Genomic DNA, 228,493 nt, shown 5'->3' with positions numbered 1-228,493 from the left:
AAACATTAGATGAATTTAAAAAATTTAAAGGTTGCGGAGCTCAAGAACTATCCATGTTGGAAGAATTAGAAGCAAACATTATTGAAAATGATAGCGAATCTCCATTTTACGGTATTTATTACGGAGGATCGCTAATCGCACGTATGAGTCTATACATGAAAAGGAACGGCGGGGAACCATTTGAAATTACAGGACCTTACCTAGAACTTTATAAACTTGAAGTGTTACCGACTTTTCAAAAACAAGGATTCGGACAAATACTTGTTAACTATGCAAAGCAACTGAAATTCCCAATTAAAACGATAGCACGTATCCATTCAGCTGGTTTTTGGGATAAATTGAGTTTCCAACCAGTATCAGTACCTGATGGCGATTTTTATATTTGGCTTCCAGAAACAAATGTGAATGCGGTTACAAATGAAGAATCTGCATAAGAAATAAAAAAAACAGCTGCGTAACAGCTGTTTTTTTATTTCTTTAACTTCTCCAATTTCCCATTCGAGCGAGCACCATTTCTTTCCGCTACCATTACACTTCTTTTTTGATCGATATAATCAAGTAATGTTCTATATTCTTCCTCATATACTGATAATCGCTCCAGAAGACTTTCTCGCTCTGTTTGTAACGATTCAATTTGTTGTTGCAACACCATTAAAGAGTTTTCATCTTTATAATTTCGTAAGAAATCAATAACATCATTCAACGTAATAGATTTCGGCTCTAATACCTTTGTCTCTTTCACTTCATAATTTTCTACCTTACGAAGTTGCTTTGCTTCTTCAATACGTTCTTTGTATTGCTTTCTAACATAAGAATTCCATCTAAATCCACATGCTGCTGGTGTGCGAGACAAATGTCTACCCACTTCTTTAAAGGCAGAAAGTTGCGTTCCACCTTCTTGAATATGCCGGAGTACTACTTCTGCCAGAAGCAAATCTTCATCATCAGTCCAAGCATCTTGTCTTGTTGTCGCCATCTCTCTAGTCCTCCCTATGCATTTTTTATTAAGCATATGCAGTTACTAGAAAAGATAGAATACAACAAATAAAGAATAAGACAAAAAAAATAAACGCAGAAGATATCTTCTACGTTTATTTTCCCGCAATTACTTGCTGATTACTTCTTTACCTTTGTAAGTACCGCATGCTTTACATACACGGTGAGCTAATTTCGCTTCACCACAGCTTGGGCACTCTACCATACCAGGTACTGATAATTTGAAATGCGTACGACGCTTTCTTTTTACTGTTTTAGAAGTTCTTCTAAAAGGTACAGCCATTCTTCCCACCTCCTTAAAAGAAATAGTTATTTTCATATGAAGGCCTAAACCAGTCTTCCGATTATTTGTCAAAAAACTTTGCAAGTCCTGCTAATCTTGGATCAACAGTCTTTTCTTTGTTTTCTTCCGAAATCACTTGCCAGTCTTGACCTTGCATCGGTGCTCCACCAGAAACATCATCACTGAAAATTTGCATTGGAATCTCCAAAAGTATATTTTCCTTGATTACGGGCAGTAAGTCAAGTACTTCTCCTTCTAAACAATGAATTTCAGCTTCTGTTTCAAATTCTTCTTCTGAAGTTTGGAACACCTCAGTTGTTTTAATGTCAAATGGTAATGTCACATCTACTAAAGAGCGAGAACATGGTAAAACCATGCTTCCAGTTATATGTAGATGAAACGTAAACTTACCGGAGCCAAAATCAACTCTTCCTGTTACATGAACAGGATTAATTTCACGAATATCTTTCTCGACCTCTTTTAGCTCACTTACATCTACCATTTCATTCAATGTCAATCCTTTATTTCTCAATTTATTCAATTGATGGATGGACCATTTCATATCATATCACCTCAAGGCAACAAACAAAATTATAGCTAGCCATTTTATATTTGTCAATGTTTTTTCTTTACACTATAATGAAGTCATCATAGGAAATAATATATAGATTATCACGTTTTCCAAAAAGATGCTACATCGAAAGGAGAGATTACCATAAAAGCCAGTGGTATTGTTGTTGAATATAACCCTTTTCATAACGGTCATGCTTATCATGTGCAACAAACAAAAAAGTTAACACAGTCTGATATTATTATCGCCGTTATGAGTGGTCCTTTTTTGCAGCGTGGTGAGCCAGCACTCATCTCCAAATGGTATCGTACTAAAATGGCCTTAACAAACGGCGTAGACCTTATTGTAGAGCTTCCTTATGCATTTGCAACACAAAAGGCCGAAACTTTCGCAAATGGCGCAATTTCGATTTTAAACGCCCTTCATGTTTCTGAGATTTGTTTCGGTAGTGAAGATGGGGAAACTGGAAATTTCTACAATACCATCTCTGTACAAAAAAATGAAGAAGAGACTTTTAATCGTCTTGTGAAGCAATTTATGAATGCGGGTAATAGTTATGCAAAAGCTACATCCGAAGCCTTTCAACACATCTTACCACCTGAAAAAAATGTAGATATGTCACAACCAAATAACATTTTAGGTTTACAGTACATTAAAGCTATCCTTTTACAAAATAGCTCCATGCAAGCACAAACCATAAAAAGATTCGCCTCTCATTATCATGATGAAACATTTCACGATCAACATATTGCAAGTGCAACAAGTATCCGCAAACAACTATTTAATGAACACGGTTCATCTACAACTATTGAGCCTTTTATCCCGAAAACAACTGCTTCTCTTTTAGAAAACTACAAGCAAAACTATGGGACGTTACATAACTGGGAAAAATACTTTTCATTTTTTAAATACAAACTTATGACGATGTCTCCAGGGGACTTACAACATATATATGAAATTGAAGAGGGTTTAGAGCATCGTATTTTATCCAAAATACAAGACAGTTCATCTTTCTATTCATTCATGGAAGCATTAAAAACAAAACGTTATACATGGACTAGATTACAAAGAGCTTGTACACATATTTTAACAAATACAACGAAGGAAGAAATATATAAAGCAAATATAGAACAGCACGCGCCGTATATCCGTCTACTCGGAATGTCACAAAAAGGACAAACTTATCTTTCTAAAAATAAGAAAAGAATAGAACTGCCAATCCTTACACATACAAAAACATTCGAACACCCTACTTTAGACATAGAGCGAAAATCAAATGCTGTATATTTCTCCATAATGCAAGAACCTTTGCGGACACACCTGCTCAAACAAGAAGCAACGCATCATCCAGTTCGTTATGATGAAACAACTAAAAAATTCCTATAAGAAAAACCTCTCTTTTTCAGAGAGGTTTACTTTATTTTACCCATTTTTTCCAAATACGTTAATGCATCATCCAGTGTGTCCACCGGTACAATTTTCATCTTTGTTTTAATATCTTTCGCAGCTTCAAGAGCATCTTTATAATTCGATTTCTCTACACCCTTTTCATTTGGCGCAAAGAACACTTCAGCTCCCGCATCACTAGCAGCTACTACTTTTTGCTGAATACCACCAATGGGACCAATTTCTCCTTTATCATTGATTGTACCTGTTCCAGCTATTTCATGTCCGTTTGTTAAATCTTCTTCAACGAGCTGATTATAAATTTCTAAGGTAAACATTAAACCCGCTGATGGCCCCCCTATTTCATGGGAATCAATTTTCACTTTCGGATCTACCACTAACTCTCTTTCTGTAACGATAGATACACCTATTCCAACGCGGCCATTTCCATTAGGAATTGTCTTTACATTTAAATTTTCTTTAAACTGTTCTCCACCTCGCTTGTATTCAATATTTACTGTATCTCCCTCTTTTTTCCCTGTCATATACTCAATAAATTGTTCCGTCTTTTCGAATGTTTTTCCGTCGACAGCTATGATGACATCTCCAAGCTTAAGCTTCCCTTCTGACGGCATTCCCTTTGTCACACCAGCAACTAGGACCCCTTTATTTTCAAAAGATACGGAACGATTTGCACGTTTATATGCATTATAAATTGCGGCGTTTTGTGAATCTTTCATTGCATAATTTTGGCGAAATTGATATTCTTCATCACTCTCACCTTTTTGCAATATTTCTTCCGCCTTCGAAACGTGTGTATATTTATTAAATTGCGCGGCTATTAAGTTCACAACATTTGCAGGCCCCATTGAGACTGTGACAAGCATAAAATCACCAGACTCTTTAGTTCCACCGTCAACTTGCACGTACGGCGCTAATTTCGCGGCCATACCTGGTTTTGTCACATAGTATGGCAAACGCACATAAACAAGTAGCATCGCCAATATAACCCCTATTAAAATTGCATATATAAACCGAAAACGCTTAAACATTATGTTTCTCCTTCCACTGCTCAATTAGTAAATAAATGTTTGAAATGTGTTTTTCTGCTTCCACTTCTCCGACCCTAATAATGTCTTCAATATGTGTAAAAGCACGCGAACTAAATTGTTCTACTGCTGGCCTCATCATTAAATCTGATGCTATTTGCCGATTTATCACAAGTTCATGTTGCATGATTTCAATACTCTGCATAATCACATCATAAATCGATGTAACCTCTCCATTCACCTTAATTGGAGATACATCAACAGCAATAACAATATCAGCCCCTAAATCTTTTACAACCGATACGGGAATACGGTCAATTACCCCTCCATCCACTAATAAGCGGCCATCTATTTTCTCTGGAACAAACACCCCTGGCACAGATATACTAGCTCGAACCGCCTCTGCAATCGGACCGCTTGTAAAAACAACTTTTTCCCCCTTCAAAATGTCAGTAGCCACAACAGCCGTTGGGATATCTAACTCTTCTAAATTTTTATTATATGTAAACATTTTAATCATATCTTTGATACGTTTTCCAGCAATAAATCCCATCTTAGGAACTGTAAAATCCAAATAATATTTCCTTTTAAAAACAGCGGCCAATCTATACAATCTTTCAACGTCACAACTCGCTGCATAAAATGTACCAATTAACGCTCCTATACTACTACCTGCTACCATATGAATAGGGATGCCAGCTTCCCTTAACACTTTTATTACCCCTATATGAGCAAAACCTTTTGCACCTCCGGATCCAAGTGCTAAACCGATTTTTGGTTCCTTCATTTTTCTCACCCTTTAATTTTTTTCATTCCTTTTTCATACTTATGGTCTAAATTCACCACATATCCACGTATACTGAAATGAACGTTTTTGGGACAAAGGGGGATTTTCTTACATGTACGAAAAATGGAAAACTGCTTTTCTTACCATATCAATGTTGTTTTTAACCTTTTCTCTTGTACTCCACCCCCAAGCTGCTTTGCAAGCTTCAATTCGAGGGTTAAATATATGGTGGGAAGTTGTATTCCCTTCACTACTACCGTTTTTCATCATTGCGGAACTTCTAATCAGTATTGGTGTTGTAAAATTTATCGGTGTTATATTAGAACCACTAATGCGTCCATTGTTTCGTGTTCCAGGGGTAGGCGGGTTTGTTTGGGCAATGGGAATGGCTTCAGGATTCCCCGCTGGCGCCAAATTAAGCGCTAGACTACGCAAGAGCAACCAACTAACACAAATTGAAGCGGAACGACTCGTATCTTTCACAAATTCTTCTAATCCGCTTTTTATTTTCGGAGCGGTTTCTATTGGTTTTTTCAATAATCCGAAATTAGGGCTCGTATTAGCAGCAGCACATTATATAAGTAACTTTATCGTCGGGTTACTGATGCGCTTTTATGGTAGTAACGATACTTACATAAAAGAAAAACATACGAATCAAAAACGTGCCTTTCAAAATCCTTTTTCCATTCTCCACCAAACGCGTATGCAAGAAAAAAGGCCAATCGGAAAACTACTTGGTGACGCTATCGTTTCTTCTATTCAAACACTGCTCATGATTGGTGGGTTTATTATTTTATTCTCTGTTTTAAATAAAATGATTACTGTTTTCGAAATTACAGAAGCGCTTTCTTTTATTATGCAACATATTTTATCATTCTTCCAACTTACCTCCCAATTTAATATTCCGATATTATCCGGTATTTTTGAAATGACGCTTGGAAGCCAAATGATCAGCCAAATAAATGAAACAACACTTCTTCAACAAGCAATGGTAACAAGCTTCATTTTAGCATTTAGTGGTCTTTCTATTCAGGCACAAGTAGCAAGCATATTAGCGGAGACAGATATCCGTTTTAAACCATATTTTTTAGCTCGAATTATCCAAAGTATTATCGCTCCTATTCTCACTTTTATATTTTGGGAACCATTTTATGAAAAAGTTCATTCTGTCTCGCCTACACAAGAAGATATTCCCGTATTTTTATTGAATCATTCTTTTACACTAAATGATATTTGGACAGCATTTATACACTACGGACCAATCTTCACCTTATTTTGTTTATATTTATATGTTATCTTATTGTTTTTACGTATTTATAAAGAAAAACCCCGTTCACTTTAACGGGGTTTGAAACTTTTCTTTTAAAGCTCGCTCTACAATCGGAGGAACAAGGTCTACTACACTTCCTCCATATCTCGCAACTTCTTTCACAATACTTGAACTTAAAAATGAATATTGATTGTTTGTCATAATAAAAAAGGTTTCTATATTTTCGTCTAATTTTCGATTCATTGAAGTAATTTGCATCTCATATTCAAAATCAGAAACCGCTCGCAAACCACGTAATATTGCATTTGCATTACGCATTTTTGCATATTCCACCAATAATCCACTATGTGAATCAACCTTTACATTCGGAATATCCTTTGTCGCCTCTCGAATTAACTCTAAGCGTTCTTCTACCGAAAAGAATGGTTTTTTTGATGAATTATTTAAAACAACTACATATACTTCATCAAATACTTTTGCGCCCCTTTTAATAATATCCAAATGCCCAAGGGTAATTGGATCAAAACTCCCTGAAGAAATAGCTATACTTGTCATTCCGTCCCCTCACCTTCATACTTATAAATCGAAATTGCTGTAATCCCATAGTTTTCCGCTCGTACTTTTACAAGTTCTCCTATAGAATCAGGTAAAACCACGTCATCCCCGTGCTCTGCCATAATGATTCCATCTTTATTTAACAATCCATGTTGATCCATCACACTAACTAAAGAAACAATTTTTTGAGCTTTATATGGAGGGTCTATTAGTATAAGATCGAATGATATTTCACGCTTTATAAGCGCCTTTACCGCACGCTCTGCATCATTTCGATACACTTCAGCTTGTTCTTGTAGCCTACAGCTTTCTAAATTTTGATGAATGACTTTTATCGCTTTACTATCTCGATCAACAAAAATCGCTTTATCAATCCCTCTACTTATGGCCTCAATTCCAAGACCACCGCTACCACCAAATAAATCAAGAGCGATACCACCATCATAATAAGGACCTATCATATTAAAAATAGATTCTTTCACTTTATCTGTCGTTGGACGCGTTGTATTACCAGGTACCGCTTTAAGTGGGTGCCCTTTACATTTTCCTGAAACTACTCTCATCTGTTGTCACTACCTTTATTTCAATCTATAGAGCGATTACAGCAAATTCTTTTCAATTCAGTAACCGCTACCAATTCATACTATTTCATACATTTTTTTATTAATTTGTTATTTAAATAATTGAAAACCTCAGTTAAAATAACCGCTCGCTATTTCTTTCATATCCATTTCACTTTTTGCAAGCAACAACCCTCTATGTACATCAGTTCCACTTTACCTTTTTTATCCTATCATAAAATAAAAAAAAGAAAAATAAAAAGCCTAACATAAATTTTAATTTCATTATGTATATCTTCATTTAGATTGGACATAAATAAATATAACAACATCACCTTCGATGTTGTTGCCAACCGCGGAGAAGACTTACGTTTCCCCATAAGTTCTTCCTCCGGTTTCTCCTCTCCCTTTGCCTTCTTACTAGTTCATACTAGTATAAGAAGGGCCCTGCATTGCAGGGTTTTTTTCTTTGTCTACTTTTCATTTAAAAAGTGAGATGGTACAGTAAAAGAAAGAGGAGGCAAAAATATGATTCAACGCTTTATAGAACTCGGAGAAGGCTACTCTGATTTATATGAATTACTCGAAATTGCCAAAGCAAACAAAGAACGTATAACACATATGTTACAATTTGAAACTGTAAAAAACGAAAAAAAAGTGTGTTCACTTGTTGTAATACTAAAACCTACAACTACTGGTGATTTTCAGCCATTATACATATGTCGTGAAGGCATTCCTGTACTTGAAAATAAAAAAAGCAAACGTGTTATTTTATTTGAAGAAACGGCGGAACAAATAGGGAAAAAAGTTACTACCTTTACTGTAAAACCGTCGACAACTTTCCCTGAAAAAGAACTATTTTTCAATCATCTAATTGGTATTTTACGAATGAACAATTTCATTCCTCCAATGAAATAACATGTTATTTAAAATAAAAAAATCCCCCACTAAATTTAGCAGGGGATTTTTTTATTAGCTATAATCGTATTCCTTCGCCCGATCAGGACGTGAATTTTCGAATTCCGTTTTTAAAAATGGGCGATACGACTGTTCTACTTTTTTTACAAAAGGAAGTTTATTCAATTTTTGCATCATATGCTCAATTTGTTCCATATCACAATATACAACCGCATATTTCAATCGTTTTGATATGTAATGAATGTTACCATATTTCCTTAAAATCTTGGCATGTTTCAATGAATGTAAATAAACAATCATACTTTGTCGTTGCCCGAACATAATCTTCTCCATCTTCTCCTTTTAAAAACTTATATTCTTATCTTTTATGAAAACCAATCAGAAATTTATGATATTAAAGGACAAACTCTGTATACGTTTTCTTCCATATTCTAAAAAACGGGGTAAATTACCCCGTTTTTTTACAACCACAACCGCCTCCGGTACCACAACCACCGCCACAGCCACCCGCATCAAAAAACGGATTTCCTGTTGGAACTTTAATGGAAGAGGATACCTCCGAACCGATTGCTACACTAACTTCATCTAATAACTTTTGTAAAGCAGTTTCTGCTTTTTTAAAGGCTGCAATTTTATCATGCAAATCTACAGAACGCTTTAATTCCCTCATTTTCGTTGAAACGAAAGTGTAGTCAGGATGATATTTACCAAAGCGTTGCACTTCTTCATATCGCTCTTTCATCGCTGTAAACTGTTGAATTAGCGTCTGGACATCTATATCTTCTTGTATATCCTTATAACACTTACGATAATCTTCTGCTATATCTGAACAAATGATTGATTTTGCAAGCTGCTCTGCCTTATCTAAAATCAGTACGCTTTCCAGCGTCGCTACAATCATGAGAGACACCTCCGAGTATTCATCATAACACATTTGGGACAGAACTACTAATTGAAGTCTCTCACCTAAAAGAAAGATATGCTTCTAACTTCTTTTCATATAATCCTCTTATACTCCTATACGCTAATATGCTCCGCAACATTGTATTTAAGAACATCCCATTTCCCACTATTTTCTTTTACATAGCTAATACATGCGTTTTTTAACGGCGTTTTAAATGTAATTTCCTCTGGTGTAATCGCATGTAAAATTGCTTTTATTGCATGTGAATGCGCAACAATGATAATACGCTTATCTCCATGGGTTGCTGCAACCTCTTGTAAAGCGGTAAAACAGCGTTCTACAATCTCTTCGTCCCGCTCCATACCTTTTACATTACCTTCTGCAATTAACTCTCTAACTGTCGCAACTGGTTTCCCAGAAGCTTCTCCAAAATTACGTTCCATAAATCGCTCATCTAATAAAATAGATTGCAACCCAATAGCCTCAGCAATTTCCCTAGCTGTTTCTTGAGCTCTAATTAAAGGGCTACTGATAATAATATCCCACGATTCCGCTTGCAAGGCAGCTGCACTTTGACTCGCTTGCTTTTTCCCAACTTCGTTAAGCGGAATATCTTCGCGCCCTTGAATAATCTCTTGAAAATTCCAATCAGTTTGTCCATGTCGTACTAAACAAATTTCCGTCATGCTGCAACTCCTTTTTAAATAATCCGATTCTATTGTAACAAAAGTTTTGCATGACGGACATAGTTTTCACCTTCCAATTACGTCGTATTTTGCTGCTTCATATACTGAAACATATCAATCATAATTGAAGCCACCGCTAATTGATTTTGAAATTTTTCCACTTTATCCGGTATTGTTTTTTTGAAATGCTGCATAGCAGCTAACTCAAAGGCTTCTTTTTCTTCTGGATTACGCGTTAATTTCCGATACCAGTACGGCTGTTCCCGGATATAACGAGTTAAATCCTCATCAGCTTTTATAGACTCCATAAGATCTGCTCTCATCCTCTTTCCCCCTAATCCTTTTGAAAGAAAAATGGATTATTTTCAGAAGTACTTTGTTCTTCTTGCGCGCGGTTTCCTTGAAATTGTTGTATAACTTGTTGCACACTACCAATCGCACTCGTTACATTTGCTAAATGTTGCTGCATTTGTTCTACGTCTAGCTTCTTAAAAAAAGAAAGCATTTGTCCCATCACATCAGCAGTTTTTTCTTCTTCAGTTTTTTCTTCTTCAGTTCTATCTTCTTTTTTCTCTTTATTTTTTTTCACTGAAGAAAAAGCAGGTGCTCCATCAGGTCTATAGGCTGCCCATATTCGATCCTCTTCACCGAGTAAGTACCATTCTTCATAAAATTGCTGCCAAGTTTTTTGGCCACCTCTAACCTCATGAACCATTTTAGGGTGATGGTTTACAAATTCTTTAAACTGCTGAACCGATGGATGCAACGGCCCTTTTGTTGTCGGCATAATCCTCACCTCTTCTTGTATATCTACTATATTGTAAGAAAAAAAAGGCGCATGGTTCGCCCATTTTTAGACGATTCATGCACCTTTTTATTTTCGAATAAAGTTTTGAGTATAAAACTTATCGTATACCCCAACACCTAATCCAGTGAATTGCTCATTTAATAAATTTTTTCTGTGACCTTCACTATTTAACCAGCCTTGTACCGCTGCGATTCCATCACTATGTTGCGCCGCTATATTCTCACCAGCAAGTTGAAAAGCTACTTGACCACGTTGCAGACGATCTCCTAACGTACCAAAAGTAGGCGAGTCATGGGAAAAATAATTATTATCCTTCATATCTTTACTATGGCCAAATGCAACGTCTGCCGTTTGTTGATCCCATGTTAACAACGGTAATTCATGACGACCTCGAATAATATTTGTTAAGTCTAGAATTTGCTGCATATTTCCATTTTCTACTTGCTTCATTTTTTCTGGAGTCAATGGTTGTTCCGCTATTAATTCTCCTGAATAAACAAGCTGATACGGTCTTTGGCGTAATAACGTTTCATCATCCATATAACGAACACCAACAAGCTCATGTGTAAAATGATCAAAGTATAATTGTGCCCATCCATCTTCTACAGGTATTAGTGGTTGTTCCATTACTTCCGTATCAGATAACTCAAATTGATAATTATTTTTCCCTCTTTTTAATGAAATCTCATGTGAAATCGGATTCTTTTTATATACTTCTTCATACTTTTCATTTATATAATAAGGCGTCACCTTAACTTGTTCACCAGCAACATACGCCGTTACAATTTTACGTTCAGCAACTCCAAATTGAACATACTGAGTTAAATCTTGATTATACACCCACCATTCATATCCATAGGCAGACGGCTCTATTCGAGATGGTTCGCCCCACTTTGCTAATAAATTCTCAGAGTCCCCACCAATCATATTTAAAACAGTGTCTGAGGTTTCTTCATTTATTTGCTTTTTCTTTTTCACAATTTTATTTTCTTGCTTAGAGTGAGATGGGGTTAATATATATTGCGAAACGAGTAATTTCCCGTATAAATCCACAGCTAAAATTAAAAATGTAATGATTACGATACGTAATACTTTTTTCAAACGATATACCTCCTGAACAAAACATAAAATTGAGATATACACAAATCCTTTTCTTTCCTTTTTGTGTGTACCGTACTCTTTTCACTATATCATATTTTCACGAAAAAAGTCTGGATTATCCCTTTTCTCTCAATATGAATTGCACTTTCTTATTATTCATACTATTATAAAAATAATAGTATAAATAATAAGAAGGAGGTATTTTATGCAATTTACAAATACAAAGTTTAATGATGCAGTCGTAGATTTAACTCTTTTAACTGAAATCATGGAAAACAACCATTTTGTACTCGCTGGACAATGGGATTATGAACGCATTACATACGATTATAAATTTGAAATATTAACGGATATTTATTATTTACGTGTACAAGGTTTTGCTGTTGAAGGTGACATCGGCGGTAGACACGCTCAAGTAAAACTATTACCTCCCTTATTAGGAAAACATTATTATCCTCATGGCGTTGAATATGGTGATGATGAGATTTTCCCAACGAATGTACTTCAAAAAAGCGAACAACTCCTACAAAATATTGAAAAAGAATTGAAAGCATTTCAAATTATAGAATAACAAAAAACGAGAGCATCAATAAGATGCTCTCGTTTTTATTTTGTCTGCAAATAAGGGGGTAACTCTTGCAACTGCTCTTTATCCTTTTCACGCTCTCTACGTGCCCATTTAAAGAACACATAGCCGATAATCGTACCGTACACTATTTCCTGGACAATTTTCATAATGATACCGCCTGTTTGCTGGTCTTGTACGACTGGCATCCAATGTAAAAATTCTGGTCCGGTTATATTTAAATCTGATAAAGTACCCGCTGGTACACAAAGTTCCATCGCCTTCATCCAAGCGGCTGAATCCGTATATGTTGCAAATAATGGTGCAGTCGCAAAAATTATTAATGCACAAGCTGGTGTTAATAAAATACCATTAGCAAACATGTAACCAAGCTTCTTTATATCACTTAACGTTTGATATTCCGGCAACGGATTTAGCATCGGCCACCACATCATCATTGCTGCAAAAAACAATATAGCAAGGCAAATAGGATGCGCTATTTGACTTTGTTTTACTGTATCAAAAACAACTGGCAAATGATAAAAGGAAAACAGACCGTTAAATACGAACAACGCAATAAGCGGCTTTGCAAAAACCTTCAGCACAATTTGAACGAACTTAAAAGAAGTAATATATTGATATAGCCATACAGGTATACCAAGCAGTAATAACGGTGGAACTGCAATATACATTATTGCCATTTCAAACATATGTGCGCTAAATATAATATGACCAATTAAATCAATAGGTCCTCCCTTTACAAAATACAAGAGGACAATCCCAGTCGTAAAATAAAAAATTTGCTTCTTACTTACCTTCGTCGCATTTTCAAATCGCGTTCTATATGGTCCAATAATTAAAAAGTACCCAATAAGAATCGAAAGCATAAATAATAAAAAGATCGGACTCCATAGAGCTTGAAAACCAAATATCCACAAGTTACTCATTGTCACACCCACCTTCTTAAGGTTATCCTTTCACATAATGTGAAGAGGGAGCTGTGACAACACAAGCTCCCTTATTTTTCACTTTTCAGATCCACACGATCGTCATAAAAGCTAAAATTGTAATTAATCCTATTAACAGACCAGAATAAAGAAAGAAACTTGCCGCTTCATGTCCTTTATGACTCATATGCATAAAATAATACAATTGAAAAATTACTTGTACCACTGCTAATAGTAAAATAAATGGTACAGAGAAAGTCGGACTAAAAGTTTTCGGAAATGCAACTGCCACAAATGCAACTAATGTTAAAAAAATCATTAATGCAAACGTAATAACTTGATGCTTCATCTCCTCCGCACTTTTTCTCTTCCGATAAACAAGATCAACTTTAGGATTATTCGTTTGCTTTACGGCCATTGTTTATCCCACCATTCCCATTAAATATACTACAGTGAAAATAAACACCCAAACTACGTCAATAAAGTGCCAATAAATTGATGCAACATAAAACTTTGGTGCGTTGTATAAATTTAAGCCTCTCTTCGCATTTCTAAAGATTAATGTTAAAATCCAACATAATCCAAACAACACGTGGAGCCCGTGTGTACCAACAAGAGCATAGAATGCAGAACCAAATGCACTACTTCTCATAGTATGCTTAAATTCATGCGTATAATGATAAAACTCATATATTTCAAACCCCAAAAATCCTAATCCCAGCAACACTGTTACAAGTAACCAAAGTTGCATTTTCTTAAAGTTGAAATTTTTCATATGATACATTGCATATACACTCGTTAAACTACTTGTTAACAAAAGCATCGTCATGATGAAAACGAGTGGCATTTGAAACATCTCTTGAGATGTTGGTCCGCCATTTGTAGAGTTCTTTAATGCTAAATATGTGCCGAATAAGGAAGCGAACAACACCGTTTCGCCTCCAAGAAATAACCAAAAACCGACAAACTTATTTTTTCCCTCAAGGGTTGCTTTTTCAGGCTCTGCTGGAAATGTTTCATTCGTTAATTTTTCATCTACATGCATTATGCCTTGCCCCCCTTATCCTCTAAATCTTCTTTATGAATATGATATCCATGATCATCGACTACTGAGCGAAGGAACATTGTACCAAATGTAATGATTAAACCAATAATTGCTACTAACAACCAAAACTTATCTTTTCCACCCTGCATATACATCGCACCAAACGCGGCTATAAATAAACCTAAAGAAATGATAAACGGTGAAAACGAAGGGTTTGGCATATGAATATCACCAACTGGTTCCGCAGCTGTCATCTCTTTATTACCTTCACGTTTTTCAATCCAAAACGGATCTAATCCGCGAACAAATGGTAATTGTTTGAAATTATATTCCGGTGTAGGTGCTGGCATTGTCCACTCTAATGTACGTGCATCCCATGGGTCACGACCAGCCTTCTCTTTTGACACTGTTGTTTTAATTACATTGAATAAAAGAACGATTGTGCCAAGAGCCATAAATACTGCTCCAATAGAACTAATCATATTCCCCATTTCTAATCCTTGTCCCTCTAGGTATGTGTAATAACGACGTGGCATACCAATTAATCCAAGGAAATGCTGAATAAAGAACGTTAAATGGAAACCGATAAAGAATAACCAAAATGTTATCTTTCCTAGCGTTTCATTTAATACCTTATTAAACATAAGCGGCCAATAATAATGTGCACCTGCAAGTAAACCAAATACAACACCGCCGACAATTACATAATGAAAATGTGCTACCACAAAATAATTATCATGAAATTGATAATCAGCTGGTGCAGATGCAAGCATAACGCCTGTAACTCCACCCATAACGAATGATGGAATAAAAGCTACCGCCCACATCATTGGTGTTGTAAACCTAATACTTCCACCCCACATTGTAAAGAGCCAGTTAAATATTTTAATACCTGTGGGAACTGCAATCGCCATTGTTGCAACTGAGAAGATAGCGTTCGCAACAGGACCAAGACCAACTGTAAACATATGATGCGCCCATACCATAAATCCTAAAAATCCGATTAATACAGTCGCGAACACCATCGATGAATAACCAAATAATCTTTTTTTCGAAAATGTGGCGAAGATTTCTGAGAATATTCCGAAAGCTGGGAGTATAAGAATGTATACTTCTGGGTGACCGAAGATCCAGAATAAATGCTCCCATATAATTGTGTTCCCACCTAATGCCGGATTAAAGAAACTTGTGCCAAATAAGCGATCTAGCATTAAAAGACCTAATCCTACAGTTAATGGAGGAAATGCGAATAATATAAGTGACGATGTTACAAATGTTGTCCATGTAAACATCGGCATGCGCATATAGGTCATTCCTGGCGCTCGCATATTAATAATTGTAACAAGGAAGTTAATACCTCCAATTAATGTACCAATACCTGATATTTGCAAGCCGAGTACATAAAAGTCAACACCATGCCCTTTTGAGGCTAAAGCTAAAGATGCATACGATGTCCAACCTGCATCAGGTGCTCCTCCTAAAAACCAACTTAAATTTAAAAATACTCCACCAAAGAAAAACAACCAGAATCCGAGTGAATTCAAAAACGGGAACGCCACATCACGTGCTCCAATTTGAAGTGGTACTGCGGCGTTCATAAATGCAAACACGAGTGGCATAGCTGCGAGGAAAATCATTGTTGTACCGTGCATCGTTAATACTTGATTATAAGCATCCCCAACAAGAAAAGCATTGTTAGGAATCGCTAACTGAAGGCGAATAAATAGCGCTTCTATTCCGCCTATTATAAAAAATACTCCACCTGCAATTAAATAGAGAATGGCAATCTTTTTATGGTCTACTGTCGTTAAATAATCCCATATGACAGCACCCATCCCCTGTTTTTTTGCTACAGAACTCACGTTTTCAACCTCCCCTTCGCAAATGATCCCTCTTTACTTTTCAATCTTTAACGTTTGTAAATATGCATTTAATGCATTAATTTGATCATCCGTTAAGTTGCCATATTTACCAGTCATTTTATTACCTGGCTTCATATTTTCAGGATCTTTCAGCCATTTTTTTAAGTTCTCTTCATTATTTTCGGCAATACCAGCAACTGTATCGCGATCTGCAAAGTTTGCTAAGTTTGGTGCGATACGAGCGGAAGGTGGTCTACTATCATTAGATCCAACTGCATGACAACCAATACAGCTTTTATTAAATATTTCTTGGCCTTCTTGCGCCTTTGTTGAAGCTACTTCTTTTTTCCCATCAATCTTCTTCATATCAGCAAGCCATTTTTTGTACTCGCTTTCATCTAAAGCTTTCACTTTAAATTGCATTAAAGAATGTGACGGGCCGCAAAACTCTGTACAAAAACCATTATAAGTGCCCGATTTATCTGCCTTTAACCACATTTTGTTTACATTATCTGTATTTGTATCCATTTTCCCAGCTAAAGATGGAACCCAAAACGAATGTTTAATATCGGCACCCTTCAAATTCAAATACACTTTCTTACCTGTGGGGATGACTAAATCTTGAGAAGTTACTATTTTTTCTGATTTATAAGAAAATTCCCACCAATAAAGATTCGCTGTTACATCAACAACGATAGTATCTTTATCAATATTCTTTTTCTCCATCGCACTTACATCAGCAAGCTTGAATGTATATGTAACAGTCGGAACAGCCAAGATTAACAAAAGAATAATCGGAATAACTGTCCATATAATTTCTAGTTTGTGATTTCCTTCAACTTGCTCTGGAATGAAATCTTCCTCACCCTTCTTTTGTCGGAAACGCACAATTACATATAAGAAAATAATAGTAACTACAAGTACTACTCCAATCATGATTGCACTCGCTAGTAAGAGCAAATCATATTGCATTTTTGCTACTTCTCCTTGCGGAATTAAAGTAGATTGAAAGGCTTTACCGCATCCCCCTAACAGTAAAGCCAGCAGTGAAACGAACGAAAGCAGTCGCCACTGTTTCTTCATACAAACAACCCCCACTTTCTTTGTGAATTAGATTGTACTTTATAGTTAAGTAAAGTAAATCTCAACGTAAAGAAATCCAATCATGTCGTTGTCTTAGAAGAATGTAACTACAATCATTGACACAAATAAGATTGTTAAGTAATTCAGGGAATAAACAAACATTTTTACGGACCATTTGATGTCATCTTGCTTACGGAAGCCATAAAACCCTAGTACGATCCATCCGATGTTTAGCAATGTTGCGATTACCATGAATGTTATTCCAAGCCCACTCATATAAAATGGTAGTGGTAATAAACATACTGTCCAAATCATAATCTGACGTTTCGTAATATCAAATCCCTGTACAACAGGAAGCATTGGGATTCCTGCATTTCGATATTCATCAACACGTTTCATCGCTAATGCGAGGAAATGTGGGATTTGCCAAATAAACATAATTAAAAATAACATCCAAGCAATTGGATGGCCTAAAGATGGATCGATTGCTGCCCATCCAATTAAAGGTGGAACTGCTCCAGATATACTACCTACAACAGTATTTAGTGTATACTTTCTCTTTGTCCATAACGTATATAAGACAACATATGTGAAAGCACCAATAAATCCCATTAATACTGCCATTGGTGTTGTTAATAATAAAAATACAAATCCAAGAAGTAATATAACTAGTCCAAATGTAAGTGCAAATCCCGGTTTATACTTCCCAGTAACCGTTGGACGGTTTTTTGTTCTTTCCATTAACGGGTCGATGTCTCGATCAATGTAATTATTTAAACAACATACCCCCGCCATAATTAATCCAGAACCAACGATTGTAAAGAATAACTTATCCAGATTGTCCATCACACTTAATCCATTAAAGTGTAATGCCAACCAAAATCCTGTAAATACAGTAAGTGTATTTGAGTTTACAATCCCCATTTTAACGAGCGCTTTTAAATCTTGTAACCGAGTTGTTTCCGGCACACTTGTAACAGCAGACTCATCATGCAGCTCACTTGTTGCATGGTTCATCACTTTAACCCCCTCTTAAAACTTTCATCTTTCTTTTTGCGCCTATTTCGAATGAAATATTTCGCTTCTATATAGCAATATTATTACAGTAGAAACATTGTTAACCCATTCTACTACTAATCTACGCCCATACTCCAATATATTAAATCATATTTCCCGAACATTTTGTGAAGAAAACATGAACTTTTTGTGTCGAACATAAAAAACTTAATTCTTACTTGTCCTTATCATAACATGATGTTACCTTCTATCATAAACTTTTTTTGTCATATTTAACACGTATTCTCCCCATTTCTTTTCAAAATAGCCTATTTTTCACCTAAAATTTTCCTTATATATCCTATTTCTACACCCATTTTCTCTCCCCTGTCTGCGCCCACCATTTCTTTGCTATTTTATTATTTTTTATATATCATAGGAACTAGCGCGTTTTATTCTATACATAATGGAATGAAAATATTTCGCAATAACTTCATAGCAGAAAGATGGTGAAATAGATTGCAACGCTTTATTAAATGGTTAGCAGTCATTACGAGTCTTGATTTATTAATAGTTTTACTAGGAGGCGCCTTAGTTACAAAAACAGGTTCTGGCCAAGGGTGCGGTAAATCATGGCCACTTTGTAACGGTGAATTTGTTCCATCTAATTTATCAATGGAAACTATTATTGAACTAAGTCACCGACTTACATCAGGATCAGCAGGAATTCTTGTCACACTCCTTTGTATTTTGTCCTGGAAATATTATAAACATGTGCGCGAAACAAAAACGTTAGCAATTTTATCCTTCGTATTTTTAGTTGCACAAGCATTAATGGGAGCTGCTGCTGTTGTTTGGGGACAAATGCCAGCTGTACTTGCTATCCATTTCGGTATTTCCTTAATTTCATTTGCTTCTGTCATTTTATTAACGTGTCTTATCTTTGAAATCGACCAGAAATTTGATGCACGTTCACTTATTATGGACAAAAAAATGAAATTTCATATTTATGGTGTAACAATTTACAGTTATATTGTCGTCTACACAGGCGCTTTAGTACGTCACGAACGAGCTAGCTTAGCCTGCCCAGACTTTCCTTTATGTAGCAAAAATAGACCTATGCCAACTCAACTACATGAATGGGTTCAAATGGGACATAGAGTTGCAGCGATGTTAATTTTCGCTTGGATACTATACGCGATGATTCTCGCTATTCGCCATTACAAACAGCAGCCTGTCGTATACTGGGGATGGATCATTTCATTTATCCTTGTTACACTTCAAGCTATCGTGGGAATTTTAGTCGTATTTACAAATGCTAATTTAGTAATGGCATTATTACATTCACTATTCATTTCTTGCTTGTTTGCTGTACTATGCTATTTAGTTATGTTAGGTACAAGAAGTAAAGCGAATGCAAAAGAAGCTGAATCAACTTCTAAACAAACAAAATAAATTTAAATTAAAATACCTTGCCGAATTGGCAAGGTATTTTTTGCGATAAAAAAAGAGCTGTATTTACACAGCTCTTTTTCTATTTTAGTGATCTAATTCAATGAGTAAGTCACCCGTTTGAATTGCATCTCCATCGTTAACATATACTTTTTTCACTTTACCATTGAACGGCGCTTGAACTGTCGTTTCCATTTTCATCGCTTCTGTAATTGCCATAGAATCGCCTTTTTTCACTTCATCGCCTTCTTTTACAACTACTTTAATAACTGTCCCTGGCATTGTTGCACTAATGTGGTTTGGATTTTCACGGTTTCCTTTCACACGTTGTGCCACTGTTGCTTTTACACTTTCGTCTTTCACAACAATCTCACGTGGTTGACCGTTAAACTCCAAGTAAAGTACACGGTTTCCATCTGGCTGAGGCTCTCCGATTGATACTAGTTTAACCATCAATGTTTTACCTTGTTCGATTTCCACATCGATTTCTTCACCTAATCTCATTCCATAGAAGAATGTCGTTGTATCAAGCACAGATACGTTTCCATAAAGATCAGCAACTTTTTCGTAGTCCATAAACACTTTTGGATATAACGCATATGCGACTACATCAAAAATCGTCACTTCGCGTCCAAGTTTATGGAATAACTCTTTTTGTAAAGCATCGAAATCTACCGGCTCTAATAATTCACCTGGTCTTACTGTTAATGGCTCTTTCCCTTTTAAAATTATTTCTTGTAATTTTTTCGGGAAACCACCATATGGTTGTCCTAAATCTCCCGAGAACATTTCAACAACAGATCCTGGGAAGTCCATAGAATGTCCACGCTCTAAAATATCTTGTTCTGTTAAGTGATTTTGAACCATAAATAATGCCATATCACCGACAACTTTAGATGATGGTGTTACTTTTACAATATCACCAAACATATCATTAACACGGCGATACATCACTTTAACTTCATCGAAGCGATCTCCTAAACCAACCGCTTTCGCTTGTTGTTGTAAATTACTATACTGTCCGCCTGGCATTTCGTGCATATATACCTCTGTGTGAGGTGCATTCATACCACTTTCAAACGGTGCGTAGTATTTACGTACATCTTCCCAGTAATGAGATAGTTTTTCTAATGAATCTATATTAACGTCTGGCTGTCTTTCGTTTCCGCCTAACGCATAGTATAGCGTGTTCGCACTTGGTTGTGACGTTTGACCAGCCATAGAACTTACTGCTACATCGACAATGTCAACACCTGCTTCAATTGCCTTCGTATACGTTAATATACCATTTCCACTTGTATCGTGTGTGTGCAGATGAATCGGAATCGATACCGTCTCTTTTAATGCTGAAACTAGATCATATGCTGCATTTGGTTTTAGTAAGCCCGCCATATCTTTAATACCTAAAATGTGAGCTCCTGATGCTTCTAACTCTTTTGCTAAGTTTTTATAGTAATTTAAATCATATTTACTACGTAACGGATCATGAATATCTCCTGTGTAACACATTGTCGCTTCTGCAATTTTACCAGTATCTCGTACAGCATCAATCGCAACTCTCATACCTTCTACCCAGTTTAAGCTATCAAAAATACGGAAGACATCAATTCCAGCTTGAGCAGAACATTCCACAAATTTTTGAATTAAATTATCTGGATAGTTTTTGTAACCTACTGCGTTTGAAGAGCGAAGTAACATTTGGAATAAAACGTTTGGCATTTTTTCACGAAGATCTAGTAATCGTTCCCATGGATCTTCTTTCAAGAAACGATATGCAACATCAAACGTTGCACCGCCCCACATTTCCGCTGAGAATAAGTTTGGTAACATTCTCGCCGTCGGCTCTGCAATGTGATGTAAATCTTTTGTACGAACACGAGTTGCAAGTAATGACTGATGTGCATCACGGAATGTTGTATCAGTTAAAAGTACACGCTTTTGATCTTGTACCCACTTTACTAATCCATCCGCCCCACGCTCATCCAAAATTTGTTTCGTTCCATTTTGGATTGGCTCTGAGTGTATCACATTTGGTATACGAGCATCTGAGAAAATTGGTTTCTCTTTTTTCCCTACTCCTGGGAAGCCATTTACTGTTACTGTACCAATATAATTTAACATTTTTGTTCCGCGGTCTTTACGTTTCGGGAACAAGAATAGTTCAGGTGAAGCGTCAATAAATGAAGTGTCATATTCTCCTGATAAGAAGTTTTTATGTTTTACTACATTCTCTAGGAATGGAATATTTGTTTTAATACCACGAATACGGAATTCTTTTAAGTTACGTTCCATTTTTGCAGCGGCTTGTTCAAAAGTAAGTGCCCAAGTAGTAACTTTTACAAGTAAAGAGTCGTAGTATGGTGTAATAACTGCACCTTGGAAACTATTACCTGTATCAAGACGAACACCAAAACCACCGCCTGATCGGTACGCCATAATTTTCCCTGTATCTGGCATGAAATTATTTAGTGGGTCTTCAGTCGTTACACGAGATTGGATTGCAAATCCATGCACAACCACTTCCTCTTGCTTAGGAACACCCACCATTTTACTATGTAATGCATGTCCATCAGCTATTAATATTTGTGATTGAACGATATCCACTCCTGTAATCATTTCTGTAATTGTATGTTCAACTTGAACACGTGGGTTTACTTCAATGAAGTAAAACTCATCACCTTTTACAAGGAATTCTACCGTTCCTGCGTTTAAATAGTTTACATTTTTCGTTAACTTAACAGCAGCATCACAAATACGTTGACGCAAATCATCTGAAAGCGATACACTCGGTGCGATTTCGACAACTTTTTGATGGCGACGTTGTACAGAACAGTCACGCTCGAATAAGTGAACAACATTGCCTTCTTCATCTGCTAAAATTTGTACTTCTATATGTTTAGGTTTTTCAACGAATTTTTCAACGTATACTTCATCATTACCAAAGGCTGCTTTTGCTTCTGATTTCGCGCGATTATACGATTCTCTTAATTCTTCACTAGCTCGTACTATACGCATACCTCGGCCGCCACCACCAAGGGACGCTTTAATAATAATCGGGTAATCATACTTTTCAGCAAATTCTGCGACTTCTTCTAATGAATTTACTGGACCATCACTACCAGGAATAACTGGAATTTGTGCTAACTGCGCTTGTGTTCTTGCTTTAACTTTATCTCCAAACATATCTAAATGCTTACTTTTTGGACCAATAAAGATAATTTCTTCTTCTTCACAACGTTTTGCGAATTGAATATTTTCTGACAAGAAACCATATCCAGGGTGGATTGCATCTACATGATTACTTTTCGCAATCTCAATAATGCCTTCAATATCTAGATAAGCATCAATTGGTTTTTTTCCTTCCCCAACTAAATAGGACTCATCGGCTTTATAGCGATGATAAGAACCGCTATCCTCTTTCGAATAAATTGCAACTGTGTTTAATCCAAGTTCTGAACATGCTCGAAATACACGAATTGCAATCTCTCCACGGTTAGCTACCAATACTTTTTGAATACGTTGCAGCTTTGTCATGATTTTCCCCCTCTACTTTCTACCACTCTAGAGATAAAATACATACACACTCTAAAGAGCGTGAAGTTCTTCACTTTCCACATTATATTATACTTAGAAAGCTTCACTTTATTTTTATCCATCATACCTTATTTTTCAACAAATGATAAGTTTTCTGATCAATTTGTTTCACAAAAACAGTATAGCATACCTCTTCCTTTTCTAACAACACTATTGTATATCACATTAATTTTAATGTGATATATTTTTAATCAATATAACAAAATAGTATATCACATTAAAAATAAACGAAATAAAAAGCACACTGAGCTCCTCGTCCCAGTGTGCTTTTTATTTTACAACAACAAGATGTGGTCCACCTTGCCCTATTTCTGTATTCGTTTCATTCTGTAGTTTCTCTTGTCGTTTTACATGACTAGCAATATTTAACAGTATACCCATTGCAAGTAAATTAGCCAATAAAGAACTTCCACCATAACTTACAAACGGTAATGGTACCCCTGTAAGCGGTATTAACCCAGACATCCCACCGACATTAACAAAAGTTTGAACTCCAAATAAACCTGCAATCCCTATTACTATTAAACTGCCAAACGGATCTTTACATTTTTGTGCAACCCTGAGCGACCGAATAATAATTAATAATAAACAGATTAAAATGACTGCTACACCTATAAAACCGAGCTCTTCAGATATAATTGCCATAATAAAATCTGTTTGCGGCTCTGGTAAGTAGCCATATTTTTGTACACTGTTTCCTAATCCTCGACCATGTAGCCCACCTGAAGCAATTCCAATAAAAGAATTTATTAATTGGAATCCATCATTTTGAGGATCGTTAAATGGGTCAAGAAAAACTGAAAAACGCGCTTTTTGGTATGGATTCAACTTATAATTCCCAATTAAATACAACGCCGGAATCCATATTATAGACGTTAAAAGAAATCGTTTTATACTTAAATTAACATTAACTCCCGAACAAAAGAACATAATTAGTACAGTTCCACCTATTAGTATATCGGTCCCTAAGTCATTTTGAAGTAAAATTAATCCCATCGCTCCACCGACAACAGCTAAAGGCGGAATTATCCCTTGTACAAAAGCTGTTTGCGTCTCTTGTTTCTTGGCAAAAAAGTTTGCTAGCGTAATAATAACCGTTATTTTCACAAACTCAGCTGGTTGTATACCTAATATCCATCCTTTTGCACCATTCACTTCCTTACCGAAAAGGAAGGCTGCAAGTAATAAAACAATACTCCCTGTTCCCATTGCAATCAAAACTATTCGCTTTCTCCAAATCTTATAGGGAATAGCAACGATAATCGCTAACATTATCGTTCCAATTGCTAGAGCAACTAATTGTTTTTTAAAAAAGTAATTTGCTGGCCAGTTATGCTTTGAAATCGCAACAATGGAACTAGAACTATATACCATTATTACTCCCAACACACATAAAATAATAAGAGGAAGTAATAATGAATAATCCATCGATTTCCATACTTTTTTCATTTCATTTCCTCTTTCTGTTTCAATTTAATTATTGTTGTATTCCATATGTATACAGATTCTTCCTGCTTTATCATACAAATAAAAAGCCCAAACTATTTCAGTTTGAGCCCTCCTATTTGAACCCGTTATTGTTGTTTGTTTGTAAATGCTTCATGAAGTGCAGATAACTCACGTTCGAGCTCTCCTAGCATCGCTTTCCCTTGTTCTTCTGCAATAAGACCAAGGCGAACTGCAAAATCGACCTCGCGGGATAGTCCAAACATTTGTGTGTCTAACACTTCTTCATATAATGGACATTGCGGCATTGTAAGATTGTCCATTTGCACCTTAATGAGTCTTAAGATCTTCTCCGCATCCGCTTGTAGAAGGGCTAGTGCCTTTTCCTGATGATTTGATACTGTCTCAGACGCCAAATTGATTCCCTCCGTTTCCGTCCTACTCTCTCCTATCTATTAATATTAGCGATAGTTTTAATAAATTGCAATAGAAACATTTTTTGTGACAACAGTGTCTAATACTATTATACTGAAAAGTGGGAGTATAACACAAATGGGGGAACAACAATGAGCGAAATTTTATTTATTAATGGAAAAGTACGTTTTCCAATCACTATCGATCCAACTGTTTGGATTTTTGATGATCGAAAATTAGATTTGACAACTTACTTTGATGAAACAAGAGAAGAATCATCCGAATTAGAAACATACTTAAAACATACTTCAGAGCATTGGGATCGCGAAATCCGTGATGGCGCTGCCTTCCCGCCAATCCAACAAAGCGTAAAGAAATATAAAAAAGAACAGCTTATTAACGGAACATTTGGCATACCACTTCAGCCATTTCTTAAAAATGCTGAAATTTTAGAAGGTGCTACTCAAATCGAAATTGAAACCACAGACAATTCGATTACACTTCCGTTAGAAACAGCTAATCAAGCAATTCTCGGTTTTTCAAAAGAAGGTAAACCATTAAGAGAAGACGGACCTGTTCATCTATATTTCCACGATGGATCTAATAGACAAAATCCGATTCGTAACATCCGTAAATTCACAATCATTTAAATTGTATAATTAAAAGACAAAAAAGGAGTGAGCTGAAGCTCACTCCTTTTTATAATAAATCCGCTGCTAGTTGAGCTAAATTAGACCGCTCCCCTTTAACAAACTTTACATGACCACTAATACGTTGCTCTTTAAACTTCTCTACAACATATGTTAAACCGTTATTATATTCATCCAAATACGGGTGATCAATTTGCTGAGGATCTCCCATTAATACAATTTTACTTTTTTCCCCTACCCTTGTTAATATCGTTTTCACTTCATGTTTTGTTAAATTTTGTGCTTCGTCAATTATAATGAACTGATCTGGAATACTTCTCCCACGTATATAGGTAAGGGCCTCTACTTCGATCGAACCCATTCCAGCTAAAATAGCATCTAACTCTCCTGGCTTTTTCGTATTAAATAAATACTCTAGATTATCAAAGATCGGTTGCATCCACGGTCTTAATTTTTCTTCTTTTTCTCCTGGTAAATAACCGATATCTTTTCCGACTGGAACAATTGGCCTTGCAACGAGTAGTTTTTTATATAACCCTAAATCTTCCGTTTGCATGAGTCCCGAAGCCAACGCTAGTAATGTTTTTCCTGTACCAGCTTTCCCCGTTAACGTTACTAGCGGAATATCTTCCCGAAGCAACAATTCTAATCCCATAATTTGCTGCACGTTTCGTGGGCGTATTCCCCATACTTGTTCATTGTGAAAAATAAGTTTCTTTACCTTCTTACCTAAATGATCCACAATCCCAAGTGCTGAACTAGAGCCCCCTAGTGCATCTTTCATTACAACAAACTGATTTGGATAAAAAGGATGATTTGCTATTTCAGATAAAGGTAGTTCACCTTTTTCATAAAAATAATCCAATTGTTCTTTTGATATATATCCTTCTAAAAATCCTGAATATATATTGTCTACTTCAATTACGCGGTCACTTAAATAATCTTCAGCCTTCAAACCAATTGCATCAGCTTTTACCCTTACGAGCACGTCTTTACTTACTAAAATAACAGACTTCCCGTCCTCTTTTTCTTGTTCTTCTAAAGATAGGTTTTTCGCTACCGCTAAAATTCGATTATCATTTGTTTTTTCTACAAAAATATCTTGCAGTTGAACAAATGAGCGATGATTTAATTCAATACGAAATGTACCGCCGTTTTCTAGCGGAATACTTTCATGCAGCTTTCCTATTTCGCGAAATTTATCTATTAACTTAGACACATAACGAGCATTTCGTCCTACTTCATCCATATAACGTTTTTTCGAATCAACCTCTTCTAATACAACTGCTGGAATCACTACTTCATTTGTTGCAAATGAAAAAATAGATAAAGGATCCTGCAAAAGTACATTCGTATCTAACACATAAATTTTATCCAACCTGTTACCCCCTGACTCCACTTTTAAATTTGTAGAACAAGGGTTTCATCCATAAAATATGGACGAACCATTGTTATAATTATATGTAACGTATAAACGAGGTAGAATCGAAATTCATAGAAATTAAACCTTTTCTTTATTTTTTATTCATTTCTATTCAATATATTACTTTTAATTATTATTTTTCACATTAAATCACAATACTCAATTACAAAATTTAATGAACGACTTTCCTATTCATCCCATTTATAATTCTTTCATTCCTACCAACACTTGATTATCCAGCTTTTTCGCAGCTCGAAGATCATATGTTTTTTCATATACTGGTTCTGTAGCAAGTTTAGCTCCATAAAACATAACATCACGAACTTCTTGCACATTCACTTCTATTACAGCTAATTTTAGTGGAATCCCTTCCATTCTATCTGTTAAAATTTGACCTTCACCACATATGGAAAATACGGATTCATTCGCCATTATAGTCAATACTACCCCTGCACTATGCCGTATATTTTCCACAATACGTGAGCGTTGATCTACCGCAAATCGAATACTAGTTTCACTCACTGCATATACCCAAGAAATAGCACTTACGTTAGGAATTTGTTTTTCGAAATCTGTCGTTGCTACCAGAACGATACTCTCTTTACGTAACGATTGTACTAAATCATCTGTCAATGTAGGCTCTACTACATTCGCCATATCTCCACCTCCAAATAATCTTTCTATACCCCTATCATAACTTATTTTTCGAATTGCGAAAATATTATTTTTTCCCGCTATTATTCAAAAACATTATGCTTCCATGATATACTTATACTGATAGAATTCGTATTGAGGTGACGAAATGAGAGTCAGATGTATGATTTGTGATAAAAAAGATATGTTAGATGACGAAAATCCTATGGCAAAAAAATTGCGTAATCGCCCTATTCATACATATATGTGCATGGAATGTACGGAACGCATTGCAGAGCGTACTATGGAACGCCATGCAAGTGGTAATTTCCGATTATATCGTGATAAAAAAGTAGAAGACGATTGGTAAACCGTAAATAAGTCCTTAATCATATAGATAAGGACTTATTTGTATTTTTCTGGTTCACGATTCATCTGATCCAAAAAACAATCAATTGCTTCTACTGGAAATCTTGCACTCCTTATTTCTCCATCAATTTCATATGTAATTAAATACATTTCCTCGTTCTTTTCCACTTCTACATTTCGTAATTTATGCTCTTCATATATCATATTTCGAAATAATACATACGTTTCTTGTGCAGCGCTATCATCTGGACGCGCTTCCGCAACAGTTTTAATTGTTAACCAATTATATAGTGCATCTTGTACCGAGCGCATGAAACTCCCCCTTTTCACCCTACTTTTTGTTGTTTCGCTTGACGTAAACGTAATCTATAAATTCCAAGTACAATCGCCGCTACAACGAGCCCCTCTCCAACTGGTAAAAAAACTGCAAAGAAAGTTAATACCGTGCATCCGATTGCTAAAGATATGTATATTACTATATTTTTTAGCACTGATAGCTTCCTTGCAAATCCTAAATTATATACAAGTGCACTCAGTATAATAATTGTCCCATAAAGTAACCACATCCCTAGTTCTGGATTTTCATCAACTTTGCACAATTTCGCGAAAAATGACATTCTTTCTAACACTATCTTTCCTCCCTTCTCATAAAAACAAATTTTCTTTATGTACTTAATACAAGAGTAACTCGCAAAAAAAATACTGTCCACAAAAAAGAGTAAATATTCTAAAAAATAAACAAAATAAAAAAACAGCTACCTTTATAAAAGGTAGCTGTTTTTACTGTTTTACGCTTCAACAGATTTTTTTTTCTTAGCAGCTCTTTCGCGCTCGCTCTTATCAAGAATCTTTTTACGTAGACGAATTGATTCTGGAGTTACTTCACAGAACTCATCATCATTTAAGTACTCTAATGACTCTTCTAAAGTCATTAAGCGTGGTTTTTTCATTGTTGAAGTTTGATCTTTCGTCGCAGAACGAATGTTAGTTTGTTGTTTCATTTTCACAACGTTAACTGTTAAATCATTCTCACGAGTGTGTTCTCCGACAATCATACCAGCATATACTTCTGTACCTGGTTCAACGAAGATTACACCACGGTCTTCAACTTGCATAATACCGTATTGTGATGCTTTTCCTGCTTCAAGTGAAACTAGAACACCTTGACGACGTCCACCCACTTGTCCAGCATGTACTGGTTGGTAGCAATCGAATGTGTGGTTTAAAATACCGTAACCACGAGTTAATGTTAAGAATTCTGTTGTGTAACCAATTAAACCACGTGCTGGAACCATGAAAGTAAGGCGAACTTGACCGTTTCCGTTATTCACCATATCTAACATTTCACCTTTACGTGCACCCATAGATTCCATAATAGAACCTGTGTATTCTTCAGGTACATCGATTTGCACGCGCTCTACAGGCTCACATCTTACGCCATCAACTTCTTTAATAATTACTTCAGGCTTAGATACTTGTAGTTCATAACCTTCACGACGCATGTTTTCAATTAAGATAGATAAATGTAATTCTCCGCGTCCAGATACGATCCATGCATCAGGAGAATCTGTATTATCTACACGTAAACTTACATCTGTTTCTAATTGTGAACGAAGACGCTCTTCAATTTTACGAGATGTAATGAATTTACCTTCACGACCTGCAAATGGGCTGTTATTTACAAGGAATGTCATTTGTAATGTTGGCTCATCGATACGTAATAATGGTAAAGCCTCTTCATGCTCAACCGGACATACCGTTTCACCTACGTTAATGTCTTCCATACCTGAAACAGCTACTAAATCTCCAGCTTTTGCTTCTTCAATTTCTTGACGTTTTAATCCAATATAACCAAATAATTTAGTTACACGGAATTGTTTTACACTTCCATCAACCTTCATTAATGCAACTTGTTGTCCTACTTTCATTGTACCACGGAATATACGTCCAACCCCGATACGACCAACATAGTCATTGTAATCAAGAAGTGCTACTTGGAATTGAAGTGGCTCTTCGCTGTTATCAACTGGTGCTGGAATATGTTCAATGATTGTGTCAAACAATGATTTCATATTCTCTTCTTGGTTTGCTGGATTTGAATCTAAGCTTGCTGTTCCGTTCATTGCTGATGCAAATACAACCGGGAACTCTAATTGATCTTCGTTTGCACCAAGTTCGATGAATAAGTCAACTACTTCATCAACTACTTCATCAGGGCGAGCGAAGTCACGGTCAATTTTGTTTACAACAACGATTGGCGTTAAGTTTTGCTCAAGAGCTTTCTTTAAAACAAATCGTGTTTGTGGCATACAACCTTCATATGCATCAACAACAAGTAGAACACCATCAACCATTTTCATGATACGTTCTACTTCTCCACCGAAGTCAGCGTGACCAGGTGTATCTAAAATGTTAATTCGTTTATCTTCATAGTGAATCGCAGTATTTTTTGCTAAAATTGTAATACCGCGTTCTCTTTCTAGATCATTCGAATCCATTGCACGTTCTTCAACGTGTTCGTTTGCACGGAAAGTCCCCGCTTGACGTAATAACTGGTCAACAAGTGTTGTTTTACCATGGTCAACGTGGGCAATAATTGCTATATTTCGTAAATCTTGTCGTTTTTTCAACATGTCCAACTCCTAATGTCTTTTTAATCCTTCTCTATTATAAGAGCGAAGGGGATACTATGGCAATCAAAATAAAATCAAGAATGAAAATATAGTTGTATTCTTACTTTTGTGAAAGTAAAATGAGATTGGAGGGTGAAGAAATGGAACACATTCAATATCGCTTTTTATTAACTGCAATTATCGGTGTTATTTTCTTAATCGGTATCGGCATTATGGTTGCTGAAAATAGTCCCATTGGTATTATTATTTGCATTATCGGCACATTTGTTACAGTTGGATACGGTTTTGTAACAAAAAGAAAAATGCGTAAATCGCAATAACGTTAAAAAGTAAGAAGCTTCTTTTATAGCCTCTTACTTTTTTTGTTACTGCGATACAAATAAGAATACCTCTTCGTATACTCCTGGTTTTGCAACTAACACACTGCTCTTCTCTATGATAGAAAGAGGAGTTCCAGAGAAGGTTGTCACTCTCCCGCCAACTTCTTCTACAATAATCTGTCCCCCGCCAAAGTCCCATGGCGATAAACGCGGTGTTACATACGCATCTAATCTTCCCGTTGCAACATATACCATTTCTAGCGCAGCACAACCATAAGACCTTGTTCCTCTCGCTTTCTTAACAAGCCTCATCATTTTTTTCGTATTCAGCAATGGATTATCAGTAAGCCATATCGCATTTAAAGCTATAATTCCCTGTTCTATTGTTCCTTCTTCTAGCATGGGAATAGGTAAATCATTACAAAAGGCCCCTTCTCCCTTTATCGCATGATATAATTCATCATGAACTGGATCATAAATAAGGCCAATTTTTCCGATACCGTTCTCATAAATTCCAATTGAGATTGCGAAATTTCTTTTTTGGTGAACAAAGTTCATCGTGCCGTCAATTGGATCAATTAACCAAACAACCCCATTAGAAGAAGTGATTTCATCTCCATATCCTTCTTCTCCTAAAATATTATGGGCTGGGAATGTTTCTTTAATTCTCCCAATTAAAAACCGCTCCGTCTCTCGATCCATGTTTGTTACTAAATCCGCTGCATTAGATTTTGTTTCTATAATAAGTGCTTTTTTCAGCGATCCCATTAAACGTTCTCCCGCTTCTCGAATCCACTGTTTTGCGTGTGTATCAATATCTTTCCATATCTCGTGCATGTTTAAACACTCCGATCTATACTGTTCACAGAAAAAACGAACCCTTTATAAGGTTCGCACCAACTAATTTTTTATTCATATACTATTATTACGCTTCTAAACGAATCATTTCAAGTCTTAACACTTCTAATTTTTCTACGCACTCTTCTTTTTTCTGTTTGTCATTCTCCATCATTGCATCATATAAAGTTGCTAATTCATAATCTAGCTCCAAACGTAGCACCGGAATTCTTTTTTCAGCATCTGTTCTCTTTAACGCATTAATCACCTGTCTCATATTATTTGCCTCCTCCCAATATTCGTTTGCCCTCGGACTAGAATTGATTCAATTTTCTGATTTTTTGTTTTATACTATACTATGTTGGATAAATCATCTATGCAACAAAATTATATTTTTTTATTAAAATTTTTTTGTGCTGTTTTTTTTATGAATAGTACAAGCTATGCTAAAATAAAACAAAATAGGAGTTGGAGGAACAATCATGCCACTACAAACATTCACATCAACTGATTTTGAAGTTTTTACTGTTGATGGTCTTGAAGAACGAATGAGCGCAATTAAAACGAATATTCATCCTAAGCTAGAAGCTTTAGGGGAACAGTTTGCAGAATACTTATCAAAACAAACCGATGAAAACTTTTTCTACCATGTAGCCAAACACGCACGCCGCAAAGTCAATCCACCAAACGATACTTGGGTTGCTTTTTCAACAAATAAACGTGGATATAAAATGTTACCACATTTTCAAATTGGTTTATGGGGTACTCACGCTTTCATATACTTTGGTTTAATCTATGAGTGTCCACAAAAAGTGGAGACGGCTCACGCCTTCTTAGAACATTTAAATGATTTAAAAACGAATATTCCAAATGACTTCGTTTGGTCCATTGACCATACTAAACCAGGTGTAAAATTGCATGAAACGCTTGAAACGGAAGACTTACAAAAGATGATTGAACGTTTAGCTACTGTGAAAAAAGCAGAATTATTAGTCGGTATTCATATATCACCAGAGGAGTTTTCAGCAATGACCAACGAACAATTCCTTGCTAAGATTGAATCTACGATGCAATCACTCCTTCCTTTATATGCGATTTCTAATCGATAAATCGATAGTAGAAAACGGACAATTTATATTGTCCGTTTTTAGTTGTTATCACATTATAGCACTTTGTATTTTATTTTTCAAAATATTTTTACATTTTTACAATCTTTTTTTCTGCTACTTCTTTTGCCTTTTGAATCGCACGATATATAGAATATCCACTTACTTCTTGAAATTCTTTATCAATTTTTTTCTCCGCTGCCTTCGATGGGACAATCTCTTTAAAACGACGATATAATTCCATCAAGTCTTCTCTCAAAACTCCTTTTTCATATACCTTTTCAATCGCTTCATAAAACTTTACAATTGCTACCATTTCTTCATTTGACCAATCGTAATCAAGTGGATATTGATATTCCATTTTGCACCTCATTCAGTATTCTTTCTTTTTCCATTATGCTACCTTTAAAAGAATCTTTTATTCTTCACTATAGCCACTCTGCATTATACACCATTTATCCATTTCAATGGAATTGTCTTCCTCTTTGCGGTATTTAAAATCTAACTATTAAACATACTCACCTTGAAAATGAGATTTTTCTATACATCTATAATTATTGGTGATATAATGCTTTTGTTTTATAGAAAGTAAAGTGAGACTACCATCCCCAAAAAAGCTTTTGTGAATGGCAGGAAAACAAGTCATGTTCTAAAAGTTAGTCATCTTAAATTCCTTTTAGAATGAGATGAAATCATATAAAACAAATTCTAATAAATATTACGAAGAAGAAGGGGTGTATAGATTGTCCCAATACGAAACACCATTGTTTACCGCTTTAGTTGAGCACAGTAAGCGAAATCCAGTTCAATTCCATATTCCAGGTCATAAAAAAGGACAGGGCATGGATCCAACATTTCGCGAATTTATTGGGCATAATGCATTAGCAATTGATTTAATTAACATTGCGCCGCTCGATGATTTACATCATCCAAAAGGTATGATTAAAGAAGCTCAGGATTTAGCCGCCGCTGCTTTCGGTGCAGATCATACTTTCTTTTCTATTCAAGGTACAAGTGGTGCAATTATGACAATGGTGATGAGCGTTTGCGGCCCTGGTGATAAAATCCTCGTGCCACGAAACGTGCATAAATCTGTAATGTCAGCTATTATTTTCTCAGGTGCAAAACCGATTTTCATGCATCCTGAGATTGATCCGAAGCTTGGTATTTCACACGGGATCACAATGCAGTCTGTCAAAAAAGCTCTCGAAGAGCACTCAGATGCGAAAGGCTTACTTGTTATTAATCCAACATACTTTGGGTTTGCTGCAGATTTAGAGCAGATTGTAAAATTAGCTCATTCTTATGATATTCCTGTACTTGTTGATGAGGCTCACGGTGTTCATATCCATTTTCATGATGAACTACCAATCTCGGCTATGCAAGCAGGTGCAGATATGGCAGCAACAAGTGTTCACAAGTTAGGAGGGTCTTTAACCCAAAGCTCTATTCTTAATGTAAAAGAAGGTCTTGTGAATGTAAAGCATGTCCAATCCATTATTAGCATGCTTACGACAACATCAACTTCTTACATTTTGTTAGCATCCCTTGATGTTGCTAGAAAACGTCTTGCTACCGAAGGAAAAGTTCTCATAGAACAAACAATACAATTAGCTGAACATGTTCGTGATGCTATTAATGCTATTGAGCATCTTTATTGTCCTGGAAAAGAAATGCTAGGAACAGATGCTACTTTTAACTATGATCCTACAAAGATAATTGTATCTGTAAAAGATTTAGGTATTACTGGCCATGAGGCTGAAGTATGGCTTAGAGAACATTACAACATTGAAGTAGAACTCTCTGATCTATATAACATACTTTGTCTTATCACTTTTGGAGATACCGAAAGTGAAACTGATACACTTATCACAGCATTACAAGATTTAGCAACAACATACAGAAATAGAGTAGATACAGGTGTTCAAGTACAAGTAGACATTCCAGAAATACCTGTGCTAGCACTTTCTCCTAGAGATGCTTTTTATTCAGAGACGGAAGTCATTCCGTTTGAAAACGCAGCGGGTCGCATAATAGCTGATTTTGTTATGGTTTATCCGCCAGGGATTCCAATCTTTACTCCGGGGGAAATTATTACACAAGAAAACTTAGAGTATATTCGTAAAAATTTAGAAGCAGGGTTACCAGTACAAGGACCCGAAGATATGACGTTACAAACATTACGTGTTATTAAAGAGTACAAGCCTATCAGTTGATAGGCTTTTCTTTCACCTTTTTTTCCTTTTCTCATACGATATTAAAGAATGTAACGTATAGGTGGGGATACTATTATGATTGTAATAGGCCGTTCTATTGTACATCCTTATATCACAAATGAATATGAGCCATTTGCAGCTGAGAAACAACAAATTTTATCCATTATGGCAGGAAATCAAGAAGTTTATTCCTTCCGAACAGCTGATGAACTCAGCTTTGATCTTAATTTACGAGTTAATATTATTACTTCCGCGCTAGAACTTTTTCAAAGTGGATTTCAGTTTCGTACATTTCAACAATCTTTTTGCAACCCTCAGTTTTGGGAAAGAACATCACTTGGCGGATTTAAACTACTTCCAAACATACCGCCTTCCATTGCCATCCAGGATATTTTCAAAAACGGAAAACTATATGGAACTGAATGCGCAACCGCTATGATAATTATTTTTTACAAAGCATTACTATCATTGTATGAGGAAAAAACTTTCAACCGGCTATTTGCAAACCTTTTACTTTATACATGGGACTATGATCATGATTTAAAGCTCATAACAAAAACAGGTGGCGATCTTGTTCCAGGCGATCTCGTTTACTTTAAAAATCCACAAGTGAATCCAGCTACAATCGAGTGGCAAGGAGAAAACACAATCTATTTAGGAAATTTCTTTTTTTACGGACATGGCGTAGGTGTAAAAACAAAAGAAGAAATTATATACGCGTTAAATGAACGACGAGTCCCTTATGCATTTATTTCGGCTTTCTTGACTGATACTATTACTCGTATCGATAGTCGTATTATGAGCCAATACAGTTCGCCTAGCACACCACAAACCTCAATAGGATTTATTCCAATTAGAGATGATGCAATCGTTGCAACAGTCGGACATACAACTACAATCTACTAAAAAAAAACGCCTACATGTGTAGGCGTTTTTTCTTCATTATTAAGCTTTTGAGTGTTCCTTTTGGTCACATTCGCAATGAGATCCACATTTCCCGTAAAGTACTGTTGATTTTTCATCTTCAAAATGTCCGATTGTTCCTTCACATACTTGGCATACGATTGTTCCCATTTTTCATTTCCCCCTGAGTTTTAATAATAATCTACTTATTTATAATTAAGCTTTCGCATTATCTCTATTAGCACATTCACAATTTGTACCACATTTCCCGTAAAGCACTGTCGTTTTTTCATCTTCAAAATGTCCGATTGTTCCTTCACATACTTGGCATACGATTGTTCCCATTTTTCATTTCCCCCTAAGTTTATGGTCCTAAAAACTTTTAGCTGTCCATTTCCTATCAATTATTGGGCTTTTGTATGCTCTGTGTGATCACATCCGCAAGATCCACATTTCCCGTAAAGTACCGTTACTTTCTCATCTTCGAAGTGTGCAATTGTACCTTCACAATCTTGACATACGATTGTTCCCATTTTTCATTTCCCCCTAAGTTTATAATCCCAAAAACTTTTTTGTAACCGCTTAACTTTCTGTCTTTATTTTAATATGTTATACTTTTTACGTCAATAGGTTTTTAGTATAACACATTAAATATTTTAAAAATAAATTAGTATGCGATATTAACACAAAAAAACAGTCATATATCATACGTACGACTGTTTCTTGTTAATTATTCTTCATACTCCGCATGCAAAGAAGTAGACGGAACAAGAAATTTAAAAAACTGAGCTAACTCCTCTGCCTCCTCTTCCGACCCTAACTTAAAAGTTTCTTGTATATAAGGAACATTTTCCACATCATCTCTTCCAAGTAAAGTAGATCTCCCTGTTTGCATACAAACAATAAGTGGCTTTCCAAAAAACATATTTGTATAAATAACTCCAAAATCATAACGTGTATCATGCGTCATAAATCCTAAAAATCGTACCTTCACACTTTCATGCTCATCATACAATTTTTCAAACATCAGTTTCCACCTTTCTCAATAACACTTCCTACTCAATAATATATTAAACAAAAAAAGTAATACTCCTTTTAATTGTCAAAAAATTCAGTAGGATGTAGAATGATATTATTCTACTAAACTAGGGGGGAATTTGTATGCAACACGCCTTTATCACACTTGTACCTAAATCCAATCAACAATCTGTTTCAATAGAGGATGTCAAACACCTTTTTCATAACTATAAAACCGTTACTTCCAAGACTGGTGATCAAATTAATTACGCCTATACAAATACAGCTTTTCCTTATGAAATATTAGATACATCAGCAACAACATTAAAACTCCAATCGAGTCACGACCGATATAATTCTATTTATGTGGGGATTGGAATAGAAAAGGATCAATCTTTCATACAGATTTCTTTACCCACCACAGCAACATTCGGCGATAAAGGAAAAGCAAATGAATTTAGCCGTTTTCTAGCGAAGAAATTGGAAGGAGAGTTACGATTATTTAATGGAAGAACAATGTATTTCTATAAACGTTAATTTAAAAAATTGAGAATATGATTAAAAAAAGTATGCAATTTGAACACGTAAGAAATAATGCCTGCTTCCTTGCGTGTAATACAAAACATGCAATTACATATGCCAAATAAAGAAATACGAAAAAGAGAATTACTTTATAATGAAACTTATCACCATTCGATAATGTTAATACAATGGAAAAACCACTCCATAATAGAAAATGATAAAATATAACATGTAATATTCTCATGGAACCTTCTCCTTTGACATGCTCTATTTTATTAATATATGGGATTAAGTTTGAATCAATTACATATTATATGAAAGTATATATGCTGCTTTTGGATTAACCTATGTTCTAACGATTCATTTAAAGTATTATATATATTCATTCGACAAGTACATATAAAGACCTTGCACGCCATTATATTAAAATAAAAATAACCCATCTCTTTAAATAAGAGATGGGTTATTTACATTACTTAAATTATTTTACAATGTGAATTGGCATTCCAAGAGCAACTTCAGCTGCTTCCATTGTGATTTCACCTAATGTTGGGTGAGCATGGATTGTTTGAGCGATATCTTCTGCTGTCATTCCAGCTTCGATAGCTAAACCAATCTCAGAGATAATATCAGAAGCGCCTGCACCTGCAACTTGTGCACCTACAAGAAGACCATCTTCTTTACGTGTTACAAGTTGTAAGAAACCATCAGTGCTGTTTAATGATAACGCACGACCGTTTGCAGCGAATGGGAACTTAGATACAGCTACTGTCATTCCTGCTTCTTCAGCTTGTTTCTTAGTGTAACCAACAGATGCTAATTCTGGATCAGTGAAGCATACTGCAGGAATTCCGATGTAATCGATTGCTGATGCATGGCCACTAATTGCTTCAACAGCTACTTTACCTTCGTAAGAAGCTTTGTGAGCTAATGGAGGTCCAGGAACGATATCACCGATTGCATAGATGTTTGATACGTTTGTACGACATTGCTCATCGATTTCGATGATGCCGCGGTCAGTCATTTTAACTCCAACTTGCTCAAGACCAATTTCTTGAGTGTTTGGACGACGACCTACAGTTACTAATACGTAATCTGCTTCTACAGTTTGGATTTCACCTTTAACTTCAAAGCTAACTTTTACGCCAGTTTCTGTTTCTTCAACGCCTTTAGCCATAGCTTTTGTATGGATATTTACGTTACCTTTCTTTTGAAGAGCACGTTTAACAACAGAGCTCATAGCTTTTTCGAAACCAGCTAAGATTTCGTCGCCAGCTTCTACTACAGTAACTTCTGTACCGAAGTTAGCATATGCAGTTCCTAATTCCATACCGATGTAACCGCCGCCGATTACAACAAGTTTTTTAGGAATTTCAGGTAAGCTTAAAGCGCCTGTAGAGTTGATAACACGTTTAGAGTATTTGAATCCTGGAATTTCGATTGGTGTAGAACCAGTTGCAAGAACAGCATTTTTAAACGTATAAGTTTGTGCTGCATCTTCAGTCATTACGCGTAATGTGTTAGCATCTACGAAGTAAGCTTCACCGCGAATGATTTCAACTTTGTTACCTTTAAGAAGGCCTTCAACACCGCCAGTTAATTTCTTAACTACGCCGTTTTTCCATTCTTGAACTTTTGTAAAGTCAACTTTTACGTTCTCTGCAGTGATACCCATGTCATCAGAATGCATTGCATTCTCATAACGGTGACCTGCATTGATTAACGCTTTTGAAGGAATACATCCAACGTTTAAGCATACGCCACCAAGGTTAGCTTTTTCAATGATTGCTACCTTTTGACCTAATTGTGCTGCACGAATTGCCGCAACGTATCCACCAGGACCTGCACCAACAACGACTGTATCTAATTCAATTGGGAAATCTCCTACTACCATTGTTATTACGCCTCCATTACTAATAATTGTGGGTCATTCAATAGACGTTTAATTTGGTTTAATGCTTTTTGAGCAGTTGCGCCGTCAATTAAACGATGGTCAAAGCTTAGAGATAATGCTAATACTGGAGCTGCAACGATCTCACCATTTTTCACAACTGGTTTCTCAGCGATACGGCCGATACCAAGGATTGCTACTTCTGGGTGATTGATAACTGGAGTGAACCATTGTCCACCTGCAGAACCAATGTTTGTAATTGTGCAAGAAGCACCTTTCATTTCAGCTGGAGCTAAACGACCGTCACGTGCTTTACCAGCAAGTTCATTGATCTCGTTAGAGATAGTAAAGATAGATTTACGATCTGTATCTTTAACAACTGGTACTAATAGACCTTTGTCTGTATCAGCTGCGATACCGATGTTGAAGTAATGTTTATGAACGATTTCTTGAGAAGCATCGTCTAAAGCAGTATTCAACATTGGGAATTCACGTAATGCAGATGTTAAAGCTTTTACAACGTATGGAAGGTAAGTTAATTTAATACCTTTGTCAGCTGCAACAGCTTTGAACTTCTTACGGTGAGCAACAAGTTCTGTTACATCTACTTCGTCCATTAATGTTACGTGAGGAGCTGTATGCTTAGAGTTAACCATTGCTTTCGCAATCGCTTTACGGATACCACTCATTTTCTCACGAGTTTCTGGATATTCACCAGCTGGGATTGGTTGTGCTTTTGGTGCTTCTTCTTTCGCTGCTGCTGGAGTAGCTTCTACTGCTGCTGGAGCCTCAGTTGCTGCTACAGTTTGTCCACCATTTGCAAATGCATCGATGTCAGTTTTCACAACGCGGCCGTTCTTACCAGAACCAGCTACTTTATGAATATCTACACCTTTTTCACGAGCATATTTACGAACAGATGGCATAGCGATTACACGCTCATTTACTACTTCCGCAGTTGCTGCTGGAGTAGCTTCCGCTGCTGGAGCTTCTACTGCTGCTTCTTCAGCTTTTGGAGCTTCATCATGATCGTCACCTTTAAATTTAAGGTTTTCGTATCCAGGAGCATCAAATTTAATTAATGTATCTCCTACAATTGCAACTGTTCCTTCTTCTACAAGTACTTCAAGTACTTTACCTTTAACAGGAGAAGGGATTTCTACTACTGCTTTATCATTTTGTACTTCAAGAAGTACATCGTCTTCGTTTACTTCGTCACCTGGTTTAATAAACCATTTTACGATTTCACCTTCGTGGATACCTTCACCGATATCTGGTAGTTTAAATTCAAATGCCACGGAATTCAGCCCCCTGATTCATTTCATTATTATGGAATATGTACAAAAGAAACCAGCATGTGCTGATTTCTTTTGCACATGAAAAACTAAAAATTAGAAGTTCATTACTTTGTTAACAGCTTCAACAATATCTTTATGGTTTGGTAACCATACGCTCTCAGCTTGAGAGAATGGGAATACTGTATCAGCAGCTGCAACACGTACAACTGGAGCTTCTAAGTTTAAGATTGCACGGTCGTTAATTTCCGCTACAACGTTAGCTGCAATACCAGCTTGTTTTTGAGCTTCTTGAACTACAACTACGCGGCCTGTTTTTTCAACAGAAGCGATGATTGTTTCGATATCTAATGGTTGAACTGTACGTAAGTCAACAACCTCTAAAGAGATACCTTCTTTTTCAAGTTCTTCAGCAGCTTTTAATGCAGCATGAACCATAGCACCGTAAGCGATAACAGATACATCTGTACCTTCACGTTTGATATCAGCTTTACCTAAATCAATTGTGTAATCGCCTTCTGGTACATCTTGACGGAATGAACGGTACAATTTCATATGCTCTAAGTAGATAACTGGATCGTTGTCACGAATCGCAGAGATTAAAAGACCTTTTGCATCGTATGGAGTAGATGGAATAACAACTTTTAGACCAGGTTGTTGAGCCACTAATCCTTCTAAGCTATCAGCATGTAGTTCAGGAGTATGAACGCCACCACCGAATGGAGAACGAATTGTTACTGGAGCAGTCCAACGTCCACCAGAACGGTAACGCATACGAGCTAATTGACCAGAAACTGAATCCATTACTTCATAAATGAAACCGAAGAATTGGATTTCTGGAACTGGACGGAAACCTTCTAATGCAAGTCCAACTGCAAGTCCACCAATACCAGACTCTGCAAGTGGAGTATCCATTACACGATCTTCACCGAATTCAGCTTGTAAACCTTCAGTAGCACGGAATACACCGCCGTTTACACCAACGTCTTCACCAAACACAAGTACGTTAGGGTCATTTTTCATTTCAACGCGTAAAGCATCAGTGATTGCTTGAATCATTGTCATTTGAGCCATGGCTTACTTCGACTCCTTTTCTTTGTAAATTTCATATTGTTCAGCTAAGTTGTAAGGCATTTTTTCGTACATGATTTCCATTAAATCAGTAACTTTTTGTTTTGGAGCTTGGTCAGCCTTAGCAATTGCTTGTTTGATATCTTCTTTTGCTTCTTCGATTACTTTCTCTTCAACTTCTTGAGACCATAGGCCTTTGTTTTCTAAGAATGCACGGAAGCGTACGATTGGATCTTTTTGTTCCCATTCGTTCTCGATATCTTTTGTACGGTAACGAGTTGGGTCATCACCAGCCATTGTATGTGGACCGTAACGGAATGTTAAAGTCTCGATTAAAGTAGGGCCTTCGCCGTTTACTGCACGCTCACGAGCGAAAGCAGTTGCTGCGTATACAGCTAATGGATCCATACCGTCTACTTGAATTCCGTAAATACCTGCTGCTACTGCTTTTTGTGCTACAGTTTTAGCTGCAGATTGCTTTTCTACTGGAGTAGAGATTGCATAACGGTTGTTTTGTACAACGAAGATTGCTGGAGCTTTGAATGCCCCCGCAAAGTTCATACCTTCGTAGAAGTCACCTTGTGAAGCACCACCGTCACCAGTGTAAGTAATTGCAACAGATTTTTTACCACGTAATTTCATACCTAACGCAACACCAGCAGTTTGGATGATTTGCGCACCGATAATGATTTGTGGAGCAAGTGCATTTACATTCTCAGGCATTTGGTTACCCATGAAATGTCCACGAGAGAATAAGAATGCTTGGTATAATGGTAGACCGTGCCACACTAATTGTGGAACGTCACGATATCCTGGTAAGATGAAATCTTCTGCTTCAAGTGCGAAATGACTTGCTAATTGAGAAGCCTCTTGTCCAGCAGTTGGTGCGTAGAAACCTAGACGTCCTTGACGGTTTAAAGAAATAGAACGTTGATCTAGTACGCGAGTATACACCATACGGCGCATTAATTCTTTTAATTGATCATCTGATAATTCAGGCATAGCTGCTTCATTCACAACTTCGCCTTTTTCATTTAAAATTTGTAATGTTTCAAATTGAGCTGCGATAGCTTTCATTTGCTCATCAACATTAAATAGGGTCTTTTTTGTTTTAGTACCCATTCCGTTCACCTCTTCCTCTCTTGAACCATATTCTGAAACGCTTTCACTATCTATTAGCTAGACTGAAAACGCAACAATGTAAACCAACAAATTTGTCTGTCGGTTGAGAATAATTTTGTGTACCTAACAATCTGTACTAATGTTTTTTCAAAAACATATTAATACAATCTTGATCACGTTTTTTAGTTTACAACTATTCTAATTACGATGTCAATTACTTTGAATACGTTTTTTTATAAATAATATGCAGGTTTCCTCCACACTAACGTGTTTTTATTTTTCACATCTGTATTAGTAGGCATTAACCTACTGTTATATTATTCCCTTTTTAACTTATTTTTTCTCTTAGAATAATATGTAAACGATTTAATTCTCTTTAGTTTTTCTCTCTTCTCAATAAAATTATACAAACACTTCTTCCTTTTATAGGTAAATACCTATACATTTCTGACCATTCTTCCATACATTATTGTAACCGCAGTATTAGCGGGAAATGATAAAGGAGGTCATCTCATGTACGGATACTCATATTGCTATCCAACAACTTGCTCATATCCTTCCTACGGTTATGGCGGTTCTTGTGGCGGATCTGGACGCGGATTTGCATTAATCGTTGTGTTGTTTATCCTTTTAATTATTGTTGGTGCTGCTTGCATTCGCTAATGTAAAATGAAACAACTATGGAAAGAAACGGACGGCTTTGCCGTCTTTTCTTTTTATTATATAACTTATCTATAGAAGATTTGTTTCCACGTAGCTCTTCCTTACTTGCCGATGACTTTTTTTATCTCCTTTGGTAGACTAAAGAAGAAAGGAGAGATTACATATGCTTACAATGAATGAGGTAATTCGTGAAGGAAATCCGATTTTGCGTGACGTCGCAGAAGAGGTCTCCTTACCTGCTAGCGAGGAAGATACAAATACCCTTAAAGAAATGATTGAGTTTGTAATAAATAGCCAGGACCCTGAAATGGCTGAAAAATATAATTTACGCCCCGGAATCGGATTAGCAGCTCCGCAAATTGGTATTTCAAAGAAAATGATTGCGGTTCATGTAACTGATACGAACGGTACGTTATATAGCTACGCATTATTTAATCCAAAAATCATTAGTCATTCTGTTGAACGTACATATTTACAAAATGGTGAAGGTTGTCTATCTGTAGACCGTGAAGTACCTGGTTATGTCCCTCGTTACACAAGAATTACAGTAAAAGCAACAACTATTAACGGTGAAGACGTAAAACTACGATTAAAAGGTTTACCAGCAATTGTATTCCAACATGAAATAGACCATTTAAACGGTGTTATGTTCTATGACCATATTAATAAAGACAATCCATTTGCGGCTCCCGATGATTCAAAACCTCTAGAGCGATAATAATAAAAAGGCGGAAGTTAACCTTCCGCCTTTTTATTATCTGAAATGGGTTCCATATTCACTTATAACAATCCAGCCCATTTTAATCCATGATATATACCGTCTTCACTTACATCGTTTGTCACATAATTTGCAAGCTTTTTCAAGTCATCATGACCATTTCCCATCACAATACCTGTGCCTACTGCTTCAATCATTTCTAAATCGTTTAAGCCATCCCCAAATGCATACACTTGTTCACGGTTAAATCCTAATTTTTCAATGAACTTCTCAATTCCTTTTGCCTTAGAACCACCATTTGGAATGATGTCCATTGAATACGCATGCCAACGAATAAAATGAAAATCCGGATACTGATTAATAAACTTTTCCTCTTCATTTACTTCACAGAAAAGAAGCGTTTGATAAATATCACGTTTCTCATAAAAATCAGGTTCATATGCCGGATGATCAAATTGTAAGCTTCCAAAACCTTCTTTTACATAATCATGATATTCCACTGACGCTCTCATCTCTTGATGGTCAAGATATACAAGTGGATATCCTTCTTGTTTTGCAAACTGGGTAAACTTATGTAGAGCCGCTGGATGTAACGGATTATTAAATATTGTCTCACCTTCAAATACAACGTACTGTCCATTAAAACTAACATAATTATGTATATTGAGTTCCTTACGAATATCTTCAAACATAAATGGCGCACGCCCTGTCGCAATCGCTACGTGCACACCTTTTTCTTGTAAATCTTTTACTGCATCACGTGTAGATTGCGGAATTTTTTTATCATGATCTAATAATGTTCCATCAATATCAAAAAAGACAATTTTATCATTCATTTGTCAAAATCCTTTCTGGCACTCTATATTCCTATTTTGATTATCACTTTTCAAATTTCAAAAAAAAGTATAACATATTAAACATCTGTGAAGAAAGCGTTCACTTTCTGACCTTATTTATGAAATGTGCATATAATATTAGTAAAAAAATGTGGATACTTGTTCGGATGAATTTTCTTTTCTATTCTTCCTCATACTATATCTATAACTAACGGCTACTAATCGTTACTACAGGATAACTTACACTATACTAAAAAGAACAAGATTCACTATTCACTTCTAATCTTCTTTCTTGTACGGGAGACGGAGTTATCATTAGTAACATGCATGTTTAAAATAAGGAAAGGAAGGAGTAATCATGCTGAAGAAGCTGAAGAAAAAGCTCAAGCGTTATTTAAACGATTTAGTCCGCAAGAAGACAATCGCTTAAATTGTGCCCATTTCGGGCTTTTTCTTCATTCTCGTTCGAAAAAACATGAAAATCATGACTGTTTGCTTTATAATAAGTAACAGATAATGCAAAACATAGACAAGGAGAGGTTTTCCCAATGATTTTTAAAGTATTTTATCAAGAAAAATTAACTGAGGTCCCAGTACGTGAAAATACAAAAGTTTTATATTTAGAGGCTACGTCTCAAAAGGATGTTCGTAAAAAATTAAATAAGTTCGCATATAATATCGAGTTCGTTCAGTCTGTTACTGGTGCTCATCTTGAATATGAAAAACAAAACGCTGATTTAATATTAGCGGAGATCGTATAGTCATATGAAATTCCTAAAAAATGATCAAGCTGCCGTTTTTGCCCTTGGTGGTCTTGGTGAAATCGGTAAAAATACATATGCTGTTCAATTTCAAGATGAAATTATTATAATTGACGCTGGAATTAAATTTCCAGAAGACGAACTCCTCGGGATCGATTATGTAATACCAGATTACACTTATTTTGTGCGAAACGAAGATAAAATTAAAGGGTTATTCATTACACATGGTCACGAAGATCATATTGGTGGAATTCCTTATCTATTACGTCAAGTAAACATTCCAATTTACGGCGGAAAATTAGCAATTGCCCTAATAAAAAACAAATTAGAAGAGCACGGATTACTTCGTAAAGCAAAACTTTATGAAATTCAAGAAGATGATGTTATTAAATTTAAAAAGACATCTGTTTCCTTCTTCCGTACAACTCACAGTATTCCAGATTCATACGGAGTTGTTGTGAAAACACCTCAAGGACAAGTCGTTCATACAGGTGATTTCAAATTCGATTTCACACCAGTCGGTGAGCCAGCAGATTTAACAAAAATGGCTGAAATCGGAAAAGACGGTGTACTTTGTCTCTTATCTGATAGTACAAACAGTGAAGTACCAAACTTTACGATGTCTGAGCGCCGTGTTGGTGATAGTATTCAAGATATATTCCGCAAAGTAGAAGGTCGTATTATATTCGCAACCTTTGCATCGAATATCCATCGCTTACAACAAGTTGTTGAGGCCGCTGTTGAAAATAATCGTAAAGTAGCTGTATTTGGTCGAAGTATGGAAGCAGCTATTGAAATCGGGCAAAACCTTGGTTATATCCGATGTCCAAAGGATACATTCATAGACACATCTCAGCTAAACCGCCTACCAGCTAATAAAGTTGTTATTTTATGTACAGGTAGTCAAGGGGAGCCTATGGCAGCACTTTCACGTATTGCCAATGGTACACATCGTCAAATTCAAATTATCCCTGGCGATACAGTCGTTTTCTCTTCTTCACCAATCCCAGGCAATACAATTAGTGTAAGTCGTACAATTAACATGTTGTACCGTGCTGGCGCTGATGTAATCCATGGTAAACTCTCAAATATTCATACGAGTGGACACGGTGGACAAGAAGAACAAAAGTTAATGTTACGTCTTATTAAGCCGAAATATTTCATGCCAATTCATGGTGAGTATCGTATGCAGCGTATGCATATGAAATTAGCTAATGATTGTGGTATTCCAGAAGAAAATTGTTTCATTATGGATAATGGAGATGTTCTTGCTTTACGTTCTGATGAAGCAAGCGTAGCTGGGAAAATCCCATCTGGCTCTGTCTATATCGATGGAAATGGTATTGGAGATATCGGGAATATCGTATTACGTGATCGTCGCATTCTTTCTGAAGAAGGACTTGTTATTGTAGTTGTAAGCATTGATATGAAAGAATTTAAAGTTGCAGCAGGACCTGATATCATCTCGCGTGGTTTCGTTTATATGCGTGAAAGCAGCGATTTAATCAACGATGCTCAAACATTAATTACAACACATTTAGAAAAAGTAATGGAGCGAAAAACAACACAATGGTCTGAAATTAAAAATGAGATTACAGACACATTAGCACCATTCCTATACGAAAAAACGAAACGCCGTCCAATGATTTTACCAATCATTATGGAAATATAAGAAAAAGGACAATGCCTCCTCGGCATTGTCCTTTTCTCTTATCTTAAAAAATGCTTAAAACGATCTACTTCATCGTCATGACCAATTACAATTAATATATCTCCCGCTTGAATGTTTTCTGTAGCTCGAGGAGATACGATAACTTCTTTTCCACGTTTAATTGCTACAATGTTCAAACCAAACTTCGCACGAATGTCTAATTCAATTAAAGAGTGTCCATCGATTTTTTTATTTGCAATAATCTCTACAATACTATGCTCATCTGAAAGCTCTAGGTAATCTAACACATTACTTGATGCAATATTATTTGCAATCCTTTTTCCCATATCTCGTTCTGGATGCACAATATGATCGGCCCCTATTTTACTTAACACTTTTTCATGGTAGTCATTTTGGGCTTTCACAGTAATATTTTTCACACCTAATTCTTTCAAAATTAACGTTGTTAAAATACTTGAATTTAAATTATCTCCAATAGCAACGACTACATGATCAAAATTGCGAATACCAAGACTTTTTAATACCATCTCATCTGTTGAATCTGCAATTACGGCATGCGAAGCTATATTTGCAAACTCATTAATTTTATCTTCGTCTGAATCAATTGCCATTACTTCCATACCTAATTGAGCGAGTTCACGGCAAATACTTCCACCGAAACGCCCAAGCCCAATGACAGCAAATTCTTTCTCTTTTTCGCCCACAGGAATTCCTCCAATAATATCAAATACTATGTACTTTTATTGTAACATACTTTAGTTTTGCTACAAAAACCTGTATAAAACTCTTATTTTTGTTTTTGCATATAAAAATACTGTTGTAAATAAAATGCGATACTGAAAATTAACATACCGAATACAAATATATTTCCAAATGAACTAAATGTTTCAAAAACGAACAATAACGTTTCTTGTCCGAAAAAAGCAAATAACAGTTGTGTAAATGCGAATAACAATGCCAATATATAATGATGTTGATGGAATAAATAATGTGTTGCGCCTAAAAAAGCTATAAACGAAACTATAAAAATCCACCAAGTTTCTAAAAACAGTTGCCAATTAGTAAATTGATATCCATTTACTAATATCGCAATAATTCCTATAACTGCCATCGTCGGCACACTCCATAATAATGCACGCCCTCTAAAGAATCGCGTACCTTTTGCATCGCCTTTTTCGTTTGCAATGTATGTTAGCACGACAGTACTTATATACAAAACAGAAAGGATTGTTAAAACAATGATAAGCCAAAAATGTAATTCATAATATTCATGTTCTATATTCGTCACGATTGCAGCTAACATACATGGAATTAGCATTCCCGTCCAACCATCTACTTTTCTTTCATTCCAAAATACCGTATTACCAATCCGAATTCCTAATAGCATAAAAATAATGATACCTAGCACAAATAATGCAGTCTTATTCCCTACTAAGCTCGTTGAGAAAGCAATTAATCCAATAAATAAAAAAAGAACAAATCCATTCATAATTTCTAGTACAGGTGACAAATATCTTTTCACCCATTTGTATGTTTCTTCATATTCACTATTATTCGCTAAACGATAGGCGTAAAAACTTATCCCAAAATAAACCGCCGCAATAATAACATATGCATATAAGACGAAACATAAAATCGCACTGCTAATTTGCACGTAATTCCCCACCCTTTTTTCTATGTATCACATTGATTTTACACACTTTTCATACTAAAAGTAAACATATATAGGTAGTTAAATAATTATCTTTTCTATTAGCAATAATTAATAATGAGCAGTGGCTAAAAAACCCCTGCTCATTATTAAAACGCCAAATGTAACTTTACTCATTTGTATGAAAATGTCTAACACTAACAAATACGAAAGATATTTTCGTCTCGGAACTAAGAAGTTCCCACTCTAAACTGTTGCACAATTAGCGTGGAAGTTCACTTTCGATTTCCCTTCCACTTCACATATTGGTCTAAAAATACAATCGCTTTCTCAATAGCCTCTTCGTCTGGTTTTAATTTCGCATGATGTAAACCATATTCTGAATTTACTCCCAGCCAAAACATAAATCCAGGTATCTCTCGAAGCATATAACCAAAGTCTTCACCTGTCATTGCCTCCGTACATGTAATTACATCTATATTCGTTTGTTCACGAGTAAATTGCATAAACTCTCTCGTTAACTCTTCATGGTTATACACTTGATGATACATCGCTCCGTAGTCAATAACAGCTTCACATTGAAAAGCAGCTTCTATTCCCGCAACAATTGCCTCAATTCGGCTTTTAACACGTTTCATTGAATCCACTGATAACGTTCGAATCGTTCCTTCTAAACGAGACTTTTCTGCGATGATGTTTTGGACTGTGCCACCAGTGATTTTCCCAATTGTAATTACCGCACTGTCAAGAGGGTTCACATTACGACTAATAACTGATTGTAGTTGTGTAACGAGATGACTCGCTGCAACAATCATATCATTTGCTGTATGCGGATATGCAGCATGTCCACCTTTTCCTTTTAAATCAACGTATAACTCTGATGTATTCGCAAATAATAAACCTTCTTTTGTAGCAATTGTTCCCACAGGGTATTCAGGCGCAATATGAAGCCCAAGAATCATATTCGGTTTCCATTCTTTTAACTCTTCACTTTCTAACATAGGAAGTGCACCACCTGGACCCTCTTCAGCTGGTTGGAATATAAACACAAGATCATCGTCTATTCTTTCGCTTACAGCCGCTGTTAGAAGGCCTAAACCAATTGTTGCATGCAAATCATGCCCACACGCATGCATCATTCCTTCATGGATAGAAGAGAAGTCATATTCCGTTTCCTCTGTAATTGGTAGACCGTCTATATCTGCACGATAACCTATTATTTTTTCCGGATTTTTCCCATTTACTTTAACAATTACACCTGTTTTCCATGTTTTCACTTCCAAATATTCATTAGAGAGCGTTCCTATATAATTTAAAATATACTGTTGTGTTTTCCACTCTTTAAATCCGATTTCCGGAATTTTATGTAAATCTCTACGAACTTGGACAAACTTACTTACTGTCATTTTTACACCTCCATCTATAAAAAGCGTAAGAGCACATTCATGCTCTTACGCTTTTTGTTTTTTTATTTCCCTGGGTTTAATTGACGAAGCTCTTGTTTAATTTCAGTTTTTGCCTTTGTCTTCTCATCAATTTCTTTAATTACACGTGCTGGAGTTCCCGCAACAACTGTATATGGAGGCACATCTTCTGTTACAACAGCACCCGCTGCTACAACTGCACCTTTACCTACTGTAACACCTTCTAGAACAACTACATTTGCACCAATTACAACATCGTCTTCAACGATAACTGGTTTTGCAGAAGGTGGCTCAATAACACCCGCAAGTACAGCACCTGCACCTACGTGACAGTTTTTACCAACTGTTGCACGTCCACCAAGCACTGCGTTCATGTCGATCATAGTACCTTCGCCAATTACAGCACCGATATTAATTGTTGCATTCATCATGATAACAGCGTTGTCACCAATTTCAACATTGTCACGAATAATTGCGCCTGGCTCAATACGAGCTGTAATACCTTTTAAATCAAGCATTGGAATTGCAGAATTACGACGATCGTTCTCAACTACATAGTCAACAATGTTCTTGCTATTTTCATCAAGAATTGTCTTAATTTCAGACCATTCTCCGAATAATACACCAGATTTTTTATTTACAAATGCTTGTACTGTTTCAGGGAATGTTACTTCTTTTAAATCCCCTTTTATGTATACCTTTACAGGAGTTTTCTTTTCACTCTTTTGAATAAACGAAATAATTTCGTTAGCGTCCATCATTTTCATTCTTGTTGCCTCCTAAATCCATTTATAATGTTACTCTACCAAACGATAGGGCGAGTAGCAAGACAATAATCTTATTTTTCCATTTGAATTTCTTCTATAATTTCTAAAAATGCTTGCACTTGCTTCAACTGCCTTGCCGAGTCACTCGTCAATAACCATGTTTCTCTCGTTAATTGAACAGGTGTTTTATACATGTTTTCCTGCACTTCTTTTAAAACAGTCGAAGGTAAAAGAGCATAGCCTATACCATTTAAAACAAGCTGTTTGCACGTTTCAATTTGGTCAACTACAATCGTTCGCTTAGGTGGATTGGAAAATAATCCATACCACCAATTTTGTATTTGTCCATAGTAGGTCGAATCACTTTTAAATTGAATAAAAGGTCTATTTGTTTCTTTTAACATTGAAATATCTTTTATTTCTTTATCAACTAAGTATAATTCATCTTCAAATAATTGTTGCTTCTGACCTTTATATTCTTGTGTCCCTCTTAATATGGCGACGTGAACGTCTCCTTCATAAAATTGCTTTTGCACTTCACTACTCCAGCCAGTAAACAGAGATATCTTCACAGAAGGATACTTATGCACAAATTTTTTCAAAACAGGTGGAAGCCAATATTGACCAATGACTGACGCAACGGCTATTTTTAGCGTACCATATGTTTCCGTTCTAAAAAGAGCCAGTTCACTTTTAATATCCTCTTCTTTTTGTAACATTTCTTTTGCATAATTTGCAACTTTTTCCCCTTCAGGTGTAATTGTCAATCCTTTTTGTGAACGAATAAAAAATTTCATTCCCCATTGTTTCTCCATAGATTGTAATCGTTGACTAAGCGCAGGTTGGGAAACAAATAAACGTTCCGCCGCTTTTCTCATATTTGATTCCTGAGCTAACACAACCATCATTTGAAAATCATCGATTTGCAACTTTCTCCCTCTTTCCTTAGCTTCCATACACCTAATTTTAATAAGCATTTCATCTTTAATTTAATTGAATAATTTTATACATTAGAACGGTTTGTTAGTTCAAACTTTTCTTATGTTTTATGTCTTTTTAAATATAATACATACACAACTGATATGCACGAAAAAAAGTGACTTCTCCTTTTCTATGAAGTCACTTTTCCTATATTATCGATTATGCTGTCTCACTTTTTTATTCAACAATTTTAAAATAGCTCGACGTGTCAAAATACCCTCGAAGTAACCTTCTTCATTGACAGCGCAAATAAAAGGATGATCAATTGTCATTTCTAAAGCTTTTGCAAAGGAATCTTCTAACATAAGAACTGGAATCTCTTCCTTCATCACTTGTTCCACTTTCATATTCTCAAGTCTTTCAAACTCAATGCGCTCTAATCCTAAAATACCATCTAAAATCATAGCAGTACTAATCAACCCATGTAATTTATACGTAGGGTCTAAAACAGGAATCGCCGAATATCCAGATTTCACAAGAACGAGTAAAGCATGTTCTAAACCATTCCCTATCTGGACATGTGCTACTTTTTCTGATGAAATCATTAAATCCTTCACAAGAATTTGTTGAAACTCATCTTTCGGAATACTAATCATGTTACATCCCCCCATTTTCCCTTTTTCCTGCTTATATTCTCTGATCCTATTCACATTTTATGATAGCGTTTTCATATTATTATTTTGTCCTGACATTCTTCTAATAAAAAAGATACACAGCTATTTTAGCATACAACATAAAAAAAAGACTACCATTCCGGTAGCGCTTAATACCCTTTATTTTTTAATCGGTAAAACAATCTTGTGATTTTTTTATATTTTGTCACATCTGTCTGTTTTAAACCATTCTCAATGTCTGTGAGCTCCACCGCTAAAATTTCGCTCGCATAATTTTGCTGAAACAGAATATCCAACAATAAATCTTCTTCTTCTCTCGTTAAAACAAATTCCTTTTCCATATGTCCCTCTCCTTGCCCTCACATCATCACTATTATTATATAAAATTTTCAACTCATTTAATAGATGTAATATTCAGTTTTTAATAAAGGTATTTAATAACTGCGAATATATAGAAACCATTTTACATTATTTCGTATACCTGTTCGCATAACTAAACGCCGCATAAGCATCCGGTTTAATTTTTGCTGTTAATCCCATCGCTTGAATTTTCTTCGTCATATCTAAAATAAATTCTTTTGTTAAACCATCATTCCCAATATCTAAATGAATTTCCATTATGAATCCCGCTCCATCTTGAGCGTATGGGTGCAATAAATCCCAGATTGTTTGTATATGATTTGGAGTAAATAGACAGGCAACTTCTTGACTAAACTGCGTTTCTAAATATATTTTCTCTCGCAAAGTTGCTGGCTTATTTTTTACTGATTTGTGATGCAAACATCCCCATGCTCCTTTTCCAACCCGATGAATATGTATCGCTGTAATAAACCTCGTATCCTTTTGATGCGCTTGTGAGTCTGTCCCAATAGATAAGCGATATAAATTTCGCGGATCCTTTTCAATGAAACTACAAATGCGGTTAAATACCATATCAAAATTCAAATGTCTCTCAGAAACATTATAAAATGTATGTTCACCGTCCACATAGTCACGTCCTTTCAATTAGACAGACTTTTCGTATTCTCATTGTATGGGACAAAAACAAAAATTATAACTCACTACCCTTTATTCGTTTCAATATTTCGGATTACATACTGACAAAACCTACACGTATAAATTACATTTTGATTAGACTGAGCAGTTAATACATGATTCATTTCAGCATGACTATGACAATTAGGGCAAATAACAATCGGTAAGCGTTCCATCCTTTTCACCTCCTATTACTATTTACTATCATTGTAGGAAAAATAAAAAATTCCTATACATATACATTTGTGGAAATTCTTTTATTTGATTGCGACTTCCACTACCTGTATAGCCTATTAATTAATATAACTAAAAAAGGTACTGCCAAATGGCAGTACCTTTTTTATATGTATCAAGAAATGATGTCGTAAATCTCAATTGCAACCATGTCGATGTTGTCGAATTGATACACTTGAGGTTTTTCACCTTGTTGATACACTTCTAACTCATACATTTCACTTTTATCGAAAAATTTCACGCTACATTTGCGCTCACCGTTCACTTCAAAATAGCGTTGTGCTACTTCACCGCTTTCAGCTTGTTCTTGTAGACTAACAAGTCGAGTTAAAATTCCTTGGAGTAGAGACATGAAATCTCTCCTTTCTCTGATCTTCCTACCAATAGGTTTTACAGCTATACTCATTCTATCCGTCATAACAGAAAAAATGTTCCACAGTCTAGGATAAAGGTTCTTGGACAGAAACTCAACTAAAATTTGTCGAAATACGAAGGAAAAAGAAGAAAGAATATCTTTTTCCTTCTTTATTGCTCTTTTTATACTGACAGAATATAATAAAACACAGAAAAAGGGAGGAATTACAATGAAAAAAATTGAGGTTTATACACAGCCTGATTGTCCGCCTTGTACCATTGTGAAAGAATTTTTAAAACATAATGACGTTGTGTATGAAGAATTTGACGTAAAAAAAGACGCCGCTGCACGCAATCGTCTTTTATATGACTATGACTCCTATTCAACTCCAACAGTTGTAATTGACGGAGAAGTTGTCGCAGGTTTTCAAATTGAAAAATTACAACAGCTACTTGGTATAGAATAGGAATAGGGAGAAACCTATTCCTATTCTCATAATTGTTGTAACCTTTTTATTTCAGCCAAAAGTTCCTGACTTTCATGATACCCTGCTAATTTCCATTTCCCATTATCCTTTTGTAATGTCACAATTTGATATTGTCCACTTTTTGCCCGTTCATAGACGTATAAATTTTTATGTTCCTCATCATATGACATTTTTGTTTCTGAATTAAAGGAAAACGGAGCTTCTTTTGCTGGAAGTAAATACTCACCACTTTGTTTTTCATTTCTACTGTTTTCATCCGTAAAAACTTGAAGGAAATTATTTGTAAAATATGGTGATAACGTCTCTATCATCTTATTCATTGGTATTTGTTTCCCTCGAATTGAAAATTGCGTCTCATAACCTTTTTGTATCGTTGTAAACACTTCTTTCCGATCCACTTTCACTTCTTCTTTCCCTAAAACAGTTGTGACACTATAGCCAACTAGAAAGGCAACACATATAAATAGAACAAACCATATTCCATATTTCCTCATTTTTTCACCTTCCTTTTAAAAGAGCTTGTCTTTGTAGTATTCATTGTAACAATGATTATGCAAAAACAGGGATGATTTCGTTCGTAAAATCTTTACAATGATAGACAGCATTTTCATTATTATTTTCACTATTACCAATTTATGATAAAAACAAACAAAAAAATGCACGAATCACTTCGTGCATTAAAATAAAACATCTTCTTCATATAAATATTCATAAGATAAATCTATAAATAAAAAGTTTTCATCATCAATCGGGAAAGAAAATGTTCGTACCATTTCACCAGTTTCAATATCGGCATATAAATCTGAAAGTCGCGCCTTATTTTCAAAACGCATTTTCATGATATTCTCGAGAAAATACGGACGCCAACTCCAGTTTTTCATATAATACTCTGGCATCACAATCCATTCCCCATCTTTTTTCATAACATTACCTGATTGCTGGAAACCATCTTCATTACAAATAAATATCCGAAAACTACATTGTGATACACTTTGGCTAAATTGTAATAACCAGTCATTTATATCTTCATTCTTTTTTTGTTTTGACAGAACATCACCAATTCGATCACGTAACATCTCTGTTAAATTATAAATTTTTTGCAACTTTTTCTTCTCATGCAGAATAAATTGATGACATTCATTACCAAGTCGCTCTTTTAAAACATTCGTTTCAATAAAATCAGGTAAACATTCTTTCAAATAATTACCTTGATAATATCTACCACCGTTTTTCCAAGCATATTGTAGTTGATAAAAAGCATCAATCTCTTCATATAACAATGTCGCACCAATTCTTCTAGCAAGTAAAGATAAGGAATATAAAATATCTTGATAAGATTGTAAAAGTGCAGTTTGCCTTAGGTTTGTTAAATCTACTTTTAAAATATCCGGTGCTAACACGCTAATACGTTCTAAATTACTTGTACCCGTTCCAACTTTATTAATCGAAATTTGAATACCATATGTACGATAATACATCAGCAAATGATTAAATTGCTCGATATCTTCTTTACATTCATGTTCTGTAATCTCTAAAACAATGTGGTTCAAATTTAAACCTTGTTTTTCATACATCAATAAAAGTTGAAGTAAACTTTCATCTTCATCATTCATTAATACATTGGCATTCCGATGTATAAATAATAATAATTTTTGATCTGTTTCTAAATACCTATTTAACGCTTTTTCTACTATGATATTATCCGCTTCCAGTTGGAACTCACTCGGAATAGAATCATCATGGAAGAAAGATGCTAAACTTTGTATGCCCTCTTCTGTTTGAATACGTCCTACAACTTCATATCCAATTACTGTATGCTCATCAGCACTAAAAATAGCTTGATAATAAGGAAGGACTTTATCCAAGTTACTCATTACATCTAATGCATCTATCAACGTGCTTCCCTCCCTTTACTTTTCAAAAATTATAACACGATATTTACGGAAAAATAATAAAAAATCCCTTCAGTTTTCCTGAAGGGATTAGAGGGGTAAAATGCTAAGGGGAATTAGCAATTCTACTATGAAGAAAAAAGAGGTCTTAAATATACCGTATATATTCCCCTTTGTAAACACCTTTCTCTCACGTGTCACAATTCTGTCACATTTTTCATCCTTTTAAAATGGATATTGGTGCAAATGTTGGCCACCATCCATTGTCATACAAGTTCCATTTATGTATGCAGCTTCATCTGAACATAAATAATAAGCTAGACCCGCGATTTCTTCTGGTGTCCCCAACCTACCAAGTGGGACACTCTGTATTGTACGCTTAGCCATTTCTTCTGAAATCCATAATTTATCGGCACCGCCCGTACGTTCAATCGGCCCTGGTGCGATAGCATTAACTCGTATCCCATATTTACGTCCCCACTCAACAGCAAGCGTTTTAGTCATTGCTAATACACCCGCTTTAGCTGCTGCTGAATGAATAACTCCTGGCCCTGCATCCCATGCATATGTTGCCACCATGTTAATGATATTTCCTTTTATACCTTTTTCAATCCAATATTTTCCGACAGCCTGGCTACAATAAAATGTACCATTTAATACAATATTAATGACCGAATTCCAGCCATTCACAGATAGGTCCTCTGCTGGACAAATAAAGTTTCCAGCTGCATTATTTATTAAAATATCAATTCGTCCAAACTTCTCATCAATATGCTCAATCATCTTTTGAATATCATCAGTATTTCGTACATCCATTTGTACAGGTAATACTTGCCCCGGAAACTGTTCAATCTCGATCTTTGCTTCTTCTAATTTTTCTTTTGTACGTCCTGTAATAACTACTCGTGCCCCTTCTTTCGCAAAACGAGTCGCCATTCCTTTTCCCATTCCACTTGATCCACCTGTTATAATAACTACCTTCTCTTTCACATACATCCCCTCCAAAAAATGAATACACATTCATTTTATCATTTTATTTAACAGAAATCTTTATATTTTTAATATTTTCTGATATTTTAACGTGAAGAGACTTCTTTTTGTTCCTTTTTTCGTAATCTATACTATTTTTTTTATATTTAAAATATATTTTTAAAAAACTGAAAGGAGATTCAAGTAACCTGTATATGAAAAAAATTACAAGAAGAAATTTTTTAAAAGCTGGAATACGCACTTGTCTATATTCATTTATAACCGCTAGCATCGGCTATTATTATGCTAAATATATAGAACCCTATTTGCTTTCTTTTACCCAACACACACTTACATCACAACTCATACCAAAAAGTTTTCATGGTATGAAAATTCTTCAATTTAGCGATTTACATCTAGGATACTATCTCTCTCTCCAACATTTATCTCAAATTGTTTCCAAAATCAATGCTGCAAAGCCAGATATTGTCCTTTTTACTGGTGACCTCATTGATGATTATCAAACATATACCGAGGCTCCTTTTGTGGCATCCATTTTAAAGAATATACAAGCACCTTTCGGTAAATTTTCTATTTATGGCAACCACGACCATGGAGGATATGGAACTGAATACTATGATCACATCATGCGTGAATCGGGATTTGAAATTTTACAAAATAGTGAAAAGCGAATTCGTTTACTGGATAATAGTGAAATTTCCATTTTCGGGCTCGATGATGTACTACTAGGTAAACCAAAAATAGCGGAAACTTTACAGCACGCAAATCAAAATATTTATACAATTGTTCTCGTTCACGAACCAGATATCGCGCCACAAATCGCTACATATCCAATCAACCTTCAACTTTCTGGTCATAGCCATGGCGGACAAGTACAAATCCCTTTTTTAGGTGCTATTATTACTCCGTCGCTTGCAAAACAATATATTGAAGGTTTCTATAACATTCAGGATTTGACTCTCTATGTCAATCGAGGTATTGGAAGAACACGTGTCCCATTCCGCTTTATGTCAAAACCCGAAATTACACTCTTTACCCTACAACATTCGTAACAATTCGCCTATTTTCTTACTTATCCTTTCTTGTACTCGCTCATCCACGCTTGGTCTACCATATGATAAAAATGAGTCCAATAAAGGAGGTTTGTTCATGTATCCATATTATCAACCAATCCCAGTTCGTTCAGCACCTATTGGCCCAGCAGGCGACTCACGCTTCTTTCCATTTTTCGGTGTTCCATTTCTAGCCGGAATTGCTGGAGGATTACTCGGCGGAGCATTAGCTTTCGGCCCTAGACCATTTTATCCGCCTTATCCACCACCTTTCCCACCACCAGCACCCTTTCCTTGCTACGGAGGGCCTTGTCAGCAACCATACTATTACTAATTAAAAAAAGCGATTCTTTCAAATCTTATTCTCTCAAGGAACCGACTCATCACACGCTTATAATAAAAACTATTCTCTCTACTCATTCTTCCATTTTAGGAACATATGAGTAGAGAAAAAAAGTAAAAACCTCTTAATTGCACTAAGAGGTTTTTACTATATTCCCACTATTCAGCATCTGTATTTTGATAAGCCATTTTAAATAAACTCACTTGGCTATCAATTTCTTCTGCACCACTATCAATAATATAATAATAGTCACCATCTTTATTTTGTTCACGTGTTTTCACATTATCAGCTAAAGTAAGCTGTAAAATTGCCTTTATTCTCGCTTTCATTTCAATATCTAAAATTGGGAAAGATATTTCTACTCGTTTTTCCATATTTCGTGTCATCAAATCAGCTGAAGATAAGTATATTTTCTCATCTCCATTATGATGGAAATAATAAATACGACTATGTTCTAAATATCTTCCCACAACACTAACTACACGAATATTTTCACTTACATTTGGAATCCCAGGTCTTAAACAACATGTCCCTCTAACGATGAGCTCTACCCTTACCCCAGCTTGCGATGCTTCATACATTTTTTTTATTAACGGCTTATCTGTGAACGAATTCATCTTAGCGATAATATATCCATTTCCATATTGTCTATGGTAACGGATTTCCTCATCTATTAAATCCATAAATTGCTCTCTTATATCAAATGGTGCAACAGATAAATGATGAAAATGCGGTTTCGTTGTATAGCCACTCAAATAATTAAAGAAATTTGTTGCATCTATACCAAAGTCTTTTCGCGATGTAATATATCCAAAATCGGTATATAACTTCGCCGTTGCATCATTATAATTTCCGGTTCCAAGATGTACAAACCTTTCAATTTTTCCGTTTCTTCTTCTTACAACTAACGTAATTTTACTATGCGTTTTCAAGTGACTTACTCCGTAAATAACGTGACATCCGGCCTGTTCCAATTCTTTAGCCCAATGAACATTATTCTCTTCATCAAACCTCGCCTTTAACTCAACCAATACCGTCACTTGTTTCCCTTTTTCAGCTGCTATCTTCAACGCCTGAATTATTGGAGAATCTCCACTTACACGATATAATGTTTGTTTGATTGCAAGTACATTCGAGTCATCTGCCGCATCACGGACAAAATCAACGACTGGCTGAAACGACTCAAAGGGATGGTGTAATAAAATATCATGTTCTATCGCTTTTTCAAATACATCTTCCTCATCACCTAAATCTTGAGGAGGTTGGGGAATAAGAGCCGGATATACTAGATGTTCATATAAAGGCGCTAATTTTTTATATAAGGAGAATAAACATGTTAAATCTAACGGTCCATCCATCATGTACACATCTTCATCTTTTACTTCCAACACCTCATACAATAACGCTAACACTCTTTCATCAATGTGTTCTTTACCAACTTCTAAACGAACGGCAGCTCCCCACTTACGCTTTTTCAGTTCTTTTTCAATTACTTTTAATAAATCGCGTGCACCTTCTTCATGGATTGTTAAATCCGCATTACGTGTAATACGGAAACGAGTAACGGGTGATACGTTATATCCTGTGAATAATTTATGAGTAAAACCACTAATTACATCTTCTAATAAAATAAATTTATGTTTTTGCCCTTCACTCGGTAAAAATATGAAACGCTCCAGTAAAGAAGGCACTTGGACAATTCCTAACTTCGTACGATTTTCTTCCTCTGCTTGCTTCTCATCATATAAAATAGTAGCTAAATTCAAGCTTTTATTTAATAACATTGGAAATGGACGATACGCATCAATAGCTACAGGAGTTAATACCGGAAAGATTTGTTCATCAAAATATTCTTCTATAAATTCTCTCTGCTCTTTCGTCAAATCATGGAATGTTAGACGCTCAATCCCCTCTAGTTCAAGCGCTGGCAATACATAACCTTTAAACGTGTCATACTGTACAGTCATTAACTCATGAGCTTTTATCGCAATCTTATTTAACTGTTTCTTCGGTGTTAAACCCGCTTTATTTTCTGGCTGATTAAATCCGGCACTTACTTGATCTTTCAAACCTGCTACGCGCACCATAAAAAATTCATCTAAATTTGAACTAAAAATACTAATAAACTTTAATCTTTCTAAAAGTGGATTGTTTTCATCTTGCGCCTCTTGTAGTACACGTTCATTAAAAGCTAGCCAGCTCAACTCACGGTTATTATAATAAGCTGTATCATTTAAATTTACTAAATTCCCCTTTAGCAATTCCATTCTCTTCACACTTCCCTTTGAAACTTTTTTACTATAATTTAGTTACTTTTATTTTATCAAATTACAATATTCCAAAGTGTTAATTTTTTGTAAAGACATCCGTACAACTTAACGTTTTGATTCAAATGATAAGTTAATATTCGTTTTCAATACTCTTTCCAGCTGCTTTTTTTGTTTTTCAGCTTGCACTTTTTCTGCTAACGCCGATTGCTCACATACAATTCTAAATGTTAATCCTTCATTACTTTCTGTTATAGATATCGTTTCAACAAGCGATCTTTGTCTCACATTTAAAGCAGCTGAAAATTGCAAAACAGCTCCTAATAACCGAATTTTTTTTTGTTCACTTTTCTCAAACCAACCTTCAAATGGAGCTAAATGTTGTTTAAATAACATTTTTGATTTGTACGAGGCAATAAGCGCTAATCTAACTCGGTCTTTATGCATCATACCATCAATTGTTTTATTCGCTAGTAAATAAAACGTATGTAAGCGGCTCGCTTCTTCATCTATGTACTTCCCAATATTAAATACTTTCGCCGCTTGATGGAATATTTCCCAGTCTTTTTCCGACATAGAAATAAGTCCTACTCCTTCAAGTTGTTTACAAATCAATGTTCCTTGTTTAATAAGTTGAATTACAAATTCCATATCCATTTCGTATTCAAATGATAATAGATGTAAACTTTCTTCTACTACGTTTGGATAGTACGAAATCCCCAAATCTTTCGTTAATTCTTCATAGAAAACACCTTCTCTTAATCCTTTTTTACTCAATACAAATGCCGGTGCCTCTATAACGTCAACAAGCATATGAAAGACTTCGATAGCTGGAATAATCGTATCCGCTCGATCTTTTGCTAACCCCTCTAACTTTTGAAGTTCTATGAACGACAATTCTTTTAATTCCTCTTTTACATGTTGAATATCTTCCTCTTTCATTTTGTATAAATGTAATCCAGCTATAGGATAACAAATTAAATTTTGATGGATTTTCACCAAGTTCCTCGCACTCCCACCAATTGCGATAAGAGGTAATTTTTTATCGATTAACCATGGTAGCGTTCGAAATTGATTCCATAAATAGTTTTTGATTTCCTCTAACTCTTCTGTAGTAGGAATATCACCTTGAATAAATTGTTGCTTTAAAGAAAGTGCTCCAAAAGGAAAGCTATGATATTCTAAAATTTCTCTATTTCGGAAGTATGTAACTTCTGTGCTTCCCCCACCAATATCAACTGTAACTCCTTCTGAAAATGAAGTAGAATTCATAACTGCTAAATAACCGTAACGCGCTTCTTCATATTCTGATAAAACTCTAAGAGTAAAATCTGTTTGTCCTTCAACAAGTTTTTTAATTTCATCTTGATTCTCTGCCTGTCTAATTGTTGCCGTTGCGACACAAAGCACATGATGCAACTTATGAAATCGTGTACTTTCTTGAAATTGAAATAATGTTTGTAACAATACTTCTATTCCTTCTTCACTTAATACACCATCTACTAAGTAATTTCTTAACCTAGCGACCACTTTCGTATTTTCAATCTCTTTATAAAAACCTCCGTTTTGCTTTTCATAAATAACTAAGCGCATTGTATTAGAACCAATGTCTATAATGGCATATTGTTGTTTTAATATTTCTTTCAACCTTCTCACTCTTTCATTATCAAATTTCTGAAACATATTCTATTACTATTATACAAAATAGTTGTTTTTTGTAACAATATTGCTTTAATATTGAAAATATATACAATTACTTTTTGCATATAATAAAAACCCATTTTATTTATGCTATAATAAGGAAAACTTGAAAGGAGATTCAATATGAAACCTTCACAACCACAATCTCAATTACATAACCAACATTCTATTAATAGACTAGCTCAATCTATTTTCGTTGTGAATCGTCATGCTAAAGCTGCAACTAATCCTAAGTACTTATACTGGTTAAAAAAGACTGCTTTAGAACGCTTAATTACTGAAAAGAAGGCTATCAAAGAAGGATTACATTTTTCTAGAAATCCACGTTTTAGTCAACAACAATCCGATGTTCTTATACGTTTAGGTGATTATTTTTTCCATATCCCTCCTACGAAAGATGATTTTCGCACCCTACCGCATCTTGGTCACCTTGAATCCTCCTACCGAAATCCGAAAACAACCTTATCTTTAACAATAGCAAAAAAAACACTGCAAGATTATATTGGTCCTGAAGCATTAAAACAAGAAAAAAAATTAAGCGAACCAGTTCCATGGTATAGCCGTACCTATACAAAAAAATAAAACAGTTTGGCCTATATTAGGCCAAACTGTTTTATTTTTTCTCTTCTTTAATTTTAATATTTGCTTGTTTATAAAAAGCTATTTTTTCTGTATTATAAGATTTCGTAAATTCATTAAACTTGTCTTTTTCTGATTCAATATCCTTATAAGATTGATTTACTACTTTTACTTTTTCACTAATATCTTTTAATTTCGTACCTTTATCTTGTAACATTGTATATAATTCTTTTTCTTGTTTTAACGATTTATTATAGCTATCATACATCTTGTTAAATGAATCATGTCGTTTCTCATATGTACTTTTCACTTTATCCGCTTGATCTTTCAATTTCTTATCTTCAATTTTACTCACATATTTATCTGCTGATTTCACTTCTTCTTGTGCTTTATTTAAAGATTCTTTTTCTTTTTTAAGCACTTTTTCTCGTTCATCTGTATTTTTCGCTGCTTGATTCAGTTTTTCCTTAACAGCTTGATTATTATCTTTTCCTTCTTGAACAATCTGGTTATATAATTCTTGTCCCTCTTTCTCTAAAGTTTCAAGTTTCTTCGCATCTTCAAACATTGTTTTTTCTTGCTTTGCAGCATTTTCAAATGCAACATATAATTCCTCTTCTGGTTTCGGTCCGAAACAACCGGCTAGTAAAGTCAGTGATAATGCAGTTACAATTGCTAATTTACTATATTTCAACATCTTTTTCCTCCTATTAGTAAACGATCATCGTGCCAAAAATCCCATGAAAACATGTAACTTCTTTATCTATTTCACGCTCGCATCTTTTTTACGACGATCATCAATAATTATTTATACTGCTTGTACAATTTTAGCACTTGAAATTATGTAATTTCTTAAAACATAAAGGTATTTACTGTAATCTTACCTACTGCAAGAAACACTATAATGTTTCACCTGATAAAAGATAATCTATAACCTCTCACGTCTACCATTCCCTTTCTCACTTTTTACCAAATAACCTCTTTGTCCATTTTACATAGTGCGAAGGTGACCTCGCAACTCTTATAAAGATTCTTTTAATTTCTTAAAAAGGAAAAGTGTAGAGAATGTTTTCCTCTACACTTTTCAACTGAAAACATTGTGCAAAATGCATTGATACATCCACACACAATTATATGCTGATTCCATATGTTTTTAAAGACTTTTGTTACAAAAAAAGTTTTTCTTGTAACAAAAGTCAAAAAAATGTTACAAAAAAGCTTTATATCATACTTCTTCAAATCAAAATTTCATTCATGACTTTGCAAATTTCTATAATTATACAATTGATTTTGTGCTTTTCTAAGCAAATCTTCAAAAGTTTTCCCTTCTATCGGATAACTTGCAGCCCCAAATAATAGTGTGACATTTAATAAATCATTCGCTATTTCATTTTGAATATTTTTGATTAATCGATTTGTTATTGTTGACTTTTCATAGCCATTATCAACAGCTACGATAACATATTTATTTTCATCCCACCTCGTCACTACATCACCCTTTCGAACTGTCTTTACAATTGTACGTTCTACTCTTTGGACTAACTCATCTAATTTTTTTCCTTGCACTGTGTCTTTTAATACATCCCATTCTTTTACAGAAAGGATATACACTGTAATATTACGAGAATCTCTTTCTGATAAAGCAGCTACTTTCCCGAAAAAATCAACGACAAAATCGTTGTTCGTCATTCCTCCTGCTTCAATATTTTCATGCGTATTCGCTCTTTTATCGTACCAATGTCCAAAATAACAACTTAGTATCATTTGCAATATATAAATAATAAAGACGGTAAAAAATGATCGCGAATCTAGCTTAGCGATTACATCCTGAAGTGCGATCCATTCTGTAATCGCAACTGTGTTCCCAAGTAATAACCCACTAATTTTCCCTTTATATTTCATACTCTCCCCCCTTTTTATACCAATATATGTTTCTATAACGATAATGTTTTTCTACAAAATAAAAAATGTACATATTTAATGTACATTTCTACTTAAGCTTGTATACCTTTTCTAATTCATTTCATATATATAATATATATCGTTTTTAGAAAGGAGTGATATATATGCTTCAAAAAGAAAATCTATCAGATATTATGCGCTTACTAGCTGGCTTTTTATTATCATTAAAATTACTATTTAACTCTTTCGGAATAAACTTCATTACAAACGATCAAATTGACGCTATAGTAAATGTTATTTCATTTCTATTCATTCTATATTTTGGATACAAAAATAACTATGTTGGAAAAAAAGGAGTGGAACAAAAAAAATTACTCAAGAAGCATAATCTTCATTAAAGAAGGAACCTTTCGCGTAGGTTCCTTTTTCTCATTTTCTGACAACCACTTCATTTGTTTGTAGCGGTCCATATGATACTCCTTTATATTGAAATGTATATGTAGCCTGAAATAACGAATTTGGAGGAGCTTTATCTTTATTTGCTTTTATTTGACAAATTAATTCTACCTTTTCACCCGGCGATAAATTATCGATTCGCCACCTTACGAGCTGAAATAAAAACTCACTTATTCCCTTATCTGCTTTTAAAGAGTTTGGAATATACGCGAAATAATCCCGAATCATATGACTTACAACTACTCGCGAAATCATTTCAACGCCTTTATTTTCAACTTCAAGTCGAATAATTAGTATGTCATTAACATCATAGATCATCTCATATGAAAAATTTTCTTTATACATACTTCGGATTTGTAATGCGACTGCTACATTTGGTGCTTCCGTGTCCTTTTTAGAACCATCAATCCACAAAACCGGCTGTAACGGTATAGAATACCTTCCTTGATCCGAAATTCGTTTCCATATTTTCATAATATATTCACCTCATTCCAGATGTATCATCTATACAACTTTATTCTGCCTCCCGACGCAATAAACTACACTTAGAAAAAATATTGAGCTTATTACAAACCACCTTTAATTTTTCTTTTCCTTTTATCCTATTCGACAATATAAAGAAAAAACCATTTTTAATAGGTTGGCACAGGTTATTCTTTATTAAATATTTTTTTACAATTTCCTTCCTTGACTACATAACAAAATCAACTCTTGCTCTCTCTTTTTGTCAATATAATAAAGTGAAACTTTAATCAGTGGGGGTTTTACGGACGGCCCGACTCCCGCCTAACTTCCTCGCATTCGCCGAATTTTGGGGTTGGAAGTCTTACTGCCCGTTAAAGCGGGATAAAATAATTTGGCGATAGAAAACATTTGCCTTTTAGTCAAATTTGACTATAATATAATCTATGATTTCCATTCTTTATATCATGTAGGCTCAATTTTTATAAATAAAGAGGAAATGAAACAAACTACACACAAAGATTTTTCATGCACTGCATCTAAAAACTTAAGTTAGTGTAATTTTTATTAAAGGAGGGCTACTTTTGGAAGCACAACTATCAAAAAACGAAGCAAGTAAAACAAAATTTGTTGTTGCTGGTTTACTACTTGGTATTCTAATGGCAGCAATGGATAACACAATAGTCGCGACTGCGATGGCAACAATCGTTGGAGACTTAGGAGGGTTCGACAAATTCGTTTGGGTCACATCTGCATATATGGTAGCAACAATGGCTGGTATGCCTATTTTCGGTAAGCTTTCTGATATGTACGGACGGAAACGCTTTTATATTGGTGGACTAATTCTTTTCTTATTCGGTTCTGCACTTTGCGGGACAGCAACAAGTATTGAACAACTAAGTATTTATAGAGCCATTCAAGGAATTGGCGGTGGCGCTCTGATGCCTATCGCATTTACAATTATGTATGATATATTCCCACCTGAAAAACGAGGGAAAATGACAGGTCTATTTGGTGCCGTTTTCGGAACATCCAGTGTTTTCGGGCCTCTATTAGGTGCTTATATTACAGATTATATAAGTTGGCACTGGGTCTTCTATATTAATATTCCATTAGGACTTATTTCCTTCTTCTTCATTACTAAATACTACAACGAGTCTCTAGAATATCGAAAACAAAAAATCGACTGGGCTGGTGCTATTACACTTGTCGTTAGTATCGTTTGCTTAATGTTTGCCCTGGAACTTGGCGGTAAAGAATATGCATGGGACTCTAATGTGATTATTGGTTTATTTTCAACTGTTGTTATTACGCTTATTATCTTCTTCTTCGTAGAAAGAAACGCAACAGAACCTATTATTTCTTTCCATTTATTTAAAAAACCTTTATTTGCAGCTAGCCAAGGTGTTGCCTTTTTCTATGGCGCAGCTTTTATCATCTGTACAGTTTATATTCCAATCTTCGTTCAAGGTGTTCTCGGTGGTTCAGCCTCAAATGCTGGATTAATTTTGACACCCATGATGGTAGGGTCTGTAATTGGAAGTCAAACTGGCGGACAGTTAGCTTCACGAACAAGTTATCGTAACATCATGATAGCATCCGGAGTGTTCTTCGTTCTTGGTATTTATTTACTAAGTACTTTAACAATGGATACACCTCGTACACTTGTAACAATGTTTATGGTGCTTGCTGGACTTGGAGTTGGATTCTCCTTCTCAGTTTTAAGTATGGCATCTATTCATAAACTAGAAATGAGAGATCGCGGTTCTGCTACATCAACGAACTCATTCTTCCGTTCACTTGGAATGACCCTTGGTGTAACGATTTTCGGTACAATTCAAAATCATATTTTTACTGATAAATTAAGCACTGTATTCCCACCTGAACTAGCAAAAATGGCTCCAAAAGGTGGAGACACTAGCTTTTTATTATCACCAAATGCCGCTGACAAACTACCTCCTGAAGTACTGAGTGGTATTAAGGATGCTCTTGCAACATCTATTGCCAATACATTTTTCTGGGCACTTATCCCAGCTGTACTAAGTATAGTTTGTATTTTACTTATGGGAAATGAACGTCTTTTAACAGGTCCGAAAACGAAGCAAAAACAAAAACAAGTAAGCTAATATAGAAAAACGAAGCGGTATATCCCTTTATGAAAGAGGATATACCGTTTATAATATATATAAAGTTTCTATATACAGGAGTTGAGACAGCATGAGCATGAAGTTAGTCATTCTCGGCTTGTTACTCGAAGGAGATAAACATCCATATGAAGTTCAACATATAATGAAAGAACGACAAATGGATTGTTATATTAAATATGCCAAAGGATCGCTATACTATGCCTTCGAGCAATTAGAAAAACAAGGTGCGATTAGCGTTACCCATATTGTTCGAGATACGAATAGACCAGATAAAACAATCTTCCATATAACAGAAGAAGGAAAAGCCCTTTTCCACACTTTATTATTAAAACAATTTGAAGCGAAAAACCAAATATATAAACCTATTTATTCTGCGCTCTCTTTCGCTCACTTTAGCGACGAACAAGAACTAGTTCCTATTTTGGAAAAAAAGAGAGATGATACAATGCTATATTTACATACAATGCAAACGATATACGATCACAACAAACAACTAGTTCCTCGTGCTCAACTATATATTTTACAAAGCGTCATTGAGCATATTAACGTTGAGTTACGTTGGCTAAACACACTCTTACAAGATGCTTCTGTAGGTCGTCTTTCAGAAATAGGTATAGATAATGATTAGGTTTTTCTAAAAGAGGTGCCCCTCTTTTAGAAAAACCTAATACTATAATTATTCCCCTCAACTCAAAATACCCTCATTTTAATAATAAATCCCTATTATAAATTCTTAATTTTCTGAATAAAATAAATAAAAAACTTTAGAATTTTCTTATTTTAAAACAGTGGACAAAATTCCGAAAATTGTGTTAGAATTTGTTTCAATATCATATTGCTTGTTACATTCCTTTCAAAAGGAAAATAGGTACACGAACATTTCATTTCGTGTTTAAAAGGGAAGTTTGGTGAAACTCCAACACGGTCCCGCCACTGTAAATGCTAAGATTTCTTTTTTGTGCCACTGTGAAAACGGGAAGGTGAAAGAAATTATATGAAGCATAAGTCAGGAGACCTGCCTATTTTAACAACACTGGTAGACTCACGGATGATGATGAGGTGTTAAGAACAAAAAGGAAGGCTTATTTTTCTATGCCTTTATGCTTTTTGTTACAGGTATTTCCTAGTAAACGGAAATGCTTACTTTCAATTAGGGAGGAATTTAAAATGGCAATTCAAACAAGTAACTTAGGTTATCCACGTATCGGACTACAACGAGAGTGGAAAAAAACATTGGAAGCTTTTTGGTCCAATAAAATTGATGAAGAACAATTTTTAACGACAATGAAAGAAATTCGCCTTCAACACGTCAAAGTACAGCAAGAAAAAGGAATTGAATTAATTCCAGTTGGCGATTTTACATATTATGACCACGTTCTGGATACAGCCTACATGTTAGGGTTCATCCCGTCACGTTTTTCAGAGTTTACATCTTACCTTGATGTATATTTTGCGATGGCACGTGGTTCTAAAGATCACGTTGCTTCTGAAATGACAAAATGGTTTAACACAAACTACCATTATATTGTTCCTGAATATGAAGAAGGATTACAAATCTCATTAAAAGACAATCGTCCTCTTCGTTTATATGAAGAAGCGAAAAAAGAGTTAGGCGTTGATGGAAAACCAGTTATTTTAGGACCTTATACATTCCTAAAACTAGCAAAAGGTTATAACGAAGATCAATTTGCCACTATTTTAAAAGAGCTAGTTGCACCTTATGTTCAATTATTCTCTGAATTACACGCAGCTGGAGCACAAGTTATTCAAGTTGACGAACCAATCTTCGCATCTTTAACAAGAGATGAAATTAATCAAGCGAAAGAACTTTACGAAGCTATTCATAAAGAAGTTCCGAATGCTAACCTACTTCTACAAACATATTTTGATAGTGTAGAAGAGAACTATGAAGAAATTATTACATTCCCTGTTTCCGGTATTGGATTAGACTTTGTTCATGGCAAAGAAGGTAATATAAATGCTATTTCAAAATATGGATTCCCAGCTGATAAAATTTTAGCTATCGGTTGTATAGATGGCCGTAACATTTGGAGAGCTGATCTTGATGATGTACTTTCTTTATTTACAACATTACAAAATCAAATTGCAGCAAAAGGTTTAATTGTTCAGCCTTCTTGTAGCTTATTGCATACTCCAATTGATAAAACAGAAGAAGCACACTTATCAACTGAATTATTTGATGCACTTGCATTTGCTAATCAAAAATTAGAAGAACTAGTCCTTATCCATTCTGCTCTTACTAAAGGTGTAGAAAGTATCAGTAGCGAGCTGACAACATATCGTAACGCACATAATGCCATCCGCTCATCAGCTGCACGTAATCGTGAAGATGTAAAACTTGCAAGTACATCACTTAAAGAAGATGATTTCTCACGTCCTCTTCCATTTGAAAAACGATATGAACTACAGCAAGTGGCTTTACAATTACCGTTGTTACCAACAACAACTATCGGTAGCTTCCCGCAAACATCCGAAGTTCGTCAAACTCGTAAACAGTGGCGTAACGGTGATATTACAAATGAACAATATAATCAGTTCATTGAAAAGGAAACTTCGAAGTGGATTCGTTACCAAGAAGATATTGGTCTTGATGTACTAGTGCATGGTGAATTTGAAAGAACTGACATGGTCGAATATTTTGGTGAGCGCCTTGCTGGTTTCTCATTCACTAAAAACGGTTGGGTACAATCATACGGTTCCCGCTGCGTAAAACCACCTGTTATTTATGGTGATGTAGCCTTTATTAACGGAATGACTATTAAGGAAACTGTTTATGCACAAAGCTTAACAGAGAAAGTTGTAAAAGGAATGTTAACTGGACCTGTCACTATTTTAAATTGGTCATTCGTTCGAAATGATATTTCACGAAAAGAAGTTTCATATCAAATTGCACTAGCACTTCGTCATGAAATTGAATTACTTGAATCTTCTGGAATAAGAGTAATCCAAGTCGATGAGCCCGCACTTCGTGAAGGTATGCCGTTAAAAGAGAAAGATTGGGATGCATACATTACATGGGCAGTTCAATCATTCCTTTTAGCAACATCTTCTGTAGCAAACGAAACACAAATTCACACCCATATGTGTTACAGTAACTTCGAAGATATTGTAGATGCAATTCGTGCGTTAGATGCAGATGTTATTTCTATCGAAACATCAAGAAGTCATGGAGAATTTATTGATACATTAAAACATACAACATATGAAAAAGGAATTGGTCTAGGTGTATATGACATTCATAGTCCACGTGTCCCAAGTAAAGATGAGATGTTTGCAATCGTAGAACAATCTTTACAAGTATGTGATCCTAAATATTTCTGGATTAATCCAGACTGTGGTTTAAAAACTAGAAGAACGGAAGAAGTCATTCCGGCTTTAGAACACATGGTGCAAGCAGCAAAAGATGCTCGTTCCCTTTTAAAAACAAACGCATAACAAAAATGGGTTATCCTCCAAAAGGATAACCCATTTTTTATTCTTTACTTTCAAAAAAGAATTCATATTGTATTTTATATAATTCATCATCCGTTGGCTCTTCAAGAGGAATTGCCTGTAATACAACGGTATACTCACCATTTGGAATAGGGATCTGAAATCTATTTGAAAGAATACTCGTTACAACGATACATTCATTTTCAACTGTAAAAGGAACCGCAACCGTTCTAAGCACTTCTTCTTTCTCAATATGTTTTCCACAAGTCACTTTTACTTCACAAGTATAATCAGAGAGTGCTTCAAAAATAACAGTTCCATCCGCCTTAGCATAACCTCTTTCAAAATCTTCATCTGTCCAATCTACGTAAGGCTGTTCACCATCATAGTTCATCAACATTAATTGTGAATAAGAAATTGTTAACTCCATAGTTCCCTTCTCCTTCATTATGAAATGTGCAACTACTATTTCACTTCAAATTTCACACGCGTACCATCTGGATATTTGTCTAGCTTATTCCCTACCCAAGAACCTGCACCGCGGTTATCTGCTGGACTTATATATTCAATATGAGCTCCTTTTCCGCCTTCCTTACACATCGCCATCGGCCATTCATCGCGATCATAACCTTTCTTCGTCGGATATGGCGCTAACGATAATTTCCTTCTATCCGCTGCACCATTACGATCAATTGTACACATTTCTGAATGCCCTTCTTTTATAGCATCCGCTATATGTTTCCCGGTCTCTGGATATCGTTCTTTCGGGAACTCTAAAATTTGATCATACGTAGTTGTTTTTTTAGTACTTGTCTCCTCTGGCACAAGTACTTCATATACCGCTACCAAAAGAGAAAGAATTGCAATAATTGAAATGATAATACCTTTTAATTGCTTCATGTGTACCTCCGTGTTCCTACCAATTTCTTTTCCTCAGCTATTATAACAAACTTCTTCTATGTATGTTTTCAGACATTATTTTAGCTCTTCCTCTCCATTCCGCCAAAAACATTCATTTTTCCCCATCTTTTCACTAATGCTGTAGAAAACTAATAACCTTCCGACATTCTTTTTCAAAGGAAGTCCTCATAAAAGATTGAAATGATATATACGATACTTTTTGGGGAGGAACTATCATGGAAGCTATTTATAAAACGAAAGATGTTACAAATAAAACAGGTATCCCAAAACATATAGTCCGAAAATATAGCCAACTCTTAGAGGAACACGGTTATATCATTTCAAAAACAGCTGATGCTCGTATTTATAAATTGGATGATTTAAAACTATTGAAATCTATACATGAAAGAGCTGCTACATTACAAGAAGATATTTCAGAAACAATACCTATTATTTTAAAAGAGAAAGAGGCCCCACCTGTACCTGTTATTCAAGATAAGCAAGAAATACAACCAAAAGAAAAAGAAGATGGGCGTAACTTTGAGGAGTTCATGTTAAAACTTGAAATGCTTGCTCAATTAAATGAAGCAATTATTCATCAAAACTCTACTCTCATTACACAAAATCGTTTAAAAGACGAGAAATTAGATGAACTTATGCAACAAGTTTATGTAAAGGAAGGATCTCAAGAAAAAATGTTACAAGATCTAGTTGATCACGCCGCTCAAACAGATGCACTCCAGAAAGAAAAGATGGACTTATTAATGAATCATATGTATAAGCGAGAATCTAAACAAGAAGAAAAAATGAATAAACTTGTCCATCAAATTTACAATAAAGACAGCAGCCGTGATGCACAACTCATGCAAGTTATTCGCGAAATTCAAGAAACAAAAAGATTGGTCGCCGCCTCAAAAGAGCAAAGCTTCTTTCAATCATTTAGAAGTTTATTCATTCGAACAAAACAAGAAAAAACAAATGAATAAACTTCTGTATATTTTCTAATGCACAATAAAATAAAAAGTTACCTTCTACCGGTAACTTTTATTCCTTATATCGTACAGCTGGCAATATAATAATAGCTTCAGTTCCTTTTCCACTTTCACTTTTATATTCCAATGTACCATTATGCGCTTGTAAAATACTAAATGTTACCATAAGACCTAATCCTGTTCCTTTTTCTTTTAAAGAATAATACGGTTGTCCAAGCCTTGTTAACTGTTCTTTTGTCATTCCAACGCCACTATCTTTAACTCTTATTACAATCGTTTCATCTTTTTGAATAGCCGTTACTTTTAAATACCCTTTGTTTCCTTGAATTGCTTCAATACCATTTTTAACAACATTCATAATAGCTTGCTTCAATTTCGTTTTATCACCGATAGTATAAAGGCTCTCAGAAATCTCAACTTGCAAATAAACGCCCTGCATTGCTGCAAATGATGACATAAGCGTTGTCATTTCAATTAATTGTGCTGATAAACAAATATGTTCTTTTTTTTCAATTTGTGGCCTTGCTAAATTTAAATAATCTGAAATAATCTGTTCAGCACGATCCAGTTCAGCTAATACGAGACGCATATAATCTTTGTTTTTTACGTCTTCCGTACTCTCTAGCAATTGAATAAACCCACGTACCACAGTGAGCGGATTTCGAACTTCATGTGCAACACTTGCAGCTAACTCACTTACAATATTAAGTTTTTCTGATTTTTGCATTTCTGTACGCAATAATGCATTTTCGTTTAAATACTCAGTCAAATACACTTGAAACACCATTGTCATAACCATAATAAGTGATGCAAATATATACCCACTATATAGATTAGATATGTACGGTGTAAAACCTGTTTCTAAAAGGACATTCAACATCCCAAATACTAATGAAACAAGAACATAAAATGATGCAATCATAAAAGCTAATATTAGCTTCTTATCTCTTGAAAAAAGAGACCATTTCTTTGACAAAAACAATGGAATTATTGAAAGAAATATAACTTCTACGACAGGCAACCAACTGAGTCCCTTAACAATCCATTCATATGCAACAAAAATAATGGCAGGGATGAGCCCAACAATCCCCCCATATAAAAAACCACTAACAATTGGGATTGGATGAAAATTGTATCCACAAACGGTACCAAAACAAATAGAGTATGTCATGGAGAGAACGAGTGTAACGCTAGATAAAAACATAATAAAGTAGCGATTAGGCTTCGGAAGCATTTCTTGATAACGATTTAAACGAATCGCTTCATATAAAAATAGTGGTAAAATAATGATGGCAATTTGGATCATTAAATCACGAATCAGCTCCATAGCCTCTCATCCCCTATATGTATTTTGATATGATTATATCATTTTATAAGTTGATTTGTTTTAAAATTTTGATTTTTCTTAACATATTTGTTAATTATTTGTTAACAACTAATAATAAATGTTACAGATTTCCGAAATGATTGTAAACCCTGTACCAAATTTCCTTCATGCAGTATACAATGAATACGGATTACAAAGAAATTAAAAAACACTTCACTAGACGGACAACTATCGCAAAATACAGCATATAATCCATACTATCTATGTTTACAAATAAGTGATCATTACTTTAGTAGGAGGAAGATAAAAATGGCGGGTACTACGCTTGTTTTAAAAGAAGAAAATTTGGTTGTGCTAGAAAACGTTGAAAAATCAGTATACGAAGAACTGCAACATAAAGCAGGGGAAGATAACTGTACATGTGCTGTAAATGAATCCGTTGTCCATCTCGGCAAAGTATCTTCCGTACTTTGGAACGAAGATGAAATAGATTGGGAATACGGTTATTAAAAAGTCGCTTTCAGCGGCTTTTTTCTTTTCTCTCTTTCTAAATGACATATGCAAAGCGGAATCATAGAAAATATGTTAAAATGGACTTAATTTTCAAACGGAAGAAAGGGAGATACAATGGAACAATTCATTAATCCTAGAGTGAAGGACATCCAAATTTCTGGAATTCGTCAATTCTCTAACATGATTCAAAACTATGATAATCTTATCTCTTTAACAATTGGACAACCCGATTTCCCTACACCTTCTCTCGTAAAAGAAGCGGCAAAACGGGCTATTACAGAAAATTATACAAGCTATACACATAACGCCGGTTTACTAGAATTACGTAAGGCAGCTTGTAACTTTGTAAAAGATAACTACGATTTACATTATTCACCTGAAAACGAAACCATCGTTACAATCGGTGCCAGTGAAGCAATTGATGTTGCATTCCGAACTATTTTAGAACCAGGAACGGAAGTAATTTTACCTGCTCCTATTTATCCTGGTTACGAGCCGATTATTCGACTATGTGGTGCAACTCCTATTTTTATAGATGTTCGTGAAACTGGATTTCGTTTAACAGCTGAAGCATTGCAACATGCAATTACAGAACGAACAAGATGCGTCGTTTTACCGTATCCTTCTAATCCAACTGGCGTTACCTTATCAAAAGAAGAATTAGAAGATATTGTATCTGTCTTAAAAGATAAAAATATTTTCGTTCTTTCTGATGAAATTTATAGTGAACTTGTATATGAAGAAAAACACACATCTATCGCTCATTTCCCAGAAATGCGTGATAAGACGATTGTCATTAACGGCTTATCAAAATCACATTCTATGACCGGCTGGCGTATCGGACTTTTATTCGCTCCAGAATATTTAGCAAAACACATATTAAAAGTTCATCAATACAATGTTACATGTGCTACTTCAATCGCTCAATATGCTGCAATCGAAGCTTTAACAGCTGCTAAAGATGCCCCGAAGATGATGCGCTATCAATACAAAAAACGCCGTGATTACGTATATAATAGACTCATTCAAATGGGTTTAACGGTCGAGAAACCAACAGGCGCATTTTATTTATTCCCATATGTTGGACATTTAACATCTTCATCATTTGATTTTGCACTTGATCTTGTAAAAGAAGCCGGGCTAGCCGTTGTTCCTGGAACAGCATTTTCGGAATACGGTGAAGGCTACCTTCGCCTTTCCTATGCTTATAGCATCGAAACTTTAAAAGAAGGCTGTGACCGTTTAGAAGCTTTTCTAAAGCAAAAAGCTAAGAGTTAAACTCTTAGCTTTTTTTATGCATAATGATCACAAGTTTGACGCTTCAGTAATTTATGTGGAATAATAATACACTTTGCAGTTGACTCAGCATTCTCTACTTTATCAACTAAAGCTTTTGCTGCTTCATATCCTAGCTGATATATATTCACATCAACTGTCGAAAGCGGAGGACTCGCAATTTCTGATAATAAAGCATTATTAAAGCTTACAATAGAAACATCCTTCGGTACAACGAATCCTTTTTTAGAAAGTGCGCTTAGTACACCAAGTCCAATTAAATCATCCGTTGCCATAATTGCCGTCGGTGGTTGCTTCAGTCCCATTAACTCCTCAACGGCTTGTTGACCACTTTCCCTTGAAAAATCAAAGTGTAAAATATACTCTTTCGGTAATACAATGTCTGCTAGTTTTAAAGCATCACTCATACCGGCTAAACGATCTCTCGTTACAAGTAAATCTGATCCACCACCAATGAACGCGATCTGTTTATGGCCTAGTGAAATTAAATATTCCGCCACTTCTCTTGCAGCTGTATAATTGTCATTATCTACATATGTAATTTCATCTTTTCGATCATATGGTTTTCCAATTAAAACAAACGGGAAGTTTTGGTCATGCAAGTATTCAATAATCCGATCGTTCTCTCTTGAATATAAAAGAATAATACCACCGATTTGACGCCCTTGTACCATTTTTACAACTCCATTAAAAATTTCATCTTCCGTTTCACCAGTCGACATATAAAGCGCATACCCTTCCACATGTGCAAATGAACTAATTCCTCTTATAACTTCTGGGAAAAACGGATTTTGAAAAGCTTTACTTGCAGAACTCGGCATAACAAGACCAAGTGTCTTCGTCGTTTGGTTCGCAAGGTTTCTTGCATTTAAATTTGGATGATACCCTAATTCACTCATTACTTTTCGAACACGGCGCTTTGTCTTTTCACTTATACTTGGATTATCAGCAATTACACGAGAAACAGTTGATGGTGCTACGTTCGCTTTCTTCGCCACATCTTTAATTGTAACTGTCATAAAAATCCCCTCCTTTCACTTCTCTGCCATTTTCATATATTTTATCCCGCATTAACGAGCAGTAAGACCCCCACCTCAAAATTCAGCGAAAACAAAGAAGTTAGGTGGGGATCAACTGCCCGTAAAAGCCCGATTGGTTCAACTAATAATCAGTGGGGGATGAACAAAACCCCCACTGATTAAAGTTTCACTTTATCTTGCACCCGTTGCAAGTCATAGGAGAAGTCATAAACTTTCATTTATTTATTCTATCTTGCAAAACTTATCATATTCTCCCTCTCCATGTATTGTAAGGGATATAGCTCTTTTTTCCTATACTATAATATACTATTTATTTCACTTCTTTTCATATGCGATGTCAAATCTCTTTTCATCTCCCTATAAAATTTTTTATAGGGAGATGAAAAGAAAAATGGGACGTAATGTCCCATTTTTCATCCTTTCGTACCTCCAGCTGTTAAACCAGAAATAAAGTATTTTTGTAGTGATAGGAATAAAATTGAAATTGGGATTGCAATTAAAACTGAACCGGCTGCAAACGTTGTAAATTCATTACCAAATTTCTTCGCTACCATTTCATATAACCCAACTGCTAACGTATAATTTTCTGGTGTTCGCAAAATAATACTCGCTAAAATGAAATCTGTAAATGGACCGATGAAAGTGAATAACGCTACAACTGCTACAATCGGCTTTGCAAGTGGCATAATGATTTGCCAAAAAATACGGAAATGTCCTGCTCCATCCATACGAGCTGACTCATCCAATTCTTTCGGAATCGTATCAAAATACCCTTTCATAAGCCATGTATTCATTGGGATTGCCCCGCCTACATAAATTAAAATTAATGCAAGGTGCGTATCAATTAATCCTGTTAACTGCGCTAATACGTATAGAGCGATTAACGCTGCAAAGTTTGGAATCATTTGCAGAATTAAAAATGTTAATAAACCATTTTTTCTTCCAACAAAACGGTATCTCGAAAATGCATACGCAGTAAAACTAATTGCTAACACTGAGAAAATCATCGTTAAAACACTTACTTTTAATGTGTTTTTATACCATAGTAAATAATTACTATTCTCTAAATCTAATAACTTACGATAATGATCTAACGTTGCATTTTGCGGAATAATACTTGATCCAGATAAACTATCACCCGGATTAAACGATGAGCCAATAATCCATAATAATGGATAGAAAATGATGGCACACATTACGAAAATAACGAGATAACTTAATGAGAGACGTAACATCTTTTGTCTTTTAATATTCATTTACATCATATCCTCTTCTTGGAATGATTTTGTTCTCTTAAATTGCCATAACGCAACTGTAATAACGATTAACGATAAGATCATTGTAAGAGCTGCTGCTTTCCCGTACTGCGCCGAAGTCATCGTTAACTTATAGATCCATGAAATTAAAATATCTGTTCCACCTGCGTCTTGTCCAGCTACAGCAGGACCTCCGCCGTTAAATAGATAGATAATACTAAAGTTATTAAAGTTAAACGTATATTGCGTAATTAATATTGGTGCTGTTGCATATAAGACAAGTGGCAATGTAATTTTACGAAACTGTTGCCAAGCTGTAGCTCCATCTACTGTAGCAGCTTCATATAATTCTCCTGGAATCGATTGCAATATACCTGTAGTCATTGCAAAGACGAACGGGAATCCAAGCCACGTTTGAATCATAATTAAAGCAATCTTCGCCCAAAATGGATCTGTCATCCAAGCAATCTTTTCAATTCCGAATAAAGCTAATACTTGATTGTTAATCGCTCCAAATGTTTCATTAAACATACCAGAGAAAACAAGAATAGATACGAATGCTGGGACCGCCCACGGTAAAATGAAGATTGTTCGAATAATTGCCTTCCCTTTAATACCAGGCTGATTTACGATAATCGCTAAGAAAATACCAAGCGCAACCTGTAATGTCGTTGCAACGAATGTCCAAATAACAGTCCAAGAAAATACACTTAAAAACGTCTCTCTCCACATCGGTAATGTAAAGATATCAATAAAGTTTTTAAACCCTACCCAATCTACTAATTTAGCTGGAGGAGAATGATATAAATCATAGTTCGTAAATCCAATTAAAATTACGAAGATGATTGGAAATACAACTACAAAGATAAGTAATAGAAAACCTGGTGAAACCATTAAATATGGAAACCCTTGATCTAGTAAATTACGGTATTGTTCTTTTACAGAGTTTAACGGTGTTCCTATATCACGTTTTTTCCCGTTTTGATATGCATCATATAAATTAAATCCATATATTCCGAGTCCAAACCCGATGACGATGAGTGCCAAAATTCCTTCTACTAATAGAAAGACAGAATGGTCACGTGGAACTTCTGTACCAAGCGTTACAATTCCCCATAATCCCATATTTAATAAATCAGCAAAGGCTACAATAAATGAACCTGTTAATACTAGAAAAATAAGACCTTTTACAAATTGTTTATTATACATTTGGCCCACGCCTGGAATGATTGATAACATGGTTGCCATTTTCCTATGTTTTGAACCGTTTAAATCTTTCGCTGGCTCCATAGATGTTTGCATGTTCCTTCCCCCTTTTTTCTTCCTACTTGGAAGGGAGAGAATTCGTGCCTCTTATATTCGAGGCACGAATTTCACCTTATTTTTTATTGCTGTGGTTTGCCTCTATATTCCCTTTAATTTGCTTCACTGCATTATCAAGTGCTGCTTTTGGTGCTTCTTTATCTGTAACAACTAACTGAAGAGCGTCTCCAGCTGGTTTCCACACTTCTTGCATTTCCGGAATATTCGGCATTGGAACTCCATTTTCTGATTGAGTTGCAACTGCTTTTGCAGCTTCATTATCTTTAATAATTGGATCTTCCATTACTGATTTTACTGGAGGAATTTCTTTTGTTTTCTCAAATCGAATTTTCGCATTTTCTTCATTAGTTACCCACTCAGTGAATTTTGTAGCTAAATCATTTTGTTTAGAGAAGCTTGTTACATGCCATCCTTTTACCCCAACAAATGTTTTCATCGGTTGACCATTTGGTAATTTCGGCATTGGAGCAACACCATAATCAATTCCGTTCTTTTCCATCGCTTGGAACGCCCACGGTCCGTTCATAATAGACGCTGCTTTTCCTTCATTGAATAATCCGTCCGCAGCAGGGCCACCAGATTCACCAATAATACCTTTTGGGAATAACTTTTCTTTGTACCATTTTTGAAGATATTCAGCACCTTGTACTGCTCCACTATTATTTAATCCAACATCGCCTGCATTTGGCTTTCCGTCTTTCTCACCAAATACATATCCGCCCATACCTGCCATAAACGCGTTAGCAAAGTAGAAGTTATCTCCTAATGTTAAAAATCCGTACTTGCCATCCTTCGTAAAGTCTTTTGAGAAGTTAAACAGCTCATCCATCGTTTCTGGTGCTTTTTGCATTAATTTTTTATTGTAAATAAAAACTGGTGTTTCAATTGCTTTTGGTAAACCATATAATTTTCCGTTATATGTCTGTGCTTCTATTGATAAGTCAGTAAATTTACTCTTCACAGCATCATCTGCTTTTACTTCAGAAAGTAAGCCTTCTGTTACTGCATTTCCAATTTGATCGTGTGGCAATGTTACAACATCCGGCCCCGTCCCCGCAGGTCCATCAAGACGTAACTTCTTCACTTGATCCGTCATTTGCATTTCAACAACTTTAACTTTTACTTTATATTTTTCTTCAAAGCTTTTCACGGCTGGTTCTAAACCAACACCTTTTTTATCATCTTCCCAAACGAGAAGATCATAATCTTTCTTCTCTTTACTTGCTTCCTTTTTCCCTGAATCTTTCGGTCCACATGCAGATAACATACCGATGGACAATGCTGAAATTGTTAATAGTGATAATGCTTTCTTCATCCCAAAAAACCTCCCTAAATTCTCTATGTACCTCAGAAATTGAAAACGTTTGCATTGAATAGTTTAATAGAAGCGCAAACAATATCTCAATCTATGAAAACGTTTGCGCTATTTGTCTATCATTATACATTCTTTTATTCATTTTGCAAATATTAATTTTCAAAATAATCTCCTCATACTCTTTATCCATTGACTTTACATAAAATGAATACTACTCTTATAAGCAATATTAAAGTTATGTGAAAGGAAATCGTTTGCAACATAATCTTTATTATTTCGTTTTAGGTAACAATATGTATAGAGATATTAAAGGGGGATTTTCTATATGCTTAAAGAAGCAATCTATCATAGGCCAAAAGATAATTATGCATACGCTTACGACGAAAAAACAATTCACATCCGAATACACACAAAAAGAGATGATGTTCACAGCGCCGCCCTCATCTACGGTGATCCATACGAATGGCAAGATGGGAAATGGATTACAGCGAGTACACCGATGAAAAAAACCGGATCTACTGAGTTATTTGATTATTGGTCGGTTTCAATCGAACCAAAATTTAAACGCTTACGATATGGATTCGAATTAAAAAACGACGTAGACACTCTTATTTATACAGAAAGAGGATTTTTTTCTAACATTCCAAATGACGATGTCGGTAACTTTTTCTGCTTTCCATTCATTCATGCAAAAGACGTTTTCAGGGCACCATCTTGGATTAAAGACACAGTATGGTATCAAATCTTCCCGGAACGATTCGCTAACGGGGATAGCGCATTAAATCCGGCAAACACCCTTCCTTGGGGAAGTGCAGAGCCAACTGCTACTAATTTTTTCGGGGGTGATTTCGCTGGCATTCTTCAAAATCTTGATTACCTTGTGAAGCTTGGAATCTCTGGGATTTATTTCACTCCTATTTTTAAAGCTCACTCGAATCATAAATACGACACAATTGATTACATGGAAATCGATCCACAATTTGGGACGAAAGAAACTTTTAAAGAACTCGTTGAAGCATGTCATAAACGTGGTATAAAAATAATGCTCGACGCTGTTTTTAATCATAGCGGATACTTCTTCGATAAATTTCAAGACGTGCTGAACCATGGTGAGAATTCCGCCTATAAGGATTGGTTCCATATTCATGAATTTCCAATTATAACTGAGCCGCTTCCTAATTATGATACTTTCGCATTTACACCATATATGCCTAAATTAAATACTGCTCATCCAGATGTAAAAGAATATTTACTTGAAGTAGGTCGTTATTGGGTAAGAGAGTTCCATATAGACGGTTGGCGCCTTGATGTCGCAAATGAAGTCGATCACAGCTTTTGGAGAGCATTCCGTAGTGAAATAAAAGCATTAAATCCTGAAGTATATATTCTAGGAGAAATCTGGCATGATGCACTCCCGTGGCTACAAGGGGATCAATTTGATGCTGTAATGAGCTATCCTGTGACAAACGCCCTACTTTCTTACTTTGCTAACGAGTCCATTCATGCGAATGAATTCATGAAACAAATTACGGATTCTTTACATTCCTACTCTATGAATGTAAATGAAGCGGCATTTCATTTATTAGACAGTCATGACACACCTAGAATTTTAGCAACATGTAATGGGGATACAAATAAGTTAAAGTTACTCTATGTATTTCATCTTTCTTTCATCGGCTCTCCTTGTATTTATTACGGAGATGAAATTGGTATAGACGGCGGTATGGATCCAGCTTGTCGCAAATGTATGATTTGGGATACGAAAGAACAAGATCATCTATTATTTACACATGTACAAACATTAATTTCATTACGAAAGCAATATAAAGCATTTGGAGGACATGGTACTTTCCAATTCATCGAAGCAAATGATGAACATAATTATATTTCTTATACGAAAACATTTAAAGATGAAACTATCTTTTTCGTTTTAAATCCGACTGATAGTGAAGTTACTGCTTCACTCCCTCTCCATGTTACTGGAAAGAAAATCATTAACATTTATACAAACGAAGAATTTTCAGCGGAAGCAAGTGTATTACAAGTTACACTTCCACCGTACGGATTCTCTATTTTAAAATGGTAATAGAAAAATCCTTATGCCAGGGTGGCATAAGGATTTTTCTTATTTCAATTTAAATACCATTGCTTCATATGGTCGTAATATAATATTTTCTATCGATACATTTTCTACGTCATAATTGTGTATTAATAACTCTAATTCGTTATAAATAATGTCCTCAGGTAATTCGAATACACATTCATCCGCAGTGAAGTTTGCAATCACCAGAAGCTTTTCTTCTCCATATGTTCTTACATAAGCAAAAATAGAAGGATTATTTTCTAGTATTAAATCGTATGATCCATACACAATAATCTCATTATTTTTACGTAACTCAATTAATTTTTTATAGTAATAAAAAATTGAGTTTTCATCTTGGATTGCATGCTCCACATTAATCTCTTTGTAATTAGGGTTTACCGCAATCCATGGCTCACCTGTTGTAAATCCAGCGTGATTCTTATCGTCCCACTGCATTGGCGTTCTAGCGTTATCTCGGCCTTTTATATAAATAGATTCCATTACTTTTTCTTTCTCTTCGCCACGGTCTACCACTTTTTCTTTATACATATTTAACGTTTCAATATCTCGATATTCATCAATTGATTGGAATCGAACGTTCGTCATTCCGATTTCTTCTCCTTGATAAATATACGGTGTTCCTTTCATCATATGAAGCACCGTCGCTAACATTTTCGCAGATTCAGTACGGTATATTCCATCATCACCAAAACGAGATACAACGCGAGGCTGATCATGGTTATTCCAATAAAGGCTATTCCATCCTGTATGCTCTAATGCTTTTTGCCACTTTGTTAAATTCTCTTTTAAAGTAAGAAGTGAACATGGTTTTACATCCCATTTCCCGCCTTCTCCTGAATCTAAATCCATATGTTCAAATTGGAATACCATTTGTAGTTCTTTTCTAGCATCACCTGTATATAATTTAGCCTCTTCAGTCGTTACACCTGGCATTTCCCCAACCGTCATAATGTCATAATGAGACAATACTTCTTCATTCATTTCATGCAAATATTTGTGAATGTTCGGACCGTTCATAAAATGTTTATGCCCTGAAACATATCCTTCTTCATCCGTTTCAACAGCTGGTAAGCCTTCTTCTTTAGAAATAAAATTAATAACATCCATACGGAATCCATCAATTCCTTTTTCTAACCAAAACTTCATCATGCCATAAACATCTTGTCTTACCTTTGCATTATCCCAGTTTAAATCTGGTTGTTTTTTAGAAAACAGATGTAGATAATATTCGTCTGTCATTTCATCATATTGCCATGCAGAGCCACTAAACGCTGCTCCCCAGTTATTCGGCTCTTTCCCTTCATTTCCAGGACGCCACATATAATAGTCTCTATATTTATTATCTTTCGATTTACGTGATTCAATAAACCAATTATGTTCATCTGAAGTATGATTAACAACTAAGTCCATCATAAGTTTCATATTACGTTTATGCATTTCATGTAATAGTTCATCCCAGTCTTCCATTGTTCCGAACTCATTCATAATTTTACAATAATCACTTATATCATAACCATTATCATCATTTGGAGATTCATAGACTGGTGATAACCAAATTACATCAATACCCAATTCTTTTAAGTAATCTAGCTTTGAAAGAATGCCACGAAGATCCCCTATGCCATCACCGTTACTATCCATAAAACTACGAGGATAAATTTGATATACTACACTTTCTTTCCACCATTGTTTTTCCATTATGCTACCCCATTTCATCTATACTATAATTTTTTCTTTTTTAAGGCGCAAACGTTTTCATTAATGAATGATAACAGATTCTATCTTAATTTAAAATAGCGCTTACAATATTTATTCTTCTTTTTCTAAGAAAACTAGCGAAACTTACTACATTTTCTTGCGGAAATGAAAACGTTTTATTTTTTTCTAGTGTTTTTATTTCTTTTTTGAACCTATTCGTTTATAATGAACTCAAAGAAAACGTTTGCATAAATTTCTAGGGGGAAATATCATGGCAGAACTTAAATTAGAAAATATTTATAAAATATATGATAATAACGTAACAGCCGTAACAGATTTTAACTTACACATTCAAGATAAAGAATTTATCGTATTCGTCGGTCCTTCTGGATGTGGAAAATCTACCACATTACGAATGGTAGCTGGCCTTGAAGATATTTCAAAAGGAGAATTTTCAATTGATGGTAAGCTAATGAACGATGTTCCTCCAAAAGATCGAGATATCGCAATGGTCTTCCAAAACTATGCTCTTTATCCGCATATGAGTGTGTATGATAATATGGCATTCGGATTAAAACTTCGAAAAATACCGAAAGATGAAATCGATCGTCGCGTGAACGACGCAGCGAAAATTTTAGGGCTTGAACAATACTTAACTAGAAAACCAAAAGCGTTATCAGGTGGACAACGACAACGTGTTGCATTAGGAAGAGCAATTGTTCGAGACGCAAAAGTTTTCTTAATGGATGAACCATTGTCAAACTTAGATGCAAAACTACGTGTTGCAATGAGATCCGAAATTTCTAAATTACACCACCGCCTTGGCACAACGACAATTTATGTAACGCATGATCAAACCGAAGCAATGACAATGGCTTCACGTCTTGTTGTTATGAAAGATGGAAAAATCCAACAAATCGGAACTCCAAAAGAAGTATATGAAACACCTGAAAATATTTTCGTTGGTGGTTTTATCGGTTCACCCGCAATGAATTTCTTCCGCGGAAAATTAACTGAAACCGATTTCGTAATAGACAGTTCACTAAAGTTTAAAGTATCTGAAGGGAAAATGAAGTTATTACGCGAACAAGGCTATGTAAATAAAGAAATTGTTTTAGGTATTCGTCCAGAAGATATTCATGATGAACTATTATTTTTAGAAGCTTCACAATCTACTACTTTCACAACAAAAATTGAAGTTGCAGAGTTGTTAGGGGCTGAATCTATTTTATATATGAAACTTGGAAATCAAGATTTTGCGGCACGTGTTGATGCAAGACATACTTTTTCACCTGGAGATCAAATTAAACTTGCATTTGATTTAAATAAAGCGCATTTCTTTGACAGTCAAACAGAACAACGTATTCGTTAAAAAATAAAGTTCTATTATAAAACATACAAAAAAACCGTCCACATACATTGAGGGCGGTTTTCATTATTATACTAGGGCGTCTACTGTATGAAATGATTGTCCTTTCGTGCTAATAATACCGAAAATCGGTAAGTCACTAAGCACCACTTCTTCTTGCTGTTTCATAAAAGATGACGTTAATTGTTTTATCTCTATCCAAACGTCATTAATACAAAGTACATTGGAATCGTTCTCTTGTTGGCGAGAAAAAATAGAATCTATTTTATATAAACCAGCATTTTGAAAAAGCATATCAATGCGACTGAATGCATTCAAAGTAATACTGATAACGCGTTGCCAATCTCCTTGTTTTCCCATATCATAGGATACAAAAAGTGCCTCTCCGCCTAGATTCGTAATTTCTTCCACTGTTGCTTGTCCACTTTCTTGATCAATGTCCGTCACAATTACTTTTGCGCCTTGCTTAGCCAACAAAAGAGCTGTACTACGTCCAATACCGATGCCACCACCAGTTACAATGGCAACCTTTCCTGCAAGCTTCATTTTCATTACCCCTTCTATATGTCTTACCGTCATTCAGTATACTCCTTTATTAGATTAGTCCGCAAGCAGGAAAAGTTAACCTTACAAATTGTAAACGATTACTTTTTTGTTTCTTTTTTCTTACTATTATATTGATCAAAGGTTAAACCGATAAAAATAAGAATCCCCCAAAATATTAAGCTACCTCCGGTCATTCCAAATCCCCCTTTGTAATATAACAATATTATTTATATTCATTATACCATTAACTTAATTTTCAATCTATTTAAAAGGAAAATAGGATGTTTGAATTAGCTATCGCTTCTTTAAACATCCTTCAGTAACATGGCGAGTACTATATAGGAGATATCCAGCCCATATAAATTTCATTATATCAATTACATTTATCAAATTTCTAAAAAAATAAGACTTTTTATATGCAAACAATAAAAAGTCTTATTTCACTATTATAACGTATAATCTAAATGTTTTTTATACCAGACTCATCACTTTCGTCTTTGCAATTAAATCATGGAAACCACAATTATCTTTGCGGAATAACATCATATATACGTTACATATTAATGGAATTCCAAGTAACAATATGTTTGGTAATAACAATACAAAAAATCGTATTATTAATGTTTGTAACGTTAGTTTTTCACTTGTTAATGAAATTACTTTTGTTCTTGTTACCTTTTTACCTACTGTAGAACCGTTCCAAATAAATGGTAACAAAATAAAATATATAGCCATTAGCATGAAAGCTACCGTAAGGTCATATCTATAGTCACCAAAACTTATATTAAAACGATTGAAAATAGCACTATAGTTTCCAGTGATAACAGCTACTATCGCACCGTACATAACCGAGATTAAAAACATGTCAATAAGGGAAGCACCTATGCGATTCATTACAAGCGCTGGACGATGCATCTTTAACTTCATTCTATGTCGACTCCTTCATATCCTTCTTTACCCGTTTCATCGTACCACTTCTAAAAAACATTGTAAACTAGCGTTTCTCTTACTTTTCTTGTACAATGTGTTACAACAGCACTATAAAGGAGGTTCCCATATTGAAAAGATGGATAATCCTATTTGCCGCACTCTTATTAACAGGTTGTACAGGCAATACAAACCATTTAACCTATACCATTAACGACGAATATGAACTCATACATACTTCTGGAGATGCATTTGAACTTTTCCCCTCGCAAGATGCTGTATATGCTACACAATACATCCCAGCAAAAATCACAGAAATTGCTTGGGACGATAAATACATTATCACAAAACAAATTGTGGAAAAATCAGATCCAAATAATCCCGATGCAGCAATTACAAATAAAAAAAATGAACATTATTGGATTATCGATGTAAAGCATAATAAACGATTCGGTCCTTATAATGAAAAACAATTTAACGAACAAAAAGATGCATTTAAAATTACAGTACCTTTTCAAAGTGTAGATTCATATGTGAAAGAGCTAAAAAAACAGTCAGCATAAATTTTTATGCTGACTGTTTTCGTTTACATACACACCTTACTTGGAAAGTGAGATATTGAAAGTTTGTGGCTCTTGAACAGCTTCATGAGTATCTCCTGCCGCTAAATCATCTGTTGTAAACTTAATATCCTTTACCTTCTCTTTTCCATCATCAAGTATTAAACCGATAATTCCGGCTCGTGTCTCACCAGGCTTATAATCTTCCCTTGATACACTCTTTGTCCCCACCAGTGTGTCTTCTTCATATAAAAAGTTTTGAGTCCCTACATTAAAGTGTTGTTTATCATTAATAATAACATCATTCATAGAGAAGAATTGCATGTTCTTATTTCCACTATTTTCTACCTTATATGTAATTTCGACATACCGAATCGTTTCGCTAATCTCTGTTCCACTTAACGATGCATATAATTCAGCATCTTCTTGACTCACTTTATCTCCCAATCTACGCTTTACTTCTTCAGGAGTTAATGCCGTATACACTTTCAATGTATTTTTTGCATCTTTGCTCATTTGTGATAATGAGATAACTTTAACGTCTTGTACATGAATTTTCATTGGGGCTACTTCAAATGTTTGATTCACAGAATGAATCTGTTCTAATTCAAATGTCCCCCATCCTTTTTCTTTCACTTTTTGCCCTACTTTTTTAAGCTCATGCCCACCATACTCTTTTGTTTCTGGAATAGATTCTTTCTTTTTAGGTTCTGCCTTCTTTTCTTCTTGATGGAAGCAACCACTTAACATAAGAAGAAAACTACATAAAACAAAAATACTTTTCCATGCTTTCATCATTTAATTTCTCCTAACACTATCATTCATTAATATAAAGTGAAACTTTAATCAGTGGGGGTTTTGTCCATCCCCACTGATTATCAGCCTTCACCAATCGGGCTTTTACGGGCAGTTGATCTCCCACCTAACTTCTTCGCTCCAACCGAATTTTGAGGTGGGAGTCTTACTTGCCCAGAAATAGCGGGTAAATTAGTCCCTTGCTTTGTAAACTATAGAAACAATGAGAAGTCCACAAAACGAACTTGTCAGTCCAGATACTATTATACCCCCTATTTGGAAAATATGAAAATAGGGATCTATGAACGCATGAACGATAAATATAAGAGCTGTCACAATTATTGCCGAAACCCAATACTTCCTTTTTTCTGAAGCTATAATAATATCTTTCCCTGTTTCATCTTTATACTTCCATAGTACATATAATAGTAATAATAAACCGACACATGTACTCCCGTGTTGCATATATTTATACACTGGGATATTATATAATTCTTTTTGTAAAAATGGTATTTCCATAACGAAATAGCCTGTATTATGAGTAAAGGCATCCCAAACGACATGCGTGAGCATACCAAATAAAGCAGAATAGCAAAATACAAAGAAATTCTTCCATGTATGAAGCCCCCACCTCTCATCTACCGCATATGTATAGTAACCAGCAAATGGTTTAGGTAAATGTGTTATAAACGGCTTTTTTAAAATGTGATGATATATGTATGCGAGTAGAAATACAAGCGGTAAATTTAAATATAAGAACCCAAGCCATGTATGGCCAATGACACCATACGGTCTAAAGTGTAAAAAATATTCAAAATCAGGCGCCATACTCCCTAATATAAGAGCCGTTACTGAAATATATTGAGAACGCTTTTTCACAAAAGGAAGAACTGCTGCTGGATGCGCAAATGTAAACGGCATGTTTTGACTCCTTTTCATATTTTCAATAGAATACCATCTATCATAACGAGTGAATTGATCTTGATGCAATATTTATTTTCACATTGGAATATGATAGTTTACGTGTTATAATCCACATGAAATAGTCAGAAAATAAGGAAGTATTCGCCTGTCATTAACACTTGTCTTTTTTCTTGTTCTGTTTATCTTTTGCTAAGTACATACATTAGCTTCTTTCTATGGAAGCACGACAAAATTATAAAATATATACCTGCTCTCGTTGGCTTTATGAGCGTTCTTTTCATTTTTATATGGAAAAGAATGTCTTTTGGCTGGGAAGGTCTCGGTTTTGGCGCACTTCAATATACAATTTTATTCGCAAGTTGTCTTACACTTGTATTTGCTGCTTTGTTAGAATTAAAATCCGTTATGAATTGAGGTTTATATATTGATTGACGTACACTTTTTAAAAAATGTCACATTAAAAAAAGAAAATATCCCTAGTTTTTCCGCATACCCTTACTGTCTGCCCGCTATCCGAACTTTACAATCACTAGCTTTCCACCCAAATGTAACATTCATTATTGGAGAAAACGGAACGGGTAAATCAACATTACTCGAAGCAATTGCAATTGCTTTAGGATTTAATGCAGAAGGTGGAACGAAAAATTTCCGCTTTAGCACAAACGATTCACATTCATCTTTACATGAATACCTTCGAATTTCCAAAAGTTTCAATACACCAAACGACGGTTTCTTTCTTCGCGCTGAATCATTTTATAACGTTGCTTCTTATATCGATGAAATGGATGCTGATCTAGAAGCACGCGGAAATCCAGTTATTGACTCATATGGTGGTATCTCACTACACAAACAATCCCATGGTGAATCATTCTTTTCATTATTTATGAATCGTTTTTCAGGACAAGGTTTATACATTTTAGATGAGCCTGAGGCCGCTCTATCACCAATGAGACAACTTTCCATGCTCATTCGAATGCACGAACTAGCGGAACAAGGTTCACAATTTGTTATTGCGACACACTCTCCTATTTTAATGGCTTACCCTGAATCCACTATATACTCTTTAACACAAGAAGGGATTCACGAATCTACATTAGAAGAAACCGAGCATTACCAAACGACGAAACTTTTCTTTGAAAATCGTGATCGATTATTTCATCATTTATTTGATTCTTAAAAAAAAGAAGCAGCGATTGCTGCTTCTTTTTTATAGTGCTTCTATAAATAATGCGACCCCAATACCGCCGCCGACGCATAGAGAGGCAATTCCTTTTTCTAATCCGCGTCTCTTCAATTCATGAATTAAACTTACTGTGATACGAGCTCCTGTACAACCGATTGGATGTCCAAGTCCTACACCACTACCGTTTACATTCACTTTCTCACGGTCTAATCCTAACTCTTTCTCTACAGCTAGGTATTGTGCAGCGAAAGCTTCATTAATTTCAAGTAAATCAGCATCTTCTAATGACCAATCTACTTTTTCTAATCCTTTACGAATTGCTGGTGCTGGTCCAATTCCCATAATTTTAGGATCTACTCCAGCTACTGAATATCCAACAATTCGAGCTAACGGCTGTAAGCCTTTTTCTTTCGCTTTTTCTTCACTCATTAATACTAGAACTGCACTTCCGTCATTAAGACCAGATGCATTCCCTGCAGTTACTGATCCATCTTTACGGAAAGCTGGTTTTAATCCAGCTAATTTTTCCGCTGTAATATCTGCACGTGGATGTTCATCCTTCGAAAATACAATTTCTTTTCTGCGTTCTTTTATCGTAATAGGAACAATTTGATCGTCAAAATATCCAGACTCGATTGCATTTAGCGCCAATGAATGACTACGAAGTGCAACTTCATCTTGTTCCTCTCTTGTAATTTCATATTGGTCAACTAAGTTTTCCGCTGTTTCCCCCATCATAATATGATGGATTGGATCTTCTAACACTTCCCACACCGTATCACGAATTTCTCCGTGCTGTAGACGTTGTCCCCAGCGGTGCTGTTTTAATGCATAAGGGCTTGAACTCATTGCTTCTACTCCACCTGCAATAACAACATCACTCACACCTAATTGAATTTGCATTGCAGCTGACATAATTGCTTGCATACCTGAAGAACATTGGCGTTGGATTGTATACCCCGTAACTGTGTCAGGAAATCCTGCCGCTAATGCAGCTGTTCTCGCCGTATTTGCTTCATCAGTTCTTTGAATACAATGACCTAAAATTACTTCATCAACTTCATGTGGTTCTACCCCGCCTCGTTTTACAGCTTCCTGAAGTACAGGAACAGCTAATTCTACTGGCGTTACATTTTTTAGCGCTCCCCCAAAAGTTCCAATTGGTGAACGAACTGCAGCTGTAATAACAACATTATGCATTTTGTACTTGCCCCTCTCTTATGTATCCTAGTCAGTTTTTAGGTGAAATTCCATAAGATGTATATCTACAACTATCATACTATAAACATACTAAAAAATCAAAATATTTAATATAATAAAAATAGAAGGAATTAACCTTCTATTCTGTTAATGCGTATAAGAATTTTTGCAATATCTTCTCTGTCGTTTCATTCAATTTCGGTAACTTATCTACCGGAAAATATTGAAGTTGTAACCCTTCATGATCGAGCTTTAATTCTCCACTCACATGATGTGCCTGATACAGATGAATTACATTAAAAACTTCATCTCCATTTGGATAACGAAAATAAACTTCTTTTCCTGAAAGAACACCAAGAAATTGCATTATTTTTGCACTTAGCCCCGTCTCCTCGAATAATTCTCTACGAGCAGTTTCTTCTGTCGTTTCTCCCAATTCCATTGCCCCGCCAGGCACACCCCAATCATATGTATCTGAACGATATTGAAGCAATACTTCTTGATTATCATTTAATATAATAATTGCTGACCCTACTAAAATAAGTGGTCTCGTACCAACTACTTCGCGTAACTCTTCAATATACCCCAATATGTAAACTCTCCTTTCCTCACCCTTCCTTATCATAACAAAATTCTCTTCCTTTTGTTGATGTAATTTTCAACAAAAAAGGAAGCTTTCGCTTCCTTTTTTTACCGTTATCCCGCTATTTGCGGGCGGTAAGACCCCTACCTCAAAATTCAGCGAAAGTAAAGAAGTTAGGTGGGGATCTGGCTGCCCATAAAAGCCCGATTGGTGAGGGCTGATAATCAGTGGGGGATGAAAAACCACCCCACTGATTAAAGTTTCACTTTATTTCTTAAAGCTTTCGTATTTTACAGCTTCAAAAGCTTCTTCAATTTCCTCATTGCTATAATGGACGTATGTAAAACGCCCTAATTCTACTAATCTAGCTATTTCTTGTAACGCTTTATGTTGATCATATGTTTCTTCAATTGTAATATGTACATAAAATTTCATTAATGGATGTTCATATAAAGGTTCTCCCACCTCTACATATACATCTTCAACCCCTTGCACAACTCTTACGTAACTCGCAAATTGATAAAGTGCTTCTCTGTCTGAAACGATTTTTAATGTATACATATATTCTCCCCCTTTCCTTTACTATATCAAAAAGATGACCACACTACGTTATAGAACTATGAAATTTTTTCGAATTGTAGTCTATATTTTCATGTAATAAACAAGGCGTTTATCCATACATAGCATCTTTTCCTCACATATATTATTGGAAGAATTTTTTCATTTGAGGTGTTCCTTATGGATCCATACGTTAATATATGTATTTGCATTACGCCAGGAGCTAATATTTCTGACGACCGCATCGCAAAAGATTTAGCAGTTGCAGAATCAATTTGGCATCCCATTACATTTCAAATTCAAGAAGTAATTGTGTTAAATGAGCTTTTCCGTTTTTCTGACCGTGAGATTAGTTATAAAAGTTCCATTCAGAGTCAGGAAAAATTAGCATCCTTTTTCCAAACGTGTGTAAATGAAGCTCCAGAATGTGATCTTTATATTTGTTATATTGGCAGTGATTATTTCAAAGAAACAGCAGTAATTGCCTGCGCTTATTCTTTAGCAAAACAACAGCAACTTACTGGTTACATCGTTTTAACAAACTCAGCTGCTCCAATGAAAAATATATACACCCTCGCTCACGAAATTGGTCATATTTTATTTACAAGACGGATTCACGGAAAACTTACTCATGCAGATCCTCATTCCCCAACTGGATCGGAGCACCATCCTTCTCCATCAAATCTTATGTACCCTATAGTTCCCCGCCCAGAAAACGTCCATATTCATTCCTTATTAACGAACGAACAAAAGGAACTCTCTTTACAAAGTTCTTTATTACAAAGAAAAAAACAGTAACGCCTTGTTACTGTTTAAAACAATCTATTCAAATCAATAAACCAGATTCCGGCTGCTAGAAATAAAAATAGGCAACTAAACATAAGCGTAATTCCTCTAAAAATCCTTATATAATATTTCTTTGGAAATAAATTTTTGCATATCCAAAGCAGCCCTTTTCCTATTAAACCGAAGAACAAAATATAACCCGATGTATCATCTAATAAAGTATCGAAATAGTCATCGTGTACCTTTTTCGAAAAGGTAGTATATAGCCCCAAAATCGTTAAACCTAAAAATATAATAGACAATATACCTAGAAATATACTTTGCATATTTGTTCCCCCCTTAATAAAAAATTCAGTTCGTTCACTATTAATATAAATCTAGCTTACAGTTTTTTTCTCCTCATTTTTTAAAGACCATCGCATTAATACATATAAACTTCCGTACAGAAGTAAAGGCTCTAGCATTCCCCAATATGAATTTTGCTTCCCTAACTCTTTAAATACAAACATAATTAATAGCGGTACGATAACAGCTAATATTCCAATCCATCCAAGTATGTACGCTTCTCCAATTAATAGCACTAATAAGACAATTCCAGCTAGTATATAACTTTGCATTGTAGTTAATTGCAAGACAGGTGTCCCGTACCATTCATTCATAAACATTAATAGTACTAGTAATAAAATCGGTAGCAAAGCTGCTACATAAATAATGCTAAATTCTTTTATTTTGCTCTTAAATGATGACATCTTAAAAGCAAAAATAGTCCCCACAATAGTAATCATTAAAACAATTGGATACCCAATCAGCTGTACATTTGTTAATGTAAATTCATGATTCGGACTTCCAAATAAAATATTTGTCAGTAACCAATATCCACCAATACCAATAATCATCCCTAAAATGCTTTTTATACTCCCGCCTTTATCCTTCTCCATCTCTTTCGCTAACTCTTCCGCATACTCTTTTGGTGAATCACCAAATATATCATTTACTGTCTTTCCCTCTTGCTCTCCTTCTATTAAATGAAGTTCTGCATCTTCTAGAAAAGCATCCACATCCGCTTCTTTAATTCCTTTTGTTATTAAATACACTTTCGTATCAATTAAAAACTTTTCACCTTCTTTAGAAACCTTCATTATAACCCCTCCCTTATTTAAACGTTTCTTTTCTATTCGTCTTCATCATAATTTCAAGGAAAATTAAAATAAACAAACTTCCGTATAAACATATAATTTGAAATAACATTGGCACGAGATCTTCTGATGTAAATGTTTTAAACACTAACATAATAGAAAGCGGAATGATTAAATATAAGTTTTTAAACCATCCTTTAAAATACATATTTATCGCTACTGTAATAATAAAAATCCCACCACCTAATATATAACTTTGCACTTGAGTGAATGTAACCATCTTTGTAGGATATAACACATCTAATATCGTAACCGCTCCTAATAAAAACATTGGCGCTATCATGACTAAAAACCACATTAAAAACCATGTTTTTGTAAAGCTTGTTACAAAGGTCATTTTACGAAGTAAAAAATTAGGACCCATTACAGCTAAAATCAATGTAAAACTATAGCCAATGCACTGAATAAGTGAAATCTGTAAAACTCCATTATTCACTATTAAAATAGAAGCAATAACCCAAAATGCTACGATATTCATTACCGTAAAACCGATTTGCTTCCACGTTTCCTGTCTATCTCTTTCCATTACTTTTACAAGTTCATTGGCATATTCTTTCGGTGAGCTTCCGAAAATATCTTCTACACTTTTCCCATCACTCTCACCTTCTATTAAATGAAGTTCTGCATCTTCTATAAAGCTTTCAACGTCGCTTTCTTTCACACCCTTTGCTGTCAAAAACAACCTCATATCTAATAAAAAATTTCGCGCTTCACTTGATAACATTATTTTCTTCTTCCCTTCCCTTCAAGTAGACGTTCTACACTACTTTGCATCGCTTCCCAACGATCCATAAATTCATCCAGTGCTTCCTCGCCTTTTTCTGTTAATGTATAATATTTTCGCTTTGGACCAGATGGAGATTCCTTCATTACACTTGTTATTAATCCTTCCTTTTGCATTCGTATTAATAACGGATAAATACTTCCCTCACTCGCCATTGTGAAACCATACTTCGCTAGCTTTTCACTCATTTCATAACCGTATATTTCACCTTCAGAAATAATAGCAAGTAAGCAACCTTCTAAAATCCCTTTTAGCATTTGACTTGTCGACATAACTCAAATCCTCCCACTATCTTGTTTTACAAGATAGCTAAAGATTTTTTTCCAAATGTTTGCAGGAATTTCATTATCGCCTCTCTAAATAGAGCAATAAGAGAACTTTTATTATGAAGGAGTGTTTTTCATCATGGTTACAAATCGAGTTGTCTTTTTAACAGGTGCTGCGAGTGGTATTGGATATGAGATGGGGAATGCTTTTGCAAAAGAAGGCGCAAAAGTTGTTATTACTGATCGTCTTGAAGAGCGTGCGAAAGAAGCTGCTGAACAATTACAAAAGGAAGGATTTCAAGCTATCGGTTTAAAATGTGACGTTACATCTGAAGTAGAAATTACAGCAGCAATTTCTCAAACAGTTAATCATTTCGGTTCATTAGATATATTAATTAACAATGCAGGAATGCAACACGTTTCACCGATTGAAGATTTTCCAACTGAAAAGTTCGAGCTGCTAATCAAAATTATGCAAATCGCTCCTTTCATCGCAATTAAGCATGCCTTTCCGATTATGAAAAAACAAAAGTATGGTCGGATTATTAATGTCGCTTCCATTAATGGCCTTGTCGGATTTGCTGGAAAAGCTGCTTATAATAGTGCGAAACATGGCGTAATTGGATTAACGAAAGTGGCTGCTTTAGAGGGAGCAACTCATGGAATTACTGTAAATGCTCTTTGTCCTGGATATGTTGATACCCCTCTTGTACGAAACCAACTACAAGACTTAGCAACTACGCGAAATGTACCACTTGAAAATGTTTTAGAAGATGTTATTTATCCTCTCGTACCACAAAAGCGCTTGTTACAAGTACAAGAAATTGCGGATTATGCTATGTTTCTAGCAAGTGAAAAAGCAAAAGGCATAACTGGTCAAGCTGTTGTTATCGATGGTGGATATACTGCTCAATAAAGTGAAACTTTAATCAGTGGGGGTTTTGTTCATCCCCACTGATTATTAGCCTTCACCAATCGGGCTTTTACGGGCAGTTAATCTCCGACCTAACTTCTTTGCTCCAAGCAAATTTTGAGGTGGGAGTTTTACTGCCCGTTAATGCGGGATAGAAAATAAAGTTTGCTCTTCGCGAGCAAACTTTATTTTCTTTCTATCGCGAGGATCTTACTACTTTAGTAATTGTTTAGGGAGTTTCTCAATTGCAACAATCACTCCGTCTAATTTACTTTCAATGCGATGTAGTAAATATAGCGTTACAACAATTGGAAACCCCACATTACCTATCATCCTGATCCACTCTTCCATCTTTCTCTCCTCCCTTCATTACATAAATAAGAGGAAAAGAGATTCTTAGGCATAAAAAAACAAGCTATTTGTGATTAGCTTGTTTTTCAAATAATAATGCAATTCCCTGTTTATAATCTCCTCGTATAATACCTTGCTCGGTAATAATACCTGTAATTAATTCGTTTGGTGTTACATCAAATGCTGGATTATAAACAGTAGTTCCAACTGGTGCCACTTGTTTCCCGAAAATTTTCGTAACTTCTGTTTCGTCTCTTTCTTCAATAACAATTTCAGCGCCTGTTTGTTTCGTAGTATCAAATGTCGATAGCGGAGCTGCAACGTAAAATGGAATATCGAAATACTTTGCTAATATAGCTAAATTCATTGTTCCAATTTTATTTGCTGTATCTCCATTTGCGACAATTCGGTCCGCTCCTACAATAATCGCGTTTATTTCTTTCGTTTGAATAGCATGCGCTGCCGTATTATCTGTAATAAGCGTTACATCAATTTCCGCTTGTTTCAACTCCCAAGTCGTTAAACGTCCCCCCTGTAAAACTGGTCTTGTTTCACACGCATACGCATGTAAATGTACACCCTTTTCTTTCCCAATATAAAACGGTGCTAATGCAGTACCATATCTAGCAGTTGCGATACTTCCTGCATTACAAATTGTTAAAATTTTATCACCGTCTTTAAAACACGTTAAACCATGTTCTCCAATATTTCGGCACACCATTTCATCCTCTTGCTGAATATGAAGCGCTTCTTCTTCTAATATTTTTTGAGCTTCTTTTATTGTAGTAATCTCTCGAATAGATTCTCTCATACGATCGATTGCCCAAAATAAATTGACTGCTGTCGGGCGTGATGTTCCTAAATAGTTACAATCTCTATTAAACTTCTTTTGAAACTCATCGATATTTATAGCATCGTATTTCTTTGCCGCAAGCGCCAAACCAAACGCAGCTACAATTCCAATTGCAGGTGCCCCGCGTACTTCTAACATAATAATGCTTTTCCATACCTCTTCAATAGTCGTTAATGTTTTAAACTCAGTAATATGCGGTAGTTTTGTTTGGTTTAATACTGCAAGGGCATCACCTTTCCAACTGACAGACCTCGGAATAGTAACAATTGTACTCATGCTTTTACGCCTCCAGAAACTGTCTGTTGAAATAACGTTCGGAACAATTGAATATCAGCACTCTTAGATTCATATTTTATTAGTTCTTTTCCTAAGGATAACGCTTGCTTCTTAGCTTGAATTCTTTTTTCTTTATTTGCTATTTCATCTAAATCAGCTACATGAGCTAAGCCAATTGTTCTACGAATAAGTTCACATCCAGCAAATCCGACAGCATCAGTAAAGATATTTTGCAAAATAATTGGTAACCATTGTTTCTCTTTCGTATATGCTTCTACACCTTCTCCAATCCATAACCTCGTAAAAGCTTCTACAAAATAACTCCATGTTTTCTCTATATGGAAAAATAGTACATTTCTCTGCTCTTCTTCTCTTGATAAAGCATTTAATAATAAATTTGCAACAAATTGACCGATGTCAAATCCAAATGGACCGTACGTTGCAAACTCTGGATCAATTACTTTCGTTTCAGAAGGTGATGAAAATATACTACCAGTATGTAAATCTCCGTGTATGAGAGCCTCTTTTCTCGTCAAAAACTTATACTTATACTGTGCTACTTTTAATTTTAAAGTTTTATCACTCCACAGTTCATCAACCGCTAGTTGTAACTCTGGTTCATAATCATTTGTATCATAATGACTAAACGGATCTGTAAACACTAAATCTTCTGTAATTTTACTAAGGTCTGGGTTTACAAATGTGCCCTCTAGTACCCTCTTCTCTTCTGACTGTAAACCGAAATCTGAAGTATAAAATAAAACATGTGCTAGAAAGCGACCAATGTGCTGGGATAAAAGAGGATACTCTTCTCCGTCTATTAATCCTTTTCTTGTAATCGTTAGTCTTGATAAATCTTCTATTACTGTCACTGCCAACTCCTCATCATGACTGTATACTACCGGCACGTATTCCGGTACATACTTTGCGAAAATTTGTAATGCTTTACTTTCAATCGTCGCTCTTTTTATAGACAATGGCCAACTCTCACCAACTACTTTCGCATATGGCAGTGCTTGTTTTATTATAATAGACTTCTCTCCATCATCTAATTTGAACACGTAATTTAAATTTCCATCTCCAATTTCATGACAAACTACATTTGCTTTCTTTTCAAAATAACCGTGTTCTTTCGCATATTGTATAGCTGTTGTTTCAGTTAATGAATAATATCCCATCGTCTTCTCCCCCTTTTTTAAATTCAGAGGTTTTTCTGACGTAGAAAAACCTCTTTCCACAAAGAAAGAGGTTTGAAGTTTATCTTCTCCCCTCTTATCTGCCAGAAAGTAAACTTTCTGCTGGAATTAGCACCGTGCCTTTTGGCGTAAATAAACGCCCCATTTCACAATGGTATTACGGTCGGTTGCTGGGCTTCATCGGGCCAAATCCCTCCACCTGCTCTTGATAAGAGTTATATAATTTTTTAGAATTTTTAACTTTATGTTGAAGACTATACCAAGAATAAAAATCACTTGTCAATATTTTATTTGTATAATTCTGGACGGCGATCTGCAAAAACTGGAATTCCTTTACGTACCTCTTTAATCTTCTCGAATTTAAGTTCTCCAAATAAAATTGATTCCTCTTCATTTGCCTCTACTACAACTTCACCCCAAGGATCCACAATTAAAGAATGACCTGCAAACTCATTATTCGGATCCTTTCCTGCCCTATTACATGCAACAACATAACACTGATTTTCAACTGCTCTTGCTTGCAATAACAAACGCCAATGCGCTAAACGAACTAATGGCCATTCTGCTACAACAAATAAAACTTTTGCACCTTTAGCAGTATGAACGCGCATCCACTCTGGAAAACGAATATCATAACAAATTGTGCCGGCGCACTCTACATCATCTAACTTAAATTCACCTGTACTATTTCCAGCGATTAAATATTTATGTTCATCCATAAGCTGAAATAAGTGCACTTTACTATATTCATTGACTAGTTCTCCTTCCTTGTTTACAACATACATTGTATTGGTAACACCTTGTTCTGTTTGCTTCGCTATGGAACCACCAACAATATGTACACCATATTGTTTCGACCATTCTTTCAACTTTTCTTTCGTTTCTACTCCCTCTCTATCTGCAATTTCAGAAAGTCTCGTTAAATCATATCCTGTCGTCCATAGTTCTGGTAAGACAATAACATCTGGTCTTTCCTTCATCGCTTCACTTATTTTATTTTTGGCGTTCTCAATATTTTTTTCTACATCTCCAAAGACAATATCCATTTGAATACATGCGACTTTCATTTTTTCAGCCCCATTCTCATTTTTCTCTTTACAAAATACTGGAAAGATTATATCATTTGTCACTAGAATTGTAACAACTTTCAAAAGAGGTGGAAAGTATGAAATTATTTCAACCTTCTGAGATAGTAACATCATTGCCAACACAATTTTTCGCTTCACTTGTTGCAAAGGTTAACAAAGTCGTTGTAGCTGGTCACGATGTTATTAATCTAGGTCAAGGTAATCCAGATCAACCAACACCGCAGCATATCGTTAAAGCTTTACAAGATGCTGCTGAAAAGACCATTCATCATAAATATCCGCCATTTCGCGGACACGAAAGCTTAAAAGAAGCCGTGGCAACATTCTATCAACGTGAATATGATGTAGTAGTAAATCCAAAAACTGAAGTTGCTATTTTGTTTGGCGGAAAAGCTGGATTAGTAGAATTACCAATTTGTTTTACAAACCCTGGTGATACTATTCTCGTTCCAGATCCAGGCTATCCAGATTATTTATCAGGAGTTGCTTTAGCAAAAGCACAATTTGAAACAATGCCGCTTATTGCAGAGAATAATTTTTTACCGGATTATACAAAAATTGATAACTCTATTGCCGAGCGTGCAAAGTTAATGTTTTTAAACTATCCAAATAACCCTACCGGTGCTACTGCATCAAAAGACTTTTTTGATGAAACCATTCATTTTGCTAATGAACATAATATATTAGTCGTTCATGATTTTGCATACGGTGCTATTGGATTCGATGGTCAAAAGCCCATTAGTTTCTTGCAAGCAGACGGTGCCAAAGATACAGGTATTGAAATTTACACTCTATCGAAGACTTTCAATATGGCCGGATGGCGCATCGCTTTTGCTGTGGGGAATGAAAGTGTGATTGAGACAATTAACCTATTGCAAGATCATATGTATGTTAGTATTTTTGGTGCAATTCAAGATGCTGCCCGCGAAGCACTATTAAGTTCACAGTCTTGCGTAGTAGACCTTGTAAATAGTTACGAATCTCGAAGAAACGCTCTTATTTCAGCTTGTCACTCAATTGGTTGGAATGTAGACATTCCAACCGGATCATTCTTTGCATGGCTTCCTGTACCAGAAGGATATACATCTGAGCAATTTTCTGATATTTTACTAGAAAAAGCACACGTTGCAGTTGCTCCTGGTGTTGGATTTGGTGAGCATGGCGAAGGGTATGTCCGCGTTGGTCTCTTGCATACAGAAGATAGATTACGAGAAGCCATTAATCGAATTGATAAATTAAATTTTTTCAAAAAGTAATTGACAACATGAAAAATATCTGACAAAATTCAGTTATCTTAAAAATTTAAACATTTCTAAATACTTCTTATCAAGAGCAGGTGGAGGGACGAGCCCGACGAAACCCGGCAACCGATCTACAATTGTAGACACGGTGCTAATTCTCGCAGCATTATGCTGACAGATAAGGAGCTGGTTGTAAAAAAACCTCTCCTTAGCTGAGAGGTTTTTTTATTTAACTAGGAGGTTATAACAATGAGCGGAATTATAGCGACATATTTAATCCATGATGATTCACATAACTTAGAAAAAAAAGCTGAGCAAATTGCACTCGGTTTAACAATTGGCTCTTGGACTCATTTGCCACACTTATTGCAAGAACAATTAAAACAACATAAAGGCAATGTCATTCATATTGAAGCGTTAGACGAACAAGAACACACTAACTCTTACCTTGGCAAAAAAGTATCACGTGGACTCATTAAAATTCATTATCCATCGCTGAACTTTAGCCCCGACTTACCAGCCATTTTGACAACAACATTTGGAAAACTTTCGTTAGATGGAGAAATTAAACTCATTGATTTAACATTCTCAGACGAATTAAAGAAACAGTTTCCTGGACCAAAATTTGGAATTGAAGGCATCCGAAACCTTTTACAAGTTCAAGATCGCCCTCTTCTAATGAGTATTTTCAAAGGGATGATAGGACGGAATATTGGATATTTAAAAGCTCAACTACGCGATCAGGCAATTGGAGGCGTAGATATTGTAAAAGATGATGAAATTTTATTCGAAAACTCATTAACACCACTTACAAAAAGAATTGAATCTGGGAAAGAAGTTTTACAATCTGTATACGAAACTTACGGACATAAAACGTTATATGCAGTAAATTTAACAGGACGAACTTTTGATTTAAAAGAAAATGCGAAACGTGCAGTGCAAGCTGGGGCTGATATTCTATTATTTAACGTATTTGCTTACGGACTAGATGTACTGCAAGCACTTGTAGAAGACGATGAAATTCCAATTCCTATTATGGCACACCCTGCTGTAAGTGGTGCTTACTCAGCATCCAAGTTATATGGAGTTTCATCTCCATTATTACTCGGAAAACTACTACGTTATGCTGGGGCTGACTTTTCATTATTCCCATCTCCATATGGAAGTGTTGCGTTAGAAAAAGAGGAGGCTCTTGCCATCTCAAAACATTTAACTGAAGACGATGCACTTTTCAAGAAGAGTTTTTCTGTTCCGTCTGCTGGTATTCACCCTGGTTTCGTTCCCTTTATTCTACGCGATTTCGGTAAAGATGTTGTTATTAATGCTGGCGGTGGGATACATGGACATCCGAATGGAGCGCAGGGTGGCGGTAAAGCTTTCCGTACTGCAATTGATGCTACTTTGCAAAATAAACCACTCCATGAAGTAGAGGACATAAATTTGCATAGTGCACTACAAATATGGGGAAATCCTTCTCTTGGGGTGAAATTATGAGTATTCAAGTATTTTGTGATTTCGATGGCACGATTACAAATAATGATAACATTATGTCCATTATGGAAAAATTCGCACCACCAGAAGCTGAAGATGTAAAGAATAGAATTTTATCACAAGAGCTATCTATTCAAGAAGGTGTTTCTCAATTATTTCAATTAATACCTACTAATTTGCACGATGATATGATTCAATTTTTAATAGAAACTGCTGAAATCCGTAGTGGTTTTCATGAATTTATACAATTTGTAAATAAAAATAACATTTCTTTTTACGTTATATCAGGTGGAATGGATTTCTTCGTCTATCCACTCTTACAAGGAATCATTCCAAAAGAGCAAATTTACTGTAATGAAACAGACTTTTCAAGTGAATACATTACCGTTAAGTGGCCTCATCCTTGTGATCATCATTGTCAAAATCATTGCGGATTATGTAAATCATCTTTAATCCGTAAATTAAGTGGTACAAATGATTTTCATATTGTGATTGGAGATTCAATTACTGATTTACAAGCTGCGAAACAGGCGGATAAAGTATTTGCCCGCGACTTTCTTATTACAAAATGTGAAGAGAATCATATTGATTATACACCGTTTGAAACATTTCAAGATGTTCAAACCCAATTAAAACATTTGTTGGAGGTGAAATCATGAAACAACTTTTTCGTCAATGGTATGACTTAAGCGAGATTAAAAAAGAATTAACAACACGAAATTGGTTTCCAGCAACGAGTGGTAATATTTCTATAAAGGTTAGTCATGAGCCACTTACTTTTCTTATTACAGCAAGCGGTAAAGATAAAACAAAAACTACTCCAGATGATTTTCTCTTAGTAGATCATCTAGGGGTTCCCGTATTAGAGACTGAATTAAGACCTTCAGCAGAAACAATATTGCATACACATATTTATAACAATACGAATGCCGGGTGCGTACTTCATGTTCATACAACTGATAATAATGTCATCACAAATTTATATAGTGATGCAGTCACCCTTCAAAATCAAGAAATTATTAAAGCTCTCGATATTTGGGAAGAAGGTGCAACAATTCACATTCCTATTATCGAAAACCATGCCCATATCCCAACGCTTGGAGAAAACTTCCGAAAGCATATACAGGGAGATTCAGGAGCAGTATTAATCCGTAACCATGGTATTACCGTATGGGGCCGAGATAGCTTTGATGCAAAGAAAAGATTAGAAGCTTATGAGTTTTTATTCCAATTTCATATAAAACTATTATCAATTCAAGGAGGCGTTTCTAATGGCGCAAATTCGTATTCATGAGGAAAATACTCGTATTGAAAGTGAAGTAGAGGTATCAAACTTTCTACAAGGAGAAGATGTTTTATATGAGAAATGGAATATTTCTAAACTTCCTACTCATTTAAAAGAAAATTACTCCTTAACAGATGAAAACAAAGCTGAAATATTAACGGTGTTTTCAAAAGAAATTGCTGATGTTTCAGAACGCCGAGGTTATAAAGCATATGATGTGATTTCACTTTCTAGTAGCACACCTAACCTTGACGAGTTATTAATTAATTTCCAAAAAGAACACCATCATACTGACGATGAAGTTCGCTTTATTGTCAGCGGTCATGGCATCTTCGCTATTGAAGGAAAAGATGGTCGATTCTTTGACGTTGAACTTGAGCCTGGTGATCTTATATCTGTACCTGAAAATGCAAGACATTATTTTACCTTACAAGATGATCGCCAAGTTGTAGCTATTCGTATTTTTGTTACAACAGAAGGTTGGGTTCCAATTTATTAAGGTAGCTAGTTGAATAAAAGATTGGAACCCCTTTTCCAATCTTTTATTCACTCTACATATATATATACATCCTCCTATGGAACAGGCTTATTTCATAACATTGAAGTAAGCCTGATTTTTTATTCACTAAAATAATTTGTCCCTTTCGTTTGTTCAAATCAAATATCTCAAATCACACTTCCACTTTTTCAAGTACATTTCGGAACACTTTTTGAACATTCATTGAACTTTTTTTGAATTTTTTCTGAAAATTCTGTTTTACGTATGATATACTACAAGTAATAAGAAGGAAAAGAATATTGCAAGCAGAGGGGGATAATCATGAGTTTACTTATCGCACTTATACTAGGAGTTTCATGTGGAGCTATTCCTGTCATTTTAGGAGCTATTATGGAAGAATTAGAAGTTGGTGTTTTAGGTTTTGTCGCATCCTGTGTAAGCGCTTTATTTTTCGGTTTGTACGGTGCTATTCCTGTTGCTATTCTGTGCGCATTTTATATAGTACGCCATGCTCGCGCGAAACAGTTTGGTCCTAATCACACTGCACAAGTTATTCCATTCCCAATTGAACGATGCCGCCGCGCTTCCAGCCTATAAATTATCCAACTTAAATATTATGCCTGCCTAAATAAATAAAAAGTCCTCAAATGAGGACTTTTTATTTATTTTCTTCTAGAAATTGAAACAATTCTTGCAAATGAAGTGCATCTTCACTATAGCTAACGGATACGTGACATGTCCCTTCAATCTCAGCATGCATATAAAGGGCAATTCCATCTCGATCATATTTCAATGCCAAATAAAATTCCATTTCCTCTAACATCTTTTTCGAAGTTCGTATAACATAATGCCCTTTCTCATCTCGTCCATATTCGAAACTTGGCTCAAAATCGTATTTTTGTTTAAATGCTTCTTTTTGCTTATCATTAATCTGTACACAAGTTGATTGCTGCACAGCATCAATCATCTCATCAAACTTTTGGAGATCCATCTCATTTACCCCCTTATATAATTTTTGTATAATACTTGTGTTCCGCTATTCTCTTCTCCATCTGCGATTAGTTCTTCATACAATTCCTTCGCTAAGGTTAAACCCGGTACTGGTAATTGTAGTTTTTCAGCTTCATCTAAAGCAATCTTCATATCTTTCATAAAATGCTTTACATAAAACCCTGGTTCAAAATCTCCCTTTAACATTCGAGGTGCTAAATTACTCAATGACCAGCTACCTGCTGCCCCCGTTGAAATACTCTCTAATACTTTATCTGCATTAAGTCCAGCTTTTTTCGCATAAGCAACAGCCTCACATACTCCAATCATATTAGAAGCAATCGCAATTTGATTGCACATTTTTGTATGTTGTCCACTTCCAGCTGGTCCTTGCAACTGAATATTTGTTCCTAGCTTTTCAAATAACGGTAAACATTTTTCATATATTTCTTTCTCGCCACCGACCATAATTGCGAGTCTTGCTTCTTTCGCACCAACGTCTCCTCCAGATACAGGCGCATCTAGCGTATATACACTCTTACTTTTTCCAGCTTCATTAATACGTTTTGCCAATGTTGGTGTAGATGTCGTAAAATCAATTGCTATCGTGTCTTCATTTGCATTCTCCAAAATTCCATCTATCCCAAAGTACACTTCTTCTACATCATGTGGATATCCAACCATAGTCATTACAACATCAACTTGCTTCACTAACTCTTTCGGTGTATGACACCAAGTTGCACCATCTTGCACTAAAGAATCTGCTTTTTCTTTCGTCCTATTATACACATATACTTTATAACCACTTTGCATTAAATGGTTAACCATACTTTTTCCCATCACACCAATACCAATGAAACCTATTGATAAATTTTTATTTTCCATCTTCTCATCCCCTTTGTTCTAATAAATCATTTACCATCTTTCGAAATTCCTTATTAAAATCATCATCCAAACTATTCTTCACATTTGAGAATAAAATAACAAACGTGCCTTTTTCTTTATTGAAATTATTAAACGTATTCCAACCAGATAGTACACCATGGTTATGGAAATAATCTGGATATATGTAAAAGCTAAATGCATATTTTCTTTCTTGTGAAGGTGTAAACATCGCTTGTATACTTTGTTCAGAAAGAAGCTTTCCATTTATAATCGCTTCATCTAATTTTTTCATATCCCCTACTGTCGTATACATCTCACCCGTTCCATATAACCAGTCCATCCCTAATTTTTGTGCTGGCACAAGCTCTTGATCTTTCTTCACATAACCCTTCGTGAAGGTTTTATCTCCAGGCACCATATTTCCCATACCTGATTCATGCATCTCGGCCTTTGTAAATATATTTTCTTTTATATAGTCTCCTAAAGGCTTTTTCGTTATATTTTCTATAATATAAGCGAGCACCATATAATTATAATCCGTATACTTCCAACCTGTTCCTGGTGGAAACTCTAATTTTTGACTTCCAATCCAAGTTACTAAATTTATACGTGAAGCTACATTGACCTTTCCTTTCCCATTTTCCGGTAAACCAGAGGTATGTGTTAATAAATGATATAACGTGATATTTTTATCTGCTGGAAATGAAGGAATGTATTTATTTACATTATCTTGGATATTTAACTTCCCTTGTTCTTGTAACTGTAAAATGGACGTAGCAACAACTGTTTTCGTAATAGAACCGATACGATATTTTGTTTGAGGTGTATTTTCTACTTTATTTTGAACATCAGCATATCCATATCCTTTATTCAATATAACATGTTCTTTATCTGTCACCAAAACTGTCCCATTAAATTGCTTTCCTACTAAATATTGATCTAACTTTTGAGATATACTAGCATAATCAATTTTTTGTACTTCTTCTATATTATCCTGTACCTCTGACTCAATAGCGGGAGTTACCTTTGTTGTTAATACTGCTTGTTCCTTTAGATCGGGACTATAGAGAAAATAGTATACTCCGCCGCAAACTACAGCAGACAGTGAAGCCATAATTATTATTTTTTTTTTCATATTGTTCCTCCATAATTACTTCGTGAAGAATGGTCCCCCATATTCTATTATCAGGCAATAAAAAAAAATCGCAACAATTTGTTGCGAAAAATCACATTTTTTCCTTTCTATATATACATACTTGATTTTTCCCATTTTTTTTTGCTTCATATAATGCAATATCCGCTCTTTGCATTAATTCCTCTTTAGTAATTCCTTGCTCATATAACGCAACTCCAAAACTCGCTGTTAATTTCGAAATTCCAGAGAACTGCTTTGTTTCAATGAAAAATCGTAACGATTCCGCAACTTGAAACGCTTCTTTCTCTACCGTATCCGTCACTAATATTATAAATTCTTCTCCCCCCCACCTTGCAAATATATGTTGATGTTCAACTTTAGATTTCATAAGATCTGCAAGTTGTACTAATGCTAAATCGCCAAAATCATGACCATATGTGTCATTTACTGATTTAAAATTATCTATATCAAACAAAATAAGTGCTATTTTTTCATCATTACGTATTACATTCTCCCACTCTGTCTCCAATATTTGTTGGAATTTCAAACGATTATATATTTCTGTCAATGAATCTATCATAGCCAGTCTTTCTTGCTCTTGATAGATTTCATCTAATTCTGTAATCTCTGTGCATTTTACTATAAATCGTGATAAGTCTTCTGGTAATGGTGTCGCACGTAATAAAAAGGTAGAGGCTTCCCCTTCATAATTGTGCATCTTAATTCTTCTTCCATTTGATAAAGTATCATCCAGCCATGTTACATCGTGAGTCGTCGAATAATATCCGGTCTCTCTTATAAGATGTTCTGCAAATACTAAATGTTGTTCACGATAGGTAAATAAATTATCATATCCGAAAAACTCTAAAAAATTTGTATTACAATCAACAATCTCATCATCTTCTACTATAAATAATAAATCATTTTGAAAATCAAACATCGTTTGAAGCAATTCCTGTTGTAAACTTACTTGTCGCACTAAAGAAAGCTGATATAAACTCTTATTCACTTCCTCTAGTACTACTTGTGGGGTTACTGGTGCTATAACAATATTGCGTATTCCTAACAATAGTAAATCTGCAAACTCATTGTTTATCTGTTGATCCCAAATGATAATGAATGTGCTCTGTGAATTATATATATTCTTTATATATTTTATTTGAGCAAAATCTGTTACATACATAATTACAATATGCGGTTTAGTTCTATGAAACAACATTTCTCCTTCTTCAAAACTATTCGCTATAAACATACATTTTGGATGGACGTTTTCTATCGTTTGTTGATGTGTACATCCATCTTCTATATAAAGGACATTCAACTGAAGATCTTGTAATACATTTTGGAAAACAGTATTCTCTAATAAAAAATGTAGTATGTTCATCACTAGTCTTCACTCACTTCATATATCTTGTTCTACTGAATTCCTCACAATCATTTTATAAAAAATAGTTCTCAAAAAAATCCGATTAGTGAGGAATACATATTAACAAGCTAATTGAGAATGTTATCTTCGCTTATCTACTCTAGAAATTCCTTTTTTAGTGTATGATTATAAGAGTTGTATCGTTTGTATGAATGCCCCATCTCGTTACTTAAAACTTGACAATTAAAATAATTTTATTATATTCTTAAATTCAATAACTTACAAAATGTAAGTAGAATATATTACATTTATTTTATATTAAGTTGATATATAATTTGGAGGATATATAATGACAAACAATGACTTTTTTAACGTTTTATATGAACGCACATCTACACGTGCATTCAACCCCGAAAAAGAAATTTCATCTACAGAATTACATGAAATTTTAAAAGCCGCTGCACAAGCACCTTCTGCTTGGAACTTGCAACACTGGAAATTCCTTGTTTTCCAAGGCGAAGACGTACAAAAACGATTACATCCAATTGCTTATAACCAACAACAAATTCTTGATGCTTCTGCCGTAGTCGCTATTTTAGGTGATTTAGAAGCATATAAAAATGTTGAACCTGTTTACGGTCCAATTGTAGAACAAGGATTTATGAAAGAAGAGGCAAAAGAGCGCTTAGCTAAAAACATTGAATCTGCATATACTCGTGAGCAATACCCACGAGATGCTGCCTTTTCAAATGCTGCTTTAGCAGCAATGCAACTTATGCTTGCAGCTAAAGCAACTGGTTGGGATACTTGCGCTATTGGTGGCTTCAACCCACAAGCATTAATGGAAGAATTCAATGTTTCATCTCGTTACATACCAATTATGCTTATTACAATTGGTGAATCCACTTTAAAAGGTCACCCTGCACCGCGCATGAGCGTAGAACAAGTGAGTGAATGGGCGAAATAATAAAAAACGAAGGTAATTTCATTACCTTCGTTTTTTTATATTCTGTCACACATCCGTAATATTACAATGTATTATTCGACATCTACACATAGAGAAATCGTAATTTTCATGCTATCTCCATAAATAAATATGGCGTTTCGTGTCGAAATTTGTTAAACCATCGAAAGATAACCGTGTATTTTTATTACAATTGTGATACAATGATAACAAATAGATAACAAGAGAGGGATTTTCATTGAGTTCATACGGAAGCTTTATCGCACTTTTAAGTTACATAGTAACTGTACTACTGCTATATTTTATTGGCGATGCTGCAAACATATCAGTGTTACAATTCCCAAAAGAAGAAGTATTCCAATCAGAAGCAGAAAAACATACTGCACGATCCATTGCACCACTACTCCTAGCTCTTCCTGTATATATCATCGTTTTATATAAAAGTAAAAAAGTGTAAAGGCTGCCTAATTTATTTCATTTCGGTGGTCTTTACATTTTTTTGTGATATTTCCCCTATTTTAAACATCACTCCATACTAAATACCCATCTAGTCATTTAAAATGAGAAAATCCCCTAGAAAAATTTCCATTATCTGTCCAGTCACCGACTGCCGAACTTACATAGATTATAAGTGTGAAGGGGGTGATGAGGATTATGTTTGGATCATTTGGATGCTGTGATAACTTTAGAGACTGTCATCATCGTGAAAGAGAGTGTGACCATCGCGACCATCGCGAGAAAGAGAGAGAGAGAGAAGTAAAACCACAACAAACAGCTGTATGTAACGTGCTTGCTAGCATTTCAGTTGGAACAGAGCTTTCTCTTTTAAGCATTAGAGGTAACGGAACATTCAACAATGTAATTTTTGAAGGTTTCGCTAACGGCGTTGCTCTTTTCTCTGCTTTAGCTCGTAATAATAACGACAAAGATAACAATAACAATAAAGACGATAAGAACAATCAAAATCGCAATACTTTTACTGGTATTTTACGTGTATGCCCAACTGACATCGTTGCAATCGCTATCTAATTCTGTTCCTTATCCTCTATAGTAAGAAAATAAGATTTACTTTTCTCATAAAAAAAACCTGAGACCGATTTCAAATCGACTCAGGTTTTTTTACTATTATATGCTTTTAACTAATTCAACAACTTCTTCAGCAGTTGACATTGTTAATGCTTTTTCTGCTAATGTTTCCATTTCTGCTTTTGACAACTTGCTTAGTTGTGTTCTTGCAGGAAGGATAGATGTTGCACTCATACTGAACTCATCTAAGCCTAATCCTAATAATAATGGGATAGCAAGCGAATCTCCCGCCATCTCACCACACATACCAGCCCATTTGCCCTCTTTGTGAGCAGCATCGATAACCATTTTTACAAGACGTAAAATAGATGGGTTATACGGTTGGTATAAGTAAGCTACTTGTTCGTTCATACGGTCTGCAGCCATTGTGTATTGGATTAAGTCATTTGTTCCGATAGAGAAGAAGTCAACTTCTTTTGCGAATTGATCTGCTAATACTGCTGAAGCTGGGATTTCAACCATCATACCCACTTCAATAGAATCAGAAACAGTTGTACCCGCTTCTACAAGTTTCGCTTTCTCTTCTAATAAGATTGCTTTCGCTTGACGGAACTCATCAAGAGTTGCAATCATTGGGAACATAATTTTTAAGTTACCGTATACGCTAGCACGAAGTAATGCACGAAGTTGTGTACGGAACACATCTTGCTCATCAAGACATAAGCGAATTGCACGGTATCCTAAGAATGGGTTCATTTCTTTTGGTAAATGTAAGTATGGAAGCTCTTTATCTCCACCGATGTCAAGTGTACGAACAACGACAGGTTGACCTTCTTTTACACCTTCAAGAACTGCTTTATACGCTTCGAACTGCTCTTCTTCTGTTGGAAGATTGTCACGGCCCATGTATAAGAATTCTGTACGGTATAAACCAACGCCTTCTCCGCCATTATCGATAATACCTTGTACATCATTTGGTGTTCCGATATTTGCAACAAGCTCAACGTGATGTCCATCGCTTGTTACAGTAGCTTGGTCTTTTAATTTTGCCCATACAGCTTTTTGCTCTTCAAATTTCGCTTTCTTTTCTTCAAACGAACGAAGAGTTTCTTCTGATGGATTTACAATTACTTCTCCATCTAAACCGTCAATGATTACGATATCGCCGTTTTGGATTTTCTCCATAACAACTTTCGTACCAACAACAGCTGGAATTTCCATAGAACGAGCCATAATTGCAGAGTGAGATGTACGTCCACCGATATCAGTTGTGAAACCTTTTGCATACTTACGGTTTAACTGAGCTGTATCAGATGGTGTTAAATCTTCAGCAATAATGATTACTTCTTCAGAAATTGTACCAGGATTTGAGAAGTTAATTCCTAGTAAATGTGCAAGAACGCGTTTTGTTACGTCGCGAATATCCGCAGCACGTTCTTTCATGTATTCGTTATCCATGTTTTCAAACATAGAAATAAACATTGATGCAACTTCATCCATTGCAAATTCAGCATTTACTTTTTCGCTATTTACTTTATCTTTTACTGGATTTACTAATTCCGGATCATTTAATACTAATAAATGTGCTTCAAAGATAGCAGCTTTATCAGCACCTAGCTCAGCAAAAGCGTGGTCCTTAATAGCTTCTAGTTCAGATTTTGCTTTCTCAAGCGCAGCGTCTAAGCGTGCAATTTCTGCAGCTTCGTTCGTAATTGATTTCTTTTCAATGTTAAATTCAGGATTCTCAAGTCTGAAAGCCTTTGCAATAGCAATCCCACTTGATGCAGCGATCCCTTGAATATTAAGAGTCATTATTCTCCTAATCCTTCGTTTTTCATAGTTTCTTCGATAGCTGCTAGTGCTTGAGCTGCATCATCACCATTTGCAGTGATCTTAATTTCCGCGCCTTGTTGAATTCCTAAAGACATAACACCCATGATTGATTTTAAGTTAACGTTTTTTCCGTTATACTCTAAGTTAATGTCAGAACCAAATTTGCTTGCAGTGTTTACAAGTAGAGTTGCTGGACGAGCATGAATTCCTGAATCGCTAGTTACTTTAAAGATTTTTTCCATGATAATTTATCTCCTTTAAATTACGTTTTTTTTAGTTGTATAGACGTGAGTACTACATCATCTATTGTATATAATAGGCGATGTTCGGTCAACCACATCGCCTATTATAATTATAAACATTTTGCGTCAAATTCCTATTGAATGTCAATAATAGCGTTTTCGCCCTTTTTAACATTTCCATCTTTTTTCAATTCGACTTGTTGCCCTTGTTGTAAATTCGTAAAGACGATTGGTGTAATAATAGATGGTGCATTTTCTTTTACAAATGCAAGATCTACTTTTAATAATGGTTGTCCTTGCTTCACTTTATCACCTTGTGCTACAAGCGCTTCAAAGCCTTCACCATTTAATTTTACAGTATCAATACCAAAGTGGATTAAAATTTCTTTTCCACCTTCAGACTGAATACCAATCGCATGTTTTGTAGGGAATACATTTACAATCTCACCATTAACTGGAGAAACTACTGTTCCTTCTGTTGGCTCAATCGCAAATCCATCTCCCATCATTTTCCCTGAAAATACTTGGTCAGGTACTTCTGTAATCGGTAAGATTTTCCCTTCAATTGGTGAAACGATTGTTTCATTTTCATCAACTTGTTGAGGAGTTTCTTCCACTTTTACAGGCTCTTCTTTTTCAACATGAGGTGTACGACCTGACATAATATCATGAATTTGTGATTTTAATGTGTCAGATTTCGGTCCGAAAATAGCTTGAATGTTATTTCCAACTTCAAGTACACCAGCTGCTCCAAGCTCTTTTAAGCGGTCTTTATTTACATTCTTTTGTTCGTTAACTTGTACACGTAAACGAGTAATACAAGCATCTAAAGAAGCGATGTTTTCTTTACCACCAAGTGCTACTAATACTTCACGTGGAAGTTCACCTGCTTCTGTTTTTCCTGCGCCGTCATTAGCATTTGCTACTTCACGACCAGGTGTTTTTAAGTTCCATTTACGGATTGCGAAACGGAATCCGAAGTAGTAAATCACTGCTAGTACAAGACCAACAATAATTACCCACCACCATGCCGTACGACCTGGTAGTACACCGAATAATATGAAGTCAATTAAACCACCAGAGAATGTCATACCAATTTTAACACCTAAAATTTGCATTGTCATAAATGATAGACCAGCGAATACTGCATGAATTCCGAATAATACTGGTGCTACGAATAAGAATGAAAATTCAAGCGGTTCTGTAATACCTGTTAAGAAAGATGTTAATGCAGCAGACCCTAAAATACCAGCTGCTAATTTTTTATTTTCTGGACGTGCTTCATGGTACATTGCTAAAGCTGCTGCTGGAAGACCGAACATCATGAACGGATACTTACCAGTTGTAAATGTACCAGCTGTTAATTCTACGCCGTCTTTTAACTGTGCCATAAAGATTTTTTGGTCACCACGGATTAATTCGCCAGCTGCATTTGTATACTGACCGAATTCGAACCAGAACGGTGAATAGAAAATATGATGTAATCCAAATGGAATTAATGAACGTTCGATTAAACCGAATATAAATGCTGCTAACGTTCTATTTGCATCAATCATTTGATGTGAGAACGTATTTAAGCCACCTTGAATGTATGGCCAAACGAAGCACATGATAATACCTACTACTAAAGAGAATGTTGCAGTTGCGATCGGTACGAAACGCTTACCTGCAAAGAAACCTAAGTATGATGGTAATTCAATATTGAAGTATTTATTGTAGCAATATGCAGCTACTATCCCGACGATAATACCACCAAATACTCCTGTTTGTAGCGTTGGAATTCCTAATACGTTTGCATATGCTGGATCTGCAAATCCAATTTTCACTGGATCTGTTCCAGAACTTGTTACTTTCACTAGCTTATCTACTTCTAAGAACACACTCATCGTTTTGTTCATAATTAAGTAGCCGACGAATGCTGCTAAACCAGCTACTCCGTCTCCACCAGCTAAACCGATTGCTACCCCAACTGCGAATAATAATGCAAGGTTAGCGAAAATAATATCACCCGATTGTTCCATAATTTTTGCAACCATTACGAACCAATCTGCTTTTAAAGCAGGAATAACATTTGTTAGCTGTGGATTTTGAAATGCATTACCAAATCCAAGTAAAATACCTGCTGCCGGTAAAATCGCTACTGGAAGCATAAGCGCTTTTCCGACTTTTTGAAGAACACCAAAGATCTTCTTAAACATGGAAACCCTTCCTCTCTTATCTATATTGATACTTTTCGACAAACGCCAAAAAGGCATGAGGAAAAAAAAGATAGAACGATAGCTATACAAAGGGTAGTATGTCCCTTTATTTAGCTTACATTCCCAACTTTTCTCCACTCATGCCTGATCGAATCAGTAACACGTGTCAAAAATAGGATTACGTATAAGTTCACTATAATTAAGGCAAACGTTTTCGTTATTCACCTTAATGTGTTTGTCGAATTTTGTATAACTTTGCAATAGTTATTATACATAACTATTGTAAGCGATTCAATCATTTTTTTTAACGTTTTCATTTTAGACAAAAATATATGTCTTTTTACACATGTTCTGCTTTCACTAATCGTTGTAAATGCATCGTTAAATAAATACTCTCCGCTTCATAAACAGGAAGTTGTAATTCTTTCTGCATTACTTTGACTAGTTTCCACGCCAAATTATAACAAACTGGATATTCCAACTTTAATAAATCAGCAAAACTCTGTGCTTCTTCTACTTTTTCTCCTTTTTTCACCCGCTCAATAGCATATTGTAAATGGCGAATAAGGCGTAAATAATGAATGCTTTCTTGGTCTAATGTAATTTGTAGGCTTGTCTCAATTAAAGACACAAGTTGTGCAATAAGACGAGAATTTTGATTAACAGAAGATAAATCAGAGTTTGTAAGCGAGCTGTAAATGTGAAGTGCGATAAAGCCAACTTCCCCTTCTGGCAATGTAATTTGCAAACGAGAATTTAAAAGTTGCACAACGCCTTCAGCAATTTTATATTCCTCTGGATATAGCATTTTCGTTTCAACTAAAAAAGGATTATCTATTGTAAGTCCTTGTTTCAGCCTTTTAATTGCAAAAGAAATATGATCTGTTAAAGCGATATGAATATGTTCATTTAATGGAGACTCCGCTTTTTCTTGAATATATAACATAATATCATTCATCAATTCAATTAGCTTTTCACTCACATGTGGTACTAAAAGTTTGTATTGTTCTCGATCACGTTCATTTTTTAAAACAAACATTTTCTCAATTTGTTCTTGCTCCAACACATCTTCAGCCTTTTTTCCAAATCCAATTCCTTTACCGATCACTACTACTTCCTCGTGTTCAGGATGGCTAGCAATGATGACATTATTATTTAAAACTTTTTTAATTTCTAGATAATTACTCATATAACACCACCCTCGTACTTAAATAGCCTGCTTTTATGTTACAGAACATTCTTCTTTTTCGTCAATATAAAACATCTACCATTTAATAAAAATTCATTTTTTAGACATGTTTGTATATGATGCGTATAATGTAAGGGCAACTGTACATAGAAAGGAGATTGCAACATGATTAAAATGTTTGTAAGTGATATTGATGGAACGATGATGCAACACGGAGGTTTTATCGACGAAAAAGATGTTATCGCTTTACGCAGCTTAGCTGAACAAAATGTAATTCTTTGTTTTGCTTCTGGAAGACTTGATAATGAAATTGCAGACTTAATGAGAGCAGTTAATACAAATTTCCATCGCATTAGTGTAAATGGTGTTTTTGTATATACACATGAAAATAAGCAGCTATTATCTGCAACTTTCGATTCCAGCATTCTTCCAGATTTGTTAGCTATGACAAATGAAGACCCTTATTTCCGTTATGTAAGTGATGAACATAACTACTACATTGAAGAAAAAACACCGTTTATTCATGAACTTGAACAACAAGTAACGATGACTTCTGTTGAAGAACCTAATCTATTACAGAAAATTGATGATACAATTTTTCCAAATAAAATTTCTGTCGGTGGAACGAAGGAAAGCTTACAACTCCTTCAGAACAAAATTGATGAAAAATTTCACGGTAAAGTTAGCACCTTCATTTCAGCAGAACAATGTTTAGATGTAATGCCACCTAATATTAGTAAAGGTTCTGCTATTTCTATTTTATTAAAAGAATTTCAAATACAACCAGAGGAAATTGCTTGCATAGGGGATTCTTATAATGATATTCCAATGTTCTCTTTAACTCCTCACAGTTTTGCTATGTCTCAAGCAGATGACGCAGTAAAAGAGCACGCTCACTATGTAGTAAATACGGTTAAAGATGCTGTTAACCACGTAATTGCTCATAATAAAAATACGACTCACTCCTTATAAGGATGAGTCGTATTTTTATTTCTTTACATGTTGAAAACATCAAAGCTCACTGTACTTCACAAACTGAAATATATTACTTGTTACGTGCGATGTTCGTAATAAACTTATAACGGTCACCACGATAAATACATTTCACATACTCTAACGGTAACTCACCTTCTGAATATGACCATTGACGCATTACAAGTACAGGCGCCTTTTTAGGAATATGCAGATGTTCAGCTTCATTATCCGTTGCAATTGAAGCTTCAATTGATTGAGTAGCGCGAACAAGCTTAAAGCCCAGTTTTTTCTCTAAATGTTCATATAAAGATTGTTGCAATATTTCTTCGTTAATATCTTTCACAAGAGTTGGCGACAAATATGTCGTCTCAAATGCAATCGGTTCGTCATCAGCTAAGCGAGTACGCCTCACTTCATAAACCGACTCCCCCTCTTGTATTTTCAGCCGGTCTGCTATTTTAGCAGTAGCTGGAACTAGGCGGAAACTTAATAACTGGCTGCTCGGTTTCATACCACGAGAAATCATATCTTCTGTAAATCCCGTCATTCCTTGCAACTTTTGCTCCACTTTCGGAAGTTGGACGAACGTTCCAATCCCACGTTTCCGGTATAAATAACCTTGTTCCACTAAGTTATTAATCGCCTGTCTGATTGTCATACGACTTACTTCGAACTTATCACAAAGTTCATTCTCAGATGGAATTTTATCTCCCGGCTTCCATTCGCCGTCCTCAATTAGCTGTTTCACCCACTCTTGAATCTGATAATAGATCGGAAATGGTGAATACTTGTCGATGTTCATCAGCAATCGCCTCACTGCATAAAGATAGAGCTTCTGGATCTGCGATTACGGTTACATTCGGATGACGTTGTAAAACTGTAGCAGGACACGCCTCACTATATTCTCCTTGCAATAATTCCTTAACAGCTTCTGCCTTTTTAGATCCCATAGCAACAAGTAGAATTTGTTTTGCTTTCATAATACTTCCAATTCCCATTGTAATCGCATGAGTCGGTACATCTTCTTCTCTTTCAAAGAAGCGAAGGTTTGCTTGGCGCGTAGATTCTGTTAATTCTACAATGTTAGTTGGAGAATTAAATGGTGTTCCTGGCTCATTAAATCCGATGTGACCGTTTTCACCGATTCCAAGAATCTGTAGGTCAACTGGGTTAGTAGCTAGAATGCTCTCGTAACGCTTGCACTCTTCCTCTAAATCACTTGCCATCCCGTTTGGTACATAAGTTTGTTTAAATGGAAGATGATCAAACAACTGTTCTTGCATGAAATAGTGATAGCTGTTTTTATCTTCGTGTGGTAAATTTACGTACTCATCTAAGTTTACAGTGGTTGTATGACTTGTATCAAGTTTATTTTTTCGCATTTCTGCATAAATACCTAATGGAGAGCTTCCTGTAGCCATTCCTAATGTTGGATTTTCTTTTGATTTTACAACCTCTTCAATTAACTTGAAACCTGCTTCTGCTAATTCTTCTGGAGTTTTTACAACAAGAATATTCATCTAATTACTTCCCTTCCTTCATATGAATTCCTAAACGAACCGTATCATATACATGTAATTCTTCAGTCATAACAACAAAGTCTGCATCTTTACCTGCCGCTAACGCACCTTTATTATTTAATCCAAACTCTTCTGCTTGGTTAACCGATGTCATGAGTACTGCATCCTCGATTGAACATCCTGTAAATTCAATTACATTTCGGAAAGCTTGATCCATTTTCAAAATACTACCAGCTAACGTTCCATCTTCTAATCGGGCACTGCCATCTTTTACATGTACTGGCTGTCCGCCAAGCTCATATAATCCATCTTCAAGACCTTTTGCACGCATTGCATCTGTAATGACACTTACTTTTTTCGGTCCTTTTAATTTATATGCTAATTTCACCATATCAGGGTGAATGTGAATACCATCTGTAATTACTTCAACCATTACATCTGGATTTAATAACACATGACCAACAACTCCTGGTTCACGGTGATGTAATCCACGCATTTGATTGTATAAATGTGTTGCATGTGTAATTTTTCTATTTTTCAGTTGTGCATCAATCGCATCTGTATGCCCCATTGTGCCAACAACACCTGTTTCAGCAAGATACTGCTCAAACTCTAACGCACCTTCTTCTTCTGGTGCATATGTTACTAATTTAATTAGATTTCCGCTTGCTGCTTGCCATTGTTTAAATTGCTCGATACTCGCAGGAACAATATGTTCAAGTGGTTGTGCACCCGCACGTTTTTTTGAAACATATGGTCCTTCTAAGTGAATATATTCGAAATGTGCTCCCTTATCTTTCGCTTCCTTCGCAGCACTTAGCGCCGCTTCAATCGCTTCTGGAGCTTGTGTCATTGTTGTTGGAAAGTAAGTTGTAACTCCTTCTTTTAACATTTCTTTACCAAGAGTTACTAATCCATCGCTATTTGCATCCATCGCATCAATATCGTATCCACCATGAATATGAACATCAATCATACCTGGAATCACAATCTTTCCTGCCGCATCTAACACAGTTTCATTTTCTTGTGATACATATTGAGCCATCAAACCAATTTCTTTAATTGTTTCTGCGTAACGAACAAATCCGTTTTCCACTACTTCTGTACCTGTATAAATTTTGGCATTGATGACAACTTGCGTTTTCATTTTCATCGATCCTTTCCCATGAAATACCTACTTGTTATTATTACCTTATTCGCCTAATTCCATCTTAATATACACACGAGTAGTTGTCTATACATTCTAATGAAATTTCCTCTTCATTCAGCAGAAAAAAGGAAATTTATTTCTTTTTCATTATAATATATGTTATTCATTTTTTCCAAAATGGAAAATACCCTCTTATATAATTAATTACTTAAGTAGTGGCATAAGACCACTCGACCCCATAGTAATATGTTCACCGTCTGTTTCTATTTCTACTGTACGCTTGTTTGTTCCGTATATCATTATACCACGCTGTTTTAATCGTCTTACAACACTTTGATGAGGATGTCCATATGGATTTCTACTCCCGTACGAAAGAATAGCGAATTGTGGGTCTACTTTTTTTAAGAATGTTTCACTCGTTGAAGTATACGAGCCATGATGCCCTACTTTTAATATATCTGCATGTACATCAAATTGCTTTAATATTTCATTTTCTGTCCGTATATCAGCATCACCCATTAATAAAAAGTCCGCTTTACCATATCGAATCTTTAATACAATTGAAGACTCGTTATTCTCGTCCTTCGATTTCCCATTGTTCAATACTTGTATAGAAACATGTGGATCTAGCGGTATGTATTGTCCCTCCTTCACTGAAATGAAAGGAATGCCCCTTTTTTTAATGTTATTTCGATACGTATGATAAGTAAATGAACTATATGTTTTCCCGCTATCTAATACGAGGGAAACTGGCATTTGCTCTACAATTGGAATAAGTCCTCCTATATGGTCCATATCCGGATGAGTACTTACAATTACATCTAAATGATTAATTCTTTTTTCAATTAGTTTTTGAATAATGACCTCTCCCGCTTCATAGGGACCCCCGTCTATTAACATCGTTTGACCATTTGGCAATGTAATAAGTGTCGCATCACCTTGTCCAACTTTTAAAAAACTCACTTTCATTTTACCAAAATGTTGCCGCTGCATATGTATAGAAGACGCAGTATGAATAGACATCATATATCTTTTAGCCGATGCGCTGTTTAACGAAAAACATAATAAAACAGAAACCAACAATAGAATATTCCGTACACCTCTCATAACTCGTCTCCTTTTTTCATTTAGTATGGCACGCTCTGTAATTGATATACAAAAAAAGCTTAGCAAAATGCTAAGCTTTTATTTTGATAATTCCTGTAAAGAACCGAAGAATAAATCTGCTTCATTCATTTGTTCATTTTCTTCCGAAAGAGGTGGTAAATCATCTAACGTTTTCAATCCAAACGTATCTAAAAACTCTTTCGTCGTTCCGTATAAGATAGGACGCCCCGGTCCTTCTGCTCTTCCCATTTCTTTTATAAGTAAGTGTGAAACTAACGTTTGTAATGCCTTATCTGTTTTCACTCCTCGAATCTCTTCCATTTCTGTCCTTGTAATCGGTTGACGGTACGCAACGATTGCCAACGTTTCAAGAGCTGCTTGAGACAGTGAAGCCGTTGTTGGGGTATCTATTAACTTTTGATAGTATGCCGCATGTTCTTTCTTTGTTGCAAAACGATACACTTTTGCATATTGGACAATTTGCAGACCGCGATTCGATCCTTCACATTCTTTTTGCATTTCCTCTATACTGTTTATTACTTCTTCCACTTCAACTTCCAGAACTTTAGCTATCTGTTCCGGATAAATCCCTTCGTCACCTGCAACAAATAAAAGCCCTTCAATAATCGCTTTTTGTTCTTTTCTATCCATTTTACGAACTCCTTCCTCCTATTTTTCTATAAAAATACACATAAAAAAACCGAATCACAGTAAATGCGTTCGGTTCAATATTTCTTCTCTCGTTCCAAACGATACATTAAAACCTAACTTGAGATAAAATATTTCTATCCCATCTTCACATGCTGGCTCTATACGGATTTACTAGAGCTTGATACGAAAATTTCATCAAAATTATGTTCTTGTTCAATTATGATTTGTTGATTTTTCATCAGCTCAAGAACTGCTAAAAATGTTACAACCATTATTTCACGTTCTTCATCAGCAAACAAATCATAAAAGCTTTGACGACCGCCTTTTACTTCTAACTGTTGTAGAATATCAGTCATTCGCTGTTCAATTGGTATTTCTTGGCGAGTAATTCGCGTTGTTACGGGTTTCTTTGCTTTTTTACGGCGCATTAGCTTTTGAAATGCCGCTAACATATCATATAACGTAACATCAAGAGGTAAACTTGTCTCCTCTTCTTGTTGAAATGATGTAAAATCAATTGGCGGACGTGTATATAGCTGTGCTCTTTCTTGTTCTCTTTCTTTTAACTCAGTAGCAACTTGCTTATATTTCTTATATTCAATTAATCTCTCCATCAATTCTTGACGAGGATCATCTATAAAGTCTTCACCGTTATCAGGTACATCTTCTTCTTGTTTCGGTAACAACATTTTACTTTTAATTTGTAATAACGTTGCAGCCATTACTAAATACTCACTGGCAACATCTAATTGTAGTTCTTTCATCGTATGGACATAAGATAGATATTGCTCTGTAATTTCCGCTACAGGAATATTATATATATCAATTTCGTAACGATGTATTAAGTGTAACAATAGATCTAAAGGCCCTTCAAAAGCCTCTACTTTAAAATTATACTGCACAAAGCATCCCACCACATTTTTTCTATAACAACATAAGTATAGAGCATACTCATGTTCTATCCAACCTTTTTAAGAAATTTAATTAAAAATAGACCTATGCCCATGTCATAATGCCCACCGCTTCATATGATAACAATGTAGTAAGAACAATGTAGGAGGTCAAAAAACTATGGGTCACGTTGATTGCGGTTTTAGCGGTGGATTCGCATTAATTGTTGTACTGTTCATTTTACTAATCATTGTAGGAGCAGCTTGCTTCTGCTAATATGAAGCAATAAAGCGACTAGGGATATTTCCCTAGTCGCTTATTGTTAATATTTCTATGATACACTGTACATATAACCGTTAGACAGGAGCGAAAAAAAATGTATCCTACCGAGTACATACAATTTTTAATTCATTTTCACGGAGACTATGATTATTTTGAATGTCATGAAATACTAGAAGAGTATTGGAAATTAAAGCCTAGAGGAGAACGTGACAATTACTTAGTCGGTCTCATTCAAATTGCTGTTTCCTCATACCATCATAGACGATCCAATTGGAATGGTGCAGAGAAGATGATAAAAAGCGCAATAACAATTTTAGAAAAGAACAGCGCGCAATTACATCAATTCGGAATAGATCATAAACAACTTATATTTTTATTAAATGAAAGATTACAATCTATCCACAAAAAGGAAACTTTCGCCCCGTTATTTTTACCATTATTAGACGTATCGTTAGAAAAACAATGCATACAGTTATGTAAGAAACAAAACCTCTCTTGGAAAGATGCGAACGTCGTTCCTGATGAATACATCATAAATAAGCACACATTGCGTGATCGAACAGAAGTCATTTCTGAACGACACGAACAACTACAAAAAAGAAAGCAGAGATAATAAACTACTTATCCCTGCTTTCATGAATGTATATTTTGTTCAAGCTCTTTACACTTTTTGCAAAAACTTGCTGTTTGCTCATTTCCGCAAATTGTAAACTCAAGAAATTTACTCTTAAGCTCTTGAACCATCTTCGTCCCAATACCCATATGACGGTGAGACGGATTCACGCTCAAATGCTGAATTTCCAATACCTGATCTTCTTTTTTTATAATCCCCATTATCCCAACAAAATCTTCATTTTGTTTCCACAAATACAATTGCCAATCTTCTTTCGCCTCATACTCTTTCATTGTCAATTGTAATGTTTTCACATCTTTTTCAGTTGGCATAAATGAAAGAAGCCCCATTGCAATTTTTTCATAACTTTTTTTAAAACGAATTAACATAACCCTTATCCCTTCTTACAAAAGTTACAAACTATTTATCCCCTCAGTCACTCTTTTCATATCACATTCATTCTACAATATTTTTACCAGAGTGAGAAGAGGCTGAAACAACTTGATAATCATACAAAGCGTTAAGAAGAAAGTCAAATATATGTTTCCAAGCTATTTTTTCTATTATACCGCTCAGAATAGAGACAATACTGTTTAGAAACTAAAAGGAGAATCCCCTTGCTCATCACATTTTAATTATTAATTACTTTTGAACGAAATAGTTCTATTAAAAACAATATGTTAAGAGAAATCCATTTATTGAAACATATAATTGGTACTCCATTCTATGTATTTTGTTAAAATTGTGTTCTCATGAACAATATATTTTAACGTTAGTAGCCGTCCTATTTGCACCATATATTTCGAAATATATACCAATTACTGTTTATACGAAATAAAAAAAGAGAGCAAAATCGCTCTCTTTTTCTCGTAACTTATTCTTCCCAAACTTTAACTTCTTTCATTACATCGCCTTGACGCATGTTTAATACTGTTTCAATACCGCTTGTTGCTTTACCGAATACAGTATGTACGCCATCTAAATGCGGTTGTGGCTCATGAACAACAAAGAATTGGCTACCACCTGTGTTACGACCAGCATGTGCCATAGAAAGTGAGCCAACAAGATGTCTATGAGGATTTCCATCAGTTTCACATGGGATAGAGTAACCTGGGCCACCTGCTCCTGTGCCTGTTGGGTCTCCACCTTGGCTTACGAAGCCAGGAATAACGCGGTGGAATGTCACACCATCATAAAATCCTTGCTCTGCTAATTTTTTAAAGTTTTCTACTGTTTTCGGTGCCTCTTCTGGGAAAAATTCTAAATCGATTTTTTCACCATTTTCCATTAATATGTATCCTAAAGTTTTCATACGTATATGTCTCCTTTCAACTATCTCAGCACTATATTACCATATTCATGACGAGAAACAAAAAGAATCCGACAATCTACATACTTCTTTTTTGAAATGTGGAAGAAGCTAGGTGACAAATAAGAAAAATATACTATAATAACTGTGTTGCCCGAAAATTTTAGAAAGAGAAAGGGAGCGATTTTTCGTGAAAACGAAATTACTAGCTCTGCTATTAGCTGTAGCCGTATTTATTATGCCAACAGCTTCATTTGCAGACATCATTGAGGGAGAATCAATTGTTACACTAGGAGAAAACTTATCTGAACAACAGAAACAAGATCTTTTGAAAGAAATGAAAGCACCAAAAGATGCACAAATTATTACTGTATCTAATGCGGAAGAACATAAATTTCTAGAAGGAATTGTTCCAAAAGCACAAATTGGTACGAGAGCAATTTCCTCTTCTATGATTACATACACAAAGCCAGGATCTGGTCTCATTGTACGTTCAAAAAACATTAATTCGATAACAGATGCGATGTACACAAACGCACTTATTACAGCAGGCGTGAAAGATGCAGAGATTCAAATTACTGCACCATTTAAAGTCTCAGGAACTGCTGCTTTAACAGGTTTAATGAAGGCCTATGAAACAACATCGAACAAAGCAATTCCTGAGGAAGTAAAAAAAGTAGCCAATGAAGAAATGGTGCAAACGGCCCAGCTCGGCGATAAAATTGGTGAGGAAAAAGCAGTTCAACTTGTTGCAAAAATTAAAGAAGAGATTGCAAAAGAGCAGCCAAAAACGACGGAAGATTTACGTTCATTAATTAAAAAAATTGCTGATCAGCTCGGCATTACATTAACGGATGAACAGTTGGATAACTTAGTAGCGTTATTTGATAAAATGAAAAATCTTAATATCGATTGGAATCAAGTTGGCAGTCAGTTAAATAAAGCAAAAGAACACGTTTCTGCCTTTTTAGGGTCTGAAGAAGGGCAAAGTTTCCTAGATAAAGTTAAAGATTTCTTCTCTAGTATCATTGATTTTGTTAAATCTTTATTCAAGTAAAAAGAAGCTCGTCAATGACGAGCTTCTTTTTTATACAAGTAACGGTAATGTCATAACCGCTTCTTCAACCGAACGAACAACATGATTTGCTTTCTCCTTCACATATGGATGAGCATGATGAAGAGTAAATGAGTGCGGGGTTACTTCAAACATTGAAATGTCATTAAAAGAATCTCCAATGCAGGCAACCTCATTTGCTTCAATTTTTAAATGTTCCATTAGTCGCCTTAAAGCACTCCCCTTACTTACACCCCTTGGCATAATATCAACATAGCGTTTACCTGATATAAAAACTTCCGCTTCGCTGTGAAATGTATCTCGTAACTCTTGATCTAATGCTACAATTTTCTCTTCTTCTCCAAATACAAATAATTTCGCTGGATGTACAGTCTTACCAAATTCTTCTTCTAACGCTTCTATTTCAGCAATATGTACCCCCATATACTCTTCAAAAGTATGATGATTTTCATTCTTTCTTTTTGTATATCGCTGCTCATTTGCACAAACAATATCTGCTAGTCCCTTGTTATGTATATATCGATATATTTCCTGGGCAACACTATCTTCAAAACTTGATTCATAAAATATTTTACCGTCCGGCAGTAACATTGTCGCCCCATTTAAACCAGTTGTGTAATACGGGAATGAAAACCTTTTTACGACTTCATCAATTCGGTGAGTAAAGCGGCCAGAGGCAAAACAAATATTTGTCCCTTTTTCAGCTAGCCAACAAAGTGCACGTTCATCTTCTTTTTGCATATCATTCACATTGTAAACGAGCGTGTCATCTAAATCACTTACAAATAATTTAATCATGTCCTCTTCCCCTTTCATACACAATACCTACTCTAAGTGTACACAAAAAATGTTTGGTTTTTGTTAAAAAAAAATAAATTTTCAATAAAAAAATAAACGGGAGCATAATCCCGTTTATTTTTGTCTTCTTACATTTTGAGGTCGTACAATACTAGGACGCACTTTTAAACTAGACATAGTTGGACGGAGTAAAATTTTCGTTAACGCGCCCCAATCAAACGGTAAAAACGGCCATAAATACGGTGTTTGTAAGCTTTTTATAGACGCTAAAAATAAAATCAACATCGTCATCCCGATTACAAATCCCATCTCATGAAAGATGCCGGTTAAAATAATGACAAATAATTTGCCGATCTTATTTCCAAGTCCAAGCTCATAACTCGGAGTTGCAAATGATCCAATCATAGAAACCGCTACATACAAAATAACTTCTGGTACAAATAAACCTACATCAATTGCAATTTGACCAATTAATATAGCTGAAATTAATCCTGCTGCCGACGACAGTGATGTCGGCGTATGAATGGCAGCCATCCTTAAAAATTCGAGTCCGACTTCCGCCATCAAAATTTGTAATAAAATCGGTAAATGCGTCATCTTGTTCGGTCCAATAAAAGCAAGCTTTTCCGGTAAAAGAGTTGGATCAAATACAAAAACTAACCAAAACGGCAACAAGAACAGCGAAAATATAACACCTAAAAAACGTACCCAACGTAAAAATGTACCTACAGCTGGATTTTGTCTAAACTCTTCTGCATGCTGTAAATGGTGGAAATATGTTGTTGGAGTGATCATGGCACTTGGTGATGTATCAACAAGTACTAACACATGTCCTTCTAACAGATGATTTGCTGCTACATCTGGTCTTTCTGTGTATCGAATAAGCGGGAATGGATTATAACCTTGTTTGACTACAAATTCTTCTACCGTTTTATCCGCCATCGTAATCCCATCTACTTCAATATTTTTTAATTCTTGTTTTATAATTTTCACTAAATCTGGATTTGCAACATCTTGTACATATGTAATACAAATATCCGTTTGCGATCTATCCCCTACTCGAACCATTTCATTTCGAAGACGCGGGTCGCGTATCCTTCTACGAATTAACGCTGTATTTACAACGATATTTTCAACAAATCCATCCCTTGCACCACGTACTACCTTTTCTGTATCTGGTTCTGTCGGTGTCCGCCCCGGATAACTACGAACATCAATTGCGAACGCTTCTGTTTCACCTTCTACAAATATAACAATAAGTCCCGATAATACTTGGAGCATTACCTCATCCATCGTTTTTACTTTACTTACTTGTTGGTGAATTAAACGATTCTCTAAAAGCTTTACAGTATCTTCTTCTACATCCCTTATTTCATTTGTATCCACTGCTTCTTCTAAAATAGGGATAATATAATTCGTATCACAAAGCCCATTTACAAATAACACACCAATTTCTTTATTTAAAATTTGAAATTTACGAATACCAACATCGTATGTGACACCCAATCCAACTGTTTGCTTTAAGTAATTTTCATTATCACTTAAAAAAGATGAAATCGGGATATTCACTTTTTTAGGCTTCGTCATAAAACCCACTCCTTTCCAAAATTAATTGAATCGCTTTTCTAGTAATAGGTGATCCTCTCTCCCATTCATCATTTCCACACATTTTGCCAATATCACCGACCCCCACAATGACTGGAACATTCAGATCATCTAAACAATAAATCGTATCCCCACTAATCCTCCCAATTTCACCATCTGGAAGTCCAAATTTATCAACACCGTATTCTGTCAAATTCCCATTCCGATCTACACTTACATCTACACGCGCCCATTCCCAATGATGTGTATTCGACGCTACTGCTAAAATACCAAGTACATCAACTTGTTTATGTGTTGCGACATACTTTAACGCCTTTTCACCAGACCCTTCTCCTATAAATCCGCTGTCATCAAACATGACAAATACAGGGTCATATGGCGTTTGCATAATAAGCTCAACAACTTTCTTCCCTGTCAATTTGGTCGGATTACTTTGCGATGCTGAAATACACCTTCCCCCAAATTCCTTTGTCAACAGCTCAATTGTCCGCTTTGCATATTCATCTCCATCTGTGACCAAAACAACCCTTCGTCTCATTTGATTTATCCTTTCGGTTTACATATAAGTGCAACAAAAAATGAAAATAATATCGCCGCTGAAATCCCCGCAGACGTTAAGCTAAACATACCAATTCCAATTCCTAAATATCCATGTTTTTCTGCCGCATGCATTGCCCCGTGCAATAGTGAATGTCCAAAACTTGTAATAGGGACCGTTGCCCCAGCACCTGCAAATTTTATAAGCTTATCATACAATCCGAATCCGTCTAAAATAGCTCCGACGACTACAAAAGTTGCCATTAAATGTGCTGGTGTTAACTTTGCAAAATCTAGCAACACTTGTCCAATGACACAAATAGCTCCTCCTACAAGAAATGCATATATAAAATCCACAATTCACTCTCCTTTAACTCTTTCAAACACAACACCATGCGCAATCGTTGGAATCGTTTCCTTCTGCTGCATCATCATCGGGCTTAATAAAGCTCCCGTTGCAACGACAAAAATCCGTTGTAAATTCCCTTTTTGCATTTCACGCAATAAATGACCGTATGTTACAACAGCTGAACAAGCACAACCACTGCCACCTGCAAACACTTCTTCTTGATTTGAATTGTAAATCATTAACCCACAATCGTTGTATATATGTCCAAGATCATACCCTTCCTCAAGTAAAAGTTGTTTCGCAATTGGTGTCCCCACAGCTGATAAATCACCAGTAACAATAAGGTCATAATCAGCGGCACTTCTTCTTAAATCTTCAAAATGCTGTTGAATTGTATGAGCAGCAGCTGGCGCCATTGCCGATCCCATATCTAAAGGATTAGCAATCCCTAAATCTTGTACTGTTCCGATTGTTGCTGCTGTTATCTTAATTGCACTTTCTTCATTGCTAATTAATATGGATCCTGCTCCGGTAACAGTCGAGTTTGCTGTCCCAGGCTTTTGTCCTCCGTACTCTGTTGGATTACGAAATTGTCTTTCAGCCGTCGCATTATGACTACTTACTGTCGCTAAGACACGATTCGCAAATCCACCATCTATAAATGCTGATCCAACCGCCAAAGTTTCCATTGACGTCGCACAAGCACTAAACATCCCTAAAAAAGGAATACCACAATCTCGAGCAACATAATTTGCTGTCACTGTTTGGTTTAATAAATCACCTGCTAAAAAGAAATCAATTTGTGATGGTTTGATATTTCCTTTTTGCAATACTTGTTGAATCGAGTCTGACATTAACCTTCGTTCAGCAAGTTCCCAGTTTTCCTCTCCACAATGTAAGTCTGAATATGAAATATCAAAATCCTTTCCAAGAGGGCCTTCAGCTTCTTTCGGACCGACAGCGGTACCAGTTGCATTCACGAAGATATCATTTTGAAATACCCACGTTTGTTTTCCTGTCAATCTCATACCTACCCCTCCTTTAAGACATTAAAATTTGAAATGTATATCTTATTAATCCAATAATGTATGCACCGACGACGCCAAACACAATGACGCTTCCTGCAAGCTTAAACATGTTTGTAGCAATTCCTAGAACAATCCCTTCGCTCCTATGTTCTAGCGCAGCACTTGCCATAGAATTCGCAAATCCAGTAACTGGTACTGCTGATCCCGCTCCAGAAAACTGCCCGATTTTATCATAAACACCACAACCTGTTAAAATCGCTGATAGTAAAACGAGAGTTGCAACTGTAGGGTTTCCTGCCTCTTGCTCACTAAAGTGAAAGTAATGTATATAAAATTTCATCAATACTTCTCCGACGGTACAAATGAATCCCCCAACAAGAAATGCCTTCACACAATTTATTAAATAGTTCGGTTTTGGATGGTACTCTTTCACTTTATTTATGTAATCATCTTTCAGTTTTCGCCCTGCCATATATATTATTGCCTCCTACTTTACGAAATAAATCCAGTGAAACAATGAGCCTATTACTTTTCCAAGTACAAGAGCAACAAGTAAAATAATAATTTTCCCCTCTACCCCTACCCGTTTCGCTAAAATAGGTAAAACGTTTAACACTTCCGTTAACGCCGCAGCTAGCATTCCAATGAATGTGCCACAAAATAACCCTAATATTACGAGCCAATATTGCGACGTTTGAAATGTAATGTTCTTTAAACTACACCAAGCCCCTGTTAAAGTACCTGCAATAACTGCCCACTCAAAATATTGAATATGCTTTCCACTTCTCGTTAATTGAGCTAAACGAGGGATTATACCAAGCACAGCTAAAAACGCAACATATCCGCTACCTACAGCAATCCCTCCAGCTAAACCAATTAAAATCACGAATCCAGACTCAATCATCGGTAAGCTGTTTCATATTATCCTTGTTTTCATGAACAATTACATATTGATCAAGCGACTGTTGATATTGAAACATCTCAACTTCCAACGGGCTCGGCTCTTCATTAATTCGCTTTTGAAATACATGATTAAAAAATAAAACCATACCTACTCCAAGACCCAATGAATAAGGAATTTGAAATAAAAGTGGTTGCGCCTTAAATTCTCCAGTAATCATGTAATATAACCGTTGGTGTACTTGTTGCATACTTACATCTTCATGAAAATAAATAATTGCAAGTGCTGCTCCAATGAAGAGTAACAACCATACAAGTCCGAAGAAAACCGGATGCACTTTCTTTTTTTCATATATAATTTCAACAAGAGTTTGTCCAGAACCAAGTAAATTAATTTGTAAGTGAGCCGCTTTTTGTTGAACAATCTCAATCACTTTCATAACATCAATTACAACATGTGTTTTATCATGCGCTGTTATTTTGTAAATTATCTCATTTTGTAACGACTCAACTACCAAAGAATCTCCAGCAAGTTGAGCAACATCGCTCAGTTTTACTTCATACGTAGGAGACACTTTTAATCGATTGCGCATTTTAATATAAATCGTTTGTTCCAATTTTCATTCACCCCTTCACTCTTCCTCGTAGTTGTAGTATGGTTATTGGATTTTTTTCTAATACAATTTTTTCATAAAAAAAACATCTGTACCGTTTTGGTACAGATGTTTTTCTGTTAAGCCTTTTTCTTAAATAAATTTGCAATGCTTAATGCGAGCCCTCCCCAAATGACTACCATACCTATAACCATCATCATAATCGCTGATCCGCTCATCATGAAACACCTCGATCCTTCCATTCTTTTTCAAGCTGGGCAGAGTCTGAATGTATTTGTGCATTCCATTTTTTCAGACCAATAACTAACGCAACTAGAAGGAATGCTGCCGCTATCGACCAACCATACGTTACAACAAACTCTGTCGGATAATCTCCGTAGTTCTTTTTAATGTTTTGGATTGTACCATCAATTAACATATACCCTAACATAAGTGGAGTAATAACGAGTAAACTCACTCTCCAAAACGTTCCTAGCTTTATATCAGATACAAAGTTTGCATGGTTTTGATAAACTGGTAAACGGCGTAAGATTAGTCCTATTGTAACTACTTCGACGAGTGCAATTGTAATCAATCCAAAATTGTTAGCGAAGTAATCAACAACATCTAGGAACATAAGTCCACCACGCGTTGCAAAAACAAGAGAAACTAACACGAGAAGTGTTCCCATAATTCCAATCGTCTTTGGACGACTCAAGCTGAATTTTTCAGATACAGCAGCAAAGCATACTTCCGCAAGTGAAATGAGTGATGTAATTCCAGCAACGGTTAAAGATAAGAAAAATAATACTCCAAATAACGGTGACATCGGTAGTTCATTAATAATTTGCGGGAATACTACGAACGCAAGCCCCACACCAGCACTAGCTACTTTATCAACCGGTACCCCCATGTTATTCGCCATAAATCCAAGAGCTGCAAATACACCAATACCTGCCAATAATTCAAATCCTGAATTTGCAAATCCTGTAATAAAAGCATTGTTTGTTGTATCTGAGTTTTTCGGTAAATAACTAGAATACGTAATCATAATTCCGAATGCTAAAGATAAACTAAAGAAAATTTGACCGTAAGCAGCAAGCCATACTTTCCCATCAAAAATACGACTCCAATCTGGTTTGAAAAATGCATCTAACCCCTGCATCGCACCTTCCATCGTCACTGCACGAACAACGATAATAAGGAACATAACAACTAGTAAAGGAATAAAAATACGGTTAACAACTTCGATTCCTTTTTTAACTCCTTTAAACGCAACACCCAGCACAATAATCCAAACGAGAGCTAACGGAATTAATACTTCCGGCACAAGCCCCCCAAACTGTCCTGGCTTATCTGCAACATGTAAATATTCTTTAAATAAAAATGATTGCGTGTCTTTCCCCCATGCTCCAGTAATCGCAAAGTACGTATACGAAATAGACCAAGCAATAATTACTGCATAATATGTTGAAACGATAAATGTTACACACATTTGCCACCATCCAATAAATTCAGCACGTGGATGAATACGGAAGAACGTAAGTGGTGCCGAACCACGATGACGATGCCCAAGAGCAAACTCGAATGCTAATAATGAAATACCAGTTGTTAATAATGCGAATAAGTACGGTAAAAAGAATGCGCCTCCTCCGTTTTCATACGCTGTATAAGGAAAACGCCATATGTTTCCTAATCCAACGGCAGAGCCGATCGCTGCGAAAATAAATCCAGCCCTCGTTCCCCATTGTTGCCTCGTTTCCATGTTTCCTTCCCCCTTTGTGACAAGTTCATACTTGGATTATATTTTAAATTAACTAAATTATCAATAAATTCTGTAAACTCCTTTCGAACAATAGTTGTAATCTTCCCCTTTTCATTACAATAAAAAAAATCGAATAGATAGCTATTCATCTATTCGATCTTTCATCTGTTTCAATATTTTCTTTTCCAGTCTGGAAACTTGTACTTGCGAAATGCCTATGCGCTCCGCTACTTCTGATTGGGTTTGGTCTTTATAGTAACGCAAATACACAATTAGACGTTCTCGTTCATCCAATTCTCTAATTGCTTCTTTTAAAGCAATTTTATCAAACCATTTCGTTTCCGATTGATCTGCAATTTGATCTAAAATAGTAATTGGATCTCCATCATTTTCATACACAGTTTCATGTATTGATGAAGGAGCACGACTCGCTTCTTGCGCCAGAACAACTTCTTCTGGTGTTAGTTCCAGAGCCTCCGCCACTTCATTAATCGTTGGAGCCCTTCCGAACTCTTTCGAAAGCTCGTCTCTCATCTTTCGAATTTTGTTTCCTGTTTCCTTTAAAGATCTACTTACTTTCACTGATCCATCGTCACGTAAAAATCGTTGTATTTCACCGATAATCATTGGAACTGCATATGTTGAAAATTTCACGTCGAAAGATAAATCAAATTTATCTACCGATTTTAAGAGTCCAATACATCCAATTTGAAATAAATCGTCTGGTTCATATCCTCGATTAAGAAATCGCTGCACAACCGACCATACGAGACGCATATTACTTTGAACGATTGTGTCTCTCGCTTGTTGATCTCCATCTTGACTCTTTTGAATTAACGCTTTTAGCTCGTGGTCCTTTAACTGAGGTTTCTTCTTCTCATTTTTGACCTCTATGTCCATTGGCTATTCTCCTTAATTGCATAGAGCGTTACTATTTGATAAGTATTTTGTCAAATGGATTGTTGTCCCGAAAGATTCGTTTGAAATAACTTCTACTTCATCCATAAAGTTTTCCATGATAGTAAATCCCATTCCGGAACGCTCTAATTCAGGTTTAGTTGTAAAAAGGGGTTGTCTTGCTTCATCTAAGTTAAAGATACCAATCCCTTCATCTCGAATCGTGAGTTTCACCATCGCTTCTTCCAAAATCACTGAAATATAAACAACACCTTCTGCATTTCCTTCATACCCATGAATAATTGCATTTGTAACCGCTTCTGACACAACTGTTTTAATCTCTGTTAGTTCTTCCATCGTCGGGTCTAATTGCGCAATAAAAGCAGCTACCGTAACACGAGCAAATGATTCATTCTGACTTAACGCTGAAAATTGAAGGTTCATTTCATTTCTCATCTATGCCACCCCCAACGTCGCGAGCGCATGCGCTTCACTTTCTTCTAAACGAACAATTTTGAATAGACCTGACATTTCAAATAAACGTTTAACAGGCGGTGAAATTGCACAAACAACCATCTCTCCACCTAATCCTTTTACATGTTTATATCGGCCTAATATAACACCTAAACCAGAACTATCCATAAATGATAAGTTCTCTAGGCTCAAAACAATATGATGAACACCATGTGTCTCAATCATATCTGTTACTTTCGTTCGCAACTCTTCAGCGGTATGATGATCTAATTCACCCTCCAGCCTCACACATAAGACGTCACGTTTTACTTCTAAATGCATGGAAAGACTCACACGATTTCCTCCTTATGCTCAAACTTTACTCTTTAACATAAGATTTTCGTGATATAAAATAAGAATCCTTCCTACTGACAAAAGAAGAACTATTTCGTCATAATGTGAAACCTTTCAGCAATTATTCCAGTAAATATGAACAGAAAAACGGCAAAATTTTTGCCGCTATTTTGATGTTGAAAACATCCCAAAACTTCTTTTAAATAACTCCCACCAACTCGCTGCAGCAACATCTTCTTTCGCTACAATGGTTTGTTTTAATAAAACCTCTTTATCTTTTTTAATGACAAGTGTGCCAAGTGCATCACCCTTTTTAATCGGTGCCTTCACTTTCTTTTCAGCGATTACTTCTTGTTTTACTTTGTCCATATTTTCGCCCTTCTTCATAAGAAGAGATACGTTATCTGACGCAACTAAATCTACTTTTTCTTCTTTCCCTTTTCCTACTTGTACAGTCTTAATTTTTTCACCACGTGTATACAATTTCTTTGTCATATATTGTCCAAATGCATAATCAAGCAGCTTCGTTACTTGATTGTTCCGCTCTTTTGATGTAGGTGCTCCCATAACAACTGAAATGACACGCATTCCATTCTTTTCAGCTGATGCAGTTAAACAATATTTCGCTTCTGTCGTAAAGCCCGTTTTCACACCATCTACTCCAGGATAAAAACGTACTAACTTATTCGTATTAACAAGCCAAAACTTCTTATCCGTATCTTCACGTAAATAGTCTTCATATTTACCTGTGTATTTGCGAATAAGTGGATACTTCATCAATTCTCTCGCCATTATAGCCATATCATTTGCTGTAGAATAATGATCTTTGGCCGGGAGACCTGTTGGGTTTTGAAAATGTGTATTTTTCAGTCCTAAATCTTTCGCTTTTTTGTTCATCATATTTACGAATCCTTCTTCTGAACCAGCGATATGCTCAGCTACTGCAACAGATGCATCATTTCCAGATGCAATTGCAATACCCTTTAACATTTCATTTACGGTCATCTCTTCCCCAGGTTCTAAAAAGATTTGTGATCCACCCATTGAAGCTGCGTGTTCACTTGCTCTAACTTTATCGGTCAGTTTTAGTTTTCCTTTTTCAACTTGTTCCATAATTAATAGCATTGTCATAATCTTCGTCATACTGGCAGGTGGTAACTTTTCATTCGGATTTTTATCAAATAAAACTTTACCTGTATCTTGCTCAATTACGATTGCTGACGACGCTTGTTCCGCTAACTTCGGCGTGGTTTCTTCTGTTTTCTCCTGCTTCGTTTTCTCAGATTGCGCAAAACTAACTGAAGTACCAGAAAGAAATAACATGAAACAAACAAGTATTCCAAAAACTCGCTTCATGACTAACCCTCCATTCTATATCAAACCTATTTTTTCCAATTTTTCATTTTTTAATACCATATTTTTCTATCATTTTTCAGTTGACAAATACATTTATCGCCTATATTGTATTAAGTGTATTACACACATTAGTACACTTAATACATAACAGGAAGGAGACATTGCTCTTGCATATTCAACTTGATCCAAGAAGCAACACTCCGATATGGGAACAAATTGTTCAAAGTATAAAAGAACTCGTATTAAAAAACATATTAGCTCCAAGTGATAAGCTTCCTTCTGTGCGCGAGCTCGCTTCTTTACTCGTTATAAATCCAAATACAGTTAGTAAAGCGTACCAAGAGTTAGAACGCCAAGGGATTATTGAAACATTGCGAGGAAAAGGAACATTTGTATCCCAATCGATTACCCCAACATTAGACGAAAGGAAAATCGCTATGGTTGAAAAGCAGTTTCATCAATTACTATTAGAAGCCTCTTATCTCGGGGTTACGAAAGATAAAATTCACGATTGGATAGATTCATACTACAAAGAGATTGGAGGAAATACAGATGTTGAAAGTGACAAGCTTGAAGAAAACAATTGATAATCAAACGATTTTAGACGATGTTTCTTTCACATTACAAAAAGGTAGTATCGTCGGATTACTCGGAAGAAACGGTGCGGGGAAAACAACTTTATTACGAACGATGGTCGGCATTTTAGACCCTGATGCAGGAACAGTTACATATGAGGATACGGATATTCATAAGCATCCTGAAATGAAGCAAAAAATCGTATATGTTCCGGATTCTACTAACATACTGAACGGATATACAGTGAAAGAAATTGTAAAGTTTTATAAAGCTGTTTATACAGCATTTGATGAACAGTATTTCTACGAATTATTAGAGCGGTTCAATTTACCAAACAAACGTATTCGTAGTTACTCAAAAGGAATGAAAGCACTGCTTGCGATCATTTTAGCTTTCGCTGCAAAAGCAGAATATATCATTTTAGATGAACCGACAAATGGACTTGATCCTATCGTTAAAAGACAGATTCTACAATTTCTTGTTGAAGAAGTAGCAGAAAAAGAAATTACAATTTTCATCTCTACTCACCATTTAGATGAAGTTGAAAAAATTGCCGATACAATCATTATTTTAAAAGGACATACAGTAGATTCTATTACATCACTAGATGATGCAAAATCACGATTTGCTAAAGTCCAAGTTGCTTACGAACGATCACTACCTCAAAAACTAGAAAACTTAAGCAATATTAAAATATTAAACCAAACGGGAAAAGTATATACGATCTTAATTGAGGGAAATGTAGCTACAACACTGGAGAAGTTTTATAAAGAGCAACCTATACTCATTGAAGAATTAACAATGTCACTTGAAGATGTCTTCGTTACGACACTGGAGGAGGATGGGTATGTTTCATAAGGCGTTGTGGATGTGGAATTGGAAACGCGGGAAATATGCTGTATTAATAATGTTTTTAGTATCTATGTATGTTTTCCCTTATAAATACTATAAGGCATCCCAAACCCAGATGGATTTTTTCTATAAATATAACCCAACAGGAGAGTTTTATTACGACTATTACTTCTCAGATTACAATTCCATCATTATTCTCTCTATCATTGCACTAGCTTGCTTAATGATTGGATGGGAACGTAGCAATTTGAAGTTGAGTGATTCTTTAATGGTAATGCCTTTTAAACGTAGCACCATCTTTTTTTCGAAATGGTTATTTGGCATTATTCACATTGTTACATGTCTTTTACTATGCTGGGCTCTAATGTACCTTGTATATAGAACGACAATTCACTTTGAATTTCAATCATTCAACTTTTTCCATAGATATTTTTTCTATGCAATAATTACTTATATCGCTCTCTATACTACAGCTTTATGTATCGGAACTTTTACAGGAAGTATCATTTCTCAAGGTACCTTCTGTGCTTTATATTTAATTAAAGGGTTTGGAATTCTTTCTTTGCTCTTCTCTTTTTATAATGCACATTTAAATATGGATACAGAAGATTCTTCAAATAAATATGAAGCAATCTTTCATTTAAACCAGCAAACAGAAATTCTTGCTCCCATAAAAAATTTTCATATTCGATATAATTATGATATGAGGAACCAACCAACTAAAAAGGAAGGACCTGTATTCTATGATTATAGTTCTCCTAAAATATTACTAGTACCCATTCTATATACAATATGTTCCTTATTACTGGGGGTTATTTTATATAAGCATTCACCTAATGAAAATAATAAAAAGGTATTTTCATTTCAAACGAAACAAAAACTATGGATTGTTGGGACAACTTTCTATTTTGCTTTAATAGGTGGGAGCATGTTACACAATTCTGATTTGATATTTAGCTATTATTTTGGGCTAATTTTATTTGGAACCCTCAGCTATTTTGCACTTTCACGCCTTACAAATTATAAAGTTTTATAAAGGAGAGACCCTATGTTTCAAAAAGCATTATGGTTACAAAGCTATAAACAAGGAAAATATTTCATTTGGCTTTTTTGGATTACTAGCTTCTATACACTATCTTATAAATATTATGTAGATGCTGCAAAATCCTTTCATTTTTCACAAACTATCACGGAAAAAGTTAATTATCATTATCAATATTTCCTTAGTCCTGAAGACCATTTATTCATGCAGGGAATTGTAATTATTGCGTTAGCATGTGTGCTGATTGGTTGGGAACGCCATAACAAAACCATGGATTCTTTATGGTCGCTGCCTTTTAAGCGAAGATATATATATCTTACAAAATGGTTATTAGGGGTACTTAATATTATTGCTGTCTATGCAATAAATTGGGGACTTTTCGCAATTTTAAAAAAGACGACCTTTCATGACAAATACCAGTTATTTTCACCATTTCATTCTTATTTTCTTTATACAGTCATTGTATTAATTGCTATTTATACTTTGACATTATTTATGGGAACAATAACTGCTAATATACTTTCTCAAAGTATATTCACTAGTATTATGCTTATTTTACCATACGGATTGGCATTACTTTTGGCTGGTTTTATTTCAGTTCACCTGTACGGAACTCACGAGAAAACTTACGAAATTGAAAATCAATACGTATCAGTTTCATCACATATAAATATACTTTCACCTATCGAGGACTTAGAGATTAGATTTGATTACGATCCACAATCAGCTTACACAGATAAAAACGGTAAACGATTAAACGAACCTAATTTTTCAAAAATACCCTCTGCTTGGAACTTATTAAGTCCAATTATGTATATACTTATCTTATTACCTTTAGGTACCTATTTATATACACAATCGCCTAACGAACAAAACGGTAAGTTGCTTTTATTCTCAAAGCTCCACAAGCCTTTTATAGCATGTACTGTATTTTGTTTCGCCCTATTTGGAGGTCGCATAGTAGGAGGAACACAATCAATTATTGGTTATTATATTGGCTTTGGTGTAATTGGTCTAATTTGCTATGTCGTGTTATCACGCTTATTAAAGAAAAGGATTTCTTTGGGAGTAAAATAGTAAAATGTAATTTTCTAATAAATAGCCTCCTTCAAAAGGAGGCTATTTCACATTCTCTCTCCTATCCCCATACACCATCTCTTCTTTCATCCCAAATCCATCACCATTTTGCACAATTTGCTCTGTCGGCGCGACTACACTTTCAGCAATTTTCCATTCGCCGCGCTCTTTCACAAATACTTGCAAAAAATAGTTCATGCCATTTAACTGATATGCATTTTCTCTTTTCACATTATAGTGCACCGCAATGTAGTACACTTGAATGTTTTCTTTTCCTGCTTTTGATACGTATTGCGATAATCTTGGAATGTACATTGATGCTTTCTTAAATGGCAAGTGCTTCGCTTTCACGAGCGATGAACTTGTTACATTACGCAATGTGTCCTGATTACGAATGTTATCACTATGATGAAATAATACTGCATTTTGCATAGAACGAACCCATAATTTCGAATATAGGATCGTATTATCGTTTTCAATATACTTCACTTCTTTTTGCACCACTTGGATAGGAGTATCCGCGTATAAGAATGTATTAAAACAAAAAAAACTCCCAAATAAAATGGTAAGTCCAGCAATATATTTCATAATCTTTCCTCCGATTCTTTTTAATTAAAGTATCGGAGTTTCAAAATATTTTTATTCAAAAGAAAAAGGATAGGAAAGCCCTCGCTTCCTATCCTCATTTATTATAAGACGCGGCCAAATAGTTCTAAAACCATTTCTATCTCTTGGTCGCTCCAACCTTTAAATCTCTCTTTATAATATTCTTTACGCACAGCTTCAAGTTTTTCAGTTACTTCTCGTCCGTTTTCTGTAATTTCTAAGTATACGATACGACGGTCTGAATTTGATCTCTTTCTTTCAACAAACCCTTTTCGCACGAGACGATCTGTTACAGCTGTAATATGACTGGAGGTTACGTTTACTTCACTCGCAATTTGCGAAGCCATCTGTGGACTTTTCAAAAATAACGCACGTAATACAGAGAATTCATTATATGGCATATGCTCTGAAAAACGTGTATTAATATCATTTTGTAATAAACGTATCATCTTTCGAAATGATGCAGATAAATCTAAAATCAGTGTTTCTCTATTTTCGTTCACTAGCCTCGTCCCTTTTTTATCATATTTACACATATTATAATCTATAAATACCTATGTTGTATATGCTTTCTTCCCTTAACATTCTCATTTATGTAACTTTTTTCATACGATTTTCTTTTTTGTTCACACATATACATGTAAAAAAGGATGGTGAGCATAAATGCAAAGTGGAATGAATCCGTATTTACATAATATCCGTACGACAAATACTGGTAAAGAAGCTACTATTACTGTACAAGGAGAAGGCATTATAAAAGCCAAACCAAATGTTGTTATATTAACACTAGGCATTCGAACAGATAGTAAAAATGTAAAACAAGCGCAAGAAGAAAATGCAGTGCAATCGAAACAATTGCTTGATGCACTCAAACAGCTAGGTATTGCCGATAAAGATATAGAAACCATTTCCTATACGATTACCCCTCAATACGAATATGTAAATGATAAAGCCTTACTACAAGGCTACCGTGTGGAGCATTTGTATGAAATTACCGTTTTAAATGTGCAAAAAGCAGGGGAAGTATATGATATAGCCGTTTCGAATGGTGCAAACGTTGCAAAAGGGTTACGTTTTCGAATATCTCATCCAAATAAATATTATGAGCAAGCTCTCATTCAGGCTCTACACCAAGCAGTAGAAAAAGCTCGCGCTATTGCGAGTACATACAATTTAAACATTAATCCTGTTCCCCTCTCACTCGTTGAAGAATCTGCCCAATTACCACGGGAGGTTGCATCCTATGCTACTTTACATGCACAAGCAGCCCCGCCCATTCAATCTGGAGAACTAGAAATCATTTCAACCATACGAGCCATTTTTACGTATTTATAAATAATTTCGTTTATAAGTAAACGTTATCATTTTCGTTGTTGTAAAAACATGATGTTCTGATATAATAAAGGACGGTGAGCTCTTATATAAGAGATATCACGGGTGGGAGAGGGATATGAAAAAGAAGGTTTAACATGAAAGGAATACTTGAAAGAACATTTAAATTAGACTTACACCAAACATCACCAAAACAAGAAGTTTTAGCTGGAGTTACGTCATTTTTCACGATCGTTTATATTATGATTGTAAATGCGTCAATCTTATCAGATGCCGGCATTCCTCTTGAAGCTGGAATTTTAGCAACTGTTTTTAGTTCATTTGTCGGATGTCTACTTATGGCATTTTGGGCAAATGCACCTGCTATTCTTGTCCCAGGTATGGGTGTAAATGCATTCTTCACGTACACTGCTGTGCACACGCTCGGTCTAGCTTGGCAAGAAGCATTAGCAGCTGTTTTTATCGCCGGTATTATTTTTGCAATTGCTGCTTTTACACCGATTGCTCGCGTGCTTTCGGTATCGATTCCAAAGTCATTAAAGGAAGCGATCACTGTCGGTATCGGTTTATTTTTAGCTTTCATCGGCTTGCAAAAAGGTGGTTTAGTCGTTTCGCATCCTAATACTGCTGTTGCAATGGGGAAATTAAGTAGTCCTGTCGTTCTTGCAACACTACTTACTCTTATTGTGGCACTTGTGCTATTTGTGCGTAACGTACGTGGAAACTTTTTATGGACGATTGCAATTGGAACTGGTATTGCATGGCTATTTGGCCTTGTTGATACGAGTCAAGTGGGAAATAGTTCATTTTCATTCGCTAATTACGGCGATGTGTTTGGAGCTATGTCATTCGGGAAACTTTCTTCCTTACCATTTTGGATTGCAACATTCTCCTTAAGCATGGTGCTTATTTTTGAGAACATGGGACTACTGCACGGTTTATTAGAAGATGACCGTAAATTCCCACGTGCTTACCAAGCAAATGCAATTTCAGCAATGACATGTGGTCTATTTGGCACAAGCCCTACCGTTTCAACAGTAGAGAGTGCCGCAGGTATTACTGCAGGCGGAAAAACAGGTCTGACGTCTATCGTTACAGGGTTGTTATTCTTCGCGTCACTGTTTGCGCTTCCGTTTGTCAAACTAATTCCTGATAGTGCCATTGCACCAATCTTAATTATTATTGGCGGCCTGATGATTACAAGCATTCAACAAATTCCTCTGAACGACTTTTCAGAAGGATTTCCAGCGTTTTTAATTATCGTTATGATTCCGCTCACATATAGTATCGCTGATGGCATTGCGTTCGGATTTATTGCTTATCCTATCTTGAAAGTTGCTCTTGGAAAGCGTAAAGAAGTCGCACCGTCCATGTATATCATTACATGCTTATTCTTAGCCATGTTCGTATTACACGCTATTGGCTAGTAAAAAACACCGAGGAAATCCTCGGTGTTTTTTTACTTAAACCAACCTTTTTTATAAAACCATGCCATCATGCCCCCGCCAATTAACGCCATAATTAATAGACAAATAAAGTAACTATACTTCCCGCCAAGCTCTGGCATATGCGAAAAGTTCATGCCGTATACCCCTGCAATAAATGTTAACGGCATGAAAATAGTTGAGAAAACAGTTAATGTTTTCATAATATTGTTCATATGGTGGGAATTCAATGAAAAATAACTATCTCGAATATCTGCTGTTAATTCACGGCTTGCTTCAATCATCTCAGTCAGTTTAAGCAAATGATCATGTATATCTTTAAAGTAAATTTCATGATCGCTTATACCGTAAAAACGAGTTGAATTTAAAATACGATACAATAAATCACGCATCGGAATAATCGTACGCCTTAACTTAGATAAATCTGCACGAATATCAAATACTTCTTCTAGCACGCTTCCTGCTGTCTCACCCGTTAAATTATCATCAATTGCATTTAAATGGTCTTCAATGTAATAAACAGGTGCGAAATAATCATCTACAATTTGGTCAATAATTGTATGTGCTACATGTAAAGGACTCTTCTTAATACGTTTTTTCTCACCGAGCGTTTTCCATACTCTTTCAATCGCATTATTATGAGAGAAGTGGAAAGAAACTATATATCGATCACTAACAAATAAATCGATTTCATGCGGTTCTAATCCGTCTTCTCCGAATGCATGGAGAACTAAAAAGTTATATCCATCATAAAAATCTACCTTTGGCCTCTGTACATACTCTACACAATCTTCAATCGCAAGGGGATGGAACTTGAAGTGATCTTGTAAAATATATGTATACTCCTCTTTCGTCGGCTTATATAAATCAAGCCAATACCATACGATGTTTTCTTTTTTCGTGTCTTCCAGCGAAACATCATATAAAACTTCATTTTTTTTCGTTATTGCACAAATTCTAATCATAATTTCACCCATTATTATTATAAACAAAAAATAGTAAAAAAAGCCAAGGAGAAATCTCCTCAGCTTTTTTTTATTACTTCGTTACAATACCGTGTACTAAAGTTGGTGCATCTACGTGGTCTTTAGCGATTTTCATGTTCTCATAAATTTTCGCTTTTACATCTTCAACATTTTCGCGGTTTGCGTAAATTGTAACAAGAGAGTCACCTTTTTTCACGCTATCGCCTACTTTTTTACGAAGCATTAGACCAACTGCCAAATCAATTTCAGACTCTTTCGTTGCACGTCCTGCTCCTAAAAGCATTGCTGCTGTTCCGATTTCATCTGCAACGATTTCCGATACGTAACCGTCTTCTTTCGCTTCCACTTCAATTTTAAATTGTGCTTGTGGCAATTTAGAAGGATCATCAACAACAGATGCATCGCCGCCTTGCGCTGATAAGAACGTTTTAAATGATTCTAGCGCTTTACCATTGTTCATTACTTCAATTAACTTTTCACGCGCATCTTCTAAAGATGAAGCTTGTCCAGCAAGGTACACCATCTGACTTCCAAGCGTTAAACATAACTCTTCTAAATCTTTCGGTCCTTTACCTTGTAATGTATCAATTGCTTCTTGTACTTCTAATGCGTTACCAATTGCTTCACCAAGCGGCTGACTCATATCAGAAATAACCGCCATCGTATTACGACCAACGTTATTACCGATGCGTACCATTGCTTCAGCTAAACGCTTTGCATCTTCATCCGTTTTCATAAATGCTCCTGCTCCAGTTTTTACATCAAGAACAATTGCATCTGCACCAGCAGCAATTTTTTTACTCATAATCGAGCTTGCAATAAGCGGAATTGAGTTTACTGTTGCCGTTACATCACGAAGTGCATACAATTTTTTATCAGCGGGTGTTAAGTTTCCACTTTGACCGATAACAGCAATTTTATTTTCATTTACAAGACGCATGAATTCATCATTTTCAATTTCCACATGGAATCCTGGAACTGCTTCTAATTTATCAATTGTACCACCAGTATGTCCTAAACCACGTCCAGACATTTTCGCTACTGGTACACCTAAAGCAGCTACTAATGGACCTAATACAAGTGTCGTTGTATCACCAACACCACCTGTTGAATGCTTATCTACTTTTATCCCTTCAATGGCTGATAAATCAATTGTATCACCGCTATTTACCATTGCCATCGTTAAATCCGCACGTTCTTGATCATTCATATCTTGGAAGAAAATTGCCATTGCAAGTGAACTTACTTGATAATCAGGAATATCCCCTTTTGTGTATCCTTCAACGATAAAGTTAATCTCTTCTGTCGTTAATGCTTGTCCATCACGTTTTTTTGCAATTAGGTCCACCATTCTCATTGTGAAGTCACCCCTTCATTTGTTTTACGATTGCTTTTACTAATGCTAAGAAGTTTGCTTTAACACGTTCTGTCGTTTCAATTACTTCATCATGGTGAAGTGGCTGATCTAAAATACCAGCTGCCATATTTGAAATACAAGAAATACCAAGTACTTTCATACCAGCATGACGAGCTACAATTACTTCAGGTACTGTTGACATACCAACTGCATCTCCGCCAAGTGTACGAAGCATACGAATTTCAGCAGGTGTTTCATATACAGGACCTGTCATTCCAACGTATACACCTTCTTGTACTTTAATGTTTAATTCTGCTGCAACTTGTTTCGCCATTTCGCGAAGTTCTGGCGTGTATGATGTAGACATATCAGGGAAACGTACACCCATTTCAGAATCATTTGGTCCGATTAATGGATTCGTACCCATGAAGTTAATGTGGTCTGAAATTAACATAAGGTCACCTGGCTCGAATGATGTATTTACACCACCAGCTGCGTTCGTTACAACAACAGTTTCTACACCTAGCTCTTTCATAACACGAACTGGGAATGTTACTTTTTGCATGTCATATCCTTCGTAGAAATGGAAACGTCCTTGCATAGCTACTACAGGTACACCTTGAAGTGTACCAAATACTAGTTGACCTGCATGTCCTTCTACAGTTGATACTGGGAATTCAGGAATTTCGCTGTAAGGCACTGTTACCGCATTTTCGATTTCATCTGCTAATACACCTAGTCCAGATCCAAGGATTAGTCCTACTTGTGGTGTTTCTTGAAATTTCTCTTTTAAGTATGAAGCTGATTTTGTAATAAGTTCACGATTCATTTGTTTATCCCCCTATTTCTTTAGCTCATTTAAGAAGCTTGTTCCGTATTCTGGCATTTTCACACCGAAGTTTTCTGCTACAGTTGCACCAATATCAGCAAATGTTTGACGAAGTGCTAATTCTTGTCCGCCTTCTTTCATGCTTGGGCTATATGCTAATAACGGTACATATTCACGTGTATGATCAGTACCAGGATGTACTGGATCATTACCATGGTCTGCTGTAATTAATAATAAATCATCTTCTTTAAGTTTTTCGAATACTTCTGGAAGACGTGCATCATATTCTTGCAGAGCTTCCCCATATCCTTGTGGATCACGACGGTGACCGAATAATGCATCAAAGTCAACTAAGTTTAAGAAGCTAAGACCTGTAAAGTCCATGTTTAATGTATCTACAAGCTTATCCATTCCATCCATGTTAGACTTCGTACGAAGTGATTCCGTTACCCCTTCGCCATCATAAATATCAGAAATTTTACCGATAGCAATAACATCGTAGTCACTATCTTTTAATTCATTCATTACTGTGCGACCAAATGGTTTTAATGCATAGTCATGACGATTTGGTGTACGTGTGAATTTCCCTGGTTCTCCAACGAATGGACGAGCGATAACACGTCCTACCATGTACTTCTCATCTAACGTTAGTTCACGGGCAATTTTACAAATTTTATATAACTCATCAAGTGGCACTACTTCTTCGTGTGCTGCAATTTGTAATACACTATCAGCAGAAGTGTAAACGATTAAAGAGCCTGTTTCCATTTGCTCTTGACCAAGCTCATCAAGAATTTCTGTTCCAGAAGCTGGCTTATTACCGATAATTTTACGGCCTGTTTTTTCTTCTAATTCATCAAGTAATTCTTTCGGGAATCCTTCAGGGAATACTTGGAATGGTGTATCAATGTAAAGTCCCATAATTTCCCAGTGACCTGTCATTGTATCTTTACCGGTAGATTTCTCTTGCATTTTTGTATAATATCCAAGTGGCTTTTCTACTTTTGAGATACCTTTCATTTCACGAATGTTACCAAGACCTAATTTCACCATGTTTGGCATTTGTAATCCATTCATATGTTCAGCAATGTGACCAATTGTGTCAGAACCTAAATCACCAAATTGTTCAGCATCAGGTGCTTCACCGATTCCTACAGAGTCCATTACGACTAGGAATATACGTTTATATTTATTCATAACTGCAACCTCCTATAAGTTCAGTTCTACTTCTTGTAGTATGTTCAAAACGCTATAAAGTGAAACTGTTATTCAATAAGAATTCTCTTTCGTTCTCATTGTCAAACAGTACTTCTTTAAATCATTCTCTAACCTATTTCGTTTTACTTGAAACGACTCAAAAACATTTCTAGTTTTTTCTAAGTCAGATGTCAGACATCTGATATTGATATCATAACATGTTTACGCTTTCTTTTTAATACATTTTCGTAGAATTTCTTATTTTATTCACACTTCTATTGTAATCCATTCTGCGAAGAAGTGCTAATTATTTTATAACATATTTCCTAATATAAAAATAAAAAGCAGCTCTAAAGAGCTGCTTTTTATTTTACTTCTACTGTTTCTTCTTTATGTTCATGTAGTTCGCCTTTTCTTACATGAACTTTCACTTTGTAAGCACCATTCTCTTTGAAAGTATGCTTACTTTCGTATTCCCCTTTATTCCCCTCTTTTGCTGGAATAAATTCATGCTTTTCAACGCCGTCTTTCCAAATTTCAAGTTGTACTTCAGCACCAGTTAATGCTTCTTCTTTTTGTTTTAAATGAACTTTCATTGTTGACTCAGCATTTGCTTTAATATCACCAGCCATAAGGTGTATCATCGTATCACTTTTATGGTCTCCATGACCTTCTTCTTTTTTCGCATCTTCAACTTTTGCATTTCCTACAGCGACTTTTGTTTCTGGCATAACATGCATTTCACGTGCATTTGTATGAGGAATAATATGATATACTCCATCAGTTTCAAATGTTTTCTCTACTGCATAAACACCTTTTCCTTTATGCTTACCATCTAACATCTCGTGTTTCTCGTCGCCATCTTTCCAAATCTCAAACTTTACATCATCAGCATCCGTTACTTTTTCTTTTCCTTGTGTAACAAGTGCTTGTACTTCTGTTTTTTCACCAGGTTTAATTTCTTTCGGATTCGTTTGAACCGCTACTTTTATAGCTTCAAGTTTCTGTTCTTTTTTCGGTTCTTCTTTGTTTGTATTACAGCCAGCCAATGCTAGCATCGCGATAAATAGCGTCATAATAAGTTTTTTCATCATCATTTCCTCCTTCATACTTTCTTTAGTATAGAGGAAATACATTGTAATATTCCAGTCTTCTGCTGAAAACAATATACGAAATGTTTGTGAAGTTTCTGTGAAACGGTTTGCTCTTCTTAATCTATGAAAAAAGAGCATAGTAGCTATGCTCTCGGGTGAAACTGTTTATATACATCTTTTAATCTAGCTTTTGAAACGTGCGTATAAATTTGCGTCGTTGAAATATCTGCATGTCCAAGCATCTCTTGCACGGCACGTAAGTCTGCCCCATTTTCTAATAAATGCGTAGCAAACGAGTGGCGCAAAGTATGCGGTGTAAGCTCTTTTTCAATATTTGCCTCTTTCGCTAATCGTTTTAAAATTTTCCAAAATCCTTGTCTTGATAAGCGATTACCATGATGGTTTAAAAAGAGTGCATCTACTGCTTTTTTACCCATCAGTTCTCTTCTTCCTTTTTCAATATACTTTTGAATTGCTTCCGTTGCTAAGCTTCCTAATGGAATAATTCTTTCTTTATTCCCTTTCCCTATGCAGCGGACAAATCCCATAGTTAAGTGTACATCTTCTAAATTTAATGCAATTAATTCTGAAACACGAAGTCCTGTTGCATACAATAACTCCAACATTGCCTTATCACGAATCCCAAAAGCACTCACCGCTTTCGGAGTCTGTAGTAATGCTTCTACTTCGTCAATCGATAATACTTTTGGTAATTTCCGTTCCCCTTGCGGCGTTTCAATATGTACCGATGGGTCATGCTCCACCGCTCGTTCACGAAGTAAAAATTGGTGAAACGAACGAATCGATGCAATATGACGTGCCAATGTTTTTGAAGATTTTCCGTTTTCTTTTAAATACTGCAAGAAGTTAACAATGTGTATGCGCGTCACTTCATGAAATGTCTTCGTCTGTTCTACATTTTGCAAATACTTCACATAGCTTTTCAAATCACGTTCATAAGATACAACTGTATTTTTTGCTAACCCTTTTTCAACAATCATATAATGAATAAAATCTTTTAATTGATCTTCCAATATACACTACTCCCCATTTTCATAGAAAAACATCATTCTATTTACGAAAGCATCCTTTGCCGGCTCCTCATTCCCTGATACTTTTTCTACAGTCTCTTCTTTTGGCTTTTCATAACGATGGTAACTTTCATATTCTTCATTTATCCATAGTATAGCGAAATAAAACAAAATCGTACAACTCGTAAATAATAAAAATACTTTCATCCCATCAAAAGTTAATTTTAAAGCTCGGCGCATTGTAAATTCCTCCAAAATATAAGTTATTACAACATATGCCAAGCTTTCACCAATTTATACCTTATTCAAATAAAAAACCTCTTCCTAGTTAAATAGGAAAAGGTTATTTTTCATCCGTTTCATTTTCTTGACAATTTTTACAAATCCCATGGAATGTTAAACGATGATCTTTCACCTTAAAGCTCCAGTCTCGTTCTACTTTATTCTCCACTTCACCAAGTAAATCTTCTTGTATTTCTTGTACAGCACCGCATTGTGTACAGATTAAATGATGGTGGAAACGCTGTGCACCTTCTTGGCGTAAGTCATAGCGCGAAACACCGTCTCCGAAGTTAATCTTATCGACAACTTTTAACTCAGACAATAACTCTAGAGTTCGATAGACGGTTGCTAATCCGATCTCTGGCGACTTTTCTTTTACAAGGAGGTATACATCTTCTGCGCTTAAATGATCTTCTTCATTCTCTAGCAGCACACGAACTGTTGCTTCACGTTGTGGTGTCAATTTATAGCTCGCTGCATGTAATTGTTTCTTAATTCGTTCAATTCTTTCTTCCATTCGGTACTACTCCCTCCTCGCCACTCTTACACCATTATATCAGAAGAAGGGCTTCTGTCAAAAGAAAAACAATAAAAACAAATTGATAATTATTCTCAAAAAGTATTTATTGTTTGTTAATAGCCTCCACGACTTCTTTCATTAAAACTGGTGATGCATATGCCTCAACACTAGAAGCAAGAGCTAATACCGCTCCGATCACTAGAAAGAAGCATGTATAACGAATTAATAATGGTAATAGTGGCTCGGTTATTTTCCTAATAAACTGATGCCTAATCATGCGTAAGGAAAAGCTTGCAGCAATTGTTGTCATAATGAGAAATACAGGAATTATAATTAAATTTTGCGGCAATACAGACACAAACGCTAACAATAATCCATTCCATCCGTGCTGACTTACTAAAAAACCTACTGTAAATCCAACAACTACTCCTTTTAAAAATAATAAGATAAAAATGAGTGGTAACCCAATAATCGAAATCCCTAAAATCCAAATAAAGCCGATGTATTTTAATTGCGAAAAGTAACTTTCTCGAAACATTTCGCCCGCGATAGCAAATTCTCCTTTAGAAACTTGTCCAAAAAAACGTTGTAAATAAAATGATAAATCTTGCTTTTGGTTTATTTGTAAACTATTCACAAGAATCGCTCCAAATATTACTCCCATCAATAATAAAACAGCATTAAATATATATAATGAAGAGTTTTCCTGCATGTGAGACATTACACGGTCTTGCCAAGTTTTTCGCCACATTTTCCTTCCCTCCGTTCACACTCTTACTAAAAATGTATGAAAGAAAGAAAAAAAGTATGACGAATTAACATTGAAATTCCGCTCTACTTTGCTAAACTAAATAGTAGAGAATAGGAGGGATTTCTCTTGAAACCATTATTATTAGATTTTCCAACGTTATTTCAAACTGAGCGCTTGCAAGTACGTAAGCCGTTTCCGGGTGACGGTACAGAAGTATATGAAGCAATCCAAGCTTCTCTAGAAGATTTATTACCGTGGATGCCAATTACAGCTGAAACAGAAGAGAGTGCGGAAGAAATTGTTCGCGAAGCTCACGGACAGTTTTTACTTCGTGAAACACTTGATTTTCACTTATACGATAAAGTATCTGGTACATTCATCGGAGCTATTACTCTTAAGCCTGAAAACTGGGACATTCCAAAGTTTTCACTTCACTTCTGGTTACATAGCGCCTATACAAAACAAGGCTACATGACAGAAGCTGTTAAAGGTGCGATTCAATTCGCTTTTGATAAGCTAGGTGCTAGAAGGATTGAAATTCGTACTGATGCAACAAACGTGAACGCATGTAACTTAGCAGAACGTCTAGAATTCATTTTAGAAGGTACTATGGAAAATGATTTCCTAGCACCAGATGGTAGCTTACGTGATGCACGTGTATATGCAAAAATTAATTAAAAAAACACTCGCCAAGGCGAGTGTTTTATTTTTGTAATTGTAAATATTGCACAGCGAACATCGTCTTCGCATCATGAATGCGAAGGTCTTTCATAAGATCAATCGCTTCTTCTAATGACACTTCCATTAACTCCACAAATTCATCTTCATCTAAAGCTGCTTTATTTTCTTTTTGTTTTAATCCTGTCGCCTTATATACATATAAAATCTCATCTGCAAAACCAGGTGATGTATAAAAAGATGTAATAAGCTCCATATTTTCACACACATATCCTGTTTCTTCTTCTAATTCACGAACTGCTGTTACTTCTGGCTTTTCTCCAGGTTCTAATTTCCCAGCAGGGATTTCTACAATTGCCTTTTCAAGAGCTTTACGATACTGCTCGACAAGTACAATTTTCCCTTCATCAGTAATAGCAATAATAGCAACTGCCCCAGGGTGATTTACGATTTCACGTTTACTCATTTCTCCATTTGGTAATACTACTTCATCAACACGAACTTTTATAACTCTACCATCAAAAATCGGTTCAGTTTTTACTGTTCTTTCTGCAAGATTACTCATACTACTTCATCTCCCTGTTCTATTTCCTAATCGTTCTTCATACATTTTACCACATTGAAAGGAGCGTGATAGAAATGAAAGTTTATATTTTACCAAATCGCGTCACTTTAGTCGGCAAAGCGTGGCAAATTCGTCATAAGCTAAAACAATACGGAAAAGAGTATACAACTGTACAAGAGTGGATTACAGCAAATAAAGTGAAACTTTAATCAGAGGGGGGCATCCCCTCTGATTATTAGCCCACACCAATTGGGCTTTTACGGGCAGTTAATGCGGGGCAAAAAGTAAACGTTTGTCAACCTCTTTTCCCTTGCGTACAATAAAGGTAAGGAGGTTGACCTATGAAAAAACGTCAATTAGGAAACTCAGATTTATATGTTACGGAAGTTGGATTTGGCTGTATGTCTCTCGGTACATCTGAGGCTGAAGCTATGCGTATTATCGATGAGGCTATCGATTTAGGAATTAACTTTTTTGATACAGCTGACTTATACGATTATGGATTAAATGAAGAATTTGTCGGCAAAGCTCTGAAAGGAAAACGAGATCAAATTGTCCTTACAACAAAGGTTGGAAATCGATGGACAGAAGAAAAAAACGGCTGGTCTTGGGACCCTTCTAAAGCTTACATAAAGGCCGAAGTAAAAGAGAGTTTACGTAGACTTCAAACAGATTATATTGATTTGTATCAACTGCATGGCGGGACGATTGAAGATCCGATAGATGAAACAATTGAAGCCTTTGAAGAATTAAAAAAAGAGGGTATCATTCGCCATTACGGTATTTCTTCTATACGTCCAAATGTCATCCGTGAGTATGCCAAACGTTCAAATATCGTTAGTGTACTAATGGAATACAGCCTTTTAAATCGTCGCCCTGAAGAATGGTTCCCACTTCTCAATGAACATCAAATTAGCATTATTGCTCGTGGACCACTTGCAAAAGGAATTCTAACTGACAAAAATGCAAGAAAGATAGAAAGAGTAAAAGAAAAGGATTACCTTTCTTATTCTTACGATGAATTATATACGACACTCGCGAGTGTAAAAGAAATAACCCAAGAAAGCTCTTTAACAGGAACAGCTATTCAATATTGCTTACATAACGAAACTGTTGCAGCTGTTATACCTGGTGCAAGCTCTATTCAACAATTGCAGGAAAATGTACAGGCTAGTAAACAAACACAGTTAACAACAGCAGAATATATACAACTTCAGCAAATTGCTAAATGTGATACCTACGCTTTACATCGTTAAAAAGACGCTACCATACTGGTAGCGTCTTTTTATAGCGTATCATATTTATCAGGATTCGTTCCTACATGTAAATTACGATTTAACGTATTAATTTGAGTCATCTCTTCTTCCGTTAGTGAGAAATCAAAGATAGTAAAATTCTCCTTAATGCGAGATGGTGTAACAGATTTAGGAATCGTCACTACCCCGCTCTGAATATCCCATCTTAATATAACTTGCGCAGGTGTTTTTTCATATTTGGTAGCAATATCTTGAATAATCGGATGCTGGAATACTTCGCCGCCTCTCATTAAAGGACTCCAAGCTTCCATTTGAATTTGCTCACCTTGACAGAAATCACGCAATTCAAATTGTGCTAACATTGGATGAAGTTCCACTTGGTTTACCATCGGCTTCACTTTGCAATTTGGTAATAACAGTTCTAAATGATGTTTATGAAAATTAGAAACACCAATGGCACGCACTTTACCTTCTTCATATAACTTTTCTAGAGCACGGTACGTATCAACATACTTCCCTCTTATCGGCCAATGGATTAAATATAAATCTACATAATCCATTTGTAATTTCTTTAAACTTTTTTCAAACGCCTCAAGAGTCTCCTCATACCCTTGATCGTCGTTCCAAACTTTTGTTGTAATAAACAAGTCTTCGCGCGGGATTCCAGATTCACGAACTGCTTCTCCGACACCGCTTTCATTTTCATATACAGTTGCTGTATCAATTGAACGGTATCCAACTTCTAACGCTGTTTTTACTGCTTGTTTAACTTCGTCGCCTTCTTTCGCTTTATAAACGCCTAGACCAATCATCGGCATTTTCACACCATTATGAAGTGTAGTTGTTGGAATATGCACAGTCTTTCTCCCTTTCATTGTTACATTTTTATAAACCATAACTTTATTTCAACAAGATTCATTCAAAATGTCAAAACATACGTACAGTTTACATAATAATTTTATACCCCTTTAGAAAGTAACATGAACTCAATCGTTCACGTTACTTTCTATCCATTCTTTCGCTTTTTCATCAACATTACGTACAAATTCATTTTTCCCTTCTGTATACAACGTGCCATCATATGTATATTTTTCAGCTAGTTCTTTCTTTAAAGTCGCATACGCCTCTGCTTCTTCACAATGAACCATCATATAATCACGAAATGCTAAATGCCTTACTATCTCAGGATTTCCTTTTTCAAACACGTGTAAGTGATACGAGCGTTTTTCCTCCGTCCCATGAATAAAATAACGACGTCTTGAAATACCATTTTCCCCTTTTACGATATAACCAAGCTTTTCAAAACGTTCATTCCAATGATCTACTCTGTCGATACTCTCTACTTCCATAATCATATCTATAATTGGTTTAGCTGCCAGTCCTGGCACTGATGTACTACCAATATGATGGATTTTCACCGTTTCTGGCATCGCCAATTTTAATCTTTCGGCCTCCATTTGAAATTTCTCACTCCAGTGATTTTCATACGGAACGACTACAATTTTCCTCATTTTAGCACCCCTTTTCTTACACACACTCGTCAAAAAATGATCAGTGGCATTTCACTGATCATTTTTTATTATTTAAAGTCTTTCCAAGTAAGGTTACTTTCACTTAACAGTTCTTCAAATGATTTATTCTTTTCACGTTCTTTTTGTTCTTTACGCTTTCTTTCTTGCTCCGCTGCCTCTTTTTTCTCTTCTCTCACTTGCAACTCTTTTTTCTTATTCTTTAATTGTTGCATGAGTGAATCGTTCAATTGATCACCTAGTGTAAGCGATTCTTTCTCTGGTTGATTCACTTGAGATTGTCTTTGCATTTGTCTTTGCTTCTTTTTCTTCATAATGCTCACCTTTTACTTTTTTCTCCATTATAGAGGATACATAGGGAAATCGACAATAAAAAAGGTTCCCTACTCTATTATTCATCTTTTGTAAATATGTTAATTTTTCGAAAAAACTAAATTTTTATATAGATATAATCCTATGAATCTATTAAAATTATGTCGTATGATGTCAGATTATAAAAAAAGGAGAAATTAATTATGTGGAAAAAAATTATTCCTGCTGTTGCTGTTTTAAGTACTATTACTTTTTCAAGCGTATTCGCTGCTCCTCCATCTCAGACTCCTGTCGAACAAAACCGATACATAGACGTACAAATGCTTGGTATTAATGATTTACATGGTCAACTAGATACTGTAAAAAAAGTTAACAATAAAGAAGCTGGTGGCGCTGATTATTTAGCTACTTATTTAAAAGAACGTAAAAAACAAAACCCTAATACACTTCTCGTACATGCCGGTGATATTGTCGGAGCCAGCCCACCAGTTTCCGCATTATTACAAGACGAACCAACAATTGAATTTTTAAATGACTTAAAGTTTGATGTTGGTACAATCGGAAACCATGAATTTGATGAAGGTATCGATGAAATGAAACGCCTCATTTACGGTGGATATCACGAAAAAACAGGGAATTTCAAAGGAGCAAACTTCCCTTATGTCGCTGCAAACTTCTATAATAAATCAACTGGCCGCTTATTTTTACCACCATTCACTGTAAAAATGGTTGACGGAGTTCCTGTAGGGTTCATTGGAGTTGTTACAACGGATACACCAAATGTCGTTATGCCTACTATGCTTAAAAATGTAGAAATCACTGATGAAGTAGAAGCTATTAATAAATCCACACAACAATTAAAGCGTCTCGGCGTTAAATCTATCGTAGTCCTTGCACATGTCGGCGGAACAACTGATGAGTCTGGTGTAACAAATGGAGACCTCACTCGAATTGCAAATGAAACAGATCCAGAAGTTGATGTTATTTTCGGCGGACATAGTCATACGTATGTAAATGGTACAGTTAATAATAAACTTATCGTCCAAGCGAACTCTTACGGAACGGCTTTCTCAGATGTAGATGTAACAATTGATCGTAAAACAAAAGATGTTGTAAAGAAAAAAGCTGAAGTTATTACAACATATCATGAAGGTGTAGAGCCTGATAAACAAGTACAACAAAAGTTAAATCAATATAAAGAAAAAATTGCACCACTTGTAAATGAAGTAGTCGGAAAGTCTACAGCACCTATCGACCGGAAACAAAACGACGCTGGTGAATCTACTCTTGGAAATTTAATTGCCGACGCACAGCGCCAAGCAATGCAAACGCAAATTGCTCTTATGAATCCTGGTGGCATTCGTAACGATCTAGACGCTGGAGATATTACATGGGGCGAATTATATGGTATTCAGCCTTTCGGAAATCAATTAATTAAAGTAGATTTAACAGGTCAAGATATTCGTGATATTTTAAATCAACAATGGCAAAAAGGAGCTACGAGAATGCTCCAAATTTCAGGTATCCAATACACTTGGGATGCAAATAAACCGACTGGCGAAAAGGTTACGAATATCCGTTTAACAAATGGGGAAGAATTAGTTTCCTCCAAAACGTATAGCGTAGTTGCAAATGCTTTCCTAGCTTCTGGCGGTGACGGGTTTGTATCCTTTAAAAATGGAAAAAATGCTGAAACTGGTCCAAACGATTTTGAAGCGTTAGTCGATTATGTAAAACAAATAAAAGAACCAATTCAGCCGATTATTGATGGACGTATTCAAAAAATCAATTAAATATTATGCGAACTAGTGCGTAACAATCGAAAGAAGAAGCTCTTTTTATATACAATGAGCTTCTTCTTTTAGTTTCATATTTTTGTATTCTTCTAGTGTAGTAATGGATAAGCACATAGCCCTTATTTCCTCGTAGTATATAGAAGATATATTAGGAGGGTTCATATGTATTTCCAACCAAACAATTACGATGCTTTATATCGACAAAACGACAAACTCATTCGTAATATTGAAAAGGCAATTAATGGAGAATACTACGCCATTCATTGTTATGCTAAATTAGCTCATTTAGCTCTCGACATAAATGAGCTAATTCAAATCCTTGAAATCCGGCAAGATGAAATAAAGTGAAACTATAATCAGTGGGGGTTTTGTTCATCCCCCCACTGATTATAGTTTCACCAATCGGGCGTTTACGGGCAGCCCGCCCCCCCCACCTAACTTCTTTGCTTCAGCCGAATTTTGAGGTGGGAGTTTTACTGCCCGCAAATAGCGGGATAAAACACTTCCATCAATTTGTACAAATCTACACTCTTTTAACGAGTAAAAATCCTCAGCCCCAAATTACGGAAGAATGTCCAACTCTTTATTTGAACGGATTAGAATTCGCTATACAAGATGCGCAGCGATCAGTTGATTTTCACTTAGAAATTGCAGATGAAGCGACAGACCAGCAAATAAAAGAAGTATTTCGGCGTGTAGCAGCTGATGAACAAAATCATGCGGTTTGGTTCTTATATTACTTTTCGAAACAAAACAAAAAATAAGCTAAAAAGGATACACGCTCTTATAAGGAACTTAGTATCCTTTCTTTTATTTCTCTATGTGTGATTCATCATCTATATCATACCGTTGTAAAAATCTCTGTAGCGCTTCTTCCACAATTTTAGATTTTTGAATCCCTTTCGATTCCGATATAGTATCTAGTCTTGCTAATACTTCTGTATTAAGAGAAAAGGTTCGTTTCTTTTTCTCCGTACTCTTATTTATAATTTGAACCTGCCCCTCTTCTCTTTTGCTTAACAACTCATAAATGCTTTGTAATTGTTCATAAATTAATAATTGATAATCTATTTTTGCAGATTGAAGGGCAGTAGCTTCTTGGATTTGTAAATGACGCGGCTCTTCTCCATCACCTATAAAGATGCGCTTCTTCTGCCCTCCATCATATTCATATCCAATCATTCTTAATTTCTTTGATAATGTATATGGGCTCATTTCAAGCCGTTTTGCTATAATTGCGATTGATTCGCGTCTATTTAAAGAATCAATAATTTCTCCAATCGTCACATTCTCCCTCCTCTCTTAATCGCCTAAACTTGAAACCTGACCAGTATGTTATGATACAATGATTTTCTAGTAGTATATGCAAAAGAAAGAGCCTGTGCGCTTCATACCATTTAAGAAAAGGAGGTTTACATATGCTTTTTCGTAGCTATACACCTCAGTTTTATAACGAAAAGAAGCAATTAATCCCGAACAGTATCGCTACGATAGAAAGCGTTATGATTAATGACCGGAAACAATCTCTCCTTATACGCGGGCAAAACGTGGAACAGCCTATTTTATTATGCTGTCACGGCGGGCCTGGTATGGCACAAATTGGCTTTATTCGTCATTTTCAAAAAGAGTTAGAAAAGCACTTTATCGTTATTAATTGGGATCAACGCGGGGCTGGTAAATCCTTTTTATGGCGAGATATCCAAACAAATTTTACGATTGATCAATTTGTTTCAGATGCAAAAGAAGTCATTCAATATCTTCTTAAAAGGTTCAATAAGAAAAAATTAATTCTTGCCGGTCATTCATGGGGAAGTATTATCGGACTAAAAGTCGCTAGTCAATACCCTGAATATATCGAAGCATACATCGGCATCGGTCAAATCGTACATATGAAGCAAAACGAAGAATTACTATATCAACATTTAATTAGCTCTGCAAAAAAACATGACCATAAAAAAGCATTAGCTTCTCTTTTAAAATTAGGGAAACCGCCCTTTTTAGATACACGACGTCTCATCATTCAAAGAAAGTGGCTTGGCACATTCGGCGGAGCAATCCAAAACGGATCTTCCTTTTCTTTCATACGAAAAGGTTTCTTTTCTCCTGAATATACGCTATTAGATTGGTTCAAATTTCTCGCAGGAAATTTAAAGTCAGGAGTTTTATGGGAAGAGATGCTAACAATCGATTTCTTTTCGTCTATTTCAAGTTTATCTGTTCCGGTTTATTTTTGTTCTGGTCGCTATGATTATCAAACTCCTTACGCACTCGTTCAACAATATTGCGATATTATTCACGCTCCGATAAAAAAAATGATTTGGTTTCCAAACTCGGCACACTCTCCAGATTTAGAAGAGCCTGAACTATTCGCTCAATCTTTACAATCAATTAAACAAGAGCTATCTTTTCAACATGCATAACGACAGGCTCTTTTACATTTCATAAAAAACATTTTATAATAATATGTCGCAAGTATATGTCACTGCAAACATTTGCTTGCCTTAACAGAATAAAAATTAGGGAGATTACATTTATTATGAACGCTGTACTCATCGCAGTAGCAGTCATGCTAGTGCTTAGTTTGTTACGTGTCCAAGTCATTGTCGCCATTATCGTTGGAGCTTTAACAGGCGGACTTATCGGCGGACTCGGTATTTCAGAAACAATTAGTACTTTTACAACCGGTCTTGGGAACAGTGCTCCTATCGCATTAAGCTACGCAATGCTCGGTGGATTTGCTATTTCACTTTCAAAAACAGGACTTCCTGATGCAATGATCCAATCAGCTTTAAAATGGATCGGCAACGAACAAGACACGAAAAAACAAGTCTATTCTAAAATACTCATATTATTTATCATTTTAACAATGGCTTGTTTCTCACAAAATATTATCCCTGTTCATATCGCCTTCATCCCGATCTTAATTCCAGCACTTTTAAAAGTATTAAATGAGCTGAAGGTGGATCGTAGGCTTGTAACATGTCTTATTACATTTGGATTAATTACCCCTTACATGTGGGTCCCAGCAGGGTTCGGAAAAATTTATCATGACGTATTGCAAACAAATGCTGCGCAAAGCGGGCTTACATTTGATGTCGCTCTTATTCCAAAAGCAATGACTATTCCAGCAATCGGTATGATTATCGGATTATGTGTAGCGGTTTTCATTACATATCGAAAACCACGTACGTATGAAACGGAACAAGTTCATGCTACACATAATGAAATCGTTCCCTATACAAAAAGAAGCATTACTTTTGGTTTATTATCAATAATCGCTACATTAACTGTTCAATTAGCAACAGAATCAATGATTTTCGGTGCTTTAGCAGGTATTATCGTCTTATCAGTTAGCGGTAGTCTCCCTCTTAAAGAAGCCGATGCTATTTTAACGAGCGGAATGCGTATGATGTCCTTTATCGGATTTGTTATGATTTCTGCCGCTGGATTTGGCGCTGTTCTTCGAAAAACTGGACATGTTGAATCTCTTGTGCAAACGAGTGCACATATAATCGGAAATAATAAACCGCTTGCTGCATTTCTTATGCTCGTTATTGGACTTCTCGTTACGATGGGAATTGGTTCTTCCTTTTCAACCATCCCAATATTAACAACAATTTTCGTACCATTATGCGTCCAGCTTGGATTTAGTCCAATGGCAACAATCGCCATTATCGGTACAGCTGGTGCACTAGGTGATGCAGGTTCTCCAGCATCTGATAGTACACTTGGACCAACGTCCGGTTTAAATGCTGATGGTCAGCACCACCATATATGGGATACATGTGTACCAACTTTTCTACACTATAATATACCGTTACTTATATTCGGCTTTATTGCCGCAATTACACTATAAAAGGTGCGTTTTATACGCACCTTTTACTTTGTTGTTTCTCTCTCAATACACCTAAATTCTGTTTCCACTTCTTCTTTTCCCACTTGTTTCTTCTTTATTTTTCCTATTAACTGCTGAAATGCTATTTCCCCATTTTCTTCGATATAACTTCCAATTGTCGTTAACGATGGGCTTATCCATTCACCCTCTGCACTCCCGTTAAATCCAATGATTTGCAACTTATCTGGTATATGAATATTAAGCGTTTTCGCCGCCCTGATTAGCTCAATAGCGATCTTATCACTTGAAGCTACAACCCCATCTATGTATGGATGTTTTTGTAACAATTCAAGAAACTGTTGATTCGTATACCCTTGTACAATTTCCTCTCGATAAGAAAGTCCTTCTTTCCAAGCAGTATCTAAAAACCCTGCCACATGCTCTTCCATTTCTTCACTTTCTACTCCCTCGCCAATATAAGCAAGAAACTGGCAGCCTTTCTCTTTCAATAAAGAAACAGCTTTCTGCCCACTTTCATAATAACTAGTCAGAGATTGTCGTTCTTCAAGCACAGCGAAAGGCAGTGAGATTTCTCCTATACTTTGAAAAACAGATTTCGTCATTATAACGCCTGCCATGTTATTTTGCACCAACATATCTATGTATCTATTCTTATTTTCTATATTACAAACTACTACTTGATACCCTTCTTTATATGCTATTTCCTCAACGAAACGGAGCAAAGTGATGTATGATGGATTATGCAAATTATCTACCAGTAATGCAATCATTGTTGAAGGTTGTTTAAATAAAGGCTTTGCTGTAGCATTCGGTCTATATTGTAACTCTTCAATTGCTTGCTTTACTTGTTTTACCGTATCTTCATGGACATATCCTTTTTCATTAATAACTCTTGAAACGGTTGCAACTGAAACACCAGCCAATTTTGCAACATCACGTATAGTTGCCACATCGTCACCCCTTAATATGGTAATAGATTACAATTTTAAACTAAACCAAAATATAACATTCGTCAAGAATATTGTTTTATATTTCTGAAAATTGTTACACACCTTTCACTTTGCTTACAAAATATATTCCAACTGAATTTCATGTAAAATTGCAATATTACCATAACCAATAAACGGAATTTCTTTCTTTATTTTTCGTGCTTCCTTTACGGCGTCCATGTATAAGTTCGTCATTATGAAATTACGTTTTTGATAAAATCGGAGTGCGTTCATATTATCATTCGTCGTAATGAGCCACACTTTTTCACACTCATTTTCCCTTGCCATTTGCAATACACAATCCACCAGTTCTGTCCCAATCCCATTTCCCTCCTCAAAACTATCTAACGAAACAATTTCACACATGTTTTTTAGCACTTCACACGTTATAATTCCCACTATTCTGTCATTTTTAAGTGCGATAAAACCAGGTAATTGTTCTAATTGATGTGCTCTGCCTCGCGAGACCATCATTGAACTCCCCCAGTTTTCACACATAAACACCCGAATTGTTTCTTTCATTTCTGGTGTAATTTTTTGTATATGAACCATATACGATTTCTCCCCTTTTTATATCATTGTGATACAATGTAAGTGTATCATATGTAGAGGTATTTGGAGGATGAGGTAAAGTATGAAACGTTTTTTTACAACATTGTTTACTATACTAGGTGCAATAACTGCGATTGGGATTTTCTTTACAAATAAAGTTATGTACTTGAAGAAAAAGACAGAGGAAGAAGTTTTAGAGCGTGAAACGAAAAAGCATTTTCATTTGGACGATTTTAACGCTATTCAAAAAGAAGAAATTCACATCTCTTCTCAATTTGGATACGAACTTCACGGATACTACATGCCAGCTGGGCATTCCAATAAATTTATGATTTTTTGCCACGGTGTGACTGTAAATAAAATGAATTCCGTTAAGTATGCAAACTTATTTTTAAGCAGAGGATATAACGTATTTATTTATGATCATCGCCGCCATGGTAAAACAGGTGGTAAAACAACAAGCTATGGATACTATGAAAAACACGATTTAAAGTCAGTAGTTGACTGGCTAAAAGGTCGTTTTGGAACGAATATTATCCTTGGAATTCATGGTGAATCTATGGGGGCTGCAACCCTTCTTCAATATGCAGGACTTGTAGAAGATGGTGCCGATTTTTATATTGCAGATTGTCCTTTTTCTGATTTCTACGGGCAATTACAGCACCGTTTAAAGGTTGAATTCCATTTACCTAAATGGCCTTTATTACCTTTAGCAAATGCTTTTTTAAAAGTGCGTGACGGTTATACGATTCGTGAAGTTTCACCAATCGATTGTATAAAAAACATTAACAATCCCGTTCTCTTTATTCATAGTAAAGATGACGATTATATTTTAGCTGATATGACGAAAGCGTTATATGAAGCGAAAGAAAATAATAAACAACTTTATATTGCAGAACACGGTGCACACGCTTGCTCTTATAACGAAAATAAAGAAGAATATGAAGCAGCCGTTGATCAATTTTTAAACTCATATGTAAAAGAAACAAAAAACAGGCTTGCATAAGCCTGTTTTTTTACTGCGCTAAAACGTCTGTAACTTGTTCCATGTTTTCAGAAATCCACTTTATTGCCTCATCTAGCGTCGGAAATTCCGTCGTTTGAAAGGTCACCTCATCTTGCAGTAACCAAACATCTTTCGGTTCTTGTCCTACACCTGCGATTGACCAATGAAGTAAACTATATGGATGATTATCATTCAAAAATGATGCCCACGTGCGCTCATTTGCAATATTTTGTAGTGTTCGTAATTTTTTATCCATCTTTCGTCACCTTACTCTAGTCAGTTATAAAAACTATTATAACACTCTCTTCTCTCTCAAACAAAGTGCTCTTTTTGTATTGTCAAGTACTCTCCCTGATTATATGATGAGATTAAGCGTTTGGGAAGGAGGGATTAGGTTGGCAAAAGTACAAATCAAAGTAAATGATAATGGCTCTTTTCGCGTTACAGGGGACGTGGAATTAGTTGACTCGCAAGGGAATGTATTCCCAGCAAAACCAGCATTTTCTTTATGTCGTTGTGGTTTATCGAAAAACATGCCTTATTGCGATGCTTCGCATAAAGGCAAATTCGAATCTGTTGTTAGAGCACCAGAGGCAGAATAGTTTTGTACGTAACATGCACATTTTTTGTGCATGTTTTTTCACTATTAACACCGTATACTTGCAACATTTCTACTGATTTTATCCCCATTCCTATTACATCTATTTTCACACAATTCTTCACATTCGAATATTTTTTACTTTGCTTTTTTCTTTTTTGTGCTATAATGTGAGCAAACAACATCCTTCGGGGTCGGGTGAAATTCCCAACCGGCGGTGATGAAGCGAGAGCTTCTAAGTCCGTGACCCGTTTTCAACTCGAAAACGGTGGATCTAGTGAAACTCTAGGGCCGACAGTATAGTCTGGATGGGAGAAGGATATGTTTTCTAGTAATTTTATATAGCGAATACACTTTTATTTCAGTATGCATATTTTTAAAGTTTCATTTTGAATCTTTATATATGTTTTATTTTGTATACTTATGTTTCTATACTGAAATAAAAAGATACGACTAGCGTTGAAAGAATTTGATATTTTGCTAGGTTTTTTCCTTATGCCAAAATATCAGTCATCGTTAGGTTTCTTTCCTATACTTTCGTATTCGAACTATATTTCTAGAAATCACGTCTCCCAAACCCCAAGGATTTTATATCCTTGGGGTTTTTTGATTTTTTCAGGAGAGGTGAAGAGAATGACTGATCAAGAATATATGGCGCTTGCCTTGCAGTTAGCACAAGGTACATCAGGACAGACCAGTCCAAACCCTATGGTTGGTGCCGTTATTGTTAAAGATGGAAAAATTGTTGGAATGGGTGCCCACATGTGTGCTGGTGAAGAACATGCTGAAGTTCATGCTCTTCACATGGCTGGTGAAAGAGCAAAAGGCGCTACTGTTTATGTAACACTTGAACCATGTAGCCATTTTGGAAAAACACCCCCTTGCTGTGAATTACTCATTGAAAAGGGAGTTCAGCGTGTTGTAATTGCTACTCTTGATTGCAATCCACTCGTTTCCGGCAATGGAAAAAGGAGATTGGAAGAAACTGGAATCGAGGTAACTACTGGTGTTCTTGAGGCGGAAGCCACTTTATTAAATCGATACTTTTTTCACTATATGAAAACGAAACGTCCCTTTGTAACAATAAAAACAGCAATGAGCTTAGATGGAAAAACAGCAACTGTAACCGGTGAAAGCCAGTGGATTACAGGCGAAGAAGCACGCGCTGATGTTCACCAATATCGTCATATGCATGATGCTATCCTAGTCGGTGTGAATACAGTTCTAACTGATAATCCACACTTAACAACACGAATTCCAAACGGAGGTAAACATCCTATACGCGTTATTTTAGATACCCACTTAAGAACGCCGCCATCTTCTCATGTCATAACAGATGGCTTAGCTCCGACATGGATTATTGTCGGTAAGGATGTAAACAAAGAGAAAATAGCGTCTTATGAATCTAACAATATAGCTGTATTCCAAATGAAAACACAGCAAATTGAAATACAAGATGTCCTATCCCTACTCGGTGAGAAACAAATTCTTTCTCTGTTCGTTGAAGGTGGTCAAACGGTGCATGCAAACTTCTTAAAAACAAATAGTTTTAATGAAATTGTGACCTATATAAGCCCAAAATTAATTGGCGGAAAAGATGCACCCACCTTATTTGGCGGAGCTGGTTTTTCGAAGTTACAAGATGCACTTTCCTTAACAATTCAAGAGATGAAACAAATCGGTAATGATATAAAAATTGTTGCAACCTTAAAAAGCGAGGTGACGGAATGTTTACAGGAATCGTAGAAGAGTTAGGAACGATATCAAGCATGACTCAAAGTGGTGAAGCAATGAAGCTAACTATTAACGCAAACCAAATTTTATCAGATGTCAAATTAGGCGATAGTATCGCAGTTAATGGCATTTGCTTAACGGTAACTACTTTTACGACTACTTCATTCACTGTCGACGCAATGCCTGAAACAATGAAAGCAACATCACTTCGTATGCTAAAGCCCAGTGCCAAAGTGAATTTAGAACGGGCGATGGCTGCAAATGGACGATTCGGTGGACATTTCGTCACCGGACATATCGATGGCATCGGTACGATTTTAACTAAAAAACAACATTACAATGCCATCTATTACAAAATAGCAATTTCTGATGAATTACTACGCTATTGTTTGCATAAAGGATCCGTTGCTGTTGATGGCACTAGCTTAACAATATTTGATATAGACGAATCTTCAATTACAATCTCACTCATCCCGCACACAGTAAGTGAATCTGTCATCGGAGAAAAAAAAGCCGGGGACATCGTAAACATTGAGTGTGACATGATTGGAAAATATATTGAACGCTTTATTTCAAAGCCCGCAAAAAGAACTGATTCAATGACCGAAAGCTTTTTACAAGAAAACGGATTTCTATAAGGGGGAAGCACAATGTTTCATCGTATTGAAGAAGCTCTAGAAGATTTAAAACAAGGAAAAGTCGTTATCGTATGTGATGATGAAAACCGAGAAAATGAAGGCGACTTTATTGCTTTAGCAGAGTACATTACACCAGAAACGATTAATTTTATGATTACACACGGTCGTGGTCTCGTTTGCGTACCAATTACGGAAGGGTACGCAAAACGTCTACAGTTAGAACCAATGGTTTCTCATAATACGGATTCACATCATACTGCTTTTACAGTAAGCATCGATCACGTTTCTACAACAACAGGCATTAGTGCTCATGAGCGCGCTACGACAATACAGGAATTATTAAATCCCGCATCTAAAGGAACTGATTTTAACCGCCCTGGACATATCTTTCCATTAATTGCGAAAGAAGGTGGTGTCCTTCGCCGCGCGGGTCATACAGAAGCTGCTGTCGATTTAGCAAAACTTTGCGGAGCTGAGCCAGCTGGCGTCATTTGCGAGATTATAAATGAAGATGGGACGATGGCACGTGTACCTGATTTACTAGAGTGCGCCAAACAATTTGATATAAAAATGATTACAATTGAAGATCTAATTGCTTATCGCCGCCATCATGAAACACTTGTGACGAGAGAAGTGGAAATTACATTACCTACAGATTTCGGCACTTTTCATGCAATTGGCTATTCTAACTCATTAGATATGAAAGAACATATCGCGCTCGTAAAAGGTGATATTTCAACAGGCGAACCTGTACTTGTACGCGTTCATTCAGAATGTTTAACAGGAGATGTATTTGGTTCGTGCCGCTGTGATTGCGGACCACAGCTACATGCTGCACTTGCTCAAATTGAGCGTGAAGGAAAAGGTGTTCTTCTCTACATGAGACAAGAAGGACGCGGCATTGGCCTTCTTAATAAGCTTCGTGCTTATAAGTTACAAGAAGAAGGGCTAGATACTGTAGAAGCAAATGAAAAGCTTGGGTTCCCAGCTGATCTTCGTGATTACGGTATTGGCGCTCAAATTTTAAAAGATTTAGGCTTACAAAGTTTACGATTATTAACGAATAATCCACGAAAAATTGCTGGCTTACAAGGTTACGATTTAGAAGTAACCGAGCGTGTACCGTTGCAAATGCCAACAAAAGAAGAAAATAAAACGTATTTACAAACGAAAGTAAGCAAATTAGGACATTTACTAAACTTATAATTAAGGGAGAGATAAATTATGGTATTCGAAGGTCATTTAGTTGGTACAGGATTAAAAGTTGGGGTTGTTGTTGGACGTTTTAATGAATTTATTACAAGCAAGTTACTTGGCGGTGCTTTAGACGGATTAAAGCGTCACGGTGTAGAAGAAAATGATATTGATGTTGCATGGGTTCCTGGTGCATTCGAAATTCCTTTAATCGCTAAAAAGATGGCTAGTAGCGGAAAGTATGATGCTGTTATTACATTAGGTACAGTAATTCGCGGTGCTACAACGCATTACGATTACGTTTGTAATGAAGTAGCAAAAGGTGTTGCCTCTTTATCACTACAAATGGACATTCCAGTTATTTTCGGTGTATTAACGACAGAAACAATTGAACAAGCGATTGAACGTGCAGGTACGAAAGCTGGTAATAAAGGATATGAATCGGCAGTTGCTGCAATTGAAATGGCTCACTTGTCAAAACAATGGGCCTAAAAAAATAAAAAAGAGGCTGCGGCCTCTTTTTTATTTTTTTACTTTTTTCCGTACATCTTTTATTAATTCATCCATCGATTTTCCTTCTGTTTTTATACGAAGAGCTTGTGCTGTTCTCCACACATTTTCTCTCTTTTTCGCTTCTTCTATAATAGAAATTTCCTTCCTCACTTCTTTTAAATCTTTTCCTTCTGTTTCAAGCCCAAAATGTTCAGCTTTTGTTCGAAAATGTTGTTCAATTCTTTGTTGCATTTCTTTTTGTTCAGGATTTTCAGCCGCCTTAACTGGATCAGCACTTATCGCTTTTATTAAAATCAGACAAGTCATAATGGCTAATATGTATTTGTACATGTAAAATCCTCCGCCCCGATATAAATTACATTTTTACTATGTACAATTTGGGCTTGGAAAATTCGTCCACAAAAATTATTTTTTTCGCTCAAAAGCCACTACTATCAAGCCTCAATGGCCTTTTATTACATTTTATTTACAAAAAAAGCAAACCCTTTAAAGAGTTTGCCTTTCATCTACGTTATAGCGCACATTCTTCAATCTCAAAACCTAAATCTTCAATCATACCCCAGTCCGCAGTCGGCTCTTGTCCAGCTGTTGTTAAATAATCCCCGACAAAGATAGAGTTTGCTGCAAATAAACCAAGTGGCTGAACAGAACGTAAATTAAGTTCTCGACCGCCTGAAATACGAATTTCTTTTGTTGGATTTACAAAACGCATCATTGCCAGCACTTTTAAACATTCTACAGGTGTTAATTCTTTTTGTCCTTCAAGCGGAGTACCCTTTACAGCAACAAGGAAATTACATGGAATAGAATCCGCATCTAAACGTTGTAATTCAAATGCAATTTCAGCACGCTGTTCAATCGTTTCTCCCATTCCGAAAATTGCCCCAGAGCATGGAGAAATACCAGCTTGCTTCGCTTTTTGGACTGTATCAACACGATCGTCATACGTATGCGTTGAACAAATGCTATCGTAATTATTTGCATGTGTATTTAAGTTGTGGTTATAACGATGCACACCAGCTTCTGCTAACTGACCTGCTTGATCTTCATTTAAAAATCCTAAACAACAGCAAATTTTCAAATCTGTCGTTTCACGAATTTCCTTAACTGCTCCAATAACGTGATTTACTTCTTTATCTGTCGGACGACGACCAGATGCAACAATACAATATGTACCTGCTTTACGACGAATTGCTTCGTGTGCTCCCTCAACAATTTTCTCTTGTGTTAACCATGCATATTTATCAATCGGTGCTTCTGAAATAATAGACTGTGAACAATAACCGCAATCTTCAGGACATAATCCAGATTTCGTATTTATAATCATGTTCAACTTTACTTTCTTACCAAAATGATGATGGCGAATGATGTAAGCTGCATTCATAATTTCTAAAACTTCTGTATCATCAGCTTCTAATATTGCAATTGCATCTTCTTTCGTAATCATTTTTTCTTCTACTACGTCGTATGCAAGTTTTTTCCAATCCCTTTTTGTTTGTACTTGTTTCATTTCATCTCTTCCCCTCTTTTGTTATATACGTAAATAAAGCATGATATGTTGCCATTATCCCTTCTTTTCCCGTGAAGTCTCTTTCGTATATACGAAGCATCGTACGAAAGAGTGAAGGGCTTTGACAGTAAGACTCTTCATTACTATTGGTTGCCCCTATTTTTCGAATAGAATGTAGAAACTCCCTAACTTCTGTAAAGCTTTCTATGTAACACGTTTCAGAAACATGTACATTTCCTAATGGATTTTTGCATATATTCACTAACTGTTCTTTCGAAACGAATCGTTGTCCTATTGAAGTACAATTGTGTATCCCCTTTTCTTTCTTAGCACGCTGGAAAGACGTATGCAATTCTTGAAAAGTCGTATTACCAAACGTGGAAAATAATAATATTCCTTCTTCAGACAAATAGTTAAATAAATTTTTCACTGCCCCTTTTAAATCATTAAGCCATTGAAATGTAGCATTTGAAATAATGACATCATATGAATTTTCTAATTTTAATTGTTCAATATCTTCACATCGAAACATCACATTTCCCACATTTTTTCTAGTTTTCGCGACTGCAATCATCTCATCGGCAAAATCCACAGCTGTAATATGCGCCTTCGGAAATAAATTTGATAATTGCTCTGTTACATATCCTGTCCCGCATCCAAGTTCTAAAATACGTATCGATGATGTTTCACTATATCGTTCCTTCAATGTAGAAAGTAACGAATGCGCCATCTTTTTTTGTACATTTGCATATTGATCGTAGGATACAGCCGCCCCGTTAAACCGTTTTTGCAGTAACGTTTTGTTGATCATGTCGTATCCCCTCTACAAATTGAATGATTTCATTTGCGCAATATTCAAAATTCGTTACACATAATGCATGCCCCGCCTCGCTTACTACTTTTAACGTAGCATTCGTATTCTCTGTCATACTATGAGCTGCGGATAATGGACATATCACATCCTGTTCTCCATGAAGAAGTAACAAAGGGACTTTTACACTTGTTAATTCGTTTCTCATATCTGTTCCTATTAAATAATCTAAGCCTAATTGTAAAGACTGAATCGAATCTCCTTTAAACTTCAGCGCAATCTCTTCAAAATTCGTATTCTCCCTCAGCTCACTTTTTGTAAACATATTTTCATAGAAACGCTTCAAAGTATCTTCTTTCTTTCTCGTTAAATTCTTTTTCATACGTTCTACATGTAGGGAATTCCATCCACTTGTATAGTCACTTGTATTGGTAAATTTAGCGGTACCACCAATTAGCACCATACCTTTCGCCTTAATCTTTTTATAAGCTTGTACTGCTGCTAACGCTCCTAGTGACCATCCAACTAAAATTACATTTTCATCCTGCGCTACATCTATTATTCGCCCCGCAAATTCACTATGTTCTTTCACGTTACGCCAATCTATGCATTGAACAGAATATCCTTTAAAATACGGCAGAACTAAAGTCCAAACACCTTCTTCCATTCCCCATCCTGGAATAAAAATAAGTTTTAGCTCTTTCATACTAAAAACCCCTCTTCTTTACCAATGCGTATAATATGCTGAATAGCCCATTTTAAATCGGCTATTGTATGTTGTGACGTAACTGCAAAACGGACTCGAGAACTACCAACCGGAACAGTCGGCGGACGAATTGCAATGGCTGCGATACCTACCTCTTGTAACCTTTCACTAAACCGTAAAGTATTTTCATTTGACCCAACCACAATCGGTACAATATGAGTTGAGCTATTCCCAATATCAAAACCAGCTTCTTGTAAATGCGTCCTGAAATATGCACCATTCTCTATAAGTCGCTCTCTTCTTTCGTTATCTTCTTTCACAATTTCAATTGCTTTTCGCATCGCCCCTAATGTTCCTGGTGGTAAAGCTGTAGTAAAAATCAAGCTTCTCATCATATTTTGTAAATACTCTATATAAATGGAAGCACCCGTTAAATACGCACCATAACACCCTAAAGCCTTACTAAACGTCCCCATATGTATATCAATTTTTTGAGCAATATCTTTTTCTATATGAGATAGTCCAGCTCCACCGATCCCATATATTCCACTTGCATGTGCTTCATCAACTATAATGATTGCTCCGTATTTATCTTTAAGCTGAACTAAGCCTCTCAAATATGCAATATCCCCATCCATACTAAAAACTGTATCTGTTACGATTAATTTTCTCTTTTCTGGTGACGCTATTTTCAACATCTTCTCTAAATGATCCAAATCATTATGGCGATATCTTTTATGCTCTGCTCCGCTTAATATAATCCCATCAACGATACTTGCATGGTTTAATTTGTCACTAAAAACAATATCGCGGCGACCAACTAACGAAGAAATCGCCCCAACATTCGCGGTATATCCACTATTTACAATTAAGGCTTTTTCAGTGCCTTTCCAATCGCATATACTTCTCTCAACCTCTTCATACAGTGGATAATTTCCTACAACGAGACGAGATGCTGTCGCTCCAGTTCCATATTTTCTTGTACAGGCAATAGCAGCTTCTTTCAACCTTTCATCTCCAGCTAATCCTAAATAATTATTCGATGCTAAATTTAGCATCTTTTTCTTATTTCGAATAAGCCATGTCTCTTCGGATTGCTCTGTTACATATAAATTACGATACTGCCCTTGCTCCTTTAATTGTTCTACTTTAGATTGAAGATGCGCGTGCCACATTTGATTCATTTTGGATGAGCTCCTCTAATTTTGAAATCATAATATGCTCTTTTGCCGATTCTAATAATTCTTCCTTTGTAAACTCTCCTTCAAGGAATGGTAATAACCCTAAAACCGGCACTCCACTTAGCTCCTCAATCATTATTTTATTTTCTTGCACTCTTTCTTTTTCATATTCTTTACATCCAGATAAAATTACACCTGCTACTTTTAATCCATGTGCTTTTGCATAAGAAATTGTTAAAATAGTATGATTAACTGTCCCAAGGGTAGGACGCGCTACTACAATAAGAGGAAGCTGTAATTCTTTTGCAAAATCAATCACTAAAGCATCTTCTGTATATGGGACAGCAAGCCCACCAGCCCCTTCTACAAATAGGCTATTAAACTCTTTTAATAGTTCATTATAGTGATCAGTAATTTCTTTTAACGTTACTGTCCTTCCAGCTCTTTTCATAGCAAGTCTCGGAGCAAGTGGTTCTTCAATGGAATAAGGACAAATTTTATCTTCTTTTGTCGGTACACCCGATAACGCTTTTAATCTTGCTGCATCACCCTCAGGATTTGATGCAACATGTCCACTTTGCAACGGTTTATATACACCAACATTATGTCCACGCTCTCGAAATATACCTGCCAATGCTCCTGTCACTACCGTTTTGCCGACTTCTGTATCCGTTGCTGTTATAAAGAAACCACTCATTACTCTCCCTCCGTAACATCCGAGATTGCTTTATATAAAATGCGTAACATCTCATCAATCTCAGCCACCGTAGATGCAAGAGGAGGCATAAATACAATAGTGTTACCGAGTGGACGTAAAATCATCCCTAACTCTCTTGAACGTTTACACACTTGAACACCGACTCTTTCTGTCCATTCAAACGATTCCTTCATCTCCTTATTCTTCACAAGTTCAATACCAATCATCAGCCCACACTGACGAATATCTCCTACGTGCTTATATTCATTAAGGGGTTCTAATTGTGCTGCTACATATTCTGCTTTATGCGCAACATCTTCTATTAAATTAGTTTTTTCATATAGTTCTAAATTTGCAATTGCTACTGCACACCCTAATGGATTCCCTGTATAACTATGACCATGGAAGAATGTTTTTTGTTCTTCATAGTCCCCTAAAAAGGCATTATAAATTTCATCTGTCGTTACCGTAATTGCCACCGGTAAATAACCACCTGTTAAGCCTTTTCCCGCAGTTAAAATGTCTGGCGTCACATCCTCGTGTTCACATGCAAATATTTTCCCGGTACGCCCAAATCCAGTCGCTACCTCATCTGTAATAAATAATACATTGTATTTTGTACATAAATCGCGAAGCCCTTTTAAGTACCCTTTTGGCATTGTAATCATCCCACCAGCACCTTGCATTAATGGCTCCACAATAATAGCTGCTACTTCTTCATGTTTTTCTTGTAGCAATTCTTCCATTTCTTCTAAATGTTTCTTTACAATTTGTTCCTTATTATCTCCATAAGGAGAACGATATGTATATGGATACGGCATTTTAATTGCCTCAAATAATAGTGAACTATACACTTGGTGAAACAAGTCTATGGCTCCTACTGAAACAGCACCTATCGTATCACCGTGATATGCTTCTTTTAATGTAACAAACCTTTGTTTTTTCGGTTTTCCTTTATGCTGCCAATATTGAAATGCCATCTTAATTGCAATTTCAACGGCGCTAGAACCGGAGTCTGAATAGAATACTTTCTTCAATCCTTCTGGTACAACTTCAATTATTTTTTCTGCTAATAAAATAGATGGAACGTTAGCAAGCCCTAGCATAGTAGAATGAGCAATTTTATTTAATTGCTCATGAATTGCCTCATCTAATTCTGGTACTTGATGTCCATGAACATTTAACCAAATAGACGAAACACCGTCCCAATATTCATTTCCATTTACATCGTATAGCTTTCTTCCCTCTCCACGTTCAATAATGACAGGATCTTCTTCTAAATAATCCTTCATTTGTGTAAATGGGTGCCATACATAAGCTTTATTTTTCTCTGATAATTCTTCATATGTATAAGACGATTTTTCAGTCGTATTACTATTTACAGTCACAATTGTCACCCCTAATGTTAACTAGTTTATAAATATAGTTAACATTAAAAATAAATGACTGTCAATTATTTTTAAATCAAATAGTTCTTAAAAAAGAACAACTTATCATACGATAAGTTGTTCTACTTTCCGTGTTGTATCTTTCCGATTTCTAAAATAATCTCTTCATCTTTTTTTCCTTCTGTATCAATTCCAAGTTGCTTAGCATGCTCAATTAATAAATCATGGCGCTGCTCAAACCTAGCTTTATCTACTTCTTTCGTAACCTCTTCTTTTGTTTTCCCTTCAGTAGAAACTCCTAGTTTCTCAGTTGCTTTTTCCATCGATTGCTTCTCTTCAGCTTCTTTCACTTTCTTCACTTCTGACTGCTGTATTTGCTTTTGTTTCGACTGCTCTGATTCAGCTGCAAAAGCTGTGTAAATTCCAGCACTTCCGCCAACGACTAGTAAGGTGGTAAAAAGAATTATTTTTTTCTTCACTCTTCCCTCCCCTTTCAAATTCATTATAACGCACATTTTTACAGTATGAAAAACATTTCTCCTTTATTTCCCTAAAAAAATATTGAACATTTTTATTGACATGTAAGACGAATATATGATAAAAATTTAACTAACATCATATGAATCGGCATTGATAGGATTAGTAGTATTTCGATTTCTGATTTCAGAGAGCTGGTGGTCGGTGCGAACCAGTACAGAGCGAATTATGAATTACCCCCTAGAGCTTCTTTTGCGAAACGTACGGAGTAGTGAAAGACGGTTATAGACCGTTATATCTAAAGAGTGGTGAAACGACACTGTTTCACAATTTAGGGTGGTACCGCGAATTTTTCGTCCCTGCATATATTGCAGGGGCGTTTTTATTTTATTAGCGCATATCATACGACCCTTTATTTTGTGATACATTCATTTCACAAGCTAGGGTGGTACCGCGATTTCTTCGTCCCTGCATAATTATATGCAGGGACGTTTTTTTATCCAATCATTTCCGTATCATATTGAAGGACCAACAATTACCGGTAATTTGTCACAAAATTCTAAAATTTAGAAGGAAATAAACAATATTGGCGAATTTTATATAAAAAAGAGCTATTTTAGATTACTTAGGAGGGGAAAAAAATGGTTTCAAAAATTGAATCTGTTCTTTTAACATTATTTATCTTTTTCTGTATTGGCTTTAGTGTTATCCAATTAGAAGTTTCACCACACATCCCAATTTTATTTGGTATCGTTCTTTTATTAGCATTTGGATTTATGAAAAAAATCTCTTGGTCTACTATGGAAAAAGGGATGATCAGTAGTATTTCAGCTGGTATTCCATCTATTTTTATTTTCTTACTTGTAGGCGTATTAATTAGTGTTTGGATCGCTGCTGGAACAATTCCAACTTTAATGGTATACGGCTTTCAGCTTGTATCTCCTAAAATTTTCGTTCCAACTGTTTTTGTTGTTTGTGCAATTGTTGGAACAAGTATCGGTAGTGCCTTTACAACTGCCGCAACTGTAGGACTTGCCTTTATGGGCATGGGTAGTGCTCTCGGATACGATCCGGCTCTGATCGCTGGTGCAATTATTTCTGGTGCATTCTTTGGAGATAAAATGTCTCCTTTATCTGATACAACAAACTTAGCTCCTGCTGTAACGGGTGTAGATTTATTTGAGCATATTCGTAACATGCTTTGGACAACAGTTCCAGCTTTCATTATTGCTTTTATCGCATTTTTCATTTTAGGAAGCGGCACTAGTGGAGACGTTGACTTCACAAACTTTATTAGCACGTTAGAAAAAAACACAACGATTTCTATCGTTACACTTATTCCAATTTTATTACTGTTCCTATTCGCATTTAAAAAAGTTCCAGCAGTTCCAACATTACTTGCAGGAATTGTGGTAGGAATTATTATTCTCTTTATTTTTAAACCTAGCACTTCTTTAGCTGATTTAATGAAAATTATGCAAGACGGTTACGTTTCTAAAACTGGTATAAAAGACATTGATAGCTTACTATCTCGCGGTGGTCTACAAAGTATGATGATGTCGATTGCCCTTATTTTCCTAGCTCTTTGTATGGGAGGATTATTACAAGGAATGGGTATTATCTCGCAGCTGATGAATATCATCTCTAGCTTTGTAAAAAATAGTACACGCTTAATTATTTCTACTGCTTCAACTGCAATTGGTGTAAACTTCTTACTTGGTGAGCAGTACTTATCAATCGTTTTAACAGGACAAGCATTCGCTAATAAATACGATGAAGTCGGTTTAGAACGTCGTAATTTATCACGCGTATTAGAAGATGCAGGTACAGTTATTAACCCGCTCGTACCATGGGGAGTAAGTGGTGTATTCTTATCGAATGTCCTTGGCGTTCCGACATTTGATTACCTTCCATTCGCAATTTTCTGTTTAGCTTGCCCAGTCTTAACAATTATTGTTGGTTTCACTGGATTTGGTCTTTCGTGGAAGAAAGAAAAAGCAGTACCTGTTTCATAATGTACACATAAAAAAAGGATTACCGTAATCGGTAATCCTTTTTTATGCTTTACTATCTATTTGCTTTCTTTCTTCTAAATAACAGAAGTAATCCCGCTCCAACAAACGCCAAACCTGCTCCAATTGTAGAAACAACACTTGTACCTGTTTTCGGTAAATCACGTTCTTCTTTATTTTCACTTACAGTTGTTGTTTCTTTTGAGTTTTGATTATCCGTTGTAGTTTGTCCAGATCCTGCATTATTTCCATCTTGTTTTGGTTCATTTCCATTATTACCTTCACCTGTTGGTGGTGTTGTTGGATTCTCTCCGTTATTGCCTTCACCTGTTGGCGGTGTCGTTGGATTCTCTCCGTTATTGCCTTCACCTGTTGGTGGCGTCGTTGGATTCTCTCCGTTATTGCCTTCACCTGTTGGTGGCGTCGTTGGATTCTCTCCGTTATTGCCTTCACCTGTTGGTGGCGTCGTTGGATTCTCTCCACCAGTTTCCTTATCATCATTCTTCTTCGTTATATCAATTACATATTTAGCAAATTCATTTTCAGATGGTCCAACATATGATATCTTTCCATCTTTCTTTATATGGTTTTGTGCATTTGGTGAAGAATCAAATGTTGTATTTAATTTATCTGCAACAATCGGCTTAAACGTCCAATTTTGATCTGCTGCTGGATCAATAATTGGAGTTTCTTGCATATATTTCACAATGATTTGACGTGTTTCATCTTGTGATTGGTATACAACTTCCCCTTTACTTACACCAGGGAACGTTTGGCTACTTCCACGATAGTTATTTGTAGCTACGATGAACTCTTGATTGTCAGCTACAGGCTTACCTTCATACGTCATATTTACAATACGATTCGTATTTCCATTTACAACTTTACCATCTTTATCGTATTTCGCTGGTTGCGTCACGTCAATTTCGTATTTTAGACCATCTAAAATATCAAAATTATATGTAGGATAACCTATATTTACTAGTGGCTGCTCTTCTGTTTTCGCTGGATTAATTTGATTAAACTGACCAGCAGACATTTCAAGCCATTCTTTTACTTGTGCCCCGTTTACTTTTACAGCATATAACGTATTTGGATATACATATAAATCTGCTACGTTTTTAATTGCTAATGTCCCTGCTGGAATATCCGTATAATATGTAGCACCGTTTCGGCCACCTGCTTTAAATGGTGCTCCTGCAGATAATACTGGAATTCCTTTATATTTACTATATTGTCCGTTTTCAGCGAATAGCTTTTCTACATACCATTTTTGTGCATTTGTCACAAGTTGTACAGAAGGATCATCTTGTACTAATGAGAAATAACTATTAATTGGCGCTGTCGTTTTTCCTACAGCTGTATTCACATAATCAATTGTCGCTTGATGATCATCCTTAATTTCATTAACTAATTTTTGATCAGATTGTACTAATGGGTTCCCTTTACTATCAGCAATCGGACGAAGTTGCGGCTTCGATTGCTCTTTTTGTACTTCCCATTTTCCGTTTACCTTTTTCAATTGCATATCAATAATACCTAAGTTACTTCCAAACACACCAGGCATTACAACAGGAACACCATTAAATACATCCTTCACTTCAGTATGTGAATGTCCCATTAATACTGCATCTACACCAGGAACTTCTGTTAAATAATATGAAGCATTTTCCATGCCAACATTGTATCCACTCTTATCAACACCGGAATGCGCTAGTGCAACGATAACGTCTGCACCCTCTTCTTTCATTTTCGGTACCATTTTCTTCGCTGTTTGAACAATATCTTTTGCTTTTACTTTTCCTTCTAAATTTGCTTTATCCCAGTTCATAACTTGGGGCGGAACAAATCCCATTACACCAATTTTCACCTTTTGCTTTTGACCTGATTCATCCTCTACTTCTTTTTCAAAAATATGATATGGTTTAAAGTAATTTTGGTCATTCTCTTCATTATTATCTTTATCGTCTTTATAGACGTTTGAGTTAATAACTGGGAATTCTGTTTTACTAATCACTTTGTTTAAATAATCTAAACCGTAGTTAAATTCATGGTTCCCAAGAGAGATGACGTCATACTTCATTAAATTCATTACACGATATAATGGATGTACATAACTCGGATCCACAGGCTTCTTCGGATCATTTATTTTATTCGCCACATAATCCCCAAGTGGCGTACCTTGTAATGCATCCCCATCATCAAATAAGACAGAGTTCTTCGCTTCTTCACGCGCTTTATTAACAAGTGTTGCAGTTTGCACGAGACCTACTTTATTATCTGTTTTCGTTTGATAATAATCGTAATTCATTAAGTTAACGTGAATATCTGATGTTTCTAAAATTCGTAAGTTAACTGTACTCTCCCCAGCTTTTTCCTCTGCTTGAGCTGTTGTTGGCAGCACTTGCGGTGCTATAACACCAATAGCAATTGTTGCTCCAGCTAACATTTTTTTTGACTTTTTCACAAAAAATCCCCCTTATACGATTACCCCAAAATAATGAAGTGAATCTCTATCAGTCCCTAACCACATACCTTTTTTCTTCTATTAGAGCAATGATCTTCACCTTATCTGACATTATCATATCTAAAGTACTTTCATATCGTCAATATTTTTTGACATACTTCTACAAATTTTCTGTAAAGTTATTGTAAAATTTTCATAAACATATAACATGCCCTTACATTGCTTATACTGCTGAATATGATACAATTACCAATTACAAGGAGGATGAATTTATGAAAAAAGTCATCTTAACAATTGTTTGTCTCCTCCTTCTGATCATTTCTTATTCTAATTTTGAAAAGAACGATGAGACAAAACAAAAAGAAAATGAAAGAAAAACAGAAAAAACATCTGCTCCCAATTGGATTGATAAGCAAACGAATGACTCCTTTTATCACCTCGTATTAGGTGATTCACTCGCAAAAGGATATGGCTCAACACAAGGGGGATTTGCCGAATTAGCCTCTAGACAACTAGAAGGACAAATTCATAAACCAATTACGGTAGAAAACCTCGGTGTAAATGGTCTCACTACAGATCGTCTCGCTAAAAAAGTCCAGTCAGAAGAAGTTCAACAAAAGATTAGGGAAGCAAATATAATTACTATTAATATTGGAGGAAATAATTTATTCCGCTTAAATCGTGATGTAGGTGTTATAGATGGTATTAAAATTTTAAATAAGGAAAAAGCCCGTTTTGAAACGGATGTAAAAAATATTGTAAAGACCGTTCGAGATCAAAATCCGAATGCTTTACTCATTCTCTCTGAACTCTATAACCCTTTACAACTAGATGACTCCATCTCAAGTTATGCAGATATGTTTTTAGATGGTTGGAATGATTCTGTTTATTCTATTTCAAAAGCAAATCAACCGTCGATCGTTTTACCAATTCGCAAATTAATATCGAATGATAAAAAAGAATTACTATTTGACCAAGTACACCCAAATGATAACGGTTATGCGATAATTGCCAATACATTTACAAAACAAGTGTTATCCTACAAATATTAAGGTTACCGTGAAACAATTCTATTTTTATACCTTGTCTTTTTTGTTACAATGATAGTGGAAGGGGGCCGTTATATGGAATCACGCGAGTGGGAACGTATTGTTGATCATCTTCTTTCGCTAGTGCCTCTTTTTTATCGCAAATTTATGCTTCCTGGAGAGTTTTCTTCTCAAAGACATATGCCGCCATCACATACGCAAGTGTTACTGCTTTTGCATGAAAATGGTACATTAGCAGTTTCAGAAATTGGCAAGCGGCTAGCGATTTCACGGCCTAACATGACCCCTCTATTAAACAAACTTATTCAAGAAGAACTAATAGAGCGTCATTATAGCGAAAAAGATCGACGTGTCATTTTAATTTCCCTAACAACTGAAGGGAAATTACTAGTAAATCAGTATCAACAATTCATTTTAGACAAACTAAAAGAAAATTTTCAAACATTATCTGAGGAAGAGCGCGAAAAGCTCATTCATTCTCTTCAAACCATTCAAAATTTAATTTTGAAAACAAACGCATAAAGCTGCTTCTAAATAGAAGCAGCTTTATGATTCGTAATAATTACCATAGTATACATTTGAATATGGCCATGTCATTAAATACGGCTTTCGTTCTTGAACAGGTTGCTGCTCGGGCTGTTGAGGCTGCGGCTGTTGCATTTGCTGTATTTGTTGCTGCGGATATACGCCGAATTGCTGCCTCATATCATTTACAGGATAATAATTTATATATGGATATACTTGCGGTACATAGTAATAATACATTCATTCTCTCCCCCTTTTCCTTAAACATATTCAAAGGGGAAAATGAATGTGACATTCTTTATATTTGCACAAGTGGTTCTCTAACTTGTTTCTTTCTTTTCTTCAAACGTAACTTACGATTCTTTTCATATAAATAATGCACAACGAAATATGAAATTACCCCAAACACAATTCCTATTATCGTCATACCAATTAATACATATACTTCACTCTGTAATAAGCTCTTTAACATCGTAAAAATATGACTCGAAAACAAATCTGATATCGTAAATGGTTCATGATGTATTTTCTGTACATCAAATGGATAAATCATTTTCCCTAACGCATAAGCAAACGGAAATAAAAATACTGGGAGAAACGATATTTTCCCAATAATATTACCAATGACTGCGGCTGGAAAAGACCCCTTTGCTAACCTGACAATTGGATAAAATATTAAATATACGAGCGATGCCGTATAAATTACCAACATTTCTAAACCAAACCCAATCGCAAAACCTAACGACACTTTCTTTGCTCCTTCTGGTGATCGAAGCAACTTATAATATTGAAACTTTAATATTCTCCACATTCGCTGAAAAAACGAATATGTTTTCTTAGTTGTTTTCAAATTCATCATCTCTTTAACTATATTTTTTCTATCTAGTATGTCCTTACATGATATGAAAAACAAATGTAGTTTACTCTTTTTATTATAAATGATATAGAGATGGTTAACCAAATATACATACGACATTTCAATATAAAAAAGCACACCTCTAATCGTTATTCGTGTCTAAAAATTTGAGGTGCACTTTAGTTGGACGGCTTTTTTCTTATTTATTCTCCTAATGTTTGTCCCATGTCATTTATTTTTATATCAAGACGAAAAAAGCACTTGTTGCCTTTTGTCGGCAAGTAAGTGCTTTAAGTTCATATATTATAGTCAAAGCTTATATCCGTAAAAATACTTTTGTCCCTTTTCCCAGTTTTCACTTGAAATTCCATTTATATAAACAATAAAATCTTTATAATTGCTTGCACTAATAATAGTGGTGTAATCCGCAGGCACTCTTTCACCAGTCCAAATTGATAATAAAGATGGTATTAATTCCATTTTTAATGGTTCTTTATTATTTGCAGCAATCATAACCCGCTGAATCATTTTTTTAGCTAAGTCTCCTGGAAAAGCTAAATTTTGTTGAAAATAATATCTATCTGTATCCTTTTCCTGACAATATATAAAATAAAAACTTCCAATTTCATTAATAGTTGCATCTTCACCAATTTGCTCTTCAAAATTAATAAAAGAATCAATAGAGTCTCTTATTATAGTAGCTGTATCACTAACTTCCTCCCACTCTTCCAGTAAAGCCAATAAATATGGAATTACCTCAAAAGAAAGTGAGGTTGTGGCTGCTGATGCAAAAGTCTCTACTGTCTCTTCAGTTGCCTCACTAAGAAAACGAAGATTATTTGAATCCCTTAAGTCTTCATGTGTTGCGACAGAGAAAAACACTCTAATACATAAATTTAGAATCGTCTCATCTTTAGTCTGATTCATTAATTGAACGAATAGTGGTTTTTGAGTAAAATCCCCCGTTTTAAATAATTCTATTAAGTTAAATAAAACTTCCTTTTCTGTTACAGATTTTAAAATTTCTTCTTTAATTTCCGATTGAGCTAACGTCGTTTTTTCTCCAAACCATTTACTACTCATCAGATTTCCTGTTTCTCCCATAAACGCACCTACTTTCATTAAATTATCTCTTCCCATTTTCTTTAATTAATTTATCTAAATACTTATGTTACTTCAAATCCCACAATATATATGAGTCTGATCGTTTATTTTTAAAATATGTAGAGTGCTCTTTTCTAGTAGATACATTTAAGTTATGATTTCCCCTCCATTTACTATTTAAGGAAAGTGCACCATCATTATTAACTAAAATTAGCTCTTTACTATCGCCATCTTGAACATTGCGATAAATTACAGTCTATAAAATTTAAGACTTCATACACTTATACAATTATACGTGTACCAACTTATTTCTACGCTAAAACAAAAAAGCACTTGTTGCCTTTAATCGACAACCCAGTGCTTTAAGTTCATCTGTTTTTAAGTAGCATAGATTTCTAAGTTTTGTAGTAACAGTTTGACAGCCTTTATATGTTGTGACAACTACTACGTTAAAACTTACGAGTTTGTACGAGTTCATTAGTTTTATGTCCATTCCATGTGTTTATATTCATCATCCAGTAAAATGTCATCTCGCCTAAGCTCGTACTTCGTTTTTCTATTCTATCATTGCACACAGTACTCCATGATGGTACAACCATCATGGAGTATGTACTTTTTAATAGCTTATTCTTATTCTTTTTCTTTCCACTCCAATAATAAATTCTTTTCTGTTAGCTTGCCTTATGTGCTTATATATCGTTTCAACTTTAAACATTAAATGGTTAGATGCTCTTAATTACCTCATTAACAGATTCACTAAACATATCAGGGTCTTCATTTTTTATATCAATCAATAATTCTTTAATACTAATCGTAATTGATGGATCAAATCCCGAAAGTACTTTTCCATATGCTAATCTTACTTGAGGATGATTAAGAATTCTATAATGTAAAATTTCTACCCATTCTTTAGCTGAGTTAATCATCTTTGGAAAAGCTTTAACAATACATACAAGTCCTTCTTCTATGTTATTTTTATATAAGCTCTCTATTCCATGAATCAAACCAAACATAACCTCAAATTGCTCAGTCTCATCATCCAGAACTAAACATAAATCTGTAATAACAGAGACGTCATTGTACTCTATTACTTCCATTAATGACTCATTAAAATCTCGTATCTCATTTTCATTTTCTAATAAACGATTATCATATAGTCTTTTTAAATGACTCTTAATATCCAAAGGTAATCATCCTTTCCATGTTTTATTTATCAAATAAATGCGGATACAGCTCTTTGTTTCTTTTAATAACTTCTCTTAAACCTTCTCTTATCTCAGCAGTATATAAACCATCTTTTATATAAATTTTTCGAGCATCCAAGATATCATGAGATAAGGCCTCACGAAAGCTAAGGTTTAAATACGCCTGCGATTTTTCTCCTGATAGACCATATGTATATGTTTCACGATGTCTCCCACCAGTTCCAGGATGAGGTTGTTCCATATTCATACTCACACCATCATTCCTTTTTATACCAGCTTGTTTCATTTTCTGTGCAGAAGGCATATGATGTGGAGTAATATTATCAAAAGCAGTTCCTTGTTTCACAAGTTGTTTATAGGTTCCAACTTTTCCTTCATTAGTCAATAGAGCTTTATCCGCACCATTAACTCCATTGACTTTCTCCACAGGTACTTTTTTAGCTCTATTCACAGCCTCAGTAGCCTTAGCAGTCATTTTAACTCCTTTTCCTACTTTAGCTATCTTTCCAAAGGGTGTAAGGCCGGCTACAGCCATGACACCTGCCCCAGCACGTTCCCACCCCGAAAGTTTTTCGCCAGTAGATGGATCAATACCATCCCAAACACGACGAACATCATACTCCCCACTTATTTCACCCGCTGTATCCCTAGCTAGTTTTTTACCATCAAAACCCTCTTTTTCTGATGATAGTGGTCCACACATTGCACCTTTTTCCATTGTAACATCTTGATTATCTGTATTGCGGAATTTCTCAGCAATTCGTTTCAAATCTTCTTCTACTTTTACAAGTGAATGAATAGATGTAAAAGCTTTTGGTCGCGCATCATTGAACATTTGAATGAACTGTTGATTGGAGGCACCAATCCACTGAAAACACAATTGATCTATTTCATTACATAATTTATTATGTATAGATTCTAATGCGATTCGAGTATTACTTGCACGATTAGCAACTTCTTCTAGCATTTCAGGTGTTACTTTAATTTGAACCATTTTTTTCCTCCCTCTCCCAATTAAAATTATGAGATAAAAAGAAAAAAATGTAAATACGGAAACTTCAGGCTAACCAAAAGTCTTTATATAACATAAAACCTGCTTAACAACAAATGAAGCCTATGTGTATGTGAAGTAAAGGAAAGAGCCTTCCTGGTGAACAAGGCCCAAAAGGTTAGACAAAAAATTAAGTAGCTATTTCTCTAATGGATATCCCTCGTCTATCCATATAATTAAGTACATTCAGTGTATACTGAAGGGAATATGTTTTTATTTCATTTACTTTTCTTCTAGTAAGAATTTAACCATAAAAAAATACACCTCCAATTGTTATTCGTGTCTAACAATTGGGGTGCACATCATTTAGGAAGGCTCTTCTACATTTTTAAATAAACTTACTAATAATGCTTTTTGCGCATGCAATCGGTTACCAGCTTGCTCAAAGACGATAGACTGCGATCCATCTATAATTTCTCCTGTTACTTCCTCTTCACGATGGGCAGGTAAACAGTGTAAGAAACGATACGTTTGCTTCGCATGCATAACAAGTTCTTTATTAATTTGGTAAGGTTGAAATAATGTATATTTCTCTTCTTCTCCCTCTTGCCCCATGCTCATCCAAACGTCAGTATAAATAAAGTCCGCTTCGTTTACCGCTAATTCAGGGTTATGCAAAATTTCAATTTCAGCTCCTGTTTCTTCAGCAATCGCTAACGCTTTTTTTACAATTTCCTCATTCGGTTCATACCCTACAGGCGTTGCAACAGTCATATTCATTCCGACTTTCGCACTCGCTAACAACAATGAATGACATACGTTATTCCCATCACCTACGTAAGCCAATTTAATTCCTTTGAACGTCTTCACTTCTTCATAAATTGTCATTAAATCTGCCAATGCTTGACAAGGATGATGATCATCCGTTAATCCATTAATAACAGGAATGCTCGATTCTTTCGCAAGCTCTTCTACATCCGCATGTGAGAATGTACGTATCATAATCCCATCAATGTAATGAGACAATACTTTCGCAGTATCTGAAACGCTCTCCCCTCTTCCAATTTGCATCTCTTTCCCACTTAAAAACATCCCATGTCCTCCGAGCTGTACCATTCCTGCTTCAAAAGATACGCGGGTACGAGTTGAATGTTTATCAAAGATAAGCCCTAATATTTTTCCTTGTAATAAAGGCTCCTGCTTATTCTTTTTTAAATATATAGCAAACTCAATTAAAGAAATGATTTCTTCTTGCGTCAATTCTTCTAGTGTTAAAAGATCTTTCGTATTTAATTTCGGTACTTGTACAGTTGACATGAAATTTCCCCCTTATATGATTGATGCATTTTTTGTACAAACCACTTTTTTTATCATATATACTGCCTGTTCCAGCTCTTCATTCGTTACAATGAGTGGCGGTAATAGTCTTATAACATTAGGCCCTGCTTGTAATACGAGAAGTCCTGATTTTTCTAGTTGTTCTATAAAACTTGAAACTTCATGCTTACACTCAATTCCAATCATAAGCCCCTTACCACGTATATTTTGAATATATTCGACATGTTGTAATTCCTCTTGCAACTTCTCTAATACGTACTCGCCCTTTTCTTGTACTTCTTTTAAAAACGATGGTCTTTTACTTACTTGTAATACTTCTTTCGCTGCAGCCATCGCAATATAATTCCCACCAAAAGTTGAACCGTGTGATCCTGCAGTGAACGACGTTCCGAGTTCTTTCCGGCCAATCATCGCTCCAACAGGAATACCATTTCCTAGTGCCTTTGCAACGGTAACGATATCAGGTTTTATTCCCATTTGTTCGTAAGCGAATAGTGTTCCTGTTCTTCCTATCCCCGTTTGTACTTCGTCTATAATAAATAAGGAGCCAAACTTATTACATAATGCTTCAATTGCTTTCAAAAAAGATAAATCAGCAGGTATGACTCCTCCCTCTCCTTGAACAACTTCTACCATTATCGCCGCAACTTCTTCATTCATTACTTCCTCTAACGCCTTTATATCGTTAAAAGGGATATGTAAAAAAGACGGAAGGAGCGGACCAAATCCTTCTTTCACTTTATTTTGCCCCGTCGCACTCATCGTTCCGAATGTTCTCCCATGAAAAGACTGCTCACATGTTACGACGAGAGATTTTCCAGTATGCTTACGGGCTAGCTTCAAAGCTGCTTCATTCGCCTCTGCCCCGCTATTACAAAAGAATACATGATCTAATGCTATATTTTCTGTTAATAATGACGCGACTTCTTCTTGTAAGCTGTTTGTAAACAGGTTAGATATATGCCATATATCATCAAGTTGCTCTTGTACAGCTTTCATCACAGTAGGATGACAATGTCCTACATTACATACTCCAATACCGGAAGTGAAATCTAAATATTGCTTACCATTTGTATCAATAACTTTCGTTCCATTTCCCTTTACAAACTCAATAGTTCTTCTCCCATACGTTTGAAAAAGATGACTTGTCATACAATACTCACTCCTTTCGTTACCGTCGTTCCAATACACTCTCCGGTAACTTCAGCAAAGTCTTTTGTACCATTCACGACACTTACCTTTTGCACTCCCATTTTTAATGACGCTAGTGCCGCCTGTACTTTCGGAATCATCCCGCCTGTAATAACCCCTTTTTCAATAAAAGTATCAATTTCAAATTCGTCCGTTTTCTTTACTAATTTTCCTTCATGTAATATTCCATCTACATCTGTAATAAAAATGAGTTCCTTTGCAGATAATGCTGCCGCAATTCCAGCTGCAGCATTATCCGCATTTATGTTATAAATCTCATTTTCATTTATCCCGATTGGAGCAATAACAGGAATATAATTCATATTTATTAACCCTTTTAGTAAGGCTGTTTCGACATAACTTACTTCTCCCACATATCCTATCTCCTTGCTGACAGGTTGAACTTGAAGTAAATTGCCGTCACATCCTGAACAACCTACCGCAAGTAAATTATGCTTTTGTAAATTCATTACGAGTTTTTTATTCGTACTTCCACATAGCACCATTTGAACAATATCCATAACTTCTCTTGGTGTTACTCGTAACCCATCTCTTTTCTCTACTTTGATGTTACAATCTTTTAATTTGGCATCAATTTCTGGACCACCACCATGAACAATCACTACCTTATACTTTTGTTGCAATTTCTTTATACAATCAAAAAACACATCATTTAATTGATCCAACATACTACCGCCGCATTTCACTACAATATAATCGCTCATCTTCCCTCTCCTTATGTACGATAACAAGCGTTTATTTTCACATATTCATAGCTTAAGTCACAGCCCCAAGCAGATCCGTTCTCTTCTCCTAAATGTAAATACACATCAATAGTAATTTCATGTTCTTGTAATTTCTTTTTCATTTCCTCTTCAGAAAACATTTGAGGCTCACTATTTTTTAACACTGCGATAGATTGAAGAGTAATATCAATTGTATTCGGATTAATCTCTACTTCACTTTGTCCAATACTGCTAATAATTCGCCCCCAATTTGGGTCTTCACCATATATCGCTGTTTTCACAAGACTCGAACCGACTATTTGCTTTGCAATTTTCTTTGCCTCTTCATTTGTTAGAGCTCCTAGCACATTTACTTCTATTAACTTCGTAGCCCCTTCACCATCTTGCGCAATTTTTTTGGCTAAATCTTCACATACCTTCTGTAAAGTAAATACGAAAGTTTCCCAATCTTTATGTTCCATAGTTATTGGTTTCGTTTCTGATAATCCACTTGCCATTACGATGACCATATCATTTGTAGAAGTATCTCCATCCACCGTAATTTGATTAAATGTATGATTCGTTATTTGTGATAATGCTGTTTGCAATACTTCATGCTCTATGTTGATATCTGTTGTAATAAAACTTAGCATCGTTGCCATATTTGGATGAATCATCCCTGAACCTTTTGCGACACCCGCAATCGTCACTTTCTTCCCATCAATGATCATCTCATAGCAAGTTTCTTTCGTTATAAGATCCGTCGTTAAAATCGCTTCAGAAAAAGAATGTGCTTCACTTACTGCCTTCGCCGGTGTAAGAGTCGAAATTCCCTTTCGGATTATATCCATCGGTAAAGGCACACCAATTACACCTGTTGAAGCTACTGCAACGTAGTTTTCTTTCACTCCAAAATGTTCCGCCCCTAATGCGCGCATCTCGTATGCATCTTGTAATCCTTTCGTTCCCGTACAAGCATTTGCATTTCCACTATTGACGATAATTGCTTGTAATTTCCCCTCAGCCGCTATACTATCTTTCGTTACTTGCAGGGGTGCTGCTTGTATTTGATTTGTTGTATAGACGGCGGCGCATGATGCTGGCACTTCACAAATGATTACACCTAAATCCCTTTTTTCTTTTTTCAAACCATTTGCAGTACCGATTGCCGAAAAGCCTTTTGGCATTACAATTGAACCATTTTCTAATTTTGTAATAGACTCTACTTTAATCATCATGTCCCCCTTATAGATAAAGCGGCATATGTTGTAAACCCGTTGTTTCTTCTAGTCCCGCTACTATGTTTGCATTTTGAATCGCTTGCCCAGCCGCACCTTTCATCATATTGTCTATAACAGAAACGACCGTCACTCTTCCTGTTCTTTCATCGTAAGCTATCCCCATATCACAATAATTTGAGCCCCTCACTTCTTTCGGACTTGGAAACTCTCCTTGTGCGCGAATTCGAATGAAAGTCGATCGTTCATACGTTTCTTCATATAATTTTTGAAGTTGTTCTATTTCCATTTCTCGTTTTACTTTCGCATAAAGTGTAACCATAATCCCCCGTGATATCGGTATTAAATGTGTACTAAACGTGATTGGCTTCGTTTCCCTATTCCACTCTGCAAGCATTTGCTCAATCTCAGGAACGTGTTGATGATCATTTACTTTATAAATGTGCAAGTTATCGTATAACTCGGGAAAGTGAGTCATTGTTGTTGGCGTTTTTCCCGCTCCAGATACTCCTGATTTCGCATCAATAATAATTGAATCTTCTTCAATCATGCCGCTACGTACTAACGGCAATATCGCTAATAATGCAGCTGTAGCAAAGCATCCTGGGTTTGCAATTAAATTAGCATTTTGAATCTCGGACCTTTTCCATTCACTTAACCCATATACTGCTTTCCTAAGAACTTCTTCTTTTGCAGCTGCCCTTTTATACCACTGTTCATATGTCAAAGGATCTTTCATACGAAAGTCTCCAGATAGGTCAATTACTTTTAAACCTACTGCTAATAATTTCGGAGTTAACTCTGCGGATACTCCTGCTGGGGTTGCTAAAAATACAATTTCAGCTTCCTTCTCTATCTTCTCCGCATCAATTTCTTGTAACGTATGGACAAGAATATTTCGAAAATGCGGGTATACATTTGTTATAAATTCACCAACTTGTGAAAAAGAATGGAGAGATGCTATCGAAAAATATGGATGTTGCTCTAATAACCGAATTAATTCAATACCTCCATATCCAGTTGCTCCAATAATTGCGACTTTCATAAGCTCCTCCTCATATCTATTCTTTAAATTAAGTATGATTATAATATTGCATAATTATAAAGTCAATTAAATATTTATAATTTTTAAAAAGTTCGAAATATTAATTCCACTACGAAAACAATATATACGAGTGGATTTTTATACAAAAACAGTGCATATTAGTATTTTCATTTCACTTCAAGTACAATAAAACAATACATGTATACATACAGGCGGGGAAAAACATGAATAAAAAATTAATTGAGAAAATGATTATAAAAAGTTTTCGGCAATATCAATGTAACCATGTTTCAAAAGAGGATCAGGAAATGCTAATTAAACATATTCAAATGATAATTCATTCAAATACTGAAATTGATGTATACGAGGCTGTTGAGGATATCGTTTACGATTATGTGACTGGAAAATAAAAAATAGGAGATTTCCATATGGAAATCTCCTATTTTTTACTTAATGATTTGCCTGCAACGCGTTCAAATAAACCTGGGAATAATGCGTAGAGCTTTGGCCCCATTCCCATCCACTTCGGCAAATTCACTTCACGTTTTTTCGTTTGCATCGCCTTTACGATTTGTTCTGCTACATATGTTGGTTTTAACATGTAACGTCCCATATTTTTTACGTATGTACCTGATTGATCGGCTATTTCAAAAAAGTTCGTATCTATCGGTCCTGGATTAATTGCTGTTACAAAAACATTCGTATTAGATAGCTCCATGCGTAAACTATTCGTAAATCCTAATACAGCGTGTTTTGTTGCTGCATAAGCACTCGACTTCGGAGTTGCAATTTTTCCAGCTAATGAAGCAATGTTAATAATTTGCCCTTCGTTCTTTTTTACCATATAAGGTAATACCGCTTTCGTACAAGCTACTAATCCAAATACGTTTACTTGAAACATATCCTTTACTTCATCCATTGATGCATCTTCAAACGTTTTAAAAATACCAAATCCCGCATTGTTTACCAATATATCAATACGTCCTACTTCTTGTAATACCTTTGAAAAAACAGATTGTACTTTCGTTTCTTCACTTACATCTAATACATAGTAATAGCAAGGCGTATTATAAGTTGCTTTAATTTTGTCTGCTAATGCTTGTAGCTTCTCTTCTGTTCGAGCCATTAATACCGGCGTCGCCCCTTGCTCCGCAACCTGCATTGCAACTTGCTCCCCAATTCCACTAGAAGCACCTGTAATGACGATTACCTTTTCTTGTAAACGTCCAGTCATTGCTGTCACCTACTTTGCATAATAAATCCATTGTTGTGAAGATTCATCAATCATCACTTGTTGATTATATGCTAAAAAGTCTAATTGTCCAACAGTTTCTGAGATAGTAAGTGGCAATTGCTCTTTATATAATACCGGAAATAATTTTACACATACTTCAAATGCTGTCATTGGCTTTTCCTTTAATAGCTCCAGCACTTTAAAAGCTCGTGTCTCTTGCTTTTGTAATCTTGTTTCAATAAGTTGTTTCACATTCAGAACATCTTCCCCATGCCCGGATAAAATACGTGAAATATTCATTTCACTTAAACGTTTTAACGTTTGATTGTACTGCAATAAAGGACGCGCTCTTTCTGTTTGACCTTCATATGGTGGTTCTAATATTGGATTTGAAGAAATATGACTAATGAGAGCATCCCCACCAATTAATATTCCATCTGATTCTCTATATAATGAAATATGAGTGGAAGCATGACCTGGGGTTTCAATCACTGTAAATCCAGGTAACGAATCTATACGATCTCCCTCTCTCACAGTATGTGTTAACGACCTATTACAAGAATATTTAAGTGTCTTCGTCGTCAATAACGCCTCACCATTCAAAAATGCTGCTGGAACGCCGAACTGCAAGGCCGTCTCTTTAAAAAATTCATGATACCTCTTTAAAAATTCGGCATTCTGCGTGATCCACGGTTCATTCCAAGGATGTCCAATAATCTTTGTTTTTTCAGAAAATGTATTTAAAAGTCCACAATGATCCGCATGGTGATGCGTAATCACTACTGTTTTAATATCTTCTATCTTATACCCTAATGCACCTAATTGACTTTCTAGTGCCTGCTTTGCTTCTTCTGTATTTGTCCCTGTATCAATTAACGTTAATGTTTCTCCCTCAACTAAAAACACGTTCACTGTCTCAACTGCAAATGGAACAGGAATCTCCATTCGATGAATCGCCGTCATGCTTAGCCCCCCTGTCTTTTTCCGGTTCAAAAATGAATACCTCTTCAGTTTACAACTTCCCTATAAATTTGTCATTATTTTCAGATAAAAAGAGGTGTTTTCCGTAAAAAAACGAATGTATGTACATTTATAAGCATTTCTAACCAAATTTAAAGGAGGAACATCATGTCTATTCAAAACATTTCCTTTCTCGGTGCAGGCTCTATTGCCGAAGCGATTATTGGTGGTTTATTAAACGCAAATGTTGTTAAAGGGGAACATATTACTGTAAGTAATCGTTCTAACGAGACCAGATTACAGGAGTTACATACAAAATACGGTGTTAAAGGTACACATAATAAAAAGGAATTACTTGCTGATGCAAATATTCTTTTTCTAGCTATGAAGCCAAAAGATGTCGCAGAAGCGATGATTCCTCTTAAAGAATACATACATAATGACTTGCTTATTATTTCGTTATTAGCAGGTGTTTCTACTCATTCAATTAGAAACCTACTTCAAAAAGACGTTCCGATTATTCGTGCAATGCCAAATACATCTGCGGCCATTTTAAAATCCGCTACCGCTATCTCACCTTCAGAACACACAACGGAGGAACATATTCGCATTGCAACATCGTTATTTGAAACGATTGGTCTCGTCTCTGTTGTAGAAGAAGAAGATATGCATGCTGTCACTGCATTATCCGGGAGTGGACCAGCTTATATTTATTACGTAGTAGAGGCGATGGAAGAGGCCGCAAAAAAAATTGGTTTAAAGGAAGATATCGCAAAATCACTTATTCTTCAGACGATGATTGGCGCTGCTGAAATGCTAAAAGCAAGCGAAAAACATCCTTCTATTTTGCGAAAAGAAATTACTTCTCCTGGTGGAACAACTGAAGCAGGTATTGAAGTGTTACAGGAGCATGATTTTCAACAAACATTAATTTCCTGTATTACACAAGCAACGAAACGATCACACGATCTCGGAAAAACATTAGAAAAAATAGCAAAAGAAAAATAAAAAACGGAGCTCAACTTTATTTGAGCTCCGTTTTTACTTTAATCATATGATATGCTTTTATTTATTACTCTTACCAAAAATCTCTTCTTGCAAACGACGACCTGTCGGTGTTGCTGCAAGTCCACCTTCTGCTGTTTCACGAAGTGCTACTGGCATCGATTGTCCAATTCTAAACATCGCCTCTATGACTTCATCACATGGAATTGTACTAGTTACACCAGCTAATGATAAATCAGCTGAAATCATGGCATTCGCAGCTCCTGCTGCATTACGTTTTACACAAGGTACTTCTACAAGCCCTGCAACAGGATCACATACTAAACCAAGCATATTCTTTAATGAAATCGCCATCGCTGTAGCTGCTTGATCTTGTGTTCCACCAGCCATCTCAACTGCTGCCGCTGCTGCCATTCCACTTGCCGAACCTACTTCAGCTTGGCAACCTCCTGCCGCGCCGGAAATACAAGCATTATTCGCAACAACCATACCGAAAGCTCCTGCTGTAAATAAAAATTCAATCATTTCTTCGCGTGTCGGCTGTAATTTTTCTCGCAGTGCAAACAGTACACCTGGCACTGTTCCAGCAGATCCTGCTGTTGGTGTTGCACAAATGATTCCCATCGCCGCATTTACTTCATTTGTTGCGACAGCTTTACTCACTGCGTCCAAAATCGTATCTCCAGATAAGCCTTTTCCACTCTGCCTATACGCTTGGACTTTCACAGCATCCCCGCCAGTTAAACCAGTTGGTGATTTTACACCACGAATACCGCGTTCTACTGCTTGTTCCATCACGACTAAGTTCTTTTCCATTCCAGCAATTACTTCTTCACGTGTGATACTTCTTGTTTCCATTTCACATTGAATCATAATTTCTGCGATTTTTACATTTTGCTCTTTAGCTTGCGCCACTAGTTCCGCTGCGTTCCGAAACATGGTGTGTCCCCCCTGCAATTAATCCATAATAGTTACTTGACAAATATTTTGTTGCCCATTTATTTCCGCGATTACTTCATCTGCTAATAATTCATCTGTTTCAATGACCATAAGCGCTCTTCTTCCTTTTTCTTTACGAGAAACACTCATTGTACTAATGTTAATCTCGTGTTTTGCAAGGATTGAAGCTACAGCTGCGATAGCACCGAAGCGATCGTTATTTACAATAAGTAGCGCTGGACTCGTCCCTGATAGTTGAAGATCGAATCCATTTAATTCTACAACTTCGATTTTACCACCACCGATTGAACAAGCAACGACTTCAATTTCCTCTTCTCCTTTATACAGACGAATTTTCGCTGTATTTGGATGAGGAGCATTTGCATCTTCCTCAATGAATTCCACTTCAATTCCGCGTTCTTTTGCTATGTCTAGCGCCTCTGGAATACGTAAGTCATCTGTTTCAAATCCTAATATTCCACCGATTAGCGCTACATCCGTACCATGTCCTCGATACGTCTTTGCAAATGATCCATATAATGAAATGCTTACTCTTTCTGGTTCATGACGAAACAGCTGGCGAGCAACTTGCCCCATTCTTGCTGCGCCTGCTGTATGTGAACTTGATGGACCAATCATAACTGGACCAATAATATCAAATACTGAGCGATACTTCATCATAACTCCCCCTAAACCTCTATGAAAAAATTTTTTACTATTCTATTAAGCTACCGAATCGGTTGCTGTTCCAGTCGTACCACGAATTTGTTCCGCTGTACGAATTGGATAGTTTTTGAATAACAGTGAAGCAATATATCCTGAAATAATACCAGTTATCATAATAAATAAGAAACTTAGCATTACCTTCATTTAAAAATAATATAAGATAATCCACAATAAAGTCTGGTAGCAATCCAAAGTTTAACACAGAACCCCTTACAAGCATAGCATAAACAAGTGAAACTCCCATTGCTTTCATACCTTTTGGTGTTTTAAAGCTAAAAAGTGAAAAAAGACTTAGTACAAATAATAGTAATATCCTTCCTATTATAATTTCCATGTTGCTCTCTCACGATTTAGTCAACTTCACTTGTTACGACAAATGGCTAAAACGCATGTAGCCTACACTTAAATTATAATCTGCCCTCATTATAGCTTGTTTTTAATAAAACGCTTACTTTTAATGAATTTTAAAAGTTCTGAATAACAATCTGTTTTTGCTATTTGTACCACTCGTATGTCGTCTGACTTATATAACAGTTTTTCTAAACAATCGGTCTTATGTATTTTTATCCTATCTCTTCACATCATTAAAACTTTCTGTTTCATCCAATATAAACATAAAATGATAACAGTTTTATTTTAAAATTTTTTTAGAAATAAAAAAATGGCAACCTTTCGTCACCATTTTTTTACGCCATTATTATCTTTCTACTGGAAATGATTTCAAGTCCGTAGCTATTTCTGTATTAGAAAATAGCTCTCTTGCCTCTTTCCATAATTCCTTATATGTATCTCCTTGATAACGAGAACTAATATGAGTCAATATTAAGCGTTTTGCATTTGCCTGTAGTGCAATACTCGCAGCTTGCTTAGATGTGGAATGAAAATAATCGTACGCTTGTTGTTCATCTTCTGCCGCAAAAGTTGCTTCATGAACAAGTACGTCAGCGTCTTGTGCCAGCTCTCTACTCGCTTCACAATATCTTGTATCACCTAAAATAGTAATGATTCTTCCCTTTTGAGGCGGACCAATAAAGTCTTTTCCATTTAGTATCGTACCATTTTCTAATTCAACTACTTCTCCATCTTTTAAACGTTTAAAGAGTGGACCGGGTTTCACACCCATCTCCAGCAGCTTATCGACTAAAAGAGCACCTTGTATATCTTTCTCTACAATACGATATCCGAAACATTCGATTCCATGTGATAACCTTTTTGTTTCTACATAGAATTCATTATCCTCAAACACAGTACCTTCTTCCGTTATCTCAACGATTTCAAGTGGATATTTCACATGTGTCGTACTTACTGATAATGCTACTTCAATAAATTGTTTAATTCCTTTTGGTCCGTACACCGTTAACGTTGTTGTTCCACCTTGAAACGAACGGCTTCCTAATAAACCAGGCAACCCAAAAATATGATCGCCATGTAAATGCGTAATAAATATTTTTTCAATGCGTCTTGGGCGCACAGATGTATGTAAAATTTGATGCTGAGTCGCTTCACCACAGTCAAATAACCAAGTCTGTCCTCGTTCTTCTAACAATTGCAAAGCAATTGCTGAAACGTTCCTTCCTTTCGAAGGAACACCTGCACCAGTTCCTAAAAATACAAATTCCACTTTCTTTCCTCCAGCTCTTTATATAATCTATCTCTCATCTTACGGAATGTTATTTCAAATGGCAAATTGAATTTGCATAACCAATCATCTAGACAACTATATAACACGAACGTTATAGTTAAAAAACTTAGCAATCGTTCGTGTTTTATGTTAAAATAATTATACTACATTTTAAGGGAGCGTTTTATTATGAAAGAAGCATTTCGTTTACAAACTGATTTTTCATCTTCATTTGATCGCTGGGTAAGTTCTTTCGTGTCTGATCACCCAGCACAATTAGAATGGACGACTTTGAAAGAATTAATCCATGAATATACAACAACACATACAAATGATTCGTTACCAACATATATTTCTTCAGCTTTAACATATTACGCACAACGCGTTTCAACAACAAACAGTTCAGAAATTGTTATTTTTGAAAATGATACAATCTCATAATCTATAATAAAAAGCACTGTAATCAGTGCTTTTTATTTATATCCATACCTTTTGTTTTAACTTGGCATGAACCCGAAAAAGGATTTGACCGCTTCTAAGCATGGTTGAATTCTCTCTTCCATCTAAAAAAGAAAAGTTAAATCCATGACACCTTCTACATAAACTTATTCTCTAATTTTTGCTGAAACGACTTTTCTTGCTTACGCAATAATTGGCTACCTCGTTGTAAAAGCGGTGTTCCATACTTATCATTAATTTGATCAATGACAGCAAGTAGCGGCTCTTCTTTCGCATCTTTTTCAAATGAAAACAAATCTAATTGTTTCACCGATTCTGTTTTCCACTCTATTTCAGTAGCCGTAACACCTAACAGGCGAACAGAATCACCATCCCAATGTTGCTTCCATAAACGTGATGCCGCTTGAAAAATATCACGTTCTTCCCAAATTGCATTTTTCAATTGCTTACTCCGTGTAACCGTCCGCCTATCATGGTATTTAATCATAATTTGAATGTTATAACTAACAAGCGTTCGTTTTTGTAGCCTTTTGCTTACTGATTTCGATAATCTGTCTAACATATCAAGTAATTCTTTTTCTTCGTCCATATCCTTTGAAAAAGTCATCGAATTACCAACGCTTTTATGCTGTCCTATTTGATCCGGATCAACTTCCCTATCATCCATACCTTTTGCCCGCTGTTGTAAATCAACACCGTGCTTTCCAATTTTAGCGCGAATGATATGTTCGTTTCCTTTTGCTAACTGCTCAATTGTTTGTATATGAATATCATTTAATTTTTCAGCTGTTTTTTCTCCAATTCCATGCATTGCTCCAACTGGAAGTGGCCAAATCATTTCTGGAATATCTCGTTTTCGAAGCACGGTAATACCGAGAGGTTTTTTCATATCAGAAGCTGTTTTTGCTAGGAAAAGGTTTGGAGCAATTCCGATGCTACACGGAAGCTGTAACTCTGTTAATAACGCCCCTTGAATCATCTTCGCTATTTCAAGGGGCGTACCGAGCGCATAGCAATCTGTAATATCTAAATACCCTTCATCTATAGAAACCGGTTGTATTTTTTCTGTAAAACGGGAAAGAATTTGAAACATTTGAAATGAAGCTTCTCGATATAATGTAAAATTAGGACGCCTCACAACTAATTGCGGACATAATCGCTTTGCTTCCCATAAGGGCATCGTCGTACGTATTCCATATTCTCTCGCCTCATAACTACATGTTATGATAATCCCTTTTCGCTCTTTTTCATTCCCGGCAATCGCTAATGGCTTTCCTTGTAATGATGGGTCATGAGCAATTTCAACAGATGCGAAAAAACAATTCATATCTACATGTAAAATAACACGACCATTTTTCGGATACATTTCTCGCATACTACTCACCCCTCAAAGAACATTTGTTCTTTCATTATATCAAATTTCTTTACACGTTATAATAATTATTGGCTTTTCTCTATCTATTTTTTGTTATACTGTATGTAACAAATGGATATTATTGTAAAGGAGATGAATCGTTATGAAACAACATAATAAACTCAATTATGTATTTATTATTATTATAGTAATCCTTGCAATTAATTATTTGTTACTTCCCCTTTTTAACATTAACATTTACGCTTTAGGAATCTTCTCTCATTTCATACGTTTTACAACAACTTATGTACTTCCGTGGGTCTTCTTATATTGGCTTATCCGCCTTGTGAAAGCAATTGAATCAAAATAAAAAAAGACGTGTAAACCATAATTGGTTCACACGTCTTTTTTATTACTTACTTCGCTACTTCTTCAATAATAGCTACAACTAATTCTGCTGTTTTCGCTAATTCTTCAACAGGAATTTTTTCATTTGTTGTATGAATCTCTTCATAACCAACTGCTAAGTTAACTGTTGGGATACCGTGTCCTGCGATTACGTTCGCATCACTTCCGCCACCACTTTGGTGAAGAGAAGGTGTACGGCCAATGCTTTCAGCAGCGCGTTTCGCAACTTCTACAACGTGATCTCCATCAGCAAACTTAAAACCTGGGTACATAACATTTACTTCAACGTCTGCATGACCACCCATTTCTTTTGCAGTTGTTTCAAATGCTTCTTTCATTTTTGCAACTTGTACTTCCATTTTCTCATTGATTAAAGAACGAGCTTCTGCAAAAATTTGAACATGATCGCAAACGATATTTGTTTGTGTGCCACCTTCAAAACGCCCAATATTTGCAGTTGTTTCAGAATCGATACGACCAAGTGGCATCTTTGCAATTGCTTTTGCTGCGATAGTAATTGCAGATACACCCTTTTCTGGTGCTACGCCAGCGTGCGCTGTTTTCCCACGAATAATCGCATTCACTTTCGCTTGTGTTGGCGCTGCAACTACGATTTCACCAACTTTTCCATCGCTATCTAATGCATAACCATATTTCGCTGTAATGCGCTCGCGATCCAACGCTTTTGCACCAATAAGACCCGATTCTTCTCCAACTGTAATAATAAACTCAATTTTACCATGAGGGATGTTTTTTTCTTTTAAAACACGAATTGCTTCAAACATAGATGCTAAACCAGCTTTATCATCCGCTCCTAAAATAGTAGTCCCATCTGATACGACATATCCATCTTTAATAGAAGGCTTAATTCCATTACCAGGAACTACTGTATCCATATGAGAAGTGAAATAAATTGTATCAACACCGTCTTTTGTTGCTGGTAAAGTACAAATTAAGTTACCTGCACCATGACCAGTCACGCCCATCGTGTCATCCTCAAATACTTCTACACCTAAAGCAGTAAATTTCTCTGTTAACACTTTGCAAATTTCTGCTTCAAATTTTGTTTCAGAATCTACTTGTACTAACTCCATGAATTCATTTACTAAACGTTCTTGATTAATCATAAGACTGCGCCTCCTGCACTACCATTATGTATGTAACAATATTAATTATAACAGAATTTCGCAAAAGTTTCGAAATACAAGACAAAAAACAGATGGTTCATACATCTAGATACCCATCTGCCTTCTATTACTCGTTTAACAACACCCAGCGCATATGATCTTCCCAAACACCATTAACCATTAGCATTTTTCGAGATACACCTTCATATTGAAATCCTATTTTCGTCACTACTTGTATAGATGCTAAATTACGCGGCATGATCGGTGCTTCTATACGATGTAAATGAAATTCTTTAAAGGTAACTTGAATTGCTTTTCTAAGCGCTTCTGTTGTGTAACCTTTATTCAATTCTTCCTTATCTAATTTATAGCCAAGTACACAAGATTGATAAATTCCGCGAACAATTAGATTAAATGAAATGCATCCAATAATTTTTGTATCATCACCCTTTTTAAAAATCCACAGCCTGATGATCTTACCTTCCGCGAACTCTTTTCTATCCTTTTGTAACTTTTTCTTTTGGTAATCTAACGTAAAAAAATCATCCGGTCTATACTCTTCCCACGCTTTTAAAAAATCACGATTTTTGTCGTAATATTGAAGAACTTTTTCCGCATACGACTCATCAATTTCCCTTAAATGTAAACGCTCTGTTTCGTATATTTTCATCATCGTATCTCCATTCTTCATGCTTGCATAACAAAAACTAATAATCTACCTTTTAACATATTCTCTACGTATGCTCAAATTTCCTGTTATATTTTGCACCCCCTTCCCGAATTTTGTCCTTTCTCTCCCCTTGTCCACAATTTCATTTCTCGTTACAATGAAATTGTACTGATTTGCAAGGAGGTTTAACGATGCATAAAAAAGCTCAAAAAATTATGGTTTATATAATGCTAATTTCTATGCTTGTAACAACACTACTTACTGGCGCAAGTATGTTTTGGTAAAAAGGACGATTCACTCGTCCTTTTTTTACTGTTTACACATACAAAATAGACCATCTCGAAATCGAGATAGTCTATCTTCTAATGAATATTTTATTTTATATATAGTACAACTGCTACAATACTAAAGGAAAAAGCCATTACAAGCGCTATTACAAAGCTTGTATATTGTTTCTGCTGAAATGCCCCAATAACAAAAGTAAGATTGAGTAATGCCATAAATACAATCGCTACAACGTAAGAACATATATTAAAAGTTGCCAATATGAATGTAATAACAAATAGAAAACCCACAAAAAACTGCATATAAGAAATTCTCGGATTCAAGTACATATGAGCAACCCCTTTACCTATTTTTATCCCGCATTAACGGGCAGTAAGACTCCCACCTCAAAATTTGGCTAGGGCAAAGCAGTTAGGCGAGAGATCAACTGCCCGTAAATGCCCGATTGGTTCAACTAATAATCAGCGGGTAATAACCTCCCACTGATTAAAGTTTCACTTTATCTTTCTATATTTTCATTAACGCATGGTTATGTACACATGTCAAGACAACTTATAATAAAAGAAAAAGCCAACTTTTGTGTCGGCTTTTTCATATGCAATGGCTCCTTTTTCTTTTGCCAATTGCTGAAATGATTTTTTCGATTTCACAATCCATACTTTCGTTCCAATTGGAATACGATCAAATAAATACTCCACATCGTTTTTCTTCATTCTTATACATCCTTGTGAAATATACTTTCCAATTGAACTAGGTTGGTTTGTTCCATGTATTCCATATTTACTCCCATCTGTTCCTCGTGCATTAAATCCAATCCACCTTGACCCAAGTGGATTTTTCGGTGATCCACCTGGAATATCCTTCGCAATATAATACGGATCCTTTGCTTTCATTACAATATCAAAAGTTCCCTCTGGGGTTAATTCATTCGTTTTTCCTGTCGCTACTGGAAAAACCTTTTGGATTTTCCCATCGTCAATATAAGCTAACTTATTCGTCGCTTTATTTACAATAATAAAAGGATCTCCGGTACGCGGATTATCACCAAGAGGCCAGATCGGTGATAAAGAAAGACATAATATGAAAGAGAGAAGATACGGCATATGTAATTCCTACCTTCTATATAAGTTCTTTTATATTATCCTTTCCCTTAAAGCGACTTTTAATGAGTAAATATTGCTCCATTTCATACACAAGTTGAACAAGTTTCGCACGTATCTCAAATTCTTCACGTGTAACTGGCAATGGCATGTCTCTAAATAATTCTCGCATTTCTTGAAGTTGTCTTAACGAAATGACCCCTGTACTTTCAGGACGAATAGAGTTCCCTATATTTTCAATTACATCTGCAATCATATCGGCTTGTTCATACGTCCAAGATAGTGACGCAGCTAATGGTATCATGCGCTCCAAAATTTCAAATTGTTGCATGCGCATATCAAAATAACGATAATAATAGTCATCTTCACGCATAAACTCATTCTCAAGTTTTTTAAATGATAAATCTTTTGCTTCTTTCAGCATCCTTTCTGTTTCAATTAATTCGGCTCCACTCCAATTACTATCTCGATTTCGTAAATAAACGACCATTTCAAACAAAATTGTTCTGAAATGCTCTTCTATTTTTTCTTGATACTCTTTCAGTTTATTCTCACTGCTTGGCATGTACATGTTTACTAATAAAGCGACGCTAATTCCAATCGTTAGTATAGCAATTTCATTACCAACTATAGACCATGTAATTTGCTTTAATGAATACAGATGCATAACAATAACCGAACTCGTGACAATGCCTTCTTGAATTTTGCACATAACTGCAGTCGGAATAAAGGTAAGTAGTAATACACTAATCGCAAGTGGTGTATAACCAATCGTTTCAAAAATACAAAACGCAAATACCATTGATAATACACAAGCTAAAAAACGGTGCAACGATACTTGAACGGATTTTCGTTTCGTATTTTGCACGCATAATATAACTAAAATACCCGCTGAACTATAAAATTCTAACCCTAATAACTGAGCAATAAAAACTGCGACGCCTGTCCCTATTGCTGTTTTTACTGTACGGTATCCAATTCTGAACATAGCATTGCTCCTATATGTATAAACGTATTTACAGTTAGTATAAAAAAAGGATGACACAATGTCATCCTTTTCTACTTATTATTCACGTAACCTTGACATATTACAATATTTTTTGTAAAAATTGTTGCGCACGCTCACTTTTCGGTGCCGCAAAAAATTCTGCTGGCGCACTATCTTCTACAAGCTTTCCACCATCTAAAAAGAGAACGCGGTCTGCTACTTCTTTTGCAAATCCCATTTCATGTGTAACGATTGCCATCGTCATTCCTGTCGTAACTAATGATTTCATAACTTCTAACACTTCTTTCACCATCTCTGGATCTAGCGCAGATGTTGGTTCATCAAACAACATCACTTCTGGTTCCATCGCTAACGCTCTCGCTATTGCTACACGTTGCTTTTGTCCCCCTGAAAGACGATTTGGATATGAATCTTTCTTATCAAGCAGTCCTACTTTATCCAAAAGTTCCTGAGCCTTTTTCTCAGCCACTTGCTTCGTTACTCCTTTTACATTAATAGGAGCATACGTAATATTTTCTAATACAGTCATATGAGGGAATAAGTGAAAATGTTGAAATACCATTCCGACATTTTCACGAACGTGCATAATATTTGTTTTCGGATTCGTTACTTCTTCCGTTCCAATCCAAATGTGACCATTTGTCGGTGCTTCTAGTACATTCATACAGCGTAAAAATGTTGACTTTCCAGATCCAGACGGTCCGATAATTGCAACAACTTCCCCTTTTTCAATCGTTGTCGTAATTCCTTTTAATACTTCATTTTTCCCAAATGACTTATGAAGGTTTTCAACTTTAATCACTTTTCTTCATTCTCCCTTCAATGGCTTTCCCGACTAATGTAAGAATAATTACTAATATATAATAAATAAGTCCAACAAACAGTAATGGTTCAAGATATTTAAACGTTTCACCGCCTACAATATAAGCACGGCGCATTAAATCTGTTGCTCCAATTACAGTTACTACAGCCGATTCTTTCGTAAGAGTCGCAAATTCATTTACAAGTGCTGGTAATATATTTTTTAAAGCTTGAGGAAAAATAATATTTCTCATCATTTTACTGTACGGAATCCCTAAAGCCATAGCTGCTTCTGTTTGCCCTTTATCAACCGCTTGAATGCCGGCACGGATTACTTCTGACATATATGCACCTGAATTTAAACTAAATGCAAGTACAGCTGCTAAAAAGGCTGGTATCTCATATCCAATCATTTGCGGAACACCGAAATAAATAATCATTAATTGCAATACTAGCGGTGTACCACGAAATATTGAAGTATATATATCTGCTGCAATATTTAATGCTCGTATTCTAGCAATTTTGCACAGTGCTAATAACGTCCCTAAAATAAATCCTGCTAAAGCTGATGCAGCTACAATTTTCAATGTAACTTCTAAGCCCTTTAATATATATGGTATTGAAGGCGTAATTGCCGAAAAATCTAGATTCATCCTTTTCATTCCCCTCACAGAAAGGTGAAAGGCAGCTTATTTTCCGCTGCCAAACCATTTCTTCACTAATTTATCCATCTCTCCATTTTCTTGCATTTTCTTAATTACTTTATTAAATTCTTCTGTTTTATCACTATTTTTTGGAAGAGCAATCGCTGCACCTACTTCTTCTGGTGCTTCTTGAATTTCAATTCCTTGTAGTTCTTTCATTTTTTCTAAATAATTTTTTGCAACCGTGTCTTCTATAATTGCAGCGTCAAAACGACCAGCTTTAATTTCTTGTACGATTTCTGGTATACGGTCACGTCCCTCAGCTTTGAAATCGACTTGTTTCTGAAATTCTTTTGCCTTTTCTTCTTGAATTGAACCTGTTTGTACCCCTACTTTTTTCCCTTTTAAATCTTCTAACGATTTAATATTAGAGCCCTTTTTTGAAACAATCATATTTTTAGCAACAAAATATATATCTGTGAAATCAGCATTATTCTTACGATCTGCAGTTGGCGTCATTCCCGCCATAACGAAATCAACTTTTCCTGAATTAAGAGATGCTAATAATCCGCCAAAATCCATGTCTTTCACTTTCACTTCGTATCCAAGTTCTTTTCCGATATATTTAGCAATATCAACATCAAAGCCGATAATTTCATCACTTTTTGAAGCTTCCACGTATTCATACGGTTTATAGTCTGCTGAAGTCCCCATAACGAGTACTTTTTTATTTTTGCTATCCGCCGCCTTTTCTTCCCCATTACTACAAGCACTGAACATACTTACGATTAAAATAAGTGCAAATGATATTGATAATAACTTCTTCATCTTTCTTCCCCCTAATAATGTATATTTAAAAGTTTAATAGAATATTTATTCGATGTTTGTATTGTATCAGCACTTTCATTTTTATGCAATATATAAAATAAAAATAAATAAAATAACAATATAAACAACGTTTATAATGTATAAAATAATGCATAAAATAACGAAACTATGCATGTCCCACAAATTTTAATATTAAATAAAAAGGCGGTACACCCACTTCATCGTGGACGTACCGCCTTTTCACTTATATTTATAGTTCTTCACAATTCTCTTCGAAATAAGATTGTAGTTTTGCAATAACTTGCATTGGTTCATGACCTTCAATTTCATGACGTTCTACCATTGTTACAATTTTTCCATCTTTTAATAAAGCGAATGATGGAGAAGAAGGTGGATATCCTTCGAAATATTCACGAGCTGTTGCTGTTGCTTCCTTATCTTGACCTGCAAACACCGTTACAAGATGGTTAGGACGTTTATCATAATGTACGGAATGTGCAGCAGCAGGGCGAGCAATGCCACCTGCACAACCACATACAGAGTTTACCATTACAAGTGTTGTTCCATTTCTTTTAAATGCTTCTTCTACTGCTTCCGGCGTCGTCAATTCTGTATATCCAGCAGAGACAATCTCTTCACGCGCTTGGCGGACAACATCATTCATAAAAAAGTTAAAATTAATCAATCTTTTCCCTCCTCTAAAACTACCTATTTGTATCTTACCAGTTAATGTTTATGAAATACAAGTAAGTTTACTTGTATTTAGGCATAGAAAAGGTGTTAGAGCCCTTGCTCTAACACCTTTTTTTAATGGCCACGATGCTTTTTCTTTGCTTTTTGTACTTTAATTAAACGTCTTCTTTGTTTTTCAGCTTCTCGCTTCTCTTTAGACTGCACTTTCTTTTCTTGCTTATACAATTCATAAGATAAACTAATCGCTTCTTGTGCCTTAGTAAAACGTTTTACATTTACTTCTTTTGCCGCTTGTCGTATGATACGTTTTATATTTTTGGGACGCTGTTGTTCTTTCACTTCCACACCGCATTTTGCAACGTGCTGGAAATATGCTAACATTGGACCATTCACAAATATAAGTACTTCTTCATCTGAAGGTTCCATTCCAAAAATATACCTTGCTCCATACAATTTCCCTTTTTCTTTATGCGTAATAATTCCTACGAAAAATTGACCATCGTGATATACTGTCAAATCCATTGACAGCCCCTCCTTTAAAAAAATTAGAAATACTGGACATCCCGGAGGGGAAGGTTACTGACATGAAATCATGCGTCTGGACTACCGACCAGAACTGTGTTTTTGTATCTCTTTCATTAAATTATATCTTATTTCCCATGATTTTTATATATTCACCAATCATTTTTTTATGCGATCCTACAATATAGTCAGGTAGTTCTGTTACTGGGAAGAATTTAAGCTGAACCGCTTCTTCTTTATTCATAACAAAGTCCCCTTCATATTCATCGGTATAATAAGCTGTCGTTACAGATTGAAATTCATCACCGTTTGCTAATTTTGTAAAATAGTTCGCTCCAGAAAATACATTAATTAATCGTAAGTTCTTCACTTCTATCCCCGTCTCTTCATATACTTCGCGGTAAGCTGTTTCTTCTGGTGATTCACTAAGTTCCATGAGCCCGCCAGGCAGCCCCCATTTTCCGTACGGCTCTGTTCGTTGCTGTAATAATACATATCCATTTTCATTTATAACGAGTACAACAGCACCAACTAAAATTAAAGGGCGATGACCAACTATTTTTCGTAATTCTTCTACATATCCCATCGTATCGCCTCCTTTTTCGTTGTCCACACTATTGTATCATATGTATGAAACGACAAAATGCGTATATTTTTCATTTTTTTAACAAAATATTTATTTTATGCGCTTCATCTACTGTAGCTAACATAATAGATTCGACTTCTGTACTCTCCTCTAGAAATTTTCTCGCCCACTCTTCTGTTTTTCCTAATAAAGCAAGAACATCTTGCTGAATCCTCCCATCCTTTACTAATACAAAAGAAACTGGAGATTTTTTTCCCGCCACTTTAAGATCAAGCCGCGAAACTGCTTCATATTCTGGATACTGAAATAGAGAAACAACACCGCTCGCTTCCCATAACGCTAATTTAATCGTTTGAATATCGCTCACATTTCGCATGCGAAGTTCCGAAAATAAATATTCCACCGTAATTCTCGCTTTTTTCAAATTGCTAAAATCAATGGAACCATTGTGTATAAGAATAATAGGTGCTGGCTCTAAAAAGCGTCTCCATCTATCCCATTTCAACATTAAAACAGAGCTTACAATATGTAATACAACGAGTATGAACGTTGTAATCATTGAACCGAGTAATCCAACCTTTTCATCAGATAATGCGTTAGAAATATTCCCTCCTAATAATAGCACTAATACAACGTCTAAAAATCTTAGTTGCGCAATGGACCTTTGCCCCATCGCTTTCGCAACAAGAATTAAAAATATATAAGCTATAATCGCCCGGATAACCCATTCGCCATTAGAAAGATGCCGTGCTCCTTCAAAAATATGCATATGCATCATTTTGCACTCCTTACATCCCAAACTGCTAGTCTGTTTTAGTTTGCAACGTTTATGAGCATATATGTAAAAAAGCTGGTTCGTTTAAAAACGAACCAGCTTTTTTTACTTAACTGAAAACATATATTTTTTATAAGTTTTCCGTACCGATAATATGAGCCCCATCATAATCATATTCGAGAATAAGGAACTTCCCCCATACGATAAGAAAGGTAATGCGATACCTTTTACAGGCATTAATCCCACGATCATACCGATGTTTTGGAATATTTGAACGGTTAATATACCTATAGATCCAGCACATAATAATGTACCGAATAAATTATCAGCAGAATAGCCGATGATAATTGTTCGATATAAAAGTAATAGGAACAAGAATACAACTAACGCTGCTACTATAAATCCACCTTCTTCGGCAATTGTAGCGAAAATAAAGTCAGTATGTTTCTCCGGGATATAGACGTTCCCTTCGCCAAACCCTTTCCCTTCCATACCTCCACTACCTACAGCTAAAATCGATTGCTGCGTTTGATAACCTTGATCTGCATTTTCAAATGGATTTAACCAACCTACAATACGCGACTGTTGGTGAGGTTTTAGTAAAGTAACTAAATTATTAAAGAAGAAATCCTCATACCTTACGTAAATAAATATTAACGTAGATAATACGGTCACCGGAATAACTGTACATAACGCTATCAATTTCTTCTGAATACCTGACATAAATAAAATACATGCAATGGCAGCAGCATATAAGAACACCATCCCTGTATCCGGTTGGCTATATACAACAGCCATAGGCGGAAGGGACACTAGCATAATTTTACCTACTAATTGTAAATCCGTTTGGAATGTTCTTGCCATATACTGTGCATTATGCTTCACCGCTATACTTGCTACTACGAGAAGCAATGAAATTTTGAAAAACTCAGATGGTTGAATTTGTCCAACTAACGGAAACACAAACCATCTTTTTGCACCTAATTTTTCAGGTGTGAAAGTGGAAACCGGTAGTATTTTCAACAGAATAAGTGAACCAAATCCAATGATATAAAGTGGCCAAGACAATTTTTGTAATTGATCTAAGTCGATGCTTGCAACAAGCAGTAACAATATAACTCCAATTATGTAGTTCAAACCCTGTTTCATCGCAAAGTTTGCCTCTCCATATTGGCCAGTTTGCTGACTGCTATATATAGCAGCTATACTCGTAACACATAGTGCACACAGAATTAAAATTAATTTTACATCTAAACTTCTTAGAAACTCGGTACTTCTTTTCATGACATCCTCCTGAAACATTGTTACAGCAAAATAAAAAACCAGGAGTCAACATTCTTCATGTTTTGACGACTGATTACACATTATCTATAAAACACTTATATAGAATAACTCTCTTTTTCATACAATACAATATATTATACTACAGTTTCATCAGTAAGATTTGCCAAAAAAAATTATTCTTTTCTTATTTTATATCTATATACCATATATCAGCAATGTATTTTCGTAAATTCCTAATACATAATCGTTCATTGTAAGATTACTGGGAAAAGTTTTGTACATATAGTAGGATGTAGATGAAGAAATAAGATGATAAAAAGCTCGCATAAGCGAGCTTTTTATTAATATACAGATGTATTATTTTCTGACGTATTTTCTAAAATTTCTTTTACACGTCCTAAGAACTTACCACAAATTAAGCCATCTAGTACACGGTGATCAAGTGATAAACATAAGTTAACCATGTCGCGAGCACCGAACATACCATTATCCATAATTACTGGGCGTTTTACAATTGATTCAACCTGTAAAATAGCCGCTTGAGGGTAATTAATAATACCCATAGATTGAACAGAACCGAATGATCCTGTGTTATTAATTGTAAATGTTCCGCCTTGCATTTCGTCCGCTTTCAACGATTTCGTACGTACTTTTCCTGCAAGCTCTGTAATTTCACGAGCGATACCTTTAATCGTCTTCTCGTCCGCGTGTTTAATTACTGGTACAAATAGTTCGTCCTCTGTTGCAACAGCGATAGAAAGGTTAATATCTTTCTTCTGAACGATCTTATCGCCAGCCCACATTGAATTGATTTGAGGATATTCTTTTAACGCTTGTGCTACTGCTTTTACGAAGAAAGCAAAGAACGTTAAGTTAAAACCTTCGCGCTTTTTGAAATCACCTTTAATTGAATTACGATATGACACAAGGTTTGTCACATCTACTTCAATCATCATCCAAGCATGTGGCGCTTCATGTTTACTACGTAACATGTTCGCTGCAATTGCTTTACGCACACCTGTTACTGGAATTTCGATATCGCCAGGCATTGTTGGTACAGAAACTGGTTTCGCAGCTTCTACTTTTTGTGCTACTGGCGCTGCTTTTGGTGCTTCTGGACGCGCTTCTACTACTGCTGCTACCGCTTCCTCTTTTTTCTCACCAGCTTGCGGAATATTTCCAGATTCCACTAGTTTTAAAATATCTTTACGAGTGATACGGCCATTTGCTCCCGTACCTTCTACTAGATCTAAATCAACGTTATGCTCACCCGCAAGTTTTAACACAGCTGGTGAAAAACGTGGTTTTCCATCAGTTGGTTGTTTTGCTTTCGGTGCCTTTTCAGGCGTAGCTACTTCTGCCTTTGGTTCTTCTTTTGTTTTTTCCTCAACAGCTGTTGCTGCTACTTCATCTGCGCCTTCTACTTGAATAACGCAAACTACTTCACCTACAGCTAACGTATCACCTTCACCAGCGATTAACTCTTTCACAATACCAGTGAAAGAAGATGGTACTTCAGCATTTACTTTATCAGTCATTACTTCTGCAAGCGGATCATACTTATTTACGTGATCGCCAACATTAACGAGCCATTTACTAATTGTGCCCTCTGTAACGCTCTCCCCGAGCTGAGGCATTGTAATATTTTCTACAGCCATGTATAGTCCCCCCGATTAAAATTCCGCAAGTTCACGCATTGCTTTTTCAACTTTATCTGGATTTACCATAAAGAATTTTTCCATTGTTGGTGCATATGGCATTGCCGGAACGTCTGGGCCTGCAAGACGTGCAATTGGTGCATCTAAATCAAACAGACAATTTTCAGCAATAATTGCTGCCACTTCACTTATAATACTTCCTTCTTTATTGTCTTCTGTTACAAGAAGAACTTTACCTGTTTTAGAAGCTGCTTCAATGATTGCTTCTTTATCTAATGGATATACAGTACGTAAATCAAGAATGTGTGCAGAGATACCATCTTGTGCTAACTTTTCAGCTGCTTGAAGAGCAAAATGAACACATAATCCGTATGTGATAACAGTAATATCATCACCTTCACGTTTTACATCTGCTTTTCCAATTGGTAATACGTAATCATCTTCTGGCACTTCACCTTTAATTAAGCGGTATGCACGTTTATGCTCAAAGAATAATACTGGATCTTCATCACGAATTGCAGCTTTTAATAAGCCTTTCGCATCATATGGTGTAGAAGGGATAACAATTTTTAAACCTGGTTGGTTTGCAAACATCGCTTCTACAGATTGCGAATGATACAACGCACCGTGAACACCCCCACCAAATGGCGCACGAATTGTAACTGGACAAGTCCAATCATTATTAGAACGATAACGAATTTTTGCTGCCTCAGAAACAATTTGGTTTACTGCTGGCATGATGAAATCAGCAAACTGCATTTCAGCGATTGGACGCATACCATACATTGCTGCACCAATTGCTACACCAGCGATTGCAGATTCTGCAAGCGGTGCATCAAGCGCACGATCTTCACCAAATTGATCATATAATCCGTGTGTCGCTTTAAATACGCCACCTTTTTTACCAACATCTTCTCCTAAAACGAATACTTTCTCATCGCGTTCCATTTCTTCGCGCATTGCTAATGTAATAGCATCAATATAAGACATTACAGCCATGAAACGTTCCCCCCTATTCTGCGTATACGTGCTTCAATGCATCTTCAGGTGCTGCATACGGAGCATTTTCTGCATATTCTGTTGCTTCGTTTACGATATGCATAATTTCGTCTAACATTTGTTTTTCAGATTCCTCAGTTAACACGCCAGCTTCTTTTAAATAAGCTGCAAATGTTATAATTGAATCTTTTTTCTTTGCTTCTTCTACTTCTTCTTTATCACGATAAACACGATCATCATCGTCACTAGAATGTGCTGTTAAACGATATGATACTGTTTCAATTAAAGTTGGGCCTTCACCACGTCGGCCGCGGTCTGCTGCTTCTTTTACAGCTTTATATACTGCAAGCGGATCGTTTCCATCTATTGTATATCCAGGCATACCGTAACCAATTGCACGATCTGATACGTTTTTACATGCTAATTGTTTTTCAACCGGAATAGAGATTGCATATTTGTTATTTTCACACATGAAAATAACAGGTAGTTTGTGTACACCAGCAAAGTTTGCCCCTTCATGGAAGTCACCTTGGTTTGAAGAACCTTCTCCAAATGTAACGAACGTTACTAAATCTTTCTTCTCCATTTTTCCAGCTAGTGCAATACCAACTGCATGTGGTACTTGTGTTGTTACTGGAGATGAACCTGTCACAATACGATTTTTCTTTTGACCGAAGTGACCAGGCATTTGACGACCACCAGAGTTTGGATCTCCAGCTTTCGCGAAAGCTGATAACATAAGCTCTTTAGCTGTCATGCCAAACGCTAGTACAACACCCATATCACGGTAGTATGGTAATGCATAATCTTTCTCTCTATCAAGAGCGAACGCTGCTCCAACTTGTGCAGCCTCTTGTCCTTGACAAGAAATTACGAATGGAATTTTACCTGCACGGTTTAATAACCACATACGTTCGTCGATTTTACGTGCAAGCAACATCGTACGGAACATTTCTAATACTTGCTCATCACTTAAGCCAAGCTCTTCATGGCGCTTTTCTTTTACTTCTGCCATTTTTCATAACCTCCTAAATCCACATTTTTATGCGTGTAACGCTCTTCCATCTACAGCTAATGCTGCTTCACCAATCGCCTCAGATAATGATGGATGCGGATGAATTGTATGTGCTACTTCCCAAGGTGTTGCATCAAGTACTCTTGCAAGACCAGCTTCAGAAATCATATCTGTTACATGTGGTCCAATCATATGAACACCAAGAATGTCATTTGTTTCTTCATCAACTACAAGTTTTACAAATCCATCTGATTCTCCGTATACAAGCGCCTTTCCGATTGCACGGAATGAGAACTTACCTACTTTTAACTTATAGCCTTTTTCTTTCGCTTCTTGTTCTGTTAAGCCTACAGAAGCAACTTCTGGACTGCTATATACGCATTTTGATACCATAGAATAATCAATTGGTGTAACTTCTTTACCAGCGATATGTTCTACTGCTACAATTCCTTCATGAGAAGCAACGTGAGCAAGTTGTAAGCCACCGATTACATCTCCAATTGCGTAAATATGAGATTCTTTCGTTTGATAAAACTCATTTGTTTGAATGTATCCTTTTTCCACAACAATATCTGTGTTCTCTAAGCCCATATTTTGCGTATTTGCTTGTCTTCCTACAGATACAAGCATTTTTTCTGCTTTAAATGCTTTGTTCTCACCGTTATGTTCAGCTTGAATTGTTACTCCATTATCTTTTACCAATGTTTCTGGTAATACTTTTGCACCAGTTACCACTTTAATACCTTTTTTCTTGAATAGACGTTGCATTTCTTTTGAAACGTCATTATCTTCTAGTGGTAATATGTTTTTCGCATATTCTAATACAGTAACTTCTACACCGAAGTCAGCAAGCATAGATGCCCACTCAATACCAATTACACCGCCACCAACAATAATGATCGAACTAGGAAGCGTTTCCATTTTTAAAGCATGATCTGAAGACATTACATACTCTCCGTCTAACTCTAATCCTGGTAATGAATTTGGACGAGAACCTGTAGCAACAAGTACATTTTTCGGAATTAACATTTCATTTTCTTCTCCACTTGCAAGTTCAACTGAAATTGTCCCTGGCATCGGAGAGAAAATAGATGGGCCAAGAATACGGCCAATACCTTCAAACACATCAATTTTACCTTGTTTCATTAAGTGTTGAACGCCTTTATGAAGCTGCGTTACAATCTTCTCTTTACGCTCTTGTACTTTAGCAAAGTTTAGTTCTACATTACTTGCAATAACCCCAAACTCTTCTCCTTTTTTAGCAGTTGCGTATACTTCCGCACTACGTAAAAGAGCTTTACTAGGAATACATCCTTTGTGTAAACAAGTACCACCAAGATTTTCTTTTTCAACAAGTGCAGTTTTTAAACCTAGTTGTGATGCACGAATAGCAGCAACATATCCACCAGTACCGCCGCCAACGATGACTAAATCATATTCTTTTGCCATTATCTCAACCCCTAGCTACCGTTTCTTTTTCACGTACAACATATTCTTTTGGAGCTTCTTCTTCACGTAATACACGAAGTGCCCCTTCTGCTAATGCTTGTAATTCATCTTCTCCTGGATGCACGATAACATCTGCAATCCAATCTACTCGTTCTTTTATTTCATCGACAAGAATTTTACTATATGCAAGTCCACCAGTTAATACGATTGCATCGATTTTCCCGTGAAGCACAGCACTAGCTCCGCCAATTTCTTTTGCAACTTGATATGCCATTGCTTTATAAATAAGCGTTGCTTCAGGATCACCTTTTTCAACCATTTGTTCTACTTTAATTGCATCGTTTGTACCGATAAGACTTACAAGTCCACCTTGTCCAACAAGTTTTTTAACCATTTCGTCTCGGTAATACTCACCAGAGAAACACATTTCAACTAGTTGTCCTACTGGTACTGTACCAGCACGTTCTGGACTAAATGGTCCTTCTCCGTTTAAGCCATTGTTAACATCGATAACTTTTCCTTTTTTATGAGCACCAACTGTAATGCCTCCGCCCATATGTGTAACTAATAAATTTAAATCCTCATATTTGTGATTTAATTGTTCAGCCACTTTACGAGCAACTGCTTTTTGGTTTAATGCATGGAAAATACTTTTACGTTCCATACCAGCAATACCGCTAATACGAGCAATCGGATCCATTTCATCTACAACGACAGGGTCCACAATGAATGCCGGAATGTTTAATCCAGAAGCAATTTCATAAGCCAAAATGCCTCCAAGATTTGAAGCGTGATGACCGCTAAATCCGTTTTTTAAATCTTCTAACATTGAATCGTTTACTGTATACGTACCGCCTTCGATTGGACGAAGTAATCCACCACGTCCACAAACAGCGTTCAATTTTGAAATGTTAATACCGTGAGAATGTAGAACTTCTAAAATCGTTTCTTTACGAAACTCATATTGATCGATAATTCGTTTATATTTTCCAATTTGTTCTTCGTCATGACGAATAGTTTCTTCTAAAACAGGTCTTTCATTATCAAAAACACCAATTTTTGTGGATGTACTACCCGGATTAATAACAAGAATTCGATTTAAAGACACTGTTGCTACCTCCACTAATAAATTCAAAAGGAAGTGGAAACCTCATAAGAGGTAACCACACCTTTTGTAAAAGTTATATATGAATGATTAGCGACGGCTAATAATGTCGTGACCGTTGCGTAAGTATGTGCTACGAGAGTTTTTCAAGCTTGCAATGCGCTCTTCAGCTAGACGATCTGCTGCTACATAAGTTGCTATGCCATCGCGTTTTGAAATTTCGATTACTTTTGCAATTGTGTCATAGATAGACTCAACACGTTTTAGTGCACGTTCTCTATTGTATCCATATAATTCGTCTGCTACGTTAATTACGCCACCTGCATTAATAACATAGTCTGGTGCGTATACAATACCCATTTCATGAATGAGGTCGCCGTGACGATTTTCTTTTAATTGGTTATTTGCAGAACCTGCGATTACTTTTGCTTTAAGTTGTGGAATAGTTTCATCGTTAACTGTTGCGCCTAATGCACATGGTGCATAAATATCACATTCAACACCGTAAATTTCATTTGGCTCAACTGCTGATGCACCGAATTCTTCTACTGCACGTTGTACAGCTTCTTTATTAATATCTGTTACGATTAATTTTGCTCCTTCAGCGTGTAAATGTTTGCATAGGTGATATGCTACGTTACCAACACCTTGAACGGCAATTACTTTTCCTTCTAGGTTATCTGTACCGAACGCTTCTTTTGCAGCTGCCTTCATACCACGATAAACACCGTATGCAGTTACTGGAGATGGGTTGCCAGAAGAACCGAATGAAGGTGAAATACCTGTTACAAAGTCAGTTTCTTCATGGATAATATCCATATCATCTACTGTTGTACCAACATCTTCAGCTGTAATATAACGTCCGTTTAGTCCTTGAATGTAGCGTCCTAATGCACGGAACATCGCTTCGCTTTTATCTTTACGTGGATCACCGATAATTACTGTTTTTGCACCACCTAAGTTTAAACCAGCTGCTGCATTTTTGTATGTCATCCCTTTTGCAAGACGCAATGCATCTTCAATCGCCGCTTCTTCAGAATCATATGTCCACATTCTTGTTCCACCAAGAGCTGGTCCAAGTGTTGTATCATGGATTGCAATGATTGCTTTTAAACCAGATTCTTTATCTTGACAAAATACCACTTGCTCATAATCATATTTTTCTAAGTATTCGAAGATTTCTAATGTCATTGTCGTTTCCCCCTAATTGTTTTACCCTATTTGGTTTATTTTGAAGCAGTCGCAACTGCCAATGCTAATGAATATACTTTTGTTTCTGCTGAATCAGCACGTGATGTTAAAACAATCGGTGCTTTAGCGCCAGCAATCATAGCTCCTACTTTTGCATCTGCAAAGTATACGAGTGATTTATATAGCACATTTCCAGCTTCAATCGTTGGGACGAGTAAAATGTCTGCCTTACCTGCTACATCACTTACTATGCCTTTATGTTCTGCTGCAATTTGTGATACTGCATTATCTAAAGCAAGTGGTCCATCAACGACACAATTTTTAATTTGTCCGCGGCGATTCATTTGAGTTAACATCGCTGCATCAATTGTCGCTTGCATCGCAGGATTAACAACCTCTACCGCTGCAATTGGCGCTACCTTCGGCAAATCTATTCCTATTGCCCGGGCAACTTCTACAGTATTTTGTATAATGGCAGCTTTTTGTGTTACATCAGGCGCGATGTTCATCGCTGCATCTGTAACGAAAATAAGACGATCGTAATTTGGAACTTCAAATGCTGCCACATGTGAAAGTACGCTACCTTTACGTAACCCCCACTCTTTATTTAACACAGCCTTTAAAATATTTGCTGTTGGGATGTTACCCTTCATAAGCACGTCTGCTTCACCGTTTCTCACAGCTTTAACAGAAAGCTCTGCAGCCTCAGCATTTGACGCTGCTGCAATCACTTCAATGTGTTCTGAAGTTTGTAAACCATGTTCTTGTAGCATCCCCATTATTTTTTCTTGATTTCCATATAGACGAAATTGAGCTAGCTGCAATTTAATCGCTTTCGCTACAGCTTCAATTACTTCATGATCTTCAGCTACTGCTACAGCTACAGTTTTTTTAGGCTGTCCTGCTGCTTGATCAATTAAGTGTTCTAACTTCATATTTTGTAATCAACCCTTTCCGTCGTCCCTCGTTTATTTATAAAGCAAATACCGTGCCAACTTTTCAAAGTGGTCTTACCAATAATGAAAACGCATTCAAAATGCAGTAAAATCAATACTTTGGAAAACAACGCAATATTCTGTCTTGTTTTGTCGCTTTTTGTATACCATGCAATAAATTGCACGGTACGCAATTTATTGCATGCTACTTTTTGCACAGTCGTACTTTTCTAGCTTGTAATATAAGTTTCGAACTGAAATTCCTAACGCTTTTGCAGTCTTCGTTTTGTTCCCATCAAATTTATCTAAATATTCACGGATAATATTCCCCTCAAATTCTGTCACTAGGTGTTCAAGGGCCTTCTCTTCTAATTCAGGTAATAAATTATTTTGTTTCGTCTCTACTTGTTCTTCCTTATGTAAAGGCGGTAAATGATGTACGTCAATATATATCTCGTTATAATTCATAAAGATAATAGCTCGTCCTAAAATATTTTCAAGTTCCCTAACATTTCCTGGCCATTCATATGATTGTAAATACGAAATGGCTGAATCGGTGAGTCCTTCTACATTACGACCATAATCTTGATTAATTTTTTGAATTAATCTTTCTGCAATCGCTGGTATGTCTCCTTTACGCTGACGAAGGGAAGGAATTTGAATCGGGATTTTATTTAAACGATAATATAAGTCCTCTCTGAACTTTCCTTCTAAAATAGCTTTTTCTAAATTCACATGCGTCGCAGCGATCACTCGAACATTAATAGGTATCGCTTTCGTTCCCCCTACTTTCACAATTTCTTTTTCTTGTAGTACACGAAGAAGCTTCGCTTGCGTATTTGCAGACAACTCTCCGATTTCATCTAAAAAAATACTTCCATTATTCGCTTCCTCAAAGAATCCTCGTTTCCCGCCTCTTTTCGCTCCAGAAAACGCACCTTCCTCATAACCGAATAATTCACTTTCTAATAACGTCTCGGAAATAGCAGCACAGTTTACTCGGACGAACTTATTGTATTTTCGATTACTACCATTATGAATTGCGTGTGCAAACAACTCTTTCCCTGTACCCGATTCCCCTCTAAGTAATACCGTTGCTGGTGTATTCGCTCCAAGTTTTGCTTGTTCAATAGCTGCCGTCGTTTCATCTGAATCGCCAACAATATCATCAAATGAATATTTCGCTTCTAACGTTCGAATAATTTGTCTTGCCCTATTCAATTCATTTGTTAACTTTTGAATTTCTGATACGTCGCGAATTACCCCGACGCTTCCTTTCAATATTCCATCAACAATAACCGGCGCTACGTTTACAATTACATCTCGCTTTTTTTGCCCAATCTTCATATGTATCCCTCGTACCGCTCGGCGCGTCCGAAGTACTTTCATATGCATACTTTCGCCTTCTACAATATCAGTTGTAGCTGGCTGCCCAAGAATATCTTCTTCCGTCAAACCCGTTAACTTCGTATAAGCAGGGTTTATAACTAGTCCTCTTCCTTTCTCATCAACAACCGAAATCGCTTCCTCAGATGAGTTAATAATCGCCTCAAGTAGCGTTTGAATTTCTTTTAAGTCTGTAACTTCTTCCGCTAAATCTACAACTTCTGTAATATCTTTAAAAATCGCAAATGCCCCTTGAACCTCTCCGCCTTCTTTTAATATCGGAATACGCGTTGTAATAATCTTTTTTTCATTCTCTAACGTCAGTTCATGATTCACTTCTATTTTTTTCGTGCGTATAATACGAAGCAACTTACTCGTTGGAATAACTTCTAAAATATATTTTCCTATCGCCTCTTCTTTCTTATATCCGATAATACGCTCTGCACTTTTATTAAACAGACGAACTTGTCCCTCTTGGTCAATCACAATCATACCGTCATGCGTTGAATTTAAAATTAAATTCCCTTGTTGTGTTTGTTCCTCTAACTGTCCGATCAAACCTTCCTTCTCATGCGCTAATCCCGTAACAATTTTCGCAATATCCCCTGGTATAAGAAGAGTATCTTTATGCTTACTTCCCAATAACACTTTATGTAAATCATAATCACCTGTCATATCAAACATTACATCAATATGCATAGAAAGAAACGGAGTTACACTATCACCAATCGGAACCCCATATTCCTTTGCGATTTGTAATCCTTTCGCAATTGGATTAATATCAATAACCCCTATAATTTGAAATATATTCGAATTTTGCAACAGACTCAGCAGTGTACTCCCACCTTCACCTGCTCCAACAATTAACACTTTTTGTTTCATACATTACACTTCCTCTCGAAGTATCTCTGCAAAATTTTTCACATTCTTATCTTACTCGTTCAGCAACCTCTTGACAAACCCCCATTCCATATAACATCATTAAAATAAACAAAATAATCTGAAAAGGAGCGTTATGTATGCAGCGTTACCTCGCTCTATTATTAGCACTCATCCCCATTTCATTAGCCGTGCTTGGTATTAAACTAATGAGAGATACTGTATTTGGGATTTTGTTCTCCCCAATCCCTATATTATGGTTACAATTTTTAATCGGCGCTCTTTGCTTCGCACTCGGGTTTTATATCTTCGGCGGCTTCGTCTTACACAGAGATCGTAAGAGAAATAAAGTACAAGCACGCTTCAGAAGATAAAACAAAGTTTGCACATATCATAAATAAAAAATGAGACCATTATATTAGGTCTCATTTTTTTATCGGTAATAAAGTTCTTGCTGTTTCAGGATAATCAGTAATAATCGCTGATATATTCATATCAAAATATTTACGCATAAGCGTTTCTTCATTTATCGTGTAAGGACGAACCTCCACACCACTTTCCATCGTTAATTCAGCGATAGCATCTTGAAGATAACGATAATTCGGATGTACTGCAGTAGCACCCATCTTTTTTGCATATGCCCACGGGCTATGCAAACCTTCACGATATAAAATAGCTGTTTGAATATCAGGAGCCATCATATGACATCGCTTCATACTATAGTGATTAAAAGAAGAAAATACAATCCGATCCTCTAGACTAAACTTACGTACAAGTGTTATAACCTCTTCTTCTAAACCTCTGTATGGGATTTTATTATTTTTCAGTTCAATATTGAGTAGCAATGTCGTTTTTGCGAGCCATTCCAACACCTCTTCTAGAAGAGGTATTTTGCAAAAACCTACTTTGTCACCGAATTTATAACCCGCATCCAACTTACATAAATCTTCATATAAATAATTTCGAACCGCACCTTTTCCATTTGTTGTCCGATCCACCGTTTCATCATGAATGACGACAACTTTTCCGTCTTTCGTGAATTGAACATCGAGTTCAATTCCATCTGCTCCGAAAGCCTCCGCCGCTTCAAATGAAATCATTGTATTTTCCGGATATGTTCCCGCTGCACCACGATGTGCAAATATAAGAGTCATCCTCACTCCCCCAATCTTATGCTATACTATACGAAAAAGGAGGTACTTCTATGAGACCATTACAAATTTCTCCAGACACTGCAGTCCGCCTATCAAAAGCGTTAGGTGTTCCACTTGAACAACTTATGCATATGCCACAGCATATTTTAATCCAAAAGTTAGTTGAATTAGAAAAACAAAATAAAGACGAAGAATAATATAGTCCTGTTTTGCAGGGCTTTTTATTATCATCTATTATATCATGGATAACTTACCCACTAAAATTATGAATGCATGGAACAACAAAATAAAAAGCCTCTATAGAGAAGCCTTTTTCCACAAGTTGCAATTTTAAGTTCCACCAATCTATTGAAGGTCTCCAGATTTATGTAATTCACCTGTTACTACATCTCCAAAATTGTTTAAAGAAAAAGTTTGCTCTTCTAGCGAGTCCATAACTCCTATCGCTTTTCCGATATTACCACCTTGCAGTTTCCAAAAGTAGTTATGATCGTCCACAACTTTACTAAAATCTTTGTTTATCCATCTTTCAGCAATCGCTAAAAGTTCTTCTTTCGTTTCAAAAGCACTCTCATTTAAGATACTTCTTACTTTTTCAGCATTCTCTTTAGACATCGGGATTGCTCCCCATTTTTGCTCAGCTATTACTTTTTGGTGGATCATACTGTGCATTGCTTTAACTACTTCTTCTTCAGTAGAATCTTTTGTAATTTGGAGTTTCGCACTTGCACCACCAATCTCACCAAACTGCGCTTCTTTTTCTTTTGGAACTGTTTTATATTCGCTTGTATCTATTTCAGCACTAGCTTGTTTTTCCGCCGGATTATCTGCAAGTTCCAACATTCCAAAAGTTATACCAGCAGTAAGCCCGACTAAGCTTATTGCACATCCAATCCAAATTAAAATTTTCTTTTTCATATAAATATCCCCAAATATTTCTAGTTTGTTCCTTAACAAATTCTATATCAAGAAATATCCCTTTATAGATAATTTTACTAAATATATGTTTTATTTTCCATATAAATCAATAAATCACCTTTGAATGTGTCATAATCATATTTCTTATGAAATACGACTTCCATATTATTCTTATAACAAAATAAAAGATCAACGAGTGTTTTAAACTCCTTGATCTTTTATAAAAAAAATTTATTTTGAATATACTACTCTCAACTAGCCTTATGTTCAAGTATTAGCTTATCCGCAACCATTGCGATAAACTCAGAATTCGTAGGTTTTGCTTTTGACATGGATACTGTATAACCAAAAGCTTTAAACCTTGATATGTATACGTTTCTAACATTTTCTTTTCGTCCAATAAATACGCTAAATTTCACGCCCTTTATTGGTTTAGTTTTCCCTAATTCATTGGTAACATTACGTTACTAATGTGTATAGGAATATGCTACATAACCACAGGGGCAAACGTCAATAAAATTAAATGACATTCGTGTACTATTATTCATTTCATCAACTATCTGGTACGACTTTATCTCAAAATATAAATCAATGTATAGATGATTGACGATTCTTAATCATTTCTAATGGAACTTGAACACTCCCATAAGATACGCCACAAGTGAAAATATGTCCTATCATACTCATTATAGCTTCATGCTTTTCTTTTTCGGTTCTAAACTTATTATTCAGTATCGTATCTATCATTTCTTCACATTGTTTATATTTCACCATTGCTTCAGCTTGAATCTGTTCAAAAATTTCTTTTTCATTTCCCCCATAATTGTTTAACATTCTTAGAATTTCTGAAACCAAACCTTTGCGTCCATGTTACTAACTCCTGTCAGTTATTTTAGGACCTTTTTACATGTCCGTTTCTGAATCCCATACCTCTACAAATTCAAAACCTTTTAAATCACTTTCTAACACTGTATTTTTAAATTCTTCAGATACAAAAACAGCAGTAGGATGAATCCTTTTATTTACATATACTTTAAAAATCACTTCATTTTGAATAACATTAGGAGTAAATGCAAATTTTTCACACCCTATTATTAAACCTGTAATTAGTTTTTTAAAAATTGCTTTATCACTATCAATTGCATCTAATACATTTAAAACATGAACTACATAATATACTTCACCCGTTGTATTGTTAATAAGTGGAAGAAACTCAACGTTAGCACCTATTAAAGGTTCTAATAATTTTTTCGCTTGTTCACTAACCATTGGTGCACCAGTTTCTCCCCAAAAATAAGGAAAATCACTATGATTTCCTTCTTCTAGACATTCAATAAATATTTCTCCCCATGAATCTAGTAAAATTGTAGTGGAGTTGAATTTTCCTTCAAAATATTTCTTATCCTTTTTATAATTTAATAGTTGGAAAGACTCATAGTTATCAGATGAACTCTTCAATTCCCAAATTTTCATTTTCCTTCTCCTTTATATTTAATCTATTCATAAATTATTTCGGGCTATTTAATTTTAAGCTGCCATCTAATAAACGTGTTCTTATGTCATGTAAAGCTGCAACAGCGTCTGCTTGAGTACCACCATATTCTTTAACTTCTTTTAGTACCTTAGTTACCTCTTTCATATAATCCGTACCATGGTTACCTATATGTAACACTTCAGTAGTCACATATTCATTTACTTTATACGGTAAAAATACTCCATTAGCAGCAGAATCATGGTGTATTCCAAATTCTTTTAATAATTCTTGTGCTTCAATAGCCCTTTTATCATTCCAAGGTGTTAGATGATGTGCTGCATTAGAATATGGGGGTGGTTCAATCCCTGCATCCTTAAGTTCTTCACGTAATTTTTGAGATGCTGTATACGAATCGGGATAATCATTTTTTACATCTACTCTATCAAAAACTTTATCCGCATAATCTTTTATTACTTCTTGTACACCTTTAACTCTACTTTTTCCACCAGTTTCGGAAAACATAAATGTATCACGGGCTTCTTGTAAAGCTTCAAAAGCTTTTATCTGATTGCTACCAAAGCCACTAGTACCTGCAAATGCAAATCGGTCTTTCAATGGTAATTGATTCGAAACAGACGAGATACCTTCTGAGAATTTTGTTAGATTCGTACCTTTTGCGAGTGTAGTTACTTTCCCTACTTTACTTATTCCTTTATCCCCAAGCCATCCCAATCCAAGCCCCATAAAAACACTCGTTCCCCATTTTGTACGACTTTCCGCATCACCATGCCAAAAATCATTCATAAATGAATCCGAAACAGCATTCCAAGCAGTAAAGGTTGTCTCTATAGGGTGACCTATAGCATACTTAATGTTTTCTTTTGTTACTGTATCGTCTAGTGAATCAAACCCTTCCACAATCCCCCCAATAACTTGCCCAGAACCAACATATATACCGTCCCAAATTTTTTTAAGCATAGATTTTTCAGAGGGTTTGCCGCACATTGCCCCTTCTTCTACCTTTTCATCTGATAAATTCCCATCAACTAAATTACCATCATAACGTTCATCAGCATTACGAAACTTTTCAGCAGCGTGCATTAGTTCTTCTGCAATCTTATCAAATTCCCGAAACACATTAAACATTTGAGGTTTTGTTTCATTTGATTATCACCCCTCACCAATCGGGCGTT

259 protein-coding genes, 3 pseudogenes, 4 riboswitches and 1 other annotated feature (1 of these 267 cut by a window edge) are annotated in these 228,493 nt (G+C 35.7%); of the genes and pseudogenes, 78 read left to right on the top strand and 184 right to left on the bottom strand.

Features of this window, described 5'->3' with window-relative positions; all coding sequences use genetic code 11:
- Nucleotides 1-434, top strand: the 3' portion of a protein-coding gene (locus Q3V31_RS07570; protein ID WP_000506687.1) for an N-acetyltransferase. The gene continues 40 nt to the left of window position 1, outside the view; only the last 434 of its 474 coding nucleotides appear in the window; its start codon lies off the left edge, out of view; the stop codon is at nt 432-434.
- A 35-nt stretch (nt 435-469) separates the two neighbouring features.
- Here the strand turns inward: Q3V31_RS07570 and Q3V31_RS07565 are convergent, their stop codons facing one another.
- The 3 genes from Q3V31_RS07565 to Q3V31_RS07555 form a co-directional block, all read right to left on the bottom strand.
- Entirely contained in the window at nt 470-976 is a 507-nt protein-coding gene (locus Q3V31_RS07565) for an RsfA family transcriptional regulator (RefSeq protein ID WP_000246460.1), read from the bottom strand.
- Nucleotides 977-1,105: 129 nt separating this feature from the next.
- Nucleotides 1,106-1,279: a 50S ribosomal protein L32 gene (rpmF, locus tag Q3V31_RS07560; RefSeq protein ID WP_001984764.1), complete on the bottom strand. Its 174-nt coding sequence runs from the start codon at nt 1,277-1,279 to the stop codon at nt 1,106-1,108.
- A 61-nt stretch (nt 1,280-1,340) separates the two neighbouring features.
- Nucleotides 1,341-1,841: a YceD family protein gene (locus tag Q3V31_RS07555; RefSeq protein ID WP_000872151.1), complete on the bottom strand. Its 501-nt coding sequence runs from the start codon at nt 1,839-1,841 to the stop codon at nt 1,341-1,343.
- 168 nt (nt 1,842-2,009) lie between these two features.
- Between Q3V31_RS07555 and Q3V31_RS07550 the strand changes: the two genes are divergently transcribed.
- Entirely contained in the window at nt 2,010-3,236 is a 1,227-nt protein-coding gene (locus Q3V31_RS07550) for a nucleotidyltransferase (RefSeq protein WP_071733465.1), read from the top strand.
- Nucleotides 3,237-3,262: 26 nt separating this feature from the next.
- Here Q3V31_RS07550 and Q3V31_RS07545 read toward each other — a convergent pair whose 3' ends face one another.
- Together Q3V31_RS07545 and Q3V31_RS07540 are read right to left on the bottom strand one after the other, a co-directional pair.
- On the bottom strand, nt 3,263-4,288 hold the full coding sequence (locus Q3V31_RS07545; RefSeq protein ID WP_000476291.1) for a SepM family pheromone-processing serine protease: 1,026 nt from the start codon (nt 4,286-4,288) through the stop codon (nt 3,263-3,265).
- Nucleotides 4,281-5,072: a patatin-like phospholipase family protein gene (locus Q3V31_RS07540; protein WP_000662591.1), complete on the bottom strand. Its 792-nt coding sequence runs from the start codon at nt 5,070-5,072 to the stop codon at nt 4,281-4,283. The genes Q3V31_RS07545 and Q3V31_RS07540 overlap by 8 nt, the downstream gene beginning before the upstream one ends.
- A 112-nt stretch (nt 5,073-5,184) precedes the next feature.
- Here Q3V31_RS07540 and ylbJ point away from each other — a divergent pair, with 112 nt between their 5' ends.
- The gene (gene ylbJ / locus Q3V31_RS07535) at nt 5,185-6,414 is read left to right on the top strand and encodes a sporulation integral membrane protein YlbJ (protein WP_016130200.1); all 1,230 of its coding nucleotides are present in this window, start codon (nt 5,185-5,187) and stop codon (nt 6,412-6,414) included.
- On the opposite strand, the gene coaD is transcribed toward ylbJ, so the two are convergent.
- Together coaD and rsmD are read right to left on the bottom strand one after the other, a co-directional pair.
- Nucleotides 6,406-6,897, bottom strand: coding sequence for a pantetheine-phosphate adenylyltransferase (gene coaD, locus Q3V31_RS07530; RefSeq protein ID WP_000200601.1), 492 nt, complete (start codon nt 6,895-6,897; stop codon nt 6,406-6,408). The genes ylbJ and coaD overlap by 9 nt on opposite strands.
- Nucleotides 6,894-7,460, bottom strand: coding sequence for a 16S rRNA (guanine(966)-N(2))-methyltransferase RsmD (rsmD, locus tag Q3V31_RS07525; protein ID WP_001266992.1), 567 nt, complete (start codon nt 7,458-7,460; stop codon nt 6,894-6,896). The genes coaD and rsmD overlap by 4 nt, the downstream gene beginning before the upstream one ends.
- A 525-nt stretch (nt 7,461-7,985) precedes the next feature.
- On the opposite strand from rsmD, the gene Q3V31_RS07520 reads away from it, so the two are divergent.
- Nucleotides 7,986-8,375: a DUF7147 family protein gene (locus Q3V31_RS07520; protein WP_000616004.1), complete on the top strand. Its 390-nt coding sequence runs from the start codon at nt 7,986-7,988 to the stop codon at nt 8,373-8,375.
- A 54-nt stretch (nt 8,376-8,429) separates the two neighbouring features.
- Here Q3V31_RS07520 and Q3V31_RS07515 read toward each other — a convergent pair whose 3' ends face one another.
- From Q3V31_RS07515 to Q3V31_RS07490, 6 genes are all read right to left on the bottom strand, one after another.
- Nucleotides 8,430-8,696, bottom strand: coding sequence for a YlbG family protein (locus tag Q3V31_RS07515; protein WP_002088292.1), 267 nt, complete (start codon nt 8,694-8,696; stop codon nt 8,430-8,432).
- 127 nt (nt 8,697-8,823) lie between these two features.
- Complete coding sequence (locus tag Q3V31_RS07510) at nt 8,824-9,276, bottom strand: YlbF/YmcA family competence regulator (protein WP_000634367.1); 453 nt, start codon at nt 9,274-9,276, stop codon at nt 8,824-8,826.
- A 116-nt stretch (nt 9,277-9,392) separates the two neighbouring features.
- The gene (locus Q3V31_RS07505; protein WP_000134943.1) at nt 9,393-9,965 is read right to left on the bottom strand and encodes a histidine phosphatase family protein; all 573 of its coding nucleotides are present in this window, start codon (nt 9,963-9,965) and stop codon (nt 9,393-9,395) included.
- Between the two features lie 77 nt (nt 9,966-10,042).
- Nucleotides 10,043-10,288 (bottom strand): YlbE-like family protein, encoded by a 246-nt coding sequence (locus Q3V31_RS07500; RefSeq protein WP_001200915.1) that lies wholly within the window; start codon nt 10,286-10,288, stop codon nt 10,043-10,045.
- 11 nt (nt 10,289-10,299) lie between these two features.
- On the bottom strand, nt 10,300-10,752 hold the full coding sequence (locus tag Q3V31_RS07495) for a YlbD family protein (RefSeq protein WP_001143330.1): 453 nt from the start codon (nt 10,750-10,752) through the stop codon (nt 10,300-10,302).
- An 87-nt stretch (nt 10,753-10,839) separates the two neighbouring features.
- Nucleotides 10,840-11,874: a CAP domain-containing protein gene (locus Q3V31_RS07490; protein ID WP_000757182.1), complete on the bottom strand. Its 1,035-nt coding sequence runs from the start codon at nt 11,872-11,874 to the stop codon at nt 10,840-10,842.
- 205 nt (nt 11,875-12,079) lie between these two features.
- Here Q3V31_RS07490 and Q3V31_RS07485 point away from each other — a divergent pair, with 205 nt between their 5' ends.
- Nucleotides 12,080-12,445, top strand: a complete 366-nt coding sequence (locus Q3V31_RS07485) for a YugN family protein (protein ID WP_001160930.1) — start codon at nt 12,080-12,082, stop codon at nt 12,443-12,445.
- A 35-nt stretch (nt 12,446-12,480) separates the two neighbouring features.
- Here the strand turns inward: Q3V31_RS07485 and ctaG are convergent, their stop codons facing one another.
- The 6 genes from ctaG to ctaB form a co-directional block, all read right to left on the bottom strand.
- Nucleotides 12,481-13,386: a cytochrome c oxidase assembly factor CtaG gene (ctaG, locus tag Q3V31_RS07480; protein ID WP_000069033.1), complete on the bottom strand. Its 906-nt coding sequence runs from the start codon at nt 13,384-13,386 to the stop codon at nt 12,481-12,483.
- A gap of 85 nt (nt 13,387-13,471) precedes the next feature.
- The gene (ctaF, locus tag Q3V31_RS07475; protein WP_000279358.1) at nt 13,472-13,804 is read right to left on the bottom strand and encodes a cytochrome c oxidase subunit IVB; all 333 of its coding nucleotides are present in this window, start codon (nt 13,802-13,804) and stop codon (nt 13,472-13,474) included.
- A gap of 3 nt (nt 13,805-13,807) precedes the next feature.
- Nucleotides 13,808-14,431 (bottom strand): cytochrome c oxidase subunit III, encoded by a 624-nt coding sequence (gene ctaE, locus Q3V31_RS07470; RefSeq protein WP_000557861.1) that lies wholly within the window; start codon nt 14,429-14,431, stop codon nt 13,808-13,810.
- Nucleotides 14,431-16,266, bottom strand: coding sequence for a cytochrome c oxidase subunit I (ctaD, locus tag Q3V31_RS07465; protein WP_175472357.1), 1,836 nt, complete (start codon nt 16,264-16,266; stop codon nt 14,431-14,433). Before ctaD ends, ctaE begins: the two co-directional genes overlap by 1 nt.
- A gap of 60 nt (nt 16,267-16,326) precedes the next feature.
- The gene (gene coxB / locus Q3V31_RS07460) at nt 16,327-17,376 is read right to left on the bottom strand and encodes a cytochrome c oxidase subunit II (protein ID WP_000745263.1); all 1,050 of its coding nucleotides are present in this window, start codon (nt 17,374-17,376) and stop codon (nt 16,327-16,329) included.
- Between the two features lie 93 nt (nt 17,377-17,469).
- Nucleotides 17,470-18,393 (bottom strand): protoheme IX farnesyltransferase, encoded by a 924-nt coding sequence (gene ctaB, locus Q3V31_RS07455; RefSeq protein WP_001015055.1) that lies wholly within the window; start codon nt 18,391-18,393, stop codon nt 17,470-17,472.
- Between the two features lie 498 nt (nt 18,394-18,891).
- Here ctaB and ctaA point away from each other — a divergent pair, with 498 nt between their 5' ends.
- On the top strand, nt 18,892-19,827 hold the full coding sequence (gene ctaA, locus Q3V31_RS07450) for a heme A synthase (RefSeq protein WP_001188734.1): 936 nt from the start codon (nt 18,892-18,894) through the stop codon (nt 19,825-19,827).
- Between the two features lie 84 nt (nt 19,828-19,911).
- Here the strand turns inward: ctaA and pyc are convergent, their stop codons facing one another.
- From pyc to Q3V31_RS07435, 3 genes are all read right to left on the bottom strand, one after another.
- Nucleotides 19,912-23,358, bottom strand: a complete 3,447-nt coding sequence (pyc, locus tag Q3V31_RS07445; RefSeq protein WP_000164098.1) for a pyruvate carboxylase — start codon at nt 23,356-23,358, stop codon at nt 19,912-19,914.
- A 330-nt stretch (nt 23,359-23,688) separates the two neighbouring features.
- Nucleotides 23,689-24,867 carry a putative lipid II flippase FtsW gene (gene ftsW, locus Q3V31_RS07440; RefSeq protein ID WP_000758397.1) on the bottom strand — a complete coding sequence of 393 codons (1,179 nt, stop codon included), beginning with the start codon at nt 24,865-24,867 and terminating at the stop codon, nt 23,689-23,691.
- Nucleotides 24,868-24,992: 125 nt separating this feature from the next.
- The gene (locus Q3V31_RS07435) at nt 24,993-25,280 is read right to left on the bottom strand and encodes an Fpa/YlaN family protein (RefSeq protein ID WP_000135698.1); all 288 of its coding nucleotides are present in this window, start codon (nt 25,278-25,280) and stop codon (nt 24,993-24,995) included.
- A gap of 150 nt (nt 25,281-25,430) precedes the next feature.
- On the opposite strand from Q3V31_RS07435, the gene Q3V31_RS07430 reads away from it, so the two are divergent.
- Complete coding sequence (locus Q3V31_RS07430; RefSeq protein WP_016130202.1) at nt 25,431-25,928, top strand: hypothetical protein; 498 nt, start codon at nt 25,431-25,433, stop codon at nt 25,926-25,928.
- A 49-nt stretch (nt 25,929-25,977) separates the two neighbouring features.
- On the opposite strand, the gene Q3V31_RS07425 is transcribed toward Q3V31_RS07430, so the two are convergent.
- Nucleotides 25,978-27,306 carry a PhoH family protein gene (locus Q3V31_RS07425; protein ID WP_000358078.1) on the bottom strand — a complete coding sequence of 443 codons (1,329 nt, stop codon included), beginning with the start codon at nt 27,304-27,306 and terminating at the stop codon, nt 25,978-25,980.
- Between the two features lie 246 nt (nt 27,307-27,552).
- Nucleotides 27,553-28,008 carry a PNPOx family protein gene (locus Q3V31_RS07420; RefSeq protein WP_000024573.1) on the bottom strand — a complete coding sequence of 152 codons (456 nt, stop codon included), beginning with the start codon at nt 28,006-28,008 and terminating at the stop codon, nt 27,553-27,555.
- A 145-nt stretch (nt 28,009-28,153) separates the two neighbouring features.
- On the opposite strand from Q3V31_RS07420, the gene Q3V31_RS07415 reads away from it, so the two are divergent.
- Entirely contained in the window at nt 28,154-28,354 is a 201-nt protein-coding gene (locus tag Q3V31_RS07415; RefSeq protein WP_002094429.1) for a YlaI family protein, read from the top strand.
- A gap of 35 nt (nt 28,355-28,389) precedes the next feature.
- Here the strand turns inward: Q3V31_RS07415 and Q3V31_RS07410 are convergent, their stop codons facing one another.
- The 3 genes from Q3V31_RS07410 to typA all read right to left on the bottom strand — a co-directional run bounded on the left by Q3V31_RS07410 (nt 28,390) and on the right by typA (nt 30,986).
- On the bottom strand, nt 28,390-28,665 hold the full coding sequence (locus tag Q3V31_RS07410) for a hypothetical protein (RefSeq protein ID WP_001258153.1): 276 nt from the start codon (nt 28,663-28,665) through the stop codon (nt 28,390-28,392).
- A 14-nt stretch (nt 28,666-28,679) separates the two neighbouring features.
- Nucleotides 28,680-28,982: a YlaH-like family protein gene (locus Q3V31_RS07405; RefSeq protein ID WP_000893663.1), complete on the bottom strand. Its 303-nt coding sequence runs from the start codon at nt 28,980-28,982 to the stop codon at nt 28,680-28,682.
- A gap of 159 nt (nt 28,983-29,141) precedes the next feature.
- Nucleotides 29,142-30,986 (bottom strand): translational GTPase TypA, encoded by a 1,845-nt coding sequence (gene typA, locus Q3V31_RS07400; RefSeq protein WP_000914767.1) that lies wholly within the window; start codon nt 30,984-30,986, stop codon nt 29,142-29,144.
- A 140-nt stretch (nt 30,987-31,126) separates the two neighbouring features.
- On the opposite strand from typA, the gene Q3V31_RS07395 reads away from it, so the two are divergent.
- Entirely contained in the window at nt 31,127-31,306 is a 180-nt protein-coding gene (locus Q3V31_RS07395) for a DUF5325 family protein (RefSeq protein ID WP_000400129.1), read from the top strand.
- A gap of 45 nt (nt 31,307-31,351) precedes the next feature.
- Here Q3V31_RS07395 and Q3V31_RS07390 read toward each other — a convergent pair whose 3' ends face one another.
- Nucleotides 31,352-32,143, bottom strand: a complete 792-nt coding sequence (locus Q3V31_RS07390; RefSeq protein ID WP_000544519.1) for an inositol monophosphatase family protein — start codon at nt 32,141-32,143, stop codon at nt 31,352-31,354.
- Nucleotides 32,144-32,231: 88 nt separating this feature from the next.
- Nucleotides 32,232-32,420 carry a hypothetical protein gene (locus Q3V31_RS07385; RefSeq protein ID WP_001250167.1) on the bottom strand — a complete coding sequence of 63 codons (189 nt, stop codon included), beginning with the start codon at nt 32,418-32,420 and terminating at the stop codon, nt 32,232-32,234.
- A gap of 205 nt (nt 32,421-32,625) precedes the next feature.
- Between Q3V31_RS07385 and Q3V31_RS07380 the strand changes: the two genes are divergently transcribed.
- Complete coding sequence (locus tag Q3V31_RS07380) at nt 32,626-33,252, top strand: YktB family protein (RefSeq protein WP_001130993.1); 627 nt, start codon at nt 32,626-32,628, stop codon at nt 33,250-33,252.
- A gap of 88 nt (nt 33,253-33,340) precedes the next feature.
- Here the strand turns inward: Q3V31_RS07380 and Q3V31_RS07375 are convergent, their stop codons facing one another.
- Entirely contained in the window at nt 33,341-33,610 is a 270-nt protein-coding gene (locus Q3V31_RS07375) for a UPF0223 family protein (protein WP_000456545.1), read from the bottom strand.
- A 382-nt stretch (nt 33,611-33,992) separates the two neighbouring features.
- Here Q3V31_RS07375 and speA point away from each other — a divergent pair, with 382 nt between their 5' ends.
- Nucleotides 33,993-35,465: an arginine decarboxylase gene (gene speA, locus Q3V31_RS07370; protein WP_000084908.1), complete on the top strand. Its 1,473-nt coding sequence runs from the start codon at nt 33,993-33,995 to the stop codon at nt 35,463-35,465.
- Between the two features lie 75 nt (nt 35,466-35,540).
- The gene (locus Q3V31_RS07365) at nt 35,541-36,371 is read left to right on the top strand and encodes a protein-glutamine gamma-glutamyltransferase (RefSeq protein ID WP_000635345.1); all 831 of its coding nucleotides are present in this window, start codon (nt 35,541-35,543) and stop codon (nt 36,369-36,371) included.
- A gap of 39 nt (nt 36,372-36,410) precedes the next feature.
- Here the strand turns inward: Q3V31_RS07365 and Q3V31_RS07360 are convergent, their stop codons facing one another.
- From Q3V31_RS07360 to Q3V31_RS07345, 4 genes are all read right to left on the bottom strand, one after another.
- Nucleotides 36,411-36,539: a GapA-binding peptide SR1P gene (locus Q3V31_RS07360; protein WP_000536797.1), complete on the bottom strand. Its 129-nt coding sequence runs from the start codon at nt 36,537-36,539 to the stop codon at nt 36,411-36,413.
- Between the two features lie 45 nt (nt 36,540-36,584).
- Entirely contained in the window at nt 36,585-36,713 is a 129-nt protein-coding gene (locus Q3V31_RS07355) for a GapA-binding peptide SR1P (RefSeq protein WP_000536808.1), read from the bottom strand.
- A 59-nt stretch (nt 36,714-36,772) separates the two neighbouring features.
- On the bottom strand, nt 36,773-36,901 hold the full coding sequence (locus Q3V31_RS07350; RefSeq protein WP_000536778.1) for a GapA-binding peptide SR1P: 129 nt from the start codon (nt 36,899-36,901) through the stop codon (nt 36,773-36,775).
- Nucleotides 36,902-37,098: 197 nt separating this feature from the next.
- A complete protein-coding gene (locus Q3V31_RS07345; protein WP_000462037.1) occupies nt 37,099-37,395 on the bottom strand; it encodes a DUF3055 domain-containing protein in 297 nt (98 codons plus the stop codon).
- Nucleotides 37,396-37,529: 134 nt separating this feature from the next.
- Here Q3V31_RS07345 and Q3V31_RS07340 point away from each other — a divergent pair, with 134 nt between their 5' ends.
- Nucleotides 37,530-37,922: a DUF1885 family protein gene (locus Q3V31_RS07340; protein ID WP_001163313.1), complete on the top strand. Its 393-nt coding sequence runs from the start codon at nt 37,530-37,532 to the stop codon at nt 37,920-37,922.
- A gap of 1 nt (nt 37,923) precedes the next feature.
- On the opposite strand, the gene Q3V31_RS07335 is transcribed toward Q3V31_RS07340, so the two are convergent.
- The 5 genes from Q3V31_RS07335 to pdhA form a co-directional block, all read right to left on the bottom strand.
- Complete coding sequence (locus Q3V31_RS07335; protein WP_001221349.1) at nt 37,924-38,151, bottom strand: hypothetical protein; 228 nt, start codon at nt 38,149-38,151, stop codon at nt 37,924-37,926.
- 237 nt (nt 38,152-38,388) lie between these two features.
- Nucleotides 38,389-39,801 carry a dihydrolipoyl dehydrogenase gene (lpdA, locus tag Q3V31_RS07330; protein ID WP_000260106.1) on the bottom strand — a complete coding sequence of 471 codons (1,413 nt, stop codon included), beginning with the start codon at nt 39,799-39,801 and terminating at the stop codon, nt 38,389-38,391.
- 5 nt (nt 39,802-39,806) lie between these two features.
- A complete protein-coding gene (gene pdhC / locus Q3V31_RS07325) occupies nt 39,807-41,096 on the bottom strand; it encodes a pyruvate dehydrogenase complex dihydrolipoyllysine-residue acetyltransferase (protein ID WP_000863416.1) in 1,290 nt (429 codons plus the stop codon).
- 93 nt (nt 41,097-41,189) lie between these two features.
- A complete protein-coding gene (gene pdhB / locus Q3V31_RS07320; RefSeq protein ID WP_000068162.1) occupies nt 41,190-42,167 on the bottom strand; it encodes a pyruvate dehydrogenase complex E1 component subunit beta in 978 nt (325 codons plus the stop codon).
- A gap of 3 nt (nt 42,168-42,170) precedes the next feature.
- Nucleotides 42,171-43,286, bottom strand: coding sequence for a pyruvate dehydrogenase E1 component subunit alpha (pdhA, locus tag Q3V31_RS07315; protein ID WP_000536893.1), 1,116 nt, complete (start codon nt 43,284-43,286; stop codon nt 42,171-42,173).
- Nucleotides 43,287-43,799: 513 nt separating this feature from the next.
- Between pdhA and Q3V31_RS07310 the strand changes: the two genes are divergently transcribed.
- Together Q3V31_RS07310 and def are read left to right on the top strand one after the other, a co-directional pair.
- Nucleotides 43,800-43,949 carry a YjcZ family sporulation protein gene (locus Q3V31_RS07310; protein ID WP_000274565.1) on the top strand — a complete coding sequence of 50 codons (150 nt, stop codon included), beginning with the start codon at nt 43,800-43,802 and terminating at the stop codon, nt 43,947-43,949.
- A gap of 163 nt (nt 43,950-44,112) precedes the next feature.
- Complete coding sequence (def, locus tag Q3V31_RS07305; protein WP_000957073.1) at nt 44,113-44,667, top strand: peptide deformylase; 555 nt, start codon at nt 44,113-44,115, stop codon at nt 44,665-44,667.
- A 62-nt stretch (nt 44,668-44,729) separates the two neighbouring features.
- Here def and Q3V31_RS07300 read toward each other — a convergent pair whose 3' ends face one another.
- Nucleotides 44,730-45,503: a Cof-type HAD-IIB family hydrolase gene (locus Q3V31_RS07300; protein ID WP_000998263.1), complete on the bottom strand. Its 774-nt coding sequence runs from the start codon at nt 45,501-45,503 to the stop codon at nt 44,730-44,732.
- A 548-nt stretch (nt 45,504-46,051) separates the two neighbouring features.
- Between Q3V31_RS07300 and Q3V31_RS07295 the strand changes: the two genes are divergently transcribed.
- On the top strand, nt 46,052-46,264 hold the full coding sequence (locus tag Q3V31_RS07295; RefSeq protein ID WP_000576436.1) for a DNA-dependent RNA polymerase subunit epsilon: 213 nt from the start codon (nt 46,052-46,054) through the stop codon (nt 46,262-46,264).
- A 4-nt stretch (nt 46,265-46,268) separates the two neighbouring features.
- Complete coding sequence (gene rnjA / locus Q3V31_RS07290; protein WP_000670372.1) at nt 46,269-47,936, top strand: ribonuclease J1; 1,668 nt, start codon at nt 46,269-46,271, stop codon at nt 47,934-47,936.
- Nucleotides 47,937-47,974: 38 nt separating this feature from the next.
- Here the strand turns inward: rnjA and Q3V31_RS07285 are convergent, their stop codons facing one another.
- The 10 genes from Q3V31_RS07285 to Q3V31_RS07240 all read right to left on the bottom strand — a co-directional run bounded on the left by Q3V31_RS07285 (nt 47,975) and on the right by Q3V31_RS07240 (nt 54,994).
- Nucleotides 47,975-48,640: a potassium channel family protein gene (locus Q3V31_RS07285; RefSeq protein ID WP_000504032.1), complete on the bottom strand. Its 666-nt coding sequence runs from the start codon at nt 48,638-48,640 to the stop codon at nt 47,975-47,977.
- An 83-nt stretch (nt 48,641-48,723) separates the two neighbouring features.
- Nucleotides 48,724-49,590 carry a hypothetical protein gene (locus Q3V31_RS07280; RefSeq protein ID WP_001167314.1) on the bottom strand — a complete coding sequence of 289 codons (867 nt, stop codon included), beginning with the start codon at nt 49,588-49,590 and terminating at the stop codon, nt 48,724-48,726.
- 272 nt (nt 49,591-49,862) lie between these two features.
- Nucleotides 49,863-50,993, bottom strand: coding sequence for an N-acetyldiaminopimelate deacetylase (locus tag Q3V31_RS07275; RefSeq protein WP_000218684.1), 1,131 nt, complete (start codon nt 50,991-50,993; stop codon nt 49,863-49,865).
- Nucleotides 50,994-51,055: 62 nt separating this feature from the next.
- Complete coding sequence (dapD, locus tag Q3V31_RS07270) at nt 51,056-51,778, bottom strand: 2,3,4,5-tetrahydropyridine-2,6-dicarboxylate N-acetyltransferase (RefSeq protein ID WP_000783246.1); 723 nt, start codon at nt 51,776-51,778, stop codon at nt 51,056-51,058.
- 71 nt (nt 51,779-51,849) lie between these two features.
- On the bottom strand, nt 51,850-52,734 hold the full coding sequence (locus Q3V31_RS07265; RefSeq protein WP_002077049.1) for a transcriptional regulator CcpC: 885 nt from the start codon (nt 52,732-52,734) through the stop codon (nt 51,850-51,852).
- Between the two features lie 177 nt (nt 52,735-52,911).
- On the bottom strand, nt 52,912-53,355 hold the full coding sequence (gene cbpB / locus Q3V31_RS07260; protein ID WP_000623577.1) for a cyclic-di-AMP-binding protein CbpB: 444 nt from the start codon (nt 53,353-53,355) through the stop codon (nt 52,912-52,914).
- A gap of 167 nt (nt 53,356-53,522) precedes the next feature.
- Nucleotides 53,523-53,714, bottom strand: coding sequence for an antirepressor AbbA (abbA, locus tag Q3V31_RS07255; RefSeq protein WP_000409964.1), 192 nt, complete (start codon nt 53,712-53,714; stop codon nt 53,523-53,525).
- 127 nt (nt 53,715-53,841) lie between these two features.
- Nucleotides 53,842-54,360, bottom strand: a complete 519-nt coding sequence (locus Q3V31_RS07250; protein ID WP_000348522.1) for a ribonuclease H-like YkuK family protein — start codon at nt 54,358-54,360, stop codon at nt 53,842-53,844.
- A 74-nt stretch (nt 54,361-54,434) separates the two neighbouring features.
- Nucleotides 54,435-54,584, bottom strand: a complete 150-nt coding sequence (locus Q3V31_RS07245) for a hypothetical protein (protein ID WP_000440501.1) — start codon at nt 54,582-54,584, stop codon at nt 54,435-54,437.
- Nucleotides 54,585-54,757: 173 nt separating this feature from the next.
- Nucleotides 54,758-54,994: a YkuJ family protein gene (locus Q3V31_RS07240; protein ID WP_000055151.1), complete on the bottom strand. Its 237-nt coding sequence runs from the start codon at nt 54,992-54,994 to the stop codon at nt 54,758-54,760.
- A 232-nt stretch (nt 54,995-55,226) separates the two neighbouring features.
- Between Q3V31_RS07240 and Q3V31_RS07235 the strand changes: the two genes are divergently transcribed.
- Nucleotides 55,227-55,463, top strand: a complete 237-nt coding sequence (locus Q3V31_RS07235) for a glutaredoxin domain-containing protein (RefSeq protein ID WP_000717868.1) — start codon at nt 55,227-55,229, stop codon at nt 55,461-55,463.
- A 26-nt stretch (nt 55,464-55,489) separates the two neighbouring features.
- Here Q3V31_RS07235 and Q3V31_RS07230 read toward each other — a convergent pair whose 3' ends face one another.
- From Q3V31_RS07230 to fadH, 3 genes are all read right to left on the bottom strand, one after another.
- On the bottom strand, nt 55,490-55,978 hold the full coding sequence (locus tag Q3V31_RS07230) for a DUF3993 domain-containing protein (protein ID WP_001233796.1): 489 nt from the start codon (nt 55,976-55,978) through the stop codon (nt 55,490-55,492).
- Between the two features lie 183 nt (nt 55,979-56,161).
- Nucleotides 56,162-57,379, bottom strand: a complete 1,218-nt coding sequence (locus Q3V31_RS07225; RefSeq protein ID WP_000564312.1) for an EAL domain-containing protein — start codon at nt 57,377-57,379, stop codon at nt 56,162-56,164.
- Nucleotides 57,380-57,601: 222 nt separating this feature from the next.
- Nucleotides 57,602-58,366, bottom strand: a complete 765-nt coding sequence (fadH, locus tag Q3V31_RS07220) for a 2,4-dienoyl-CoA reductase (RefSeq protein ID WP_000660900.1) — start codon at nt 58,364-58,366, stop codon at nt 57,602-57,604.
- 194 nt (nt 58,367-58,560) lie between these two features.
- Here fadH and Q3V31_RS07215 point away from each other — a divergent pair, with 194 nt between their 5' ends.
- A complete protein-coding gene (locus Q3V31_RS07215) occupies nt 58,561-59,418 on the top strand; it encodes a metallophosphoesterase (protein WP_000724521.1) in 858 nt (285 codons plus the stop codon).
- A gap of 97 nt (nt 59,419-59,515) precedes the next feature.
- On the top strand, nt 59,516-59,752 hold the full coding sequence (locus Q3V31_RS07210) for a hypothetical protein (protein WP_000283735.1): 237 nt from the start codon (nt 59,516-59,518) through the stop codon (nt 59,750-59,752).
- Between the two features lie 167 nt (nt 59,753-59,919).
- Here Q3V31_RS07210 and Q3V31_RS07205 read toward each other — a convergent pair whose 3' ends face one another.
- Together Q3V31_RS07205 and Q3V31_RS07200 are read right to left on the bottom strand one after the other, a co-directional pair.
- Nucleotides 59,920-62,028, bottom strand: a complete 2,109-nt coding sequence (locus Q3V31_RS07205) for a polyphosphate kinase (RefSeq protein WP_000421690.1) — start codon at nt 62,026-62,028, stop codon at nt 59,920-59,922.
- Nucleotides 62,029-62,136: 108 nt separating this feature from the next.
- Nucleotides 62,137-63,711, bottom strand: coding sequence for a Ppx/GppA family phosphatase (locus Q3V31_RS07200; protein ID WP_002077067.1), 1,575 nt, complete (start codon nt 63,709-63,711; stop codon nt 62,137-62,139).
- Nucleotides 63,712-63,852: 141 nt separating this feature from the next.
- Here Q3V31_RS07200 and Q3V31_RS07195 point away from each other — a divergent pair, with 141 nt between their 5' ends.
- Nucleotides 63,853-64,311, top strand: a complete 459-nt coding sequence (locus Q3V31_RS07195) for a YkyB family protein (RefSeq protein ID WP_000804854.1) — start codon at nt 63,853-63,855, stop codon at nt 64,309-64,311.
- 31 nt (nt 64,312-64,342) lie between these two features.
- Here Q3V31_RS07195 and Q3V31_RS07190 read toward each other — a convergent pair whose 3' ends face one another.
- Both Q3V31_RS07190 and Q3V31_RS07185 read right to left on the bottom strand, forming a co-directional pair.
- Nucleotides 64,343-65,005, bottom strand: a complete 663-nt coding sequence (locus Q3V31_RS07190; RefSeq protein WP_000922480.1) for a YkyA family protein — start codon at nt 65,003-65,005, stop codon at nt 64,343-64,345.
- A gap of 551 nt (nt 65,006-65,556) precedes the next feature.
- Nucleotides 65,557-66,210 (bottom strand): diguanylate cyclase domain-containing protein, encoded by a 654-nt coding sequence (locus Q3V31_RS07185; protein ID WP_000875437.1) that lies wholly within the window; start codon nt 66,208-66,210, stop codon nt 65,557-65,559.
- 164 nt (nt 66,211-66,374) lie between these two features.
- Between Q3V31_RS07185 and Q3V31_RS07180 the strand changes: the two genes are divergently transcribed.
- Nucleotides 66,375-66,608: an SPP1 phage holin family protein gene (locus Q3V31_RS07180; RefSeq protein WP_000939455.1), complete on the top strand. Its 234-nt coding sequence runs from the start codon at nt 66,375-66,377 to the stop codon at nt 66,606-66,608.
- Nucleotides 66,609-66,639: 31 nt separating this feature from the next.
- Here Q3V31_RS07180 and Q3V31_RS07175 read toward each other — a convergent pair whose 3' ends face one another.
- Nucleotides 66,640-67,140: a hypothetical protein gene (locus Q3V31_RS07175; RefSeq protein WP_000708186.1), complete on the bottom strand. Its 501-nt coding sequence runs from the start codon at nt 67,138-67,140 to the stop codon at nt 66,640-66,642.
- A 572-nt stretch (nt 67,141-67,712) separates the two neighbouring features.
- Here Q3V31_RS07175 and Q3V31_RS07170 point away from each other — a divergent pair.
- The 3 genes from Q3V31_RS07170 (at nt 67,713) to metE (ending at nt 72,731) form a co-directional block, all read left to right on the top strand.
- Nucleotides 67,713-69,254, top strand: a complete 1,542-nt coding sequence (locus tag Q3V31_RS07170) for an MDR family MFS transporter (RefSeq protein ID WP_097871908.1) — start codon at nt 67,713-67,715, stop codon at nt 69,252-69,254.
- 91 nt (nt 69,255-69,345) lie between these two features.
- The gene (locus tag Q3V31_RS07165) at nt 69,346-69,903 is read left to right on the top strand and encodes a PadR family transcriptional regulator (RefSeq protein WP_329763707.1); all 558 of its coding nucleotides are present in this window, start codon (nt 69,346-69,348) and stop codon (nt 69,901-69,903) included.
- 221 nt (nt 69,904-70,124) lie between these two features.
- Nucleotides 70,125-70,312: riboswitch (cobalamin riboswitch) on the top strand.
- Nucleotides 70,313-70,442: 130 nt separating this feature from the next.
- Nucleotides 70,443-72,731 (top strand): 5-methyltetrahydropteroyltriglutamate--homocysteine S-methyltransferase, encoded by a 2,289-nt coding sequence (metE, locus tag Q3V31_RS07160; RefSeq protein WP_329763705.1) that lies wholly within the window; start codon nt 70,443-70,445, stop codon nt 72,729-72,731.
- Between the two features lie 37 nt (nt 72,732-72,768).
- On the opposite strand, the gene comJ is transcribed toward metE, so the two are convergent.
- Together comJ and nucA are read right to left on the bottom strand one after the other, a co-directional pair.
- Nucleotides 72,769-73,158 carry a competence protein ComJ gene (gene comJ / locus Q3V31_RS07155; RefSeq protein ID WP_000424027.1) on the bottom strand — a complete coding sequence of 130 codons (390 nt, stop codon included), beginning with the start codon at nt 73,156-73,158 and terminating at the stop codon, nt 72,769-72,771.
- Between the two features lie 35 nt (nt 73,159-73,193).
- Entirely contained in the window at nt 73,194-73,628 is a 435-nt protein-coding gene (gene nucA, locus Q3V31_RS07150; protein ID WP_000811509.1) for a DNA-entry nuclease, read from the bottom strand.
- A 236-nt stretch (nt 73,629-73,864) separates the two neighbouring features.
- On the opposite strand from nucA, the gene Q3V31_RS07145 reads away from it, so the two are divergent.
- Nucleotides 73,865-74,614, top strand: a complete 750-nt coding sequence (locus tag Q3V31_RS07145) for a DUF3967 domain-containing protein (RefSeq protein ID WP_000387500.1) — start codon at nt 73,865-73,867, stop codon at nt 74,612-74,614.
- A gap of 58 nt (nt 74,615-74,672) precedes the next feature.
- Here Q3V31_RS07145 and kinB read toward each other — a convergent pair whose 3' ends face one another.
- Complete coding sequence (kinB, locus tag Q3V31_RS07140; protein WP_016130208.1) at nt 74,673-75,947, bottom strand: sporulation sensor histidine kinase KinB; 1,275 nt, start codon at nt 75,945-75,947, stop codon at nt 74,673-74,675.
- A 309-nt stretch (nt 75,948-76,256) separates the two neighbouring features.
- Here kinB and Q3V31_RS07135 point away from each other — a divergent pair, with 309 nt between their 5' ends.
- Complete coding sequence (locus Q3V31_RS07135; RefSeq protein ID WP_000929279.1) at nt 76,257-76,457, top strand: hypothetical protein; 201 nt, start codon at nt 76,257-76,259, stop codon at nt 76,455-76,457.
- 117 nt (nt 76,458-76,574) lie between these two features.
- Complete coding sequence (locus tag Q3V31_RS07130; protein WP_000434572.1) at nt 76,575-77,738, top strand: aminotransferase A; 1,164 nt, start codon at nt 76,575-76,577, stop codon at nt 77,736-77,738.
- A gap of 14 nt (nt 77,739-77,752) precedes the next feature.
- Here the strand turns inward: Q3V31_RS07130 and malR are convergent, their stop codons facing one another.
- The 4 genes from malR to Q3V31_RS07110 form a co-directional block, all read right to left on the bottom strand.
- A complete protein-coding gene (malR, locus tag Q3V31_RS07125; RefSeq protein ID WP_000219030.1) occupies nt 77,753-78,775 on the bottom strand; it encodes a maltose operon transcriptional repressor MalR in 1,023 nt (340 codons plus the stop codon).
- A gap of 434 nt (nt 78,776-79,209) precedes the next feature.
- Complete coding sequence (gene malD / locus Q3V31_RS07120) at nt 79,210-80,052, bottom strand: maltosaccharide ABC transporter permease MalD (protein WP_001022608.1); 843 nt, start codon at nt 80,050-80,052, stop codon at nt 79,210-79,212.
- Nucleotides 80,053-81,354, bottom strand: a complete 1,302-nt coding sequence (gene malC / locus Q3V31_RS07115) for a maltosaccharide ABC transporter permease MalC (protein ID WP_001194979.1) — start codon at nt 81,352-81,354, stop codon at nt 80,053-80,055.
- Nucleotides 81,355-81,430: 76 nt separating this feature from the next.
- Nucleotides 81,431-82,690 carry an extracellular solute-binding protein gene (locus Q3V31_RS07110; protein ID WP_000709907.1) on the bottom strand — a complete coding sequence of 420 codons (1,260 nt, stop codon included), beginning with the start codon at nt 82,688-82,690 and terminating at the stop codon, nt 81,431-81,433.
- Between the two features lie 325 nt (nt 82,691-83,015).
- Here Q3V31_RS07110 and Q3V31_RS07105 point away from each other — a divergent pair, with 325 nt between their 5' ends.
- Nucleotides 83,016-84,776: an alpha-glycosidase gene (locus Q3V31_RS07105; protein WP_329763628.1), complete on the top strand. Its 1,761-nt coding sequence runs from the start codon at nt 83,016-83,018 to the stop codon at nt 84,774-84,776.
- Nucleotides 84,777-84,815: 39 nt separating this feature from the next.
- Here Q3V31_RS07105 and Q3V31_RS07100 read toward each other — a convergent pair whose 3' ends face one another.
- Nucleotides 84,816-86,492, bottom strand: coding sequence for a glycoside hydrolase family 13 protein (locus Q3V31_RS07100; RefSeq protein ID WP_329763626.1), 1,677 nt, complete (start codon nt 86,490-86,492; stop codon nt 84,816-84,818).
- A 271-nt stretch (nt 86,493-86,763) separates the two neighbouring features.
- Here Q3V31_RS07100 and Q3V31_RS07095 point away from each other — a divergent pair, with 271 nt between their 5' ends.
- Nucleotides 86,764-87,864 (top strand): ABC transporter ATP-binding protein, encoded by a 1,101-nt coding sequence (locus Q3V31_RS07095; protein ID WP_000818943.1) that lies wholly within the window; start codon nt 86,764-86,766, stop codon nt 87,862-87,864.
- 66 nt (nt 87,865-87,930) lie between these two features.
- Here the strand turns inward: Q3V31_RS07095 and Q3V31_RS07090 are convergent, their stop codons facing one another.
- From Q3V31_RS07090 to Q3V31_RS07080, 3 genes are all read right to left on the bottom strand, one after another.
- On the bottom strand, nt 87,931-88,440 hold the full coding sequence (locus tag Q3V31_RS07090) for an SDR family NAD(P)-dependent oxidoreductase (RefSeq protein WP_000218315.1): 510 nt from the start codon (nt 88,438-88,440) through the stop codon (nt 87,931-87,933).
- A 65-nt stretch (nt 88,441-88,505) separates the two neighbouring features.
- Complete coding sequence (locus Q3V31_RS07085; RefSeq protein ID WP_000145641.1) at nt 88,506-88,601, bottom strand: hypothetical protein; 96 nt, start codon at nt 88,599-88,601, stop codon at nt 88,506-88,508.
- Between the two features lie 277 nt (nt 88,602-88,878).
- Nucleotides 88,879-89,334, bottom strand: coding sequence for an RDD family protein (locus Q3V31_RS07080; RefSeq protein ID WP_000769075.1), 456 nt, complete (start codon nt 89,332-89,334; stop codon nt 88,879-88,881).
- A gap of 131 nt (nt 89,335-89,465) precedes the next feature.
- On the opposite strand from Q3V31_RS07080, the gene Q3V31_RS07075 reads away from it, so the two are divergent.
- Nucleotides 89,466-89,897 carry a DUF3997 domain-containing protein gene (locus Q3V31_RS07075; RefSeq protein ID WP_000832854.1) on the top strand — a complete coding sequence of 144 codons (432 nt, stop codon included), beginning with the start codon at nt 89,466-89,468 and terminating at the stop codon, nt 89,895-89,897.
- Between the two features lie 36 nt (nt 89,898-89,933).
- Here Q3V31_RS07075 and Q3V31_RS07070 read toward each other — a convergent pair whose 3' ends face one another.
- Together Q3V31_RS07070 and Q3V31_RS07065 are read right to left on the bottom strand one after the other, a co-directional pair.
- The gene (locus Q3V31_RS07070) at nt 89,934-90,692 is read right to left on the bottom strand and encodes a hypothetical protein (protein WP_000973886.1); all 759 of its coding nucleotides are present in this window, start codon (nt 90,690-90,692) and stop codon (nt 89,934-89,936) included.
- Nucleotides 90,693-90,881: 189 nt separating this feature from the next.
- Nucleotides 90,882-91,610, bottom strand: a complete 729-nt coding sequence (locus Q3V31_RS07065) for a DUF4184 family protein (RefSeq protein ID WP_001116893.1) — start codon at nt 91,608-91,610, stop codon at nt 90,882-90,884.
- A gap of 148 nt (nt 91,611-91,758) precedes the next feature.
- On the opposite strand from Q3V31_RS07065, the pseudogene Q3V31_RS07060 reads away from it, so the two are divergent.
- Nucleotides 91,759-92,027: pseudogene (locus Q3V31_RS07060) on the top strand (hypothetical protein).
- 10 nt (nt 92,028-92,037) lie between these two features.
- Complete coding sequence (locus Q3V31_RS07055; RefSeq protein WP_329763620.1) at nt 92,038-92,790, top strand: AAA family ATPase; 753 nt, start codon at nt 92,038-92,040, stop codon at nt 92,788-92,790.
- A gap of 30 nt (nt 92,791-92,820) precedes the next feature.
- Here Q3V31_RS07055 and Q3V31_RS07050 read toward each other — a convergent pair whose 3' ends face one another.
- The 3 genes from Q3V31_RS07050 to Q3V31_RS07040 all read right to left on the bottom strand — a co-directional run bounded on the left by Q3V31_RS07050 (nt 92,821) and on the right by Q3V31_RS07040 (nt 95,140).
- A complete protein-coding gene (locus tag Q3V31_RS07050) occupies nt 92,821-93,996 on the bottom strand; it encodes an acetyl-CoA C-acetyltransferase (RefSeq protein WP_000552067.1) in 1,176 nt (391 codons plus the stop codon).
- A gap of 139 nt (nt 93,997-94,135) precedes the next feature.
- On the bottom strand, nt 94,136-94,585 hold the full coding sequence (locus tag Q3V31_RS07045) for an NUDIX hydrolase (protein WP_000540508.1): 450 nt from the start codon (nt 94,583-94,585) through the stop codon (nt 94,136-94,138).
- 261 nt (nt 94,586-94,846) lie between these two features.
- Nucleotides 94,847-95,140, bottom strand: coding sequence for a DUF3928 family protein (locus Q3V31_RS07040; protein ID WP_000288333.1), 294 nt, complete (start codon nt 95,138-95,140; stop codon nt 94,847-94,849).
- Nucleotides 95,141-95,317: 177 nt separating this feature from the next.
- Between Q3V31_RS07040 and Q3V31_RS07035 the strand changes: the two genes are divergently transcribed.
- A complete protein-coding gene (locus tag Q3V31_RS07035) occupies nt 95,318-95,935 on the top strand; it encodes an ImmA/IrrE family metallo-endopeptidase (protein ID WP_000371627.1) in 618 nt (205 codons plus the stop codon).
- Nucleotides 95,936-95,949: 14 nt separating this feature from the next.
- Here the strand turns inward: Q3V31_RS07035 and Q3V31_RS07030 are convergent, their stop codons facing one another.
- Genes Q3V31_RS07030 through Q3V31_RS07015 form a run of 4 tightly spaced genes read right to left on the bottom strand, consistent with a single transcriptional unit; the run spans nt 95,950 to nt 98,175 of the window.
- Nucleotides 95,950-96,249 carry a hypothetical protein gene (locus Q3V31_RS07030; RefSeq protein ID WP_001190631.1) on the bottom strand — a complete coding sequence of 100 codons (300 nt, stop codon included), beginning with the start codon at nt 96,247-96,249 and terminating at the stop codon, nt 95,950-95,952.
- Between the two features lie 51 nt (nt 96,250-96,300).
- Nucleotides 96,301-97,062, bottom strand: a complete 762-nt coding sequence (locus Q3V31_RS07025; RefSeq protein ID WP_000868631.1) for a DUF1129 domain-containing protein — start codon at nt 97,060-97,062, stop codon at nt 96,301-96,303.
- A 13-nt stretch (nt 97,063-97,075) separates the two neighbouring features.
- The gene (locus Q3V31_RS07020) at nt 97,076-97,843 is read right to left on the bottom strand and encodes a DUF1129 domain-containing protein (protein WP_000952897.1); all 768 of its coding nucleotides are present in this window, start codon (nt 97,841-97,843) and stop codon (nt 97,076-97,078) included.
- Nucleotides 97,843-98,175, bottom strand: a complete 333-nt coding sequence (locus tag Q3V31_RS07015; protein ID WP_000107977.1) for a PadR family transcriptional regulator — start codon at nt 98,173-98,175, stop codon at nt 97,843-97,845. The genes Q3V31_RS07020 and Q3V31_RS07015 overlap by 1 nt, the downstream gene beginning before the upstream one ends.
- A 133-nt stretch (nt 98,176-98,308) precedes the next feature.
- On the opposite strand from Q3V31_RS07015, the gene Q3V31_RS07010 reads away from it, so the two are divergent.
- A complete protein-coding gene (locus Q3V31_RS07010) occupies nt 98,309-99,085 on the top strand; it encodes a 3-hydroxybutyrate dehydrogenase (RefSeq protein ID WP_000258440.1) in 777 nt (258 codons plus the stop codon).
- 210 nt (nt 99,086-99,295) lie between these two features.
- On the opposite strand, the gene Q3V31_RS07005 is transcribed toward Q3V31_RS07010, so the two are convergent.
- From Q3V31_RS07005 to Q3V31_RS06990, 4 genes are all read right to left on the bottom strand, one after another.
- Nucleotides 99,296-99,433 (bottom strand): YvrJ family protein, encoded by a 138-nt coding sequence (locus tag Q3V31_RS07005; RefSeq protein ID WP_000393342.1) that lies wholly within the window; start codon nt 99,431-99,433, stop codon nt 99,296-99,298.
- A gap of 64 nt (nt 99,434-99,497) precedes the next feature.
- Nucleotides 99,498-100,562, bottom strand: a complete 1,065-nt coding sequence (gene mtnA / locus Q3V31_RS07000) for an S-methyl-5-thioribose-1-phosphate isomerase (protein WP_329763601.1) — start codon at nt 100,560-100,562, stop codon at nt 99,498-99,500.
- Complete coding sequence (gene mtnK, locus Q3V31_RS06995; RefSeq protein ID WP_000542695.1) at nt 100,559-101,740, bottom strand: S-methyl-5-thioribose kinase; 1,182 nt, start codon at nt 101,738-101,740, stop codon at nt 100,559-100,561. The genes mtnA and mtnK overlap by 4 nt, the downstream gene beginning before the upstream one ends.
- A 91-nt stretch (nt 101,741-101,831) precedes the next feature.
- Nucleotides 101,832-101,973: riboswitch (SAM riboswitch) on the bottom strand.
- Nucleotides 101,974-102,045: 72 nt separating this feature from the next.
- Nucleotides 102,046-102,909, bottom strand: coding sequence for a carbon-nitrogen family hydrolase (locus Q3V31_RS06990; protein ID WP_002094426.1), 864 nt, complete (start codon nt 102,907-102,909; stop codon nt 102,046-102,048).
- 14 nt (nt 102,910-102,923) lie between these two features.
- Here Q3V31_RS06990 and Q3V31_RS06985 point away from each other — a divergent pair, with 14 nt between their 5' ends.
- From Q3V31_RS06985 to Q3V31_RS06960, 6 genes are all read left to right on the top strand, one after another.
- Nucleotides 102,924-104,102 carry a pyridoxal phosphate-dependent aminotransferase gene (locus Q3V31_RS06985; RefSeq protein ID WP_329763599.1) on the top strand — a complete coding sequence of 393 codons (1,179 nt, stop codon included), beginning with the start codon at nt 102,924-102,926 and terminating at the stop codon, nt 104,100-104,102.
- A 64-nt stretch (nt 104,103-104,166) separates the two neighbouring features.
- Nucleotides 104,167-104,272: riboswitch (SAM riboswitch) on the top strand.
- A 64-nt stretch (nt 104,273-104,336) separates the two neighbouring features.
- Entirely contained in the window at nt 104,337-105,581 is a 1,245-nt protein-coding gene (mtnW, locus tag Q3V31_RS06980) for a 2,3-diketo-5-methylthiopentyl-1-phosphate enolase (protein WP_000014174.1), read from the top strand.
- The gene (locus Q3V31_RS06975) at nt 105,578-106,237 is read left to right on the top strand and encodes a 2-hydroxy-3-keto-5-methylthiopentenyl-1-phosphate phosphatase (RefSeq protein ID WP_000027449.1); all 660 of its coding nucleotides are present in this window, start codon (nt 105,578-105,580) and stop codon (nt 106,235-106,237) included. Before mtnW ends, Q3V31_RS06975 begins: the two co-directional genes overlap by 4 nt.
- Entirely contained in the window at nt 106,234-106,872 is a 639-nt protein-coding gene (locus Q3V31_RS06970; protein ID WP_000811328.1) for a methylthioribulose 1-phosphate dehydratase, read from the top strand. Before Q3V31_RS06975 ends, Q3V31_RS06970 begins: the two co-directional genes overlap by 4 nt.
- Nucleotides 106,850-107,362, top strand: a complete 513-nt coding sequence (locus Q3V31_RS06965; RefSeq protein WP_000057299.1) for a 1,2-dihydroxy-3-keto-5-methylthiopentene dioxygenase — start codon at nt 106,850-106,852, stop codon at nt 107,360-107,362. The genes Q3V31_RS06970 and Q3V31_RS06965 overlap by 23 nt, the downstream gene beginning before the upstream one ends.
- 321 nt (nt 107,363-107,683) lie before the next feature.
- Nucleotides 107,684-107,959 (top strand): hypothetical protein, encoded by a 276-nt coding sequence (locus Q3V31_RS06960; protein ID WP_000054656.1) that lies wholly within the window; start codon nt 107,684-107,686, stop codon nt 107,957-107,959.
- A 61-nt stretch (nt 107,960-108,020) separates the two neighbouring features.
- Here Q3V31_RS06960 and Q3V31_RS06955 read toward each other — a convergent pair whose 3' ends face one another.
- From Q3V31_RS06955 to Q3V31_RS06940, 4 genes are all read right to left on the bottom strand, one after another.
- Entirely contained in the window at nt 108,021-108,353 is a 333-nt protein-coding gene (locus Q3V31_RS06955) for a DUF3909 family protein (RefSeq protein ID WP_000365603.1), read from the bottom strand.
- Nucleotides 108,354-108,358: 5 nt separating this feature from the next.
- On the bottom strand, nt 108,359-109,237 hold the full coding sequence (locus Q3V31_RS06950) for an NAD(P)-dependent oxidoreductase (RefSeq protein WP_000428551.1): 879 nt from the start codon (nt 109,235-109,237) through the stop codon (nt 108,359-108,361).
- A 4-nt stretch (nt 109,238-109,241) separates the two neighbouring features.
- Nucleotides 109,242-110,372 (bottom strand): serine hydrolase domain-containing protein, encoded by a 1,131-nt coding sequence (locus Q3V31_RS06945; RefSeq protein ID WP_016130213.1) that lies wholly within the window; start codon nt 110,370-110,372, stop codon nt 109,242-109,244.
- Between the two features lie 91 nt (nt 110,373-110,463).
- Nucleotides 110,464-111,756, bottom strand: coding sequence for a GGDEF domain-containing protein (locus tag Q3V31_RS06940; protein WP_001023179.1), 1,293 nt, complete (start codon nt 111,754-111,756; stop codon nt 110,464-110,466).
- A gap of 331 nt (nt 111,757-112,087) precedes the next feature.
- Between Q3V31_RS06940 and Q3V31_RS06935 the strand changes: the two genes are divergently transcribed.
- The 3 genes from Q3V31_RS06935 (at nt 112,088) to Q3V31_RS06925 (ending at nt 113,731) form a co-directional block, all read left to right on the top strand.
- Nucleotides 112,088-112,705 carry a nitroreductase family protein gene (locus Q3V31_RS06935; RefSeq protein ID WP_000183653.1) on the top strand — a complete coding sequence of 206 codons (618 nt, stop codon included), beginning with the start codon at nt 112,088-112,090 and terminating at the stop codon, nt 112,703-112,705.
- Nucleotides 112,706-112,940: 235 nt separating this feature from the next.
- Nucleotides 112,941-113,159, top strand: a complete 219-nt coding sequence (locus Q3V31_RS06930; RefSeq protein ID WP_000100491.1) for a hypothetical protein — start codon at nt 112,941-112,943, stop codon at nt 113,157-113,159.
- 197 nt (nt 113,160-113,356) lie between these two features.
- Complete coding sequence (locus Q3V31_RS06925) at nt 113,357-113,731, top strand: DUF3915 domain-containing protein (RefSeq protein WP_016130214.1); 375 nt, start codon at nt 113,357-113,359, stop codon at nt 113,729-113,731.
- Nucleotides 113,732-113,827: 96 nt separating this feature from the next.
- Here Q3V31_RS06925 and ptsP read toward each other — a convergent pair whose 3' ends face one another.
- The 4 genes from ptsP to glcT all read right to left on the bottom strand — a co-directional run bounded on the left by ptsP (nt 113,828) and on the right by glcT (nt 119,190).
- Nucleotides 113,828-115,540, bottom strand: coding sequence for a phosphoenolpyruvate--protein phosphotransferase (gene ptsP, locus Q3V31_RS06920; protein ID WP_000174203.1), 1,713 nt, complete (start codon nt 115,538-115,540; stop codon nt 113,828-113,830).
- The gene (gene ptsH / locus Q3V31_RS06915; protein WP_000411079.1) at nt 115,540-115,803 is read right to left on the bottom strand and encodes a phosphocarrier protein HPr; all 264 of its coding nucleotides are present in this window, start codon (nt 115,801-115,803) and stop codon (nt 115,540-115,542) included. Before ptsH ends, ptsP begins: the two co-directional genes overlap by 1 nt.
- A gap of 134 nt (nt 115,804-115,937) precedes the next feature.
- Entirely contained in the window at nt 115,938-118,001 is a 2,064-nt protein-coding gene (ptsG, locus tag Q3V31_RS06910; RefSeq protein ID WP_000473209.1) for a PTS glucose transporter subunit IIABC, read from the bottom strand.
- Nucleotides 118,002-118,341: 340 nt separating this feature from the next.
- On the bottom strand, nt 118,342-119,190 hold the full coding sequence (glcT, locus tag Q3V31_RS06905) for a glucose PTS transporter transcription antiterminator GlcT (RefSeq protein WP_000073853.1): 849 nt from the start codon (nt 119,188-119,190) through the stop codon (nt 118,342-118,344).
- Nucleotides 119,191-119,355: 165 nt separating this feature from the next.
- Between glcT and Q3V31_RS06900 the strand changes: the two genes are divergently transcribed.
- On the top strand, nt 119,356-120,162 hold the full coding sequence (locus Q3V31_RS06900; protein WP_000594218.1) for a Cof-type HAD-IIB family hydrolase: 807 nt from the start codon (nt 119,356-119,358) through the stop codon (nt 120,160-120,162).
- A gap of 73 nt (nt 120,163-120,235) precedes the next feature.
- On the opposite strand, the gene phnF is transcribed toward Q3V31_RS06900, so the two are convergent.
- The 6 genes from phnF to scpA form a co-directional block, all read right to left on the bottom strand.
- Nucleotides 120,236-120,967 (bottom strand): phosphonate metabolism transcriptional regulator PhnF, encoded by a 732-nt coding sequence (gene phnF / locus Q3V31_RS06895; RefSeq protein ID WP_071733495.1) that lies wholly within the window; start codon nt 120,965-120,967, stop codon nt 120,236-120,238.
- Entirely contained in the window at nt 120,897-121,685 is a 789-nt protein-coding gene (gene nagB, locus Q3V31_RS06890) for a glucosamine-6-phosphate deaminase (protein WP_001024198.1), read from the bottom strand. The genes phnF and nagB overlap by 71 nt, the downstream gene beginning before the upstream one ends.
- Before the next feature lie 4 nt (nt 121,686-121,689).
- Nucleotides 121,690-122,832: an N-acetylglucosamine-6-phosphate deacetylase gene (nagA, locus tag Q3V31_RS06885; protein WP_016130215.1), complete on the bottom strand. Its 1,143-nt coding sequence runs from the start codon at nt 122,830-122,832 to the stop codon at nt 121,690-121,692.
- 207 nt (nt 122,833-123,039) lie between these two features.
- Nucleotides 123,040-123,942, bottom strand: coding sequence for a ComEC/Rec2 family competence protein (locus Q3V31_RS06880; RefSeq protein WP_001215093.1), 903 nt, complete (start codon nt 123,940-123,942; stop codon nt 123,040-123,042).
- Nucleotides 123,943-124,020: 78 nt separating this feature from the next.
- A complete protein-coding gene (scpB, locus tag Q3V31_RS06875) occupies nt 124,021-124,593 on the bottom strand; it encodes an SMC-Scp complex subunit ScpB (protein WP_000375161.1) in 573 nt (190 codons plus the stop codon).
- A 158-nt stretch (nt 124,594-124,751) separates the two neighbouring features.
- Nucleotides 124,752-125,495, bottom strand: coding sequence for a segregation/condensation protein A (scpA, locus tag Q3V31_RS06870; RefSeq protein ID WP_001199766.1), 744 nt, complete (start codon nt 125,493-125,495; stop codon nt 124,752-124,754).
- A gap of 169 nt (nt 125,496-125,664) precedes the next feature.
- Here scpA and Q3V31_RS06865 point away from each other — a divergent pair, with 169 nt between their 5' ends.
- Together Q3V31_RS06865 and Q3V31_RS06860 are read left to right on the top strand one after the other, a co-directional pair.
- A complete protein-coding gene (locus tag Q3V31_RS06865) occupies nt 125,665-125,760 on the top strand; it encodes a YjcZ family sporulation protein (protein ID WP_000510193.1) in 96 nt (31 codons plus the stop codon).
- Between the two features lie 100 nt (nt 125,761-125,860).
- Nucleotides 125,861-126,379 (top strand): DUF309 domain-containing protein, encoded by a 519-nt coding sequence (locus Q3V31_RS06860; RefSeq protein WP_000283579.1) that lies wholly within the window; start codon nt 125,861-125,863, stop codon nt 126,377-126,379.
- Between the two features lie 20 nt (nt 126,380-126,399).
- Here Q3V31_RS06860 and ribT read toward each other — a convergent pair whose 3' ends face one another.
- A complete protein-coding gene (gene ribT / locus Q3V31_RS06855) occupies nt 126,400-126,768 on the bottom strand; it encodes a GNAT family N-acetyltransferase RibT (RefSeq protein WP_000908403.1) in 369 nt (122 codons plus the stop codon).
- A 485-nt stretch (nt 126,769-127,253) separates the two neighbouring features.
- On the bottom strand, nt 127,254-127,691 hold the full coding sequence (locus Q3V31_RS06850) for a peptidylprolyl isomerase (RefSeq protein WP_000853785.1): 438 nt from the start codon (nt 127,689-127,691) through the stop codon (nt 127,254-127,256).
- A gap of 187 nt (nt 127,692-127,878) precedes the next feature.
- Between Q3V31_RS06850 and Q3V31_RS06845 the strand changes: the two genes are divergently transcribed.
- Nucleotides 127,879-128,745, top strand: coding sequence for a DUF1002 domain-containing protein (locus Q3V31_RS06845; protein WP_000850501.1), 867 nt, complete (start codon nt 127,879-127,881; stop codon nt 128,743-128,745).
- A gap of 30 nt (nt 128,746-128,775) precedes the next feature.
- On the opposite strand, the gene Q3V31_RS06840 is transcribed toward Q3V31_RS06845, so the two are convergent.
- The 14 genes from Q3V31_RS06840 to dacF form a co-directional block, all read right to left on the bottom strand.
- The gene (locus Q3V31_RS06840; protein WP_329763565.1) at nt 128,776-129,579 is read right to left on the bottom strand and encodes a Cof-type HAD-IIB family hydrolase; all 804 of its coding nucleotides are present in this window, start codon (nt 129,577-129,579) and stop codon (nt 128,776-128,778) included.
- Between the two features lie 96 nt (nt 129,580-129,675).
- Nucleotides 129,676-131,148 carry a spore germination protein SpoVAF gene (gene spoVAF / locus Q3V31_RS06835; RefSeq protein ID WP_016130216.1) on the bottom strand — a complete coding sequence of 491 codons (1,473 nt, stop codon included), beginning with the start codon at nt 131,146-131,148 and terminating at the stop codon, nt 129,676-129,678.
- Complete coding sequence (gene spoVAEA / locus Q3V31_RS06830) at nt 131,135-131,704, bottom strand: stage V sporulation protein SpoVABEA (protein WP_001254419.1); 570 nt, start codon at nt 131,702-131,704, stop codon at nt 131,135-131,137. The genes spoVAF and spoVAEA overlap by 14 nt, the downstream gene beginning before the upstream one ends.
- 5 nt (nt 131,705-131,709) lie before the next feature.
- Nucleotides 131,710-132,060, bottom strand: a complete 351-nt coding sequence (gene spoVAE, locus Q3V31_RS06825; RefSeq protein ID WP_000345912.1) for a stage V sporulation protein AE — start codon at nt 132,058-132,060, stop codon at nt 131,710-131,712.
- A 3-nt stretch (nt 132,061-132,063) separates the two neighbouring features.
- A complete protein-coding gene (gene spoVAD / locus Q3V31_RS06820; RefSeq protein WP_001241134.1) occupies nt 132,064-133,080 on the bottom strand; it encodes a stage V sporulation protein AD in 1,017 nt (338 codons plus the stop codon).
- 13 nt (nt 133,081-133,093) lie between these two features.
- Entirely contained in the window at nt 133,094-133,552 is a 459-nt protein-coding gene (gene spoVAC / locus Q3V31_RS06815; RefSeq protein ID WP_000918878.1) for a stage V sporulation protein AC, read from the bottom strand.
- Between the two features lie 15 nt (nt 133,553-133,567).
- Nucleotides 133,568-133,984, bottom strand: a complete 417-nt coding sequence (spoVAB, locus tag Q3V31_RS06810) for a stage V sporulation protein SpoVAB (RefSeq protein ID WP_000572940.1) — start codon at nt 133,982-133,984, stop codon at nt 133,568-133,570.
- Nucleotides 133,977-134,597, bottom strand: a complete 621-nt coding sequence (locus Q3V31_RS06805; RefSeq protein WP_000438373.1) for a stage V sporulation protein AA — start codon at nt 134,595-134,597, stop codon at nt 133,977-133,979. Before Q3V31_RS06805 ends, spoVAB begins: the two co-directional genes overlap by 8 nt.
- A 116-nt stretch (nt 134,598-134,713) precedes the next feature.
- Complete coding sequence (locus Q3V31_RS06800; protein WP_000016829.1) at nt 134,714-134,812, bottom strand: methionine/alanine import family NSS transporter small subunit; 99 nt, start codon at nt 134,810-134,812, stop codon at nt 134,714-134,716.
- Nucleotides 134,812-136,338: a sodium-dependent transporter gene (locus Q3V31_RS06795; protein WP_000450059.1), complete on the bottom strand. Its 1,527-nt coding sequence runs from the start codon at nt 136,336-136,338 to the stop codon at nt 134,812-134,814. Before Q3V31_RS06795 ends, Q3V31_RS06800 begins: the two co-directional genes overlap by 1 nt.
- A 141-nt stretch (nt 136,339-136,479) precedes the next feature.
- On the bottom strand, nt 136,480-137,238 hold the full coding sequence (gene sigF / locus Q3V31_RS06790; RefSeq protein WP_000350729.1) for an RNA polymerase sporulation sigma factor SigF: 759 nt from the start codon (nt 137,236-137,238) through the stop codon (nt 136,480-136,482).
- Nucleotides 137,239-137,250: 12 nt separating this feature from the next.
- The gene (gene spoIIAB / locus Q3V31_RS06785) at nt 137,251-137,691 is read right to left on the bottom strand and encodes an anti-sigma F factor (protein ID WP_001243400.1); all 441 of its coding nucleotides are present in this window, start codon (nt 137,689-137,691) and stop codon (nt 137,251-137,253) included.
- Nucleotides 137,692-138,042 (bottom strand): anti-sigma F factor antagonist, encoded by a 351-nt coding sequence (spoIIAA, locus tag Q3V31_RS06780; protein WP_000059128.1) that lies wholly within the window; start codon nt 138,040-138,042, stop codon nt 137,692-137,694.
- A 165-nt stretch (nt 138,043-138,207) separates the two neighbouring features.
- Nucleotides 138,208-139,398: a serine-type D-Ala-D-Ala carboxypeptidase DacF gene (dacF, locus tag Q3V31_RS06775; RefSeq protein WP_000831977.1), complete on the bottom strand. Its 1,191-nt coding sequence runs from the start codon at nt 139,396-139,398 to the stop codon at nt 138,208-138,210.
- A 167-nt stretch (nt 139,399-139,565) separates the two neighbouring features.
- Between dacF and Q3V31_RS06770 the strand changes: the two genes are divergently transcribed.
- Genes Q3V31_RS06770 through Q3V31_RS06755 form a run of 4 tightly spaced genes read left to right on the top strand, consistent with a single transcriptional unit; the run spans nt 139,566 to nt 142,945 of the window.
- Nucleotides 139,566-139,985 carry a GntR family transcriptional regulator gene (locus Q3V31_RS06770; protein ID WP_000548048.1) on the top strand — a complete coding sequence of 140 codons (420 nt, stop codon included), beginning with the start codon at nt 139,566-139,568 and terminating at the stop codon, nt 139,983-139,985.
- Nucleotides 139,951-140,832: an ABC transporter ATP-binding protein gene (locus tag Q3V31_RS06765; RefSeq protein WP_000922135.1), complete on the top strand. Its 882-nt coding sequence runs from the start codon at nt 139,951-139,953 to the stop codon at nt 140,830-140,832. The genes Q3V31_RS06770 and Q3V31_RS06765 overlap by 35 nt, the downstream gene beginning before the upstream one ends.
- Entirely contained in the window at nt 140,822-141,862 is a 1,041-nt protein-coding gene (locus Q3V31_RS06760; protein ID WP_000468532.1) for a hypothetical protein, read from the top strand. The genes Q3V31_RS06765 and Q3V31_RS06760 overlap by 11 nt, the downstream gene beginning before the upstream one ends.
- A 12-nt stretch (nt 141,863-141,874) precedes the next feature.
- Entirely contained in the window at nt 141,875-142,945 is a 1,071-nt protein-coding gene (locus Q3V31_RS06755) for an ABC transporter permease subunit (RefSeq protein WP_000486519.1), read from the top strand.
- A gap of 42 nt (nt 142,946-142,987) precedes the next feature.
- Here the strand turns inward: Q3V31_RS06755 and Q3V31_RS06750 are convergent, their stop codons facing one another.
- Nucleotides 142,988-143,533 (bottom strand): hypothetical protein, encoded by a 546-nt coding sequence (locus tag Q3V31_RS06750; protein WP_016130220.1) that lies wholly within the window; start codon nt 143,531-143,533, stop codon nt 142,988-142,990.
- A 101-nt stretch (nt 143,534-143,634) separates the two neighbouring features.
- Nucleotides 143,635-144,054 (bottom strand): MarR family winged helix-turn-helix transcriptional regulator, encoded by a 420-nt coding sequence (locus tag Q3V31_RS06745; RefSeq protein ID WP_001004995.1) that lies wholly within the window; start codon nt 144,052-144,054, stop codon nt 143,635-143,637.
- A 160-nt stretch (nt 144,055-144,214) separates the two neighbouring features.
- On the opposite strand from Q3V31_RS06745, the gene Q3V31_RS06740 reads away from it, so the two are divergent.
- Nucleotides 144,215-144,886 carry an SIMPL domain-containing protein gene (locus Q3V31_RS06740; protein WP_001190569.1) on the top strand — a complete coding sequence of 224 codons (672 nt, stop codon included), beginning with the start codon at nt 144,215-144,217 and terminating at the stop codon, nt 144,884-144,886.
- A 134-nt stretch (nt 144,887-145,020) separates the two neighbouring features.
- Nucleotides 145,021-146,310: an NCS2 family permease gene (locus Q3V31_RS06735; protein WP_000676230.1), complete on the top strand. Its 1,290-nt coding sequence runs from the start codon at nt 145,021-145,023 to the stop codon at nt 146,308-146,310.
- 32 nt (nt 146,311-146,342) lie between these two features.
- Here Q3V31_RS06735 and corA read toward each other — a convergent pair whose 3' ends face one another.
- From corA to spoIIM, 9 genes are all read right to left on the bottom strand, one after another.
- Complete coding sequence (gene corA, locus Q3V31_RS06730) at nt 146,343-147,305, bottom strand: magnesium/cobalt transporter CorA (RefSeq protein ID WP_002094422.1); 963 nt, start codon at nt 147,303-147,305, stop codon at nt 146,343-146,345.
- A 61-nt stretch (nt 147,306-147,366) separates the two neighbouring features.
- Nucleotides 147,367-148,671 (bottom strand): pyrimidine-nucleoside phosphorylase, encoded by a 1,305-nt coding sequence (locus Q3V31_RS06725; protein ID WP_016130222.1) that lies wholly within the window; start codon nt 148,669-148,671, stop codon nt 147,367-147,369.
- A gap of 7 nt (nt 148,672-148,678) precedes the next feature.
- On the bottom strand, nt 148,679-149,500 hold the full coding sequence (locus Q3V31_RS06720; protein ID WP_098665368.1) for a purine-nucleoside phosphorylase: 822 nt from the start codon (nt 149,498-149,500) through the stop codon (nt 148,679-148,681).
- A 12-nt stretch (nt 149,501-149,512) separates the two neighbouring features.
- A complete protein-coding gene (gene deoB / locus Q3V31_RS06715; protein ID WP_001046076.1) occupies nt 149,513-150,697 on the bottom strand; it encodes a phosphopentomutase in 1,185 nt (394 codons plus the stop codon).
- Between the two features lie 365 nt (nt 150,698-151,062).
- Complete coding sequence (locus tag Q3V31_RS06710; protein ID WP_033656790.1) at nt 151,063-151,791, bottom strand: FixH family protein; 729 nt, start codon at nt 151,789-151,791, stop codon at nt 151,063-151,065.
- Between the two features lie 143 nt (nt 151,792-151,934).
- Nucleotides 151,935-152,825 (bottom strand): site-specific tyrosine recombinase XerD, encoded by an 891-nt coding sequence (gene xerD / locus Q3V31_RS06705; protein ID WP_000390077.1) that lies wholly within the window; start codon nt 152,823-152,825, stop codon nt 151,935-151,937.
- 6 nt (nt 152,826-152,831) lie between these two features.
- Nucleotides 152,832-153,062 carry a YqzK family protein gene (locus Q3V31_RS06700; RefSeq protein ID WP_001250436.1) on the bottom strand — a complete coding sequence of 77 codons (231 nt, stop codon included), beginning with the start codon at nt 153,060-153,062 and terminating at the stop codon, nt 152,832-152,834.
- A 103-nt stretch (nt 153,063-153,165) separates the two neighbouring features.
- Nucleotides 153,166-153,621: a ferric iron uptake transcriptional regulator gene (gene fur, locus Q3V31_RS06695; protein WP_000392654.1), complete on the bottom strand. Its 456-nt coding sequence runs from the start codon at nt 153,619-153,621 to the stop codon at nt 153,166-153,168.
- A gap of 106 nt (nt 153,622-153,727) precedes the next feature.
- A complete protein-coding gene (gene spoIIM, locus Q3V31_RS06690) occupies nt 153,728-154,375 on the bottom strand; it encodes a stage II sporulation protein M (protein WP_016130224.1) in 648 nt (215 codons plus the stop codon).
- A gap of 126 nt (nt 154,376-154,501) precedes the next feature.
- Between spoIIM and Q3V31_RS06685 the strand changes: the two genes are divergently transcribed.
- Nucleotides 154,502-155,053 (top strand): GNAT family N-acetyltransferase, encoded by a 552-nt coding sequence (locus Q3V31_RS06685; RefSeq protein WP_000803499.1) that lies wholly within the window; start codon nt 154,502-154,504, stop codon nt 155,051-155,053.
- Between the two features lie 25 nt (nt 155,054-155,078).
- Here the strand turns inward: Q3V31_RS06685 and Q3V31_RS06680 are convergent, their stop codons facing one another.
- Nucleotides 155,079-155,618 carry an NUDIX hydrolase gene (locus tag Q3V31_RS06680; protein WP_000067049.1) on the bottom strand — a complete coding sequence of 180 codons (540 nt, stop codon included), beginning with the start codon at nt 155,616-155,618 and terminating at the stop codon, nt 155,079-155,081.
- Between the two features lie 74 nt (nt 155,619-155,692).
- Between Q3V31_RS06680 and mciZ the strand changes: the two genes are divergently transcribed.
- Both mciZ and lolS read left to right on the top strand, forming a co-directional pair.
- Complete coding sequence (gene mciZ, locus Q3V31_RS06675) at nt 155,693-155,827, top strand: Z-ring formation inhibitor MciZ (RefSeq protein WP_000870297.1); 135 nt, start codon at nt 155,693-155,695, stop codon at nt 155,825-155,827.
- Nucleotides 155,828-155,959: 132 nt separating this feature from the next.
- The gene (gene lolS / locus Q3V31_RS06670) at nt 155,960-156,874 is read left to right on the top strand and encodes an aldo/keto reductase (RefSeq protein ID WP_000747238.1); all 915 of its coding nucleotides are present in this window, start codon (nt 155,960-155,962) and stop codon (nt 156,872-156,874) included.
- Between the two features lie 29 nt (nt 156,875-156,903).
- On the opposite strand, the gene Q3V31_RS06665 is transcribed toward lolS, so the two are convergent.
- The 3 genes from Q3V31_RS06665 to Q3V31_RS06655 form a co-directional block, all read right to left on the bottom strand.
- Nucleotides 156,904-157,731 carry an aldo/keto reductase gene (locus tag Q3V31_RS06665; RefSeq protein ID WP_000548010.1) on the bottom strand — a complete coding sequence of 276 codons (828 nt, stop codon included), beginning with the start codon at nt 157,729-157,731 and terminating at the stop codon, nt 156,904-156,906.
- 129 nt (nt 157,732-157,860) lie between these two features.
- Nucleotides 157,861-158,385: a GrpB family protein gene (locus tag Q3V31_RS06660; RefSeq protein ID WP_001227196.1), complete on the bottom strand. Its 525-nt coding sequence runs from the start codon at nt 158,383-158,385 to the stop codon at nt 157,861-157,863.
- A gap of 68 nt (nt 158,386-158,453) precedes the next feature.
- On the bottom strand, nt 158,454-158,717 hold the full coding sequence (locus tag Q3V31_RS06655) for a YqkE family protein (RefSeq protein WP_000727554.1): 264 nt from the start codon (nt 158,715-158,717) through the stop codon (nt 158,454-158,456).
- A 201-nt stretch (nt 158,718-158,918) separates the two neighbouring features.
- Between Q3V31_RS06655 and Q3V31_RS06650 the strand changes: the two genes are divergently transcribed.
- The 3 genes and pseudogenes from Q3V31_RS06650 to Q3V31_RS06640 form a co-directional block, all read left to right on the top strand.
- Nucleotides 158,919-160,508: a bifunctional metallophosphatase/5'-nucleotidase gene (locus Q3V31_RS06650; protein WP_016130225.1), complete on the top strand. Its 1,590-nt coding sequence runs from the start codon at nt 158,919-158,921 to the stop codon at nt 160,506-160,508.
- Between the two features lie 165 nt (nt 160,509-160,673).
- Complete coding sequence (locus Q3V31_RS06645; protein WP_002099563.1) at nt 160,674-160,859, top strand: ferritin family protein; 186 nt, start codon at nt 160,674-160,676, stop codon at nt 160,857-160,859.
- Between the two features lie 137 nt (nt 160,860-160,996).
- Nucleotides 160,997-161,275: pseudogene (locus tag Q3V31_RS06640) on the top strand (ferritin family protein); the annotation flags it as partial.
- A 46-nt stretch (nt 161,276-161,321) separates the two neighbouring features.
- On the opposite strand, the gene Q3V31_RS06635 reads toward Q3V31_RS06640, so the two are convergent.
- On the bottom strand, nt 161,322-161,798 hold the full coding sequence (locus Q3V31_RS06635; RefSeq protein WP_000151936.1) for a ribbon-helix-helix domain-containing protein: 477 nt from the start codon (nt 161,796-161,798) through the stop codon (nt 161,322-161,324).
- A gap of 131 nt (nt 161,799-161,929) precedes the next feature.
- Here Q3V31_RS06635 and Q3V31_RS06630 point away from each other — a divergent pair, with 131 nt between their 5' ends.
- Entirely contained in the window at nt 161,930-162,931 is a 1,002-nt protein-coding gene (locus Q3V31_RS06630; protein WP_000898959.1) for an alpha/beta fold hydrolase, read from the top strand.
- 116 nt (nt 162,932-163,047) lie between these two features.
- The gene (locus tag Q3V31_RS06625) at nt 163,048-164,367 is read left to right on the top strand and encodes a Na+/H+ antiporter family protein (RefSeq protein ID WP_000994775.1); all 1,320 of its coding nucleotides are present in this window, start codon (nt 163,048-163,050) and stop codon (nt 164,365-164,367) included.
- Between the two features lie 23 nt (nt 164,368-164,390).
- Here the strand turns inward: Q3V31_RS06625 and Q3V31_RS06620 are convergent, their stop codons facing one another.
- Both Q3V31_RS06620 and Q3V31_RS06615 read right to left on the bottom strand, forming a co-directional pair.
- Complete coding sequence (locus Q3V31_RS06620; RefSeq protein ID WP_000201367.1) at nt 164,391-165,317, bottom strand: LacI family DNA-binding transcriptional regulator; 927 nt, start codon at nt 165,315-165,317, stop codon at nt 164,391-164,393.
- 114 nt (nt 165,318-165,431) lie between these two features.
- Nucleotides 165,432-165,908 carry a GNAT family N-acetyltransferase gene (locus Q3V31_RS06615; protein WP_329763428.1) on the bottom strand — a complete coding sequence of 159 codons (477 nt, stop codon included), beginning with the start codon at nt 165,906-165,908 and terminating at the stop codon, nt 165,432-165,434.
- A gap of 82 nt (nt 165,909-165,990) precedes the next feature.
- On the opposite strand from Q3V31_RS06615, the gene Q3V31_RS06610 reads away from it, so the two are divergent.
- Nucleotides 165,991-166,914, top strand: a complete 924-nt coding sequence (locus Q3V31_RS06610; protein WP_098220018.1) for an alpha/beta hydrolase — start codon at nt 165,991-165,993, stop codon at nt 166,912-166,914.
- 10 nt (nt 166,915-166,924) lie between these two features.
- On the opposite strand, the gene Q3V31_RS06605 is transcribed toward Q3V31_RS06610, so the two are convergent.
- The gene (locus Q3V31_RS06605; RefSeq protein ID WP_000358701.1) at nt 166,925-167,170 is read right to left on the bottom strand and encodes a YqkC family protein; all 246 of its coding nucleotides are present in this window, start codon (nt 167,168-167,170) and stop codon (nt 166,925-166,927) included.
- Between the two features lie 139 nt (nt 167,171-167,309).
- Here Q3V31_RS06605 and Q3V31_RS06600 point away from each other — a divergent pair, with 139 nt between their 5' ends.
- The 5 genes from Q3V31_RS06600 to ribH all read left to right on the top strand — a co-directional run bounded on the left by Q3V31_RS06600 (nt 167,310) and on the right by ribH (nt 171,570).
- Complete coding sequence (locus tag Q3V31_RS06600) at nt 167,310-167,516, top strand: CDGSH iron-sulfur domain-containing protein (RefSeq protein ID WP_001151582.1); 207 nt, start codon at nt 167,310-167,312, stop codon at nt 167,514-167,516.
- Between the two features lie 176 nt (nt 167,517-167,692).
- A riboswitch (FMN riboswitch) is annotated at nt 167,693-167,836 on the top strand.
- A gap of 309 nt (nt 167,837-168,145) precedes the next feature.
- The gene (ribD, locus tag Q3V31_RS06595) at nt 168,146-169,258 is read left to right on the top strand and encodes a bifunctional diaminohydroxyphosphoribosylaminopyrimidine deaminase/5-amino-6-(5-phosphoribosylamino)uracil reductase RibD (protein WP_329763383.1); all 1,113 of its coding nucleotides are present in this window, start codon (nt 168,146-168,148) and stop codon (nt 169,256-169,258) included.
- Nucleotides 169,240-169,884 (top strand): riboflavin synthase, encoded by a 645-nt coding sequence (gene ribE / locus Q3V31_RS06590; protein ID WP_000493923.1) that lies wholly within the window; start codon nt 169,240-169,242, stop codon nt 169,882-169,884. Before ribD ends, ribE begins: the two co-directional genes overlap by 19 nt.
- 12 nt (nt 169,885-169,896) lie before the next feature.
- Nucleotides 169,897-171,090: a bifunctional 3,4-dihydroxy-2-butanone 4-phosphate synthase/GTP cyclohydrolase II gene (ribBA, locus tag Q3V31_RS06585; RefSeq protein ID WP_000469015.1), complete on the top strand. Its 1,194-nt coding sequence runs from the start codon at nt 169,897-169,899 to the stop codon at nt 171,088-171,090.
- Between the two features lie 18 nt (nt 171,091-171,108).
- Nucleotides 171,109-171,570 carry a 6,7-dimethyl-8-ribityllumazine synthase gene (gene ribH, locus Q3V31_RS06580; RefSeq protein WP_000230895.1) on the top strand — a complete coding sequence of 154 codons (462 nt, stop codon included), beginning with the start codon at nt 171,109-171,111 and terminating at the stop codon, nt 171,568-171,570.
- A gap of 30 nt (nt 171,571-171,600) precedes the next feature.
- Here ribH and Q3V31_RS06575 read toward each other — a convergent pair whose 3' ends face one another.
- The 8 genes from Q3V31_RS06575 to Q3V31_RS06540 all read right to left on the bottom strand — a co-directional run bounded on the left by Q3V31_RS06575 (nt 171,601) and on the right by Q3V31_RS06540 (nt 178,363).
- On the bottom strand, nt 171,601-171,921 hold the full coding sequence (locus tag Q3V31_RS06575; RefSeq protein WP_000280031.1) for a hypothetical protein: 321 nt from the start codon (nt 171,919-171,921) through the stop codon (nt 171,601-171,603).
- 181 nt (nt 171,922-172,102) lie between these two features.
- Nucleotides 172,103-173,101 carry a biotin synthase gene (bioB, locus tag Q3V31_RS06570; protein ID WP_000815853.1) on the bottom strand — a complete coding sequence of 333 codons (999 nt, stop codon included), beginning with the start codon at nt 173,099-173,101 and terminating at the stop codon, nt 172,103-172,105.
- 1 nt (nt 173,102) lies between these two features.
- The gene (gene bioC / locus Q3V31_RS06565) at nt 173,103-173,912 is read right to left on the bottom strand and encodes a malonyl-ACP O-methyltransferase BioC (protein WP_329763382.1); all 810 of its coding nucleotides are present in this window, start codon (nt 173,910-173,912) and stop codon (nt 173,103-173,105) included.
- Nucleotides 173,878-174,618 (bottom strand): alpha/beta fold hydrolase, encoded by a 741-nt coding sequence (locus Q3V31_RS06560; protein WP_016130229.1) that lies wholly within the window; start codon nt 174,616-174,618, stop codon nt 173,878-173,880. The genes bioC and Q3V31_RS06560 overlap by 35 nt, the downstream gene beginning before the upstream one ends.
- Nucleotides 174,615-175,802, bottom strand: a complete 1,188-nt coding sequence (gene bioF, locus Q3V31_RS06555) for an 8-amino-7-oxononanoate synthase (RefSeq protein ID WP_016130230.1) — start codon at nt 175,800-175,802, stop codon at nt 174,615-174,617. Before bioF ends, Q3V31_RS06560 begins: the two co-directional genes overlap by 4 nt.
- Nucleotides 175,768-176,496 (bottom strand): dethiobiotin synthase, encoded by a 729-nt coding sequence (gene bioD, locus Q3V31_RS06550; protein ID WP_000012511.1) that lies wholly within the window; start codon nt 176,494-176,496, stop codon nt 175,768-175,770. The genes bioF and bioD overlap by 35 nt, the downstream gene beginning before the upstream one ends.
- Entirely contained in the window at nt 176,496-177,884 is a 1,389-nt protein-coding gene (gene bioA / locus Q3V31_RS06545) for an adenosylmethionine--8-amino-7-oxononanoate transaminase (RefSeq protein WP_329763381.1), read from the bottom strand. Before bioA ends, bioD begins: the two co-directional genes overlap by 1 nt.
- Before the next feature lie 122 nt (nt 177,885-178,006).
- Complete coding sequence (locus Q3V31_RS06540; RefSeq protein ID WP_002094419.1) at nt 178,007-178,363, bottom strand: hypothetical protein; 357 nt, start codon at nt 178,361-178,363, stop codon at nt 178,007-178,009.
- 142 nt (nt 178,364-178,505) lie between these two features.
- Nucleotides 178,506-178,725, top strand: a binding site (T-box leader).
- Nucleotides 178,726-179,002: 277 nt separating this feature from the next.
- Between Q3V31_RS06540 and nhaC the strand changes: the two genes are divergently transcribed.
- A complete protein-coding gene (gene nhaC, locus Q3V31_RS06535) occupies nt 179,003-180,376 on the top strand; it encodes a Na+/H+ antiporter NhaC (protein WP_016130232.1) in 1,374 nt (457 codons plus the stop codon).
- Between the two features lie 52 nt (nt 180,377-180,428).
- On the opposite strand, the gene cpdB is transcribed toward nhaC, so the two are convergent.
- On the bottom strand, nt 180,429-182,840 hold the full coding sequence (gene cpdB, locus Q3V31_RS06530; RefSeq protein ID WP_329763380.1) for a bifunctional 2',3'-cyclic-nucleotide 2'-phosphodiesterase/3'-nucleotidase: 2,412 nt from the start codon (nt 182,838-182,840) through the stop codon (nt 180,429-180,431).
- Nucleotides 182,841-183,112: 272 nt separating this feature from the next.
- On the opposite strand from cpdB, the gene Q3V31_RS06525 reads away from it, so the two are divergent.
- The gene (locus tag Q3V31_RS06525) at nt 183,113-183,892 is read left to right on the top strand and encodes a GDSL-type esterase/lipase family protein (RefSeq protein ID WP_000755829.1); all 780 of its coding nucleotides are present in this window, start codon (nt 183,113-183,115) and stop codon (nt 183,890-183,892) included.
- 72 nt (nt 183,893-183,964) lie between these two features.
- Complete coding sequence (locus Q3V31_RS06520; RefSeq protein ID WP_000445823.1) at nt 183,965-184,411, top strand: MarR family winged helix-turn-helix transcriptional regulator; 447 nt, start codon at nt 183,965-183,967, stop codon at nt 184,409-184,411.
- A gap of 24 nt (nt 184,412-184,435) precedes the next feature.
- Here Q3V31_RS06520 and Q3V31_RS06515 read toward each other — a convergent pair whose 3' ends face one another.
- The 10 genes from Q3V31_RS06515 to argC all read right to left on the bottom strand — a co-directional run bounded on the left by Q3V31_RS06515 (nt 184,436) and on the right by argC (nt 194,107).
- Nucleotides 184,436-184,654 carry a hypothetical protein gene (locus Q3V31_RS06515; RefSeq protein WP_000291938.1) on the bottom strand — a complete coding sequence of 73 codons (219 nt, stop codon included), beginning with the start codon at nt 184,652-184,654 and terminating at the stop codon, nt 184,436-184,438.
- Between the two features lie 58 nt (nt 184,655-184,712).
- Entirely contained in the window at nt 184,713-185,264 is a 552-nt protein-coding gene (locus Q3V31_RS06510) for a DUF2062 domain-containing protein (protein WP_000858888.1), read from the bottom strand.
- A 315-nt stretch (nt 185,265-185,579) separates the two neighbouring features.
- Nucleotides 185,580-186,392, bottom strand: a complete 813-nt coding sequence (gene imm47, locus Q3V31_RS06505) for an Imm47 family immunity protein (RefSeq protein WP_002190610.1) — start codon at nt 186,390-186,392, stop codon at nt 185,580-185,582.
- A gap of 704 nt (nt 186,393-187,096) precedes the next feature.
- Nucleotides 187,097-187,558: an Imm30 family immunity protein gene (locus Q3V31_RS06500; RefSeq protein WP_002190613.1), complete on the bottom strand. Its 462-nt coding sequence runs from the start codon at nt 187,556-187,558 to the stop codon at nt 187,097-187,099.
- Nucleotides 187,559-187,580: 22 nt separating this feature from the next.
- Nucleotides 187,581-188,573, bottom strand: coding sequence for a WXG100 family type VII secretion target (locus tag Q3V31_RS06495; RefSeq protein ID WP_329763379.1), 993 nt, complete (start codon nt 188,571-188,573; stop codon nt 187,581-187,583).
- Between the two features lie 363 nt (nt 188,574-188,936).
- Nucleotides 188,937-189,887: an ornithine carbamoyltransferase gene (gene argF, locus Q3V31_RS06490; protein WP_329763378.1), complete on the bottom strand. Its 951-nt coding sequence runs from the start codon at nt 189,885-189,887 to the stop codon at nt 188,937-188,939.
- 12 nt (nt 189,888-189,899) lie between these two features.
- Entirely contained in the window at nt 189,900-191,060 is a 1,161-nt protein-coding gene (locus Q3V31_RS06485) for an acetylornithine transaminase (RefSeq protein ID WP_016130237.1), read from the bottom strand.
- The gene (argB, locus tag Q3V31_RS06480; protein ID WP_001286776.1) at nt 191,057-191,824 is read right to left on the bottom strand and encodes an acetylglutamate kinase; all 768 of its coding nucleotides are present in this window, start codon (nt 191,822-191,824) and stop codon (nt 191,057-191,059) included. The genes Q3V31_RS06485 and argB overlap by 4 nt, the downstream gene beginning before the upstream one ends.
- An 11-nt stretch (nt 191,825-191,835) precedes the next feature.
- Nucleotides 191,836-193,059: a bifunctional glutamate N-acetyltransferase/amino-acid acetyltransferase ArgJ gene (argJ, locus tag Q3V31_RS06475; RefSeq protein WP_329763377.1), complete on the bottom strand. Its 1,224-nt coding sequence runs from the start codon at nt 193,057-193,059 to the stop codon at nt 191,836-191,838.
- Between the two features lie 10 nt (nt 193,060-193,069).
- A complete protein-coding gene (gene argC / locus Q3V31_RS06470) occupies nt 193,070-194,107 on the bottom strand; it encodes an N-acetyl-gamma-glutamyl-phosphate reductase (protein ID WP_329763376.1) in 1,038 nt (345 codons plus the stop codon).
- Between the two features lie 224 nt (nt 194,108-194,331).
- On the opposite strand from argC, the gene Q3V31_RS06465 reads away from it, so the two are divergent.
- Nucleotides 194,332-194,517: a YqzH family protein gene (locus tag Q3V31_RS06465; protein ID WP_001035524.1), complete on the top strand. Its 186-nt coding sequence runs from the start codon at nt 194,332-194,334 to the stop codon at nt 194,515-194,517.
- A 29-nt stretch (nt 194,518-194,546) separates the two neighbouring features.
- On the opposite strand, the gene Q3V31_RS06460 is transcribed toward Q3V31_RS06465, so the two are convergent.
- Nucleotides 194,547-195,341 (bottom strand): SDR family oxidoreductase, encoded by a 795-nt coding sequence (locus Q3V31_RS06460; RefSeq protein WP_000147785.1) that lies wholly within the window; start codon nt 195,339-195,341, stop codon nt 194,547-194,549.
- A 9-nt stretch (nt 195,342-195,350) separates the two neighbouring features.
- On the bottom strand, nt 195,351-196,304 hold the full coding sequence (locus tag Q3V31_RS06455) for an MBL fold metallo-hydrolase (protein WP_000125113.1): 954 nt from the start codon (nt 196,302-196,304) through the stop codon (nt 195,351-195,353).
- A 165-nt stretch (nt 196,305-196,469) separates the two neighbouring features.
- Between Q3V31_RS06455 and proI the strand changes: the two genes are divergently transcribed.
- Nucleotides 196,470-197,309, top strand: coding sequence for a pyrroline-5-carboxylate reductase ProI (gene proI / locus Q3V31_RS06450; RefSeq protein WP_329763375.1), 840 nt, complete (start codon nt 196,470-196,472; stop codon nt 197,307-197,309).
- Between the two features lie 57 nt (nt 197,310-197,366).
- Here proI and sdaAA read toward each other — a convergent pair whose 3' ends face one another.
- The 4 genes from sdaAA to rnz all read right to left on the bottom strand — a co-directional run bounded on the left by sdaAA (nt 197,367) and on the right by rnz (nt 200,592).
- Complete coding sequence (sdaAA, locus tag Q3V31_RS06445) at nt 197,367-198,245, bottom strand: L-serine ammonia-lyase, iron-sulfur-dependent, subunit alpha (RefSeq protein ID WP_000489468.1); 879 nt, start codon at nt 198,243-198,245, stop codon at nt 197,367-197,369.
- Nucleotides 198,246-198,263: 18 nt separating this feature from the next.
- Nucleotides 198,264-198,923 carry an L-serine ammonia-lyase, iron-sulfur-dependent subunit beta gene (sdaAB, locus tag Q3V31_RS06440; RefSeq protein ID WP_000877440.1) on the bottom strand — a complete coding sequence of 220 codons (660 nt, stop codon included), beginning with the start codon at nt 198,921-198,923 and terminating at the stop codon, nt 198,264-198,266.
- A 45-nt stretch (nt 198,924-198,968) separates the two neighbouring features.
- Nucleotides 198,969-199,106, bottom strand: a complete 138-nt coding sequence (locus Q3V31_RS06435) for a hypothetical protein (protein WP_309442179.1) — start codon at nt 199,104-199,106, stop codon at nt 198,969-198,971.
- 562 nt (nt 199,107-199,668) lie between these two features.
- Nucleotides 199,669-200,592, bottom strand: a complete 924-nt coding sequence (rnz, locus tag Q3V31_RS06430) for a ribonuclease Z (protein ID WP_000397460.1) — start codon at nt 200,590-200,592, stop codon at nt 199,669-199,671.
- 189 nt (nt 200,593-200,781) lie between these two features.
- Between rnz and Q3V31_RS06425 the strand changes: the two genes are divergently transcribed.
- Nucleotides 200,782-201,033 carry a DUF3932 family protein gene (locus Q3V31_RS06425; protein ID WP_000656496.1) on the top strand — a complete coding sequence of 84 codons (252 nt, stop codon included), beginning with the start codon at nt 200,782-200,784 and terminating at the stop codon, nt 201,031-201,033.
- Nucleotides 201,034-201,187: 154 nt separating this feature from the next.
- On the opposite strand, the gene Q3V31_RS06420 is transcribed toward Q3V31_RS06425, so the two are convergent.
- Nucleotides 201,188-202,426: a DNA polymerase IV gene (locus Q3V31_RS06420; RefSeq protein WP_001208846.1), complete on the bottom strand. Its 1,239-nt coding sequence runs from the start codon at nt 202,424-202,426 to the stop codon at nt 201,188-201,190.
- A gap of 142 nt (nt 202,427-202,568) precedes the next feature.
- Between Q3V31_RS06420 and Q3V31_RS06415 the strand changes: the two genes are divergently transcribed.
- Complete coding sequence (locus Q3V31_RS06415) at nt 202,569-202,775, top strand: hypothetical protein (RefSeq protein ID WP_000809197.1); 207 nt, start codon at nt 202,569-202,571, stop codon at nt 202,773-202,775.
- Between the two features lie 46 nt (nt 202,776-202,821).
- On the opposite strand, the gene Q3V31_RS06410 is transcribed toward Q3V31_RS06415, so the two are convergent.
- Together Q3V31_RS06410 and Q3V31_RS06405 are read right to left on the bottom strand one after the other, a co-directional pair.
- Complete coding sequence (locus tag Q3V31_RS06410; RefSeq protein ID WP_000609797.1) at nt 202,822-203,940, bottom strand: tripeptidase T; 1,119 nt, start codon at nt 203,938-203,940, stop codon at nt 202,822-202,824.
- 127 nt (nt 203,941-204,067) lie between these two features.
- Nucleotides 204,068-204,613 carry a GNAT family N-acetyltransferase gene (locus tag Q3V31_RS06405; RefSeq protein WP_033656621.1) on the bottom strand — a complete coding sequence of 182 codons (546 nt, stop codon included), beginning with the start codon at nt 204,611-204,613 and terminating at the stop codon, nt 204,068-204,070.
- A 188-nt stretch (nt 204,614-204,801) separates the two neighbouring features.
- On the opposite strand from Q3V31_RS06405, the gene prli42 reads away from it, so the two are divergent.
- Complete coding sequence (gene prli42 / locus Q3V31_RS06400) at nt 204,802-204,894, top strand: stressosome-associated protein Prli42 (protein WP_000549036.1); 93 nt, start codon at nt 204,802-204,804, stop codon at nt 204,892-204,894.
- Nucleotides 204,895-204,984: 90 nt separating this feature from the next.
- On the opposite strand, the gene Q3V31_RS06395 is transcribed toward prli42, so the two are convergent.
- The 19 genes from Q3V31_RS06395 to Q3V31_RS06305 all read right to left on the bottom strand — a co-directional run bounded on the left by Q3V31_RS06395 (nt 204,985) and on the right by Q3V31_RS06305 (nt 223,757).
- Nucleotides 204,985-205,224: a DUF3894 domain-containing protein gene (locus Q3V31_RS06395; RefSeq protein ID WP_000281171.1), complete on the bottom strand. Its 240-nt coding sequence runs from the start codon at nt 205,222-205,224 to the stop codon at nt 204,985-204,987.
- A gap of 213 nt (nt 205,225-205,437) precedes the next feature.
- Nucleotides 205,438-205,998: a L,D-transpeptidase gene (locus tag Q3V31_RS06390; protein WP_001146552.1), complete on the bottom strand. Its 561-nt coding sequence runs from the start codon at nt 205,996-205,998 to the stop codon at nt 205,438-205,440.
- 16 nt (nt 205,999-206,014) lie between these two features.
- A complete protein-coding gene (locus tag Q3V31_RS06385) occupies nt 206,015-206,983 on the bottom strand; it encodes an aromatic acid exporter family protein (protein WP_329763374.1) in 969 nt (322 codons plus the stop codon).
- A gap of 100 nt (nt 206,984-207,083) precedes the next feature.
- A complete protein-coding gene (locus Q3V31_RS06380) occupies nt 207,084-207,806 on the bottom strand; it encodes an amino acid ABC transporter ATP-binding protein (protein WP_000598461.1) in 723 nt (240 codons plus the stop codon).
- On the bottom strand, nt 207,799-208,458 hold the full coding sequence (locus Q3V31_RS06375) for an amino acid ABC transporter permease (RefSeq protein WP_001046913.1): 660 nt from the start codon (nt 208,456-208,458) through the stop codon (nt 207,799-207,801). Before Q3V31_RS06375 ends, Q3V31_RS06380 begins: the two co-directional genes overlap by 8 nt.
- A gap of 36 nt (nt 208,459-208,494) precedes the next feature.
- Complete coding sequence (locus tag Q3V31_RS06370) at nt 208,495-209,277, bottom strand: transporter substrate-binding domain-containing protein (RefSeq protein ID WP_000735468.1); 783 nt, start codon at nt 209,275-209,277, stop codon at nt 208,495-208,497.
- Between the two features lie 250 nt (nt 209,278-209,527).
- Nucleotides 209,528-209,941, bottom strand: coding sequence for a BrxA/BrxB family bacilliredoxin (locus Q3V31_RS06365; RefSeq protein ID WP_002008492.1), 414 nt, complete (start codon nt 209,939-209,941; stop codon nt 209,528-209,530).
- Nucleotides 209,942-210,084: 143 nt separating this feature from the next.
- On the bottom strand, nt 210,085-210,492 hold the full coding sequence (locus Q3V31_RS06360) for a YjdF family protein (RefSeq protein ID WP_000366605.1): 408 nt from the start codon (nt 210,490-210,492) through the stop codon (nt 210,085-210,087).
- Nucleotides 210,493-210,613: 121 nt separating this feature from the next.
- Nucleotides 210,614-211,078 carry an NUDIX hydrolase gene (locus Q3V31_RS06355; protein ID WP_000542546.1) on the bottom strand — a complete coding sequence of 155 codons (465 nt, stop codon included), beginning with the start codon at nt 211,076-211,078 and terminating at the stop codon, nt 210,614-210,616.
- 70 nt (nt 211,079-211,148) lie between these two features.
- A complete protein-coding gene (locus tag Q3V31_RS06350) occupies nt 211,149-211,853 on the bottom strand; it encodes a DUF421 domain-containing protein (protein WP_000550950.1) in 705 nt (234 codons plus the stop codon).
- Nucleotides 211,854-211,958: 105 nt separating this feature from the next.
- Nucleotides 211,959-213,137 (bottom strand): FtsW/RodA/SpoVE family cell cycle protein, encoded by a 1,179-nt coding sequence (locus Q3V31_RS06345; RefSeq protein WP_000831205.1) that lies wholly within the window; start codon nt 213,135-213,137, stop codon nt 211,959-211,961.
- Between the two features lie 341 nt (nt 213,138-213,478).
- Entirely contained in the window at nt 213,479-214,795 is a 1,317-nt protein-coding gene (locus Q3V31_RS06340) for a dihydrolipoamide acetyltransferase family protein (RefSeq protein ID WP_329763373.1), read from the bottom strand.
- Nucleotides 214,796-214,810: 15 nt separating this feature from the next.
- Nucleotides 214,811-215,794 carry a 3-methyl-2-oxobutanoate dehydrogenase subunit beta gene (gene bfmBAB / locus Q3V31_RS06335; protein WP_000290070.1) on the bottom strand — a complete coding sequence of 328 codons (984 nt, stop codon included), beginning with the start codon at nt 215,792-215,794 and terminating at the stop codon, nt 214,811-214,813.
- A 13-nt stretch (nt 215,795-215,807) separates the two neighbouring features.
- Nucleotides 215,808-216,809 carry a 3-methyl-2-oxobutanoate dehydrogenase subunit alpha gene (bfmBAA, locus tag Q3V31_RS06330; RefSeq protein WP_000852551.1) on the bottom strand — a complete coding sequence of 334 codons (1,002 nt, stop codon included), beginning with the start codon at nt 216,807-216,809 and terminating at the stop codon, nt 215,808-215,810.
- 27 nt (nt 216,810-216,836) lie between these two features.
- Entirely contained in the window at nt 216,837-218,258 is a 1,422-nt protein-coding gene (gene lpdA / locus Q3V31_RS06325; protein WP_001051284.1) for a dihydrolipoyl dehydrogenase, read from the bottom strand.
- A 4-nt stretch (nt 218,259-218,262) separates the two neighbouring features.
- Nucleotides 218,263-219,366 carry a butyrate kinase gene (buk, locus tag Q3V31_RS06320; RefSeq protein ID WP_090813299.1) on the bottom strand — a complete coding sequence of 368 codons (1,104 nt, stop codon included), beginning with the start codon at nt 219,364-219,366 and terminating at the stop codon, nt 218,263-218,265.
- A gap of 87 nt (nt 219,367-219,453) precedes the next feature.
- Nucleotides 219,454-220,554 (bottom strand): leucine dehydrogenase, encoded by a 1,101-nt coding sequence (locus Q3V31_RS06315; RefSeq protein WP_000171358.1) that lies wholly within the window; start codon nt 220,552-220,554, stop codon nt 219,454-219,456.
- 35 nt (nt 220,555-220,589) lie between these two features.
- On the bottom strand, nt 220,590-221,489 hold the full coding sequence (yqiS, locus tag Q3V31_RS06310; RefSeq protein ID WP_000763065.1) for a phosphate butyryltransferase: 900 nt from the start codon (nt 221,487-221,489) through the stop codon (nt 220,590-220,592).
- 195 nt (nt 221,490-221,684) lie between these two features.
- Nucleotides 221,685-223,757, bottom strand: a complete 2,073-nt coding sequence (locus Q3V31_RS06305; RefSeq protein ID WP_329763372.1) for a sigma 54-interacting transcriptional regulator — start codon at nt 223,755-223,757, stop codon at nt 221,685-221,687.
- A 137-nt stretch (nt 223,758-223,894) separates the two neighbouring features.
- Between Q3V31_RS06305 and Q3V31_RS06300 the strand changes: the two genes are divergently transcribed.
- Nucleotides 223,895-224,128 carry a DUF2627 domain-containing protein gene (locus Q3V31_RS06300; RefSeq protein WP_001190193.1) on the top strand — a complete coding sequence of 78 codons (234 nt, stop codon included), beginning with the start codon at nt 223,895-223,897 and terminating at the stop codon, nt 224,126-224,128.
- Between the two features lie 51 nt (nt 224,129-224,179).
- On the opposite strand, the gene Q3V31_RS06295 is transcribed toward Q3V31_RS06300, so the two are convergent.
- Nucleotides 224,180-224,908, bottom strand: a complete 729-nt coding sequence (locus tag Q3V31_RS06295) for a glycerophosphodiester phosphodiesterase (protein ID WP_097872128.1) — start codon at nt 224,906-224,908, stop codon at nt 224,180-224,182.
- 50 nt (nt 224,909-224,958) lie between these two features.
- Between Q3V31_RS06295 and Q3V31_RS06290 the strand changes: the two genes are divergently transcribed.
- Nucleotides 224,959-225,105, top strand: coding sequence for a YycC family protein (locus tag Q3V31_RS06290; protein WP_001247671.1), 147 nt, complete (start codon nt 224,959-224,961; stop codon nt 225,103-225,105).
- Between the two features lie 148 nt (nt 225,106-225,253).
- On the opposite strand, the gene Q3V31_RS06285 is transcribed toward Q3V31_RS06290, so the two are convergent.
- The 5 genes and pseudogenes from Q3V31_RS06285 to Q3V31_RS06265 form a co-directional block, all read right to left on the bottom strand.
- Nucleotides 225,254-225,826: a PRK06770 family protein gene (locus tag Q3V31_RS06285; RefSeq protein ID WP_097872130.1), complete on the bottom strand. Its 573-nt coding sequence runs from the start codon at nt 225,824-225,826 to the stop codon at nt 225,254-225,256.
- 251 nt (nt 225,827-226,077) lie between these two features.
- Nucleotides 226,078-226,176: pseudogene (locus Q3V31_RS06280) on the bottom strand (sporulation initiation factor Spo0A C-terminal domain-containing protein); the annotation flags it as partial.
- Between the two features lie 238 nt (nt 226,177-226,414).
- Nucleotides 226,415-226,660, bottom strand: a complete 246-nt coding sequence (locus Q3V31_RS06275) for a hypothetical protein (RefSeq protein ID WP_033670477.1) — start codon at nt 226,658-226,660, stop codon at nt 226,415-226,417.
- Nucleotides 226,661-226,729: 69 nt separating this feature from the next.
- The gene (locus tag Q3V31_RS06270) at nt 226,730-227,299 is read right to left on the bottom strand and encodes an imm11 family protein (protein ID WP_000707096.1); all 570 of its coding nucleotides are present in this window, start codon (nt 227,297-227,299) and stop codon (nt 226,730-226,732) included.
- Nucleotides 227,300-227,333: 34 nt separating this feature from the next.
- Entirely contained in the window at nt 227,334-228,446 is a 1,113-nt protein-coding gene (locus Q3V31_RS06265) for an AHH domain-containing protein (RefSeq protein ID WP_000483526.1), read from the bottom strand.
- Between the last annotated feature and the right edge of the window lie 47 nt (nt 228,447-228,493).

The organism is Bacillus nitratireducens (genome assembly GCF_036320425.1).
GTDB classification, from domain to species: Bacteria; Bacillota; Bacilli; order Bacillales; family Bacillaceae_G; genus Bacillus_A; species Bacillus_A nitratireducens.
This window is presented reverse-complemented; position numbering and strand designations above follow the sequence as displayed.

What these genes read in the sequence shown, in the direction of transcription:
- Q3V31_RS07565 (WP_000246460.1), bottom strand. Translation starts at nt 976, where the DNA reads ATGGCGACAACAAGACAAGATGCTTGGACTGATGATGAAGATTTGCTT.
- rpmF (WP_001984764.1), bottom strand. Translation starts at nt 1,279, where the DNA reads ATGGCTGTACCTTTTAGAAGAACTTCTAAAACAGTAAAAAGAAAGCGT.
- Q3V31_RS07555 (WP_000872151.1), bottom strand. Translation starts at nt 1,841, where the DNA reads ATGAAATGGTCCATCCATCAATTGAATAAATTGAGAAATAAAGGATTG.
- Q3V31_RS07545 (WP_000476291.1), bottom strand. Translation starts at nt 4,288, where the DNA reads ATGTTTAAGCGTTTTCGGTTTATATATGCAATTTTAATAGGGGTTATA.
- Q3V31_RS07540 (WP_000662591.1), bottom strand. Translation starts at nt 5,072, where the DNA reads ATGAAGGAACCAAAAATCGGTTTAGCACTTGGATCCGGAGGTGCAAAA.
- ylbJ (WP_016130200.1), top strand. Translation starts at nt 5,185, where the DNA reads ATGTACGAAAAATGGAAAACTGCTTTTCTTACCATATCAATGTTGTTT.
- coaD (WP_000200601.1), bottom strand. Translation starts at nt 6,897, where the DNA reads ATGACAAGTATAGCTATTTCTTCAGGGAGTTTTGATCCAATTACCCTT.
- rsmD (WP_001266992.1), bottom strand. Translation starts at nt 7,460, where the DNA reads ATGAGAGTAGTTTCAGGAAAATGTAAAGGGCACCCACTTAAAGCGGTA.
- Q3V31_RS07520 (WP_000616004.1), top strand. Translation starts at nt 7,986, where the DNA reads ATGATTCAACGCTTTATAGAACTCGGAGAAGGCTACTCTGATTTATAT.
- Q3V31_RS07515 (WP_002088292.1), bottom strand. Translation starts at nt 8,696, where the DNA reads ATGTTCGGGCAACGACAAAGTATGATTGTTTATTTACATTCATTGAAA.
- Q3V31_RS07510 (WP_000634367.1), bottom strand. Translation starts at nt 9,276, where the DNA reads ATGATTGTAGCGACGCTGGAAAGCGTACTGATTTTAGATAAGGCAGAG.
- Q3V31_RS07505 (WP_000134943.1), bottom strand. Translation starts at nt 9,965, where the DNA reads ATGACGGAAATTTGTTTAGTACGACATGGACAAACTGATTGGAATTTT.
- Q3V31_RS07500 (WP_001200915.1), bottom strand. Translation starts at nt 10,288, where the DNA reads ATGAGAGCAGATCTTATGGAGTCTATAAAAGCTGATGAGGATTTAACT.
- Q3V31_RS07495 (WP_001143330.1), bottom strand. Translation starts at nt 10,752, where the DNA reads ATGCCGACAACAAAAGGGCCGTTGCATCCATCGGTTCAGCAGTTTAAA.
- Q3V31_RS07485 (WP_001160930.1), top strand. Translation starts at nt 12,080, where the DNA reads ATGCAATTTACAAATACAAAGTTTAATGATGCAGTCGTAGATTTAACT.
- ctaG (WP_000069033.1), bottom strand. Translation starts at nt 13,386, where the DNA reads ATGAGTAACTTGTGGATATTTGGTTTTCAAGCTCTATGGAGTCCGATC.
- ctaF (WP_000279358.1), bottom strand. Translation starts at nt 13,804, where the DNA reads ATGGCCGTAAAGCAAACGAATAATCCTAAAGTTGATCTTGTTTATCGG.
- ctaE (WP_000557861.1), bottom strand. Translation starts at nt 14,431, where the DNA reads ATGCATGTAGATGAAAAATTAACGAATGAAACATTTCCAGCAGAGCCT.
- ctaD (WP_175472357.1), bottom strand. Translation starts at nt 16,266, where the DNA reads ATGGGTGCTGTCATATGGGATTATTTAACGACAGTAGACCATAAAAAG.
- coxB (WP_000745263.1), bottom strand. Translation starts at nt 17,376, where the DNA reads ATGAAGAAACAGTGGCGACTGCTTTCGTTCGTTTCACTGCTGGCTTTA.
- ctaB (WP_001015055.1), bottom strand. Translation starts at nt 18,393, where the DNA reads ATGAACCATGCAACAAGTGAGCTGCATGATGAGTCTGCTGTTACAAGT.
- pyc (WP_000164098.1), bottom strand. Translation starts at nt 23,358, where the DNA reads ATGACAAAGCTGCAACGTATTCAAAAAGTATTGGTAGCTAACCGTGGA.
- ftsW (WP_000758397.1), bottom strand. Translation starts at nt 24,867, where the DNA reads ATGAAAAAAGTATGGAAATCGATGGATTATTCATTATTACTTCCTCTT.
- Q3V31_RS07430 (WP_016130202.1), top strand. Translation starts at nt 25,431, where the DNA reads ATGAGCGAAATTTTATTTATTAATGGAAAAGTACGTTTTCCAATCACT.
- Q3V31_RS07420 (WP_000024573.1), bottom strand. Translation starts at nt 28,008, where the DNA reads ATGGCGAATGTAGTAGAGCCTACATTGACAGATGATTTAGTACAATCG.
- Q3V31_RS07415 (WP_002094429.1), top strand. Translation starts at nt 28,154, where the DNA reads ATGAGAGTCAGATGTATGATTTGTGATAAAAAAGATATGTTAGATGAC.
- Q3V31_RS07410 (WP_001258153.1), bottom strand. Translation starts at nt 28,665, where the DNA reads ATGCGCTCGGTACAAGATGCACTATATAATTGGTTAACAATTAAAACT.
- typA (WP_000914767.1), bottom strand. Translation starts at nt 30,986, where the DNA reads ATGTTGAAAAAACGACAAGATTTACGAAATATAGCAATTATTGCCCAC.
- Q3V31_RS07395 (WP_000400129.1), top strand. Translation starts at nt 31,127, where the DNA reads ATGGAACACATTCAATATCGCTTTTTATTAACTGCAATTATCGGTGTT.
- Q3V31_RS07390 (WP_000544519.1), bottom strand. Translation starts at nt 32,143, where the DNA reads ATGCACGAGATATGGAAAGATATTGATACACACGCAAAACAGTGGATT.
- Q3V31_RS07385 (WP_001250167.1), bottom strand. Translation starts at nt 32,420, where the DNA reads ATGAGACAGGTGATTAATGCGTTAAAGAGAACAGATGCTGAAAAAAGA.
- Q3V31_RS07380 (WP_001130993.1), top strand. Translation starts at nt 32,626, where the DNA reads ATGCCACTACAAACATTCACATCAACTGATTTTGAAGTTTTTACTGTT.
- Q3V31_RS07375 (WP_000456545.1), bottom strand. Translation starts at nt 33,610, where the DNA reads ATGGAATATCAATATCCACTTGATTACGATTGGTCAAATGAAGAAATG.
- Q3V31_RS07365 (WP_000635345.1), top strand. Translation starts at nt 35,541, where the DNA reads ATGATTGTAATAGGCCGTTCTATTGTACATCCTTATATCACAAATGAA.
- Q3V31_RS07360 (WP_000536797.1), bottom strand. Translation starts at nt 36,539, where the DNA reads ATGGGAACAATCGTATGCCAAGTATGTGAAGGAACAATCGGACATTTT.
- Q3V31_RS07355 (WP_000536808.1), bottom strand. Translation starts at nt 36,713, where the DNA reads ATGGGAACAATCGTATGCCAAGTATGTGAAGGAACAATCGGACATTTT.
- Q3V31_RS07350 (WP_000536778.1), bottom strand. Translation starts at nt 36,901, where the DNA reads ATGGGAACAATCGTATGTCAAGATTGTGAAGGTACAATTGCACACTTC.
- Q3V31_RS07345 (WP_000462037.1), bottom strand. Translation starts at nt 37,395, where the DNA reads ATGTTTGAAAAATTGTATGATGAGCATGAAAGTGTGAAGGTACGATTT.
- Q3V31_RS07340 (WP_001163313.1), top strand. Translation starts at nt 37,530, where the DNA reads ATGCAACACGCCTTTATCACACTTGTACCTAAATCCAATCAACAATCT.
- Q3V31_RS07335 (WP_001221349.1), bottom strand. Translation starts at nt 38,151, where the DNA reads ATGAGAATATTACATGTTATATTTTATCATTTTCTATTATGGAGTGGT.
- lpdA (WP_000260106.1), bottom strand. Translation starts at nt 39,801, where the DNA reads ATGGTAGTAGGAGATTTCCCAATTGAATTAGATACAGTCGTTGTTGGT.
- pdhB (WP_000068162.1), bottom strand. Translation starts at nt 42,167, where the DNA reads ATGGCTCAAATGACAATGATTCAAGCAATCACTGATGCTTTACGCGTT.
- pdhA (WP_000536893.1), bottom strand. Translation starts at nt 43,286, where the DNA reads ATGGGTACTAAAACAAAAAAGACCCTATTTAATGTTGATGAGCAAATG.
- Q3V31_RS07310 (WP_000274565.1), top strand. Translation starts at nt 43,800, where the DNA reads ATGTACGGATACTCATATTGCTATCCAACAACTTGCTCATATCCTTCC.
- def (WP_000957073.1), top strand. Translation starts at nt 44,113, where the DNA reads ATGCTTACAATGAATGAGGTAATTCGTGAAGGAAATCCGATTTTGCGT.
- Q3V31_RS07300 (WP_000998263.1), bottom strand. Translation starts at nt 45,503, where the DNA reads ATGAATGATAAAATTGTCTTTTTTGATATTGATGGAACATTATTAGAT.
- Q3V31_RS07295 (WP_000576436.1), top strand. Translation starts at nt 46,052, where the DNA reads ATGATTTTTAAAGTATTTTATCAAGAAAAATTAACTGAGGTCCCAGTA.
- rnjA (WP_000670372.1), top strand. Translation starts at nt 46,269, where the DNA reads ATGAAATTCCTAAAAAATGATCAAGCTGCCGTTTTTGCCCTTGGTGGT.
- Q3V31_RS07275 (WP_000218684.1), bottom strand. Translation starts at nt 50,993, where the DNA reads ATGACAGTAAGTAAGTTTGTCCAAGTTCGTAGAGATTTACATAAAATT.
- dapD (WP_000783246.1), bottom strand. Translation starts at nt 51,778, where the DNA reads ATGAAAATGATGGACGCTAACGAAATTATTTCGTTTATTCAAAAGAGT.
- Q3V31_RS07265 (WP_002077049.1), bottom strand. Translation starts at nt 52,734, where the DNA reads ATGGAAGCTAAGGAAAGAGGGAGAAAGTTGCAAATCGATGATTTTCAA.
- cbpB (WP_000623577.1), bottom strand. Translation starts at nt 53,355, where the DNA reads ATGATTAGTATTCCGAAAGATGAGTTTCAACAAATTCTTGTGAAGGAT.
- abbA (WP_000409964.1), bottom strand. Translation starts at nt 53,714, where the DNA reads ATGGAAAAGGAATTTGTTTTAACGAGAGAAGAAGAAGATTTATTGTTG.
- Q3V31_RS07245 (WP_000440501.1), bottom strand. Translation starts at nt 54,584, where the DNA reads ATGGAACGCTTACCGATTGTTATTTGCCCTAATTGTCATAGTCATGCT.
- Q3V31_RS07240 (WP_000055151.1), bottom strand. Translation starts at nt 54,994, where the DNA reads ATGTCTCTACTCCAAGGAATTTTAACTCGACTTGTTAGTCTACAAGAA.
- Q3V31_RS07235 (WP_000717868.1), top strand. Translation starts at nt 55,227, where the DNA reads ATGAAAAAAATTGAGGTTTATACACAGCCTGATTGTCCGCCTTGTACC.
- Q3V31_RS07230 (WP_001233796.1), bottom strand. Translation starts at nt 55,978, where the DNA reads ATGAGGAAATATGGAATATGGTTTGTTCTATTTATATGTGTTGCCTTT.
- Q3V31_RS07215 (WP_000724521.1), top strand. Translation starts at nt 58,561, where the DNA reads ATGAAAAAAATTACAAGAAGAAATTTTTTAAAAGCTGGAATACGCACT.
- Q3V31_RS07210 (WP_000283735.1), top strand. Translation starts at nt 59,516, where the DNA reads ATGTATCCATATTATCAACCAATCCCAGTTCGTTCAGCACCTATTGGC.
- Q3V31_RS07205 (WP_000421690.1), bottom strand. Translation starts at nt 62,028, where the DNA reads ATGGAATTGCTAAAGGGGAATTTAGTAAATTTAAATGATACAGCTTAT.
- Q3V31_RS07200 (WP_002077067.1), bottom strand. Translation starts at nt 63,711, where the DNA reads ATGTTTCAGAAATTTGATAATGAAAGAGTGAGAAGGTTGAAAGAAATA.
- Q3V31_RS07195 (WP_000804854.1), top strand. Translation starts at nt 63,853, where the DNA reads ATGAAACCTTCACAACCACAATCTCAATTACATAACCAACATTCTATT.
- Q3V31_RS07190 (WP_000922480.1), bottom strand. Translation starts at nt 65,005, where the DNA reads ATGTTGAAATATAGTAAATTAGCAATTGTAACTGCATTATCACTGACT.
- Q3V31_RS07185 (WP_000875437.1), bottom strand. Translation starts at nt 66,210, where the DNA reads ATGAAATATAAAGGGAAAATTAGTGGGTTATTACTTGGGAACACAGTT.
- Q3V31_RS07180 (WP_000939455.1), top strand. Translation starts at nt 66,375, where the DNA reads ATGCTTCAAAAAGAAAATCTATCAGATATTATGCGCTTACTAGCTGGC.
- Q3V31_RS07175 (WP_000708186.1), bottom strand. Translation starts at nt 67,140, where the DNA reads ATGAAAATATGGAAACGAATTTCGGATCAAGGAAGGTATTCTATACCG.
- Q3V31_RS07165 (WP_329763707.1), top strand. Translation starts at nt 69,346, where the DNA reads ATGAGCATGAAGTTAGTCATTCTCGGCTTGTTACTCGAAGGAGATAAA.
- metE (WP_329763705.1), top strand. Translation starts at nt 70,443, where the DNA reads ATGGCAATTCAAACAAGTAACTTAGGTTATCCACGTATCGGACTACAA.
- comJ (WP_000424027.1), bottom strand. Translation starts at nt 73,158, where the DNA reads ATGGAGTTAACAATTTCTTATTCACAATTAATGTTGATGAACTATGAT.
- nucA (WP_000811509.1), bottom strand. Translation starts at nt 73,628, where the DNA reads ATGAAGCAATTAAAAGGTATTATCATTTCAATTATTGCAATTCTTTCT.
- Q3V31_RS07145 (WP_000387500.1), top strand. Translation starts at nt 73,865, where the DNA reads ATGGAAGCTATTTATAAAACGAAAGATGTTACAAATAAAACAGGTATC.
- kinB (WP_016130208.1), bottom strand. Translation starts at nt 75,947, where the DNA reads ATGGAGCTGATTCGTGATTTAATGATCCAAATTGCCATCATTATTTTA.
- Q3V31_RS07135 (WP_000929279.1), top strand. Translation starts at nt 76,257, where the DNA reads ATGGCGGGTACTACGCTTGTTTTAAAAGAAGAAAATTTGGTTGTGCTA.
- Q3V31_RS07130 (WP_000434572.1), top strand. Translation starts at nt 76,575, where the DNA reads ATGGAACAATTCATTAATCCTAGAGTGAAGGACATCCAAATTTCTGGA.
- malR (WP_000219030.1), bottom strand. Translation starts at nt 78,775, where the DNA reads ATGACAGTTACAATTAAAGATGTGGCGAAGAAAGCGAACGTAGCACCA.
- malD (WP_001022608.1), bottom strand. Translation starts at nt 80,052, where the DNA reads ATGAATATTAAAAGACAAAAGATGTTACGTCTCTCATTAAGTTATCTC.
- malC (WP_001194979.1), bottom strand. Translation starts at nt 81,354, where the DNA reads ATGCAAACATCTATGGAGCCAGCGAAAGATTTAAACGGTTCAAAACAT.
- Q3V31_RS07110 (WP_000709907.1), bottom strand. Translation starts at nt 82,690, where the DNA reads ATGAAGAAAGCATTATCACTATTAACAATTTCAGCATTGTCCATCGGT.
- Q3V31_RS07105 (WP_329763628.1), top strand. Translation starts at nt 83,016, where the DNA reads ATGCTTAAAGAAGCAATCTATCATAGGCCAAAAGATAATTATGCATAC.
- Q3V31_RS07100 (WP_329763626.1), bottom strand. Translation starts at nt 86,492, where the DNA reads ATGGAAAAACAATGGTGGAAAGAAAGTGTAGTATATCAAATTTATCCT.
- Q3V31_RS07095 (WP_000818943.1), top strand. Translation starts at nt 86,764, where the DNA reads ATGGCAGAACTTAAATTAGAAAATATTTATAAAATATATGATAATAAC.
- Q3V31_RS07090 (WP_000218315.1), bottom strand. Translation starts at nt 88,440, where the DNA reads ATGACGGTAAGACATATAGAAGGGGTAATGAAAATGAAGCTTGCAGGA.
- Q3V31_RS07085 (WP_000145641.1), bottom strand. Translation starts at nt 88,601, where the DNA reads ATGACCGGAGGTAGCTTAATATTTTGGGGGATTCTTATTTTTATCGGT.
- Q3V31_RS07080 (WP_000769075.1), bottom strand. Translation starts at nt 89,334, where the DNA reads ATGAAGTTAAAGATGCATCGTCCAGCGCTTGTAATGAATCGCATAGGT.
- Q3V31_RS07070 (WP_000973886.1), bottom strand. Translation starts at nt 90,692, where the DNA reads ATGATGAAAGCATGGAAAAGTATTTTTGTTTTATGTAGTTTTCTTCTT.
- Q3V31_RS07065 (WP_001116893.1), bottom strand. Translation starts at nt 91,610, where the DNA reads ATGCCGTTTACATTTGCGCATCCAGCAGCAGTTCTTCCTTTTGTGAAA.
- Q3V31_RS07050 (WP_000552067.1), bottom strand. Translation starts at nt 93,996, where the DNA reads ATGCATAATGTTGTTATTACAGCTGCAGTTCGTTCACCAATTGGAACT.
- Q3V31_RS07040 (WP_000288333.1), bottom strand. Translation starts at nt 95,140, where the DNA reads ATGTATACATTAAAAATCGTTTCAGACAGAGAAGCACTTTATCAATTT.
- Q3V31_RS07035 (WP_000371627.1), top strand. Translation starts at nt 95,318, where the DNA reads ATGGATCCATACGTTAATATATGTATTTGCATTACGCCAGGAGCTAAT.
- Q3V31_RS07030 (WP_001190631.1), bottom strand. Translation starts at nt 96,249, where the DNA reads ATGCAAAGTATATTTCTAGGTATATTGTCTATTATATTTTTAGGTTTA.
- Q3V31_RS07025 (WP_000868631.1), bottom strand. Translation starts at nt 97,062, where the DNA reads ATGAAGGTTTCTAAAGAAGGTGAAAAGTTTTTAATTGATACGAAAGTG.
- Q3V31_RS07020 (WP_000952897.1), bottom strand. Translation starts at nt 97,843, where the DNA reads ATGTTATCAAGTGAAGCGCGAAATTTTTTATTAGATATGAGGTTGTTT.
- Q3V31_RS07015 (WP_000107977.1), bottom strand. Translation starts at nt 98,175, where the DNA reads ATGTCGACAAGTCAAATGCTAAAAGGGATTTTAGAAGGTTGCTTACTT.
- Q3V31_RS07010 (WP_000258440.1), top strand. Translation starts at nt 98,309, where the DNA reads ATGGTTACAAATCGAGTTGTCTTTTTAACAGGTGCTGCGAGTGGTATT.
- Q3V31_RS07005 (WP_000393342.1), bottom strand. Translation starts at nt 99,433, where the DNA reads ATGGAAGAGTGGATCAGGATGATAGGTAATGTGGGGTTTCCAATTGTT.
- mtnA (WP_329763601.1), bottom strand. Translation starts at nt 100,562, where the DNA reads ATGAGTACAATTGTTACTATTCCGAGGTCTGTCAGTTGGAAAGGTGAT.
- mtnK (WP_000542695.1), bottom strand. Translation starts at nt 101,740, where the DNA reads ATGGGATATTATTCATTAACTGAAACAACAGCTATACAATATGCGAAA.
- Q3V31_RS06985 (WP_329763599.1), top strand. Translation starts at nt 102,924, where the DNA reads ATGAAATTATTTCAACCTTCTGAGATAGTAACATCATTGCCAACACAA.
- mtnW (WP_000014174.1), top strand. Translation starts at nt 104,337, where the DNA reads ATGAGCGGAATTATAGCGACATATTTAATCCATGATGATTCACATAAC.
- Q3V31_RS06975 (WP_000027449.1), top strand. Translation starts at nt 105,578, where the DNA reads ATGAGTATTCAAGTATTTTGTGATTTCGATGGCACGATTACAAATAAT.
- Q3V31_RS06970 (WP_000811328.1), top strand. Translation starts at nt 106,234, where the DNA reads ATGAAACAACTTTTTCGTCAATGGTATGACTTAAGCGAGATTAAAAAA.
- Q3V31_RS06965 (WP_000057299.1), top strand. Translation starts at nt 106,850, where the DNA reads ATGGCGCAAATTCGTATTCATGAGGAAAATACTCGTATTGAAAGTGAA.
- Q3V31_RS06960 (WP_000054656.1), top strand. Translation starts at nt 107,684, where the DNA reads ATGAGTTTACTTATCGCACTTATACTAGGAGTTTCATGTGGAGCTATT.
- Q3V31_RS06955 (WP_000365603.1), bottom strand. Translation starts at nt 108,353, where the DNA reads ATGGATCTCCAAAAGTTTGATGAGATGATTGATGCTGTGCAGCAATCA.
- Q3V31_RS06950 (WP_000428551.1), bottom strand. Translation starts at nt 109,237, where the DNA reads ATGGAAAATAAAAATTTATCAATAGGTTTCATTGGTATTGGTGTGATG.
- Q3V31_RS06945 (WP_016130213.1), bottom strand. Translation starts at nt 110,372, where the DNA reads ATGAAAAAAAAAATAATAATTATGGCTTCACTGTCTGCTGTAGTTTGC.
- Q3V31_RS06940 (WP_001023179.1), bottom strand. Translation starts at nt 111,756, where the DNA reads ATGAACATACTACATTTTTTATTAGAGAATACTGTTTTCCAAAATGTA.
- Q3V31_RS06935 (WP_000183653.1), top strand. Translation starts at nt 112,088, where the DNA reads ATGACAAACAATGACTTTTTTAACGTTTTATATGAACGCACATCTACA.
- Q3V31_RS06925 (WP_016130214.1), top strand. Translation starts at nt 113,357, where the DNA reads ATGTTTGGATCATTTGGATGCTGTGATAACTTTAGAGACTGTCATCAT.
- ptsP (WP_000174203.1), bottom strand. Translation starts at nt 115,540, where the DNA reads ATGACTCTTAATATTCAAGGGATCGCTGCATCAAGTGGGATTGCTATT.
- ptsH (WP_000411079.1), bottom strand. Translation starts at nt 115,803, where the DNA reads ATGGAAAAAATCTTTAAAGTAACTAGCGATTCAGGAATTCATGCTCGT.
- ptsG (WP_000473209.1), bottom strand. Translation starts at nt 118,001, where the DNA reads ATGTTTAAGAAGATCTTTGGTGTTCTTCAAAAAGTCGGAAAAGCGCTT.
- glcT (WP_000073853.1), bottom strand. Translation starts at nt 119,190, where the DNA reads ATGAGTAATTATCTAGAAATTAAAAAAGTTTTAAATAATAATGTCATC.
- Q3V31_RS06900 (WP_000594218.1), top strand. Translation starts at nt 119,356, where the DNA reads ATGATTAAAATGTTTGTAAGTGATATTGATGGAACGATGATGCAACAC.
- phnF (WP_071733495.1), bottom strand. Translation starts at nt 120,967, where the DNA reads ATGAACATCGACAAGTATTCACCATTTCCGATCTATTATCAGATTCAA.
- nagB (WP_001024198.1), bottom strand. Translation starts at nt 121,685, where the DNA reads ATGAATATTCTTGTTGTAAAAACTCCAGAAGAATTAGCAGAAGCAGGT.
- nagA (WP_016130215.1), bottom strand. Translation starts at nt 122,832, where the DNA reads ATGAAAACGCAAGTTGTCATCAATGCCAAAATTTATACAGGTACAGAA.
- Q3V31_RS06880 (WP_001215093.1), bottom strand. Translation starts at nt 123,942, where the DNA reads ATGAGAGGTGTACGGAATATTCTATTGTTGGTTTCTGTTTTATTATGT.
- scpB (WP_000375161.1), bottom strand. Translation starts at nt 124,593, where the DNA reads ATGGATAGAAAAGAACAAAAAGCGATTATTGAAGGGCTTTTATTTGTT.
- Q3V31_RS06865 (WP_000510193.1), top strand. Translation starts at nt 125,665, where the DNA reads ATGGGTCACGTTGATTGCGGTTTTAGCGGTGGATTCGCATTAATTGTT.
- Q3V31_RS06860 (WP_000283579.1), top strand. Translation starts at nt 125,861, where the DNA reads ATGTATCCTACCGAGTACATACAATTTTTAATTCATTTTCACGGAGAC.
- ribT (WP_000908403.1), bottom strand. Translation starts at nt 126,768, where the DNA reads ATGTTAATTCGTTTTAAAAAAAGTTATGAAAAAATTGCAATGGGGCTT.
- Q3V31_RS06850 (WP_000853785.1), bottom strand. Translation starts at nt 127,691, where the DNA reads ATGAAAACTTTAGGATACATATTAATGGAAAATGGTGAAAAAATCGAT.
- Q3V31_RS06840 (WP_329763565.1), bottom strand. Translation starts at nt 129,579, where the DNA reads ATGAAAGGGGAAGAGGACATGATTAAATTATTTGTAAGTGATTTAGAT.
- spoVAF (WP_016130216.1), bottom strand. Translation starts at nt 131,148, where the DNA reads ATGACGAAGCCTAAAAAAGTGAATATCCCGATTTCATCTTTTTTAAGT.
- spoVAEA (WP_001254419.1), bottom strand. Translation starts at nt 131,704, where the DNA reads ATGAGACGAAGGGTTGTTTTGGTCACAGATGGAGATGAATATGCAAAG.
- spoVAD (WP_001241134.1), bottom strand. Translation starts at nt 133,080, where the DNA reads ATGAGATTGACAGGAAAACAAACGTGGGTATTTCAAAATGATATCTTC.
- spoVAC (WP_000918878.1), bottom strand. Translation starts at nt 133,552, where the DNA reads ATGGCAGGGCGAAAACTGAAAGATGATTACATAAATAAAGTGAAAGAG.
- spoVAB (WP_000572940.1), bottom strand. Translation starts at nt 133,984, where the DNA reads ATGATTGAGTCTGGATTCGTGATTTTAATTGGTTTAGCTGGAGGGATT.
- Q3V31_RS06800 (WP_000016829.1), bottom strand. Translation starts at nt 134,812, where the DNA reads ATGAGCGGATCAGCGATTATGATGATGGTTATAGGTATGGTAGTCATT.
- Q3V31_RS06795 (WP_000450059.1), bottom strand. Translation starts at nt 136,338, where the DNA reads ATGGAAACGAGGCAACAATGGGGAACGAGGGCTGGATTTATTTTCGCA.
- sigF (WP_000350729.1), bottom strand. Translation starts at nt 137,238, where the DNA reads ATGGACATAGAGGTCAAAAATGAGAAGAAGAAACCTCAGTTAAAGGAC.
- spoIIAB (WP_001243400.1), bottom strand. Translation starts at nt 137,691, where the DNA reads ATGAGAAATGAAATGAACCTTCAATTTTCAGCGTTAAGTCAGAATGAA.
- dacF (WP_000831977.1), bottom strand. Translation starts at nt 139,398, where the DNA reads ATGAAGCGAGTTTTTGGAATACTTGTTTGTTTCATGTTATTTCTTTCT.
- Q3V31_RS06765 (WP_000922135.1), top strand. Translation starts at nt 139,951, where the DNA reads ATGTTGAAAGTGACAAGCTTGAAGAAAACAATTGATAATCAAACGATT.
- Q3V31_RS06760 (WP_000468532.1), top strand. Translation starts at nt 140,822, where the DNA reads ATGTTTCATAAGGCGTTGTGGATGTGGAATTGGAAACGCGGGAAATAT.
- Q3V31_RS06755 (WP_000486519.1), top strand. Translation starts at nt 141,875, where the DNA reads ATGTTTCAAAAAGCATTATGGTTACAAAGCTATAAACAAGGAAAATAT.
- Q3V31_RS06750 (WP_016130220.1), bottom strand. Translation starts at nt 143,533, where the DNA reads ATGAAATATATTGCTGGACTTACCATTTTATTTGGGAGTTTTTTTTGT.
- Q3V31_RS06740 (WP_001190569.1), top strand. Translation starts at nt 144,215, where the DNA reads ATGCAAAGTGGAATGAATCCGTATTTACATAATATCCGTACGACAAAT.
- Q3V31_RS06735 (WP_000676230.1), top strand. Translation starts at nt 145,021, where the DNA reads ATGAAAGGAATACTTGAAAGAACATTTAAATTAGACTTACACCAAACA.
- corA (WP_002094422.1), bottom strand. Translation starts at nt 147,305, where the DNA reads ATGGGTGAAATTATGATTAGAATTTGTGCAATAACGAAAAAAAATGAA.
- Q3V31_RS06725 (WP_016130222.1), bottom strand. Translation starts at nt 148,671, where the DNA reads ATGAGAATGGTGGACCTAATTGCAAAAAAACGTGATGGACAAGCATTA.
- Q3V31_RS06720 (WP_098665368.1), bottom strand. Translation starts at nt 149,500, where the DNA reads ATGAATCGTGAACTTATTACAAAATCAGCTTCATACTTAAAAGAGAAA.
- deoB (WP_001046076.1), bottom strand. Translation starts at nt 150,697, where the DNA reads ATGAATAAATATAAACGTATATTCCTAGTCGTAATGGACTCTGTAGGA.
- Q3V31_RS06710 (WP_033656790.1), bottom strand. Translation starts at nt 151,791, where the DNA reads ATGATGAAAAAACTTATTATGACGCTATTTATCGCGATGCTAGCATTG.
- Q3V31_RS06700 (WP_001250436.1), bottom strand. Translation starts at nt 153,062, where the DNA reads ATGCGCCGAGCTTTAAAATTAACTTTTGATGGGATGAAAGTATTTTTA.
- fur (WP_000392654.1), bottom strand. Translation starts at nt 153,621, where the DNA reads ATGGAAGAAAGAATTGAACGAATTAAGAAACAATTACATGCAGCGAGC.
- spoIIM (WP_016130224.1), bottom strand. Translation starts at nt 154,375, where the DNA reads ATGTGGCGAAAAACTTGGCAAGACCGTGTAATGTCTCACATGCAGGAA.
- Q3V31_RS06680 (WP_000067049.1), bottom strand. Translation starts at nt 155,618, where the DNA reads ATGAGTAATCTTGCAGAAAGAACAGTAAAAACTGAACCGATTTTTGAT.
- mciZ (WP_000870297.1), top strand. Translation starts at nt 155,693, where the DNA reads ATGAAAGTTTATATTTTACCAAATCGCGTCACTTTAGTCGGCAAAGCG.
- lolS (WP_000747238.1), top strand. Translation starts at nt 155,960, where the DNA reads ATGAAAAAACGTCAATTAGGAAACTCAGATTTATATGTTACGGAAGTT.
- Q3V31_RS06660 (WP_001227196.1), bottom strand. Translation starts at nt 158,385, where the DNA reads ATGAGGAAAATTGTAGTCGTTCCGTATGAAAATCACTGGAGTGAGAAA.
- Q3V31_RS06655 (WP_000727554.1), bottom strand. Translation starts at nt 158,717, where the DNA reads ATGAAGAAAAAGAAGCAAAGACAAATGCAAAGACAATCTCAAGTGAAT.
- Q3V31_RS06650 (WP_016130225.1), top strand. Translation starts at nt 158,919, where the DNA reads ATGTGGAAAAAAATTATTCCTGCTGTTGCTGTTTTAAGTACTATTACT.
- Q3V31_RS06645 (WP_002099563.1), top strand. Translation starts at nt 160,674, where the DNA reads ATGTATTTCCAACCAAACAATTACGATGCTTTATATCGACAAAACGAC.
- Q3V31_RS06630 (WP_000898959.1), top strand. Translation starts at nt 161,930, where the DNA reads ATGCTTTTTCGTAGCTATACACCTCAGTTTTATAACGAAAAGAAGCAA.
- Q3V31_RS06625 (WP_000994775.1), top strand. Translation starts at nt 163,048, where the DNA reads ATGAACGCTGTACTCATCGCAGTAGCAGTCATGCTAGTGCTTAGTTTG.
- Q3V31_RS06615 (WP_329763428.1), bottom strand. Translation starts at nt 165,908, where the DNA reads ATGGTTCATATACAAAAAATTACACCAGAAATGAAAGAAACAATTCGG.
- Q3V31_RS06610 (WP_098220018.1), top strand. Translation starts at nt 165,991, where the DNA reads ATGAAACGTTTTTTTACAACATTGTTTACTATACTAGGTGCAATAACT.
- Q3V31_RS06605 (WP_000358701.1), bottom strand. Translation starts at nt 167,170, where the DNA reads ATGGATAAAAAATTACGAACACTACAAAATATTGCAAATGAGCGCACG.
- ribD (WP_329763383.1), top strand. Translation starts at nt 168,146, where the DNA reads ATGACTGATCAAGAATATATGGCGCTTGCCTTGCAGTTAGCACAAGGT.
- ribE (WP_000493923.1), top strand. Translation starts at nt 169,240, where the DNA reads ATGTTTACAGGAATCGTAGAAGAGTTAGGAACGATATCAAGCATGACT.
- ribBA (WP_000469015.1), top strand. Translation starts at nt 169,897, where the DNA reads ATGTTTCATCGTATTGAAGAAGCTCTAGAAGATTTAAAACAAGGAAAA.
- ribH (WP_000230895.1), top strand. Translation starts at nt 171,109, where the DNA reads ATGGTATTCGAAGGTCATTTAGTTGGTACAGGATTAAAAGTTGGGGTT.
- Q3V31_RS06575 (WP_000280031.1), bottom strand. Translation starts at nt 171,921, where the DNA reads ATGTACAAATACATATTAGCCATTATGACTTGTCTGATTTTAATAAAA.
- bioB (WP_000815853.1), bottom strand. Translation starts at nt 173,101, where the DNA reads ATGAAACAAGTACAAACAAAAAGGGATTGGAAAAAACTTGCATACGAC.
- bioC (WP_329763382.1), bottom strand. Translation starts at nt 173,912, where the DNA reads ATGATCAACAAAACGTTACTGCAAAAACGGTTTAACGGGGCGGCTGTA.
- Q3V31_RS06560 (WP_016130229.1), bottom strand. Translation starts at nt 174,618, where the DNA reads ATGAAAGAGCTAAAACTTATTTTTATTCCAGGATGGGGAATGGAAGAA.
- bioF (WP_016130230.1), bottom strand. Translation starts at nt 175,802, where the DNA reads ATGAATCAAATGTGGCACGCGCATCTTCAATCTAAAGTAGAACAATTA.
- bioD (WP_000012511.1), bottom strand. Translation starts at nt 176,496, where the DNA reads ATGAGTGGTTTCTTTATAACAGCAACGGATACAGAAGTCGGCAAAACG.
- nhaC (WP_016130232.1), top strand. Translation starts at nt 179,003, where the DNA reads ATGGTTTCAAAAATTGAATCTGTTCTTTTAACATTATTTATCTTTTTC.
- Q3V31_RS06525 (WP_000755829.1), top strand. Translation starts at nt 183,113, where the DNA reads ATGAAAAAAGTCATCTTAACAATTGTTTGTCTCCTCCTTCTGATCATT.
- Q3V31_RS06520 (WP_000445823.1), top strand. Translation starts at nt 183,965, where the DNA reads ATGGAATCACGCGAGTGGGAACGTATTGTTGATCATCTTCTTTCGCTA.
- Q3V31_RS06515 (WP_000291938.1), bottom strand. Translation starts at nt 184,654, where the DNA reads ATGTATTATTACTATGTACCGCAAGTATATCCATATATAAATTATTAT.
- imm47 (WP_002190610.1), bottom strand. Translation starts at nt 186,392, where the DNA reads ATGAAAGTAGGTGCGTTTATGGGAGAAACAGGAAATCTGATGAGTAGT.
- Q3V31_RS06495 (WP_329763379.1), bottom strand. Translation starts at nt 188,573, where the DNA reads ATGGTTCAAATTAAAGTAACACCTGAAATGCTAGAAGAAGTTGCTAAT.
- argF (WP_329763378.1), bottom strand. Translation starts at nt 189,887, where the DNA reads ATGTCAACTGTACAAGTACCGAAATTAAATACGAAAGATCTTTTAACA.
- Q3V31_RS06485 (WP_016130237.1), bottom strand. Translation starts at nt 191,060, where the DNA reads ATGACAAGTCATCTTTTTCAAACGTATGGGAGAAGAACTATTGAGTTT.
- argB (WP_001286776.1), bottom strand. Translation starts at nt 191,824, where the DNA reads ATGAGCGATTATATTGTAGTGAAATGCGGCGGTAGTATGTTGGATCAA.
- argJ (WP_329763377.1), bottom strand. Translation starts at nt 193,059, where the DNA reads ATGATTAAAGTAGAGTCTATTACAAAATTAGAAAATGGTTCAATTGTA.
- argC (WP_329763376.1), bottom strand. Translation starts at nt 194,107, where the DNA reads ATGAAAGTCGCAATTATTGGAGCAACTGGATATGGAGGTATTGAATTA.
- Q3V31_RS06465 (WP_001035524.1), top strand. Translation starts at nt 194,332, where the DNA reads ATGAATAAAAAATTAATTGAGAAAATGATTATAAAAAGTTTTCGGCAA.
- Q3V31_RS06460 (WP_000147785.1), bottom strand. Translation starts at nt 195,341, where the DNA reads ATGACTGGACGTTTACAAGAAAAGGTAATCGTCATTACAGGTGCTTCT.
- Q3V31_RS06455 (WP_000125113.1), bottom strand. Translation starts at nt 196,304, where the DNA reads ATGACGGCGATTCATCGAATGGAGATTCCTGTTCCATTTGCAGTTGAG.
- proI (WP_329763375.1), top strand. Translation starts at nt 196,470, where the DNA reads ATGTCTATTCAAAACATTTCCTTTCTCGGTGCAGGCTCTATTGCCGAA.
- sdaAA (WP_000489468.1), bottom strand. Translation starts at nt 198,245, where the DNA reads ATGTTTCGGAACGCAGCGGAACTAGTGGCGCAAGCTAAAGAGCAAAAT.
- sdaAB (WP_000877440.1), bottom strand. Translation starts at nt 198,923, where the DNA reads ATGAAGTATCGCTCAGTATTTGATATTATTGGTCCAGTTATGATTGGT.
- Q3V31_RS06435 (WP_309442179.1), bottom strand. Translation starts at nt 199,106, where the DNA reads ATGCTAAGTTTCTTATTTATTATGATAACTGGTATTATTTCAGGATAT.
- Q3V31_RS06425 (WP_000656496.1), top strand. Translation starts at nt 200,782, where the DNA reads ATGAAAGAAGCATTTCGTTTACAAACTGATTTTTCATCTTCATTTGAT.
- Q3V31_RS06420 (WP_001208846.1), bottom strand. Translation starts at nt 202,426, where the DNA reads ATGCGAGAAATGTATCCGAAAAATGGTCGTGTTATTTTACATGTAGAT.
- Q3V31_RS06415 (WP_000809197.1), top strand. Translation starts at nt 202,569, where the DNA reads ATGAAACAACATAATAAACTCAATTATGTATTTATTATTATTATAGTA.
- Q3V31_RS06410 (WP_000609797.1), bottom strand. Translation starts at nt 203,940, where the DNA reads ATGATTAATCAAGAACGTTTAGTAAATGAATTCATGGAGTTAGTACAA.
- Q3V31_RS06405 (WP_033656621.1), bottom strand. Translation starts at nt 204,613, where the DNA reads ATGATGAAAATATACGAAACAGAGCGTTTACATTTAAGGGAAATTGAT.
- prli42 (WP_000549036.1), top strand. Translation starts at nt 204,802, where the DNA reads ATGCATAAAAAAGCTCAAAAAATTATGGTTTATATAATGCTAATTTCT.
- Q3V31_RS06395 (WP_000281171.1), bottom strand. Translation starts at nt 205,224, where the DNA reads ATGTACTTGAATCCGAGAATTTCTTATATGCAGTTTTTTGTGGGTTTT.
- Q3V31_RS06390 (WP_001146552.1), bottom strand. Translation starts at nt 205,998, where the DNA reads ATGCCGTATCTTCTCTCTTTCATATTATGTCTTTCTTTATCACCGATC.
- Q3V31_RS06385 (WP_329763374.1), bottom strand. Translation starts at nt 206,983, where the DNA reads ATGTTCAGAATTGGATACCGTACAGTAAAAACAGCAATAGGGACAGGC.
- Q3V31_RS06375 (WP_001046913.1), bottom strand. Translation starts at nt 208,458, where the DNA reads ATGAATCTAGATTTTTCGGCAATTACGCCTTCAATACCATATATATTA.
- Q3V31_RS06370 (WP_000735468.1), bottom strand. Translation starts at nt 209,277, where the DNA reads ATGAAGAAGTTATTATCAATATCATTTGCACTTATTTTAATCGTAAGT.
- Q3V31_RS06365 (WP_002008492.1), bottom strand. Translation starts at nt 209,941, where the DNA reads ATGAATGATGTTGTCCGCCAAGCGCGTGAAGAGATTGTCTCTGCTGGA.
- Q3V31_RS06360 (WP_000366605.1), bottom strand. Translation starts at nt 210,492, where the DNA reads ATGGATTTGACAGTATATCACGATGGTCAATTTTTCGTAGGAATTATT.
- Q3V31_RS06355 (WP_000542546.1), bottom strand. Translation starts at nt 211,078, where the DNA reads ATGGGATATGTAGAAGAATTACGAAAAATAGTTGGTCATCGCCCTTTA.
- Q3V31_RS06350 (WP_000550950.1), bottom strand. Translation starts at nt 211,853, where the DNA reads ATGCATATGCATATTTTTGAAGGAGCACGGCATCTTTCTAATGGCGAA.
- Q3V31_RS06345 (WP_000831205.1), bottom strand. Translation starts at nt 213,137, where the DNA reads ATGAAAAGAAGTACCGAGTTTCTAAGAAGTTTAGATGTAAAATTAATT.
- Q3V31_RS06340 (WP_329763373.1), bottom strand. Translation starts at nt 214,795, where the DNA reads ATGGCTGTAGAAAATATTACAATGCCTCAGCTCGGGGAGAGCGTTACA.
- bfmBAB (WP_000290070.1), bottom strand. Translation starts at nt 215,794, where the DNA reads ATGGCTGTAATGTCTTATATTGATGCTATTACATTAGCAATGCGCGAA.
- bfmBAA (WP_000852551.1), bottom strand. Translation starts at nt 216,809, where the DNA reads ATGGCAGAAGTAAAAGAAAAGCGCCATGAAGAGCTTGGCTTAAGTGAT.
- lpdA (WP_001051284.1), bottom strand. Translation starts at nt 218,258, where the DNA reads ATGGCAAAAGAATATGATTTAGTCATCGTTGGCGGCGGTACTGGTGGA.
- Q3V31_RS06315 (WP_000171358.1), bottom strand. Translation starts at nt 220,554, where the DNA reads ATGACATTAGAAATCTTCGAATACTTAGAAAAATATGATTATGAGCAA.
- yqiS (WP_000763065.1), bottom strand. Translation starts at nt 221,489, where the DNA reads ATGAAGTTAGAACACTTAATTGATCAAGCAGCAGGACAGCCTAAAAAA.
- Q3V31_RS06305 (WP_329763372.1), bottom strand. Translation starts at nt 223,757, where the DNA reads ATGAAACAAAAAGTGTTAATTGTTGGAGCAGGTGAAGGTGGGAGTACA.
- Q3V31_RS06300 (WP_001190193.1), top strand. Translation starts at nt 223,895, where the DNA reads ATGCAGCGTTACCTCGCTCTATTATTAGCACTCATCCCCATTTCATTA.
- Q3V31_RS06295 (WP_097872128.1), bottom strand. Translation starts at nt 224,908, where the DNA reads ATGACTCTTATATTTGCACATCGTGGTGCAGCGGGAACATATCCGGAA.
- Q3V31_RS06290 (WP_001247671.1), top strand. Translation starts at nt 224,959, where the DNA reads ATGAGACCATTACAAATTTCTCCAGACACTGCAGTCCGCCTATCAAAA.
- Q3V31_RS06285 (WP_097872130.1), bottom strand. Translation starts at nt 225,826, where the DNA reads ATGAAAAAGAAAATTTTAATTTGGATTGGATGTGCAATAAGCTTAGTC.
- Q3V31_RS06275 (WP_033670477.1), bottom strand. Translation starts at nt 226,660, where the DNA reads ATGTTAAACAATTATGGGGGAAATGAAAAAGAAATTTTTGAACAGATT.
- Q3V31_RS06270 (WP_000707096.1), bottom strand. Translation starts at nt 227,299, where the DNA reads ATGAAAATTTGGGAATTGAAGAGTTCATCTGATAACTATGAGTCTTTC.
- Q3V31_RS06265 (WP_000483526.1), bottom strand. Translation starts at nt 228,446, where the DNA reads ATGTTTAATGTGTTTCGGGAATTTGATAAGATTGCAGAAGAACTAATG.